Source organism: Flavobacterium erigeronis (assembly GCF_054075165.1).
The window spans coordinates 1-181957 of the sequence record NZ_JBSKGP010000013.1 but is presented as its reverse complement, the minus strand read 5'-3'; the positions used below and the strand labels follow the sequence as shown (position 1 = coordinate 181957).

The 181957-nt window shown below is 33.5% G+C and carries 161 protein-coding genes and 4 tRNA genes; 76 read left to right on the top strand and 89 right to left on the bottom strand.

The window, feature by feature from the left end; all coding sequences use genetic code 11:
* The first annotated feature begins 192 nt into the window (after positions 1 to 192).
* The 5 genes from ACWA1F_RS22535 to ACWA1F_RS22515 all read left to right on the top strand — a co-directional run bounded on the left by ACWA1F_RS22535 (position 193) and on the right by ACWA1F_RS22515 (position 4559).
* Entirely contained in the window at positions 193 to 1473 is a 1281-nt protein-coding gene (locus ACWA1F_RS22535) for a chloride channel protein (RefSeq protein WP_456897119.1), read from the top strand.
* A 101-nt stretch (positions 1474 to 1574) separates the two neighbouring features.
* A complete protein-coding gene (locus ACWA1F_RS22530; protein ID WP_456897117.1) occupies positions 1575 to 2174 on the top strand; it encodes an HPP family protein in 600 nt (199 codons plus the stop codon).
* Positions 2175 to 2441: 267 nt separating this feature from the next.
* The gene (locus ACWA1F_RS22525) at positions 2442 to 2984 is read left to right on the top strand and encodes an IS1096 element passenger TnpR family protein (RefSeq protein ID WP_125719847.1); all 543 of its coding nucleotides are present in this window, start codon (positions 2442 to 2444) and stop codon (positions 2982 to 2984) included.
* A gap of 112 nt (positions 2985 to 3096) precedes the next feature.
* Positions 3097 to 3456, top strand: coding sequence for a four helix bundle protein (locus tag ACWA1F_RS22520; protein WP_456897115.1), 360 nt, complete (start codon positions 3097 to 3099; stop codon positions 3454 to 3456).
* Between the two features lie 44 nt (positions 3457 to 3500).
* Entirely contained in the window at positions 3501 to 4559 is a 1059-nt protein-coding gene (locus tag ACWA1F_RS22515; RefSeq protein WP_306156061.1) for a nucleoid-associated protein, read from the top strand.
* 89 nt (positions 4560 to 4648) lie between these two features.
* On the opposite strand, the gene ACWA1F_RS22510 is transcribed toward ACWA1F_RS22515, so the two are convergent.
* Both ACWA1F_RS22510 and ACWA1F_RS22505 read right to left on the bottom strand, forming a co-directional pair.
* On the bottom strand, positions 4649 to 5230 hold the full coding sequence (locus ACWA1F_RS22510) for a TetR/AcrR family transcriptional regulator (protein ID WP_456897113.1): 582 nt from the start codon (positions 5228 to 5230) through the stop codon (positions 4649 to 4651).
* 72 nt (positions 5231 to 5302) lie between these two features.
* On the bottom strand, positions 5303 to 6055 hold the full coding sequence (locus ACWA1F_RS22505) for an SDR family oxidoreductase (RefSeq protein ID WP_456897111.1): 753 nt from the start codon (positions 6053 to 6055) through the stop codon (positions 5303 to 5305).
* A 227-nt stretch (positions 6056 to 6282) separates the two neighbouring features.
* Here ACWA1F_RS22505 and ACWA1F_RS22500 point away from each other — a divergent pair, with 227 nt between their 5' ends.
* Positions 6283 to 8652 (top strand): GAF domain-containing protein, encoded by a 2370-nt coding sequence (locus tag ACWA1F_RS22500; RefSeq protein WP_456897109.1) that lies wholly within the window; start codon positions 6283 to 6285, stop codon positions 8650 to 8652.
* 298 nt (positions 8653 to 8950) lie between these two features.
* Here ACWA1F_RS22500 and ACWA1F_RS22495 read toward each other — a convergent pair whose 3' ends face one another.
* Positions 8951 to 10153: a Pycsar system effector family protein gene (locus ACWA1F_RS22495; protein ID WP_456897107.1), complete on the bottom strand. Its 1203-nt coding sequence runs from the start codon at positions 10151 to 10153 to the stop codon at positions 8951 to 8953.
* A gap of 26 nt (positions 10154 to 10179) precedes the next feature.
* Between ACWA1F_RS22495 and ACWA1F_RS22490 the strand changes: the two genes are divergently transcribed.
* Entirely contained in the window at positions 10180 to 13911 is a 3732-nt protein-coding gene (locus ACWA1F_RS22490) for a metallophosphoesterase (protein ID WP_456897105.1), read from the top strand.
* Positions 13912 to 14218: 307 nt separating this feature from the next.
* Here the strand turns inward: ACWA1F_RS22490 and ACWA1F_RS22485 are convergent, their stop codons facing one another.
* Together ACWA1F_RS22485 and ACWA1F_RS22480 are read right to left on the bottom strand one after the other, a co-directional pair.
* Positions 14219 to 15076: an SdiA-regulated domain-containing protein gene (locus ACWA1F_RS22485; protein WP_456897103.1), complete on the bottom strand. Its 858-nt coding sequence runs from the start codon at positions 15074 to 15076 to the stop codon at positions 14219 to 14221.
* A 93-nt stretch (positions 15077 to 15169) separates the two neighbouring features.
* Positions 15170 to 16222 (bottom strand): hypothetical protein, encoded by a 1053-nt coding sequence (locus tag ACWA1F_RS22480; RefSeq protein WP_306156068.1) that lies wholly within the window; start codon positions 16220 to 16222, stop codon positions 15170 to 15172.
* 106 nt (positions 16223 to 16328) lie between these two features.
* Between ACWA1F_RS22480 and ACWA1F_RS22475 the strand changes: the two genes are divergently transcribed.
* The 3 genes from ACWA1F_RS22475 to ACWA1F_RS22465 are packed head-to-tail and all read left to right on the top strand — an operon-like array spanning position 16329 to position 20445.
* Complete coding sequence (locus tag ACWA1F_RS22475) at positions 16329 to 17240, top strand: ABC transporter ATP-binding protein (protein WP_456897101.1); 912 nt, start codon at positions 16329 to 16331, stop codon at positions 17238 to 17240.
* A gap of 3 nt (positions 17241 to 17243) precedes the next feature.
* Positions 17244 to 18080, top strand: coding sequence for an ABC transporter permease (locus tag ACWA1F_RS22470; RefSeq protein WP_306156070.1), 837 nt, complete (start codon positions 17244 to 17246; stop codon positions 18078 to 18080).
* A 13-nt stretch (positions 18081 to 18093) separates the two neighbouring features.
* On the top strand, positions 18094 to 20445 hold the full coding sequence (locus ACWA1F_RS22465) for a T9SS type B sorting domain-containing protein (RefSeq protein ID WP_456897099.1): 2352 nt from the start codon (positions 18094 to 18096) through the stop codon (positions 20443 to 20445).
* Positions 20446 to 20654: 209 nt separating this feature from the next.
* Here ACWA1F_RS22465 and typA read toward each other — a convergent pair whose 3' ends face one another.
* The gene (gene typA / locus ACWA1F_RS22460) at positions 20655 to 22451 is read right to left on the bottom strand and encodes a translational GTPase TypA (RefSeq protein WP_306156072.1); all 1797 of its coding nucleotides are present in this window, start codon (positions 22449 to 22451) and stop codon (positions 20655 to 20657) included.
* Positions 22452 to 22673: 222 nt separating this feature from the next.
* Here typA and ACWA1F_RS22455 point away from each other — a divergent pair, with 222 nt between their 5' ends.
* Both ACWA1F_RS22455 and ACWA1F_RS22450 read left to right on the top strand, forming a co-directional pair.
* Positions 22674 to 24329 (top strand): PAS domain-containing sensor histidine kinase, encoded by a 1656-nt coding sequence (locus ACWA1F_RS22455; protein ID WP_306156073.1) that lies wholly within the window; start codon positions 22674 to 22676, stop codon positions 24327 to 24329.
* Between the two features lie 5 nt (positions 24330 to 24334).
* Complete coding sequence (locus ACWA1F_RS22450; RefSeq protein WP_456897096.1) at positions 24335 to 24742, top strand: response regulator; 408 nt, start codon at positions 24335 to 24337, stop codon at positions 24740 to 24742.
* Positions 24743 to 24912: 170 nt separating this feature from the next.
* Here the strand turns inward: ACWA1F_RS22450 and rpsT are convergent, their stop codons facing one another.
* From rpsT to proS, 5 genes are all read right to left on the bottom strand, one after another.
* The gene (gene rpsT / locus ACWA1F_RS22445; RefSeq protein ID WP_073417115.1) at positions 24913 to 25164 is read right to left on the bottom strand and encodes a 30S ribosomal protein S20; all 252 of its coding nucleotides are present in this window, start codon (positions 25162 to 25164) and stop codon (positions 24913 to 24915) included.
* Positions 25165 to 25319: 155 nt separating this feature from the next.
* Positions 25320 to 25391, bottom strand: a tRNA-Glu gene (locus ACWA1F_RS22440).
* Positions 25392 to 25433: 42 nt separating this feature from the next.
* Positions 25434 to 25505: transfer RNA gene (locus ACWA1F_RS22435), tRNA-Glu, on the bottom strand.
* A gap of 41 nt (positions 25506 to 25546) precedes the next feature.
* Positions 25547 to 25618, bottom strand: a tRNA-Glu gene (locus ACWA1F_RS22430).
* Positions 25619 to 25698: 80 nt separating this feature from the next.
* Positions 25699 to 27177, bottom strand: coding sequence for a proline--tRNA ligase (proS, locus tag ACWA1F_RS22425; protein ID WP_306156075.1), 1479 nt, complete (start codon positions 27175 to 27177; stop codon positions 25699 to 25701).
* 102 nt (positions 27178 to 27279) lie between these two features.
* Between proS and ACWA1F_RS22420 the strand changes: the two genes are divergently transcribed.
* From ACWA1F_RS22420 to ACWA1F_RS22400, 5 genes are all read left to right on the top strand, one after another.
* A complete protein-coding gene (locus ACWA1F_RS22420; RefSeq protein ID WP_456897093.1) occupies positions 27280 to 28314 on the top strand; it encodes a hypothetical protein in 1035 nt (344 codons plus the stop codon).
* A gap of 40 nt (positions 28315 to 28354) precedes the next feature.
* Positions 28355 to 29857 (top strand): OmpP1/FadL family transporter, encoded by a 1503-nt coding sequence (locus ACWA1F_RS22415; protein ID WP_456897091.1) that lies wholly within the window; start codon positions 28355 to 28357, stop codon positions 29855 to 29857.
* A gap of 208 nt (positions 29858 to 30065) precedes the next feature.
* Positions 30066 to 31379, top strand: coding sequence for a 30S ribosomal protein S12 methylthiotransferase RimO (rimO, locus tag ACWA1F_RS22410; RefSeq protein ID WP_109194570.1), 1314 nt, complete (start codon positions 30066 to 30068; stop codon positions 31377 to 31379).
* A gap of 37 nt (positions 31380 to 31416) precedes the next feature.
* Complete coding sequence (locus ACWA1F_RS22405; RefSeq protein WP_456897089.1) at positions 31417 to 31974, top strand: hypothetical protein; 558 nt, start codon at positions 31417 to 31419, stop codon at positions 31972 to 31974.
* A 28-nt stretch (positions 31975 to 32002) separates the two neighbouring features.
* Positions 32003 to 32908, top strand: coding sequence for an N-acetylmuramoyl-L-alanine amidase (locus tag ACWA1F_RS22400; protein WP_456897087.1), 906 nt, complete (start codon positions 32003 to 32005; stop codon positions 32906 to 32908).
* Between the two features lie 328 nt (positions 32909 to 33236).
* On the opposite strand, the gene ACWA1F_RS22395 is transcribed toward ACWA1F_RS22400, so the two are convergent.
* From ACWA1F_RS22395 to ACWA1F_RS22360, 8 genes are all read right to left on the bottom strand, one after another.
* Positions 33237 to 34328 (bottom strand): outer membrane beta-barrel protein, encoded by a 1092-nt coding sequence (locus ACWA1F_RS22395; protein WP_306156081.1) that lies wholly within the window; start codon positions 34326 to 34328, stop codon positions 33237 to 33239.
* 605 nt (positions 34329 to 34933) lie between these two features.
* The gene (locus ACWA1F_RS22390; protein ID WP_456897085.1) at positions 34934 to 35896 is read right to left on the bottom strand and encodes a glycoside hydrolase family 5 protein; all 963 of its coding nucleotides are present in this window, start codon (positions 35894 to 35896) and stop codon (positions 34934 to 34936) included.
* Positions 35897 to 35905: 9 nt separating this feature from the next.
* Positions 35906 to 37138 (bottom strand): glycoside hydrolase family 27 protein, encoded by a 1233-nt coding sequence (locus ACWA1F_RS22385; RefSeq protein WP_456897083.1) that lies wholly within the window; start codon positions 37136 to 37138, stop codon positions 35906 to 35908.
* 76 nt (positions 37139 to 37214) lie between these two features.
* Positions 37215 to 38474, bottom strand: a complete 1260-nt coding sequence (locus ACWA1F_RS22380; RefSeq protein WP_456897081.1) for a fasciclin domain-containing protein — start codon at positions 38472 to 38474, stop codon at positions 37215 to 37217.
* An 83-nt stretch (positions 38475 to 38557) separates the two neighbouring features.
* Positions 38558 to 39628: an IPT/TIG domain-containing protein gene (locus ACWA1F_RS22375; RefSeq protein WP_456897079.1), complete on the bottom strand. Its 1071-nt coding sequence runs from the start codon at positions 39626 to 39628 to the stop codon at positions 38558 to 38560.
* 20 nt (positions 39629 to 39648) lie between these two features.
* The gene (locus tag ACWA1F_RS22370; RefSeq protein WP_456897077.1) at positions 39649 to 41211 is read right to left on the bottom strand and encodes a RagB/SusD family nutrient uptake outer membrane protein; all 1563 of its coding nucleotides are present in this window, start codon (positions 41209 to 41211) and stop codon (positions 39649 to 39651) included.
* Between the two features lie 11 nt (positions 41212 to 41222).
* On the bottom strand, positions 41223 to 44390 hold the full coding sequence (locus tag ACWA1F_RS22365; RefSeq protein ID WP_456897075.1) for a SusC/RagA family TonB-linked outer membrane protein: 3168 nt from the start codon (positions 44388 to 44390) through the stop codon (positions 41223 to 41225).
* Between the two features lie 312 nt (positions 44391 to 44702).
* The gene (locus ACWA1F_RS22360) at positions 44703 to 45581 is read right to left on the bottom strand and encodes an AraC family transcriptional regulator (RefSeq protein ID WP_306156092.1); all 879 of its coding nucleotides are present in this window, start codon (positions 45579 to 45581) and stop codon (positions 44703 to 44705) included.
* Positions 45582 to 45885: 304 nt separating this feature from the next.
* On the opposite strand from ACWA1F_RS22360, the gene ACWA1F_RS22355 reads away from it, so the two are divergent.
* The 6 genes from ACWA1F_RS22355 (at position 45886) to ACWA1F_RS22330 (ending at position 54431) form a co-directional block, all read left to right on the top strand.
* The gene (locus ACWA1F_RS22355; protein ID WP_456897073.1) at positions 45886 to 47022 is read left to right on the top strand and encodes a glycoside hydrolase family 26 protein; all 1137 of its coding nucleotides are present in this window, start codon (positions 45886 to 45888) and stop codon (positions 47020 to 47022) included.
* Positions 47023 to 47055: 33 nt separating this feature from the next.
* The gene (locus ACWA1F_RS22350) at positions 47056 to 48447 is read left to right on the top strand and encodes an MFS transporter (protein WP_456897071.1); all 1392 of its coding nucleotides are present in this window, start codon (positions 47056 to 47058) and stop codon (positions 48445 to 48447) included.
* A gap of 25 nt (positions 48448 to 48472) precedes the next feature.
* Positions 48473 to 49663: a glycoside hydrolase family 130 protein gene (locus ACWA1F_RS22345; RefSeq protein WP_456897069.1), complete on the top strand. Its 1191-nt coding sequence runs from the start codon at positions 48473 to 48475 to the stop codon at positions 49661 to 49663.
* Between the two features lie 6 nt (positions 49664 to 49669).
* Positions 49670 to 50860 carry an AGE family epimerase/isomerase gene (locus tag ACWA1F_RS22340; RefSeq protein ID WP_456897067.1) on the top strand — a complete coding sequence of 397 codons (1191 nt, stop codon included), beginning with the start codon at positions 49670 to 49672 and terminating at the stop codon, positions 50858 to 50860.
* Positions 50861 to 51006: 146 nt separating this feature from the next.
* Complete coding sequence (locus ACWA1F_RS22335) at positions 51007 to 52296, top strand: glycoside hydrolase 5 family protein (protein ID WP_456897065.1); 1290 nt, start codon at positions 51007 to 51009, stop codon at positions 52294 to 52296.
* Positions 52297 to 52451: 155 nt separating this feature from the next.
* Entirely contained in the window at positions 52452 to 54431 is a 1980-nt protein-coding gene (locus tag ACWA1F_RS22330; RefSeq protein ID WP_456897063.1) for a glycoside hydrolase family 97 protein, read from the top strand.
* A gap of 141 nt (positions 54432 to 54572) precedes the next feature.
* Here the strand turns inward: ACWA1F_RS22330 and mgrA are convergent, their stop codons facing one another.
* Positions 54573 to 55529 carry an L-glyceraldehyde 3-phosphate reductase gene (gene mgrA / locus ACWA1F_RS22325; RefSeq protein WP_456897061.1) on the bottom strand — a complete coding sequence of 319 codons (957 nt, stop codon included), beginning with the start codon at positions 55527 to 55529 and terminating at the stop codon, positions 54573 to 54575.
* Positions 55530 to 55798: 269 nt separating this feature from the next.
* Here mgrA and ACWA1F_RS22320 point away from each other — a divergent pair, with 269 nt between their 5' ends.
* Positions 55799 to 56029 (top strand): DUF433 domain-containing protein, encoded by a 231-nt coding sequence (locus ACWA1F_RS22320; protein WP_456897059.1) that lies wholly within the window; start codon positions 55799 to 55801, stop codon positions 56027 to 56029.
* The gene (locus ACWA1F_RS22315) at positions 56029 to 56364 is read left to right on the top strand and encodes a DUF5615 family PIN-like protein (protein ID WP_456897057.1); all 336 of its coding nucleotides are present in this window, start codon (positions 56029 to 56031) and stop codon (positions 56362 to 56364) included. The genes ACWA1F_RS22320 and ACWA1F_RS22315 overlap by 1 nt, the downstream gene beginning before the upstream one ends.
* A 104-nt stretch (positions 56365 to 56468) precedes the next feature.
* Here the strand turns inward: ACWA1F_RS22315 and bglX are convergent, their stop codons facing one another.
* From bglX to ACWA1F_RS22300, 3 genes are all read right to left on the bottom strand, one after another.
* The gene (gene bglX / locus ACWA1F_RS22310) at positions 56469 to 58763 is read right to left on the bottom strand and encodes a beta-glucosidase BglX (RefSeq protein WP_456897055.1); all 2295 of its coding nucleotides are present in this window, start codon (positions 58761 to 58763) and stop codon (positions 56469 to 56471) included.
* A gap of 170 nt (positions 58764 to 58933) precedes the next feature.
* Positions 58934 to 60313: a sialate O-acetylesterase gene (locus ACWA1F_RS22305; protein WP_456897053.1), complete on the bottom strand. Its 1380-nt coding sequence runs from the start codon at positions 60311 to 60313 to the stop codon at positions 58934 to 58936.
* On the bottom strand, positions 60303 to 61403 hold the full coding sequence (locus ACWA1F_RS22300; protein WP_456897051.1) for an SGNH/GDSL hydrolase family protein: 1101 nt from the start codon (positions 61401 to 61403) through the stop codon (positions 60303 to 60305). The genes ACWA1F_RS22305 and ACWA1F_RS22300 overlap by 11 nt, the downstream gene beginning before the upstream one ends.
* Before the next feature lie 217 nt (positions 61404 to 61620).
* On the opposite strand from ACWA1F_RS22300, the gene ACWA1F_RS22295 reads away from it, so the two are divergent.
* Entirely contained in the window at positions 61621 to 62130 is a 510-nt protein-coding gene (locus ACWA1F_RS22295) for a C40 family peptidase (RefSeq protein ID WP_456897049.1), read from the top strand.
* A 223-nt stretch (positions 62131 to 62353) separates the two neighbouring features.
* On the opposite strand, the gene ACWA1F_RS22290 is transcribed toward ACWA1F_RS22295, so the two are convergent.
* Both ACWA1F_RS22290 and ACWA1F_RS22285 read right to left on the bottom strand, forming a co-directional pair.
* Positions 62354 to 63934 (bottom strand): L,D-transpeptidase family protein, encoded by a 1581-nt coding sequence (locus ACWA1F_RS22290; protein WP_456897047.1) that lies wholly within the window; start codon positions 63932 to 63934, stop codon positions 62354 to 62356.
* A gap of 336 nt (positions 63935 to 64270) precedes the next feature.
* Complete coding sequence (locus ACWA1F_RS22285) at positions 64271 to 64687, bottom strand: DUF1573 domain-containing protein (protein ID WP_456897045.1); 417 nt, start codon at positions 64685 to 64687, stop codon at positions 64271 to 64273.
* Positions 64688 to 64850: 163 nt separating this feature from the next.
* On the opposite strand from ACWA1F_RS22285, the gene ACWA1F_RS22280 reads away from it, so the two are divergent.
* Positions 64851 to 66116, top strand: coding sequence for a sensor histidine kinase (locus ACWA1F_RS22280; RefSeq protein WP_456897043.1), 1266 nt, complete (start codon positions 64851 to 64853; stop codon positions 66114 to 66116).
* Positions 66113 to 66799, top strand: a complete 687-nt coding sequence (locus ACWA1F_RS22275; RefSeq protein WP_456897042.1) for a response regulator transcription factor — start codon at positions 66113 to 66115, stop codon at positions 66797 to 66799. Before ACWA1F_RS22280 ends, ACWA1F_RS22275 begins: the two co-directional genes overlap by 4 nt.
* Positions 66800 to 67104: 305 nt before the next feature.
* On the opposite strand, the gene ACWA1F_RS22270 is transcribed toward ACWA1F_RS22275, so the two are convergent.
* Positions 67105 to 67410: a GIY-YIG nuclease family protein gene (locus tag ACWA1F_RS22270; RefSeq protein WP_456897041.1), complete on the bottom strand. Its 306-nt coding sequence runs from the start codon at positions 67408 to 67410 to the stop codon at positions 67105 to 67107.
* Positions 67411 to 67505: 95 nt separating this feature from the next.
* Between ACWA1F_RS22270 and ACWA1F_RS22265 the strand changes: the two genes are divergently transcribed.
* Complete coding sequence (locus tag ACWA1F_RS22265) at positions 67506 to 68270, top strand: MBL fold metallo-hydrolase (protein WP_456897040.1); 765 nt, start codon at positions 67506 to 67508, stop codon at positions 68268 to 68270.
* Here the strand turns inward: ACWA1F_RS22265 and ACWA1F_RS22260 are convergent.
* On the bottom strand, positions 68267 to 70465 hold the full coding sequence (locus ACWA1F_RS22260; protein ID WP_456897038.1) for a B12-binding domain-containing radical SAM protein: 2199 nt from the start codon (positions 70463 to 70465) through the stop codon (positions 68267 to 68269). The two genes, ACWA1F_RS22265 and ACWA1F_RS22260, sit on opposite strands and share 4 nt — an antisense overlap.
* 254 nt (positions 70466 to 70719) lie before the next feature.
* The gene (locus ACWA1F_RS22255) at positions 70720 to 71988 is read right to left on the bottom strand and encodes an MFS transporter (RefSeq protein WP_456897036.1); all 1269 of its coding nucleotides are present in this window, start codon (positions 71986 to 71988) and stop codon (positions 70720 to 70722) included.
* Positions 71989 to 72256: 268 nt separating this feature from the next.
* Here ACWA1F_RS22255 and bshC point away from each other — a divergent pair, with 268 nt between their 5' ends.
* The 3 genes from bshC to ACWA1F_RS22240 all read left to right on the top strand — a co-directional run bounded on the left by bshC (position 72257) and on the right by ACWA1F_RS22240 (position 75866).
* On the top strand, positions 72257 to 73846 hold the full coding sequence (bshC, locus tag ACWA1F_RS22250) for a bacillithiol biosynthesis cysteine-adding enzyme BshC (RefSeq protein ID WP_456897034.1): 1590 nt from the start codon (positions 72257 to 72259) through the stop codon (positions 73844 to 73846).
* A gap of 125 nt (positions 73847 to 73971) precedes the next feature.
* Positions 73972 to 75240 carry an acyltransferase family protein gene (locus ACWA1F_RS22245; protein ID WP_456897032.1) on the top strand — a complete coding sequence of 423 codons (1269 nt, stop codon included), beginning with the start codon at positions 73972 to 73974 and terminating at the stop codon, positions 75238 to 75240.
* 206 nt (positions 75241 to 75446) lie between these two features.
* On the top strand, positions 75447 to 75866 hold the full coding sequence (locus tag ACWA1F_RS22240) for a nucleoside-diphosphate kinase (protein ID WP_223704072.1): 420 nt from the start codon (positions 75447 to 75449) through the stop codon (positions 75864 to 75866).
* Positions 75867 to 75985: 119 nt separating this feature from the next.
* Here the strand turns inward: ACWA1F_RS22240 and ACWA1F_RS22235 are convergent, their stop codons facing one another.
* The 14 genes from ACWA1F_RS22235 to ACWA1F_RS22170 all read right to left on the bottom strand — a co-directional run bounded on the left by ACWA1F_RS22235 (position 75986) and on the right by ACWA1F_RS22170 (position 86386).
* Positions 75986 to 76282, bottom strand: coding sequence for a DciA family protein (locus ACWA1F_RS22235; protein WP_456897030.1), 297 nt, complete (start codon positions 76280 to 76282; stop codon positions 75986 to 75988).
* Positions 76263 to 76703 (bottom strand): lipocalin-like domain-containing protein, encoded by a 441-nt coding sequence (locus ACWA1F_RS22230; protein ID WP_456897028.1) that lies wholly within the window; start codon positions 76701 to 76703, stop codon positions 76263 to 76265. The genes ACWA1F_RS22235 and ACWA1F_RS22230 overlap by 20 nt, the downstream gene beginning before the upstream one ends.
* Positions 76704 to 77046: 343 nt before the next feature.
* Positions 77047 to 77217, bottom strand: a complete 171-nt coding sequence (locus ACWA1F_RS22225) for a hypothetical protein (RefSeq protein WP_456897026.1) — start codon at positions 77215 to 77217, stop codon at positions 77047 to 77049.
* A 6-nt stretch (positions 77218 to 77223) separates the two neighbouring features.
* Complete coding sequence (gene ftsY, locus ACWA1F_RS22220; protein WP_306156121.1) at positions 77224 to 78177, bottom strand: signal recognition particle-docking protein FtsY; 954 nt, start codon at positions 78175 to 78177, stop codon at positions 77224 to 77226.
* Positions 78178 to 78365: 188 nt separating this feature from the next.
* A complete protein-coding gene (locus ACWA1F_RS22215; RefSeq protein WP_008468081.1) occupies positions 78366 to 78518 on the bottom strand; it encodes a DUF4295 domain-containing protein in 153 nt (50 codons plus the stop codon).
* 74 nt (positions 78519 to 78592) lie between these two features.
* A complete protein-coding gene (rpmG, locus tag ACWA1F_RS22210; RefSeq protein WP_008253902.1) occupies positions 78593 to 78775 on the bottom strand; it encodes a 50S ribosomal protein L33 in 183 nt (60 codons plus the stop codon).
* Between the two features lie 27 nt (positions 78776 to 78802).
* Positions 78803 to 79039 (bottom strand): 50S ribosomal protein L28, encoded by a 237-nt coding sequence (rpmB, locus tag ACWA1F_RS22205; RefSeq protein ID WP_008468080.1) that lies wholly within the window; start codon positions 79037 to 79039, stop codon positions 78803 to 78805.
* Between the two features lie 71 nt (positions 79040 to 79110).
* Positions 79111 to 80364 (bottom strand): competence/damage-inducible protein A, encoded by a 1254-nt coding sequence (locus tag ACWA1F_RS22200; protein WP_456897020.1) that lies wholly within the window; start codon positions 80362 to 80364, stop codon positions 79111 to 79113.
* A 177-nt stretch (positions 80365 to 80541) separates the two neighbouring features.
* Complete coding sequence (locus ACWA1F_RS22195) at positions 80542 to 80886, bottom strand: Hpt domain-containing protein (RefSeq protein WP_008468078.1); 345 nt, start codon at positions 80884 to 80886, stop codon at positions 80542 to 80544.
* Positions 80886 to 81497 (bottom strand): fumarylacetoacetate hydrolase family protein, encoded by a 612-nt coding sequence (locus ACWA1F_RS22190; protein ID WP_306156145.1) that lies wholly within the window; start codon positions 81495 to 81497, stop codon positions 80886 to 80888. The genes ACWA1F_RS22195 and ACWA1F_RS22190 overlap by 1 nt, the downstream gene beginning before the upstream one ends.
* Positions 81498 to 81584: 87 nt before the next feature.
* Positions 81585 to 82355 carry a 3'-5' exonuclease gene (locus ACWA1F_RS22185; protein ID WP_306156146.1) on the bottom strand — a complete coding sequence of 257 codons (771 nt, stop codon included), beginning with the start codon at positions 82353 to 82355 and terminating at the stop codon, positions 81585 to 81587.
* Positions 82356 to 82570: 215 nt separating this feature from the next.
* Entirely contained in the window at positions 82571 to 83926 is a 1356-nt protein-coding gene (locus ACWA1F_RS22180; RefSeq protein WP_456897017.1) for a dihydrolipoamide acetyltransferase family protein, read from the bottom strand.
* Between the two features lie 84 nt (positions 83927 to 84010).
* Positions 84011 to 85174: a glycosyltransferase family 2 protein gene (locus ACWA1F_RS22175; RefSeq protein WP_456897015.1), complete on the bottom strand. Its 1164-nt coding sequence runs from the start codon at positions 85172 to 85174 to the stop codon at positions 84011 to 84013.
* A 30-nt stretch (positions 85175 to 85204) separates the two neighbouring features.
* Complete coding sequence (locus tag ACWA1F_RS22170) at positions 85205 to 86386, bottom strand: BamA/TamA family outer membrane protein (RefSeq protein ID WP_456897013.1); 1182 nt, start codon at positions 86384 to 86386, stop codon at positions 85205 to 85207.
* 111 nt (positions 86387 to 86497) lie between these two features.
* On the opposite strand from ACWA1F_RS22170, the gene ACWA1F_RS22165 reads away from it, so the two are divergent.
* Positions 86498 to 87052, top strand: coding sequence for a hypothetical protein (locus tag ACWA1F_RS22165; protein WP_456897011.1), 555 nt, complete (start codon positions 86498 to 86500; stop codon positions 87050 to 87052).
* A gap of 52 nt (positions 87053 to 87104) precedes the next feature.
* On the opposite strand, the gene ACWA1F_RS22160 is transcribed toward ACWA1F_RS22165, so the two are convergent.
* Positions 87105 to 88298: a DUF5009 domain-containing protein gene (locus ACWA1F_RS22160; RefSeq protein WP_456897009.1), complete on the bottom strand. Its 1194-nt coding sequence runs from the start codon at positions 88296 to 88298 to the stop codon at positions 87105 to 87107.
* Positions 88299 to 88409: 111 nt separating this feature from the next.
* On the opposite strand from ACWA1F_RS22160, the gene ACWA1F_RS22155 reads away from it, so the two are divergent.
* The gene (locus tag ACWA1F_RS22155; RefSeq protein ID WP_456897007.1) at positions 88410 to 89147 is read left to right on the top strand and encodes a tyrosine-protein phosphatase; all 738 of its coding nucleotides are present in this window, start codon (positions 88410 to 88412) and stop codon (positions 89145 to 89147) included.
* An 11-nt stretch (positions 89148 to 89158) separates the two neighbouring features.
* On the opposite strand, the gene ACWA1F_RS22150 is transcribed toward ACWA1F_RS22155, so the two are convergent.
* The 12 genes from ACWA1F_RS22150 to ACWA1F_RS22095 form a co-directional block, all read right to left on the bottom strand.
* Positions 89159 to 90574, bottom strand: a complete 1416-nt coding sequence (locus tag ACWA1F_RS22150; protein WP_456897005.1) for an undecaprenyl-phosphate glucose phosphotransferase — start codon at positions 90572 to 90574, stop codon at positions 89159 to 89161.
* A 197-nt stretch (positions 90575 to 90771) separates the two neighbouring features.
* Positions 90772 to 93138, bottom strand: a complete 2367-nt coding sequence (locus ACWA1F_RS22145) for a GumC family protein (protein WP_456897003.1) — start codon at positions 93136 to 93138, stop codon at positions 90772 to 90774.
* A 7-nt stretch (positions 93139 to 93145) separates the two neighbouring features.
* The gene (locus ACWA1F_RS22140; protein ID WP_456897001.1) at positions 93146 to 93925 is read right to left on the bottom strand and encodes a polysaccharide biosynthesis/export family protein; all 780 of its coding nucleotides are present in this window, start codon (positions 93923 to 93925) and stop codon (positions 93146 to 93148) included.
* Between the two features lie 69 nt (positions 93926 to 93994).
* The gene (locus ACWA1F_RS22135; RefSeq protein ID WP_456896999.1) at positions 93995 to 95410 is read right to left on the bottom strand and encodes an undecaprenyl-phosphate glucose phosphotransferase; all 1416 of its coding nucleotides are present in this window, start codon (positions 95408 to 95410) and stop codon (positions 93995 to 93997) included.
* A 92-nt stretch (positions 95411 to 95502) separates the two neighbouring features.
* The gene (locus tag ACWA1F_RS22130) at positions 95503 to 96612 is read right to left on the bottom strand and encodes a glycosyltransferase (RefSeq protein ID WP_456896997.1); all 1110 of its coding nucleotides are present in this window, start codon (positions 96610 to 96612) and stop codon (positions 95503 to 95505) included.
* 78 nt (positions 96613 to 96690) lie between these two features.
* The gene (locus tag ACWA1F_RS22125; RefSeq protein WP_456896995.1) at positions 96691 to 97218 is read right to left on the bottom strand and encodes a serine O-acetyltransferase; all 528 of its coding nucleotides are present in this window, start codon (positions 97216 to 97218) and stop codon (positions 96691 to 96693) included.
* Positions 97205 to 98257, bottom strand: coding sequence for a glycosyltransferase family 4 protein (locus ACWA1F_RS22120; protein WP_456896993.1), 1053 nt, complete (start codon positions 98255 to 98257; stop codon positions 97205 to 97207). Before ACWA1F_RS22120 ends, ACWA1F_RS22125 begins: the two co-directional genes overlap by 14 nt.
* Entirely contained in the window at positions 98254 to 99510 is a 1257-nt protein-coding gene (locus ACWA1F_RS22115; RefSeq protein WP_456896991.1) for a hypothetical protein, read from the bottom strand. Before ACWA1F_RS22115 ends, ACWA1F_RS22120 begins: the two co-directional genes overlap by 4 nt.
* A 45-nt stretch (positions 99511 to 99555) precedes the next feature.
* Positions 99556 to 100707: a glycosyltransferase family 4 protein gene (locus ACWA1F_RS22110; protein ID WP_456896989.1), complete on the bottom strand. Its 1152-nt coding sequence runs from the start codon at positions 100705 to 100707 to the stop codon at positions 99556 to 99558.
* 14 nt (positions 100708 to 100721) lie between these two features.
* A complete protein-coding gene (locus tag ACWA1F_RS22105) occupies positions 100722 to 101594 on the bottom strand; it encodes a glycosyltransferase family 2 protein (RefSeq protein ID WP_456896987.1) in 873 nt (290 codons plus the stop codon).
* Positions 101595 to 101694: 100 nt separating this feature from the next.
* On the bottom strand, positions 101695 to 102963 hold the full coding sequence (locus tag ACWA1F_RS22100; protein WP_456896985.1) for an oligosaccharide flippase family protein: 1269 nt from the start codon (positions 102961 to 102963) through the stop codon (positions 101695 to 101697).
* 35 nt (positions 102964 to 102998) lie between these two features.
* Positions 102999 to 103421 carry an adenylyltransferase/cytidyltransferase family protein gene (locus ACWA1F_RS22095; RefSeq protein ID WP_456897121.1) on the bottom strand — a complete coding sequence of 141 codons (423 nt, stop codon included), beginning with the start codon at positions 103419 to 103421 and terminating at the stop codon, positions 102999 to 103001.
* 274 nt (positions 103422 to 103695) lie between these two features.
* Between ACWA1F_RS22095 and ACWA1F_RS22090 the strand changes: the two genes are divergently transcribed.
* From ACWA1F_RS22090 to ACWA1F_RS22075, 4 genes are all read left to right on the top strand, one after another.
* A complete protein-coding gene (locus tag ACWA1F_RS22090) occupies positions 103696 to 104658 on the top strand; it encodes a T9SS C-terminal target domain-containing protein (protein ID WP_456896983.1) in 963 nt (320 codons plus the stop codon).
* Positions 104659 to 104747: 89 nt separating this feature from the next.
* Positions 104748 to 106610: an ABC-F family ATP-binding cassette domain-containing protein gene (locus ACWA1F_RS22085; protein ID WP_125723215.1), complete on the top strand. Its 1863-nt coding sequence runs from the start codon at positions 104748 to 104750 to the stop codon at positions 106608 to 106610.
* Positions 106611 to 106740: 130 nt separating this feature from the next.
* Positions 106741 to 107217, top strand: coding sequence for an FKBP-type peptidyl-prolyl cis-trans isomerase (locus ACWA1F_RS22080; protein ID WP_456896981.1), 477 nt, complete (start codon positions 106741 to 106743; stop codon positions 107215 to 107217).
* Positions 107218 to 107241: 24 nt separating this feature from the next.
* Positions 107242 to 108021, top strand: a complete 780-nt coding sequence (locus ACWA1F_RS22075) for an O-methyltransferase (RefSeq protein WP_456896979.1) — start codon at positions 107242 to 107244, stop codon at positions 108019 to 108021.
* 56 nt (positions 108022 to 108077) lie between these two features.
* Here ACWA1F_RS22075 and ACWA1F_RS22070 read toward each other — a convergent pair whose 3' ends face one another.
* On the bottom strand, positions 108078 to 108737 hold the full coding sequence (locus ACWA1F_RS22070) for a DUF6565 domain-containing protein (RefSeq protein ID WP_125723212.1): 660 nt from the start codon (positions 108735 to 108737) through the stop codon (positions 108078 to 108080).
* A gap of 294 nt (positions 108738 to 109031) precedes the next feature.
* On the opposite strand from ACWA1F_RS22070, the gene ACWA1F_RS22065 reads away from it, so the two are divergent.
* The 4 genes from ACWA1F_RS22065 (at position 109032) to secA (ending at position 114235) form a co-directional block, all read left to right on the top strand.
* Positions 109032 to 109718 carry an ABC transporter ATP-binding protein gene (locus tag ACWA1F_RS22065; protein ID WP_306156179.1) on the top strand — a complete coding sequence of 229 codons (687 nt, stop codon included), beginning with the start codon at positions 109032 to 109034 and terminating at the stop codon, positions 109716 to 109718.
* A 102-nt stretch (positions 109719 to 109820) separates the two neighbouring features.
* A complete protein-coding gene (locus ACWA1F_RS22060) occupies positions 109821 to 110390 on the top strand; it encodes a cob(I)yrinic acid a,c-diamide adenosyltransferase (protein WP_456896976.1) in 570 nt (189 codons plus the stop codon).
* 194 nt (positions 110391 to 110584) lie between these two features.
* Positions 110585 to 110806: a DUF2795 domain-containing protein gene (locus ACWA1F_RS22055; RefSeq protein WP_007138072.1), complete on the top strand. Its 222-nt coding sequence runs from the start codon at positions 110585 to 110587 to the stop codon at positions 110804 to 110806.
* 87 nt (positions 110807 to 110893) lie between these two features.
* Positions 110894 to 114235 carry a preprotein translocase subunit SecA gene (secA, locus tag ACWA1F_RS22050; protein WP_306156185.1) on the top strand — a complete coding sequence of 1114 codons (3342 nt, stop codon included), beginning with the start codon at positions 110894 to 110896 and terminating at the stop codon, positions 114233 to 114235.
* Positions 114236 to 114398: 163 nt separating this feature from the next.
* Here the strand turns inward: secA and ACWA1F_RS22045 are convergent, their stop codons facing one another.
* The 4 genes from ACWA1F_RS22045 to cysC all read right to left on the bottom strand — a co-directional run bounded on the left by ACWA1F_RS22045 (position 114399) and on the right by cysC (position 117315).
* A complete protein-coding gene (locus ACWA1F_RS22045; RefSeq protein WP_306156186.1) occupies positions 114399 to 115061 on the bottom strand; it encodes a TrmH family RNA methyltransferase in 663 nt (220 codons plus the stop codon).
* Positions 115062 to 115122: 61 nt separating this feature from the next.
* Positions 115123 to 116091 (bottom strand): sulfotransferase family protein, encoded by a 969-nt coding sequence (locus ACWA1F_RS22040; protein WP_456896970.1) that lies wholly within the window; start codon positions 116089 to 116091, stop codon positions 115123 to 115125.
* 1 nt (position 116092) lies between these two features.
* A complete protein-coding gene (locus ACWA1F_RS22035; protein ID WP_456896968.1) occupies positions 116093 to 116782 on the bottom strand; it encodes an aspartyl/asparaginyl beta-hydroxylase domain-containing protein in 690 nt (229 codons plus the stop codon).
* A 5-nt stretch (positions 116783 to 116787) separates the two neighbouring features.
* Positions 116788 to 117315, bottom strand: coding sequence for an adenylyl-sulfate kinase (gene cysC, locus ACWA1F_RS22030; RefSeq protein WP_456896966.1), 528 nt, complete (start codon positions 117313 to 117315; stop codon positions 116788 to 116790).
* Between the two features lie 165 nt (positions 117316 to 117480).
* Between cysC and ACWA1F_RS22025 the strand changes: the two genes are divergently transcribed.
* The 4 genes from ACWA1F_RS22025 to ACWA1F_RS22010 all read left to right on the top strand — a co-directional run bounded on the left by ACWA1F_RS22025 (position 117481) and on the right by ACWA1F_RS22010 (position 122741).
* Positions 117481 to 118170: an SIR2 family NAD-dependent protein deacylase gene (locus ACWA1F_RS22025; RefSeq protein WP_456896964.1), complete on the top strand. Its 690-nt coding sequence runs from the start codon at positions 117481 to 117483 to the stop codon at positions 118168 to 118170.
* 79 nt (positions 118171 to 118249) lie between these two features.
* Positions 118250 to 119596, top strand: coding sequence for an adenylosuccinate lyase (purB, locus tag ACWA1F_RS22020; RefSeq protein ID WP_456896962.1), 1347 nt, complete (start codon positions 118250 to 118252; stop codon positions 119594 to 119596).
* Between the two features lie 85 nt (positions 119597 to 119681).
* A complete protein-coding gene (locus ACWA1F_RS22015) occupies positions 119682 to 120473 on the top strand; it encodes an arginase family protein (RefSeq protein WP_456896960.1) in 792 nt (263 codons plus the stop codon).
* 33 nt (positions 120474 to 120506) lie between these two features.
* Complete coding sequence (locus ACWA1F_RS22010; protein WP_456896958.1) at positions 120507 to 122741, top strand: cation:proton antiporter; 2235 nt, start codon at positions 120507 to 120509, stop codon at positions 122739 to 122741.
* Between the two features lie 306 nt (positions 122742 to 123047).
* On the opposite strand, the gene ACWA1F_RS22005 is transcribed toward ACWA1F_RS22010, so the two are convergent.
* Positions 123048 to 123686: a peroxiredoxin gene (locus ACWA1F_RS22005; protein WP_290967008.1), complete on the bottom strand. Its 639-nt coding sequence runs from the start codon at positions 123684 to 123686 to the stop codon at positions 123048 to 123050.
* Positions 123687 to 123953: 267 nt separating this feature from the next.
* Positions 123954 to 124865 (bottom strand): AEC family transporter, encoded by a 912-nt coding sequence (locus ACWA1F_RS22000; RefSeq protein WP_456896956.1) that lies wholly within the window; start codon positions 124863 to 124865, stop codon positions 123954 to 123956.
* Between the two features lie 117 nt (positions 124866 to 124982).
* Here ACWA1F_RS22000 and ACWA1F_RS21995 point away from each other — a divergent pair, with 117 nt between their 5' ends.
* The 3 genes from ACWA1F_RS21995 to meaB all read left to right on the top strand — a co-directional run bounded on the left by ACWA1F_RS21995 (position 124983) and on the right by meaB (position 127498).
* A complete protein-coding gene (locus ACWA1F_RS21995) occupies positions 124983 to 125390 on the top strand; it encodes an RrF2 family transcriptional regulator (protein ID WP_113679775.1) in 408 nt (135 codons plus the stop codon).
* A gap of 57 nt (positions 125391 to 125447) precedes the next feature.
* Positions 125448 to 126089, top strand: a complete 642-nt coding sequence (locus ACWA1F_RS21990; protein WP_456896953.1) for an NAD(P)-dependent oxidoreductase — start codon at positions 125448 to 125450, stop codon at positions 126087 to 126089.
* 302 nt (positions 126090 to 126391) lie between these two features.
* Positions 126392 to 127498 carry a methylmalonyl Co-A mutase-associated GTPase MeaB gene (meaB, locus tag ACWA1F_RS21985; RefSeq protein ID WP_456896951.1) on the top strand — a complete coding sequence of 369 codons (1107 nt, stop codon included), beginning with the start codon at positions 126392 to 126394 and terminating at the stop codon, positions 127496 to 127498.
* A gap of 154 nt (positions 127499 to 127652) precedes the next feature.
* Here meaB and ACWA1F_RS21980 read toward each other — a convergent pair whose 3' ends face one another.
* The 3 genes from ACWA1F_RS21980 to ACWA1F_RS21970 are packed head-to-tail and all read right to left on the bottom strand — an operon-like array spanning position 127653 to position 131264.
* Positions 127653 to 129587, bottom strand: a complete 1935-nt coding sequence (locus ACWA1F_RS21980; protein ID WP_456896949.1) for an LTA synthase family protein — start codon at positions 129585 to 129587, stop codon at positions 127653 to 127655.
* 35 nt (positions 129588 to 129622) lie between these two features.
* On the bottom strand, positions 129623 to 129850 hold the full coding sequence (locus ACWA1F_RS21975; RefSeq protein WP_072973177.1) for a hypothetical protein: 228 nt from the start codon (positions 129848 to 129850) through the stop codon (positions 129623 to 129625).
* Between the two features lie 28 nt (positions 129851 to 129878).
* Positions 129879 to 131264 carry an MATE family efflux transporter gene (locus ACWA1F_RS21970; RefSeq protein WP_306156198.1) on the bottom strand — a complete coding sequence of 462 codons (1386 nt, stop codon included), beginning with the start codon at positions 131262 to 131264 and terminating at the stop codon, positions 129879 to 129881.
* A 190-nt stretch (positions 131265 to 131454) separates the two neighbouring features.
* Between ACWA1F_RS21970 and ACWA1F_RS21965 the strand changes: the two genes are divergently transcribed.
* Positions 131455 to 131973, top strand: a complete 519-nt coding sequence (locus ACWA1F_RS21965) for a hypothetical protein (RefSeq protein ID WP_456896946.1) — start codon at positions 131455 to 131457, stop codon at positions 131971 to 131973.
* A gap of 274 nt (positions 131974 to 132247) precedes the next feature.
* Here the strand turns inward: ACWA1F_RS21965 and ACWA1F_RS21960 are convergent, their stop codons facing one another.
* Complete coding sequence (locus tag ACWA1F_RS21960; RefSeq protein WP_456896944.1) at positions 132248 to 133129, bottom strand: PPK2 family polyphosphate kinase; 882 nt, start codon at positions 133127 to 133129, stop codon at positions 132248 to 132250.
* 97 nt (positions 133130 to 133226) lie between these two features.
* On the opposite strand from ACWA1F_RS21960, the gene ACWA1F_RS21955 reads away from it, so the two are divergent.
* From ACWA1F_RS21955 to ACWA1F_RS21925, 7 genes are all read left to right on the top strand, one after another.
* Positions 133227 to 134063: a DUF6929 family protein gene (locus tag ACWA1F_RS21955; protein WP_456896942.1), complete on the top strand. Its 837-nt coding sequence runs from the start codon at positions 133227 to 133229 to the stop codon at positions 134061 to 134063.
* A 408-nt stretch (positions 134064 to 134471) separates the two neighbouring features.
* The gene (locus ACWA1F_RS21950; RefSeq protein ID WP_456896940.1) at positions 134472 to 134972 is read left to right on the top strand and encodes an RNA polymerase sigma factor; all 501 of its coding nucleotides are present in this window, start codon (positions 134472 to 134474) and stop codon (positions 134970 to 134972) included.
* Between the two features lie 2 nt (positions 134973 to 134974).
* Positions 134975 to 135943: a hypothetical protein gene (locus ACWA1F_RS21945; RefSeq protein WP_456896938.1), complete on the top strand. Its 969-nt coding sequence runs from the start codon at positions 134975 to 134977 to the stop codon at positions 135941 to 135943.
* Between the two features lie 70 nt (positions 135944 to 136013).
* Positions 136014 to 138170, top strand: a complete 2157-nt coding sequence (locus tag ACWA1F_RS21940) for a vWA domain-containing protein (RefSeq protein ID WP_456896937.1) — start codon at positions 136014 to 136016, stop codon at positions 138168 to 138170.
* 283 nt (positions 138171 to 138453) lie between these two features.
* Positions 138454 to 139041 (top strand): phospholipid scramblase-related protein, encoded by a 588-nt coding sequence (locus tag ACWA1F_RS21935; protein WP_456896935.1) that lies wholly within the window; start codon positions 138454 to 138456, stop codon positions 139039 to 139041.
* 115 nt (positions 139042 to 139156) lie between these two features.
* On the top strand, positions 139157 to 139873 hold the full coding sequence (locus ACWA1F_RS21930; RefSeq protein WP_306156209.1) for a 3-ketoacyl-ACP reductase: 717 nt from the start codon (positions 139157 to 139159) through the stop codon (positions 139871 to 139873).
* A 154-nt stretch (positions 139874 to 140027) separates the two neighbouring features.
* A complete protein-coding gene (locus ACWA1F_RS21925) occupies positions 140028 to 140534 on the top strand; it encodes a hypothetical protein (RefSeq protein ID WP_456896933.1) in 507 nt (168 codons plus the stop codon).
* 243 nt (positions 140535 to 140777) lie between these two features.
* On the opposite strand, the gene mtaB is transcribed toward ACWA1F_RS21925, so the two are convergent.
* The gene (mtaB, locus tag ACWA1F_RS21920; RefSeq protein WP_306156211.1) at positions 140778 to 142112 is read right to left on the bottom strand and encodes a tRNA (N(6)-L-threonylcarbamoyladenosine(37)-C(2))-methylthiotransferase MtaB; all 1335 of its coding nucleotides are present in this window, start codon (positions 142110 to 142112) and stop codon (positions 140778 to 140780) included.
* 486 nt (positions 142113 to 142598) lie between these two features.
* Between mtaB and ACWA1F_RS21915 the strand changes: the two genes are divergently transcribed.
* Positions 142599 to 143123 (top strand): hypothetical protein, encoded by a 525-nt coding sequence (locus ACWA1F_RS21915; RefSeq protein ID WP_125723368.1) that lies wholly within the window; start codon positions 142599 to 142601, stop codon positions 143121 to 143123.
* A gap of 69 nt (positions 143124 to 143192) precedes the next feature.
* On the opposite strand, the gene ACWA1F_RS21910 is transcribed toward ACWA1F_RS21915, so the two are convergent.
* The 12 genes from ACWA1F_RS21910 to hisS all read right to left on the bottom strand — a co-directional run bounded on the left by ACWA1F_RS21910 (position 143193) and on the right by hisS (position 154334).
* Complete coding sequence (locus ACWA1F_RS21910) at positions 143193 to 143723, bottom strand: GNAT family N-acetyltransferase (protein ID WP_456896930.1); 531 nt, start codon at positions 143721 to 143723, stop codon at positions 143193 to 143195.
* Between the two features lie 6 nt (positions 143724 to 143729).
* Complete coding sequence (locus tag ACWA1F_RS21905) at positions 143730 to 144536, bottom strand: Cof-type HAD-IIB family hydrolase (protein WP_456896928.1); 807 nt, start codon at positions 144534 to 144536, stop codon at positions 143730 to 143732.
* Positions 144537 to 144638: 102 nt separating this feature from the next.
* Positions 144639 to 144857, bottom strand: a complete 219-nt coding sequence (locus tag ACWA1F_RS21900; protein ID WP_125723365.1) for a putative signal transducing protein — start codon at positions 144855 to 144857, stop codon at positions 144639 to 144641.
* A gap of 72 nt (positions 144858 to 144929) precedes the next feature.
* The gene (locus tag ACWA1F_RS21895) at positions 144930 to 145670 is read right to left on the bottom strand and encodes an alpha/beta hydrolase (RefSeq protein ID WP_456896926.1); all 741 of its coding nucleotides are present in this window, start codon (positions 145668 to 145670) and stop codon (positions 144930 to 144932) included.
* A gap of 105 nt (positions 145671 to 145775) precedes the next feature.
* A complete protein-coding gene (locus ACWA1F_RS21890) occupies positions 145776 to 146441 on the bottom strand; it encodes a DEAD/DEAH box helicase (protein ID WP_456896924.1) in 666 nt (221 codons plus the stop codon).
* A 57-nt stretch (positions 146442 to 146498) separates the two neighbouring features.
* A complete protein-coding gene (locus ACWA1F_RS21885) occupies positions 146499 to 147662 on the bottom strand; it encodes a sigma-54-dependent transcriptional regulator (RefSeq protein WP_456896922.1) in 1164 nt (387 codons plus the stop codon).
* Positions 147663 to 147766: 104 nt separating this feature from the next.
* Positions 147767 to 149083, bottom strand: coding sequence for an ABC transporter permease (locus tag ACWA1F_RS21880; protein ID WP_456896920.1), 1317 nt, complete (start codon positions 149081 to 149083; stop codon positions 147767 to 147769).
* Between the two features lie 69 nt (positions 149084 to 149152).
* Positions 149153 to 150082 (bottom strand): ABC transporter ATP-binding protein, encoded by a 930-nt coding sequence (locus ACWA1F_RS21875; RefSeq protein ID WP_456896918.1) that lies wholly within the window; start codon positions 150080 to 150082, stop codon positions 149153 to 149155.
* A gap of 159 nt (positions 150083 to 150241) precedes the next feature.
* Complete coding sequence (gene dnaJ / locus ACWA1F_RS21870) at positions 150242 to 151351, bottom strand: molecular chaperone DnaJ (RefSeq protein WP_125723360.1); 1110 nt, start codon at positions 151349 to 151351, stop codon at positions 150242 to 150244.
* A 68-nt stretch (positions 151352 to 151419) separates the two neighbouring features.
* The gene (locus ACWA1F_RS21865) at positions 151420 to 151998 is read right to left on the bottom strand and encodes a nucleotide exchange factor GrpE (RefSeq protein ID WP_306156220.1); all 579 of its coding nucleotides are present in this window, start codon (positions 151996 to 151998) and stop codon (positions 151420 to 151422) included.
* Between the two features lie 334 nt (positions 151999 to 152332).
* Positions 152333 to 152403, bottom strand: a tRNA-Trp gene (locus tag ACWA1F_RS21860).
* A 503-nt stretch (positions 152404 to 152906) separates the two neighbouring features.
* The gene (hisS, locus tag ACWA1F_RS21855) at positions 152907 to 154334 is read right to left on the bottom strand and encodes a histidine--tRNA ligase (RefSeq protein WP_456896915.1); all 1428 of its coding nucleotides are present in this window, start codon (positions 154332 to 154334) and stop codon (positions 152907 to 152909) included.
* Between the two features lie 202 nt (positions 154335 to 154536).
* On the opposite strand from hisS, the gene ACWA1F_RS21850 reads away from it, so the two are divergent.
* Positions 154537 to 155781: an ABC transporter permease gene (locus ACWA1F_RS21850; RefSeq protein ID WP_456896913.1), complete on the top strand. Its 1245-nt coding sequence runs from the start codon at positions 154537 to 154539 to the stop codon at positions 155779 to 155781.
* 18 nt (positions 155782 to 155799) lie between these two features.
* On the opposite strand, the gene ACWA1F_RS21845 is transcribed toward ACWA1F_RS21850, so the two are convergent.
* The 3 genes from ACWA1F_RS21845 to ACWA1F_RS21835 all read right to left on the bottom strand — a co-directional run bounded on the left by ACWA1F_RS21845 (position 155800) and on the right by ACWA1F_RS21835 (position 157764).
* Entirely contained in the window at positions 155800 to 156309 is a 510-nt protein-coding gene (locus ACWA1F_RS21845) for a hypothetical protein (RefSeq protein ID WP_456896911.1), read from the bottom strand.
* 15 nt (positions 156310 to 156324) lie between these two features.
* Positions 156325 to 157191 (bottom strand): peptide chain release factor N(5)-glutamine methyltransferase, encoded by an 867-nt coding sequence (gene prmC, locus ACWA1F_RS21840; protein ID WP_456896909.1) that lies wholly within the window; start codon positions 157189 to 157191, stop codon positions 156325 to 156327.
* Positions 157192 to 157278: 87 nt separating this feature from the next.
* The gene (locus ACWA1F_RS21835) at positions 157279 to 157764 is read right to left on the bottom strand and encodes a GNAT family N-acetyltransferase (protein ID WP_456896907.1); all 486 of its coding nucleotides are present in this window, start codon (positions 157762 to 157764) and stop codon (positions 157279 to 157281) included.
* A gap of 129 nt (positions 157765 to 157893) precedes the next feature.
* Here ACWA1F_RS21835 and ribD point away from each other — a divergent pair, with 129 nt between their 5' ends.
* The 3 genes from ribD (at position 157894) to ACWA1F_RS21820 (ending at position 160274) form a co-directional block, all read left to right on the top strand.
* Complete coding sequence (ribD, locus tag ACWA1F_RS21830) at positions 157894 to 158940, top strand: bifunctional diaminohydroxyphosphoribosylaminopyrimidine deaminase/5-amino-6-(5-phosphoribosylamino)uracil reductase RibD (RefSeq protein WP_456896905.1); 1047 nt, start codon at positions 157894 to 157896, stop codon at positions 158938 to 158940.
* Positions 158933 to 159535, top strand: coding sequence for an HAD family hydrolase (locus tag ACWA1F_RS21825; protein ID WP_456896903.1), 603 nt, complete (start codon positions 158933 to 158935; stop codon positions 159533 to 159535). The genes ribD and ACWA1F_RS21825 overlap by 8 nt, the downstream gene beginning before the upstream one ends.
* 106 nt (positions 159536 to 159641) lie before the next feature.
* On the top strand, positions 159642 to 160274 hold the full coding sequence (locus tag ACWA1F_RS21820; protein WP_456896901.1) for an IMPACT family protein: 633 nt from the start codon (positions 159642 to 159644) through the stop codon (positions 160272 to 160274).
* Positions 160275 to 160305: 31 nt separating this feature from the next.
* On the opposite strand, the gene ACWA1F_RS21815 is transcribed toward ACWA1F_RS21820, so the two are convergent.
* Positions 160306 to 160710 carry an acyl-CoA thioesterase gene (locus tag ACWA1F_RS21815; RefSeq protein ID WP_306156228.1) on the bottom strand — a complete coding sequence of 135 codons (405 nt, stop codon included), beginning with the start codon at positions 160708 to 160710 and terminating at the stop codon, positions 160306 to 160308.
* Between the two features lie 187 nt (positions 160711 to 160897).
* On the opposite strand from ACWA1F_RS21815, the gene dnaA reads away from it, so the two are divergent.
* The 11 genes from dnaA (at position 160898) to scpA (ending at position 171424) form a co-directional block, all read left to right on the top strand.
* The gene (gene dnaA, locus ACWA1F_RS21810) at positions 160898 to 162325 is read left to right on the top strand and encodes a chromosomal replication initiator protein DnaA (RefSeq protein ID WP_095931847.1); all 1428 of its coding nucleotides are present in this window, start codon (positions 160898 to 160900) and stop codon (positions 162323 to 162325) included.
* Between the two features lie 7 nt (positions 162326 to 162332).
* Positions 162333 to 162800, top strand: coding sequence for a low molecular weight protein-tyrosine-phosphatase (locus tag ACWA1F_RS21805; RefSeq protein ID WP_456896898.1), 468 nt, complete (start codon positions 162333 to 162335; stop codon positions 162798 to 162800).
* A 63-nt stretch (positions 162801 to 162863) separates the two neighbouring features.
* On the top strand, positions 162864 to 163577 hold the full coding sequence (locus tag ACWA1F_RS21800; RefSeq protein ID WP_306156230.1) for an SAM-dependent methyltransferase: 714 nt from the start codon (positions 162864 to 162866) through the stop codon (positions 163575 to 163577).
* 140 nt (positions 163578 to 163717) lie between these two features.
* The gene (locus ACWA1F_RS21795) at positions 163718 to 164116 is read left to right on the top strand and encodes an energy transducer TonB (protein WP_456896896.1); all 399 of its coding nucleotides are present in this window, start codon (positions 163718 to 163720) and stop codon (positions 164114 to 164116) included.
* Positions 164117 to 164151: 35 nt separating this feature from the next.
* Positions 164152 to 165279 (top strand): methionine aminotransferase, encoded by a 1128-nt coding sequence (locus ACWA1F_RS21790; RefSeq protein WP_456896894.1) that lies wholly within the window; start codon positions 164152 to 164154, stop codon positions 165277 to 165279.
* 75 nt (positions 165280 to 165354) lie between these two features.
* Positions 165355 to 166236 (top strand): SDR family oxidoreductase, encoded by an 882-nt coding sequence (locus ACWA1F_RS21785; RefSeq protein WP_198858279.1) that lies wholly within the window; start codon positions 165355 to 165357, stop codon positions 166234 to 166236.
* A gap of 369 nt (positions 166237 to 166605) precedes the next feature.
* A complete protein-coding gene (gene udk, locus ACWA1F_RS21780) occupies positions 166606 to 167214 on the top strand; it encodes a uridine kinase (RefSeq protein WP_111289226.1) in 609 nt (202 codons plus the stop codon).
* A 156-nt stretch (positions 167215 to 167370) separates the two neighbouring features.
* Positions 167371 to 167703: an FtsB family cell division protein gene (locus ACWA1F_RS21775; RefSeq protein WP_125723347.1), complete on the top strand. Its 333-nt coding sequence runs from the start codon at positions 167371 to 167373 to the stop codon at positions 167701 to 167703.
* Positions 167704 to 167717: 14 nt separating this feature from the next.
* Positions 167718 to 169079: a methylmalonyl-CoA mutase subunit beta gene (locus ACWA1F_RS21770; protein WP_456896891.1), complete on the top strand. Its 1362-nt coding sequence runs from the start codon at positions 167718 to 167720 to the stop codon at positions 169077 to 169079.
* A 12-nt stretch (positions 169080 to 169091) separates the two neighbouring features.
* A complete protein-coding gene (locus tag ACWA1F_RS21765; protein ID WP_456896889.1) occupies positions 169092 to 169277 on the top strand; it encodes a hypothetical protein in 186 nt (61 codons plus the stop codon).
* A 14-nt stretch (positions 169278 to 169291) separates the two neighbouring features.
* Positions 169292 to 171424: a methylmalonyl-CoA mutase gene (gene scpA, locus ACWA1F_RS21760; RefSeq protein WP_456896887.1), complete on the top strand. Its 2133-nt coding sequence runs from the start codon at positions 169292 to 169294 to the stop codon at positions 171422 to 171424.
* A gap of 40 nt (positions 171425 to 171464) precedes the next feature.
* Here scpA and ACWA1F_RS21755 read toward each other — a convergent pair whose 3' ends face one another.
* From ACWA1F_RS21755 to dapF, 4 genes are all read right to left on the bottom strand, one after another.
* A complete protein-coding gene (locus ACWA1F_RS21755) occupies positions 171465 to 172103 on the bottom strand; it encodes a peptidoglycan-binding protein LysM (RefSeq protein ID WP_456896885.1) in 639 nt (212 codons plus the stop codon).
* 474 nt (positions 172104 to 172577) lie between these two features.
* Positions 172578 to 173618 (bottom strand): endolytic transglycosylase MltG, encoded by a 1041-nt coding sequence (gene mltG / locus ACWA1F_RS21750; RefSeq protein ID WP_456896883.1) that lies wholly within the window; start codon positions 173616 to 173618, stop codon positions 172578 to 172580.
* A 10-nt stretch (positions 173619 to 173628) separates the two neighbouring features.
* A complete protein-coding gene (locus tag ACWA1F_RS21745) occupies positions 173629 to 174162 on the bottom strand; it encodes a GNAT family N-acetyltransferase (RefSeq protein ID WP_456896881.1) in 534 nt (177 codons plus the stop codon).
* A gap of 74 nt (positions 174163 to 174236) precedes the next feature.
* Positions 174237 to 175019 carry a diaminopimelate epimerase gene (gene dapF, locus ACWA1F_RS21740; protein WP_456896879.1) on the bottom strand — a complete coding sequence of 261 codons (783 nt, stop codon included), beginning with the start codon at positions 175017 to 175019 and terminating at the stop codon, positions 174237 to 174239.
* Positions 175020 to 175180: 161 nt separating this feature from the next.
* On the opposite strand from dapF, the gene ACWA1F_RS21735 reads away from it, so the two are divergent.
* Entirely contained in the window at positions 175181 to 176581 is a 1401-nt protein-coding gene (locus ACWA1F_RS21735) for a trypsin-like peptidase domain-containing protein (RefSeq protein ID WP_306156239.1), read from the top strand.
* 173 nt (positions 176582 to 176754) lie between these two features.
* Positions 176755 to 178203 carry a glyceraldehyde-3-phosphate dehydrogenase gene (locus ACWA1F_RS21730; protein ID WP_456896877.1) on the top strand — a complete coding sequence of 483 codons (1449 nt, stop codon included), beginning with the start codon at positions 176755 to 176757 and terminating at the stop codon, positions 178201 to 178203.
* Between the two features lie 55 nt (positions 178204 to 178258).
* Here the strand turns inward: ACWA1F_RS21730 and ACWA1F_RS21725 are convergent, their stop codons facing one another.
* On the bottom strand, positions 178259 to 178717 hold the full coding sequence (locus tag ACWA1F_RS21725) for an Lrp/AsnC family transcriptional regulator (protein WP_306156241.1): 459 nt from the start codon (positions 178715 to 178717) through the stop codon (positions 178259 to 178261).
* A gap of 201 nt (positions 178718 to 178918) precedes the next feature.
* On the opposite strand from ACWA1F_RS21725, the gene ald reads away from it, so the two are divergent.
* Positions 178919 to 180037, top strand: coding sequence for an alanine dehydrogenase (gene ald / locus ACWA1F_RS21720; RefSeq protein ID WP_456896875.1), 1119 nt, complete (start codon positions 178919 to 178921; stop codon positions 180035 to 180037).
* Positions 180038 to 180158: 121 nt separating this feature from the next.
* Here ald and pafA read toward each other — a convergent pair whose 3' ends face one another.
* Complete coding sequence (pafA, locus tag ACWA1F_RS21715; protein WP_456896873.1) at positions 180159 to 181778, bottom strand: alkaline phosphatase PafA; 1620 nt, start codon at positions 181776 to 181778, stop codon at positions 180159 to 180161.
* Between the last annotated feature and the right edge of the window lie 179 nt (positions 181779 to 181957).

The window sequence follows — 181957 nt, the reverse complement described above, 5'->3', positions numbered from 1 at the left end:
ACAAACCTATTAACTTTAGATAATAAAAAACTTCGAGCCTTAGCGACTTCGTGGCAATACCATCAAGAGAAAGAATTTTCTTGCTTATATCGATTTTAACACACTAAAATCAATATTTTCTAGAAAAAACCGAATTTGCTTCTTAATTTTGTAACCCGCATAAAAAAAGTGCGGACAGCAAACTTACTTCTGATGAACAAAACGGCGCAAATCAAAAAAAATCATCAATTCATTAAATTCCGAAAATTAGTTATTGTTTCTATCTTAATTGGGTTTCTTTCAGCCTTTCTCGGAATTTCACTTAAAAAAATAACAGAATATTACGAAGAAATCTTCTTTCATGAAGTCTCTGTTCATCCGATATTTTACATCATATTTCCTGTTTTCGGATTATCAGTAATTTATTTCTTAAGACAATATCTTTTTAAGAAAAAAGAAAACAAAGGCATCAAAGAAGTTTTTGAAAGTACAGCATCAAAATCTAAAAATCTTCCTTCTTATAAAATTCCATCACACTTCATCAACGGATTATTAACCGTAATTTTTGGAGGTTCAACAGGGATTGAAGTTTCTACCGTAGTGGCTACAGCAACCATTGGTTCTGTTGCGCACGAAAAAGAAAATGTTTTCCGCCAATATAAAACCGAATTAATTTGCGCGGGAGTTGCGGCAGGTGTTACAGCGCTTTTCAGCAGTCCGATTGCGGGAGTTTTATTTGCTTTTGAAGTAATTTCAAGAAAAGTAACCCGAGCTTTTATCATTTCAAATTTAATTGCTGTTTCTATAGCTTTCGGTTTATTGACTATTCTAAAAGAAGAACCTTTGTTTGCCGTTTCAATTGCAACATGGAATTTAAAAGCAATTCCGTACTTCATTCTTTTAGGAATATTAGCGGGAATGAATTCGGTTTATCTAACGCGTTGTGTTTTATTCTTTAAATCACAATTTGGTAAAATCGATACGCATTATTACAAAATCATTTTAGGATCTGCAGTTTTGAGTCTTTCCTTATTCTTTTTTCCACAGTTATACGGAGAAGGTTACCATGCCATTAAAGGAATTTTCGGAAACGCACATCAAGCACAGCTTACGATAACTTTAGCGCTTACTTTTATTGGTATTTTAATTCTAAAACCAATTGTAACTTCGATCACGCTGGCTTCTGGTGGCGATGGAGGTGTTTTTGCTCCAAGTTTATTCATCGGTGCATTTTTAGGATTATTACTAGCTTCCATCTTAAACAGCTTTTTTCATGTAAATGTAATTCCGGTTAACTTTATGATTATCGGAATGGCAGCGGTTTTAAGCGCTAGTATTCATGCGCCTTTTACTGCCATTTTCTTGGTTTGCGGATTAACGAATGATTACACATTATTTTTCCCAATTCTGGTTGTTTGTTTAATCTCAAAATATACGGCAAAAACTATTTATCCGTATACCGTATACAGTTATTCTCCAAGTTTAATTAAATAATTTTAATACCGAAATTTTGTAAAAACAGTGTTTTGCTACGTTTAGTAACAGGGATCGAAATGTATTAAAAAGCACAACGCTCAAGTAAAATACCACACATTATGCCAACTGAAAAAATAAAAAGAAGCTATCGAAAAACACGCTACATTTTATATAAAGAAACATTAATTGATTATAAAGAACACTTTTGGTCATTTTTAGGTTCTTTCGTCGGAATCGGAATTTTGGCTTATGTGCAATCCATCCATTTTTCAGGTCCAGATGCAGTTTATTTAATTGGTTCTTTTGGAGCTTCGAGTGTTTTGGTTTACGGAATTATTCAGAGTCCGTTTTCTCAACCACGAAATTTAGTGGGCGGACATGTAATTTCTGCTTTTGTTGGGGTTACAGTTCATAAACTGGTTCCAGACATTATGTGGATTGCGGCACCTCTTGCGGTTTCAATTGCCATTATTTTAATGCAGATTACCAAAACGCTACATCCGCCTGGAGGAGCAACGGCTTTAATTGCGGTTATCGGAACTGAAAAAGTAAAAGCTTTAGGATATATGTATGTTCTTTCTCCCGTATTTACAGGAGTTTTAATTTTACTTTTTACGGCTTTAATTTTCAATAATATGACTTCAAGCAGAAGTTATCCGAGTCATAGCACTTACCACAAGCATTATCATAAATTAAGAAAGAGGTTGGCGAGAAAATAGTTTAAGTTTACTGTCAATGTCACCCTGAGCGAAGTCGAAGGGCGCTCCAATTGGAATGTGGGCTTCGACTCCGCTCAGCCTGACAAAACCTTGTAGGTATAACTTTAACAACAAAAACAGACCTACAAGGTTTTGGAAACCTTGCAGGACCGCAATAATTAAAAAACAGAAAACCAGAAGATTAAAATCTTTTCAACAAATCACGATTCGAGATTCGTATTTCGTTTTTTATATTTTACCTTTGACCTCTCAATAAAAACAAAGATTATGGTTTATAAATTTAGAGTTATTCTAGACGCCGAAGAAGATATTTTCAGAGACATTGCAATTCTTGAGGAGGATACACTTGAGGATTTACACAATGCAATCTTCAACTCTTTTGGCTTTGACGGATCAGAAGTGGCTTCATTTTATACTTGTGATGATACTTGGAATCAAGAAGATGAAATTCCGCTTTTTGATACAGGAGATGTTCCTGGCGAAATAAGAACCATGAACGATTATCCGTTATCTAGTATTTTAGACAAAGAAAATACAAAGATTATCTACGTTTATGACTTCATCAGCATGTGGACTTTCTTAGTTGAATTGGCTGCTGTAGAAGATGAACAAGTTGGAGTTACTTACCCAGAAACTTTATTTTCTCACGGTGAAATGCCAGCAGACGCCATCGAAAAAAACTTTGAGGCAGATGACATGCACGACGATATCTACGGAGAATTTGAAGACGATCTTGACGAAGATGATCTTGACATGTTCGAAGGCGACGATAGCTTCGAAGATTATGGATTTGAGGAGAATTGGAATTGATTTTTATAGATTCAAAGTGACAGAGTGACAAAGGTGCAAAGTTTTTTGCTTTTCGGAATTAACTATTTATAGGTTTTTTCTTATTTTTATATTTAATTTTTAAATATAAAATATGAAAACTTTTCGAGACCTTTTTATCTGGCAAAAATCTATGAATCTGGTAACTGAAATTTACCAACTAACAAATTCATTTCCAAAAGAAGAAATTTATGGGTTATCTTCGCAAATTAGAAGATCCTCAATATCAATACCTAGTAATATTGCTGAAGGATACGGCAGAGATGGAAAAATTGAATTATTAAGATTCTTAAATATTTCTATGTCATCATTATTCGAAATGCAGACACAACTTGAAATTTCATTCAATTTAAAATATATAAACGAGTATCAATTCAGTAAAACAAACGGAGAAAGTAGAGAATTGGAACGAATGCTGAGTGCTTTTATAAAAAAATTAAAAGACAGCAAATAAACCTTTGTCACTTTGTCACTTTGTTTCTATGAAACTAGAAAAAAATGATCAACCTATTCAACACCCACATCGATACCCTTGCGATACATCGCGTAGGAAACAAAAGCCGTAACGAAGCTATTTTTTTATCGGAGCAGCCATTTAATTTAAATGATGAAATTGTTCCTTTGATAAAAGAATTCTTTTTTAAGCCTTTTAGAGAAAAAGAAGAAAACTACTATCAGTTTGCACACGAAGTGGACTTAGACTACAACGACATGTTTAAATATGCAACTGAGATTTTTGCTAATCCGGCTAACATTCATGAGGTTTCTAAAAACATCACAAAGCATTTATACGAGCAGTCAAATCACCCGCACATTAAAAACGGAGAGGTTTATGTAACGTATTTGACTAATCTAAGTATTGATAACAATGTTGTTGATGCAATCGGAATTTTTAAAAGTGAACTTCAAGCAGATTTTTTACAGTTTGAAGAAAACGGAAGCAACCTTGAAATGATTTTACAGCAGGGAATTAACCTAAGTAAATTAGATAAAGGATGTTTGATTTTCAATTACAAAAAAGAAGAAGGATATAAAATCTTGACTGTAGACAGCAACCGTTATGATGCGCGTTACTGGCTAGAGCACTTTTTATCTGTTGATGCTTTTGAAGATGAAAATTTCATCACTAAAAAATATTTAAAATTCTGTCAAAACTTCGCAAAAGACGTTGTTTTGCCAGCAGAAGACAAGAAAGAGGAAGTAATGTTTATGAACCGATCTGTGAATTATTTCGCTAAAAATGATCAGTTTGAAGAGCAGAATTTCTTGAATGAAGTACTAGACAATCCTGATTTGATTCCTGAATTTAAAAACTATAAAGTTGATAAAGGAGAAAAATACAGCATCGAAGATGTAACCTCATTCCCTATTGCCAACGCAGCAGTTTCTGACGCTAGAAAATCGATTAAAAACGTAATTAATCTGGATACTCACATTCAGATTAAAATGGATTTTATCAATCCAGAAAGTGCTGAAAAATTTGTTGAAAAAGGCTGGGATGAAGAAAAACAAATGTATTACTACTTAGTTTACTTCAATAAAGAAGAAAAAAGCTAAGAAGTTTTCATTTTCTATTACTTACTTACAACACAAAAAACGGCAATTACAATTTGTAACTGCCGTTTTTTATTTCTTTACTATTTTTTCTATAAAACTGAGAATACAGCTTTTACAATATCATCATAAACCTGTTTATCTCTTTCTCCTGCACGAGCCAAAACTCGAATTCCTGAATAGTTATTAAAGATAAATCGAGCTAAAACTTTTGCATCCATCTGCTTAGAAATATGCCCTGCTTCCTGTCCTTTTTTTACGGCATTTGTAAAAACTTCTTCCATAATCTGGCTGTTATCTTTTACAATCTTTGCGATTTCAGAATCGTGCATTGCCAGTTCTACAGACGAATTAACCATAAAACAGCCTTTAGTAATTCGGTCTTCAAGACTTTCTATTACAGCTTGCTTAAAAATAGCATGCAGTGTTTCTTTAACATTTTGCGAATTCTCTAAAAGATCTTTAACCGAATCTTGTGCCTGCTGCTGATAACGTAACAACGATTTTGAAAACAATTGCTGTTTATCACCAAAAGTATCATACAAACTCGAACGGCTCAAACCTAAATGATTTACCAAATCCTGAGCAGATGTTCCGTTATAACCCTTGTGCCAAAATATCTCGATTGCTTTATCCAAAGCTTGATCTTCATTAAACTCTTTCGTTCTAGCCATGATATTTCAAATTAAATTCGTTTACAAAGATATAAAAATACGGAACAATCGTTCCTGAATTAGTCAAAAAAATTATAATACCGTATTTACAATTAATCCTCCATCAACAACAATTTCTGTTCCTGTAATAAATGAGGCATCGTCTGAAGCAAGAAAACTAACTGTCTTAGCAATTTCTGAAGCTTGTCCAAAACGTTTCAATAAAATCTTTTCGCCAAGAGCAGCCCCTAAACCTTCAACATCTTCTTTTTCTAAACCAACTTTTCCATAAAGCGGTGTTTCAACAGGACCAGGAGAAACAGCATTTACTCTAATTTTTCTTGATGCCAATTCTACAGCAAAAACTTTATTTAATGATAATACGGCAGCTTTACTTGCAGCATAAACACTAGAATTTGGCATTCCAACATGAGCATTTACAGAAGTATTAAAAATTATAGAACCACCATCATTCAAAATTGGAAGCAGTTTCTGAACTGTAAAATAAACTCCTTTTACATTGACATTCATAATGCTGTCATAATGTTCTTCTGAAGCTGAATCAACTGGTGCAAAAGAAGCAATTCCTGCATTCAAAAATAAGATATCCACTTTTCCGAATTCAGCTTTTACTTCTTCTACTAAGTTATCAATTGATTTTAAATCAGATTGGTCCGCTACAATTCCTTTTACTCCCAATTCTGTTTCCGCTTTTGCTAAAGCCTCTTTGTTTCTTCCAGTTACAATTACTTTTGCTCCTTTTGCTGCTAAATCTGCCGCTGCTGCGTATCCAATTCCGCTATTACCACCAGTTACTATAGCTACTTTGTTTTCTAAATTTTTCATTTTATTTGTTTATTAAGTTATTGATTATTCAATTATTATGGTACAAAGATATAATAACGGAACGATCGTTCCGTTATTTAATGTGTTAATTTTTAGTTAAAATAAAATACTGCTTTTTTAAACCCTTTAATTATAAGGAAAACTATTATGTAGCCATAGACGAAAGAAATCGAAAAATGTCGGGCATTCTTAATTTATCCTTAATTTTGCATTAAAAAATTACTCCCATGGATATTCAATTTTTTAAAGAAAGTCCTTTTACCACCATAATTTCATTTCACAAGCTAATTGAATCTTTTGAAGAAATTGCTTTGTCTGATGTTGATTACAGATCCAACTATGCCAAAGCGATTTTAGAACAAATTGAATTGATTCCAGAATTAAGAACCGGAATCACAGATTATTCAGTTATCAAAAAAAATGAAGCTTTAATCAAAAACATTCTTGCTGACTTATTTCCTACTGCATTAACGCACAACGAAATAAAAGCAGTAACCATTCCATTTCAAAACATCTCTTTCAATTATTCAGAACGCTTTAAAAAGATTCTTAAAAATGCGGGAGACGAGTTTTATATGGAAATTCGTGATTTTAGTGACCATCAATTCTATATTAATAATTGTTGCTTAATTTTAAGTTACTATTACAATCAGCGTATTGATTTTAATCAACCTTTTTTCTATGACATTCCAGATGAAAATGGTGTAGAAAAGCATTACAGAATTTTATATAATGCTGATTTTATGGAAATTATTCCAACTGAAAACTCTGTTCCATTAACTCAAGAAGATATTGATCAATTAATAGATAATTATAACGATATTAATTTGTGGAAATCTAAATTTCCAAAAGGAAGCTGGATTTTAAGAGGTTTCGGAATTGTGTCTTTGTTTGATGCTACAACAGAAAGCGCTATTTCTATATTAAAAAGTAATTTGCTGAAACCTGGACCAAAAACGGTTAATACAGATCAGGAAATTTCTAATATATTTCAGTCCATTTTTAATCTTCCGAGTTTAAAAGTAGGTTTTATCATTTACAATCCTGAAGAAGAGAAATTTATCAGACCGGCAAAATACGCCAACCAAATGAAGAGCTTTTTACTTTCTTCTGATCAGGAAGTCGATTGCAAAAATGCTTTTTTTGGATGTTCATTCGAAAATTTACTGGACAATAAAGAACCTTTCGTTATTTCAAACGTCAGCAAATTTACAGAGGAGTCAACCAATAAAAGACTTGGCGAGCATTTAATCTCTCAAGGCATTCAGAGTTGCATTTTTGCACCCGTTATTAAAAATGGGCATTTATTGGGAGTTGTTGAATTAGTTTCTAAAAATCCGCGAGATTTAAACAGCGTAAATGCAACAAAACTAGATTTGGTTCTGCCGTATTTGACTGATACTATTGATCGTTACAATACAGATATGCAGCATCAGATCGAAGCTATTATTCAGCGAGAATATACTACGATTCACCCAAGTGTGTATTGGAAGTTTAAAAGAGAATCGCAGAATTATTTTCAGCATATGAATCATACTAAAGATTATATTTTTAAAGAAATCGTTTTTAAAAATGTATATCCGCTGTATGGCCAAATTGATATAAAAGGTTCGTCTGAACATCGAAATGAAACCGTAAAAATCGATTTGAAAAATCAGCTTACGGCTCTTTTGGAGATTTTTGACAACCAGAAACCAAATTCTAATCTTGTTCTGTTGGAACAAAGAAAATTTGAATTGGAGTCACTTAGAAGCGAATTAGATTTTCCTTTAAAAGCAGATACAGAACAGCATGTTCAGCGCTATATAGAAGAAGAAATTCATCCAATTTTAAAAAACACCCAAGGCAATGCAAAAAGCGAAAAGCTGACTACATCATACTTTGATAATCTGGATGAAAAAACCGGAATGTTTTATCAGGAAAGAAAAAAGTTTGATAACGCAATGTCTATTATCAACAAAAGATTGGCAACGGTTCTAGACAGAAAACAAGTTGAGGCACAGCAGATTTATCCGCATTATTACGAGCGTTTTAAAACAGATGGTGTAGAACATAATTTATACATTGGAGCTTCAATTTCTCCAACCAAACCATTCGACATCATGTATTTGCACAACCTTCGTTTATGGCAGTTGCAGACTTTATGCGAAATGGAGTTGGAACATCATGATTTGAAGACTTCGCTTCCTTATGAATTGGACGTTACTTCTTTGATTTTGGTTTTCAGTTCTCCTCTTTCCATCCGTTTTAGAATGGATGAAAAACGTTTTGATGTAGACGGAACCTACAATGCGAGATATGAAGTCGTTAAAAAACGAATTGACAAATCGCATATTAAAGGAAGTACAGAAAGAATTACAGAAAAAGAAAAAATCACAATTGTATATTCTCAAAACAGCGAAGAAGCAGAATATTTAAAATATATTAAATACCTGCAGCACAAAAAAATCCTAGAGCCTTCAATTGAACAATTTGAAGTTGAAGATCTTCAGGGAGTTTCTGGTCTGAGAGCCATTCGTGTAAAAGTAATCAACAACGCAACAGTCTCCGAAATTAAAAAAATAACGTATCAAGATTTGTTGGATGAAATAAATTAAGCTAACGCGTTATAAATAATTGAAAAACCGACCTCGGAGAGGTCAAATATTTATAGCCATCAAGAATTTTCTGCCGAAGAAAACTGACCTCGGAGAGGTCAAATATTTATAGCAAAAAATTACGATAATGTATGTATGACCCCAGCGGGGTCAAATTTCAAATAAAAAAGCTTTGTCAAAGTTTTAAACTTTGACAAAGCTTTTTTCATTTTTAGCTATGTGTTAGAAACTAGTTTCTTTCAATAATCTTTTTCAAACAAAAAAATCTATGTTTCTATGTGTTTAACCAAAAAATAAACTAAAGGGTAAGGCCTTTAAAAGCAATAACAAAAGCAATAACGGTTATAATTATTCCGACCATAAAAAAGTTATAGGCAATTCGAAGCAGATTATATTTTCGCTGTAAAACCAATCCTAGATAATATAAATCCTTAATCATAGTAGAGTACAGATAATCACGGTCTTTCATCATTTCATTCATTGCCCAATCGTAGTCTTCTAGAGGCATTTTATAGAAATTTCCAAAAAACATCAAATTGACTTTTTTGTCTTCAACGTCCTTTCTGGTAAAAAAGCCAGAAGTTACTTTTGGACGCGTAGAAAGAATGGCAAAAATAATGGTAATTACACTAGACATCAGCATAATAAAAGTTGGAACCACTAAATGAGCATTTTTCGGACTATCCAATTTTGGAATAATAGACGATAATGCAATTGAAATAATAATAGCATTTACAGACAATAAAATATTGGCTTTACTATCGGCAATACCACTCAAACGTGTATGGTTTCCTAGAGTAACACGAAATAAAGTATCGATTCCGCGATCTGGTTTTTCTGCTTTTTCTGCTTTTTCAGCTTTCTCTTTCTTTTTATTTTCTTCTTCGAGCGCCGCCGCCGCTTTTAACTCTTGTTTGTTTATTTTTTTCTGAATCATTAACAGATTTCGTTCTTTCAGAGGTTGCCATTTTCTTAAGGCATAATCGGTGTAAAAACGATGTTTATTTAATAAGAAATTTAAATTTTCTCTGGTCCATTCGGCATTAGAGAAACTTACTATTCCGGCATTTTTCAATTCCAAGCGAAGCAATTCGCAGGTTGTAGCATATTCTTCACCCATCAAATGAGCGTAATCTGCATCGCGAATAATTTTTTCTAAATGTGTTCTAGGCTCATATTCTTTAACGGTAGCCATAATCAGACTCGACACTGAAGCTATAAATTCTTCCGATTTTCCTTTTTCACGTAAAAATTCAGCAGCTATTTTAGTGCTCTCTTTTTCATGATTTTCATATCCTTCAATATACCCCGTATCATGAAACCATGCGGCAACCAAAAGTGCTTCTTTGTCCTCATCTTTTACATCTTCTTTCTTACAAAGTTCTTTTACCGCTGTTACAACAGTAAAAGTATGATTAAAATTATGGTAAGAATATAAATTAGAAAGTTTATCTTTGAGTAAATTACTGACGAAATCTTCGGATTGTTCTATTAGATTCATAGAGAATATTTTTATACCACTAAATTATGAAATTGTTTTTGGATAATCATTTTATTGCAAAGATTAAAAACTTTTCTTTAGCAATTGCATCGCTATTCATTGTTTATTCTTGTTCGACCAGCAAACCGCAATACGGGAAAAATGTTAGCGCCAACGAAACAGAAAACGCAACTGATACCCTAAAAATTGCACATACTTTTTTTCTTGTTGGTGATGCTGGAAATGCCGACGAAGAACAAGCACAGCAAACCTTAGAACTTTTACACCAAAAACTAAAAAAAGCAAGTAAAAAATCAACACTTCTTTTCTTAGGCGATAATATTTATCCAAAAGGTTTTCCTAGTGATAATCATCCAGAAGACAAGGCTTTAGCCGAAACAAAACTGACGAATCAATTAAAACTGACGAAAGGTTTTAAAGGAAGAACAATCGTAATTCCAGGAAATCACGATTGGTACAGCGGTATCAAAGGTTTAGAACGCCAAGCCGATTTTGTAACGAAATATTTGAATGATAAAAAGGGTTTTCTGCCAAGAAAAACCTGCCCAATTGAAGATGTAAAAATTGATAGTGTAACGACATTGATAGCTGTTGATAGTGAATGGTTTCTGGAAGACTGGAACAATCATCCAACTATAAATGACAATTGCGAAATTAAAACCCGAGAAGATTTTTTTGAAGAATTAGAAAGTCTTTTAAACAAAAATCAAGAGAAAACAGTTGTTTTGGCGATTCACCATCCTTTATTAAGCAACGGAACTCACGGTGGACAATTTTCATTAGAAAAACAATTATTCCCTTTAGAGCAAAAAATTCCGCTTCCTGTAATTGGCTCCTTCATTAATTTAGTGCGAAAAACATCTGGAGTTAGTCCGCAGGATATTCAGAATAAGCAATATACGATTTATGCTAAAAGAATTAAAACGCTTTTGCAAAAGCAGAAAAATGTAATTGTTGTTTCTGGTCACGATCACAATCTCCAATTTATCAGCAAAGAAAATATCCAGCAGATTATTAGCGGTGCAGGATCAAAATCTGAAGCAGCAAGAGCCATCAATCCTTATGATTTTTCGTATGGCAAAAATGGTTATGCCACTTTGACTTTATTTAAAACCGGTGATGCAAAAGTTACTTTTTACGGAAATGAAAATAACAAAGAGAAAATGCTTTTTGAGCGCGAAATCATAAAAGCAAAAGAAATCAACTGGGCTGCAGATATTCCGAATAAGTTTCCTGCAAAAGTGACGACTTCGATCTATTCTACAAAAATGACCGATAAGAGTGCGTTTCACCGATTTTTATTTGGAAAACATTACAGATACTATTACAGTTTGCCAATTGAAGCAAAAACTGCAACCGTAGATACGCTAAAAGGCGGTTTGAAACCAATTCGCGAAGGCGGTGGACATCAATCGGTTTCATTAAGAATGTCTGATCCTCAAGGGCGTGAATATGTGATGCGCGCTATGAAAAAAAGTGCTACGGTGTTTTTACAGTCCGTTGCTTTTAAAGATCAATATATTGTAAATGACTTTGACAAAACGTATGTAGAAGATTTCTTGTTTGATTTTTATACTACTTCTTACCCTTATTCTTCTTTTGTTATTGGCGACATGTCTGATAAAATTCGATTGAGACATACTAACCCGATTTTATATTATGTCCCGAAACAAAATGGTTTGGGCGAATTTAATGCGAGTTTTGGAGATCAATTGTATATGGTCGAAGAAAGACCGGCAGATAATCATCTTGACGGGAAAGATTTTGGCAAACCAAGCAATATTATCGGAACTGATGATATGATGTTGAATCTTCATAAAGATGAAAAATATACAGTTGATGAAAAAGAATACATAAAAGCGCGTTTGTTTGACATGCTTTTAGGAGATTGGGACAGACATAGCGATCAATGGCGCTGGGCAGAATATAAAGAAGATGGAAAAGTGATTTACAAACCAATTCCGAGAGATCGCGATCAGGCATTTGTAAAATATGACGGAGCGCTACTTTCTCTTTTGATGAATATTCCGGCATTGCGTCATATGAGAACTTTTAAAAATAAAATTGACAATGTAAAATGGCTGAGCAGAGAACCTTACCCGATGGATTTGGCTTTTTTAAGAACTTCTCAAGAAAAAGAATGGGTAGAACAAGCGAAATATATTCAAGAAAATTTAACTGATGCAGATATCGATCAGGCTTTCAAAAACTTACCAAAAGAAGTTCAAGATGGAACAATTGACGAAATCAAAACCAAACTGAAAAATAGAAAAAAGGATCTTCAGAAATATGCTCGTGAATATTCAGACGTTTTGAGCAAAACGGTTATGATGGCTGGAACGGATAAAAAAGACAAGTTTGTTTTAAATCATAAGACGAAAAAAGAAATAGAAGTTCAGGTTTTCAGAGTTAAAAAAGAAGGTGACGAATTGCTTTATACCAAAACTGTAACCGATAACAAAACTAGAAATCTTTGGATTTACGGATTGGACGATAACGATACTTTTGAAGTAAAAGGAGATCAGAAATCGAGCATCAAAATTCGTTTGATTGGTGGTCAGAACAATGATATTTACAACATTGAAAATGGAAGAAAGGTTATTGTTTACGATTTTAAATCAAAGGAAAACACGTATAATTTAGATTCTAAAACTCAGACACAATTAACAGACGACTACGATGTTAATTTATACAATTACGAAAAACCGAAATACAATGTAATTTCTGGACTTCCGAATATTGGTTTTAATCCAGATGATGGTGTAAAAGTGGGAATCAATGTCAATTATACAGTTAATAATTTCAAACAAAATCCATATACGCAACGTCATATTTTTAATGCTTTTTACTATTTCGCTACTGGCGGTTTAGAGTTTAACTATGCAGCACATTTCCCTGGATTATTAGGAAAATGGGTTATTGATGTGGAATCGCTTTACACTACTCCAAATTTTGCGATGAACTATTTTGGATATGGAAATGAAGCGCAATACGATGACGAAGTGAGCATGGATTATAACCGTGTGCGCATTAGAAAATTTAATGCCTCGGGCGCTATTAGACACGTTGGAAGATATGGAAGCGAATTTAGCATTCAGCCTATTTTTCAGAGAATGACGGTTGAAGAAACTGAAAATAGATATATTGATATTCCGGGAATTGTAAATCCAGATGTATTTAACAGTCAGAATTTTGGAAGTTTAAAAGTTAAATATGTATTTAAGAATTCTGATTTTGCAGCAAAACCTACATTGGGAATGCATTTTATGATTGCTGGAACTTGGACGACAAATTTGGATGAAACCAAAAAGAATTTCCCAACGTTGGAAAGTATTTTAGGTTTTACGCATAAAATTGATCATAACGGAAAACTTATTTTGGCGACTTATTTAAAAGGAAAAGCCATTTTAAATAACAATTACGAATTTTATCAAGGTGCTTCGTTAGGAGGCGATACCGATTTACGCGGATTTAGAAATGAGCGTTTCTTAGGAAGTTCTTATTTCTCTCAAAGTTCAGATTTACGTTTAAGCATTGGAAAAATCCAGCGCACGATTGTGCCAATGACATACGGAATTTTAGGTGGTTTCGATTATGGAAGGGTTTGGCTTGACGGCGAAAATTCTAAAAAATGGCATCAAGATTACGGCGGCGGACTTTGGCTGAATGCTATAAATGTTATTACAGCAAGAATCTCATACTTCAAATCTCCAGATGAAATCGGAAGGGTGATTTTTGGAGCGGCCTACAGTTTTTAATTTAAGGTGCTGAGATACTAAGCTTCTAAGGTTTATTGCCACGAAGGCACAAAGCCACAAAAGTTTTTTTTAGCCACGAATTGCACGAATTTTCACGAATTATATTTTTTTTATCGTATCGAATAAAAATTAGTGGAAATTCGTGCAATTTGTGGCTAACTTTTTCCTCTAAGGTTTTGCCGCAAAGACACGAAGGCGCAAAGTTTTTTTAGCCACGAATTCACGAATTTTTTTATAATAATTCGTGAATTCGTGGCTAATTTTTTCTTAGAAACTTAGCACCTCAGAACCTCAGAACCTTAGAACCTTAGAGCTTAAACTCATAAACCTTTCCTCCTACTTTATTTGTTTTTTCGTCGGCGATAAGTAAGGTGTTGTTGTCTTTAAAAACCATGGCTTCTTTTTGTGAGAAGTGGTTTAGATTCAATTCTGTTTGTTTTCCTTTATGGAATAAATCTCCTTTGAAATCTTTAAATAAAACAACTTTATCGTGGCTCAATAGCGCCACTTTTTTTCCGTCTGGACTAATAGTTGCACTTGTCAGAACACAATGATTGTAATTACTGCAAGTTTTAAATTCGCCAATTTTTACCGCTTTCTGAGTTCCTGCAGCATTTTTGATTTTGTAGATAAAAGCAGTTCCATCAAAACCTTTGCTCCTGTTTTTGGTGAAAAGATAGAAATAGCCATTCAGTTCAAAAAAACCTTCTACATCGTAAAACATTTCTTTTTTCTTTGGAGGAAATTCTTTTTGTTCTGGATACGAAAATGAGATTTTATATTCGGCTTTGGCCAAATCATTATGCAACTGATTTTTCGCTACTTTATAAATGCACAAATCTCTTCTTTCGTTATCATTATTTCCAAAATCGCCAATGTAGATATTTCCAGATTTATCTTTTGTAATATCTTCCCAATCAACATTTGTAGCATTAGAAATCGTAATCGTTTTACTTAATTTCCCTTCAGAATCAATGGCGTAAATGGCATTTTTATTCCCGCTGTCTTCTAAAGTATAAAGAGTTTTGGTCTCTGGAAAATAGGTAATTCCCGAAACTTCCTTTAATTTTTTCGGAAGCGAATACAGTTCTTTCAAATCAGAACCAGACTGCTTCTGACAAGCTAATAAAACAATTGAACAGATAACTAAAAAAGACTTTTTCATATATTATTTTGTTTTTGAACCATATAAGTTATATAAGTTCAATTTAGCCAAGCTTAGCTAAAATTACTTATATAACTTATACGGTGAAATTTTTTAAACCAAGTTAGTGTTTTTAAAATTGCGAATAATAAACTCGAATGCGGCATGCATGACGTGTCCCATCGATTTTGCGTTTTTGAATTTCATGTCGTTCGTATAGCGATACAATTCCATTTTTAATTGCATCAAATGTTCGTGTGTCGAAATGGTATCGTGGCACATGATATTTAATAGTTTTTTAATTCTCGTTTCGGCTGAATGAATCCGTTTTGCTAAAATCGCTCTTTCTTCGTCTTTATACTGGATAATCGAACGTTCTTCCAATTTCTCTTTAATTAATTGAATCATCGGAAAGTTTTCCTTGAAAAACTGCGGACGATACACTTTAAAATTTCCCTCGTAACATTGCTGGTCAAAATCGATTGGACGAATTTTATAGACAACTTGGTCAAAATCGTGAATTGGAACAATTACATAATTGTAAGCGCGCATGTCTCCCAAAAGCCGAATCATACAGCGTTCGTTAAATTTCACAAACTCTTTTGCAATCTGCGCTTTTTCCATTTCGCTGCATTTATCCAGCAGCGTATCCATAAAAACATCACCGGGAATTCCGATAATATGCTCTTCGATCAAAGTGTCTTTATAAACCAAAAAGTTGATTTTATCTGGCGAAAGAATATCTTCTAACTCCAATCCGTAAATACGCGAAGCATCAGCTTTTTTAATATAAAAATGGACGTAATTGTCATTGAGAATATTTCGAACTTTAATTCTAAAAGGCTTCGAATTTCCGAAAGTACAGTAATCAATCGCATCGACATTCAAGAACTGAATAATTTCGCTATTACCATCAGAATGCAGAAGCGAATATATTTTCTTTAAATTTAAATCAATTTCATTGCGTTCAAATTCGCCGTAATACACTCTAATCCAAAGCGTATCGGTATCATGTTTATCGTAAACGTTTATAGAACCCGTAAAACGAAGCAAGTCATCATAAAACACAGAAACTTTAGAAATACGTTCGTATCGCTCTAAGTAACTTAAAAGTGGCTGTGTTAAAGGGTAAGACGGTTTTTTTAAAACCATTAAAGGCTCGCTCATTTTCAATATCTTTATTACAAATTTACATCAATACGATTTAATGTTAGAATTTAAAGTAACAAAAATCAAATTGGCTCGTCATACTAAAAACTAAAACCAGAAAAATTTGGAAACCATATTAACCATTGAGAATTTAAGCAAAAGATATGGCCGAATTCAGGCCTTGAAAAATGTATCTTTTCAAATACAAAAAGGTCGTGTTTATGGCATTCTAGGGCCAAACGGCAGCGGGAAATCGACTACATTAGGAATTGTATTAAGCGTTGTTAATAAATCTTCTGGCAATTATCGCTGGTTTGACGGCACTATAGAAACGCACGAAGCTTTAAAAAAAGTTGGTGCGATTATAGAAAGACCAAATTTTTATCCGTACATGACGGCTGAGCAAAACTTGAAATTGGTTTGCAAAATCAAAAACATCAATTATTCTAAGGTTAACGAAAAATTGGAATTGGTTGGTTTGAGCGAAAGAAAAGACAGCAAATTCAGTACTTTTTCTTTAGGAATGAAACAGCGTCTGGCTATTGCATCAGCACTTTTAAATGATCCAGAAATTTTAATTTTAGATGAACCAACCAACGGATTAGATCCGCAGGGAATTCATCAAATTCGTGATATTATTAAAAAAATTGCATCGCAAGGAACGACTATTTTACTGGCTTCTCATTTATTGGATGAAGTAGAAAAAGTCTGCTCGCAGGTTATTGTTTTAAGAAAAGGCGAAGTTTTGTATTCTGGCCCTGTTGACGGAATGTCTTCTAACGAAGGATTCTTTGAACTGCAGGCAGACGATAATTTAGTTTTAAAAACCATTTTGCTAGAACATCCTGCTGTTGATAGAGTTGCTGAAGAAGACGGAAAAGTTTTAGTTTACTTAAATTCTGATTTATCTGCTTCAGATTTAAATCAGTTTTTATTTTCTAAAAATATTGTTTTAAGCCATTTAGTAAAACGCAAAAACAGCTTAGAAGCTCAATTTTTAGAATTAACCAAAAACGCAATCGCCCAAAAAAACTAAACCATGAAAAGACTTCTCTCTATAGAATTGCAAAAAATCTGGATGAACAAAGCCAGCCGTGTATTAACCTTAACTTATTTTGTTTTACTTTCTTTTATCGCTCTTATTGCAGCCATAAAATTTGATATCGGAGTTTTTAAATTTCATTTGGCCGAAATGGGAATCTTTAATTTTCCATTTATCTGGCATTTTAATACGTATGTAGCGGCTTGGCTTAAATTCTTTTTAGCGATTGTAATTGTTTCCATGATGGCTAATGAATATAGCTACGGAACTTTAAAACAGAATTTAATTGATGGTCTAAGCAAAAAGGAGTTTATTTTATCTAAATTCTTAACTGTTGTCTTATTTGCTTTCGGATCTACCGTTTTCGTTTTTATCATGAGTTTGCTTTTAGGATTATCCTTTTCTTCTTATACCGAATTTGGAATTATTTTTACTGACTTAGATTATCTTTTAGCCTTCTTTGTAAAACTAACTGGATTCTTTTCTTTCTGTCTATTTTTAGGAATCTTAGTAAAACGTTCTGCATTTGCACTTGGTTTCCTTTTAGTTTGGAGTATCATTGAAGCAATTGCGAGAGGAACTTTAGCTTTTAAAATTTTCCCAAATAGTGATACTGACAAAATAATTACACAGTTTTTCCCTTTAGAATCAATGTCAAATTTGATTGTTAATCCCGGCCCGAGGCTGTCTGTAGTTAAAAATATTGGAACTCAAATCGGAATTAACACAGAAGGCGATTTTAGTGTCGACTATTCTGCTGTTTTAATTGTTTTAGCTTGGACTTTTGTGTTTGTTTATTTTTCTTACAAATTATTAAAAAATAGAGATTTGTAGTATATTTGTTACTATGAGTCACCTAAGAATTTTTCTATTTTTCATTTTGTGCTGTTTTTGTCATAAAATCAGTGCGCAGAATATTTCTGTTAATCCGACAGCAACACCTGTAGATTTAATTCAAAATGTTTTAATAAATAGTTCTTGTATTGATACCGAAAGTGTAAATGCAACCGGCAACCCTACTCCAAATGAGCAGAGTTACGGTTCTTTCACTGCTGGTCCAAACTTTCCTTTTGCTAGCGGAATCGTTTTAAGCACTTCGCCTAGTGTTAAAGCTCAAGGACCTTACATACAACAAGACTCTAAAGGTACGCAAGTTCGAAATTGGGATGGTGATACAGATCTTAATACTGCCTTAGGAATTAATAACAGTACGCAAGCAACAGTTTTAGAGTTTGATTTTATAGCATTGACCAATTCCATTAGCTTTAATTATATTTTTGCTTCGAATGAATATCAGAATAATTTTCCCTGCATTTATTCAGATGGATTCGCTTTCTTAATTAAAGAAGCTGGAACCACTGATAATTATAAAAATCTTGCCGTTTTGCCGAATACCACAATAGCAGTTTCGGCTACAACCGTTCATCCTAAAATACTTACTGTAAATAACAGTCAAGGATTACCTTTAGCTGGGTGTGAAGCGGTAAACGAAAACTACTTTAGTGGCTATAATACAGTAGCAAGCCCTATTAATTATGCGGGACAGACTGTAGTAATGAATGCCTATACAGAGGTAACTCCAAATAAAACATACCATCTAAAAATGGTAATTGCCGATGATGCTACAAGACAATACAATTCTGCAGTTTTTATTGAGGCAGGCAGTTTTGTAACTAAAATAAATTTTGGCGAAGACAGAACCGTTGCCAATAACAATCCTGTTTGCTTTGGCGAAAATTTTGTTTTAGACACACATCTAAACGCAGCCAATTATACTTTTAAATGGTTTAAAAAAGATGCATCTAATAATTACGTTCAAATTCTAGGCGCAACATCTTCTACTTATGCTGTACCATCAACTGGAACTTATAAAGTTGAAGCGAACCTAAACACCACAACCTGCATTTCGGTTGGAGAAATTACTGTTGAATTTACTTCTGAAATTGCTAAAACCAATACTTCTTTACTGCAATGTGATGACGACAATGATGGTTTTACCATTTTTGATTTGACTAAAGTAGCCAACATCGTCAAAAACAATAATCCTCAAATTAGCAATCAAGGGTATTATGAAACTTTGGCAGACGCGCAAACTAAAACAAATCCGATTTCAAATCCGCAACGTTATACCAACAAAATTCCAAATCAAATTGTTTACGCACAGCTTGAAAATACTTTTGGCTGCAGCACAACAGCAGAAATCACGTTAAATGTTTCTAATACTGTTATTCCAAATCAACCTGCAGTAGAAACCTGTGATGAAGATGCAATACAAGACGGTTTATATCAATTTAATTTACAAGATCAAGTAACGCCTCAAATTTTATCTGGTTTGCCTGCAGGATTAGTAATCGATTATTTCTTAACTGCTTCAGATGCTATTACAGAAACAAATAAGTTAGACAATATTTTTAAAAATACAACTCCAAATAGCCAGACTATTTACGCACGCGCTGCAAATGGTTCAGATTGTTATGATATAGCTCCTGTAGAATTAATTGTGCACACTTTTGATCCGCCTAATTTTGAAGATGAAACACGTTATTTATGCAAAGGCGATGAAATGACTTTAACAGTCGCTACCGGTTTTAGCAGTTATACTTGGACTAATAATGACAGTACCACAAATACAGCATTAATTAATAGCCCTGGAGATTACTCTGTAACTGTAACAGATCTAAATGGCTGCGAAAAAACTAAAAATTTCAAAATAATTTTATCTGAACCTGCTACAATTACTGGAGCAGATGTAAAAGATTTTTCTGGAACCGACAATACCGTACAAATTAAATATACTGGTGTTGGAAATTATGAATTTTCTCTTGACGGAATCGTTTATCAAGACAGTCCGACTTTTACTCAAGTTGTTCCAGGAGTTTATAATGCAATTGCCAGAGACAAAAACGGCTGTGGTCCGTCTAATACATTTTTAATCTATGTCTTAGATTATCCGCGTTTCTTTACTCCAAATGGAGATGGAATCAATGATTTATGGGTAATTAAAGACCTAGATCAAATGCCGAATTACACTATTTCTATTTTTGATCGCTACGGAAAATTATTAAAACAAATGACTCAAACCGGCGCAGGCTGGAATGGAATTTTCAACGGAAGAGAAATGCCTTCAGACGATTATTGGTTTACGCTGCTTTTTGTTAACGGAAAAAATGTAAAAGGACATTTTAGTTTGAAAAGATAACTTTTTAGGAAATTCCAAATTCTCAAAATTCCAAATCCCAAATCCTGAATCTCAAATTTTAAATTTAAAATTTGAAACTCTCAAAATTCCAAATTCCAAGCTGAACTTGAAACTTAAAATCTGAAACATTAAACTAAAATATATCTAAAAAAAAGAATCCCAAACTCCTTGATGGAATTTGGGATTTTTATTTTGAAAGTTAAACCGAATTAGATTTTGTATCTTTTTCTATCTGTTTCACTTAAGTAAATTTTTCTTAAACGTAAAGATTTTGGAGTAACTTCAACGTATTCATCTTTTTGAATGTACTCTAAAGCTTCTTCTAATGAGAATTTGATAGCAGGAATAATTCTAGCTTTATCATCAGCTCCAGAAGAACGTACGTTAGAAAGTTTTTTCGTTTTAGTAACGTTAACAGTCATATCGTCGCTACGAGTATTTTCTCCAATTACCTGACCTTCATAGATATCCTCGTTTGGATCAACGAAGAATTTACCACGATCTTGTAATTTATCGATAGAATAAGGAATAGCTTTTCCGTTTTCCATAGAGATTAATGATCCGTTGTTACGTCCAGGAATTTCTCCTTTGTATGGCTCATATCCGATGAAACGGTGTGCCATAATAGCCTCACCAGCTGTAGCAGTAAGCAATTGATTTCTTAAACCAATAATTCCACGAGATGGAATGTTGAATTTAATGATCATACGCTCACCTTTACCTTCCATAGAAAGCATTTCTCCTTTACGGATTGTTACGAATTCAACCGCTCTACCTGAAAGATTTTCTGGTAAGTCGATAGTTAATTCCTCAATTGGCTCACATTTAACACCATCAATTTCTTTGATGATAACTTGTGGCTGACCAATTTGAAGCTCATAACCTTCTCTTCTCATAGTTTCAATAAGAACAGATAAGTGAAGTACACCACGGCCAAAAACCATGAATTTATCAGCAGAATCAGTTTCACCAACTTTCATTGCTAAGTTTTTCTCCAACTCTTTTGTTAATCTTTCACGGATGTGACGAGAAGTAACAAATTTACCTTCTTTACCAAAGAATGGAGAATCGTTAATTGTAAACAACATACTCATTGTTGGCTCGTCGATAGCAATTGTTTGTAAAGCTTCAGGATTTTCGAAGTCAGCGATAGTATCACCAATTTCAAAACCTTCAATACCTACAACAGCACAAATATCTCCAGCAACAACTTCTTCTACTTTTCTACGGCCAAGACCTTCAAAAGTGTGTAATTCTTTAATTCTAGATTTGATTACTTTACCATCTCTTTTTACCAAAGAAATTGGCATTCCTTCTTTTAAAGTACCTCTTTCAAGACGTCCGATAGCGATACGACCTGTAAAAGAAGAGAAATCTAAAGAAGTAATCAACATTTGTGGAGTACCTTCAGAAACTTTTGGAGCTGGCACATTAGCAATAACCATATCTAATAATGGCTCAATGTTTTCTGTTTGGTTTTTCCAATCATCAGACATCCAGTTGTTTTTTGCAGAACCATAAACCGCTGGAAAATCCAACTGCTCTTCAGTAGCACCTAATTCAAACATTAAGTCAAAAACTTTTTCGTGAACTTCTTCAGGAGTACAGTTTTCTTTGTCTACTTTATTGATTACTACGCAAGGCTTCAAACCTAAGTCAATAGCTTTTTGTAAAACGAAACGAGTCTGTGGCATTGGACCTTCAAAAGCATCCACTAACAAACATACACCATCGGCCATGTTCAACACACGTTCTACTTCACCTCCAAAATCGGCGTGGCCAGGAGTGTCAATAATATTGATTTTTGTTCCTTTATATTGAACAGAAACGTTTTTAGAAGTAATAGTAATACCTCTCTCACGCTCTAAATCGTTATTATCTAAGATTAAATCACCTGTGTTTTCGTTTTCACGAAATAACTGACAGTGATACATAATTTTATCAACCAAAGTGGTTTTACCGTGATCGACGTGGGCAATAATTGCAATGTTTCTAATAGATTCCATCTGTGATTTTTAATGGGCGCAAAGGTACACTTTATTTTCTAAAAAAAAACGTTTCTAACATAGTTTGCGTATATACAATCAATTAGTTAATATAAAACATCAAAATATCGGTTTCAAAATGGCATTAACATACGTTTAGTTATAGTTAAATTAACTATATTTGAGGTGATGAAAAGTAAAACTCTCCAAATTACTCTTATTTATATAATCATCTCGATAATTATGGCAGTGATATGTCATAAATTACTCACAACCTACTTTTCTTCTTCAGAATATCTATTTCTTTCTTTATTAAAAGACATTGCTTTTATTTTAATTACTGGCCTAGTTTTCAGTTTTATTCTTTCAAAAAACGAAAAAAGAAACATCACCATCTTTGAAAAGTTAAACAAAACCAACGAAGAAATAGAAGAGTCAAATGAGAAGTACGACATTGTAGCAAAAGCAACAAGCGATACCATTTGGGACTGGAAAATTCAAGAGGATAGCATTAATTGGAACAAGGGAATTGAAGGTGTTTTTGGTTATGACCCAAAAGAAGTAGGCAAAACTTCTAAATGGTGGTTTGATAAAATTCATCCGGAAGACAGCATCCGAATGTCCATAAAATTATACTCTTTTATAGAACAAAAAACCGAAAAATGGCAAGATCAGTACCGTTTTAGATGCGCAGACGGTTCGTATAAATATGTTTTGGACCGAGGTTTTTTATTAAAAGATGAAAACGGAAGAGCCATCAGAATGATTGGAGCAATTCAGGATATTACCAAACAAAAAGAAGAAGAACAGCGATTAAAACTTTTAGAAACAGTAATTACTCAATCTAAAGATTCTATTTTAATTACCGAAGCCAATTCATCAGAAAGAAGAATACCAAAAATAGTTTATGTGAATCCTGCTTTTTCTCAAATGTCAGGTTATCAATCCAATGAAATTATTGGGAAATCTCCAAACATTTTTAAAGGTCCAAAATCTGATTCTGATGAATTAAAAAAACTTTTAAGAGCCATAAAAAATGAGGAAGAATGTCTCATAGAAACCATCACGTATACCAAAAATAAAGAAGAATATTGGGTACGTTTTTCTATGATTCCGATTTTTAATAATGAAGGAGTAATTTCGCACTGGATTTCTATACAGCGCGATATTACAGATGAGAAAAAACTCGAAACAGAAAAAGAACATCTTATTCGAGAACTGACACAAAACAACAAAGACTTAAAGCAATTCTCTTACATCACTTCGCACAATCTTAGAGCGCCGCTTTCTAATTTAATCGGTTTGCTAAATTTGATAGAAGACATTCCGATAGAAAATGAAGAACTTCAAGAAATTTTAGCCGGATTTACAAAATCGACTCATTTGCTAAATGAAACCATCAACGATTTAGTAAAAGTTATTATTATTAAAGACAATCCTTCTATGCAAAAAGAAGAAGTATCTTTAAAAGAGGTTTTTGAAAATGTTTTTAGCCAACTTTCCTTCCAAATTGAATTACACAAACCAATAATTAAGCTTAAATTTGATAAAGTCCCAGAACTTATTACCAACAAAGCTTATATTGAAAGTATATTATTAAATCTGCTTACCAATTCTATAAAATACAAATCGGAAAACAGAAAACTAAAAATATCTATAACAGCCGAGCAAATAGAACAAAAAACAATTTTAACCTTTAAGGACAACGGAATCGGAATTGACTTGGAAAGAAATCGCGATAAAGTATTCGGACTTTATCAAAGATTCCACAATTACCCTGACAGCAAAGGATTAGGATTATATCTGGTAAAATCCCAAGTAGAAACGATGGGCGGCACAATTTCTATCGATAGCGAGGTCAATAAAGGAACTACATTTACCATAACATTTAAAAATTAATTATTATGCTTGAGCAGATTTTATGCATTGATGATGACCCTATCACATTGATGTTATGCAAAAAAGTAATTTCAAAATCTTCATTTTCTCATGAAGTTATTACAGCTCAAAACGGCGAAGAAGCTCTTCATCATTTCAATGTACTAAAGTACACCAACGATAAAGCAAAAAAAAGACCCGAATTAATTTTTTTAGATTTAAATATGCCTATTATGGGCGGATGGGAGTTTTTAGATCATTTTACCTCTCCAGATTATAAAGAATTTAATACTGTTCCTGTAATCGTACTATCTTCAACTATTGACCCTGAAGATCTTGCTAAGGCAAAAAAATATCCTATTATAATAGATTTCCTTTCAAAACCTATTACACTGCCAATGCTGGAATACCTTAAAAAGAAAATAGATTTATAAGTTCTGAAAATTCCAAATTCCAAAATTTTTTAAATTCTCAAAAAACAAATTCCAAATTCCAACTTTACAAAAATTGGAATTTGGAATTTTTTTATTGGAATTTCATTTCCATCTATAACAAAAAAGTCCTCTAAAAAGAGGACTTTTGTATATCTAACAAATTGTATTAATTACAATTTAGCAACATGTTTAGTTAACTTAGACTTCAAGTTAGAAGCTTTATTGTCATGAATGATGTTCTTTTTAGCTAATTTATCAATCATAGAAATTACAGTTGATAATTTTGCAGTAGCATCAGCTTTATCAGTAGCTAATCTTAAAGCTTTAATAGCGTTACGAGTAGTTTTGTGCTGATATCTGTTAAGAACTCTTCTTTTTTCGTTACTTCTGATTCTTTTTAATGCTGACTTATGATTTGCCATTTTCTTTTAATTTTAGATGTAATAATTATTATAAATACTAGTTAAAAAAGAAAAACCTCCCACAATTATAAAAACAATCACTTTGGTTTTAACTAATAAAATAAAAACCGAGACACCAATCTTTATTTTACAAAACTTATTTACAACTAATTTTGTAGTCTGTAAGGGAATCGAACCCCTGTTACCAGGACGAAAGCCTGGAGTCCTAACCCCTAGACGAACAGACCGTTTCTTCTAAGTTACCTTCAATTTAAATAAAATTGAAGTTGTAGTCCGTGGGGGAATCGAACCCCCCTTACCAGGATGAAAACCTGGCGTCCTAACCGATAGACGAACGGACCATTATATCAAGTTAAAGAACTTAAAATCGCAGAAAAAAAAGTAGTCCGTGGGGGAATCGAACCCCCCTTACCAGGATGAAAACCTGGCGTCCTAACCGATAGACGAACGGACCGTGTATTTCTCTAATGCGGATGCAAAGATACATCTATTTTTTAGTTGCACAATAGTTGATACAAAAAAAAATATTTTTTTTTAATATGCCTTAGCAAAAAACACTCTTTTAGAAGAAGGTTTCCCAGTAAACACACAGGTTCCCGCCTCTTCAACAGCATCTAAAGGAATGCAACGAATAGTCGCTTTTGTCAACTCTTTTATCTTTTCTTCTGTCTCAGCGGTTCCGTCCCAGTGAGCAGACAAAAAGCCTCCTTTTCCTTCTAAAACTTCTTTAAATTCCTCAAAACTATTTACTTCCGTAATATGAGTATTGCGATAATCCAATGCTTTTGCAAATAAATCAGTTTGAATCTGCTCTAAAAGATCATTTACGTGTTCAACGATTTTTTCGCCTGCAACCACTTCTTTTGTCAAATTATCTCTTCTTGCCACCTCAAAAGTTCCATTTTCTAAATCTTTTGGACCAACAGCAATTCGAACAGGAACTCCTTTCAATTCCCATTCTGCAAATTTAAATCCTGGCTTTTGAGTTGTTCTATCATCAAATTTAACTGTGATTTTTAATTTTCTCAATTTAGCCGTTAAGTCCTTAACCGCTTCTGAAATTTGAGCCAATTGTTCATCAGTCTTATATATAGGAACAATTACTACTTGTATTGGAGCTAGATTTGGAGGCAATACTAACCCTTGATCATCAGAATGCGTCATGATAAGCGCCCCCATTAAACGAGTAGATACTCCCCAAGAAGTTCCCCAAACATGTTCTTGTTTTCCTTCAGCATTAGCAAACTTAACATCAAATGCCTTTGCAAAGTTTTGTCCTAAAAAGTGAGACGTACCAGCTTGCAACGCCTTTCCGTCTTGCATCAATGCTTCGATGCAATAGGTTTCATCAGCTCCAGCAAAACGTTCTGTCTCAGTTTTGAATCCTTTTACTACTGGAATTGCCATAAAGTTTTCAGCAAAATCAGCATAAACGTTCATCATTTTTTCTGACTCTTCAATTGCCTCATCTTTTGTTGCGTGAGCCGTATGCCCTTCCTGCCATAAAAACTCAGCAGTTCTTAAGAACAAACGCGTACGCATTTCCCATCGAACCACATTTGCCCATTGATTAATTAATAAAGGTAAATCTCTATAAGACTGCACCCATCCTTTATATGTAGACCAAATAATTGCTTCACTTGTTGGACGAACGATAAGCTCCTCCTCTAATCTTGCATTTGGATCAACCATTAATTTCCCTGGTCTCTCCTCATCATTTTTTAATCTGTAATGCGTTACTACCGCACATTCTTTTGCAAATCCCTCAGCATTCTTCTCCTCGGCCTCAAACATGCTTTTCGGCACAAACAAAGGAAAATAAGCATTTTGATGTCCAGTTTCTTTGAACATACGATCTAACTCAGCTTGCATTTTTTCCCAAATAGCATATCCGTATGGTTTTATTACCATACAGCCTCTAACTCCTGAATTTTCAGCTAGATCTGCCTTAACAACCAGTTCGTTATACCATTTCGAATAATCTTCTGATCTTGTAGTGAGGTTCTTACTCATATTATATATTTTGGCACAAATTTTGTTTTATACAATTTTAACTAAATAGTTTGACAAAACTAACTAATTTTGTAATGTGCAACAATAAAAAACACCACAGATATGAAAACTTACCTTTCACTCCGCCAAAACTCTAATCATTTTTACTTAATTGGATTACTGAGTTTATTGCTTACATCATGTGGTTCTTACCAAAATTCATCTTATTATGATAATGATGGCGTTTATGGTGGTGGTACATCAGTAAAATATGTACAAACCGGAACAAACAACCAATACAAAGAATATTTCAGATCACTTCAAGACGATGATCAGCCAACTGAAATATTTACTGACGTTGATAACTATACTAATTATTCTGAAAACGACAGCACACAAACTGCTTCTGTAGGTTATCCAGCGTGGGGAAGCAGCAGTTCTGAAGTTTCTGTAAACCTTTACTCTACTCCAGCGTGGTCATTCGGATTCGGAATGGGTTATCCATATTACGGATGGGGTTATGGAGGCTACTGGGGATGGGGATACCCATATTATGCTTGGGGATATCCAGGCTATTGGGGACCAGGCTGGGGCTATCCAGGATATTGGGGAGGTGGCTACTACGGCTACAACAACTATAGCTATTCTTACGGAAGAAGAGGTTCTGCAGGTTATTACGGAGACCGCAACTATGCTTACAACAGAAATTACTCTTCTGGCAGAGGCTATGCGACCAACAGAAATTATACAACCAATAGAAACTACACTACCAATAGAGGAAATTACACCACAAACAGAGGAAGCTATACAACTAATAGAAATTATACCACAAATAGATCATCTAACGGTTATACAGACTTTAGAAGAAGCTCTAACGTAAATGGAAGAACAACAAGTCCTACTTTTACCAACAGAAGCAATTCAAACTCTAACTATAGCAACGGCACTTACAGCAACAGAAGATCGTACAACAATAGCGGAAACACAACAACAAACAGAAGCTACACACCAAGCAGCAATAGCGGTTCGTCAAGAAGCTACACTCCTAGCAGCCCTTCTCGTTCAATGAACAGTAGTAGCGGAGGCGGAAGTATGAGATCATCTGGCGGCGGTGGCGGCGGAATGAGATCTGGCGGTGGCGGTGGAGGAAGAAGATAATTTTTTCAGCCCACTAAAATTCTAATTTAAACTTATCAAAATGAAAAAAATACTTTTCCTATTTATAGCAGGACTAACTGTCAGCGCGTCATATTCACAAGAGGTTTCAGATGCTTTGCGTTATTCACAAGAAAATCTTACTGGAACCGCACGTTACAGAGCAATGAGCGGTGCCTTTGGAGCTGTTGGAGGAGATATATCTGCCTTGAGTGTTAACCCTGCTGGATCTGCCATTTTTAACAGCAACCAAGTTGGAGTAACTTTTAGCAATCAGAATGTAAAAAATAATTCTAATTACTTTGGCACTCAAACTTCTGATAAAGAAAACTCTTTTATTTTAAATCAAGCTGGTGGTGTATTTGTATTTAAAGACAATAACCCAAACAACGGCTGGAATAAAATTGCAATTGGTGCAACTTACGAAAACACTAATAATTTTGACAATCAAGTTTTTTCAGCTGGAACAAATCCTACTAATTCTGTAGATGGCTACTTTTTAGATTATGCAAACGGGATCCGCTTACAAGATATTGACGGCTTAGATTATAGAGATTTAAATTATAGAGAACAGCAAGCCTACATGGGATATTGGGGACATGTAATTGACCCAGCTGCTCTTGACCCAAACAATACAGAATATATAAGTAATGTTCCTGCTGGCGGAAATTACTATCAAGAAAACGAAGTTTACACTAGAGGCTACAATAGCAAATTAGGTTTCAATATCGCAACTTCATATAAAGACAAATTGTACTTTGGAGCCAATTTAAACATTCACGTGACAGACTACAGAAGAACAACAAGCTTCTACGAAGACAATGACAATCCATTACAGCCATACGAAACGATTTCAAACTTACGTTTCAACAATGAACTTTATACTTATGGAAATGGTTTTTCTTTCCAGCTTGGAGCAATAGGAAAAGTAACCGACAATTTTAGACTTGGTGTTGCTTACGAATCAAACACTTGGTACGAGCTGTACGACGAAACTTCTCAAAGTATATACACAACTAGGCAAGCTGACGGAGGACCTGCATTAAACGCTAATGTAAATCCTAATGTTATAAATGTTTACGAATCTTACACTTTACAAACTCCAGACAAATGGACTTTTAGCGCTGCATACGTATTTGGAAAATCAGGTTTATTAAGCATTGATTATGGCATCAGAAACTACGGAAACAGTAAATTCAAACCTACAAACGACGCTGGTTTTAGAGAAATAAACAGCGACATCAGCAATACTTTAACTAGCACAGGCGAGCTTCGAATTGGTGGTGAATACAAAATCAAACAATTAAGTTTAAGAGGCGGATACCGTTACGAAGGAAGTCCGTATAAAAATGGAATTACTGTTGGAGAATTAAACAGCTATTCTGCTGGTTTAGGTTATAGTTTTGGTGCTACAAAATTAGATTTGGCTTACTCTTATTTAGAAAGAAAATCAAATCAAGGTTTTTTCTCAAGAGGATTTACAGATGGAGCTGAAATCAAGTCTAAATTAAACAATGTCACTATGACTTTACTATTTGAATTGTAATTAAAAATCAAAATAGATGATTGAAAATTTCCGTCAGGTTTTTACTTGATGGATTTTTTTTATCCTTTAAAAACGCAATTTTCTAAACCCAATTCAAGATTAACAAGCTGTCAGCGCAGGTAACTTCATAAAAAACAGCTAAAACAAACTGCAAACTAGTGCTGTTTGAATAAAAAAAGTGTAATTTTGCACTCCAATTTATAAAAGTATGAGAACCAAGTCTTTAAAAAAGAACAAAATTAACGTAATCACTCTTGGGTGTTCAAAAAATGTTTATGACAGTGAAGTCCTTATGGGACAGCTGCGTGCGAATGGAAAAGAAGTAGAGCACGAAGCTCCTGCAGAAAAAGAAGGAAACATCATTGTAATCAACACTTGCGGATTTATTGATAATGCAAAAGCAGAATCGGTAAATATGATTTTGGAATATGCAGATAAAAAAGACAGGGGACTTGTAGATAAAGTTTTTGTAACTGGATGTTTATCTGAGCGCTACAGACCAGATTTAGAAAAAGAAATTCCAAACGTTGACCAATATTTTGGAACAACAGAATTACCTCAATTATTAAAAGCTCTTGGAGCCGATTATAAACATGAATTACTTGGAGAGCGTTTAACTACAACTCCTAAAAATTATGCTTATTTAAAAATTGCAGAAGGATGCGACAGACCTTGCAGTTTTTGCGCGATTCCTTTAATGAGAGGTTCTCACGTTTCTCAGCCAATTGAAAAATTAGTTAAAGAAGCTCAAGGTCTTGCTAAAAATGGCGTTAAGGAATTAATCTTAATTGCTCAGGATTTAACGTATTACGGACTTGATCTTTATAAAAAAAGAAATCTTGCAGAACTTCTAGAAGCTTTAGCAGCTGTTGAAGGAATTGAATGGATTCGTTTGCATTATGCTTACCCAACTGGTTTCCCAATGGATGTTTTGGAATTAATGAAACGCGAACCGAAAATCTGTAATTATATTGATATTCCATTACAGCATATTTCAGATTCTATCTTGAAATCAATGCGTCGTGGTACAACTCAGGCTAAAACAACTCAATTATTAAAAGATTTCCGTGCTGCTGTTCCAGGAATGGCAATTAGAACTACTTTAATTGTAGGTTACCCAGGTGAAACTCAGGAAGATTTTGAAATTTTGAAAGATTTTGTTCAAGAAATGAAATTTGACAGAATGGGATGTTTTGCTTATTCTCATGAAGAAAACACTCATGCTTATTTATTGGAAGACAACGTTCCTGATGATGTAAAACAAGCAAGAGCAAATGAAATTATGGAGCTTCAATCTCAAATTTCTTGGGACTTAAACCAAGAAAAAGTGGGTAAAGTTTTTAGATGTATAATTGACAGAAAAGAAGGCGCTCATTTTGTGGGACGTACAGAATTTGACAGCCCAGATGTTGACAACGAAGTTCTAATTGATGCTTCTAAGCATTATGTTAAAACCGGAGAATTTGTTAATATAAAAATAATTGAAGCAACAGAATTTGATTTATACGGCGAACCTGCTTAAATTTACGGTAAACTATTATCAATTTAGATAAACTATTATGAAACCTACGAATATATTTTTTCTTTTGATTTTCACTTTGTGCTGTTTCAATTTGGCATCAGCCCAATATGGTGGCGGTTATGGCGGTTACAATAACGGATATGGCGGTGGCTACGGAAGAGGCGGCGGAATGGGTATGGACAGAAGCATGATGGCCGGCGCAGGACAACAAGGTTCACAAAGCAAACCTAAAGAAACTCCTCCTGAAGAAACTGCTGGAATGATTGTGGAACAAATGAAACCTCAGGTAAATCTTGACGAGTTACAAGCTATCGCAATTACGAATGTTTTGGCTGACAGCGTAAGAGAGCAAGGGATTTTGTTAAAAAACGAAAGCAGCAGTCAAGATCAGAAAATTGAGCAGATTAAAGCCCTAAGAGAAAGCACTGATAAAAAAATTACCGCTTTCTTAAATCCTGATCAAGTTGAAAAGTACAAAACTTTTATGAATACCTTAAAAGAGGTTAAGAAGCCCAAATCTAAAAAGAAAAAAGACAAAGACTCTAAAGATACCAAAGAAGTAAAAGACGCTCCAGATACGAAAATTTCAGAATAATCGTTATTAACTTATAAAACAACGAATTATGACAAAAAAACTTTTTTGTTATCTGACTTTAGCAATTATAGTCAGTGCTTGTTCGACAAATCCGTACAAGAATACTGAAAAAGCTTACGACCAGCAGCTGAAAAATTTAGAAAATCAAATTACAAGCAAAGAAGCAAAACCAATTCCTCCAGTTCCACCTCTAGTAATTGACACTTCTTATGCACAGCAACTGGGAATCGTAAAAGATACTTTATCAAAAACAGGTTCTACTTATTTAGTTAACGGAATAAATACCGAATGGGTTGGTACGGTAAATTTTAATTTAAGAAAACCTAGCTTTGTAATTATTCATCATACAGCGCAGGATTCTCTGCAACAGACGATTAATACTTTTACAAAAACAAAAACTCAAGTAAGCGCTCACTACGTTATTTCTGAAAACGGAAAAGTTGTACAGATGCTTAATGATTATTTAAGAGCATGGCATGCTGGAAATTCTACTTGGGGAAAAGTAACCGATTTAAATTCTTGTTCTATTGGGATTGAATTGGATAATAATGGTTTTAAACCTTTTACTGAAGCACAAATCAGCAGTTTAGTGGCTCTTTTGACAAAATTGAAAAAAGATTACAACATACCGACACAAAACTTTTTAGGTCATGCTGATATCGCTCCAGGAAGAAAACAAGATCCAAGCGCCTTATTTCCTTGGAAGATTTTAGCAGAAAAAGGATTCGGAATCTGGCCAGACGAAGTTTTAGAACCAGCTCCGTTTGATTTTAAAATTGAACCTGCACTAAGAATAATTGGTTATAATACTAAAAATTTAACCTCAGCTATTCAAGCATTTAAATTGCATTATATTCAAACTGATGCGACTTCAGTTTTAGACAGAAAAACAATCGATGCTATTTATTCGATATATAAAAAACAGATTCAATAAAACCCAACTATAAAATAAAAAAGCGTTTCTATTAATTTAGAAACGCTTTTTTATTTTACACATTCAAATTCTTATTAGCAAGAAGACGCACTGCGGTGCGTCTCTACAAACAAAAACAACACATATAAATCCTCATCAATTAATAAAAATCCTTTTTATGCAGTATTGGAGACGCACTGCGGTGCGCCTCTACAATAAAACAATTTCAACAATTCAAACCTGAAGTGCAACTTGAAACTTGAAACCTGAAACAAAATAAAAAAGCTGCCAAAACATTAGTAGGTTTCGACAGCTCCAAAAAAAAAAAAAAAAATATCAATCTTTATCTCTAGAAAGAGTATGTTGTTGCAATTAAAGCGTAGAAGCTTCCTCCTGTTGGCAATGCATCTTTGTCTAAGAATATATCTTCAGAAGCTGCATCGTATCTTAGCTCAGGAATAATTGTTAATTTTCCAACTTTATAATTTAAAGAAACAGTATTAGCAAATACGTTTGATCCAGTTAATGTTCCTAAGCTTGGAGCCGCATCTTTAGCATCAAAATATTCCATTCTGTAAGCCAAAAGCAATGATGGGCTGAAAGTGTAATTAGCATATCCTACCAAAGAAAACCATTCTCCATCTAAAGTACTATCAAAATCGTTTGTCGTTTTAGCATAAGTTGCATTAAATCCTAAAGCAAATGAATCGCTAATCGTTTTAGATGCTACCAAATCAAACTGTGTTTTGTTTTCGTCTGAAACTGGAATTGTACTTCCTGGAATCGGGTTGCTACTTCCTGTTGTAAAATTTAAATAAGCACTTCCTGTATCTCCAATATATCCTAATTGTCCGATGAATGTTTTTTGGTAAGATCCTGCATCCATAGCCGATTTAAAATCTGTCGGATTAGTGATTCCTGCCATAGCCGTAAATTTACCAGAAGTATATTGTGCTTTTACTCCTGTATTAAAAAACGGTCCATAAGAAAACGCATAAGACATACTATAGTTTTTGTTATCTACCGCATCTAGCACTTCATAACCGATATGGGTTCCGAAACTACCCGCTACTACTTTAAATTCATCTGTTAAATTATATGTGAAAAATAATTGTTTAATCATAAATTTTGCACTTGCATCTTTGTCTGGCGTTTCATTATATGAAAACTCTGCAGCTCTTTTTCCGAAACCTAAGTCTACAAAAACAGAAGCTTTTCCAAAAGTATGACCTGCTTCGATCGACGCCATTCCTAATTCGAATGAATTCTGTGAGTTGGTAAAGCTCGTCAATCCATTCATTTGTTTTGAAAAATCATATTTATAGTACGCATCTGCTGATCCTCCCCAGGTGGTTGCAGGAGGTGTTGCAGCTTCTTCTTCTTGAGCAAAGGCAAAAGAACTTGTTAACATCGCGGCTAAAATGTGAAATGCTTTTTTCATGTTTTAAATTGGTTTTTAGTTATTAATTGATTCTGGTTAGTTAATCTTTTATATATCTATTTAATAGTATAAGTCATTTCTAAAACCTCTTATTCGCCTTCAAATCATCATCATTTTCATTAGCGAATTTATTAACTTTTGTATGAGTAGAATAATCCAAAAGTGCTTTTTTGACGTTTTAGGCAAAGAATTGCGGATTACAAAAATTAAGTCGCCAATAATCACTATTTAATATTAATCGATATTTGTTTTTGAAAATTCAACAACACATTTTTAGTCAATTTTAAAAAATTTTAGAGGTATTTAAAAATTAAAGCAGACAAAAACTACAAAAAATCGCCAATAACTACAACTAAAAAACATATACCCCCTAAAATTTTAGGGGTATTACTAAAAAAATAAATTTTAATTCAAAATAACACTATTAGAATCAAGAACTAAAACATGAAATTCCATCAGGAAATTATTCTTACAAAAATTCAATTCTCAAAGCTTAAGTTCTAAGCCTTTCTTTACTCTATTTTTTCAATAATTGTCAACCACAAAAAAACAGAGCCTGCTCCAAAATGAAGCAGGCTCTGTTTTTTTTTTAACGTATAAATAATTTATTCTTCCTTATTATATTGTCTTAAATATTCGCGGACTTTAATTCCAGATTCTTTCAAGTCCTCATCTTTCCACTTCCCTTCCGATTTGGCTGATTTTTTCAGAATCGAACAGGTTTCGTCTTTATCGGAAACCGACCAAGTAATCCAGCTCAATTTTCGAGCTTCCATCCAATCCACATATTCCTGCCAGGCTTTATAATTTAAAGGGCCGTCGCCAGAAGCTTCCATTCCAGCCGATTCTGAAATAAAGACGGGCAATCCATCTTTAATAGCTCTATCGGTTCTATCTCTTAATTCTTTTCCGTGTGTGGCCGCATAAAAATGCATTGTATACATTATATTAGTATAACCTCTTATTGGATCTTCTGCTGGAAGATCGATATCCTGATCCCAATGCGGGCAGCCGACCAAAATAATATTATTAGGATCGTTCTCCCGAATAACCTTAATAACTTCTTCTGCGTAGCTTTTTACTTCCCACCAAGTTTCATAATCTGGCTCGTTAAACACCTCATATATTATATTAGGGTATTTAGCGTACTTTTTAGATATCTCTGCAAAAAATTCCTTCGCTTCTTTCAGATTTACATTATGACTGTGCCAATCTACAATTACATATATATCCGATTTTATAGCTCCCTGTATTACAGCTTCTATTTTCTCTTTTGAAAACTGCGGTTCCTTTATATAAGAGTGTTCTCCAAGCTCGATTCCCATTGCGGCGCGAACTACATTGCAATTAAAATCTTTCTTTAACCAGCTAACTGCTTTTTCATTATAAAATCTCGGCCACATACTATGCCAGCCAAAACTTAATCCGCGAAGCACAATTGGATTATTGTCTTTATCTACAAGCTGAGTTCCTAAGACACTTAACTGACCATGTTTTTTCACAAATTGTGCTTTTGAAACATTTACAAGAAGCAAAAAAACAACAGCACACCAAACCTTTGATTTCATAATATAGATTTAAGGGATTAATTTTAAGGTAATAACATCATGAGAAGCTATTTCTGCTGAAAAGGCTTTTTTAGTATTCCCGATTTCTTTGTTTTTCCAAAGATCTTTTATTTTAAAGATCGTTTTACTAAAATCAGCTTCATAACCAAAATCGGCATCTTTTATATTGTTTTGCTTCCAGTCGAAATTTACTTTTTTTGAAGCTTCGGTTCTGTTTACAAAACTGATTGCCCACGCTCCATCAGAAAGTGGTTTTACCCATACTTCTACTCCATCTAAAATAGCATATTTAAATCCTTGAATTCCGAGTTTGTCCTGATTTACAGCAAGCAATTCTTTATTGGTTAAAATCGCTAAAGTTTCCTTTGTCATTTTACGGTAATCATTTCCTGTAAATAATGGAGACGAAAGCATGCACCACATTGCAAAATGCGTTTTATCTTCGGTGTCGTTCATTTCGTTTCCAACTTCCATCATATCAAAATCATTCCAGTGATCTGGACCAGAATATTTACGAATATCTTTTCGCATATCGGCAATTTTCATGAATCCCCAAGACGACCAATTTTCTGGATGTTTGAATTCGCAATCGAAACAAGGATAAATATCCCCAGAAATTCTCCAAAGATTTCCAATTGGTTTTCCCCATTCCCACGGCTGATTATCTCCCCATTCGCAAAGACTAAAAACAATTGGTCTTCCTGCGGTTTTTAATGCATTACTCATTGTGGTGTACGCTTCTTTTGCCGTAATGCCTTCTGTATTGCACCAATCGTATTTTAAGAAATCGATTCCTAATTTAGCATAAAATCTAGCATCTTGATATTCATATCCTCTAGTTCCTGGATAACCTGCACAAGTTTTAGTTCCTGCGCAATTGTACAATCCGAATTTCAAACCTTTAGAATGCACATAATCGATAAGCGCTTTCATTCCGTTTGGAAATTTTACTGGATCTGGAACTAAATCACCGTTTGCATCACGTTCGTGGGTCATCCATCCGTCATCTAAGACAATATAATTGTATCCCGCTGCAGCTAAACCCGAAGAAACCATGATATCAGCAGTTTCTTTTACTAATTTTTCATCAATATTTGTTGCAAAAGTATTCCACGAATTCCAACCCATTGGCGGTGTCATTGCAAGTCCTTCAAATTTTCCTCCTTGCTGTTTATGCGTGTTTCCTTGGCTGAAAATAAGACTCGAGATACTCAGACAAAATCCTAAAATTATTTTTTTCATTTTTTCTATTTAAAAAAATTAAAAAATGTTCCCTAATTTTTCAACTAGGGAACATTTCAAACTAACTCAATACTTATTATAAAAACCCTATATCATCAATATAAAGTATACTTGCTGGCGTAATTGTTCCTCCAGAAAATTCTTGAATAAACACACTATCAAAATTTCCATCAGTCAAAAGCTCAGGATGCAAAGCTGAAATAGGAATTGAAATATTATTCCATTGCCCTGGCACTAAAGTAACTGTAGTACCTTTAGCAGAATCTCCCGTATCACTATTTATGGTAACCATAATTTTAGTACTTTCTGTTGGGAATATAGACATTTTAACGAATTGATAATCTGCAGCTTTTAGAAGCAAGTCTGAGTGCATGAAAAGTCCGCTCCAAGCTTCGGCAACTTTTTTGATTGCATTTGTTCCTCTGCTCACTTTTTCAGTGCTTTCCCAGGTGATGTCGCCTCCCCAGCCCCAGCCCCATCCTTTCAATGAGTCTTCGTATAATAAGTATTTAAGACCAATACCGCTCGGAGCAGAAACTCCAAAGTCAGTCTCTACCACAATAAGAGCATAAGAATCAAAGTCTGCTGGAACAGTTGCTTTTATTTCTGTTTTAGACACTGCAGTAAATGTAGCGGCAGTAGATCCGAATTTTACGCTTTTCACTTTTACAAAATTTTGACCTGTAATGGTAATAACATCTCCAGGAGAAGCCAATACTTGCGATAAGCTTGTAATTGATGGCGCCGGAGGAGTCAATTCTATCACATTACTCAAAACATTTACAAAACCGTTTGTTCCGTAATAATCTAATCCTGGTGCTTCTTTATCAGATCCATTAACCTTTAAAACATTATTGGTTACATTAATACTTAACAGATATAAATCGGGATTCAACGCATTTGCCATTGTAGCATAATCACCTGTTTGCAAATAATCAGCTTCAACGCCATCCAGTTTAGCAACTCTTTTCTTCACGCCTTTAATAACATGACTTAAAACAAGTTGTTTTAAATCTTCTACAGGAACTAAATTTATATCTGTATATCCTAAATCATTAACATAACCGTTGGCTACCAAATAAGCATCGAAAGTAGCATCGTTTGGAACAAAATAAGTATAATTATCAGCTGTATCTAAAGTCGATTCTAAACCAGCTAATTTTATTGCTTTTGTAAACGTAGTTAAATTACTATTTGCTTTAATTAAGCCATATGCTGTATTGTAATTTTGCTGTGCTCCTCCAATATCTTCAATTTCGTTATCGCAGGAAGAAGCTGCAACAACCAAAAAGACACTTAGAGCAATATGTTTTACTTTATTATATATATTTTTCATAAATTCTTTTTTAGTTTTTTTAATTATGGTTCCAGATCAATAGAATACACTTTTGTTGAAATCTATTTTTTGAATCCTAACAATTATTTTAGCACCAATCCGATATCATCTAGATAGATCACATTTCCGCCAAAGCCACCAAATTCTTGATATCCAATTTGAGATAATTCAGTTGGATTACCCAGCGAACTATACGGCACCTCAACATACGTCCAAGAAGTTCTGATATCAACTATTACAATATTCTTCTCAGCATCTCCATTGGCAAAAAACTTCACTTTTCCTGCTTTTTCACCTTTAGCCCAAAATCTTACCGCTTTGAATTTATCTGTATCATGATAAGACCAATTGTTAATACCAATAACATATCCGTCCCATTCTCCAGCTTTCCATTGAATACACTTAGTTCCTTGCTGAACATCTTTAGCGTAAGCTGCATCAAATTCATTAGTTCCATCCCAAAGAGATTGCCAGCCCCAAATATTAGTGAAAGCGTCATCATAAATTTCAGAACCTATTACTTGCGAAGCCACTGTTGTTCCCGATACATTAGTTACTGACAAGGTTTTTAGATAACTTCCTTCAGGAACTTTAACCACAATCTCTGTTAATGTAGAAGAAATTGGCTCTACTTGAATATCTCCAAAATTCACTTTAGGACGCAAGAAATACTCACCTGTAATAGTAATAACATCTCCTGGATTTGAATTGACAGAAAATCCTGTAATATTAGGATTTGGAGGCCTGATCGCTATTTTATAGTTCAAAGTTCCTTTGCCTGTAACGATTTTCATCTCATCCATTTCATTATAGTATGGTGTTTTTGCATCGACCAATACCACAATAGCATTATCTGTTACGAATGTTGGATTAAAATAAGATTCCAACCCATTAAATGATATTGATTTTAATGTCGAAAAACCAGATCCTCTAATGATATAATAATTTCCTGCATTGATAATTTCTGTAGGAACATCAACTTCTCTATCTCCTTCAACCAAAGGATCATCAACAACAGATTTACTAATTCCTGTCACTTCAAGCTTTCCAGAAGAACCTCCCGAATCATCATTTGAACAAGAAGCGAACAGCAAAATTGAAATCGAAGCCAAAAAACATAACTTCAATACCATTTTATTTTTTATATTTTTCATAGTGATTTACTTTTAAAAAATTATTTGAAAGTGTAAGGAACTGGCGCTTCTTTCAACTTTGGATTTTTTCTAACTTCGATGTCTGGTTTTGGATAAATAAAGTCTGTTGGAGTTGGCGTATAATGCATTACCCCTTGAGAATCAAAACCTCTATCTTGCTGAGAAATGATATTAATTGCTTCCTGACGTGGCAATCTTCCCAAATCGAACCAAAATTCTCCTTCAAAAGCAAATTCAACTCTACGCTCATGAAATAAAGCTGCTTTCGTTAAGGGCACATTAGCTCCTAAAATTCCAAGACCCGCTCTAAATCTCACTTTGTTATAAGAATCTTTTGCTGCGGCATTAGTAGTTTCATCAGCTCCAGCCATAATTGCTTCAGCGTGAATTAATAAAAGATCAGCATAACGCATAATATAATTACAGTTATTCATTCCTCCCCATCCATCAGCCGGACCTGTCTCGCTAGTAACTTGGCCTACAACATACTTCTTAACAGCAGCTCCTGTATTACCTAATGCATCTGGATATTTTGTTTTGTCCATAACAAAACCTACAACACCGTCTCCTTTAAGGTTAGGATAAGAATCTCCATAAATCATAAACGACTCTTTTCGTCTTAAATCGCCAATTTCAAAAGCATCCTGAACATCATTACTTGGAACATAAGTAGCTCCGTAAGACGCATTATCATTTAAAATATCTAAACCATATTGAATATTAGAGAAATTTCCTCCTCCGTAAGTGTTTATAGCACCAGACCATTGCCAAGAATAGATAGATTCTTCGTTGTTATTTTTACTTGTCAAAAACAAATCTGCAAAATTTGGCACCAAACCAAACTCGCCAGAATTGATTACTTTTTCAGCCATTGTTTTAGAATCAGCATATTTCTTTTCATACAAATACACTTTGGCTAAAAATGCTTCAGCAGAACCTTGAGTTACAAAAATATTGTCTCCACTAGCAGATCTAGATCTCACTTTTGTTTTAAGATTTGTTGCCGCAAATTTTAAATCGTTTTCAATGAAGGTATATACATCTTCAATTCTGTTTGTATTCACCATTGGATCTTTCGCCAAAGCCAGATTATCTTCTATAATTGGCACAGGCCCATACAAACGAACCAAATAAAAATAGGCTATCGCTCTAAAAAAATGCGCTTCAGCAATTGTGTTTTTAATTACCGCCCTGCTCACATCTGCAGTAGCATTTTTTTCAATATTATTAATTAAGTTATTGGACTGTGCCACAATTGCAAAACAAGCTCTCCAAGGATCTAGCAAAATTGGGCTGTCAGATGTCAATTTAAACTGAATCAATTCTGGTCCATCAGCATACGCTAAACAATTCCCCGATGATAGTTCTGACAATGCGTAAAAGTTCTTAGTATAATAAGGAGCCCACATTGCACCATACATTCCGTAAGTAGTTCTTGCAACCTGCTCATCAGTATTATAAAATTGATCACTGCTATAACTATCTTCAGATGGGCGATCCAAAAAATCTTCGCTACAAGAAGTAGTTGCCAAACCTAGTGTTAAGAATAAAACTAAGGTCTTTATATTGATATATTTTTTCATAAGAGTAGTAATTAAAATTCTAAATTCATTCCAAAAGTGAAACTACGATTGGTTGGGTAACGCCCTGAATCAATTCCTGATAATAGCGGATCTTGATTGTAAGATCCTACCTCAGGATCATATCCTGTATATTTAGTAAATGTGTAAAGATTTTGAATACCAAAATAGAATCTCAGTTTACTAATACTTGCTTTTGAAATCACATCCGACGGCATATTATAACCTAAAGTCACCTGTTGAATTCTTAAGAACGAACCATCTTCTACATAGCGATCAGAGATTGCTATATTAGGATGTCCATCACCACCATCGGGTCTAGGATATTTGGCATCTGTATTTTCTGGTGTCCAAAAATCTGCCGCTTCTGCTAATTGATTTTCATACAAACGCTGGTTTTTAGTACCCGCACGTCTTGTCAAGTTCATTACTTTGTTGCCATAAGATCCTTGTAAAAAGACTCCTAAATCAATATTTTTATATGTAAAAGTATTATTGAATCCGTAAGTGAATTTTGGCTGTGGATTACCAATATACGTTAAATCCTTGTCATCAATTAGACCGTCTTTATTTTGATCTACGTATTCAACATCTCCCAATTGGCTTTTTACTGCTTTGTTTCCTGTAAAAGGGATAGGCGCATTTGCCAATTGTTCATTAGTTCTGATAATACCTACTGTCTGATAGCCGTAAAATTGACCAACTGGCTGCCCCACTATAGTTTTTGTAACTGCTTTAGTAGTATAATCATTCAGCATTACGTCTTTCGTTAAATCAAAATTATCCTGTAAACTCATCAGTTTATTTTTATTGGTAGAGAAAATTACTTTTGAGTTCCAGCTAAAGTTTTTGCTAAACTTGTTATTGTAATCTAAAGTCATCTCAAAACCTTGATTTCTTAAGCTTCCTAAATTTACACTAGGCGCTCCTAAACCTCCTTGATAAGCATCTGTACCAGTAACATAATAGGGCAATGGTAAGACAAACAAAAATCCTGCAGACTGTTTTCTGTACACATCAAATGTTGCCTGAAGTTTTGAATTAAAAAGTGTAAAATCTAAACCTAAGTTGGTTTGTTCAGAAGTTTCCCAAGTCAAATCAGGATTTGCGATATTATTAACCGTAAAGAAGTTACCCATTGCCGATTTTATGGCACGAACCGTACTCATATAACCGCCACCGCCAATATTTTGGTTTCCAGTCTCGCCGTAACCTCCTCTAATTTTGATGTTATCAATATATTCTCTAGTTCCTTCCATAAAACTTTCGTTTGAAAGTTTCCAATAACCTGAAACAGAAGGAAAGTAACCCCATTTTTGCCCCGGTCCAAAATTAGAGCTTCCATCCGCTCTCATCGTTGCCTGCAATCCATAACGATTATTATAATCATAATTAAAAGTTCCGAAGAAAGAGTAAAAAGCAGAACTTCCTTTATATTCTGAAGCTACAATTGTATCTGGATCTCCTAAACTGATAGAATGAATATCATTACTCAACAAGCCAGAAACGGTTTGCGAGTTTCCGAACCAATGACTATCATTAGCCTCTTGAGCAGCCAGAATATTAAAATGATGATTACCCGCATCAACCTTGTAAGTTAAAACGTTTTTAATATTAAGTTGATACCAATTGTTTGCTCGCTCTGTCAACTGATTTGTTTCTCTAACCGCTGCACCCCATTTATAAGTAGGCTGAAATCCTTCGAAATTATCAATATTAGTAGATCCACCAAGATCAAATCTATATTCAAGCCCTTTTGCTATTCTAAAATTGGCGTAAAAATTCCCAATAAAATTCTTTTTAATTAACTTATTAGTATTCATCAAAGCCGAAGCCACAGGATTAATCCAAACTCCTATAGAGCCGTCAGCCGGTGGACCAGCATAATTTCCGTTAGTATCTTTTACTGCAACATCCGGAGTAGACAATATAGACGTGCTAATAATACCGTTACTAGCACCGTTGATTGTAATATCTTCATTTGTGATACCTGCACCAATAGACACTCCAACAGTCAACCAATCTTTTAGCTTACTGTCAACATTCGTTTTAAAGCTATATCTTTTAAAACCAGATCCAATGACAATTCCTTCCTGATTGGTATAACCTCCAGAAATGTAATAGTTAGTACCATCCTTTGCCCCTGAAAACGAAATCTGATGATTATTCATTATCGCCGTTTTGTAAATCTCATCCTGCCAATTTGTTCCGTTACCCAACACAGACGGAACAGCAAATTCATCTCTTGGAGCAACACCATAGACAGCTGCCAAAGCATTTTGCTGTGCAGCATATTGACTTAAAGTCATAGTATCTAATAAGCGAGTTACATTTTGAATGGAGAAATACGTATCATACGCGATTCTTCCCGTTCCTTTTTTTCCTCTTTTTGTAGTAATAATAACAACCCCATTCGACGCTCTAGAACCATAAATAGCAGTTGCAGAAGCATCTTTCAAAATATCTAGTGTTTCTATATCATTAGGATTTAAGAAAGCAATAGGGCTAGAAGTTACGTTTCCTGTGTTTGTTCCCAAATAACCTGTAACGATTGAACCTCCGGTAGCAGTATTAGCAGCATCTCCCGAAATCGGAATACCATCTACAATATACAATGGTTCATTAGTTCCTGAAATAGAAGTAGTTCCACGAATTTTTACCGAGACACTACCTCCAGGCTGTCCAGAATTATTTGTCACTGTCACCCCTGCAGCACGTCCTTGTAACAATTGATCTACAGACACTTGTGGAGAATCTGCAAAATCTTTAGAAGTAACAGTAGAAATAGCTCCTGTTAAATCCTTTCTCTTAACACTTCTATACCCTACGTTTACTAGAACTTCGCGCAAATCTTCGGCGCTTAGTTTCAAAATAACGTTTACAGTTCCTCCATTTTTAACGTTGATTGTTTGCGCAACATATCCAATAAAAGAAACAGTAATAGTAGAATTTGCAGGTACATCGATCGAATATTTTCCATCAAAATCGGTTGAAGCCGTCTTTTTTGTACCTGTAACCACTATGTTAGCACCAGGAATAGAAAGTCCCTTTTCATCAGAAACCGTTCCCGAAACTTTTACCTGAGCCGTAATAAAATTACTAGTCAGTAACAGAAATAATATCAAAGGCACGGCCGTGTGGTCAGCCATCCAATGAATGAAGCTATTCATTAGTTTTTTCATAATAAGTGTTTGGTTAGTTATTTGTTTATTGCATAATCTAAAAGTAAATGCCAGGGTAAATTTTACTTTAAAATTATTTAACAAATCTATAACAGAGAGAATTATCAAATCGATAGTATTATATCATTTAATGATAATATTTTTACTAGAATCGATTTAAAAAACAGATATGAAAATAAAATCATATATATTTTAAATAATTCGCAATCACAACACCCTAAAAGAACATATCTAATGAATAAAAACCAACGAAAACGCAAAAATCAAACGTTTTCGTTAAAAATAATATTTATAAGTGACAAAAAAGTATCATTATAAAATACGTTTCAGACCCGAAAATTCTTCGCGATACTGACTTGGAGTACAATTTTTAGTCGCTTTAAAACTGCGATTGAAGTTCGCAATATTATTAAAGCCAGATTTAAACGCAACCTCAGAAACACTCATGTCTTTTTCAACCAGCCAGCGCGCCGCGTAACCAATTCTGATATCATTGATATAATTGACAAATGTTTTTCCGGTACGCTTTTTTATAAATCGGTTAAAAGAAATAATCGACATGCTCGCTACATTTGCTACATCTTCTAAAGTTATTTTTTCTGCAAAATGTTTCTGCACATATTCGTAAACCAATTTCATTTTATCATAATCATCAAAAGTATCATAGTCTACTGTATAAGTTGAAAGCAATCGCTGATTTCTAGAATTTGCCAGATCATATAATAAAGAAGTGATTTCTAGAAAATAGTCCATACCATCAAGTTTAGAAAGCCTCACAAGCCTTGGAGTCAATTCTTCTGCTGTTTTTTTCGAAAAAAGAATTCCGTGAATAGATCTATTAAACATATCTCGAATCGGATTCATGATTCTTCTAGACAATAAAGATTCATGAAATAAGTCGTTATGAAACTGAATGGTTATTTCGTGTATTTTTTTACTGGTACATTTATTTAGCTCCCAACCATGATATAAATTCGGACCAATTAAAACCAGTTCCACATTATCAATTTCTTCAATATTATCTCCCACAACCCGCTTCACTCCTTTTCCATTCAAAATAAAATTGATCTCAAATTCAGGATGATAATGAACCGGAAAATCAAAGCTGTCTTTTACGCGATCAAAAACCAAAAAGCTGTCGCTCGCAGCAAGTGGCGCAATTTCTCTATAAAAATTTTTAGTAGTACCCATCTTAAAAACTATTTTCAGGAAGTAAGTATTCGTTTTTTGACTGCAATAATATGATATATAATTGATAAAATAATATTAATTACACTTTAATCATCCGTTTATCTTTGAAAAAATTAATTATCATTTCTTTAAAAACAACATTAATAATAAACATTAATCATTTTTTATTAAATAACTTTTTATAGTTTTAATAATTTTAGCAATAATAGCTTAGAGAATTTTCGAAAGAAAAAACACTAAGATTTACAAACCGTAAACCCTTGTTTATTTTGCTTTTAGCTAAACAACCAACTCATATTTCGAAATGAAAAAACATTTTTTAACGCTTTTGACCGTAACTTTAATAAGCAGCTCCTGTTTGTCTCAAAAAAACACCGCTAATACTAATTTGTCACTTTCAGATAAAAAAGCAACTTCAGAAACTAAAACTTTATACAAAAACCTTAACACACTTTCTCAAAAAGGTTTTTTATTCGGACATCAAGACGATTTGGCGTATGGTGTAAAATGGAAATATGAAGATGGAAGAAGCGACATAAAAGATGTAGTCGGCGATTATCCTGCTGTTTATGGTTGGGATATTGCGGGTTTAGAAAATGACAGCCCAAATAATATTGACGGCGTTCCATTTAGTAAAATGAAACAATATATTATTGAAGCCAATGCCAGAGGCGGAATCTCGACAATCAGTTGGCATTTTGATAATCCTGCAACAGGAAAAAACGCATGGGATAATCAGCCAAATTCTTTAAAAACTATTTTGCCTGGTGCAGAAAACCATAAAAAATTCACTTCTTGGCTAGATAAAGCGGCCGTCTTTTTTCTTTCCTTAAAAGACAAAAACGGAAAAAACATTCCGATTCTTTTTCGTCCATTTCATGAACTTACAGGCGGTTGGTTCTGGTGGGGAAAAGGAAACTGCACGCCAGAAGAATTCAAAACCGCATGGAAATTTACCTTCGAATATTTGCAGAAAAAAGGCGTTCACAACTTAATTTATGTGTACAACACAGGAAGTTTTGGCAGTGAAAATGATTTCCTAACTAATTACCCTGGCGATCAATATGCTGATATGTTAAGTTTTGATACCTACCAAAATAGCAACGATCCGAATGGAGAAAAATTCATTTCCGAAGTACAGAATCAGTTTAAAATCTTAAACGAAATAAGCCTTAAAAAACATAAATTAATGGCTTTAGCAGAAGCAGGTTACGAAGCAGTTCCAGATCCAAAATGGTGGACAGGAACTTTATTGAAAGCTATTGGAGATTATAAAATTTCTTATGTGCTGTTATGGAGAAATCACGGCTGGCAGGAAAAAGAACAAAAAATGCATTACTATGCACCATATCCAAGTCAGGTAAGCGAAAAAGATTTTGTTGATTTTTATAATCTCAATCAGACTATATTTGAAAAAGACATTAAAAAAGCTCTAAAATAAACTAACTCAATTTAAACCTCAAATAATTAACCAATGCACGACAAAATTAGTTTAAAAGAAAAAATCGGTTACGGACTCGGAGATGCCGCTTCATCCATGTTTTGGAAAATTTTCAGCATGTATCTCCTATTTTTCTACACCGATGTTTTCGGATTGGCGCCTGCCGTAGTTGGAACCATGTTTCTAATTACTAGAATCTGGGATTCCTGCTTTGACCCAATTGTTGGAATTCTAGCCGATAGAACCAAAAGCAAATGGGGAAAATTTAGACCGTATTTACTTTGGGTAGCCATCCCTTTTGCCGTGATTGGCGTTTTGACTTTTTACACGCCAGATTTTGACGAAAAAGGAAAAATCATTTACGCCTATGTGACCTATTCGCTTATGATGATGATTTATTCCTTAATCAATGTGCCTTATGCATCACTTTTGGGTGTAATGTCTTCTGACCGAAAAGAAAGAAACACATTATCGTCTTACAGAATGGTTTTTGCTTTTGGCGGAAGTTTATTAGCGCTTTGGCTAATTGAACCTTTGGTGAATTATTTTGGTGGAAACTTAAATTCTAAAACAGGCTGGCTAGCCACAATCGCCGTTTTCGGATTAATCACAACGATTTTCTTCTGGGCTTGTTTTTTATTTACTAAAGAAAGAGTGCAACCAATTGGAGACGAACAAAATAACTTAAAAGAAGATTTACAGGATCTTCTAAAAAATAAACCTTGGTGGATTTTATTGGGCGCAGGAATTGGCGCTTTAGTTTTCAATTCAATTCGTGACGGCGCAGCGGTTTACTATTTTAAATATTATGTAAGCAGTTCGGTAAACTTCGATTTTTCACTTTTCGGAACCGATTTTCACATGACGCCAACTTCGATTTATTTGGTTTTAGGACAAGCCGCAAACATCATCGGAGTAATTCTAGCGACACCAATTGCCAATAAAATAGGTAAAAAGAAAACTTTCTTTGGAGCGATGGCTCTGGCCGCAATTTTAAGCCTAGTTTTCTATTTATTCGGAAAAGAAGATGTTTTCCTCATCATGAGTTTCCAGGTTTTAATCAGTATTTGTGCGGGCTGCATTTTCCCATTAATCTGGTCGATGTATGCTGATAGTGCCGATTACTCAGAATGGAAACAAGGAAGAAGAGCAACAGGCTTAGTTTTTTCTGCTTCTTCGATGTCACAAAAATTTGGATGGACAATTGGCGGTGCCGGAGCAGGCTGGCTTTTAGGCTACTTCGGATTTCAGGCCAATGTTGAACAGACTGCCTTTACACAAAACGGAATTCAATTAATGCTGAGTATTCTTCCGGCAATCGCTGCGGCAATATCAGTTTTATTCATATTATTTTATCCTTTATCTGAAGAAAAACTACAGCTTATAGAACAGGATTTAAACGAAAAGAGAAATCAAAATCATTAAAAATAAAGACAAAGAATAAATCTATATGACAACAATAACCTCTTCAGCCACTTTTCAAGAAAGAAAATCGGCATTAGAAAAACAACATAAAATACTGCTTGAGCAAAAAAATGAACCTCAAGAAATAGTTGGAAACGGTATATACGAACGTTACAAAAACCCAGTTGTTACCGCAGCGCACATTCCGTTAAATTGGCGCTTTGATTTTAACGAAAATTCAAATCCGTTTTTACAGGAAAGAATTGGAGTAAATGCCGCTTTTAATGCGGGCGCAATGAAATGGAATGGAAAATATTTACTAGCGGTTCGTGTAGAAGGAATTGACAGAAAATCTTTTTTCGCTATTGCGGAAAGTCCAAACGGAATTGATAATTTCAAGTTTTGGGACAAACCGTGCGTGATTCCACAAACGGAAGAACCAGACACAAACGTTTACGACATGCGTCTGATCAACCACGAAGATGGATATGTTTACGGGATTTTCTGTACCGAAAGAAAAGATCCGAAAGCTCCAAAGGGTGATACAAGTTCGGCTGTAGCCAATGCTGGAATCGTTCGTTCTAAGGATTTAGTAAACTGGGAAAGACTTCCAGATTTAATTTCGAATACAGGACAGCAAAGAAATGTGGTGTTGCATCCAGAATTTGTAAACGGAAAATACGCTTTATATACGCGTCCCCAAGATGGTTTTATAGATGTTGGTTCTGGAGGCGGAATTGGCTTGGGCTACATCGATGACATGACAAATCCAGTCGTAAAAGACGAGAAAATCATTTTCGGAAAACAATATCACACTATTTACGAATTGAAAAATGGTTTGGGTCCTGCTCCTATCAAAACTTCAAAAGGCTGGTTACATCTGGCGCATGGAGTTAGAAATACTGCTGCAGGATTACGCTATACTTTATATATGTTTATGACCGATTTGAATGATATTTCAAAAGTAACGCACGTTCCAGCAGGTCATTTTATGGGACCAGAAGGAATTGAAAGAGTGGGCGACGTTTCGAATGTTTTATTTTCTAATGGATGGATCGAAGATGAAGATGGAACAGTTTACGTTTATTATGCCTCTTCAGATACACGCATGCACGTTGCCGTTTCATCTGTTGATAAATTGGTTGATTATGTAATTAATACTCCAGCAGATACTTTTATTTCTGCAGGTTCTGTTCAGACTATTATTAGCCAAATCGAAAAAAATAACGCAATTTAAAATATCGTGTCACTACAAGTAAAGCTTTTAAAATCGGAACTCACCGCAGAACTAGACTCTATTCTAAACTATTGGTCTAAGCGTACTATTGACGACCAAAATGGTGGTTTTGTGGGACAAATCGACTTTAATGATCACCTTATTGCGAATGCAGAAAAAGGTTCGGTTTTAAATGCCCGAATTCTTTGGACATTCTCTGCCAGTTACAAGACCACAAAAAACGAAAACCACAAACTACTGGCAGAAAGAGCATTTGATTTTCTAGTAGCTTATTTTTATGACACCCAATTTGGAGGTCTTTTTTGGAGTATAAATGAGGATAAAACTCCAAAAGACACCAAAAATCAGATTTATGCGTTGGCTTTTGCCATTTACGGATTATCTGAATATTATTCGATTTCTCAGGAAGAAAGAGCTTTAGAAATCGCTAAAAACTTATATCATAAGATTCAAGAATACAGCTACGATCCTGTTAACAAAGGTTATTTTGAAGCTTTTACGAGAGACTGGAAACCGATTGAAGATTTACGTTTAAGCGAAAAAGATGCCAACGAAAAGAAAACGATGAACACGCATCTTCATATTATTGAAGGCTATGCAAATCTTTACAAAGTCTGGAAAGACGAAAAACTGCTCGCAGACATTGTGGAATTATTAGAAACAATCGAAAAATATTTCATCAATACGAAAACAGGCCATTTGCGTTTGTTTTTTGATGAAAACTGGAAAGAAAAACCAGATGTTATTTCGTACGGGCATGACATCGAAGCGGCTTGGCTTTTATTGCAATGCGCCGAAATTTCAGGAAACGAAAAATTAATTTCCAAGTATAAAAAACACGCCATTCAAATTGCCGAAGTCACCAAAGAAGGTTTAGATACTGACGGCGGATTGTGGTATGAATATGATCCTGAAAAAAAAGAATTAATTGCCGAAAAACATTGGTGGCCGCAAGCCGAGGCTTTAATTGGTTTCTACAATGCATATCAATTAACAGGAAAAGAAGAATATCTGGACATTGTTTTGAAAAACTGGTCTTTTATCAAAAAACACATTCTCGACAAAAAGAACGGAGAATGGTTTTGGGGTGTTTATGACGATTATTATACCATAAAAAAAGACAAAGCTGGATTCTGGAAATGCCCTTATCATAACGGAAGGGCTTGTTTAGAATTGATCAATCGAATTAAAGACTAAAAGGATGTTCAAAGTTTTGAAAACAAAAAACTTCTAATAAAACCTAAAGCCCTAGCCCTGATAGAAGTGGAAATCCTTTTATTTTTTTCTTTAAAAAATAAAAGATTGTAACGAATAGCAGGAAATAGCTCCTAAAAAATATCATCATGAAAAATAAATTTCTTAAAACTCTTTCTTTGGCTTTAATTTTCTCAGCAATTGCTTGTCAGGCGCAGGAAAAAATTACGGTAAAAGGAAACGAATTTTATAAAGGCGACAAACCATACGCTTATATTGGAACCAATTATTGGTATGGAAGTATGCTGGCGTCTAAAAAAATTGGCGACCGTAAAAGACTTTTACGCGAATTGGATTTGATGAAGAAAAATGGAATCGATAATCTTCGTGTTTTGGTTGGAGCAGATGGCGGAAAATACGATTTTACAGTTCGTCCCGCGCTTCAATACGAGCAAGGAAAATACGATGAGGATTTATTGGACGGATTGGATTTTTTATTGAATGAAATGCAGAAACGTAATATGTATGCCGTTTTGTATTTGACCAATAACTGGGAATGGTCGGGCGGAATGTCTCAATATTTAGAATGGAATGGCAAAGGTCCCGTTCCGGTTCCTGCTATTCCGCCAAATACTTGGCCACAATTTATGTCGTATACGGAGCAGTTTCACAGTTGCGAACCTTGTATGGAAGCGTTGAATAATCATGTTAAGTTTATTATTGGCAGAACCAATGCATATTCGAAAAAGAAATATAACGAAGACAATACAATAATGGCATGGCAGGTCGGAAACGAACCGCGACTTTTTACAATCGAAAACGAAGCTAAATTCACAAAATGGCTCAATAATATTGTAGACTTAATTGATAGTTTAGACAAAAATCATTTGGTTTCTACAGGTTCTGAAGGAAAAAACAGCTCGAACGACAGCATGGAAATTTTTGAAAGAACACATCAAAATCCGAATATTGATTATCTGACGATGCACATTTGGCCAAAAAACTGGAACTGGTTTAAAGCCGATAATGCCGAAGCTACAATGCCAAAAACTATTGAAAATGCTGGAAAATATATTGACGATCACATTAAAGTGGCCAACAATTTGAAAAGACCAATTATTATTGAAGAATTTGGACTTCCGAGAGAAAATGAAAATTTAAACGCGGGTGCTCCTTCGGTTTATCGTGATCAGTTTTACAGTTACATTTTTGGAAGAGTTGTAGAAAGCCGCAAAAATAATGGTCCATTGCAAGCTGCTAATTTCTGGGGTTACGGCGGTGAAGGAAGCGCCATTCACCCAGACGGAAAATGGAATCCTGGCGAGCCGTTTACAACCGATCCTCCTCAAGAACCGCAAGGTTTGAATTCCGTTTTTAACGGTGACAAATCGACTCTAGAAATTGTAAAAAAATACAATTTAGAGTTGAAGAAAAAGTAATTATTTAAAACCATATAAGTTATATAAGTTCATTTAAATAGGCTTGTCTAAAAAAGATTTTAAAAATCATATAAGTTGATTTAATAAGTTTTGCGGCTTAAGCATTTTATAAAATAAACTTATATAACTTATATGGTTTCAAAAAAACACCCAGCATGAAAAATATATTTGTTCTTTTTTGTTTCATATTCGTAAATATTTCTTTTTCGCAGAAGAAACAGGATTTTACAGTGACTTCTCCAAATGGAAAAATTGAAGTTACAATTTCTGTGAATGATAAAATTTCATGGTCAATTTCTAGTGGAAAAGATTTGATTCTAGCTCCATCGGAAATGTCTCTAACTCTGGATCAAAATGAAGTTTTGGGCAAAAATCCTGTGGTTTTAAATTCGAAAAAAGAAAGTGTCAATACTTCTTTTGAAACGCCTTTGTACAAAAAGAAGTCAGTAAAAAATCAATACAATCAACTGACTATAAATTTCAAAAATGATTTCAGTATTGAATATCGCGTTTTTGATGATGGTGCGGCGTATCGATTTGTGACTAAAAAGAAAAAAGACATTACAGTTAAATGGGAAAATGTCAGCTTAAATTTCGATCAGGATTATGCAACTTTAATGCCTTATGTTCGCGATTTAAGAAATCCGAAAGATCCTTATATTTCTTCTTTTGAAGCACATTATGAAAACAAAAAAATTAGTGAATTCAGCAAAGATACTTTAGCATTTTTGCCTTTTTTAATTGATTATAAAAACCATAAAAAAGCCGTTTTCTTAGAGGCCAATCTAGAAGATTATCCGGGATTGTTTGTAACGAATAATAAAAACAAATCGGGTTTTGAATCCCGTTTTTCGAAATATCCAACAAAAGAAACTAATGGAGGTTTCAACAACATTAATCGATTAATTTCTGAAAGAGCCGATTATTTAGTTCAAACAAAAGGAACCAGAAATTTTCCGTGGCGCGCAATTGTTATTGCCGAAAACGATGCCGATTTAGCCAATAATGATATGGTTCAGAAATTAGCCGAACCCTCAAAAATAAAAGATATTTCATGGATCAAACCTGGAAAAGTGGCTTGGGATTGGTGGAATGACTGGAACATTTACAATATCGATTTTAAAGCTGGAATTAACAAACAAACCTATAAATATTATATTGATTTTGCTTCGAAAAATAAAGTCGAATATGTAGTTCTAGACGAAGGCTGGAGTTTGGAAGAAGACATTATGAAACACAATCCGAATGTAGATTTAGAAGCTTTGATTGCTTACGGAAAAGAAAAAAATGTCGGCCTTATCTTATGGAGTTCGTGGATGGCTTTGACCAAAAATACAGACGGCATCTTAAAAAATTATGCCGATTTAGGAATTAAAGGTTTTAAAGTAGATTTCTTAGACCGCGACGATGCTAAGATGGTCAATTCGGTTTATGATATTTCGCAGAAAGCAGCCAATCATAAATTGATTTTAGATTTCCACGGCATGTACAAACCAACAGGAATTCAGCGTACTTTCCCTAATATTTTAAATTTTGAAGGTGTAAAAGGTTTAGAAAATAATAAATGGACACCAAATGATGATGTTCCGTTATACGATACGACAATTCCGTTTATCCGAATGATGGCGGGGCCAATGGATTATACCCCAGGCGCAATGCGAAACGCAACGAAAAGCGAATTCAAGCCAAGTCATTCTACTCCGATGAGTCAGGGAACAAGATGTCATCAATTGGCGTTGTACACGATTTTTGAAGCGCCTTTGCAAATGATGGCCGATAGTCCAACTGCTTTTATGAAGGAACAGGAAAGCACGGATTTTATTGCTAAAGTTCCGACGATTTTTGATGAAACTGTAGCGTTGAATGGAGAAGTTGGAAAATTCGTTTCGATTGCGCGTAAAAAAGGAAATACTTGGTATCTAGGCGCTATTACAAATTGGGATTCCAGAGACATTACAATCGATTTTTCTTTCCTTGAAAAAGGTGAAAAATTCCAAGCCGAAATTTTCTCAGATGGAGTAAATGCAGATAAAGCTGCCGTTGATTATAAAAGAGAAATTATTACTGTAGATTCTAATTCAAAAATAAAATATCATTTGGCAAACGGCGGAGGTTTGGCGATGATTATTCAATAAGTAAGTCCCAGAGGGACGAAATATTTATAGAAAAATAAACATATATAATATAAAGCTCCAGAGGAGCGACATATTTAGCCTTAATATGCCGCTCCTCTGGAGCATAAATACTATATTAATACAATTCACTGATTACAAATATCACGCTAAAATCTTCTCAATCGCATTCAATTCATCATTTGAAAACTCCGTATTCTGCAAACAATCAATATTATTACACAATTGCTTAACAGAACTTGCACCAATCAAAACTGAAGTAATTCGTTTGTCTTTTTGCAGCCAAGCCAAAGCCATTTGCGCCAAAGACTGATTTCTATTCTGAGCAATTTCATTCAGCTGAATTAATTTCTGAATTCTTTCTTGCGTCACCTCATCTTCTCTCAAATGTCCGTTTGGATTATGTGCGCGAGAATTTTCAGGAATTCCGTTTAAATATTTATCTGTCAAAAGTCCTTGTGCCAAAGGCGAAAAGGCAATACAACCCACTCCTTTTTCTTCTAAAACATCCAAAAGTCCGTTTTCTACCCAACGTTCCAACATCGAATATTTCGCCTGATGAATCAAACATGGCGTTCCTAATTCTTTCAAAATATCCACTGCAACTCTCGTCTGTTCTGCCGAATAATTACTAATTCCGACATACAATGCTTTCCCGCTTCTTACCGCGTGATCTAAAGCCACCATCGTTTCTTCAACGGGCGTTTCAGGATCTGGACGATGCGAGTAGAAAATATCGACATAATCCACATTCATTCGCTTTAAACTTTGATCTAAACTCGATAAAAGATATTTTCGAGATCCCCAGTCGCCATAAGGACCATTCCACATCGTGTAGCCCGCTTTGGTAGAAATTACAATTTCATCACGCAGATTTCCTTGAAAATTATGCCATAATATTTTTCCGAAATTCTCTTCTGCAGAACCTGGAACTGGTCCGTAATTATTAGCTAAATCGAAGTGCGTAATTCCTTTATCGAAAGCTTCAATGGCGATACTTTCTGCGTTTTCAAAATTATCGACTGAACCGAAATTGTGCCATAACCCTAAAGAAATCTCAGGAAGTAATAATCCGCTTCTGCCACATCTGTTGTACTTCATTTTTTTGATTTAATAGTTGGAGTTTTAAATAGATTTTAAAAATACGAAATTTTGCCACGAAGGCACAAAGTCACTAAGGTTTTATTTGAAAATGAAATCGCCACGACCCGAGCGAGAGCGAATAGACGAAGCAATTCACGAATTTTTGCAATAATTAATTCGTGAATTCGTGGCGAATAAAACATTGCTTCTTAGTGTCTTCGTGGCAAAAAAAACTTCATATCCTAAATCGCATTTAATTTTGTAAATTTGTTTGAAATACAAAAACCATGGAAAATAACTGGCAAAACTTAATTTCAATAGATCCAGACATTAGATTTGGAAAACCTGTCATTACTGGGACGCGAATTTGTGTTTCTGATATTCTTTCGTGGCTATCTACAGGAATGTCTTTTGAAGAAATTATCGAAGATTTTCCTGAATTAAAAAGAGAACATATACTTGCTTCTCTTGCTTTTGCTGCAAATAGAGAAAACATCACAAAAATAATTGCGGCATAATGAAGTTGCTTTTAGATGCTAATATCTCGTGGAGAATTGTAAAGCTTGTTGAAAATGATTTTCCTAATTGTTTTCATTCAAAAGATATTCAAATTTCTCAACCAGCAAAGGATATTGAAATCTGGGAGTTCGCCCGAAAAAACGACTATACAATCCTTACCCACGATGATGATTTTGAGAAACTATTACTTTTAAAAGGTGTTCCTCCAAAAGTTATAATTCTAAAAACCTTCAATAAAAATACCAAACAACTAGCAGAATTATTGATTTCAAAAAAAGAAGTAATAGAATCATTCATTGTAAATGATCAATTGATGATTTTGGAAATTTATTGATTCCATTATAAAAATCGCCACGAATTCACGAATTAATTATTTTAAAAATTCTTGAATTCGTGGCAAAAAACCTTTGTCGCTTTGTCACTCTGTCACTTTGAAACTTAAAGAATCTCAAAACCACCAGTCAACCCTTTATCAGAGCTTCCTCCAACCATGATTTTAAAAGTTCCCGGTTCTACTAAATATTTTCCTTCATTATTATAAAAACCAAGTTCTTTATCTGTTAAAGTAAAAGTTACGGTTTTGGTTTCTCCTTTTTTCAAATTCACCAATTCAAAACCTTTAAGTTCTTTTATTGGACGAACGATACTTGCGAATTCATCATGAATGTATAATTGAACTACTTCCTTTCCATCATAATTTCCTGAGTTTGTAACCTCAACAGAAATCTCTACTTTTTCTCCTTTCGCGAAAGCCGTTTTATTCAGTTTTAAGTTTTTATAATCGAATTTAGTATAGCTCAAACCAAAACCAAACGGAAATAAAGGCGTTTTCTCCACATCCATATAATGCGACCAGAAAACATTTTTATCGCTGTCAATTGGTCGTCCCGTACTGTATTTGTTGTAATAAATTGGCACCTGACCTACATTTCTAGGGAATGACATTGGCAATTTTCCGCTCGGGTTATAATCTCCGTATAAAACCTGTGCTACAGCATTTCCGGTTTGAGTTCCTAAATGCCAGGCTTCTACAATTGCCGGAACATTTTCTGCCGCCCACGGAATGCTTAACGGACGTCCGTTATTTAAAACCAAAACTACATTTGGATTTACTTTGTAGATTTCTTCTAATAATTCCTGTTGTAAGCCCGGAAGATTCAAATCGGTTCGGCTTCTTCCCTCACCGCTTTGGAAACCATATTCGCCTAAAACCATTACGACAACATCAGCTTCTTTAGCTGCTTTTTTTGCAGTTTCAAATCCGCTTTTGTCTGTAGTATTGAAAACCGTTTCCGTTAAAAAAGTAGCTTTTTGTTTTAATAAATCAACGCCTTTTTCAAAAGTTAATTGATTGTCTTTGTATTGCTGCATTCCTTCTAAAACCGAAACAGCAGTATCATCAGAAGCTGCAATTCTCCAACTTCCCAACGGACTGTTTTTATCATTTGCCAAAGCTCCAATCAAAGCGATTTTCTGTCCAGATTTTTTTAGCGGAAGCAAATTCTTTTCGTTCTTCAACAAAACGATAGATTTCTTGGCCATATCCAAAACACCATCGTTATTAGCTTTGCTTCCCACAACTTCTTTTTCGCGTTTTTCGTCGCAATAACGGTACGGATCATCAAATAAACCTAATTCAAATTTCACTCTAAGAATTCTTCGAACGGCATCATCAACCAAAGCTTCTTTTACTTTTCCAGCTTTTACCAAATCAACCAGTTTGGCAACATATAAATAGGATTCCATATCCATATCAGAACCCGCGATTACAGCTTTTGCAGTTGCATCAGCTTCGTCTTTGGCATAACCGTGAGCGATCATTTCACGAATCGAAGCGTAATCAGAAATCACGAATCCGTCAAACTTCCATTTTCCTTTTAAAATATCTCTTTGCAGGAAAGCATTTCCTGTTGCAGGAATTCCGTTCAAAGTATTAAACGAATTCATAAACGTACGAACACCCGCTTCTACAGTCGCTTCAAATGGCGGTAAAACCGAATTGTACAATTTAGAATTACTAATATCTACAATATTATATTCCAATCCCGCTTCCACATAACCATAAGCCGCAAAGTGTTTCGCGCAGGCTGCAATCGTATTTACTTTTGCCAAATCAGCAACCGTTTCTCCTTGAAAACCTTTTACACGTGCATAACCTACTTTACTTCCCAAGTACGGATCTTCACCCGCACCTTCCATCACACGGCCCCAACGCGCATCATTTGCAACGTCAACATTTGGCCCAAAAGTCCAGTTAATTCCAGATGCCGAAGCTTCATCGGCAGCAATCGCCGCCGATTTTTTAATGGCTTCTAAATCCCAACTTGCTGCTTCTGCCAAAGGAATTGGACTTAACGTTTTATATCCATGTATTACATCAAAACCAATAATTAGCGGAATTCCCAATCGGGTTTCTTCAACCGCAATTTTCTGTACCGCACGAACTTCTTTCACGCCACGAACCGTCAGCATCGAACCCACTAATCCTTTTCTTAAATGTTCGTATTTTAATTCGGCTGTTCCGCCTTTTGGAGCCGGTCCAGTAACATCCCAAAAACCGTTGTACTGATTCATTTGCCCCACTTTTTCCTCCAAAGTCATCAAAGGCAAAAGCAAATCGATACGCTGTTCAATAGTTTTATTTTTATCCAAATACGGTTTCTTCTGTGCATTCATATTTCCAACAGTAAACAGGGACAAAACCCCGATAATAATTATTTTTCGATTCTTCATAATGGTTTAGTTAGTTTAGTAATTTGGGCGTGTCCCGCCGAAAAAGGCGGGTCGGGCTATCCGTTTCAAGTCCTCGCACTTCCTTCGTCAGGCTGCGGGCTTTCCACTTCTATCCCTCACGCAAACATTTTCAAAAGAGCATTTTCATTATTCTTTTTTATAATTCAAAATCATTCAGAAATAAAACAAGAAGCAGGCAAATTCGCTTTATTAAACAAATCTGATTGCGTTGTATTTCCCCATGCAAACCTCACTTTTGCAGGATTAACTACTTTCTTACTTGTCAAAACCACCTGATTATTTTGTATGGAAGCTTCTGCTGGATAGAAAATTCCATCTGCTCCTGCGACTTCAAATTGATTCGATTTTTTGTTTTTAAAATAAAGTCCTTCAGCATAATCAAAAGAAACAATTGCTTTGTTTTTTTCGGTTTTAATGTCTTTAAAAAGCGGTCCGTTTACCAAATTGGAATTGGTTTTATACGTCTCCGCTAAAGCCAAATTTGCCAAACGAATTCCGACCGATTTTTTATTTTTTGGATGAATATCAATCGTATCTGAAATGTCTGAAGTTAAAACCATTCCAACATTATTCACTTCTTTTAATAATTTTCGTTGCGAATTTCTAACCGTGACATTCGAGAAATTATTACTTCCCGTTTTAAAAGGCCCTATCTGAACATAATAAAAAGGAAACTCGTCTTTCCATTCTTTTCGCCATGAAGAAATTAACGCGCCCAATGTTTTATCATAAACCAAAGAACCAACATTCGATTCTCCCTGATACCAAAGCGTTCCTGCAATTTTAAAGCCTACAATTGGATAAATCATTGCATTATATGCGCGTCCAGGTTGTCTTGGTCCGTATTCCTGTTCGTTTAGTTTTTTAGCATTTTCTAGTAAAAGCGGATCGTTATTTACCACTTCTTCGGGCATCCAGATTTCCGCAGGAGTTCCTCCCCAATTCGAAGAAATTAATCCGATTGGAACATTTTTTAAATCTTCGCGAAGGCGTTTGGCAAAAAAGTAACCAATAGCACTAAAATATTTCATCGTTTCTGGGGTCGATTCTGTCCAATTTCCCAATAAATTATTTTGAGGTGTTGTAGCAGTTAATTTCGGAACCGTAAAAAAACGAATATTCGGATTTGTAGCGTTTTTCATTTCTTCTTCGCCATCATCAATTCCCCAGCTTGCAGACATTTCCATATTCGATTGTCCCGAACAAAGCCAGACTTCACCGATTAAAATGTTTTTTAAAACCACTTCATTATAGCCTTTTATAGAAATCGTAAAGGGCCCGCCGGCTTCCGGAGTTTTGATTGTCAATTCCCATTTCGCCTGATTATTAGTAACAGTTTTATATTCCTGATTGTTCCAGCTTGAAATCAGTTTAATTTCTTCTTTAGGATTTCCCCAGCCCCAAATTTTCACTTCGGAGTTGCGCTGTAAAACCATATTATCACCAAAAATATTCGGAAGAGCCACGTTTGCCATCATAGTACTGGAAATCAATAGAGAGAAAACAAACTTAAAAATATTATTTTTCATTTAGTAACTTCTTTAAAAATGGAGCATATTCATCTGCCAAAACTTTATGATCTTCAACATCTGGATGTCCAGAACAACCTTTTGGTGTCATCGGTTTGAATTTGAAAATCTGAATTTCTTTTTGCTTTTTATCTTTCGCGAAAGCGGCTTTTACTTTATTCAGACAATCTTCGAAAACAGCGCCATGTTCACCGCCTACCATCGGACTGTTGGTAATTACGATCTGCACATTCGGATTGTGTTCGTAAAGCATTTTGATGAAATTGATGTAATTCGAAACATACTTTTCAGCATTAAAAGGCAGACGCTCTTTCTTTCCATCTCCGCCAGAAAAATCATTCGTGCCTAACGCAATACTTATAATATCAGGTTGAAAAGCAAAATCATATTTTGGCTTAGAAGCATCTTTCGTTAAATACAAATTCTGATAAACATCAGGCATTATGGCCTCGTCTTTATTCTCGTCATTCCAATTACGGTACATTCCGATTCCAGAAACACAGCTCATTAAATAATCAACGCTAAGTTCTCTCGCAATTCTTGGCCCGTATGCATAATATCCGTTATGGTGATCCATATATTCGCCTTTATCACAAGGAACATCAGCAGGATCACTCGCCGCACCACATGTAATAGAATCACCAATAAATTCGATTTTCTTTCTCTTTTTAAATGAAATCGAAGTCAGTTTTGCTGTAGTTCCCGCAAATAAAATATTACCGCTTTGTGCTTCGGTATTTTTATAGATTTCTAAATGATGTTCTTTTTTTTCTGAAGTAACTTTAATTGGAAAAGATTGCACTGCTCCTTTCTCAATTTTAATCTTTCCTATGTATTTCCCATCTAAAACCAACTGAACATAATTATGATGCTCATAAGAATCAACACTTTGTAGAGAAATCGAACATTCTTTTCCCGTAAAATTGAATGAAACCGAAGCCGCAGTTCCGATTAAAATGACTTGATCATTCTGCAATTTTTCGACTCTTCCTTCGTATAAGAAAGTTTTGCTGGCATTTTGAGTTTGTGATGTCGAAAGGACCGAAATCAGCAAAAACAAAATTAAAAGTGCTCTTTTTTTGAGAAACATAATTTATTTGTTAAAATATAAATACGATTCACAAATATATTGGAAAGAGAATATCTAGAAAGATACTAAAATGTCAAAAAGCAATAAAAAAACACCACATAAACACATCATTTGAAAACAAACTTGGCTTATTTGTATTTTTTAGGGTGTTTTTGTTCTTTTTAAAATAAAATAACAGTTTATATTTAGCGTTTAAAATTGATATAAAACTAAAAAAATGAGATCGCGCGTATTATTATTTTTAATTTCTGCTATTTTGCTTTCTTCTTTTACCTTAAAAAAGAAAGAATCTCAAATAGCCGTTTCAAACAATAAAATTCAAACTGAAATCAATCGCGATTCTATCATTGTTTACGCTAAAAAATATTTGGGCACACCTTACGTATATGCGAGCAGTAATCCGCAAAAAGGTTTTGACTGTTCGGGATTTGTAAGTTATGTTTTTAAAAATTTTGGATTAACGCTTCCGCGAAGTTCTGGCGCTTATAAAAATTTAGGAAAAACGGTGAAACCTGAAGACTTTAAAGTCGGTGATATTTTAGTTTTTTATGGTTATAAAGACAGAACCATCATTGGACACCTCGGCATAATCTGCGAAGCCAACGGAATGCAGTCAAAATTTATTCACGCTTCTTCTGGAAAAGCACAACAAGTTACAATTACAGCGCTAGATACAGAACATTATACCAAACGCTTTTATAAGTGTATTGATGTTTTGTCTGAATAGCTTTTTTTAGCCACAAATTACACGAATTGCACTAATTATTTCTTTTATTATTTTACCGCAAATTACACAAATTTTCACAAATTTTATTTCGCTACGATTAAATATGCCACAGATTAAAAGGATTAAAAAAGATTAATCTGTGGAAATCTTTTTATCACGATAGCTATCGGGAGTGGCAAAAAAAGAAATTTGCGAAAATTTGCGTAATTTGTGGTTTAAAAAACTACTCTTCAGTCAATAGTTTTATCAAACTTTCGTCTCGACTGTAAATGTCTTTGTAGAAATTTAAATTTCCTTCGCGGTCAACCCAAGCGGTAAAATAACCAATATAAACTGGGACTTTTTTCTTAAGCGTATACCAGTTTTCTTTTCCAGCATGCATGGCTTTATCAATTCTTGCCGGATTCCAAGCTGGATCTGGCTTCAATAATTCGATTGCTAATTCACGTGGTTTTGCTACACGTACGCAACCGTGGCTAAACGCTCGGCTTTCTCTTTCGAACAAACTTTTTGAAGGTGTATCGTGCAGGTAAATATTACTTGAATTCGGAAATAAAAATTTTACCAAGCCTAAAGAATTGTTTTTTCCAGGCAATTGACGAACGGCACCATTATTCCACTCCAGATTTTTCTTTGCTAAATAATTTTTATCCCTAGCCATTCCAGGTTTAATTTCGCTTTTGATAATACTCGGTGGCACATTCCAATACGGACTGAATACAATATTATTCATCATTCCGCTGAAAACAACGGTTTTTGTCATCGCCCTTCCAACCACAACTGCTGAAGTAAAAGCAATTTTTCCATCTTCAATTAAGTACAATTTAAACTCTGGAATATTAACTTCAATATATTTCTGCCCTTTTTCCAATTCAGGATCAATCCAACGGCAGCGCTCCATATTGACAATAATGGTTTTAATACGCTCAGAAACTGGAATATTTAAATCGTTAATATGCTCTTTTAAAATGATGTTTTTTGGCGAATAACCATGACGGATTTCGTAATTCTTAATCGCTTTTATCAAAGTCGTGTCGCAAATCGCACTTTTAGTATCTTCTTTAATGTCTTTGGTTACAAAAAGCCTTTCTCTAATCTGCGCAACTGTATTTGAAGAATCTCCAACTTTTAAGCTTTTATAATCTTCCCCTATTTCAATAGTTTTCCAACCGCCGTTTTTCTCAATTTCTCTATATTCTTTCAGTGCCTCACGAAGTTTGTAATACTGACTGAACATCTTTCTTTTCTTATCGTCAAGAATTGTCGATTTTTTAAAAATAGAATCAGAAAGCACTTGGTAGTTGAACTTTTTTCGCGGTAAAAGCCATTCTAAGGAAATACTAGTTTTTTCGTCAAAACCTGCATAGACTTTTTCGGCATAATAGTAATACAAGTTAGAAAGCAGTAAATCGGTATCTTCTTTGGAAAGTTTTTTGGCTGGATTATTTTCAAAAACGGAATTCAGCTGTTCATTGTACGGATAATTGGTTTTTAATCCTTCCTCACCCAAATTTTTGTACTGATTGAATAGTGTATTGGCAAATTCGACAATTCCTTTATTGTCCTGCCACAATTGAGTCGATTTATTTTTTTGATATAAAGAAGTTACATCACCTTTAAATTTATCCAATTTCGGATAATTTTCATAGAATTTTGCAATACGAACGCTGTCGATTGTAAGTTTTAATTCTGGAATTTTTTCAACTGTTTTTATCGCATTTTCTTCTTTTTTATCTGCTTTAGAATTACACGAAAAAAAAGCAAAAAACACAACTGCAATAAGAGGCGAATACCAAATTTTCATAGCTTATAATTTTCATTAAAAGTAAAAAATTTTCTATTAAATCAAAATTTAGAAGTTAAACTTAACAGTTGAATTTAGAGGAAATGCATTTTATTCCTGCCTGATTTTTTTACCGCAAAGAGCGCAAAGGTTTTTTATAGAAAGAATATTCTTCATACATATTTTAAGTTCGCAAAGCTTATCTGTCAAAGCTTTGCGAACTTAATCTTTTGCGAAATCTTAATTAAAAAATCCTTGCGCTCTTTGCGGTTAAAATTTAGACAAAGCAAAAAATAAAAAGCTCCAAACAATTTTCATGTCTGGAGCTTTTGCCATATAACCAACCTATTAAAAATCTTAGATAACCGTACCCTTTAAAGTAAGTACTTTTGGTGTTGTTTCTGCACTAGTTGTTACAGTAACTGTTTTTGTAAAAGCACCTTTGTTTGCAGCGTTGTAAGTTGCAGTAACTTTTGCAGATTTACCTGGCTGAATTGGTTCTTTTGTATAATCTGTAGCTGTACATCCGCAAGATCCTTGCACGTTTTTAATTACTACAGCTGTTTTTCCTGTATTTTTAAATTCGTAAACAATTGCTTTTGGAGTTCCTTGTGGAATTTGTCCAACGTCAATTGTTTCTGCTTTCCAAACAATTGTAGGTCCAGCCTCTGCAGCAATTTTAGTTTCTGAAACTAAAGATTGTACTGGAGCAATTGCTGAAAAAGACATTAGGCCTAATGCCAAAGCTAACATCGAAATTTTGATCATTTTCATAACTGATATATTTAAAATGGTTTTTAGTTCAACTTGATATTACAAAGGTAATTCAGACAAATTCAAATCGCTGTTAACTGGTTTCAAACGTTTGTTAATGACTTGTTAATCGCTTATTTTCAGGCTAAAATTCATTAATATTACACTCTTAAATTTCCTATTCTTGAAAATTAATAAACTCAACAGCATCATTATCTTAGGATTGGTAGCCATCATTAGTATTCTGGTGGCACAATTGCTATGGACAAAAGAGGCTTTTACAATTGAACAAAAAAAACTGAGCCAGAAAGCGCATATTGCTTTGCTTGAAGTGGCTAAAAAATTATACGAAGGAACGAATCACGAACTTCCAGTACAGAATCCGGTACAGAAAATTGCAAATGATTATTATATCGTAAATGTCGATAACGAATTTGAGCCTGATATTTTAGAATTTTATTTGAAAACGGAATTCAAAAAAATGAATATCACGACCGATTTTGAATATGCGATGTACAACTGTCAAAGCGACGAAATGATTTATGGTGATTATATTTCGCTTTTTAAGAAAAAAGCAGAATGCAAGAAAACTGTTTATTTTCCTAAGCATAAAAATCTGGTTTATTATTTCGCTGTTCGTTTCCCAAATGAAACGACTTATTTATTCAGTTCAATGCGATTTTGGTTTATTCTTTCAACGGCATTAATTCTGATTCTGCTGATTTACGTTTATTCAATTTTCACCCTTTTACAGCATAAAAAATATTCAGAATTGCAGCGTGACTTTATTAATAATATGACGCATGAATTTAAAACGCCGCTGGCTTCTATTCTTATCGCTTCCAAATATTTGATTGAACAAAAACCAATTAAAGAAGATAAGAAACTTTATACGTATACAGATATCATTATCAATCAAGGAAATAAGTTAAACGGGCATATTGAGAAAATTCTAAATATTGCAAAATCTGATTATGCGCCTTTGGAAATCAAGAAAGAAAGTGTTTTAATTATTCCTATTATTGAAGAAACAATCGAAAATATTCAGCTGAAATATCCAGATGCTTCCATCAAAATTGAATCTTCCTCTAAAGATTATGTATTAGAAACAGATACTTTTCATTTTGCCAATTTAGTTTACAATTTGCTGGATAATGCGATAAAGTACTGTAACGAAAAGCCAGAAGTTACTATTAAAATTACCGAAGATAATAACTGTCTAAAATTGGAGTTTATTGATAATGGAATTGGGATTAATCCTAAAAAAATATCTTTTATCTTTGATAAGTTTTATAGAGTTCAAAATGAAAAGAGCAATGAAGTTAATGGGTTTGGACTTGGTTTATACTATGTAAAAGAAATCTGCAGTCTGCAAAACTGGAAAATAAAAGCCGAAAATAATCAAGAAAAAGGTGTTACCTTAACTTTATCAATTCCTTACAAAAAATGAGAAACTTCAAAATACTTTATGCCGAAGACGACGAAACTCTTGCGTTTTTAACCAAAGACAATTTGGAGCAGAATAATTATGAAGTTATTCATTGCTCTGACGGAAAATCGGCACTTAAAATTTTTGAAGAAGAAGAATTTGACATCTGTATTTTTGATATTATGATGCCAAAAATGGACGGTTTTGAACTTGCAGAAGCGGTTAGAAAAATAGATGTTGACGTTCCTATTATTTTTCTTTCGGCTAAAACTTTAAAAGAAGACCGAATTAAAGGCCTGCGTTTGGGTGCCGATGACTATTTGGTAAAACCTTTCAGCATTGAAGAATTATTATTGAAGATTGAGATTTTCTTAAAGCGTTCTCAGAAAAATATTCCTCTCGCAAAAACAATTTACGAAGTAGGAAAATATCAATTTGACACGAAAAACTTTATTCTTTTCAACAATGAAGAAAAAGTTGGGTTAACTCAACGAGAAGCTGAATTATTAAAACTTTTTCTAGATCATAAAAACTCTGTTTTGAAAAGAGAGCAAATTTTAACCTCTTTATGGGGAACCGACGACTATTTTATGGGAAGAAGTTTGGATGTTTTTATTTCGCGTCTGCGTAAAATCTTAGCCAATGAACAGGGAATTTCGATTGAAAACCTACACGGAATTGGGTTTCGATTTTCTATTGGGTAAATTCTGAGCATTATCCTAACACGTAATATTTGTCATCCTGACGAAGGAAGGATCTCCGTAAGTAGCTCGACAAAGTTTGTCGATTTACATTGCGGAGTTCCTTGTGGAGATCCTTCCTTCGTCAGGATGACAAACTAGACTTAAAATATCTTAACACACAGAATAACCACAACGATTTGTCATTCCGAGGAACGAGGAATCTACTCAAGTAGGTCGACAAAGTTTGTCGATTTACATTGCGGAGTTTCTTGCGGAAATCCTTCCTACGTCAGGATGACAAACTTGACTTAAATTAGGATTCTGAATTAGTATTCTAAAAATTCTAATTCAGGATTCATCGTTTTGATTAGTGCGAGCTTTTTCTCTCTTGTCCAACCTTTTATCTCTTTTTCTCTAGCAATAGCCTCCTGAATCCAAGTAAATTTTTCGTAGTAAAGCAAAAATTCTACATTATATTTTGAAGCAAAAGTTTTATTCTGTACTAAAATATTGTCTTTATGCTTTTGTATTCTCTTTTTAAGATCGTTAGTAACACCAGTATAAAAAACAGATTTAGCTTTATTAGTCAAAATATAAATGAAATAGGTATGAAAACCTTCTTGTAAATACATAAAATTAAATAATAACAATTGTGCTAAAAATAAAGAAAAATCTGTAAATATTTTTTCGAAAAACTTTGTATTTTTAATATCTAATTTTCTCGGATATGAAATTACATCATTTGCGAAATGCCACTTTGGTAATTGAAACAGAAAAGCATGTCATTTTAGTTGACCCAATGTTAGGTAAAAGAAAAACAATTCCGCCTTTTACAATTTTCAGATACAAACCAAAACGAAATCCTTTAGTCGCACTGCCCAAAAACAGCCGTGAGATATTAAGTCGTGTTACACATTGTTTGATCACGCATTTACATCCTGACCATATCGACAAAGCGGGAGAAGTTTTTTTAAGACGAAAAAGCATTCCTGTCATCTGCAGTTCTAAAGATGAAAAAGCTTTAGTTCAAAGAGGTCTTAGTGTAATTCAGACTTTGGAATATTGGGAACCGCAAAAGTTTTTGGATGGAAAAATTACTGGAATTCCTGCTATTCACGGTTATGGTTTTATTGCTAAATTGATGGGAAATGTTATGGGATTTCTTATTGAATTGGCAGATCAAAAATCGATCTATATAAGCTCTGATACCATTTTTACACAACACGTAGAAAAAGTGCTAACCCAATTGAAACCAGACATATCTATTGTTGCCTGTGGTACCGCAAGATTAGATTTTGGTCAGCCATTATTAATGCGAATGGATGATATTTTGAAATTTGCTACACTTGCTCCTGGGAAAGTTCTCGCCAATCATCTAGAAGCTTTAAACCATTGTCCAACAACAAGACTGCAATTAAGAACTGCGCTTTCAGATCATGGACTTTTGAGTAAAACTTCTATTCCGAATGATGGGGAATGTATTGAATATTAAAGGACCAATAATCCAAATTCTCTTAAAGTATTTACAGGTTTAGAATACCAGAACAATTCAAAATCTTCAAGCGAAGTTTCAAAATCATTTTTGACTTCCTGAAAAGTATAATTTTTAGTACCAGAAACGTTTATTTTCGATAAAATCGAAACAAGCCACTCGCCTTCTTCTTTGCTGGTCTGAATATCGAAACTTTCTTTTTTGTCGTGAAAAGTCAACGACATCATTTCCCAGCTTCTTCCTTTTTTTGATTTTGTAAAAGCAGATGCAGAAGGTTTTCCGCCAAGCCAAACCACTTTTGCATTTGGTTTAGTGTTAAAATCGTTTTGTTCTTCTAAAGCATTAAAAATAAAATCAGGGTGAATTTTTGTTTTCGGAATTTTAAAATCGAACCAATCCTGAAGTTCGTAATCAAAACAGATTCCGTGCATGAAATTGAAAAGCGATTTCTTTAATCCGAAACTAAATTTATCGTGATTAATTCCTGTTGAATCCGTGTATTCTATATCATTGTTTGCAAAAGTTCCAATGGCTTCTGTCTTTTTGGTTACACCAAATTGTTCTGGATACAATCCAACTGGACTATGCGCTGTAAGTGCAAACTGATGCCAAAAACCAGACTGCAAAACTCCTGCTTCAAATAATTGGCGAACCATTTCTAGACTATCAACCGTTTCCTGAATTGTTTGTGTTGGATATCCGTACATTAAATACGCATGCACCATGATTCCAGCCTCGGTAAAATTTCGGGTTACTTTTGCCACTTGTTCAACCGTTACACCTTTATCAATCAATTTTAATAATCGGTCTGAGGCTACTTCTAAACCTCCTGAAACGGCAATACAGCCAGAAGCTTTCAGTAAAAGACACAAATCTTTTGAAAAACTTTTTTCAAATCGAATATTCGTCCACCAAGTTACAGCCAATTTTCGTTTTAAAATTTCAAGAGCCAAAGCGCGCATCAAAGCTGGCGGTGCAGCTTCATCCACAAAATGAAATCCGTTTTGACCTGTTTTTTCGATCAATTCTTCTATTCGGTCGCAAAGCAAACTTGCGGCAACAGGCTCGTACACTTTTATATAATCTAAAGAAATGTCGCAAAAAGTACATTTTCCCCAATAACAGCCATGCGCCATTGTGAGTTTATTCCAGCGCCCGTCACTCCACATTCGGTGCATCGGATTTACGATTTCGATAACCGAAATATATTTATCCAAAGGAAGATCGGAGTAATCCGGAGTTCCTACATAAGCTTGCTTATAATCGTGCTTTAGAGAATTGTTTTTATAAACGACTTCTCCGTTTTCAAGTAGAAATGTCCTTTTAAAAGAAGCTGAATCTGGATTTTCTAAATGAAAAATTAATTCTTCAATTGGAACTTCTCCGTCATCTAAAGTGATGAAATCGAAAAATTCAAAAACGCGTTTATCAGAAAGTGAACGCAATTCTGTATTAGGAAAACCGCCTCCCATTGAAATTTTAATTTTTGGATGATGTTCTTTTACCCATTGCGCGGATCTGAAAGCGCTATACAAATTCCCTGGAAAGGGAACAGAAATTAAAAACAAAGTGGGTTTCACAGCTTCTATTTTTTCTTTTAAAATCGAAATTAAAATCGAATCGATATAGGTTGGATCTTGCTGTAAAGCTGCGTACAATTCATCAAAAGAATTGGCGCTTCTTCCTAAACGTTCGGCATATCGGCTAAAGCCAAAGTTTTCGTCAACACATTCTACTATAAAATCTGAAATATCTTCAAGATATAAAGTAGCCAAATGTTTTGCTTTGTCTTGCGTACCCATGGTTCCAAAAGCCCAATCGAGTTCTTCTAACTGTGCAAAACGAGAACCTTCTGGGAGAAAATCTTCCTGACAAATCTGCAAAGCCAAAGTTGGATTTTTTCCCTGCAAAAACTGAATTACAGAATCTATCGTTTTGATATATTCGTCTTGAAGCGCAAAAATACGCTTAGAATTATCTGAAACATCAGAACTTGAAACTTGAAATTCTGAAACCTGAAACAAATCAATAAGTCCTTTCTTAGAAAACAATTCCAAAATCACATCAATACCCAAATCTGCCTGAACCGATTCTATATTTTTAGTGTTTAGAAAGCCTTTTATATACGCCGTTGCCGGATACGGGGTATTCAGTTGGGTAAATGGCGGCGTGATTACAAAAAGTTTCGTTTTCAAAAGGATTTTTTTTTGCAAAAATACGGCTTATTGTGGATTTTTTGACGAAAAGATTTTATTGCATTATTCCAAGAAAAGAATCCGAAGGATTCAAATGTTTATAGAAAAGAGTTGTCACGGTGAATACGACCCTGAAAGGGTCGAATGTACAACGCAATCTTTATGCTATAAACATTTGAATCCTTCGGATTCGACACAAAAAAACCTCCAATTAAACTGGAGGCTTTTCATATTTAAAACTTTATCTTATGGTTTTAAAACTTATGTTCGTCCTTACTAATCACCAAAAATGAAATTAAAGATATCAGCGCGGCAGCAACTAAATAAAAGCCTACATAACTGACATCATACGTCTTAGCTAACCAAATTGCAATCATTGGTGCAAAAGCGGCTCCAAGAATCCCCGCCATATTGAAAGTCAACGAAGCTCCAGAATAACGAACATTGGTTGGAAACAATTCCGATAAAAATGTTCCTAATGGACCATAAGTAAATCCCATTAAAGACATTCCTATGCAGGCAAAAATGGCAACCAGAGTAATATTCCCTTCACTTAAAAAATAAGAAAAGAAAAATCCGAAAACGGCAATCGCTGCTGTTGCAGCAATAAGCATTTTACGGCGTCCTATTTTATCTGCCACTACTGCCGAAACTGGAATAAAAATGGCAAAAAACAACACAGAGAATAATTGAATTAATAATCCGTCTCTTTTTACAATTCCTAAATCTGAAGTCGCCCAGCTGAGCGTGAATACGGTCATTAAATAGAAAACCAAGAATGTTGTTATGGCGGCAAATGTTCCAAAAATAAGCTGATTTTTGTATGATTTTACCAGTTCTAAAAATGGCACTTTTACCTCTTCTTCCTCCTTTTTAGCATTTTCAAACGAAGGTGTTTCCGTAATTTTTGTTCGAATATAAAAACCAACAATAACTAAAAGGGCGCTGGCAATAAAAGGAATTCTCCAACCGTAGTTCATAAAATCTTCATTGCTCATAGAATCTGTCAACAGCAGAAAAGTTCCTCCCGAAAGCAGCAATCCGATTGGAGCTCCCAATTGCGGGAACATTCCGTACCACGCACGTTTGTTTGGCGGAGCATTTTCTATCGCTAATAAAACGGCTCCTCCCCATTCGCCTCCTAAACCAACACCTTGTCCGAATCGGCAAAGCATTAATAATAATGGCGCTACAACTCCAATACTTTCATAACTTGGCAAAAATCCGATCGTTACGGTCGAAATTCCCATTGTCAATAAAGCCGCAACAAGCGTAAATTTACGTCCAATCTTATCGCCATAATGTCCGAAAAATGCAGATCCCAATGGTCGCGATAAAAAGGCAATAGAGAAAGTTGCTAAAGATTCCAGAGTCGCCATTGTCGAATCTGAGCTAGGAAAAAATAATTGTGGAAATACCAATACGGCTGCATTGGCATAAATATAAAAATCAAAAAATTCGATTGTAGTACCAATTAGACTTCCGAAAAGGACATGTCTCAAAGAATTCTGTTTAGGCTTCATTTAAAATAGATATAACTTTTTTATTGCAAAAATATAGTTTCATTATTAATAATTCATGTTTACAAGAATTAGTTTTAAAACACTTATGCTTTTTTAACAAATACAATGTGATTTCGATTTAAAAACAACACATTTCGCTTCATTTTAAAAACTTGATTTTATGCATTTTAAAACAAAAATTAAAAATCAATTCTTAAGCAATTGTTAATAGCGTTTTTAACTGTATATTTTCATTAAATTTACAGCTGTCAAAAATAAATTTAAAATTATGCCTACCGACTGTATCAGCTTTCAAACTTCTGGATATTTCTCTAAATTAATGCAAGATTACTTAGATCAAAAACCAGAGTTAAAACCGCTGTACAACCATTTTCCAAGCCTAGAAAATTTCGAAAAACAAATAGCTGAAAAATCAGCCAATTTTAATCATAGCAACCGAACTGTATTGGTTGAAACTCTTAAGAAACAATATCAAAATATTGAAGCTTCAGATTTAACCAATCAGAATATTTCGCTTTTAGCGCTCGAAAACACTTTTACCATTACAACTGGACATCAGTTAAATCTTTTTAGCGGGCCGTTGTATTTTTTATATAAAATTATTTCTACTATTAATTTAACTAAAGAATTAAAATCGAAATATCCATCGTACAATTTTGTTCCCATTTACTGGATGGCTACGGAAGATCATGATTTTGAAGAAATTAATTATTTTAATTTTAAAGGAAAGAAAATCCGCTGGAATGCAGAAAGTACTGGCCCTGTCGGAAGACTTTCAACTAACGGACTAGAAGACTTGTTTGAAGTTTATTCTAAAGAATTAGGTTCGAGTACTAATGCCAATATTCTAAAAAAACTTTTTGAAGACGCGTATTTAAAACATGAAAATCTTGCTGATGCAACCCGATTTTTAGCCAATACCCTTTTCGCAAATTACGGTTTGGTTATTATTGATGCAGACAATGCCGATTTAAAACGCGCTTTTATTCCGTTTGTAAAAGAAGAATTAGAAAATCAAACTTCTTTTAAAGCTGTTCAAAAATCAATTGAAAAGCTTTCAAATTATAATGTTCAGGTAAATCCTCGTGAGATTAATTTATTTTATATTGAAGATAAACTTCGCGAAAGAATCATTTTTGAAAATGATAAATATCTGGTGAACAATACCAAAATCTCATTTTCTAAAGAAGAAATTCTAAAATTACTAGAAAGCAATCCTGAAAAATTCAGTCCAAACGTAATTATGCGTCCGTTGTATCAAGAAATTATTTTACCAAATCTATGTTACATTGGCGGAGGCGGAGAAATTGCTTATTGGTTAGAATTAAAAGATTTCTTTGATGCCGTAAATATTACTTTCCCAATATTACTGGTTCGAAATTCAGTTCTTTTAGCAACTGAAAAACAAGTTAAAAAAGCAGATAATCTAAATTTAACTTGGAAAGATTTATTCAGTAAATCAGAGAATTTGGTTAACGAAATTACACATAAACTTTCTCCATTTCCAATTGATTTGACTCCACAAAGAGAAGCACTTGAAAAACAGTTTGCTTATCTTTTTGAATTGGCCAAAAAGACCGATAAATCTTTCTCAGGCGCTGTAAAAGCACAAGAAGTAAAACAAAAGAAAGGTCTAGAAAATCTAGAGAAACGTTTATTAAAAGCACAAAAAAGAAAACTCGCAGATCAAATAGAACGTGTTACCGATTTACAATGCGAATTATTTCCTAATCAAAGTCTTCAAGAACGTCAGGCTAATTTTTCTGAATTTTATTTAGAAAAAGGCGAACAATTGATTCCGCTTTTGATTCAGAAACTAAAACCTTTAGAACATAATTTTGACATTATAATCATCTAAAAATAATTATCTTTAGAAATTTAAAAGCAATAATTTTAGGAACAAATAACCAGCACATCTCCTAGATTACTGCTCTCTCAAACCAAATAGAATTATATTTTATAACCTATTAACTAACTAACCTAATGGTAAGAGAACGCCTAATTTCGCTTGATGTCTTTCGCGGACTGACTATTCTATTGATGACTATCGTAAACAATCCCGGTGATTGGGGAAATGTTTATCCGCCGCTTTTGCACGCGCATTGGAACGGCTGCACACCAACCGATCTTGTATTTCCGTTTTTTATTTTTATAATGGGAGTCGCCTTACCGCTTGCAATGCCAGAGAAAAAATACGACGAAACTACATTCAATAAAATCCTGATTCGTTCTTTAAGAATGTTATGTTTGGGGATTTTCTTCAATTTCTTTGGAAAAATTCAGCTGTTTGGTCTCGACGGAATCCCACTTCTAATAGCAAGACTAATCATTACTTGTGCGGTTGGTTATGCTTTAATGGGCAGCTTCAGCACTCGATTAAAAAACATCTTTGCTTTCGGCATATTAGCCATTTATCTCATCTTAGCTTACGGCGGATTTGAAAATTATCAAGATGTTCGTCTCCCTGGAGTTTTACAGCGTATTGCAGTAATATATTTTGTTGTTTCTCTTCTATATCTAAAAACAACTCGAAAAGCTCAAATTTTAACTGGAGTAGTTTTACTTTTTGGATATTGGGCAATAATGACTTTAATTCCCGTTCCTGGAGTTGGAGAAGCCAATTTAGAAAGAGGCACCAATTTAGCCGCCTGGGTTGACAACATACTTTTAAAAGGGCATATGTATCACGAAACCAATACTTGGGATCCAGAAGGAATTTTAAGCACATTGCCATCAATTGTAAATGGAATCATCGGTTTATTCATCGGCCAAATTTTACTGCTTAATGTCACCAAAATTCAAAAAGCCCAAAGAATGGGTATGATAGGCACCGCACTAATCTTTTTCGGATTAATTTGGGATTTAGTTTTCCCAATAAATAAATCAATTTGGACAAGCAGTTATGTATTATACACTACAGGATTGGCAACTGTTTGCTTAACTGCTTTGTATTATATAATTGACATAAAAGAATATAAAAAAGGCTTTAAACTATTCGTGATTTGGGGAGTAAATCCAATGATTGTTTTCTTTGCATCACAAATTATTCCGCAGGCATTGACAATGATTCGTTTTCAGCATCCAGCATCTGGCGAACAAACCAATCTTTTAGATTATTTATACCGTTTCGGAATTGCTCCATTCTTTAGTAATCCAATGACTGCATCTTTAGCAGGCGCATTGACATACGTTGCCATCTGGACCTTTATATTATGGATTTTCTACAGAAACAAATTAATTTTTAAAGTGTAAAAACTTTCACCATATAAGTTATATAAGATCATTTAATTACACAACGCATCAATATTTTGTCTTTTTTAAAGAAACTTATATAACTTATATGGTTTAAAAATATCTTTCTTGCTCAAAACATCATTGTAACCTATTTAAATTATGAATTTATTAAAATCAATTCATAAAAAAAGTATACTTTTGCACAAAATTTAATAAAATATAAAATGGCAACAAATAGAACTTTTACAATGATTAAACCAGATGCTGTTGCAAACGGACACATCGGGAATATCTTAGCAATGATTACTAATGGTGGTTTCAAAATCGTTTCATTAAAATTAACTCAATTAACTGTAGCAGATGCTAAAGCATTTTACGCAGTTCACGCAGAAAGACCTTTCTACGGAGAATTAGTTGAATTTATGTCTCGCGGACCAATTGTTGCTGCTATTTTAGAAAAAGAAAACGCAGTAGAAGATTTCAGAACTTTAATTGGAGCTACAAACCCAGCTGAAGCTGCTGAAGGAACTATTCGTAAAGCATACGCTACTTCAATCGGAGAAAACGCAGTTCACGGATCTGACAGCGACGAAAATGCTGCTATCGAAGGTGCATTCCACTTCGCAGGAAGAGAGCAATTCTAATAATTTTAGATTTCTGAATTTAGATTTTAGATTTAAAAATCTCATAAAAAAAACATCCGCCGAGGCGGATGTTTTTTTTATATAAACTTAGCAGCTTAGAACCTTAGCAACTCAGAACCTTATCTCAAGATCACATCCTTCACCACTTCGCGCCCAAGCTCTTCATTGATCATTTTCACAATTTTATACTTTCCATGAGCCAATTCTTCGCGCAAAACAGAAGAACCTAACTCAACATAAAGCGTACTCCCTTTAAGGACAACATTTTTAGTATACGTATTCACACCACTACCCATAAGGTTTTTCCACGCATCACGCACATCAATTTGGTCCATTCCAGCCTGCAATTTATTGACCTGAATAATCTGCTGCAAAACAGCACTTATAGGAGTTTCGTTATTTAGTCTTTTCGCCATCGTTCAATAAATTTATAGGTGCTGCTTTTTTATAATGATATTCTATTTTTTGCGGGTTTTTAACCACCAATTTGTCATCAGAAAGCGAGATAATTTCTTCGCTCCATTTTGTATAATCCGTTTTATAATCTAAGAAAACCTGCTCTCCAGTAAAACGAACCGATACATTCTCAAAAGTATCTGTAGTTAAAAAAGTGCCGTCGAATTGTGGCATTACTTTCGTTCGAACTCCTTTATTATTTTTAATCTGAAAAAAATCAAAAGTCTCGTTCATTTTATATTCTTTCTCTTCACCTTTCGCAAAAACCACTTTTTCAATTTCCCAATAGCCATTCAATTTAGCAATATCTGCCGGTTTTATTTCCTGTTTGCAACTCACAAACAATAGCGAAACAAACAAAACTATAAAAGTGTTTTTCATAAATAAAAATATTAAAATTTATTCTTTTTAACCAGAATGAAGTCGAAGAATTAGGAGCTGATTCCTGCTGTCCGCTGTATTCCCGATGAACAAAAACTACAGCTAAAAAGCTTTGTTTTTCTAAATCGGGAGATGCCGCTCCCATCAGGGCTAGGGTTCCCGTTTTCCAAAAAAATTCTCGGACTACAAAGATAACCTTATAATGATCAAAAGAAATTTTTATCTCTTAATTTATTTTTTCAATAAAAACTAAAAAAAATGAATGCTTTATATCAATAAAAAATGAGCCTTTAAATCAAATACTTAAAGACTCATTTATATTTTTTATTCTTACTATTTATTACTATTTATTACTTTTTATTCTCTTTAAAACTCCTAAAAAGAATAAAACTACACCAGCAACAAGCAAAATATAATAAACAGAAAGGTTCTTATCTTTAAAAACATTTGCTAAAACAAAACTGATAACGCTAGCAAAATAAAAAGTAAGAGCAGATATATTTTTGAAATCCATTATAAATTATTTAAAGAAACTATCTACGAATTCGTATTTATTAAAAACTTGCAAATCTTCAATTCCTTCACCAACCCCAATATATTTAACCGGAATTTGAAACTGATCTGAAATACCAATTACAACACCACCTTTCGCAGTTCCGTCCAATTTAGTTACAGCTAACGAAGTTACTTCTGTCGCTGCTGTAAATTGTTTTGCCTGCTCAAAAGCATTCTGACCAGTAGAACCGTCTAAAACTAAAAGTACATCATGAGGCGCATCAGCAACCACTTTCTGCATTACACGTTTTACTTTTGTCAATTCGTTCATCAAGTTGATTTTATTATGAAGACGACCAGCAGTATCAATAATCACCACATCTGCATTTTGAGCTACAGCTGATTGCAAAGTATCAAAAGCTACAGAAGCGGGATCACTTCCCATTTGCTGTCTTACAATAGGAACACCTACACGATCTGCCCAAACTTGCAATTGGTCAATTGCCGCCGCACGAAACGTATCTGCCGCTCCTAAAACCACATTGTGACCCGCTTTCTTAAACTGATAGGCCAACTTTCCAATAGTCGTTGTTTTTCCAACACCATTTACACCAACTACCATTAAAACATATGGTTTCTTATCTTTCGGAATTTCAAATTCAGTTGCTTCACCCGTATTGGTTTCAGACAATAAAGCACCTATTTCATCACGAAGAATCTGATTTAATTCTTCTGTTCCTAGATATTTATCTTCAGCAACACGTTTTTCAATTCTTGAAATAATTTTCAAAGTCGTATTTACTCCTACATCTGAAGCCACCAAAACCTCCTCCAGATTATCTAAAACATCATCATCAACTTTAGATTTTCCTGCTACGGCCTTGCTTAACTTCGAGAAAAAAGTAGTTTTCGTTTTTTCAAGACCTTTGTCTAAAGTCTCTTTTTTTTCGGTAGAGAATAATTTTTTAAAAAAACTCATTTTTTGTAGATTATTTAGATTTACTAGATTTCTTGATTTTCAGACAAGAAACCCAAATCTTTAAAGAAAGCGCAATTGTTTTTCAAAAAAAGACAATTTGTTACGATTCTTCAAATTTTTAGACAAATATAGGTAATAAAAAAGCTACTTCCGAAAGAAAGTAGCTTTTCTATATAATGTAAATGTAATTATTTCTTTTTCAAGAATTCATCAACTTCTTCAGGAGCCATAATAGATTCTACGAATGTATATGCACCAGTTTTAGGAGATTTCACCATTTTGATGGCTTTTGATAATCTCTTAGAAGATGTTTGTAACGATGCTACGGTTTTCTTTGCCATGATTCAAATGTTATTGAACTTTTCATAAAACTCGAATGGCCAAACCATTTGAGATTTATAAAAATCTCTAATTATTACTTAATTTCTTTGTGAACAGTTACTCTTTTTAAGATTGGATTAAATTTTTTAATCTCTAATCTATCTGGAGTGTTTTTTTTGTTCTTAGTTGTAATATATCTAGAAGTTCCTGGAACACCAGAAGTTTTGTGCTCAGTACATTCTAAAATTACTTGGATTCTATTACCTTTCTTTGCCATCTTGCTATATATTTATTTAGGAAAAGATTATTTGATAAATCCTTCTGACTGCGCTTTTTTCAAAACTGCAGTGATTCCATTTTTATTAATTGTTTTTATCGTAGATGCTGCTACTCTAAGAGTAATCCATCTATCTTCTTCTGGAAGATAAAAACGCTTTTTAACTAAGTTTACAGAAAACTTTCTCTTAGTTTTGTTCATAGCGTGAGAAACGTTATTTCCTACCATCGCTCTTTTACCTGTAAGGTCACAAACTCTTGACATTATACTTATCTTTTATCGTTATTCAAAATCAGGGTGCAAAGAAAAGAAAAATAAACCATTGTAGCAAAAAATTATTGCACAATTTTTAAAATTTCTTTCTGCAATATTTCTAAACTCTTAACTGTTGCCCTATCTATCACTTTTTCACGCGGTTGTCCAAAGTTAAATTCTTCCACAATTACGCCGTTTGGTGTTGCCAAAGCAATAAAAACTGCACCAATTTCAGCATCAGAATCGCCTTTTGAAGGGCCTGCATTGCCCGTCGTTGCTATTGCGTAGTCGGTTTGCATTAAATTTTTCACATTCGAAGCCATTACAGATGCAACTTGCGCGCTCACAACAGAATACTCCTCAACTAAATCTTTGGAAACTCCCAAAACATTTATTTTAGCTTCGGTCGCATACGAAACAACACTTCCTTTAAAATAAGCCGACGCTCCAGGCACAGCAGATAACAAAGAAGCCACTTTTCCGCCCGTAAAACTTTCTGCTGTTGCAATCGTTTTATTGTGCTTAGCCAACATTTTACCTACAACCGCTTCTATTGTTTCATTTTCATCATAACCTACTATAATATCATGAATAATAGCATCTAGTGAGGTTACATTATCTTCTATTGCTTTTTCCAAAAGCTCTTTATCTGTTCCTCTCGCAGTTAATCTTAAACGTACACGGCCAGGATTTGGCAGATAGGCCAGTTTTATAAACTCTGGCAGATTATTTTCCCAATGTTCGATACGCTCTGCAACTAAACTTTCGCCCTGACCATAAGTCAAAATGGTTTTATGAATAATATAAGGGCGTTTGTACTCGTGAACAATCTTTGGAATTATTTCTTCCTCAACTAAATATTTCATCTCGTACGGAACTCCAGGAAGCGAAATAAAAACGGTGTTTTCTTTTTTCATCCACATTCCAGGCGCAGTACCAACTTTATTTGGCAAAACGGTACATTTTGAAGGAACCAATGCTTGATCCTTATTCATTTGAGAAATTGGTCTTTTATAAAAGCCTTCTATTAATTCTGTCACATGCGCTAAAACTTTCTGATCTACCACCAGTTCATCATCAAAATAATCACAGAATGTTTTCTTTGTAACATCATCTTTTGTTGGACCAAGTCCGCCAGTAATAATTACAACATCTACTCTATTTTGAAAATGAGAAAATGTATCTAAAATATGCTTTTTATCATCGCTAATAGAAAGCATTTCTGCTACCTCAACTCCAATTCTGTCCAGTGATTTAGCAATAAAAGCTGAATTTGTATCAACGATTTGGCCAATTAAGATTTCATCTCCAATAGTAATAATAGCTGCTTTCATATCAGTGAAGTATTTTTTTTCCTTGCTTACGCAAGTCAATAATTTATAAGTGGATTTATTTAAATTTTGCCTCAGAGGAATATTAACGGCTTTTACAAACTATAAGCCGTTAGCAAAATTTAAAAATGATTTTGACTTATTCCTATTCAAACAACAGAAAATAAGTCAAAATTTATATTAAAGATCAAAGTCTTTTTTAATTTCTTTAATCGCTTCTTTTACTTGTACTTTAATACTTTTAAAAGTCTCGATAATATCTTTTTTCTTGCCTTCAGCTTTTGTCCAAGCTTCTACCTGCAAGATTTCTTCAAAAGCAACATTAAGCCCCATTAAATCTAAAGTCGGCTTTATTTTGTGTGCATAAGAATAGGCATATTTATGATCCTTCTTTTTAATTCCTTCCTTGATTTGCTTTAAATCTTCTGGTACTTCTGTTACAAACAAGGTTAAAATCTGATTTACAAATTCAGGATCATTATCTGAAAGCGCATATACTTTCGAAAGGTTGTATTTTAAAGCCATTATTTTACTTGTATTCTGAATAATTTTTTATCTTCTAAAAAGCCTTCTAAAACATCATTTGGTTTTACAGCCGCCACACCTGCTGGCGTTCCTGTAAAAATAATATCCCCAATTTTTAATGTAAAAAATTGAGATACGTGAGCAATCAGTTCATCAATTTTCCAAAGCATCATTTCTGAATTTCCTTTTTGAACTGTCTCTCCGTTACTTTTTAATTCAAAATTAAGATTTTCCATAGAAACAAAATCAGTTTTTGGCAAAAAATCACCAATAACTGCCGAACCGTCAAATGCTTTGGCTTTTTCCCACGGAAGTCCTTTTTCTTTCAGTTTACTTTGCAGATCTCGAGCTGTAAAATCAATTCCAACACTTATTTCATCATAATATTTATGAGCAAATTTTGGCTCAATATATTTTCCGACTTTATTAATCTTTACGATTATCTCAACTTCGTGATGAACATCTTCAGAAAATTCTGGAATAACAAATGGATGCTGTTTCAGCAAAACTGCCGAATCTGGCTTCATAAAAACAACCGGCTCCGAAGGGCGTTCGTTTTTTAACTCTTCTATATGATTGGCATAATTCCTGCCGACACAAATAATTTTCATTTTTTTTTATAGGTTCTAAGATTCTAAGGCGCTAAGGTTCTAAGAAAGCAAAACTTAGCTTCTTAGAACCTTAGCAGCTCAGCACCTTTACTTCGTATTTAATTTTCTTAATTTAATTGCTGTCAAAACTTTTTTGGTATACAAAGGAAAATCAGCATTTTGAATCCAGCTGAAATATCCTGGTTCTGTTTCCAAAACTTTCTCCACTTTAGCTCCTTTATGTTTTCCAAAAGTAAAAATTTCTTCATCATCTTTATCAAAAGCGATCATTCCGGCAAAGTCGGCGATTTTTTTACGAGTTGTAAATTCAGATAACGATTTCATATCATTTTCCAGTTCTGGATAACGATCTAACTGCGCTTTTAGAATTTCATAAGTTGCCATTGTATCTGCTTCTGCCGAGTGCGCATTGTCCAACGTTTTTCCGCAATAAAATTTTAAAGCCGCACTCAAAGTACGCTCTTCCATTTTATGGAAAATAGTCTGCACATCTACAGAAACTTTGTTTTTCATATCAAAATCTACTCCAGCGCGAAGCAATTCTTCAGCCAGAAGCGGAATATCAAAACGATCAGAATTGAATCCGCCAAGATCACTGTCTTTAATCATATTATGAATATGAGGAGCAAGTTCTGCAAAAGTAGGTTCGTTGGCCACTTTTTCGTCTGTGATGCCATGAACTGCAGTTGTTTGTGGAGGAATTGGAATTGTTGGATTAACCAGCCAGGTTTTACTTTCTTTGTTTCCGTTAGGAAAAACTTTGAATATTGAAATTTCTACGATTCTATCTTTACCGATATCAATTCCCGTTGTTTCGAGATCAAAAAAGCAAATTGGTTTGTTAAGTTTTAATTCCATTTCTAATTTTTATAAGTTTACAAATGTAATTTTTAAAGCGGAATATCTTCCTTTATTCTGATTTTTTTTGTCTAAAAAAGCTTTCAAATCGCGATTTTAACTTTTCTAAAATAAGTCTTCAATAAGATCACGCATTTCCACTTAATTCTTTTCTTACAAAAGAAAATCCGATAAGTTTTAAACCTATCGGATTTGAATTTATTCTATAATTGATTTTAGAAATCTCTATCTACATCAAAAGCTTCTAAATATTCTGCAACTCTTTTTACGAAACTTCCTCCAAGCGCTCCATCCACAACTCTATGATCGTAAGAGTGCGACAAGAACATTTTCTGGCGGATTCCGATAAAGTCTCCTTCTGGAGTTTCGATAACCGCAGGCACTTTACGAATTGCTCCAAGAGCTAAAATTCCAACTTGTGGCTGATTGATAATTGGAGTTCCGAAAACGCTTCCAAAAGTACCAACGTTTGTAACTGTATAAGTTCCGCCTTGTGTATCGTCTGGCTTTAGTTTTCCAGCTTTTGCACGGTTTCCTAAATCGTTAACCGCTTTTGCCATTCCAACTAAATTCAACTGATCCGCATTTTTAATCACAGGCACAATTAAATTTCCGTTCGGAAGAGCCGCTGCCATTCCTAAATTGATATTTTTCTTTTTAATGATATAATCTCCATCTACAGAAATGTTCATTCCTGGAAAATCTTTTAGAGCTTTTGCAACAGCTTCCATCATAATTGGAGTAAAAGTCAATTTCTCGCCTTCTCTTTTTTCGAAAGCCGCTTTTACTTTATCTCTCCATTTTACAATATTCGTTACATCAACCTCAATAAAAGACTGAACGTGAGCCGAAGTTTGAACCGAAGCCACCATATAACCTGAAATCAGTTTGCGCATTCTGTCCATTTCAACAATCTCGTCACCGCCATTTACAGAAACCGGAACTGCCTGCTGGCTTTTTTGAACAACTGGCTCAACTGCTTTCGGAGCTTCTGCTTTTGGAGTTTCAACTACTTTCGGAGCTGCTTCTACTGCCTTAGGCGCTTGAACAGAACCCGATTTACGATCTTCTACATATTTTAGAATATCCTCTTTTGTTACTCGTCCGTCTTTGCCAGAACCAGCAATATTTTCAAGTTCGCTTAAAGAAATCCCTTCTTCTTTTGCAATATTTTTTACTAATGGAGAAAAGAATTTATCTGAACTTGAGAAGTCTTGAGAAGTCGTTACCGTTTCTTTAACTGCTTCAATCGTTTTTTCAATTTCAGCAACTTCGACAGGAGCGGCAGTTTCTTCAGTGTTATTTATTGCTGCAGTTGGCGCGTCGCCTCCTTCAGTTTCAATAATCGCAATGGTCTGCCCTACTTGCACTAAATCATCTTTACCAAACAATTGCTCAACTAAAATCCCTGATACTTCGCTAGGCACTTCACTGTCAACTTTATCGGTTGCAATTTCGAGTACGGCTTCATCAGCCTCAATTTTGTCTCCTACTTCTTTCAACCAATTGGTAATAGTTGCTTCAGCGACACTTTCTCCCATTTTCGGAAGCTTTAATTCAAATCTTGCCATATTGTTAATCTAAAAGATGTTTTTGATTTTCAGATTGCGAAATTAATGAATATTTTAAACATAAATTACACTTAATATAATTTTTTACTCAATTTTTACAATTTGCCCTCTGTCATTTCTGGAATTGCTTCCAATAATAAAATGGGTCTTTTTGGGTAAAATTTTAAAAGTAATCCTCTTATCTTTAAGAGTTTCTATGATTTCGATACATTTTTTGAATGAAATGTATTGATTATCTAAAATAATTTCGACCTTTTTTCCCTTAAAAATCAGGCACGAATTTACCATTTTTTCTTTCGGGATTTTTAAAAACCGGACTTTATTTTTTAAAGTTAAGGCTAATTTTTGAGACAAATCTTCATTTAAAGAATAAAAAACATACGATTCTGGATTGGGTTTTATTCTGGCTTTACCCTGAAACATTTTTACAAAAGAAAAAAACCAAGTTCCGATTTGGATGAAAAAGCTAAAAAACAGCGACTTCTTAAAATGTTTCTGATAAAAGAAATTCATCGCTTCCTGAAACCTCATCATATATTTTTCATCTTTCACCGTACTTTCTCCTTTATAGTGCAAAACAGTAGTTTCAGAAAAGTAATAATTTGTCTTTTTCTTTTGCAAGGCGCGGTAAGACAAATCGATATCATCTGCATACATAAAACAGTTTTCATCAAAACCATTTAAATCTTCATACAGACTTCTTTCTAAAAACATAAAAGCGCCAACGAGAATATCAACTTTTCCTGTTTTATTTTCTTTTAAATGCTGTGCGTAATACTGATTAAAAAGTTTTGTTTTGGAAAAGATTTTATACAATCCGAAAATTTTTGTGAACGCAACCCAAGGTGTTGGAATTCCGCGTTTGCTTTCTGGGAGAAATTCTCCGGTTCCGTCAATTAGTTTGCAGCCGATAATTCCGAGATTGTTCTGCCTTTCGGCGAAAGCCAGAATCTTTGTAAAAGTATCTTCTGCAACAACGGTATCAGGATTCAAAATACAGACGTACTTCCCTTTCGCTTGACGAACACCAATATTATTGCCTTTTGGAAAACCAAAATTTTCTTTATTTTCAATTAGTTTAACGTCAGGAAATTTTTCTTTCAGCATCAAAACACTTCCGTCTGATGAATTATTATCGATTACAATAATTTCTGCATCGATTGCCGCAATCGCTTCCTGAACGCTTAAAAGGCATTGTTCGAGAAAGTAACGCACATTGTAATTAAGAATAACAACCGATAACTGCATGAAAAATGAATCTGTAGATTTTGGCCGAAGTTAGAAATTTTCTGATAACCCCAAACGTAGCGACCAATCGTTTTTACTAATTCCGTAATCTAGCGCCAGATTACTGCCGTTTCTTTTATTCCATTTTACACGGATTCCGGTTCCAACTGCGGGATTCCATTTTTTAAATTGATAAGTATCTAACTTAGAAACCGAGGAAATATTAGTAAAAAATACGGCGCCGAAGAATCCGTTACGGCTGATATCGGTTCTGTATTCGGTTTCAAAATAAATTAAAGCATTGCTTCGATATCTGTTTTTTGTAAATCCGCGTCCTGTTTTCCCTTCACGATCCCAACCAATACTTGGCAAATCTAAATAATGCGGTTTTCCGCCAAATGTTGACCAGTAAAAAGCTCTAGAAGCCCAAACGCGATGCTTAGTTTTACTAAAAGAATGGTATTTTCGGGCATCAAAATACAAAGACTGCCATTTATCTCCTTCTACTCCGCTGGTATTTATTCGTAAATCGGCTTCAACATACAAGCCTTCTTTTGGGTTTATTATATTTTTTCTAGAATCGTACAATCCTTGAATAGCAAATCCAAACGAAGTTTCGTTTGAAAAATCGCCATTCATATATTTATAATAATCGGTTTCTCCGTCTATATAAGATTCTTCAGAAATATTTTGATAATTATCTAAAAGAAAACCAACTCCCAAACGATAATTTCCAACAATCTGCCTCGTAATAAACTGATAAAAACGCCACTGCTGGTAATCGAGCGTCGACATTTCTTTTTCGGAGTTATCTATACCCAATCCATAAGTATCTTGAGGATAAATCATATAACGATAATCTCCAATTAGATTCCATTTATTGTCCTTCGAATAAATATAAGATTGGATTGGAAATACAAATTGCTTGCTAAAACTAAAATAAGGTGAAAAAGTGACCTGAGACATTTTGGTGGTTTCTGGATCGCCCAAATAAAATGTAGTCAGAAAAGAAACAACCAAACCTGTGCTTGAATTAACGCCGACAGGAACTGGCAATAAAGAAAAAGTTAGTTTTCTCTTTCTTTCAGGACGAATAGTATCTTGCTTGTCAAAAATTTTATGAATTACATCCAAAATATCTCGTGTACCCACGGCTGTACTATCATTTTGAGCTTGGCAAAACGATCCTATTAAAAGTAAAACGAAGATGTATTTAATTTTTAAACTATTCACTCACAATATCTTAAAAACCTTCTCTTACAAATTTAAATATTTTTAAATGAATTAAGCAGCATTTTTAATTTCTTAAAAACTATATTTGATTATATGGTAAAAACTCAATTCATGAAGAATTTTTCAATTGTAATGGTTCTAGTATTTGTTTCTGTGTTTAAAATTGAAGGACAAAACAGAACCGACCTTATTAAATCGAACAAATGGTTTATTGCCGGACCGTCAGTTGAAAATGAAGAAGCAATAAATGCTTTACGTTTGAAAAAAGGAATTGTTTTGGTGACAGCAAAAGAAAATCCAAAACGAGAAATAGAGCTAAACGTAATGATTACAAATTCTGAAACCAACGACGGTGCTCCTACCAATATTTCAGAAGAATCTAAATATGTAGAGATTACCTATCAGTCGACACAAATTATAAAACTGCAGGCGAGAGAAGGAAATGCTGAAGGAACAGGCTGTGTACACGGAGGTTCGCACCCGAGAGTAAGTCTTCCTGCATCTCCAAAACATTTTTCTACGATAAAAATTCCTTGGACCGATTTTAAACATGATGAACTTCCAGACGGAAAAACATTAAACATCAACAATATTTGTAAGCTTAATTTTGTGAATTATAATCCCGTTTCAGGCTCTGTATTGAAGATAAAGAAGGTTGTTTTTTAGTATTCAGAATCAACAAAACTGATTACTAAAAAACGGAACACTGACCACTAAATTAAAGTTGCATCTGAATTTTATATCTGTTCAAAATTTTCATTACAAAAAGCATAATCGTAGAAAATACCAAAGACCAGATAATTCCTGGAACTCCTTCTGTAAAATATTCGGGAAGAATATGAATATTAAGTGCTTTATTGAAATAATAAATAACACCTGGCAAAATATAAATCAGTAACGGATTTGCGGCGGCAGGCATAAAAAATTCGCTCCATTTGGTTTGTTTTTTAACTTCCATCAGCCAATACAAAAAGTAAAATAAAACGGTGCAAATTGCTGCCGAGAACATTGTCCAAGAAGGTGTTCCTTTTATTTTGGAAATTCCGAAATACGGACGAAGTAAAATGGCTGTCAAAGTGAATAAAAAAATAAAACCAATTACAGGCCAATTGATTTTGGAACTTATCTTTCGATCAAAAAACAACAACGAAATTATAACTCCAGAAGTTGCAAGCGATGCATGTGTAAGATGCCCAGCAATAAAACTTATCCAAGAAGTATTTTGGACAAAAGAGTTTTCGGTTAAGTTTAAAGAATTCATTGCAACAGAAAAAATCAAAAATCCGATCATTGCCCAAAGATTTCCATTTACAAGCCAATAATAAATTACGGTAAAAAGATATGCCCATCCGATCAAACCGAGAATTCCCCACCATTTTGGCGTAATTCCAATTTCTCCAGTTTCTTCTTGAACATATAAAAAGTATAAAGCTATTAGAACGAGTATCCCGCCATATTGAAGTACATTTTTTAACCAAAGCGGAAAATTTTTCGGGTATTTATTCCAAATCGGAATTGGAATCAAGTAAGCCAAAAGTCCCCAAAACGCGGGTTCAATTATCATTTTTGAAGCATCGTAACCATATTCGGCATTGACCATAAAAACACCAATTACGATAAGCGCAATTGCTCTTTTTAAAGTATGTGTCCAGATTGTTTTCGGACTGTCTCCTTTTATCAATCTGGCATTAAAAGCAAACGGAATAGACATTCCGACAATAAATAAAAAAGCAGGAAAAACTAAATCAACAAAAGTCATGGCATCTGCATCAGACGGCATGTGTTTCATCCATTGCGGTACGTTTTTGACACTTGCCAGTTCATTTACAAAAATCATTACAAAAATGGTAATTCCACGCAAAGCATCAATAGAAATAATACGCTGATTAAACAGATTCTCTTTTATTTTCATAATTTTTTACTTTTTTACTAAAAATCAAATATAACATATTTCTAAAATGTCTTATTACAAATTCTAGATTAATTTTGCTCTCTATAAAATTGATTAATACTCATTTGTCTCATGTTATCATTTTTCAAATCAAAACCTGTTTTAAAAGAACTTCTAGACGGTAGTTTTGTAGATATTCATTCGCATGTTTTGCCTGGAATTGATGATGGTGCAAATGACATTGCAAAATCAATTACTCTTGCTAAATCTTTGCAAGATCTTGGTGTTTCACAACTTGTTACCACTCCCCATATCAATTACCATATCTGGAATAATTCTCCAGAAGCGATCCAATTAAAACTTGAGGAAACTCGAAAAGCATTAGAAGAAAATAAAATTGAAATCCCGATTCGGGCGGCGGCAGAATACTTTATTGATAATTGGTTCGAAAATCTTTTGAGAGAGCAAAAACTGCTGACTTTAAAAGACAATTATGTCTTGGTCGAAATGTCTTACATCAATGCGCCTATTCAACTTTATAAGGTTTTATTCGAATTGCAAGTCGCGGGTTATATTCCAGTCCTTGCTCATCCTGAAAGATATTTATTTTATCATAAAAACTTCGCTGAATACGAAAAGTTAAAAAATGCAGGCTGTTTGTTTCAGCTAAATTTATTAGCAGCAGTTGGTTATTATGGAGAAAAAATCACAAAAGTTGCAGACGAACTTCTAAAAAGGGGATTATATAATTTTGCAGGTTCTGATGTGCACCATAAAAATCATATTGCTGCTTTCGATCAAAAAATTAAAATCAAAAATGAAACCGCTTTAAGAGAAGTTATTAAGAATAATACGTTTTTTAAGTTTTAAGAATTATGATCTTAGTAAGCGTTATCATCACCTTTTAGTACATTAATAAGAGTACGAACGATAATTTTTATATCTAAGAGCAAGCTCCAATTTTCGATATACCAGATATCACACTCTACCCTATTTTCCATATCTTTTAATTTCTTCGTTTCTCCTCTGTAGCCATTAACCTGCGCCCAACCAGTTATTCCTGGCTTTGCAAAATGCCTTACAGAATAATTATCAATCAATTCGCCATATTCCTTGGCTAGATTAATCATATGTGGTCTTGGTCCAACAACAGACATACTGCCCCAAAGAACATTAAAAAACTGCGGCAGCTCGTCGATACTGGTCTTTCTCATAAAAGAACCAAATTTAGTAACCCTGCTATCACCCTTTCTAGCCTGCTGATCATGAGCTTTATCATTGAGATACATGCTTCTAAACTTAAAACAAACAAACGATTTATTGTCACGACCCGAACGAGCTTGCTTAAAAAATATCGGCCCCTTAGATTCTAATTTAATAATTAGCATTACAATGGGAAAAAGCCATGGAAAAATAAGCAGTATAACTAATATTGAAAAACAGACATCAAAAACTTTTTTTATAATTCTATTCACCGCTAATTCAAGAGGTTCAGAACGAAGCATTAAAACTGGCGTGTTTTCGTAAAAAGCGATTTCGACCTTACTCGATTTTGTATACAACTGAAAATCTGGAATAATTTTAATACGCACCATATTTTGCTCACATATTTTTATAAGCTTAGTTATAATATCTACCTTATCTATATGCAAAGCCACATAAACCTCATCTACTTTTTCTGTAATAATAAATTCTTGAACTTCATCAAAACCTCCTCGAATGGTCAATGGATTGAGATTTTCTGTTTGATTTTCATCAAAAAAGCCCAAAAATTTATAGCCGTACGTTAAATCTTTAGCTAATATTTTATGTATTTTTTCTCCTGTATTATTTGCTCCAAAAATGATAATTTTTTTAAAATTATACCCTTTTGCACGCATATATTTTAAAACCTTCATTAATACATATCGGGAGATCACCAAAAAAATAAAGAAAAAAAGATAGAAGCATAATAATCTCAGCCTCGATATATCATAGTATTTTAAAATAACAACAAAAAAAACTACGAATGCTATATGTATAAAAATTTTCTTTATTGTTCTTTGAAGTATTGTTTCGATATATTCGATCCTGATAATCCTATGAGAATCTTTGTGCAGTAAAAGTCCTATCCAAATTAAATTTGTAAACAATGAAATTGTTCTTTCGTCTTTTGTCAAGAGATTATCTATAGTTCCAAATCGAACTATAAATGAGAGATAAATTGCAATATTCAGTATAATCAAATCCCAACAAACAAAGAGGACTTTGGAGTAACGCGAAAATCGATAATCTGACAATTTTTGTAAAAATCTCATTACTTTCTTCTTCTGGAAATTGATTGTTTTTGTACTGGCGACGAAAATAAGATTTTAATCACACTTTAATCTTATCTTTAGAACAATTTTCTTAAACTTTTAATTAAGGTTTTTCGCAAAAAGAATTCGATCAAAACAAAAAAAGCGACCTATAGCAATAGACCGCTTTAATAACTTTTTAATTTTTAGTTATATTTTTAAAACCATTTCTTTTTCTTTTTTACTTCATTGTAACCATATCCATATCCGTAACCTTTTGAGGAAACCGTGTAATTTAATACAATACACATATTAGGAAGTTTCTTTTCTTTATAAAGGGAATTAGCAAACGAAAGCATTCGTTTATCCAGCTTATTTGCTCGTATAACATAGGCAAATGCATCTGCATTTTTTGCAATAAGCAATGTATCTGCCACTAAAGCAACAGGAGCCGTGTCTACAATAATGTAATCATATTCGTTTTTCAATTGAATAAAAAGCTCATCAATTTTACTGCTCATTAACAATTCTGCAGGATTTGGCGGAATTATCCCTGCTGGCAAAATATACAGATCTTTGTAATCCTTATGTTTGATTATAAAATCTTGCATATTTTGTTCATTTGAAGACAAATAATTTGTTAATCCGATGTTTGGAAGAGTCATCAATTCATCAATTTTTGGACTTCTGATATCCATCCCTATTAACAAAACTCGTTTTCCAGTTAAAGCAAAAGTAGCTGCTAAATTTACAGATAATAGTGTTTTTCCTTCTCCAGCAAAAGTAGAGGTAACAAAAATGGTTTTGGCAACATTTGGAGGAACGTTATTTAGCATAAAATCCAAATTAGTTCGAACAATCCTCATCGCTTCTGAAGAACTGCTTCTACTTTCAGATTTAATGATTTCTTTTGCATTATCAAAAGTAGGTATATCTCCTATAAATGGAATTTGTGTATTGCCATCTAAATCTAATTTACTTTTAATTTTAGTATCTAACAGATCTCTAGTATAAATTATTCCGTATGGAATTATAAGTCCCAATAAGATTCCTGCCAGATAAACTATTTTTTTCTTAGGACTTATAGGATTCTTTTCTTCTTTTGCAGCATCTATTACACGCGCGTTGGGTTCTGTTGCTGCTAGAGAAATTGTTGTTTCCTCTCTTTTTTGAAGTAAATAGATATAAAGTTCTTCTTTTACTTTCTGCTGTCTTTCTATTACTCTAAACTGGCGTTCCTGCAACGGAATTTTTTCGATTTTATTTTTTAAAATACCTTCTTGTCCTTTTAAATCGCGAATTTTAATCTGAAGATTAGATTGTGTTTGTTTCAGACTTTGAGAAATATTTGCCTTTAAAGATGAAATTTGCTCGTTAAGTTTTAAAACAGCAGGGTTTTCAGCGGTAGCAGATTTTAAAATCCTATTTCGGTCAAGAACAAGCTGATTATACGAATTCATCAGAGAACTTGATTCTCCTTGATCCGAAATTAAATTTGTTGGCAATAAATCTGAATTAGTGCTTTTTTTTAGAAAATCTAAAAGAGAAGAAACCACATTTAGTTGAATTTCACTTTCTACTCCTTTTTTGCTATATTCATTAGAACCGTCAATAAATATTTTGGCTTGAGATTCTATATCCGTCAATTGATTTGTTTTTTTAAATCTTTCAACATTCTGTTCAACCCCGCTTAATTCCTCAGAAATAAAGATTAAACGATTTGTAATAAAATCAGACGTCTTTTCAGAAACTAAATTTCTATCCTCTGCGGCATCTTTATTATAAATTTGAACCATTGTATTCAAGAAATCTTTTGCTTTTTGAGAAACTGGGTCAGAAACAGAGATAGTAACTACACTGCTGGTCTTGCTTACAAGCTCAACTTTAAGTGAGTTTTGAAATCTCTCTGCAATATTATCCAATGGTTTGACATCAATGTAAACGGACTCAAACTGATCTGAATATTTTTTTTCAAAAAAAGCAGTTTTTTCGACAATGAATGTTCCAATTGACATAACTATTTTTTCCCCATATCTATATTCTTTCTTGTTAGAAACAAGAATACTTTCGTTTTTATCCGCTATATCTTCCAGTGCAAATGTATTTTGGTTTAAAAACTTCAACTTTAAGCTCATCTCAGATTCATCAAAAAGATTTGACTTATCTACAAAAAGAACTTTTATGGGAGCTTCTCCATAAACATTATAGTCCTTTAAAGTTCCTTTATGACACAATGATATATTAAGATTTAATTTTTGAATTGTCTTTTCAACTAATGTTCTAGATTTTAAAATTTCAATTTCGTTGTCTACATTACTTTTCATATTTGAACCCAAACCTAAATCTGAAAACACAGATAGTTGAGAAAGCATGCCACCTTTTTTCTCGTCTTTTACCAATACGGTTGTACTCGCTTCATACCTATATGTTGCATATTGCAAATACATAAAAGAACAAATAAGTCCTATAAATACACTCAATAAAAACCATTTCCAATAAATAATATATTTTTCAAACTGCTCACGGAGATTCAAGCCATCATTATCTTCGTTTGTAAAATCATCATAAAAATCTTGATTTTGCATGTTTACTTTATTTAAATATTAGAACTGAAAGTGAAACTAAAATGGAAACAGCAGAAATTATCACCGAAGTATTTGGTCCTACTGCAGACGAATTCACTCTTGTTTTATTTGGCTCAACATAGACTACATCATTTTGAGCCAAATAATAAAATGGAGAATTAATAAAATCAGACTTTGTAATATCTACCCTATTATAAGATTTCTTGCCGTTAATTTCTCTTATAATTAAGATGTTGTTTCTTTTCCCGTAAATAGTTAAATCTTTCCCCATACTCAAGGCCTCTATTAAAGTAATTCTTTCAGAAGCTACAGAATAGGTTCCAGGCATATTGACCTCACCTTGTAAAGAAATTTTAAAGTTGGTAATACGAAGATTGATAATTGGATTTTTGATGTAGCCACTAATTTTATTTTGCAGTAAATGAAGTACTTCAGTACGAGACAATCCTCCTACTTTAATTTTTCCTAAAACTGGAAACTCAATATTCCCTTCAAAATCAACTAGGTATTGCTGTACAGTTTCCTGTCCACGTGTTATGTCTAATCTATTTCCAGAAGTACTGTAAGTTTTTAAATTAAATGGTAAAGCTGCTTCCGCGTCATCTGCAGAAACTATAATCATTAATAAGTCATCAGGCTGTATTTTAACTTCATAGGATTCTCCTCCCTTATCGGTAATTTTATCAATATCCTGATAGTAAACAATATTTTTCCGTGAAGCACAGGAGAACAAGAATAATAGTGATAAAAAAACAACGCTTTTTATCCAAAACATTTTAGATTTCATTTTATTAAAAATTTTAATAATCGCATTGCAATTATTTTTTGAAAGTATTTATAAGAAGCTGTACTGCACTCAATACGCATTTTTCTCTCCTTGGAAAATATTTAGAACTGTTTTAATAATGATTCTAAAATCTAGCAGTAAACTCCAGTTTTCGATATACCAAATATCATAATCAACTCTGTTTTTCATATCTACAAGCTCCTTGGTTTCACCTCTATAGCCATTTACCTGAGCCCACCCAGTAATACCCGGTTTTGCATAATGACGAACCAAATAATTATTGATTAGCTCCCGATATTGATTAGTATGATTTACCATGTGTGGTCTAGGCCCGACAACTGACATATCTCCAATTAAGACATTAAAAAACTGAGGAAGTTCATCTATACTAGTCTTACGCATAAAGGCACCAAACTTTGTAACTCTGCAATCCCCTTTGTGAGCCTGCTTAGTGTCTGACGCATTATTTATTTTCATACTTCTAAACTTTAAACATTTAAAAGATTGATTATCTCTTCCAGAACGTTCTTGCTTAAAAAATACTGGCCCATGAGATTCTATTTTTATAATAAACATTACAACGGGAAACAGCCAAGGAAATATTAACAGGATTACAAGTGCAGAGAAACATAGATCGAATACTTTTTTTATAAATCGATTGACTGCGTATTCTAAAGGTTCAGGGTGAAAAATTAAAATCGGAGTATTTTGATAATATGAAACTTGAACTCTATTAGATTTTGTGTACTGCTGAAAATCGGGAACAAATTTGATTCGAACCATATTCTGATCGCAAATTTGTGTCAATTTATTTATTACAGAAATTTGGTTAATGTGAAGTGCAATGTACATTTCATCGACTTTTTCGCTTTTAATGAATTCTTCAATTTCATCAAAACCTCCAATGTAAGTCTCCTCTTTTTCAAGTGTTATTGGACTGTCATCAAAAAAACCTAAAAACCGATATCCATTTGTTAAATCCTTAGCTAGAGTTTTTCTAATCTGTTTTCCCGCTACATTTGCTCCAACAATGACAAAATTTCTAAAATTATAGCCTTTAGCTCTAATATATTTTAACAATTTCATCGATGTATATCGGGAAAACATCAGGAGTATAAAGAAGAATAAATAGAAATAAGCTAATCTATATCTTGATATGTCAGAATAATTTAAAAAGAAAACAAAGGCTACAATTATTGATGCATGAATTATAATCTTTTTAATTGTTCTTGTTAGCATCGACTCTATAGGTTCAATGCGAATTATTCTATACGAATCATTAAAGAGCAATAAAGAAATCCATACCAAATTACCAAGTAATGATATGGTCTGTACTTCTTTTAAATGCAGTCTTCCCACATCACCATATCTTGCGATAATAGATAATACAATACATAAATTGAAAATTGCTAAATCTGAAATAATAAAAATTAGTTTGAAATATCTTGAGACGCGATATTGGGCTAATTTTTCAAATATTTTCATTTAAATATATAATTAAAAGATTTTATTCTAAAATCTGTTTTTTAGCTCTTAAAAACTTATAAAAATAAAGTTCGATCTTCATTTTTTGTTTTCTAAACAAATTTACTGGCATGATTATTTACAAATTTCACAAAAGCTTCGTTGAATTTAGTATCAATAAACCTTAATGAGTTTTCTCTAATTTTTTCATGAATAAAGTCATTTTCTACTAACAAGAACTTTTCTATCCCTTCAGACAAAGAAGATATAGTTTGCTCATTAAAGAAAATACCAGTTTCATTTTCAATTACTGTCTCCAAAGCTCCTCCTTTCTTAAATGCAATAACTGGTGTGCCACATGCCTGAGCTTCGATTGGAAGTATTCCAAAATCCTCCTCAGCGGCAAACACAAATGCTCTTGCTTTAGACAATTCGTCTCTTAAGATTTCATCTGACTGATAACCTAAGATTTCTATATTTGAATTAGCTAGAGCTTTTATTCGTTTCATTTCTGGCCCATCCCCAAAGACCTTTAATTTTAAATTTGGAAAAAGAGAAAAAGTTTGCACAATAAGATCTATACGTTTGTAAGAAACTAATCTGGAACAGGTTATAAAATACTTTTCTTTGCTCTTATTGAAGGGAAAATCATTAACAGATACTGGAGGGTAAATTACCTTTGCATCTCGTCTATAAACCTTAGCAATTCTTTTCTTTATATAATTAGAGTTACAAATAAAATAATCGACCCGATTAGTGCTTATAATATCCCATGTTCGTAATTTATGCAGATAATGTTTTACGATAAGTGACTTTAATCCTCCTTTTAGATTAGACTCTTTAAGATATTGATCATACAAGTCCCAAGCATATCTCACAGGAGAATGGCAGTAACATATATGAATCTGATTACTATTTGTACGAATTCCTTTTGCAACAGAATATGATGAAGAGATTATTAGATCATATATACTTAAATCAAAGCTTTCAATAGCTTTTGAAAAAAAAGGCAAATAATTTCGATATTTTGTTTTTCCAAAAGGAAGTTGCTGAATAAATGATGAAGTTACTTTTTCTTCAGCTATATTCATTTTCTCTAGAACTTTTCTATTGTAAACAAGAGTATAAATATCTGCGTTAGGATAGAGTTGGTAAATCGCTTGAAAGACTTTCTCTGCACCACCTAATTCTGTTAACCAATCCTGAACAAGTGCAATTTTCATTATTATATTTTTTTAAAAGACATTATTATTCTAAAAATCTACAGTCGTCTACCATAAGTAAATCTTAAGAGTATATTTCTAAATTATTTTAAGAACGGTTGGTTGCTTTACTTTTACAATAGAATTTGCTTCGACACTTTTTGTCAAGACAGTATTAGGACCAATTATTGAAAACTCTCCAATTTCTATGTTACCCAAAATTTTGGCTCCAGCACCTAACACACAATTTCTACCTATTGTTGGAAAACCATCAAAAACATGATCTCCTGAGATTTGATATTTTCGACCTAAAGTAACAGAGTGATAAATAACTACTCCCTCGTTAATGACGGCACCTTGTCCTACTACCAAACCTATTCCATGAATAATAATTACACCACCATAAATTTTACATTTAAAATCAATGTCAATTCCATATAGAATCTGAATAAGTCTAGTCAAAATCAAAGGGAATAGTGGGATTTTATATTTGTACAAAAAATGACTAATTCTATAAATGAGTAATGCATGAAAGCCTCTGTTTGATAGTATTATAGCAACTTTTGATAACGAAAACTTATTACTTAACGCATATAAATCCGCTTTTATATCTTTAATTAATTTCAATTTGGACTTGTTTTATTATGCTTAGAATTTTTACTGCACTTTCTTCCCAACTGAATTTTGATAATTCTTTGTAAGATGATTTAAAGTGAGATTCACTTAAGGATATAATTATTTTATTAGCAATATCATCGATATCATAAGGATCGAAATAAATTGCATCTTCTCCGCAGATTTCTCGAAAAACTGGGATATCAGAAACACAAACTTTAGTATTCTGACTCATTGCTTCAATAATTGGTATCCCAAATCCTTCATACAAGCTGGGAAACACAAACAATTTTGCAAATTTGTAGTAGGCCACTAATTCTTTATCAGAGACATCATTTAAGTAAAAAATATTATCATCTAAAACTTTGGTATCCGAATTAAAGTCTTTATTAATATTTCCTATAATGCATAACTTCAGATTTTTGTTTTCCATTTTCCTAAAAGCCTGCACAAGTCTCTCAAAATTTTTTCTAGGATGATGAGATGATACCGTTAAGATATAATTACCCTCTACTCCAATTTTACTCAAAGACATTTTGGAAACATTTTCTTCTTGAAATATAGGTGCTACCGCATTATATACTACCGTAATTTTTTCTTCAGAAACATTAAGTTTTTCGACAAGCTCCTTTTTTGATGAACTGCTTACTGTAATAACTGCTTTTGAAACTTTCAATAATTGAGGTATCAAAAAGTTATAAAAAAACACAAAACTCTTTGAAAACCATTCGGGACAAATCTTATAAGCAATATCATGAATAGTCACTATCTGATTTCTTAAAAATAATGGTCCAGTATTACAAAGTGAAATTAATAATGCATTTTTCCTAGAAACGTATGAATATAACTCTAGCTGTTCCCATAAATGCCCTGTTAACCGACCTAAAACTTGGGCATTTAATTCTGTTGCTAACTGATGATGAACGATATTTTTTGGAGTTAAAAACAAAATTTTCACATTCATTTTTTTGAGTTCTCTAGATATTTCGATGGCAAAACGCTGTACACCAGTTATTGGTTGCGTTAAAAATCTCGAATTAACAATAATCATTTTAATATTTGTTTTTTAAGCCCTACAGATCCAGCAACGCCCAGAAACAAACTACTTACAACTGCTTCAAAAATATCAGTGGTCCATGATATAATGCAAATACAAACAACAATAGCACACATTGAAATCGAAAAACTATTTACCCTATTTAAAAGTCTGTACATTAAAGCGAAAAAGCGCGTATACAACCATAATCCCACTAATCCAAACATTCCCCATAAATATAAAAATGTGTTATCGGCTACACCTAAACCAAATCCTTTTAGAGTTAAAATGCTTTTTATAGGAAATGCAGAAAAAGAAGATCCAATTGTGCCTATTCCAGTTCCAAAAACTAATCCGTTATTAACAATAATAACTTCATAAAAATAGGGCCAAGTATTTGTTAATCTGTCATCAAGAGAAAAAAGCAATGTTTGACTAAGCAAGCCAAATTCTGAAGTACTAACTGAATAATTTAAAAAAATGCTAACTATTGGTAAAAAGCACCCAATACCAGTTATAGTAAACAAAAATAACTTTGATCTATTTTTTTGTTTATAAAAGAAATAAAACATAATGGCTCCAAAATAAGAAAGTACCGCCGTTTTATTAGTAGTTAATACTATACTGGAAAATGTAACTGTGAATAGTAAAAACTTAAAAAAAGTTGATTTTAAAGTTTGATAGATATAAATCGAAAAAATCGCTATCATAAAAGCAAGTGAAGCTGATAAACGAGAAAATCCCGCTACTCTGTCTTCGCCAAGTGTTGACCATTGTCTATTTGCTTCAATTTCAATCCCTCCAATATTATAAGAGAAACCTTTCCATGGAAGTGCAATTATACAATCTAAATATATACCTAAAATTGATGATAAAAAACATATCCATAAGATGATTCCCAATTCTTTTTTTTTTATTTCGAGATACTCTCCATACAGCAATCCAAATAGAAAAGGGCAGTAAACAAAAATAGCAAAGCCTATATTAAAAAGCGATGCGGAATTAAATAGAGAAACCAAAACAGAAACCAAGAAAAAAATAAATGGCAGAAAAGTTCTCATTTTCATTGTCATAATTTTAATTACAACTGCAAGAAGACAAGCTACTTTCGGGATATAAATCATTGAAGAAAATCCCCATTGTGTAAAATAATATCTCAAAGCCCCCGAAAAAACTTCAAATATTAAAACAGAGCAGAATATAATAAATGCAACAGAAGCCTCTCTCTTTTTTTTAAGAAATTGGGTTTTCTTTGCATTTCTTTTCATAAAATTTTCAATCACTTGTGATCAATAAAGCAAAAACAGATTTCTTTATAATGCTAACATTTTTTGGTACAGACTCAAATATTTTGAGATGGTATCACCTCTAAATTTATTACGCTGTTCTGGAATAATAGACGTTCTCAATATTGATTCTATTTTTTCAAAAAGTTCATTTGAATTGGGTTCGTACAAATCGTCTTCAATGAGTAATTCACTAATCCCTCCTCTTTTACTGGCTAATACATATTTCGCATTTTGAATACCCTCGATCACAACTCTTCCAAAAGGTTCTTGCCATAATGAAGGCACAATTAGAACATCTATCTCATTGTAGAACATTTCAGAATCTACAACTCCAACAAAATCTATTCTATCTGATCCAAACTCTTCTTTTATTGAATTAGTGAAATCCACATTTCCTTTTCCAGCAATGAGCAATTTCCAATTATTAAAACTTTCAAAGTTTTTAAAAGTTTTTAATAATTGTATAATTCCTTTAGATTCATTTAACTGACCTATAAATCCAAAAACAATCTTTGTTTTACAAAATAGTTTCTTTTTATTTACTCTAGGAACACTAACATCGTTACCTATCACGGCCTTATTATCTACATTTTTAAAATATCCCAATTCAAGATGTTTTTGAAGTATATAGTTGCTAATTCCCACAACACTGTTAACTGAAACACTTAATTTCTTCTTAACCAATGAAAAAAACTTACAACTAAAACATTGATTTAAACAATTATTACCATTCTTATACATTACCGCACTTGGACATGCTAAATAATAATCCCTAAGGGTATGAATTGTTCTAATCCCTCTTCTTTTGGCTATACTCCATACTATTACTGAGAAGCTAGATAAATTATTTGTGTGGATTATTTCTGGCTTTTCAGTTTCAAGTATTTTAATAATTTTTTTTTCAAGTCTAAAATTATAAATATCAAGTGTATGCCAAATCACTTTCTTTAAAGCAGATTCATTTTTCTGATCAAAGCCCCAATAAATATTTTCATTGTTGATGTAACATACTTTTACTCCATTAACATAATTAATGTAATCTTTCTTAGAAGTCGAAGAAACTACTGTAACTTGAATCCCTGAATTTAATAAGTTTTCTGCTAGAGATTGAACCGATTTCTCAGCTCCTCCGATATTATTAGGATAATATAAAGTATTAAAAATTAGAACTTTCATAAGTTTAATTATTGCTACAAATCATTGTATGCTTTAAAATATTCATACAATGATTTTATGGTATTCTTGTAAATAAATCGTCTTTTACTTGTTTCTTTTTTAAAAGCAAAATTTGTAGCAGAATCTTCTTTATGAAAAACTACTATATCATGACTGTAAATTACTTTCATGCATTTTTGTTTAATTCTATGGTATAGAATATCTTCTTCCATATACATAAATGTTTTATTAAAAAAAATTTCAGGAAAAATGTCGTAGTAAGATTTTGAAAATATAATTGCAGCACCATGTATTTTAATATTTTCTTTAAAATCAAAATTCCTTTCTATTTTTGAAAAATTTATATTTTTTCTATTTCTATAAAGTATAAATTTTTGGTCCAGATTAAGAAAACTTAGAAATAATAAAGAACTCAGCAGTAAAGACTCTTTTAAAATGGCTTTTTTGCTATTAATTGCAAAATTTATAGGGCTTTGGTGCAAATTGTCTACTAAAGAAATAATATCAGGACCTAAAACATGAAAACGGAATTTATTATGAAGTTCAAAAATATGATGCTGAAAGTCTCTTTGTCTAATAATAATATCATTATTTAAAACAACTAAAAAATCAGGTTTAAAATTATCTATTGCAAATTTGCATCCGAGATTGTTGCCTTTAGCAAAACCAAGATTACACGATGCGAGTATTACTATTATATTTGGTAAACTTATATATTTTTGTTTAACTACTTCACCGCTATTGTTTGGTGACGCATTATCTACAATAATTATTTTTTGTTCAATATCTCCTTTATCTAATTTAAGAATAGAATCTACACATTCTATGGTGTCATTAAGAACTTGATAATGTAGAATTATGTAACTTATTTTATTTATATATTTCACTTATATTAAAAGTTTTAAAAAATCAAATAATTAATCGCAATACAGAATCAGAGTTGACACTAAATGTCATTTTTTGCGAAAACATGAGGAGTTCGCTGTATTATTTAAAATCTTTGTCAAACAGAATTTTATTTTTATAACTCATCACAAAAAGAGACAACATACCCCAAAACTCAACTATTACAACAAGCCATGCTAATGTTGTCAATAAAACATTATTTGTAATAATTAATATAAATGCTCCAAAACAGAATATAATTCCTGAGGACAGAATAACTTTTGTAAAATCTTTTTGAAAACCAAAAACAATTAATCTTGAAGTTCCTAAAAATTGACTAAAAGCTGTCATTACAGCAGAAAAAGATAAAATTTTTATAATTACTATTGCTCCCTGCATCTCATTACTGCCAAGTAATTTTATAATAAAGCTCGCTGAAACAAATATTGATAAGACAAAAAGTGTCGTAAACAATACAGTAAACTTCATCATCTTATTTATTTTTGAAATGTTTTTTTCCCGTACTAACATTGGAAAAGTAGCTTGCCCAAACATTCCTATCGGAATTTTAATTAGTCGTAAGATTTTTTCTCCTAAATCATAAAAAGCAACTTCAGTCATTCCTAAAAATGCTCCAACTAAAATTCTATTTGCATTCACATATACTTGAATTGAGGCTGTAGAAATAAATAAGGGCAAACTTTCTAAAAAATAATAGCGTAATACCTTTTTACTTTGAAGAGAAAAAACAACTTTTTCTCTTGTCTTCAAAATGTAGATTGCAATAAAGCCAGAAAAAAAAGCCCCAAAACCTTGAAAAATAGAAACATATAAATAATCACTTCTTTTATGTATAAAAAGAAATATTAAAATTGTAAATAAAACTTTAGATAAAATTGAGATAAAAGTTATATACTTCATCTTTTCGATTCCTTGGAAAAACCATTGAGGAAACAAAAAATCATTAAAAGTTATTCCAAAACAGAATAAAAACAATAAATATTCTTTTCTAAATGAAGATGAAAAAATTAATAGGCTAAGCATTAATAAAAGAGAGCTTATCCAAAGAAATAATTTGATAAGAAATATAGCAGAAACAATTTCGTTTATTTTTTCACTATTACCTTTATGCTCTGCGATCTCTTTTGTAGCCGAAATATTAAAGCCGAAATTGATTAGCATCGAAAAATACATCATTATTGATTGTATAAATACAATAGTCCCGTATTTTTCAACTCCTAATACCTTTATCAAATATGGATAAGTTACCAAAGGAAGAATGATATTAAAAAGCTGTAAAACTGTCAAATAACTAAAATTTTTTAGTATAACTTGATAATTTAAAATCAATTGTTTTACTTTTTCAATCATTAATCAATCAGAATATTAAAAAAGAATCTTTAAAATCATTTTACAGATAATTCCCTACCAGCCACTTCTTTTCTTAAACCACTGCTAGAAAATCGGTGATCACGTGTATTAAAATACATCTCTATACCTTTCTCTTCACAATATTCTCTACCTGTAAAATTTTTGTTCTGATATTCATCGCCAACTATGCGAATATCAATTTTATAAGAACGTAAAATATCTTCTAAATCCTGTTCTGTAGTGTACGGAATAACTTCATCGACAAATTTACAGCCTTTAAGTTGGATGTATCTTTCTACAACGGTTTGTGTGGGTTTATTCTTTTCGGGTCTATCAATTGTTGGATCGGTTTGTAGTCCTGCAATTAAATAATCGCATTTTTGCTTAGCTTCTTCCAACATTTTAATATGGCCCGCATGAAGCAAATCAAAAGCACTAAAAGTAATTCCTATTTTCATAATTATAAATGGCAGATTTCTCATTTCATGGTACAGCTCCGCATCTCCAAGTCACATGAAATTGGAAATTTAGAACCTATTTTTCTCGGTCAACATAAAATAGAGAACTTTCGTTTTTTCTATTTTTTGCAAAAGTATTTAGCATACAGATTAAATAAAAGTTAAAAAGTGAGAATTACCTTATTCTATCACAATTATGGCTTCATGTGTATGTACTAAAATGCGTCGTAGAAGATATTAAAGTCTTAACTTTACGGTGTCTAAGCAGTATAAAATGAAAGTTGCTCTATTGTTTTTATTAATAAGCATAACCGCACAAAGTCAAGTTTTGGGTTGTACTGATAGTATCTCAAAAAATTTTGATTCGAAAGCTATAATAAATGACGGTAGTTGTTTTTATGAAAATGTAAAATTAAAACCTGAATATTCTTTTCACTTAAGTGATTCATTAAGAGAAACTTCAGGATTAATTACTTTTGAGAATTTATTATGGACGCATGACGACGATCATGATACTACAATTTATGGTTTGGATTCATTAGGGAAAATCAAGAAGAAAATTGTTCTTCCTGAAGTTATCAATCATGATTGGGAAGAAATCGCTCAAGACAGCACACATATTTACATTGGAGATTTTGGAAATAATTATTCTGGAAACAGAACTGACTTGAAAATACTTAAAATTGAAAAAAAATCATTTTTAGAAGAAAACCCAAAAATTGAGACTATCTCATTTTCTTATTCCGATCAAACTGATTTTTCTCCTTCAAAACCTAATAAAACTAATTTTGACTGCGAAGCTTTTATTGTTTCCAAAGACAGCATTTATTTGTTTACCAAACAATGGAAGTCTTCTAAAACCTCCATTTATTCGCTTCCAAATCAGTCAGGAATGCAGATTGCGAAATTAAATACGACTTTAGATAGTAAAGGGTTAGTAACTGGCGCCACATATTTGAAAGAGAAAAAACTAATTGCTTTGTGCGGTTACACCAAAGCTGGAAAACCATTTTTATATCTTCTATACGATTTTAAAAATCGTGATTTTTTATCTGGAAATAAAAGAAGAATCGATTTAAAACTTCCTTTTCATCAAGTAGAAGGAATTGCAACAAAAGATGGACTTCATTATTTTATTACAAATGAATCTCTTGTTCGAAAACCTATTTTAAACAATCCGCAGCAAATTCATTATTTAGATTTGAGTTCGTTACTTGGTTTGTATCTCCATAAATAATTCGCAAATGCAAGATAATAGTTTACTTTTGCAGAAAGTTATGTTTAGAAAACATTCATAACCCATAATTTATAACTTACAATTACAAAGTGAATTACTTATCTGTAGAAAATATATCGAAGTCATTTGGCGAAAGAGTCCTTTTTGACAACATTTCTTTTGGAATCAATAAAGACCAAAAAATCGCTTTTATTGCCAAAAATGGTTCAGGAAAAACAACTATAATGAGCATTATTAATGGTTTGGAAGAGCCTGATACCGGGCAAGTTGTTTTAAGAAAAGGAATTAGAATGGCATTTCTTTCGCAGGATAATAATCTTCAGGATGAATTGACTATTGAAGAAAGTATTTTTGCTTCAGATAATGAAACGCTTAAAGTTATTGAAGCTTATGAAAAAGCTTTAGAAAATCCTGCTGACGAAGAAGCCTACCAAAAAGCTTTTGACGCTATGGATCAGCATAATGCATGGGATTTTGAAACGCAATACAAACAAATTTTGTTTAAATTAAAGCTGGAAGATTTTAAACTTAAAGTAAAAAATCTTTCTGGAGGACAAAAAAAACGTCTTTCATTAGCCATCATTCTAATTAATCGTCCAGACTTACTAATTCTAGATGAGCCGACTAACCACTTAGATCTTGAAATGATCGAGTGGCTTGAAAGCTATTTTGCTAAGGAAAATATTACGCTATTTATGGTAACGCACGACCGATTCTTTTTGGAGCGCGTTTGCAACGAAATTATCGAATTAGACAACGGAAAACTATATCAATACAAAGGAAATTATTCTTATTATCTTCAGAAAAAGGAAGAAAGAATCACTTCTGAAAATGCGAGTATAGATAAAGCTAAAAACTTATTTGTAAAAGAATTAGAATGGATGCGCCGCCAGCCAAAAGCGAGAACAACCAAATCTAAATCTCGTCAGGACGATTTTTATGTTATTAAAGAAAAGGCACAAAGCCGACGTAAAGAAAACAAGGTGGAGCTTGAAATAAATATGGAAAGAATGGGAAGCAAAATTATTGAGCTTCATAAACTTTCTAAAAAATTCAAAGACCGTGTTATTTTAGACAACTTCAGTTTTGATTTTCAGCGTGGAGAAAGAATTGGAATTATTGGTAAAAACGGGACTGGAAAATCGACTTTCTTAAATCTTTTGACTGGAACAATTCCGCCTGACAGCGGGCGCGTTGTAAAAGGCGACACTATAAAAGTTGGTTATTATACGCAATCTGGAATTAATCCGAAACCAGGACAACGTGTTATTGACATTATAAAAGAATACGGAGAGTATATTCCATTGACAAAAGGGAAAATTATTTCGGCTTCACAATTATTGGAGCGTTTTCTTTTTGATGCGAAAAAGCAATACGATTATGTTGAAAAATTAAGCGGTGGTGAATTAAAACGTTTGTATTTATGTACCGTTTTAATTCAGAATCCGAACTTCTTGATTCTTGATGAGCCAACAAACGATTTGGACATTGTGACTTTGAACGTTTTAGAAAGTTTCCTTTTAGATTATCCTGGTTGTCTGCTGGTTGTTTCTCACGACCGTTATTTTATGGACAAGATTGTTGATTATTTATTTGTCTTTAGAGGAGAAGGAGAAATCGAAAATTTCCCAGGAAACTATTCTGATTTCAGAGCTTATGAAGACAGTGCTGATGTTGCTCAAAAAGAAGAAAACAAAGCCGAAAAAAAAGATTGGAAACAAAATAATCCAACAGGAAATTTAAGTTTCAATGAGCAAAAAGAATATCAAAAAATAGAAAGGGAAATTAAAGATTTAGAAATTGAAAAAACTAAGATCGAACAATTATTCTCTGACGGAAAAGTAGCCGATGCAGATATCGAGAAAAAAGCCAATGAACTTCAAAATATAATCAATAAAATAGACGCAAAAGAAGAACGCTGGTTTGAGCTTTCTGCTAAACTTGAGGGCTAATTACACAAAGATTCACAAAGAAACCCAGAGATACGCCAAGCTTTTTTGTCCTTCTTTGTGAATCTTTGCGAAATTTGCGAAACAAACATTTTTTTATATATTCAACACATTAAACAAATACCACATTACAATGAAACATTTATTAACGGCCTTAATGGTTATGACACTTTTTATCTCTTGTTCTAGTGATTCTGGTTTAGAGAGAATTGACACAACAGATTATACTGCTCAAAACGACAAAGAGATTCAGGATTATCTAACTAAAAACAACTTAACTGCTACCAAAACTTCAAGCGGATTATGTTATATTATAAACGAACAAGGAACTGGAGAAAGTCCTACAAGCACATCAACTGTGACAGTTCAGTACAAAGGAACTCTGACCAATGGAACAGTATTTGACCAAAGTACTACTGGAATAACATATCCTTTAAACAAATTTATTTTAGGCTGGCAGGAAGGATTACCTAAATTTAAAGAAGGAGGAAGCGGAATCTTACTAATTCCGTCACGTTTAGGCTACGGAAATACTAAAGTGCAAAACATTCCTTCTGGTTCTGTTCTTATTTTTGAGTTAAAATTAACCAAAGTTGCAGCAGCTAACTAAACTTAGTGTAAAACGAAAAGAATAATGCTGTTTCAAATCAAAGCTTATCTAAAATTTCTTTGGCATTCTAAAAACGAACATGCGGTTCATTCGCCCTTTGTTTTTAATTTACTGACAAAATGCTTTTATGATAAGAAGGCAAAATCAGAATATGCAATTCTAAAAAAATATAGAAAATCGCTTTTAGGAAACAAAAACTTCATTGAAGTAACCGATTTTGGAGCTGGTTCAAGAGTTTTCAAATCAAATAGAAGGCAAATTTCTAAAATTGCACAAACAGCTGGAATTTCGCCAAAACGAGCCGAATTATTATTTCGTGTAACGAATTATTTTCAGCCTTTAACTATTTTGGAAATTGGAACCTCTTTAGGTTTGGCAACTTCTGCTTTAGCATTAGGAAATCCAAAAGCAAAAGTAATTACTATCGAAGGCTGTCCCAATACGGCAGGAATTGCGCAAAATCAATTAACTGATTTTGATTGTAAAAATGTTGAAAATGTAATTTCTGAGTTTGAATCTTTTTTAATATCTAAAAACATTCAAGCTACAAATTACAATCTGATTTATTTTGATGGAAATCATTCTAAAAAAGCCACTTTACAATACTTTGAACTTTTGCTGCCAACTATAGATAATGATTCAGTATGGATTTTTGATGATATTCACTGGTCAGAAGATATGGAAGAAGCTTGGGAGATTATCAAAAACCATCCACAAGTAAAAGTCACAATTGATACTTTCCAATGGGGATTTGTATTTTTTAGATACGAACAGCCAAAACAGCATTTTATAATAAGAACATAAAAAAAGACGATCATTTCTGATCGTCTTTTTTTATCTAATTCAAAATTTTAAAAATCTTACTTTTTAGCATCTTTATTTTCTTCAGATTTAGCTCCCATTCTGTTTACAGTATACATTGGTGCAAATTTAACTTTCAAACCAGCAATTTTGCGGTTATCCTCTGCAGACAAACCTTCTTTTTCTACTGTATTTTTACGGCTATCAAGAGCTTCATACATTAATTTGATTTCATCCCAGTCTTCTCTAGAATAGCTATCTTTATTATTTTCTACAGTATGAACAAACTGCTGATAAACGCTATGAATATTCTGGGCATTCACCCAGCTGAAATTCATATCATCACCAATTTTTCCTGCACCAAACAAGGCATCTCTCAATGATTGTTTCGGACTAGAAGCTGGAGGGGCAAATTGGGCGGTAATTTCATTTTTAAATTCCTCGTATTTAATTTTACTTGCATTTACTTTCTCAGTCGCAGCAGCATTGTCTTTAATATCTGCTAAAGCTGCTTGAGCTTCTTGAGATCTTCTATCATACTCTGCTTCTACACTTTGCCAATTGTCTTTCAAATCAGCCGCTGCCACATTTTTAACAGAGTCAACATAAACAACATAGCTGTCTACTGTTTTTTGAGCTTTCTCTTGTTTTTCATCTTTACACGATGTAAAACCTAATGCAATTAATGCGATAACGATAGTTATTTTGATATTTTTCATAATTCTGATTATTTAATTAATTATATAACCAAATTTACTCAATAACCAAGTTAATAAATTACATTATTATCATGTTTTTAAAATTAAAAATGTTTTAAAACTATAAAAAACATAAAATAATGATAATTATACAAAAATTAAACAAAATTGTATAACAATATTTGTTCAGGTTTATGAAATTCTATTAAATTAAAAAAGTACTCTACCATTATATGTAACAAAATCCAATTCTGAACTACTTATGGTTTTATTGAAAAGTGTTTTGTACTTTTAAATCCAAAATTGTAAAACGAAATGGCTGAACCATTAATTAAGATAACCGACATTAAACGAAATTTTATTTTGGGCAATGAAACGGTTTATGTTTTAAAAGGAATAGATTTAGAAATCAACAAGGGCGAATATGTCGCTTTGATGGGACCTTCTGGATCTGGAAAATCTACATTAATGAATTTATTGGGCTGTTTAGATACGCCCACTTCTGGCCATTATGTTTTAAACGGAAAAGATGTCAGCAAGATGAGAGATGATGAATTGGCTGAAATTCGGAACAAAGAAATTGGTTTTGTTTTTCAGACTTTTAATCTTTTGCCAAGAACAACTGCTCTAGATAATGTTGCATTGCCAATGATTTATGCAGGTTACGGAAAATCGGAACGAATTGCCCGTGCTACCGAAGTTCTAAAACAGGTAAATCTAGCCGATAGAATGGATCACCAACCCAATCAGCTTTCTGGAGGACAGCGTCAGCGTGTTGCAGTTGCCCGCGCTTTGGTCAACAAACCTTCTATTATTCTTGCCGATGAGCCAACTGGAAACTTAGACAGTAAAACTTCTGTAGAAATCATGAAACTTTTCGGCGATATCCACGCACAAGGAAACACTGTAATTTTGGTAACTCACGAAGAAGATATTGCCGCTTATGCACACCGAGTTATCCGTTTACGTGACGGTTTAATAGAAAGCGACACAACTAAATAATTTTAGATTTCTGATTTTAGACATTAGATCATTTTCTAAATCTAAAAATTTTAGACAACAGCTTTCAATCTAAAATCATAAATCTACAATCTAGAATAAAAAATGAAAGTATATACCAAAACAGGCGACAAAGGAACCACAGCACTTTTTGGTGGCACCCGCGTTCCTAAAGATCATATTCGAATTGACAGTTACGGTACTGTTGACGAATTAAATTCTTATATCGGATTAATTCGCGATCAGGAAATCGCTTCGCACTATAAAACCATTTTAATAGAAATTCAAGACCGTCTTTTTACTGTTGGTGCCATTTTGGCAACTCCACAAGAAAAAGAAGTTTTAAAAAATGGAAAACTTCGCTTAGAAAATCTAGGGATAATTGATTCGGATATTGAATTTCTCGAAAACGAAATAGATAAAATGGACGAAAGCCTTCCTCCAATGACACATTTTGTTTTGCCTGGAGGCCATCCAACCGTGTCACATTGTCATATAGCACGCTGCATTTGCCGTCGAGCAGAGCGTTTAGCGGTACATTTAAGCCATAATGAACACGTTCCAGAAATCGCTATTACATACTTAAACCGACTTTCTGACTACCTTTTTGTCTTGGCACGAAAGTTGTCCTCAGACTTAAAAGCGGAGGAAGTGAAATGGATTCCCAGAAAATAAATTTCTGCAAATTTCAATTTTTCTAAATCCCCAAATTCCAACAAAAATCGAAGCTTTACGGGCTGTTTTTGGAATTTGGAATTTGATTTTTGGAATTTTACAAGTGACGTTCTTAATTTTTATTAAAATAAATCAAAATTTACTTGTCTTTTTCAGTAAAAAATTTATTTTTGCACAAACTAAATAGATAACAGATGTATTGGACATTAGAATTAGCATCTTATTTAAGTGATGCGCCATGGCCTGCTAACAAAGACGAACTTATAGACTACGCTATTAGAGCTGGTGCTCCATTAGAAGTAGTAGAAAACCTTCAATCAATCGAAGATGAAGGTGAGATATATGAATCAATGGAAGAAATTTGGCCTGATTATCCAACAGACGAAGATTATCTTTGGAATGAGGATGAATATTAAAAAATAAACCAAATGAAAAAGTCTCTCATCATAGAGACTTTTTTTTTGGTTCAAATACATATATATAATAAAGAAATACAATAAATCATGAGTTTCATAAACAGTATTATTAAAGTCTTTGTCGGCGATAAGTCGCAGAAAGATGTCAAAGCTTTACAACCTTACTTAAATAAAATTAAAACATTCGAAGCTCCTTTAATGAGTCTGTCAAATGACGAATTAAGAGGAAGAACCGTTTTTTTTAAAGACAGAATAAAAGAAGCTAGAGCCGATAAAGATGCTAAAATTGCTTCGCTTAAAGCCGAAGTAGAAAACATCGAAGACATCGATAAAAGAGAAGACATTTATGATGCTATAGATGCTCTTGAAAAAGAAGCTTATGAAATCTCTGAAAAAACTTTATTGGAAATTCTTCCAGAAGCGTTTTCTGTAGTTAAAGAAACGGCTCGCCGTTTTAAAGAAAACTCTCATATTGAAGTTACTGCAACTGCAAAAGACCGCGAATTCTCAGCTGCAAAATCATATATTACTATTGAAGGCGATAAAGCAATCTGGGCTAACAAATGGAATGCTGCCGGAAAAGATATCACTTGGGACATGATTCACTATGATGTTCAGTTAATTGGTGGTATGGTATTGCACGAAGGTAAAGTTGCCGAAATGCAAACTGGAGAAGGTAAAACTTTGGTTGCTACTCTTCCACTTTACTTAAACGCTTTGACAGGAAATGGAGTTCACTTAGTAACGGTGAATGACTACTTGGCAAAACGTGATAGTACATGGAAAGCGCCTTTATTTGAATTCCACGGTTTGTCTGTTGATTGTATCGACAATCACCAGCCAAGTACAGAACAAAGAAAAAAAGCATACGACGCCGATATCACTTACGGAACCAACAACGAATTTGGTTTTGACTACTTAAGAGATAATATGGCACACTCTCCTAGCGATTTAGTGCAGAGAAAACACAATTTTGCGATTGTCGACGAGGTTGACTCGGTATTAATTGATGACGCTAGAACACCGCTTATCATTTCTGGACCAGTTCCTCAAGGAGATCGTCACGAATTCAACGAGTTGAAACCAAAAATTGAAAACTTAGTTGCGCAACAACGTCAGTTAGCGAATGGTTTCTTAGCTGAAGCTAAAAAATTAATCAAAGAAGGAAATACTAAAGATGGAGGTTTCTTATTATTAAGAGCTTACAGAAGTTTACCTAAAAATAAAGCATTAATTAAATTTTTAAGTGAAGAAGGAATTAAACAATTGCTTCAAAAAACTGAAAATCAATACATGCAAGATAACAATCGTGAAATGCACAAAGTGGACGAAGCTTTGTATTTTGTGATTGAAGAAAAAAATAATCAGGTTGAATTAACAGATAATGGTATTAAATACCTTTCTGGAGATACAGATGCAGATTTCTTCGTTTTACCAGACATTGGAACAGAAATCGCTGCGATCGAAAAACAAAAATTAGACAAAGACGCTGAAGCTGAAGCCAGAGAAAGATTATTCCAAGATTTTGGTGTAAAGAGCGAGCGTATCCATACTCTTACACAACTTTTAAAAGCTTACGCTTTATTCGAAAAAGACGTAGAGTATGTTATCATGGACAACAAAATTATGATTGTCGATGAACAAACAGGTCGTATCATGGATGGACGTCGTTATTCTGACGGTCTTCACCAAGCGATTGAGGCTAAAGAAAATGTAAAAATTGAAGCTGCTACTCAAACTTTTGCTACTGTTACATTACAGAATTACTTCAGAATGTACAATAAATTGGCTGGGATGACTGGTACAGCGGTTACAGAAGCTGGAGAGTTATGGCAAATCTACAAACTGGATGTTGTTGAAATTCCAACAAACCGCGGAATTGCAAGAATTGATAAAGAAGATTATATCTACAAAACAACTCGTGAGAAATTCAATGCCGTTATTGAAGACGTTACCGAATTATCACAAGCAGGAAGACCTGTATTGATCGGAACAACTTCTGTAGAAATTTCAGAATTATTAAGCCGTATGCTTAAAATGAGAGGAATCACGCACAACGTATTGAATGCTAAAATGCACAAGCAAGAGGCACAAATCGTTGAAGAAGCTGGTAAAGCTGGAGTTGTAACTATTGCAACAAATATGGCTGGTCGTGGTACCGATATTAAATTATCTCCAGAAGTAAAAGCTGCAGGAGGTTTAGCAATCGTGGGTACAGAGCGTCATGATTCTCGTCGTGTAGATAGACAGTTACGTGGTCGTTCTGGTCGTCAGGGAGATCCTGGAAGTTCTCAATTCTATGTTTCTCTTGAAGACAACTTAATGCGTTTATTCGGTTCTGAAAGAGTTGCGAAAGTAATGGACAGAATGGGACTTAAAGAAGGTGAAGTTATTCAGCATTCTATGATGACTAAATCTATCGAACGTGCTCAGAAAAAAGTAGAAGAAAACAACTTTGGTGTTCGTAAACGTTTATTAGAATATGATGACGTAATGAACTCTCAGCGTGAAGTAGTTTACAAACGTCGTCGTCACGCATTGTTTGGTGAGCGTTTGAAACTGGATATCGCGAATATGCTTTATGATACTTGCGAATTAATTGTAAGCAATAATAAAGTAACAAACGATTTCAAAGGATTTGAATTTGATTTAATTCGTTATTTCGGAATTACATCTCCAATTTCTGAGGCTGATTTTGCTAAATTATCAGATATCGAAGTTACTGGAAAAGTATACAAAGAAGCTTTAGCTTTCTACACTGAAAAAACAGAAAGAAGTGCAAGAGAAGCTTTCCCAATTATAAAAGGCGTTTTTGAAGAGCCAAATAACCATTTCGAAAGAATTGTAGTTCCATTTACAGACGGAATCAAAACTTTGAATGTGGTTACTGACTTGAAAAAAGCTTACGAAAGCGAAGGTGCTCAATTGATTGCTGATTTTGAGAAAAACATCACACTTTCTATTGTTGATGAAGCTTGGAAAAAACATTTACGTAAAATGGACGAACTGAAACAATCTGTTCAATTGGCTGTTCACGAACAAAAAGATCCATTGCTTATCTACAAATTAGAAGCTTTCAACTTGTTTAGAGGAATGTTGGACAACGTGAACAAAGAAGTAATTTCATTCTTATTTAAAGGTGATTTACCTGCTCAAAACGTACCAGAAATTCACGAAGCAAGAGAAGTTCGTCAAAAAGAAAACTTACAGTTAAGTAAAGACGAAATTCCAAATAGCGAAAGCATCAACCGTGAAGCTGGAGAAACACAACAGCGTCAGGTTACAGAAACTATCGTTAGAGATATGCCAAAAATCAACAGAAATGACACTGTTACGGTTCAAGAAGTTGCAACTGGCAAAACTGAAGAAATGAAGTTTAAAAAAGCAGAGAGCTTAATCGCTTCTGGCGAATGGGTTTTAGTGAAATAATAAACTCTCAATAAATATAAAATCCCCGATTACTGAAGTAGTCGGGGATTTTTTTTATGAGTTTTTTTGCCACGAATTACACGAATTTGCACTAATTTTTTATTTGACAGATTTTAAAAGAAATTCGCGGAAATTTGTGTGATTTGTGGCAAACTAAAAAATATTATCTAGGATTATCTTCGTAATAACGAGCTTCGATTCTTTTAATATCTTTAATTGAGTTTTTAGCCCAAAGCAATCGCTTTTCTAAAATTTCTTCCTCAGAAAGGTGCCAATTAATATCTGATCTTCTCAATCTATTGGTTATGTTTTGAATAACAATTGCAGCAGAAACCGAAATATTCAAACTTTCTGTAAAACCAACCATCGGGATTTTTAAGAAACCATCAGCATTATCCATAATTTCTTGTGACAAACCTTCTTTTTCTGTTCCAAAGAACAAAGCGCTTGGTTTTGTAATATCAAAATCTTCCAACATGCAATCTTTTTCATGCGGAGTAGTTGCAATAATTTGATATCCTTTATTTCTTAAATCCGAAAGACATCCAGAAACCGAATCAAAACGATTTATGTCAACCCATTTTTGAGCACCTAAAGCAATTTCTTTATCGATTCGTTTTCCAAAACGCTGTTCAATTACATTCAATTCCTGAATTCCAAAAACTTCACAGCTTCTCATTACTGCACTTGTGTTATGCATTTGAAAAACATCTTCAACAGCAACAGTAAAATGTTTGGTACGATTCGTCAGTACTTCTAAAAATCTTTCTTTTCGGTTTTCTGTCAATATGTTTTCTAAGAATGCGAGGTAATCTAAATCAATCATTTTTATTTCTATTTGGCGCAAAAATAATAAATTAAAGAGAAAGAAGTCTTCTCACTAATTTTCATCCTGCCAAATCTTTAATAAAATTGGCGCTAAGCTTTTGATGCAGCACCTCGACTCGAACTAAATCAACTGGCAAAACATCGTCTTTATAGGAATCTCCCATAAAAACGGCGCTTTCATTTTTAGAATGTTTTTTGAGACGTTCCAACATCGCATTCAATTCACTTTCAGAAAAATTAATACTTATAAAAGTTATAAATCTTTCCATAACATTTTTCATTCCATCATTATAATTCAGCATTATAACGTTGTCATCCGTTTCATAATAATCTAGAAAAGCTTGAAAATATTTTTCCAGAACCAAAGCTTGATACTGTTGAAAACTTACTTGCTCTATTTCATCAGAAGTAATTCCGAAAACACTCGACGGAATTAAATTAGTAACCATGTGCATCCCAGCCATCTTTTGGTGCGATCTTAAAACTTCTCCCGGATTTCGAAACAATAACGCAAAAGGAACTTTCGGAAAAACCGCTCTTAAATAAGAAGCCTTAAAAACACTCCAAGCATCTAATTTTATAATTAAATGCTTCTGTTCTGAAAATCTCTTTTGTCCTAATAACCTAAAAACCGATTTCAGCAAATCTGTTTTGAGATTTTTGCCGAAAGCATCACTTCTCAAAATCTGATCAATAATAGGAGCTTCAGAAACCATAATATTTTCTGACGAAGTTGCCAAAGACTGACTCAACATCGTAGATCCGCATCTTGAAACATGAAAAACCAATCCTTTTAATTCTACACAATCGAGTTCTTTAGACCAATCTATTAGGTTTTCTGCCGTACTTGTAAATTTAAAACGCTTTGAATTATAATTATGGCTTATACATTTTACAATTGTTTCTTCAAAAAAAGGCTCTGCAAAAGGAATATCCGCGAAATACATCCATTCAAAATAAACTTCATTTTCTTTTTCGACCAACTTAATCGGAATCCAGTTTGCAATAAGATCTTTTACATTTTCCATTTTATGCATTCATTTGTGATTGAAGTTCAGCAATGAGACGATTATTAATTTCTGACGGATTTCTAGAAAGTTCGGCAATTACCTGCTTTTTCACTTCATCAGAATATTCATTTTTGTGCACATAATTTACATCAAAACTCATTTTAGAAAACAATTCGTCGGACCAATCATTTCTTATGCAATCTATGGTTAAGTGAATTCTAGGCTCTAAACTTTTGTTCTGCACACTGTGCGGCAACTGAAAATTGGCATACCAGCACTCCCCCATTTTCATCGGAACTAATTTGTGATCTACATAAAAATACACTTCAGAATTGGTAATTATGGGAACATGAATCCTAAAAAAGCCATCTTCATACGAAGTATCATTATCAACATGCTCCTTAATTTCGCTATCGGGTCCGAGTCTTAATAATCGTACCGCTTCTTTTTCACATTCGAACCAATCCATTATTTCTTTAAAATAAGGACAGCTGTCAAGCAAAGTCGTATTTTTATATTCTTTATCTGGGAAAGAAAAAATATCATTTTCTAAACCCGATTGTGACCGTAAAGAAACGCTTGTCCATTTTCCTTCATACCGATTGGTATTAAAATGCGGTGTCCACAAATTGGTTTCGCAAGTCATTAAATCATTTTGCAATTTTTCTATCGAAAAAGAAATTGGAAGCTGGCAGGAAGAAGGATTCATAAGCCTTAAGAATTTAAATTGCTAATTATAAAGTTGTACAGTTTATTGGCAGAAACCGAAACCGTTTCTGAATCTGTTTTTAATACTAAATCTGCTTTTTCTGGAATTTCAAATACATCGCTGATTCCTGTAAATTTTCTAATTTTATTTTGATCATCATCTGGCAGCAAAGCCCTTTTATACAAACCTTTTGGATCTCTTTCAATCAAATTATGAATAGCACAATCCAGAAAAACCGTTTTTACAAATTCAAATGACCTCAATTCGCTTCTAAGATTTTCGTACGGATTGATAACCGACATCAAAACAATTTTCTTTTCTCCAATCAAATCTCGGCCAACATTAAAAAGACGTCTTACATTTTCACAGCGGTCTTCTTTAGAAAATCCCAAATCTTTACAGATTGTCTGACGGTAAACATCGCCATCGACTACTTCGGCTTCGTAATTATTTTGAAGCAAAAGATGCCTGACATTTTCTGCCAAAGTCGTTTTTCCAGAACCAGATAAACCTGTAAATTGAATTAAAATCATCTTGAATCGCTTTTATAAAACGCAGCATTAAAACTAACTAATTTAAACAGAGAGGCAAAGAGTATAAATACCCATTATTTTCCTTAAAAAACATAGTTAATCCTTACTATTTGCAAGTTATTTGAACCAAGAAATCACTATTTTTATCTTTTAATAAAACTAAGAATGAAAAAGAAACTTGTTGTTTTAAGTGGGGCGGGAATTAGCGCTGAAAGCGGAATTAAAACTTTTCGCGACAGCGATGGTTTATGGGAAGGACATGATGTTATGGAAGTTGCAACTCCAGAAGGCTGGCATAAAAATCAGGAATTGGTACTGGATTTTTACAATAAAAGACGCCAACAGTTAAAAGAAGTAAATCCGAATCTTGGTCATATTATTTTGGCTGAATTGGAAAAAGATTTCGACGTACACATCATTACGCAAAATGTTGATGATTTGCACGAACGCGCTGGAAGCACAAAAGTGTTGCATTTGCATGGCGAATTGCTTAAAGTAAGAAGTACACAAAATAAAAATCTAATTTTAGATTGGACAGAAGATTTGGTTACGGGAGATTTAGATGCCAATGGGCACCAATTGCGTCCGCATATTGTTTGGTTTGGCGAAGAAGTTCCTGCGCTCGAAGAAGCGATTGACATTACTGAAACGGCAGATTATTTTGCTGTAATCGGGACTTCGCTCCAAGTTTATCCAGCAGCCGGATTAATTTCTTATACTCCAAGCACAACTCCTGTTTTTTACATTGATCCAAAACCGATCGCTATTCCTAATATTAGAAATAAAGTAGAAACAATTGCAAAATTTGCTTCTGAAGGAGTTGCCGATTTAAGAGACCGATTAAATTCATTTTGAATGCACAAATGCGCTTTTTAATTACCTGTAATCGCTAAATTCTGTTTATATTTGCACCTTTCGAAAAAACAACATAACAATGACTACTCTAAACGAACTGAATGCTATATCGCCAATTGATGGAAGATATAGAAATAAAACTCAAAATTTAGCACCTTTTTTCTCTGAAGAAGCTTTAATAAAATACCGCGTTTTAGTTGAAGTGGAATACTTCATTGCGTTATGCCAAATTCCATTGCCGCAATTGCAAGGTATTGACTCTAGTTTGTTTGAAAGCTTGAGAAACATCTACAAAAACTTCTCTACAGAAGATGCGCTTTGGATTAAAGAAACAGAGAAAGTAACCAACCACGACGTAAAAGCGGTTGAATATTTTATTAAAGATGCTTTTGAAAAATTAGGTTTATCTCAATACAAAGAGTTCATTCACTTCGGATTAACATCTCAAGACATTAATAATACTGCTATTCCGCTTTCTACAAAAGAAGCGTTTGAGCAAGTTTATATGCCAACTTTAATTGCTGTAATTGCCAAATTAAAAGAATTAAGCGTTGAATGGAAGGACATTCCGATGTTGGCACGCACGCACGGACAGCCAGCTTCTCCTACTCGTTTAGGAAAAGAAATTTTGGTTTTCGTAGAACGTTTAGAAGAGCAAATGCGTTTGTTATTCAACATTCCGTTTGCAGCAAAATTTGGAGGAGCAACAGGAAACTTTAATGCACACCACGTAGCCTACCCGCAAATTGACTGGAAACAATTCGGAAATAAATTTGTTGAGACCGATCTTGGTTTAAAGCATTCTTTTCCAACAACTCAAATTGAGCACTACGATCATTTTGCAGCATTTTTTGATGCTTTAAAAAGAATCAACACCATTATTATCGATTTAGATCGTGATATTTGGACGTATGTTTCGATGGATTATTTCAAACAAAAAATCAAAGCAGGAGAAATTGGTTCATCTGCAATGCCACATAAAGTTAACCCAATTGATTTTGAAAATTCTGAAGGAAACTTAGGAATTGCAAATGCTATTTTTGAGCATTTAGCTGCTAAACTTCCAATTTCAAGATTACAGCGTGACTTAACAGATAGTACTGTTTTACGTAACGTTGGAGTTCCGTTCGGACATACAATCATTGCTTTTGAAGCAACTCTAAAAGGTTTAAACAAATTGCTTTTAAACGAAAGTAAATTTGCTGAAGACTTAGAGAGAAACTGGGCAGTTGTGGCAGAAGCGATTCAAACTATTTTACGTCGTGAAGCATATCCGAACCCTTACGAAGCTTTAAAAGGCTTAACGAGAACCAACGAAGCTATCGACAAAAATGCTATTCATAATTTCATTGCAACTTTAGAAGTTTCAGATTCTGTTAGAGCAGAATTATTAGCTATAACTCCTAGTAATTACACAGGAATTTAAGAAAAATACCAAATATTTTACCAAAAAAAGCTATCTTTATCGAGATAGCTTTTTTTATACCTATTATTTATTAAAACACTATGCTATGCTTTTTATAAATCCACAATGGCAAGGTTCAGGAATAACTAATGAATTAAAAATTGGCGCAGAAACTTTAAAGTTATTTTTTAAAGATTATAACTTTAAGGAGATTTCTCTTTATGAAAAAGATCTAGAATCTCAACATAATATTATTGCATATAATTCCATTTTAAAGCAGGCTGAATTTTTCAAAACAGCCATTATAGAAAGTAAAGCACAAAAAATCCAGACTGTTGGAGGAGATTGTGGAATTGAAATCATTCCAATCTCTTATTTGAATGAAATTTATAAGAATAATTTAGGCATAATTTGGATTGATGCACATGCAGATTTAAATACTCCAGAAAGCTCGCCAAGCAAGACATTTCACGGAATGCCTTTAAGAACGCTTCTTGGAGAAGGCAATGAAGAAATAAAAAAGCTTCTTTTCTCAAACATTAAACCTCAGCAAATATGTTTTGTAGGCTTAAGAGATTTAGATGAACCTGAAATTGAATACATAAAATTAAATAAAATACAATCTGTTTCTAAATGCGATTATGCTGCTTTAGAACATATTATCAAGCTTTATAATACTATTTATATTCATCTTGATTTAGATGTTTTGGATGAATCAGAATTTAAGTATACCATGTTTCCAACAAGTAATGGTTTTAAAATTGACGATGTTTATCATTTGATCAAAGAAATCAAACAAAAAACAAATGTAGTTGGAATGTGTATAACTGAATCGAAAGCCGCAACATTAGAACAGCTTCAACCCATTAAAAAAGTTCTTGAAGAAATTCTATTTTAATAATTAAAAAATACTACTTATAAAATACCACCTATGATTGCATTAAATGCTGCTGAAACTACACACCATTTACAACCTTTAATTAGTGATTTAGGATTAATCCTAATGACTGCCGGAATTGCTGTTCTATTATTTAGAAGACTAAAACAGCCCTTGGTTTTAGGCTACCTGATTGCAGGTTTTTTAGCTGGAAACCATTTTGATTTTTTCCCCTCTATAACCGACATGAAAAGTGTCGAAGTCTGGGCAGAAATTGGGGTTATATTTTTACTTTTTAGTTTAGGACTCGAATTCAGCTTTAAGAAATTAATGAAGGTTGGAGGGACTTCCTCTGTCACCGCCATAACACAGATTTTATTTATGACCGTAATTGGTTATGGTGTCGGACAATGGATGGGCTGGGGAAAAATGGATAGCATTTTCTTGGGAGCGACACTTTCCATTTCTTCTACGACCATTATTATCAGAGCTTTTGATGAATTGGGAGTTAAAGGGAAAAAGTTCGTCGGAATTGTATTCGGAGCTTTAATTGTAGAAGATATTGTTGCCATTTTGATGCTAGTTTTATTATCGACTATTGCGGTAAGTGATCAAGTATCGGGAGCAGAATTATTGCAATCTGTTTTAAAACTAATTTTCTTTTTAATTATCTGGTTCTTAGGAGGAATCTTTATTATTCCAACTATTTTTAAGAAGGCAAAACACCTTATGACAGACGAAATGCTGCTTATTATTTCATTGGCATTATGCTTAATGATGGTTATTTTTGCATCAAATGTTGGGTTTTCTCCCGCTTTAGGAGCCTTCATAATGGGGTCTATTATTGCTGAAACTACAATGGCAGAAAAAATCGAGCATTTAATTCAGCCCGTAAAAGATTTTTTTGGTGCTGTTTTCTTTGTATCTGTCGGAATGTTAATTAATCCTGTAACGTTGGTTAATTATGCACTTCCAGTTGCCATCATTACATTATTGACCATTTTCGGAAAAGCTTTCAGTTCTTCTATTGGAGCATTGATTTCTGGTCAGCCGTTAAAACAATCTGTTCAGACCGGAATGAGTCTGGCGCAAATTGGGGAGTTCTCTTTTATTATTGCAACTCTCGGAATGACTTTAAAAGTAACTAGTGATTTCTTATACCCGATTATCGTTGCTGTATCAGCAATTACCACATTTACTACACCATTCTTAATTAAATATTCAGAGCGATTTGCTTTCTTTTTAGAATCAAAAATGCCTAAAAGATGGGTTAAAAATATCAATCGCTATAGTGTAAATGCTCAAGCAATTAAATCGGTCAGCACTTGGCAGATTGTGCTTCGTTCTTCGATTACACAAATTATTCTTCACACCATCATTATTACAGCTATTATATTATTGTCATCCAAATTTGTAGCACCTTTGGTTGCCGATACCAGATTCGGAAATACTTTAGCAGCTTTATTGACTTTAGTTGTAATTGCGCCTTTTTTATGGGCACTTTCGCTTCGTCGTGTAAAAGTTGATGAAGTCGAAGCTCTTTGGGAAGAACGAAAATACCGTGGCGCACTTTTAATGCTTATTTTAATACGAATGAGTCTTGGTTTATTCTTTGTTGGTTTTTTATTGAATATTTTCTTCTCTCCTTTGGTTGCTTTCGTAGCCCTAATTATTGCAATTGGAGCGTATCAAATATTCCCAAAAAAACTAAATGAGCAGTACCATAAAATTGAAAATCACTTTTTGAAAAACCTGAACGATCGCGAAAACAAAAAGATCGACAGAAGATATGCTAATTTAATGCCTTGGGACGGCCACATGTCCTTCTTTGAAATTAAAAAAGAATCTAATCTCGTCGGACAAACTTTACAAGAACTCAAAATTCGTGAGCAGTTAGGAATTAATATCGCTTATATTAAAAGAGGAGATGTGACCATTCCGATTCCGACTAAAAACGAACGTTTGTTTCCTGGCGACGAAATCTGCGTAATTGGAACTGATGCTCAGATTACAGAATTCACAAAATTCTTAACTCAAAATGAAACAGAACCACCTGGTAAAGTGGAAGAAACTGACATTGTTTTACGTCAGCTTGAAGTTTCTCAAGACGAATTTATTAAAAAAAGTATCGGACAATTTAGGGCAAAAACAGACGGAATGGTCGTAGGAATTGAACGAAACGGAAACCGCATCCTAAATCCAGAATCTAGTTTGATATTGGAAAAAAATGATATTTTATGGGTTGTAGGAGATAAGAAAAAAATGGCGACTTTGTTGGCGGCCAAATAAGGTTCTGAGGTGCTAAGCTTCTAAGGTCCTGAGTTTTTTTTGGAGTCTTTTAATATCTTGCCTTTTATTACAAATAGGCTCTTATTCTAACAAACATAGCCCACGGTTTCAACCGTGGGTACGCAATAAATTATCACGATATATTATCACAATACGTTTCCCAAGGTTAAAAACCTTGGGCTATGTTTTTAATACATCAAAAGAAAAGCTTCTGATTTTCTAATTTTAACTTAGAATCTCAGAAGCTTTTATTCTTAACAACTTTAGCTTAGAAGCTTAGACTCTCAGCACCTTAGCAGCTCAAAATCATTTATTCGGCTGCGGTGTTAAACGCAAATAAGGTTTAATCGGCGTGTGTCCTTTTGGGAATTTTGCAGGAATATCGCTGTCTGGAATTGCTGGTGCAATTACCACATCTTCACCATCTTTCCAGTTTGCAGGAGTTGCAACGCTATAATTGGCTGTCAGCTGTAAACTGTCAATTACACGAAGTAATTCGTCAAAATTTCTTCCTGTAGAAGCAGGATACGTTAGCGTCAATTTGATTTTTTTATCTGGTCCGATCACAAAAACAGAACGCACAGTAAATTTATCACTTGCATTTGGATGAAGCATATCGTATAAATTAGCTACTTTTTTATCCTCATCTGCAATGATAGGGAAATTTACTTCTGTATTTTGAGTTTCGTTAATATCTTTAATCCATTCTTTGTGCGAGTCTAAACCGTCTACACTCAAAGCAATAACCTTAGTATTTCTTTTTTTGAATTCTGGAACATAGTTCGCTACAGTTCCCAATTCAGTTGTACAAACCGGAGTAAAATCTGCTGGATGCGAAAATAAAACACCCCATGAATCTCCTAACCATTCGTGAAAACTAATTGGTCCTTGTGTCGTTTCTGCCTGAAAATCTGGAGCTATATCGCCTAATCTTAATGTTGACATAATTTATCGTTTTTAGTTCCTCTAAAATTAATTAAAAAATGTATTTAGAAAACATCAAAAAATTAAAATAAAGTTAAAATTCTACTTGCTCTATATAATTAATTATTTTGGCACTGAAATAATCGATAAAAAAATATGAAATAAAAGAATCCGAAGGATTCAAATATTTATAGCACTTAATTCCCGCCACAGATATTTGACCCCGTAGGGGTCATACTCAAAGTCAGCATAAAATTCTATAAACATTTGAATCCTTCGGATTCTAAATCAGATAAAATGTAAAACAAAATACCAGAAAGCCAATGTTATAAAAGAAATCGGAATACCGAAACCAATCATCATACTGCTCAATTTTGGTTTTAATCCGTAAGTTGAAGCTAAGATTGCACCTGTGATCATGGGTGCCATAGCGGTTTCCATTATCGTAATTTTTATAACTTCAGAATGCTGGTTAAAAATAACTATATACAATACAAAGATTACAAAGGGAACTAAAAGCAATTTAAAGAAAAGTCCAAGACGTAGAAATTTCCAATGCTGACTTTTTCGATTAAAGGTTAATTGCAAACCAACGGAAAGCAATGCTAACGGAGTAACCAAACTTCCGATTTTTAGCAATAGAGATTGCAGATTTTCATTCAAATTATAATCAAAAATATTCATCAGACAAGCCAAAACAAACATTAGGAATGGCGGAAACAAAATAACTTTCTTTAAAATTCCCCAACCGTTCGGACTTCCTTTAGAATAAAAAGCGGCAGTAAAAACGCCAAGTGTCGAAACCACCACAAAAGTTCCTGGCTGATCGACTAAAACAGCGGTTTCTAAACCTTTCTTTCCAAACAAAGCTTCAATAATAGGATAACCAAGAAAAGAACTGTTGCTTAAACCCGCTGTCAGAATCAGACAGCCTATCAATTTATTGGACCAGCCGTTTCTTCTTCCCAAAAAATGAAAAAATATAAAAGCGAGAATATAAGTAATCCACCCCGCTCCTATCGGAAACAGCAATTCACTGCTCCATTTTATCTTCGGAATATGATATAAAGTAATCGCAGGAAGGCAGAAATAAATAACAATTTTATTGAGTGTCTTATAAATATGAGTAGGAAATTGTTTCACATGCTGTAAAACCAAACCTAGCGTAAGAAAGAAAAATATTAAAAGAAAGTTGTTCATATTATAAGATCAACACAAAAATAAGTATTTAAATTTTGAGGTAAAGAATTAATTTTTAGTTAAATTAGTATTTTGTGTTACAAAAAGATGTAAATTTGTAACATATTTTGTTACAGTATGATTTCAGGTAAATTTGCCATAACGATTCACATTCTTACTCTACTGCATAAATTCCCAAATGATTATTTGTCATCGGAGTTTATTGCGGGAAGTATCAATCTGAATCCTGTTTTGGTTCGAAAAGAAATTGCCAATTTAAAAGCACATCATATTGTAGAAAGTAAAGAAGGAAAAAATGGCGGTACAAAATTGGCAGTAAACGCTGCTGAACTGACTTTAAAACAAATATTCGAAATGACCTTTGAAACTATTGGTTTAGGTTTTGCAAAAAATCAACCGAATCCTGATTGCCCTGTTGGAAAAAACATCAATCAGCATTTGGAGAATTTATACAGCGAAATGAACCAAAAAGTGAGTGCACAATTAGAAGGCATTTCATTGGAAGATTTTTCGAATCAATTTTAAAACTATTTTTTTATCTTAAACTGTAACATTTTTTATTACTAAATAAATTTATATATTATGAAAATCGCACTTATTGGAGCTACAGGATTTGTGGGCTCAGCAATTTTAAACGAATTAGCAGACAGAAAACATGAAATTACTGCTATTGCAAGAACTCCAAAAGATACAGCAAATGCAACTTGGGCTGCTGCAGATATTTTTAATGTCGATGCTTTAGCAGAAATCTTAAAAGGTCATGATGCTGTTATCAATGCTTACAACCCAGGTTGGACAAACCCAAATATCTACGATGACTTTTTGAATGGTTCGAAAGCAATTCAGGAAGCGGTTAAAAAATCGGGTGTAAAACGTTTTATCACTATCGGTGGTGCAGGAAGTTTGTATGTTGCTCCAGATTTGCAAGCGGTTGATACTCCAGATTTTCCAAAAGAAATTTTCCCAGGTGCCAATGCCGCAAGACATTATTTAAATATTATTAAAGAAGAAAAAGATTTGGATTGGGCATTCTTTAGTCCTGCTTTTGAAATGCACGCTGGAACTAAAACAGGTAGAACTGGAAAATACCGTTTAGGGTTAGAAAATCCTGTTTTCAACGATGAGCAAAGAAGTATTCTTTCTGTAGAAGATTTAGCGGTTGTTATTGCTGACGAAGTTGAAACTCCAAAACATCATCAAGTTAGGTTTACAGCGGGATATTAATTATTTAAGCTACTAAGGCGCTAAGACGATAAGGTTCTAAGTTTTTTTTAGCCACGACTCGAGCGACAGCGAACAGGCGAAGCAATTCACGAATTTTCTTTTTAAAATCTTTGAGATTATTTTTTCGAATTAATTCGAATAATACTAGATAAAGTTTTTCAAAAAGAAAATTCGTGAATTCGTGGCTAACTTTTTTACACCTTTTGAGATTAACAAATTAGCGGAAATTCGTGTAATTCGTGGCAAACTAACTTTTTGAAACTGTTTTTGTTTTCTGTACTTTTACAAGAGAAAAAATTGCTGTGTCTGATTTAAGAAAACAATCGAGTGCTTTACATGAAAAAGCTGGGATTTCTCCACCAGAAATCACCAATATTTCGGCTATTAATGAAATTAAAAACAGACGCAGACAGCAACCCACCTCTCAAGAATTAATTGATGGCATTTTGGAAGGAAACAGAACTTCTTTGAGCCGTGCCATTACTTTAATTGAAAGCACTAATCCAGATCATTTTGAAAAAGCCAGTGAAGTTGTTCAAGGCTGTTTATCACATGCTAATAAATCGGTTCGCATTGGGATTACAGGTGTTCCGGGCGTTGGAAAAAGCACTTTTATTGAAGCTTTTGGAAAACAACTGACACAATTAGGAAAAAAAGTGGCGGTTTTGGCAGTTGATCCGAGCAGTTCGCTTTCGCATGGAAGTATTCTGGGTGACAAAACTCGAATGGAAGAATTGGTTAAAGATGAAAATGCCTTTATCAGACCAAGTGCTTCTGGAGAAACTCTGGGTGGAGTAGCACGCAAAACCCGAGAAACGATTATTCTTTGCGAAGCTGCAGGTTTTGATACCATTATTATCGAAACGGTTGGTGTTGGCCAAAGCGAAACCGCGGTTCATAGTATGGTCGATTTCTTTCTGCTTTTAAAAATTTCTGGCGCAGGCGATGAACTTCAAGGCATTAAGCGCGGTATAATGGAAATGGCTGATGCCATCATAATTAATAAAGCAGATGGCGACAATATAAAAAAAGCCAATCAGGCGAAAGTGGAATTTAATCGGGCGCTACATTTATTTCCTTCAAAAAAATCAAATTGGCAGCCCAAAGCAACCACTTGCAGTTCGCTTACAAAAGACGGAATTCCTGAAGTTTGGAACACTATTTCAGATTATTTTGAATTGACAAAAGAAAGTGGATTTTTCAAAGAAAAAAGAAATGAACAAAACCATTTCTGGATGATGGAAACCATCAACGAGCAATTGAAGCAAAATTTCCATAACCAACCCGAAATTATTTCACTATTAGAAGAAAGCAAAAAAGCAGTGCAAAACAATGAAATCTCATCGTTTGCAGCTGCCCAGAATTTATTACAGTTGTATTTCCGTAAAAAAATTAAACCATATAAGTAATATAAGTTCATTTAATTACTATGGCTTAAATTTTCTCAATCCCTTATATGATCATTTTTTTTGATTTTCTTAAAAAAACAAACCATATAAGTATCATAGGTCCATTTAGTACTATGGCTTAATTTTCTTACATTACTTATATGGTTTAAAAAACTCATTTTTTCCTCAACTTATACTTGCTTTCCTTGTAAAGATTTCCAGCGGTAATGACGTGTGCTAAAGCATCTTTTGCGAAATCTTCGTTTAGTTTTACTGGAACTAAAGTGGTATCGTTTTTAATTTCGAATTGAAGCGGTTTCAAATTAGGTTGCATGATAACAACTTGGTTTTCCACTCTAAAAGCATTGATATCATTAAATTGCATAATTGATCTTCCTTTTACTTTCGGATCTAATTTGGTTAAATTTCGTCCTACCATTGGTGTTTCAAACGGAATTCCTAAATAACCTAATAATGTTGGCGGAATATCAATTTGACTTGCCAAACGATCGTAAATAGCTCCTTTTGCTACTCCAGGCCCCATAATAAATGCTGGAATATGGAATTTATTTATCGGAACTAAATTTTTACCGTACGTTCTCGTATTATGATCTGCGATTACGATGAAAATTGTGTTTTTGAAATAAGCCTCTTTTTTAGCCATTTCGAAGAATTTCCCAATCGAGAAATCGGCATATTTCATGGCGTTATTTACCGTGGCAGGCTTTTTATCGTAAGGTTTTATTCTTCCTGCTGGATATTCAAAAGGTTCATGATTTGAAGTTGAGAACATCAAAGAGAAAAATGGCTTGTCTCCTTTCGATTTAAAATACTGATTGGCTTTGGTCACCAAATCTTCATCAGAATAACCCCAAGTTCCTTTAAAGGCATATTTATTTCCATCCGATTCAAAATCTTCCTGATCTACAATATCACTGAAACCATTTCCGTTGAAGAAAGAAGCCATATTGTCAAAATTTGCCATTCCGCCATAAATGAAACTGGTTTCGTAACCTTTTTGTTTTAATGCTTCCGCTAAAGTAAAAAATCCTTGTTGGGAGTTTCCAAGCTTTACCACACTTTCTGATGGCGAAGGCAAAAATCCTGTAACGACTGCTTCAATTCCGCGGACACTTCTGGTTCCCGTGCAATATAAATTGGTGAATAATGTTCCTTCTTTAGACAATTTATCAAATTCTGGAGTTAATGGTTTTCCGCCTAAAATTCCAACATACTCTGCACCTAAACTTTCTTGCAAAAAGATAACCAAATTATACGGTTTCGCTTTAGCAGAATCTGGCTGCTGTACATGTAAAAAAGGAATATCAGCATCAGTAAAATCGTTTGGACCTGCAACCATGTATTTCTTTACACGGGCAATTGCTTCGGCTTCATCCATTTTACCATACATTTTAGTATTCCCTTCATTTTTGATCGAATAAGCCGCAAAGGCAACCGTATAAAATGAATTTAATCCCAAATTATTGGTTAACTGATCTGTAGAAAAAACAGCATTACTGGCATTAATCGGGCGTTTTGAAGTCAAGCTCGAGCGCGCTCCAAAAAACAATAAAAAGGCTACTAATGGAAATACCATTAATCTGAATTTGTAATCTGTACTTGTAGTATAGAATAATTGTTTCCCTTTTTTGAAAGCAAAATAAAGTACCACTCCTAAAATCAAGAAAGTCACAATAATAGAAGTCAGATAACTTTTTAGAAGCATTCCGACTACTTCTTTTGGATAAATAAGATAATCTAAGAAAATCTTGTTCGGGCGGGTATCGTATTGTTTTACAAAATCTGGCGAAGCCAATTCTACAAAAAGAATCAGAAACAGAAACAGGAAACTATAAATTACCAAAAATTTGTTGGTAAATTTCATCCATTTATTCGGCAGAAAAGTAATTAGCAATGCTGGAAGAAACGACAAATAACAAAGCAATATTAAATCCATTCGAAGACCGATCGGAAAAATATACCAGAAATCTGGCGTCTGCACTACTCTTTCTTTAAAAAGAAAAAATAAAAATATCCGGCTCAGAGTTGTAATCAACAATCCGATTGCAATAAAACTAAAAACCGGTTTTAAAAAACGTAAATTTTTCATTAAAATAGTATAAGAACGTAAAATCAGAAAACAGCTTACTCTTCGTAACGGTTTATTTCTCTGTCATAAAACTCATTTGCTTTTTCAATTAAACCTTCCATTTCGGCGTTTAATTCAGCTTCGTCAAGATCTTCTGCTTCTTCTAAAAACTCAACCTCATCATCTTTCAAATTGATAATAAATCTTGGATAATCTAGGTGAATGATAAAAATATCATCTGGAAAATCAGTATTATCTCCAAGTAAAAATTTAGGTAATTCCATGTTTATTTTTGTTTTAAATATTTCAAATTTAGCTATTTGAAACTGGATTATTAATTAATTTTTTAGTTAAATAATGAAAGCGGATGTATAGCGAAATCGCCGCCGCAGTCAAACCTGCCAAAAGTCCGATCCAAACGCCTTGCGCTTTCAATTCGGTATGTTCGCCCAAATAATAAGAAATCGGAAAACCAATAACCCAATAAGCTACAAAGGTAATGTACATCGGGACTTTTACATCTTGCAATCCGCGGAGCGCTCCTAAAACCACAACCTGAACTCCGTCAGAAATCTGGAAAACTGCCGCAATTAAAAGCAGTTTTGAGGCAATGCCAATTACTTCTTCATTATCTAAAATTTGCCCTGTATTTTCCATATTCAAGAAAATATTAGGAAGATATTCGTGGAAAACGATAAAGAAAATAGCAAAAACGGTTTCTAAAATTATCGCAAGCAAAAAGATAGAACGCGCTACAACAATTAGTTTTTTATAATCCATCAAACCTCTCTGGTTGCTGACACGAATCATAGAAGTCACGCTTAATCCCATCGCAAACATAAAGGTAAGCGATGCCAAACTCAAGGCAATCTGATTTGCTGCCTGACTTGTTTTTCCGATATTGCCACAAAGCCAGATGGAAGCAGTAAATAAAACGACTTCAAAAAGCATCTGCATGGCAGAAGGAAAACCGATGCTGATAATCTTTTTTATGGTAGCTTTTTTAATTTCGTTAAAACTAAAACCTTTAAAGAATCGTTTTAAATCTTCTCTTCGCGAAAGCATAATATGCATAAACATCACCAAAAATATTCTCGAAATCACAGTTCCTAATGCGGCTCCGATAATTCCCATTTCTGGAAAAATCCAAATTCCGTAAATTAAAACATAATTTATAGCCACGTGAAGTACGTTTGCCATTACCATTGCGTACATCGAATATTTGGTTAGCGACATTCCGTCTGCAAATTGCTTATACCCTTGATACATTACTAACGGAATCAAAGAAAAAGCAACCCATCCTAAATAAGGTTTTGCAAGCACAATAACATCTGCCGGCTGGTTTAGCAATTCCATAATTGGTTTCGCAAACATGATGACGGTAAAAAGCACCAGACCTAAAATGGTGCATAAAAATAAACCGTGATGAAAAGCAGATCTAATTTTAGTATCATTTTTCTCTGCATCTCCTTCGGCAACAATTGGCGTAATGGCTGTAGAAAACCCAATTCCTAGAGACATTGCTATAAAAATCATACTGTTACCAAGTGAAACTGCCGCCAACTCCGTGCTTCCGATTTTACCAACCATTATGTTATCGACAATACCAATTAAGGTATGCCCTACCATACCCAAAATCACGGGATATGCCAGTCTTAAATTATACGAAAACTCTTTGGTGTACTGCTTTAAATTCACTTGTATTCTATTTTAGTCGGCAAAGATAGTCAGAAGCTTCGAATTCTATCCTATCAATAAAAATATATCCCGATTTTAAGACAAAAATAAGACGAACTCAATATTATGTAACGATTTTTAAAAATTGTATAACAAACACCAAACGCCTTGCATATAATTTTACATCATAGAAATTTCAAAAATATAAGCCATGAAAAAATTACAGATGTTATGCCTAGCTGCGTTCACAATTTTATTTGCCAACACGACTTTCGCTCAAGAAACAGAAGCGACAAATTACGATCAGGGTTTTAGATTAGGTTTCGGATTAAATGGAGGTCTTCCAACCGATAACGATTATGACTGGTCTCTGGGTGGAGATGTACGTTTACAGTACGATCTTTCTAAAAAAACATCATTGACCTTAACAACGGGATTTACAAATTTATTTATGGGGAAAGATGACCTTGGAAATGACATAAAAGATCTTGGATTTATTCCGGCCAAAGCGGGTTTTAAAGCTTTTGTTTTAAAAGATCAATTTTATGTTTTAGGTGAACTTGGAGCTGGTTTTGCAGTAACAAACGGTTACAATCAAACCACTTTTTTATGGGCACCAGGTATTGGATATGCCAACAAGTACATCGATTTAAGTGTTCGTTACGAAGATTATCATGACTTTAGAACCAATCAAGTAGCCTTACGTGTTGCTTATGGTTTTAAACTATAAAAAATAGGTTTAATTTATTATTTTGTTTTTGGTAAAAACCCGACAGTCTGAGGAGTCTGTCGGGTTTTTTAATTTTAGATTGTGGATTTTAGATTGTAGATTGTCAATTCTCGATTAGAAACCTGACAGGTTTTAAAAACCTGTCAGGTTTAACTATTCACCGATTTTGGAATTTGGACTCAAGCGATAGCTAACAGGCGAAGCAATTTCAGATTTTAGAATCTAAAATTCATTTTCACAAAAAGGAATAAAATTATCTAATTGACAAATTATCTCAATTACTCTCTCCCAATTCCTTTTTATACAACTCGATATGTATTGCGGTTTTTTCGTCCAATTCTGGTTCTTTAATATCGGTATGCTTTTTCATTTTTTCCCAAATAATTTTAGCCACAATATAACGCGACATCTCTTTATCATCGGCAGGAACAATATACCAAGGCGCATGTGGTGTCGAAGTGCTGTTGATGGCTTCTTCGTAATATTTCATGTAATCGTCCCAATAACCGCGTTCTTTCAAATCTCCAGGCGAAAACTTCCAATTGTGTTTTTCCTCTTCCAAACGTCGCAATAAACGCTGACGCTGTTCTTCTTTGCTCAAATGGAGATAAAACTTCATGACAATTGTTCCGTTTTGGCAAATATGTTTTTCGAAATTATTGATCTGCTCAATTCTGTTTTGCCAAAATTCTGGCGTAATGTCATCTACAGAATTGATGTCTGGTAAATTTTCTGCCAAAATATATTCAGGATGCACGCGTGTTACGAGAACATTTTCATAATGCGTTCTGTTAAAAATGCCAAATTTTCCTTTTTCTGGAAGCGCAATATAGTGTCGCCACAAATAATCATGTTCCAATTCTGTTGAATTTGGTGTTTTAAAACTATGCACCACCACCCCGCGCGGATTAAATTCTTTAAAAACTTCTCGAATCAAACTATCTTTTCCCGAAGTATCCATTCCCTGCAGACAAATCAAAACACTGTATTTATTGTGCGCATACATCACATCTTGCAAATCGCTTAATTTGGCTTGAACTTTATCCAGTTTTTCTTCCTTTTCTTCATCATCGGCTTCGATGTTTAATAAAGTTGGAATGTCTTTCAATTTAATTTTTTCAATAACTTTAAAATCTTTCGGGTCTATTGATTTCATATCTTTTTCATTTTTTGTCTTATAAATATAGTAATTTTACGAATCCCGATTGCTATCGGGACTGCTATTCATTGCAATACTTTTCAAAACAACATTCATGGAAAAATTTACATTAGAAATATTATTTCAAATTATCGGAATCGGTTCTGCATCGGGATTATTTTACAACAATGACGCACTTTACGTAATTGGCGACAACAGCGGATTCTTGTACGAATACAATATGCAGAGTAAACAATTGAATCAGCATGCTTTAATTGACAATCCAACTGCAAATATTCCGAAAAATTTGAAACCCGATTTCGAATCTCTAACGCATCATAATGACACACTTTATGTTTTTGGTTCGGGTTCTACCGAAAATCGAAACAAAATGATTGAGTTTGATCTGAAATCTAAAACGGTTTTACAAAAGAATAACTTAGTCGATCTATATGCTGTAATGCAGAATTTTGGCGAAATAAAACCAGAAGGTTTTAATCTCGAAGGTTCTATTTTTGATGGCGAAAACTGGTATTTATTCAATCGTGGAAATGGCATTTCGAACAAAAACACCATTTTTACGATTCACGCTAAAAATCTAGGAGAAGAATTTGCGCTGATTTCTGTTAACTACAAACTCCCAAAAATAAAAGGCGTTCGTTCTAGTTTTACCGATGCCGTTTTAGTCGACGATAAAATCTACTTTCTTTCAACCGCAGAAGACACCAAATCAACTTACGATGATGGCGAAATCCTAGGAAGCTTCATCGGAAGAATTGATGTGAAAACGATGAAAATTGATTTCACTCAAAAAATTACCTCAACGAATAAATTTGAAGGTCTGACTTTATTCAAAAAAGAAAACAATAAAATCGAGTTTTTGCTTTGTGAGGATAATGATACCGAACTTTTGGAAACTAAGATTTATAAATTGACTTTGCCGGTTAAATAAAATTCCAATAAAAAAATTCCAAATTCCAAGTTTGGGGTTTCGCAGAGATACTCAAAAGAAACACAGAAATGCACAAAGATTTTTACTCTCGCAGATTGGGCAGATTTTTTTATAGCTACAATTCTCTAAAATCTGCGAGAGAAAAATTCGTGTAATTGAAGGCAAAAATTTCAACGAAAGAAAATCTGTGCAATTCGTAAAAAAACGTAGCAAACAAAACGTTAGACGCACTGCGGTGCGCCTCTACAATAAAAACTATGAATCTTTGTAACTTTGTCTCTTTGAACCTTAAAAAAAATATTTTAATATTTTTTTCACCCCTGTCCCAACCTTTTTATCTTTTTATCTCTCTATATAAGAAAGACAACAATTGTGATAAACGAGACTCAAATAGCAAACTGTAAAAAAATGCACCGCGACGCCCAGCGCGAGGTGTACGAATACATGGCGCCTAAGTTGTACCGCCTTTGCAAAAGATATTTAAAAAAGGAAGAAGAAATTGAAGAAGCCTTAGCCGATGCTTTCTTTACTATTTTCACCAAACTAGATCAGTTAAAAGAGGCTTATGCTTTTGAAGCTTGGGCTCGAAGAATAACTGTAAATCATTGTTTGGCGTCAATTAGAAAAGCAACCAACTTTAATATGTATCTCGACGACGTAAAGCTGCTTTCTCAGCCTTCTGTCGATGAACTGAATACATTGGAAGAAGAAGATTTACTTAATTTATTAAACCATATTCCAGACGGCTGTAAAACTATTTTTAACCTTTTTGTTATTGAAGGTTACTCTCACAAAGAAATAGCCGAAATGCTGAAGATTTCTGAAGGCACCTCAAAATCACAATTGAATGCCGCTAAGACCAAACTGAAAGAACTGGTTAATAAACTGTATTATCAAAAAGCAAAATAGTCATGGACAATCAAGATAAATTATTCGATAAAATAAAAGAAGCTTCGCAAAAAGCCGAGTTTCAAGACTTTCCAGGTATGGAAAAGATTTGGTCGCACGTTGAAGAAAAACTGGACAAAAAAGAAGATAAAAAAACAATTACTTTATGGAAAAAAATCGCTGTTGCGGCTTCTCTTCTTTTGGTTATTTCTTTAGGATATCAGTTTTTGCATTCAGATAAAGAATTGGAAAACGAAACTCCAAAAGTAGTTTTAGAAGAAAAAGAAATTAAACAGCCTGAAAAACCTGCTTTGGAAGAAAAAGCAATAACTACATCTCCAGATTCTGGAGTCGTTTCTAACGAAGAAGCAGTTAAAATTTTAGAACAACAAGCCAAAAGCAAAGAACGAGTTGCGGTTCAAGAAGTATTAGTTCCGCAGACAGAACCTGTTCAATCTGCACCAGCGCCAAAAATAGACGCAGAAGTTGTCGTAACTGCAAATGCTCGTAAAAATGAATATTATGAGGAAGATAATAATGTAATTTCAAAAAAAGATGCTGCTGCAGAAAGAGAATATTCAGAATCAAAAGCAATGGAATCTGCTAGAGTTGCCTATTCTGCTGCGCCATCAGCCCAAAAAGCAAAGAAAAATGCTCCTTTGGTAGTCTTTAACGGGAATGCAATTGCCCACAGCGACGATGCCAAAAAAGACAAAATGATGCAGGCAGAAATGTCGAATTTCCAGCCCGAAAATGTTGATTCTCTAGTCGTTTTAGATGAACCTCTGTACATTATCGATGGCATTTATTATTCTGAACAAGATCTTTTTGGCAAAAACCCTACGAGTCCGTATGCGCCATTGGACAAACAGGAAATAAAAACGATAACCGTTTTGCAGGATCTTGAAGCCACTTCAAAGTATGGCGAAAAAGGTAAAAAAGGAGTTGTAATTATCACTACTAAAAACGGAAAACCAGCTCCGAAAAAATAATCTCACGCTTTGTCAAAGTCTGCAGCTTTGACAAAGCAAAATCAAAACATTAATTCTAAAACTTATTATCATGAAAAGTCTAAAACTTATTTCATCAGCCATTGCTATGCTTATATGTTTCGTAACCATGGCGCAAGAAAGAACGATTACTGGAATCATTTCTGACGAAAATAAACAACCGCTTCCAGGTGTAACTATTATCAACCAGACCTCAAAAGCCAACACTCAAACCGATTTTGATGGAAAATATAGCATTCAGGCAAAAACAGGAGATCTGTTGGTTATCACTTTTATCGGGTATAAAACCCAAAGACAAAAAGTTCAAAACTCCAATATCATTAATATAAAAATGCTTCCAGAAATGTCAAGTTTGCAAGAAGTTGTGGTTGTTGGCTATGGCAGAAGTGATTCGGAGTACGAAGATCGAAGTTATGCCCGTGCCGAAAGAAAAGCAAAAAAAATGGTTCAGGCAGAAATGGTTCGAGGATATGTGGCTGGAGTTCAAGTGCAAAGCAGCGCCAATTACGTTCCAAGTCCAATTGCGATTCGCGGAAACGCCAATGTTGCTCCAAAAAAAGAACCAATGTACATTATTGATGGCGTTCCGGCAAAAGCTAATCAAATGTCAAAAATTAATCCGAATGATATTGATAATGTTTCTGTTTTAAAAGATCAAGCAGCGACCTCAGTTTACGGAAGCAGAGCCGCAAATGGTGTTGTGGTTATTTCTACAAAAAATGAACTTTACAAAAATCTTACTGAAAAAGAATTGGATAAAAAATTAAATATCATGCCAATTCCGACAGAACCGACTCAGGAAGATTACGACGCTTTTGTTGAAAATGCTTTCGAAAGCCCAAAAACGGCACCGCTTTCTACATTTTCTATAGATGTTGACAATGCTTCTTATACCAATATCAGACGATTTTTGAATAACGGACAACAGGTTCCGAAAGATGCCGTTCGTGTGGAAGAAATGGTGAATTTCTTTAAATACACATATCCACAGCCAAAAAATGAGCATCCCTTTTCTATAAATACAGAAGTAAGCGACTCGCCTTGGAATTCAAAAAATAAAATCTTGAAAATTGGTTTGCAAGGAAAAAATATTCCAACCGAAAATTTACCTGCTTCAAACCTCGTTTTCTTAATTGATGTTTCGGGTTCTATGAGCGACATGAACAAATTGCCTTTATTAAAACAATCCTTGAAAATTTTGGTTAACGAATTAAGACCAAAAGACAAAGTTGCAATTGTTGTATACGCAGGCGCAGCAGGAATGGTTTTGCCACCAACTTCTGGCGATGAGAAAAAAACGATTATTGATGCTCTAGATAAATTGCAATCTGGAGGAAGCACTGCGGGCGGGGCTGGAATTGAATTGGCATACAAAACGGCAACAGAAAATTTTATTAAAGGCGGAAACAATCGTGTAATTCTGGCAACTGACGGCGATTTTAACGTAGGAAGTTCTTCTAATTCTGACATGGAAAAATTGATTGAAGAAAAAAGAAAAACAGGCGTTTTCTTGACTTGTTTGGGTTACGGAATGGGAAATTACAAAGACAGCAAAATGGAAATCTTAGCCGATAAAGGAAACGGCAATTATGCTTATATCGATAATATTCAAGAAGCAAATCGTTTTCTTGGAAAAGAATTTAAAGGTTCGATGTTTGCTATCGCGAAAGATGTAAAAATCCAAATCGAATTTAATCCGAAACAAGTTCAAGCGTATCGTTTGATTGGTTATGAAAACAGAAAACTTCGTCCGGAAGATTTTAAAAATGACGCGATTGATGCTGGAGAATTAGGAAGCAATCATACCGTTACAGCTTTGTATGAAATTATTCCAGCTGGTGTAAAAAGTGATTATTTAGCCGAACAGCCAGATGATTTAAAATACACTAAAGCAGAACCTAATTCGAATAATTACAGCAATGAATTGGCAACCATAAAATTCCGTTACAAAAAACCTGACGGCGAAAAAAGTATCGAAATAGTTCAGGTTATCGAAAACAAATCTGTTGTTTTAGAAAAAGCGAGCGATGATATGAAGTTCAGCGCTGCCGTAGCTTGGTTCGGATTGAAATTGAGAGATTCAAAATTAATTTCAAATAAATCTTCTAATGATATTGCGGTTTTGGCTAAACAAGGTTTATCAAATGATGCTGATGGTTATAAAGCCGAGTTTGTGCGATTAGTAGAAACCTCGAAACAATTTAATTAAATTCACATAATCCAGAAAATCTTTGTCAAGGTTTTAAACTTTGACAAAGATTTTTCTTTTTTTTTACTCTGAGTTAGACGCACTGCAGTGCGTCTCTACGAAAAAATCTTTGCGATCTCTGCGGTAAAAAAGATTGGGATAGACAAATTGTTCGTCTCTACAATAAATCTTTAAAACATAAAACTCCTTCACTTTTGCAAGCAGTATGAGGAATCCCTCAAAACATTTCATAAATATTTTTTTACATTTGATTTTTATTTACACAAATTTATTTTACACACGTATGAATCCTATTTTAAGCCAAAATCTATTTTTAGTAAAAGAACATATCGGAATGTTTAAAGCTGCAAACAATTACGATATCTACCATCCAGAAACCAATCAAATCATTATGAATTGCCGAGAAAACAATCTTGGTTTTTTCACTAAAGTATTCCGATTTACAGATTATAAAAGAGCCACTCCGTTTAATGTTGAAATTACAACTGCTGATGGCGAAAAGTTAATTACGGTAAGAAGAGGCGTTGCCATATTCAGATCGACAGTAGAAGTTTTAGACGAAAAAGATCGTTTGATCGGAACTTTCAAACAAAAATTCTTTTCTATTGGAGGAAGATTTGAAATTATGGACAAAAATGAAAAACCAGTTGCAACACTTCAAGGAAAATGGACGGGTTGGGATTTTAAATTTTCTCACGAAGGAAAACAGCTTGCTCAAGTAAATAAAAAATGGGCAGGATTAGGAAAAGAGTTTTTTACGAGCGCAGATAATTATGCACTTCAAATTGAAGATAACGTTGCAGCTGACAGTCCGTTGAGACAGTTGATTTTAGGAGCTGTAATGTGTATTGACATGGTTTTGAAAGAATAACCGAAAGTTGTTAAACTTAGATTAAGAATATATTTTAAAGCATCATTTTAGTTTTCAAAAGCTTATTTTTGTAAGACTTATAATGATGCTTTCTGCATTTCTAAAAATTACCATCATGACCGACTTAAAAAATAAAAACGCCTTTATTACTGGCGCAGGAAAAGGAATAGGAAAAGCTGTGGCAATTGCTTTGGCAAAAGAAGGTGTAAACCTGATTTTAGTTTCAAGAACTCAAAAAGACGTAGAACAATTGGCTGACGAAGCTTCGAATTTAGGCGTAAAAGCTTTGGCTTTATCTGCTGACGTTTCTGATATTAATTCTATCAACAAAGCCGTAGAACAAGCTTTAGCCCAATTTAAACACATCGATATTTTAATTAACAGCGCCGGAATTGCTTCTTTTGGAAAATTCTTAGAACTGGAACCAGAAGCTTGGGAAAGAATTATTCAGGTGAATTTAATGGGAACGTATTACACTACTCGTGCTATTATTCCAAACATGATCGAAAGACAAACAGGAGATATTATCAATATTTCTTCGACTGCTGGTTTAAACGGAAATGCATTGACAAGTGCTTACAGCGCATCTAAATTTGCAGTTTTAGGTTTAACCGATTCTTTAATGCAGGAAATGAGAAAACACAATATTCGTGTTACAGCGCTTACTCCAAGTACCGTTGCGACTGATATGGCTAAAGATCTAAACCTTACTGACGGAAATCCAGAGAAAGTAATGCAGTCTGAAGATATGGCAGATTTAATCATTGCGCAATTAAAACTAAACCGAAGAGTTTTTATTAAAAACAGCAGTATTTGGTCAACGAATCCTTAAAAATAAATTCCAAATTTTTAAATTCCAAATTCCAATTTGTCTAACTTTAAGAATTGGTATTTGGACTCGAGCGATAGCGAACTGGCGAAGCAATTTCAGTATTGGAATTTAAATTGGAATTTGGGATTTTAAATAAATTGGAATTTTAAAAAATATGGAACAATATTTAAGACAATTGGTCGAAATAGAATTTCAGGATAAGAAAGAGATCTTTACGGGTTTTCTTATTGATTATTCTGACGAATGGATTTTGCTTCGAAATAATCCTGTAGATTTTATTTTGGATGGTTTTGTTATTCTTAGAAATAAAAACATTGAAGCCGTAAACCGAGATCATGATTTGGCCTTTACCGAAAAAGTAATTCGTTTGAAAGGTCTAAAAATCAATTCAGATGATATTATTCCGATCAAAGATTTGAGATCTATCATTACATTTATTTCTGAGAAATACGGCATTTTTCAAATTGCAAAAAAATCGTCTAAATCTGCTTATCTAGGAAAATTAATAGAATTGACAGATGAAGAATTGACGATTAATTTTATTGACATTCGAGGTCAATTTGGCGGAGAATTGGATTTTAATCCTGAAAAAATTCGCGTTATCGAATTTGATACCGATTATATTAATTCTTTGAAATTGGTGGTTGGAGAGAGTGACTGATTTATTTCGCAGAGATACGCGGAGAATTTTTAATAAAAACGACAAAGCTCTTTAATTAAATTTAAAGAGCTTTGTCGTTTTTATCTTTTCTTTCTTTCGAAATGATAAACTATATGTCTAAACTTTGCGTGAGACGCACTGCTGTGCGCCTCTACAATATTGTAATCTTATAATAATCTTTGTAAAAATAAAACTTTGTGTATCTCTGCGAAAAATCTTCGCGAATCTCTGTGAAACTAACCCCTAAACCTCAGCCAGCTTATTCAAAAACTCCAAACGAACACTTCCGTCTTCGTCGATTTTTGTCAAGTTGATTTCTTGTAAAGTATTTACTAGTTCAGGATTCCAAGGTGTTTTTACTTTTACGTAATTCTCTGTAAATCCGTGAATATAACCTTCTTTATTTTCTCCTTCAAAAAGAACCGTTCTGTTGGTTCCTAATTGGCTTTCGTAAAAAGCACGGCGTTTTTTAACTGATAATCCGCGAAGCATTTTACTGCGTTTTGCACGTACATTTGAAGGAACAACGCCTTCCATATCTACAGCTTCTGTATTATCTCTTTCAGAATAGGTAAAAACGTGTAAATAGGAAATATCCAATTCGTTTAAGAAATGATAAGTTTCTAAAAAGTGCTCGTCTGTTTCTCCAGGAAAACCAACAATCACGTCAACGCCAATGCATGCATGAGGCATTACTTCGCGAATTTTGTTTACACGGTCAATATAGACTTCACGCAAATAACGGCGTTTCATTAATTTCAAAATATCATTGCTTCCCGACTGTAGCGGAATATGAAAATGCGGCACAAAAGTGCGGCTTTTAGAAACAAATTCGATCGTTTCGTTTTTCAATAAATTTGGTTCGATAGACGAAATTCTTAAACGTTCAATTCCTTCTACTTTGTCTAAAGCTTGAACTAAATCTAAGAAAGTATGTTCGTGTTTTTTATTTCCAAACTCCCCTTTTCCGTAATCGCCGATATTTACACCAGTCAAAACAATCTCACGAATATTCTGAGCGGAAATTTCTTTAGCGTTTTTAAGCACATTTTCTAAAGCATCACTTCTAGAAATTCCACGTGCTAACGGAATGGTGCAATACGTACATTTATAATCGCAGCCGTCCTGAACTTTCAAAAAGGCACGCGTACGATCACCGATAGAATAACTTCCTACGTAAAAATCCGCTTCGGCAATTTCGCACGAGTGAACTTCACCCATGTCATTTTTACTCAAATCATGAATATAGTCTGTAATTTTGAATTTTTCTGTTGCACCCAAAACCAAATCAACACCATCAACAGCCGCCAATTCCTCTGGTTTTAATTGTGCATAACAGCCGACTGCAGCAACAAAAGCTTTTTCGTTAAGCTTCATTGCTTTTCTCACTACCTGCTTAAACTGCTTATCTGCATTTTCTGTTACAGAGCAAGTATTAATGACATAAATATCTGCTATTTCTTCAAAATCGACGCGGTCAAAACCTTCGTCATTAAAATTTCTGGCAATTGTAGAAGTCTCTGAAAAATTCAGTTTACAACCCAGCGTATAAAAGGCAACTTTCTTTCTATTTTCCATAATCTGTCTTAAATTAATGAAATCGTTGTCAAAAAATTTAAGGCTGCAAATTTACAAACAATATTCATCAAAAGAAAGCGATTAATTCACTTCCAATCAATAATTTGCATTAATGTTAATTTAGAAACATTCAAAAGTTAATCTTTTCACTTTTTTTTTCGAATAAGAAAGCACTCGTATTTTTAACATTTTAACATTCTGATAAGAATAAAATGACAAAATAATCGACTAAAAGCAAATTTTATCGATTAAGTACATTTTTTTCGATTATAAATTCAAAATTTCTTACATTTACCATTGTTATGAATCTTGTTAGCAATAAATTCATATTAAAGAATTTTAATAAGCTTTAATTAATTTAATAATAATTCGGGCATAACAATTTTGAATTTTACTCGTTATGTTGTTGTTTTGTGTTACAAAATGAAATGGGAAAGCCGAAAACCAAAGAGAGTAGGCAAAATTAAAATACAAATACCACGCTTTATGAAAGCATTTTTACCCACGATCTGCTTGATGTTCTTAACCCTATTTAGTTCGCAAGCGCAAACTAATGCTCCAGCCGCAAACGCAAATCCGTTCCCTACAATTAGTACATTGACGACTTGGGCAAGCTTTAACTCACAACAGCAATTTGATGTTGCTATTCGTGCAGTTGGGTTTAAGTTTGAAGTTAAAGAACCAGGTGAAGGATCTACAGCTTATACCTACATTCGTAAAGTAACTGTTAACGAAGTAAACTACACAGACAGAATTGTATACAGAATTACAAATAATAATTCTGCAAGTATCATTTCTTTAGTAACAGCTTCTACTGACTTGGTTAGTTTATACACACCACAATTGGCAAGTTTTAAAAACAACAACTGTAAAACAGAAATGTCTAAAGACAAAAACACAACTTGCAGCTGTTACGAAAGTGCAAATTTTGCAATCGATCTTTGCGACGAGCGTGTAAAATTAACTATGGGTGACGGAAATAAATATTTTGTTTCTGTAGCTAAAAAATAATATTTTAACTCTGATTTGTTTCCAAATCTTTACTGACTTTTAAGTATGTAAAGATTTGGAATACATTTCTTAGTTTGAGTTTGGATTTTTGAGTTCGTACCAAACTTCTAATTCTTCCTGATAAGTAAAAGAATTCACAAAATGGAAACCTAATTTTTCGAGAATCTTTCTTGAGTTTTCATTTCCCGCATCTGCGTAAGCATAAAGTGCTTCAACTTTCATTTCATTAAATGCGTAATCTACAAAAGCTTTTCCTGCTTCAGATGCATATCCCTTTCCCCAATGTTTTTCGATAAAACGGTATCCTAATTCGTAGAAATTTTTATGATTATTGATTTCGTCTGTAATAAATTTAATTCCAGACCAGCCAATAAATTCATTTGTTTCTTTTAATACAACGGCCCATCTTCCTGTTCCGAAATCTTTGTATTGTTTTTGAACAAACTTAAGATATTCAATACTTTCCTCAATATGTTTTACGGGTTTATTTCCAACAAACAAATGCACATTTGGATTCGAATCCAATTCAAACATGCCTTCTGCATCAGAAAGCAACATCTCTCTTAAAATCAAACGTTCTGTTTCAATTGGCTTTTTCATCTCTTTTTAATTTAAAATAAAGCGCTGCACAACCTCAGCCACTCCATCATTATTATTTGAAGATACAATTAAATCTGCTTTATCGCGCAATTCGGGCGTCACATTGTCTACCCAAACGCCGAGTCCTGCATATTCGATCATTGTCAAATCATTTCCTGCGTTTCCAACAGCTATAATTTCACTTTGATGAATTCCGAGCTTTTCTTCTGCTAAACGTTTCAAACTTGCCGCTTTATCAATGCCTAATTGTGCCACTTCTAGAAAAAAAGGTTTTGATGTCGAAACACTTAAATGTGGCATAAAATCGATTAAATCTTTTTCAACCGTTTTTAAATACTCTGGATCTTGCAATAAAATACATTTAACCGCTGGCCTGTCAACATAATCTTTAAAGCTAGAAACTTTGCGATGCGCCATTCCTGTAATTTCCTTTTCGATTTCTATGTATTCAGAATCTGTTTCGCTAATAATTTCATCATCTAAATACGTGATGATGTGTGTATTCATTTTAACGCTGTAATCGTATAAAGCATGAATTTGTTCGACAGTTAATTTCTGTTCGAATAAAATCAGATTGTCTTTTACACGACTTATTATCGCTCCATTAAACGAAAGCATATACGAATCGTTAAGATCTAGCTCCAATTCTTTCGCGTAAGCGGTCATTGCAATTGTAGGCCTTCCAGAAGCTAAAACTACATAAACCCCTTTTGCCTGAGCTTCTAAAAGTACTTTTTTATTTAAATCTGAAATTCTGTGGTCATCTGTCAACAAGGTATCATCCATGTCGAGCACTAACATTTTATATTGCATTTTTTTTAGTCCTTTTTTTAATCCTTAGTCCTTAGCTGTTAGCCCCTAGCTTTTTAGTCCTTATTTCTTATTCTCTAAGGACTAGGGACTAAATAGCTTATCTTAAATACTCATTCTAAACTGTTCAACAACTGGATTTGCTTTTGCGAAATCTGTTTCCTGAATAAACAATTCGACTGCCAAATCCGTTTGTCCAAATCCGCCCAAGCGAGCCGATTGGATATTATCTTTTTTTACTGTTTCTACTCCAGCTTCTTCTAATCTTTCCTGCAAAGCAATCGCTAATACTTCGCTTCCCGAAAACACTTTCATTAGTCCCATAACATTCTATTTTATGATTTATTTTTTATTTTAAAATTGCCTCTAATTGAGTCTGATACTCGGCATTTTCATTCATCCCAATATGTTCCTGATTTTCCAAAAGATAAAGATGTCCTCGCTATCTATCAATTCATTCAACCTGACAGAATTATTATATTCAATCAAATGATCGTCTTTCCCATGAAAAATATAAATTGGCACTTTAACTTTTGGCAAATAAGTATAAGTCTCCAGTTGAAATTTTTTCATGAAATTCGGAAAAAACGGAACTCTTGTACTTGATAATTCTGTAAAACTATAGTAAGGCGACTGAAGAATTAAAGCTTTTGGTTTGTTTTCTGAAGCCAAAATTGTTGCAAATCCAGAACCAATCGAATAGCCTGCAATTATTATTTTATTTTCGGCATATCTTTTTGCTAATGTCTTATAAGCAATAGAAATATCTTTCTTTAATTGTTCTTCATTTTCAATTTGACCTTCACTTTTGCCAAAACTTCTGTAATCTAAAATAAAAATATCATAACCTAAATTGGTATATGTTTTAGTAATTTTACCCCAAGTTTCAAGTGTACCTGCATTTCCATGAAGATAAAAAACGAGTCCTTTTGAATTCTCTGCTTTAAAAAGCAAACCATTTAACTTAGTTCCGTCAAAAGATTTTATATCGATCTCTTCAAACTTTTGAACATAATCAAATTTATGGTCTTTCGGAAGCGCCGTGCTTTGAAAAACCATTCCAACCTGATTAAAATAAACATAGGAAATAATCAAAACATAAATTACAAGGAAAGCACATAAAAGTACTATTATCAAAAATTTAAGCGTTTTAAAAATCTCCATTTCTGTTCTATTATAAAACTTTCAGTCCCAGTTTTCAGTATTAAACTAAAACTGGGACTGAAAAATTAAAACTTATCTTTATTCTTCCTCTTCAATATCATCCTCCTCTTCGTCGAGTTCTTCTTCGCCTTCTTCATCCATATCAAACAAATACGGTTCGACCAGCATTCTGTCTGCTAGAATCTCAACACGTTCTGACAAAGTTTCAGCAAAAATGATTCGCTGTGTTTTAGCAATACTGTTTGAAATACGCATAATTTTAGGTTCGTGACGTAATTTCAAAATTGGATCTGCATCATCTAAAATCAGCATTTTGAGACGATTTACGTTGTAACCTGCCGTACTAAACATATCATTTAGTTTTGTTGGCGTTCCAATTAAAACATCAATTCCTGTTGAAACATAATTTTTGTCATAATCCATGTCGCCTTTATCATGCACGCCGTAGACTTCAAGATTGGTGTATTTACCGTATTTCTCGAAAAGCTCTTCCATAGCCAAAACCTTTTCTTTGTCTTCTACAATAATCAAGGCACGAGGCGATTCTTCATTTTTTCCTGCCAATTGCTGAATCACATTCAAAACAATTGTAGTTGTTTTTCCGCTTCCGTTTGGTGAAATAATTACACAGTCAGCACCACTTTTTATCGTCGAAAAAGTTTCCATTTGCAAAGCATTGGCTTCTGTCAGACCATTTTCGATTAGACCGTCTTGTAATTTCTCGTTTATTTTTTTTAGTTTCATTTCTAAATTTTAGAGTTTTGATTTTAGATTTTAGATTGAAAAATCTTATCTCAAATCTTATTTGCTTGCGAACATTTTTACGTCGGTTTCAGAGATTTCGTTACCTCCCAAAATGATCAATCTTTCTACTACATTTCGAAGTTCACGAATATTTCCTGTCCAATCGTATTCTTGCAATAATTTGATGGCTTGCGCCGAAAACGACTTCACTGCATTTCCTTGCTCAGACGCTATTTTTTCTGTAAAATGCGAAATCAAAGCAGGAATATCGTCACGTCTTTCATTCAATGGCGGCACTTTAATTAAAATTACTGCCAAACGATGGTATAAATCTTCACGGAAACGGCCTTCAGCAATTTCTGTTTTTAAATCTTTATTGGTTGCCGCAACGACACGAACATCAACTTTAATATCTTTATCTGCACCAACACGCGTAATCATACTTTCCTGAAGCGCGCGCAATACTTTGGCTTGCGCCGAAAGGCTCATGTCACCAATTTCATCTAAGAAAATTGTTCCTTTGTCTGCTGCTTCAAACTTTCCTGCACGATCTTTAACTGCCGATGTAAAAGCACCTTTTACATGTCCGAACAACTCACTTTCGATCAACTCGCTAGGAATCGCCGCACAGTTTACTTCAATTAAAGGAAAACTAGAACGTTCGCTTTTTTCGTGCAACTGATGCGCTACTAATTCTTTTCCGGTTCCGTTTGGCCCCGTAATTAAAACTCTGGCTTCTGTTGGTGCCACTTTATCAATCATCACTTTGATATGATTAATCGATTCGCTATCACCAATCATTTCGTAGTTTTTGCTGACTTTTTTCTTCAGGATTTTATTTTCAACTACTAATTGTTTTTTATCCAAAGCATTACGAACCGTATTCAGCAAACGATTCAAATCTGGCGGTTTAGAAATATAATCAAAAGCTCCCAAACGCATGGTTTGAATCGCCGTTTCCATATCGCCATGACCAGAAATCATAACCATCGGAATTTCGGGTTTTATCTTTTTTACTTCTTCTAAAACCTCAACACCGTCCATTTTTGGCATTTTGATATCGCACAAAACCAAATCATAATCGTTGTTTTTTATTTTTTCAAGTCCCACAGCCCCATCTTCAGCCTCATCAACCTGATACAAATCATTTTCTTCTGATAAAATTTTTACCAAAACTCTTCTGATCGCTGCTTCGTCTTCTATAATTAGGATTTTACTCATTTTCTTTTAAGGTTCTAAGGTTCTGAGACGCTAAGGTTCTAAGGTTTTTTCTTTAGGGCTAAAATCTTAGCATCTCAGAACCTTAGTACCTTAGCACCTTTAAATCAATATTTAAGCCATTTATACAATTCTTTCCAGGTTGGCTTTTTGCCGTACATTAAAATACCGACACGGTAAATTTTTGCAGCGAACCAAACCACAAGGAAAAATGTAGCAAACAATAATGATACCGAAATTGCAATTTGCCACCACGGCACGCCAAACGGAATACGCATTAACATTACAATTGGCGAAGTTAGCGGAATCATTGAAAAAATAACCGCAACACTTCCGCGAGGATCGTTTACTACTGTGAAAAATCCGATATAAACGCTCAAAATAAGCGGCATTAAAATTGGAAGCAGAAATTGTTGAGAATCAGTCTGATTGTCAACAGCGGCTCCAATTGCAGCGTAAAATGAGCTGTATAGAAAATAACCTCCAATAAAATAAATTACAAATCCGATTATGATACTTGCAATTGGCAGATTCCATAATTCGGCAATATACATTTGCGCTGAACCTGATAATTGATGCTGTGCTGATTGCATCATTTCTGGTGAAATTCTCGCTGTTGGCCCCACATTTACTCCAAAAAATGCCGAAGCAGCAAACATTAACCCTAAACCAATTATGGCCCAGATTATAAATTGTAGAATTCCTGCTAGCGAAGTTCCAACAATTTTACCAATCATTAGCTGAAACGGTTTAACAGACGAAATGATAATTTCGATAATACGATTTGTTTTTTCTTCGATTACGCTTCGCATTACCATATTTCCATAAATGATAATGAACATCATAATCAAGTAACCGAATGCACCACCAATTCCGATTTTAATTTCATTTAATCCTTTCAGACTTTCTTCTCCAGAAGCTTTAACCAAATGAATATTCACATCAGATTGCGCTTTTTGAATTGCTAAAGTATCCAGTTTTGCTTCTTCGAGATTTAGTTTTGTAATTTTATTTCCGATAATATCCTGTGTACTTTCGATAAAAGAAATGCTCGGGCTATTATTAGAAATAAACTCAATCTTACTTTCTAAATCTTTTATATTTTTCGTTTTAGGAATAACAATCAGTCCGTTGAAATTTTCTTTTGTGATGCTGTCTTTTAAAGCTTTTACATCAACTTCAGATAAATTAAGATATTTAAACTCGGCACCTTTTTTATTTTCTTTTAAAAAATCTGAAGCAAAAAGTCCAGTTTCATCATGAATTGCAATGCGTTTGGTTTCTGCTTTCATTGAGCTTAAATAACCTATAAAAAAGGCAATAGCGACAAATAAAAGCGGACTTAAAAAAGTCATGACAACAAAAGATTTATTGCGGACTTTGGCAATAAATTCTCTTTTTATAATCAACGAAATTATACTCATTCTTCGTAATTTTCAATTTAAAAATTCCAAAACCTAACAATTAGAATTTGGAATTTATTTTTTGGAATTTTATTTTGTGTTTTCAGTAACCGTTTGAATAAAAATATCGTGAACGCTTGGAATTTTTTCGACGAAATGTGTCACTTGTCCGCGCTGTGTTAGAACATTTAATAATTCATTTGGCGCCGCGTTTCCAATCTGGATATTTAATTTCAAATCATCATTTAGCGATTTGAAACTAGCTGGAGAAACGGTAAATTTTTGTGTAATATCATACATCAAACCTTCAACATTACTCGTTAGGATTCCAACTTCAAAACTATTGGTTCTAAACTGTCGTTTTACATCGCCAATTTTACCTTCTATTAGTTTATTTGATTTATGAATTAAAGCTATATTTTCGCAAAGTTCCTCTACACTTTCCATTCTGTGAGTTGAAAAAATAATCGTTGAGCCTTGTTCCTTCAATGCCAAAATTTCATCTTTAATCACATTTGCATTAACGGGATCAAATCCAGAAAACGGCTCATCTAAAATCAACAATTTAGGCTTATGCAAAACACAAACCACAAACTGAATTTTCTGCGCCATTCCTTTAGAAAGTTCTTGTATTTTCTTATTCCACCAACCTTGAATTCCTAATCGGTCAAACCAATAATCCAATTGCTTTTTAGCTTCAGCTTTAGAAAGCCCTTTCATTTGAGCTAAATACAGACATTGTTCTCCCACTTTCATCGAACTGTACAAACCTCTTTCTTCTGGAAGATATCCAATTGTTTGGACATGTTTAGGCTGTAATCTTTCTCCATCCAAAATTACTTTGCCACTGTCTGGCAGGGTAATTTGGTTTATGATTCTGATAAGGGAAGTTTTTCCGGCTCCATTCGGACCTAAAAGTCCATATATACTGCCTTTTGGCACATTTAATGAAACTTCGTTAAGTGCTACATAGTCGCCGTATTTTTTTACGACTTTATGTACTTCTAGTAAGTTACTCATGCTATTTTTAAGGATTTACTGCGTCACTTTGCCTGTTACGGTTCAGCGACTGTAAAAGTAAATAATTCGAAGCGAAATTGTGTCATATTACGCAAAAAACCCATTCTAATTTATGCTAGAATGGGTTTTTAATTTATTTATAATTTTAAAAAGTTCCGATTATGAGAACATATCTTTTACTTTTTCAAAAAATGATTTCTCTGATTTCTCTGGACTTGGAGCAAAATGGTCGTCTGTCAAAGCATTTTCAAAGAATTGTTTTTGTTCTTTATTTAATGTTTTTGGTGTCCAAACATTTACGTGAACCAATAAATCTCCGCTTCCGTAACCGTTTAAACTCGGAATTCCTTTTCCTTTTAATCTTAAGATTTTTCCAGACTGAATTCCTTCTTCCAGCTTAATACGAACTTTTCCGTTAATTGCTTCAATATCTTTAGAAGCTCCTAAAACTGCTTCAGGGAAACTGATATATAAATCGAAATGAACATTTTCACCTTCACGTTTCAAGAATTCGTGCTCTACTTCTTCAATCGCTACAATTAAATCTCCTGGAATACTATTTCCTGGTGCATCGTTACCTTTATTGGCAACTTTCAACTGCATTCCGTCAACAACTCCCGCAGGAATTTTGATTGACACCGTTTCGTCTTCTTGAACCATTCCTTGAGCATCTGCTTCAGAAGGTTTTTTATCTAAGATTTGTCCAGAACCACCACAAGTATGACAAGTAGATGCAGATTGCATTCTTCCCAAAATAGTGTTAGTTACACGCATTACTTGACCTTGACCGTTACAAGTCGTACAAGTTTTATACGTTACGCCTTTGGCCTGAACTTTACGTTTTACTTTTACTTTTTTCTCAACTCCATTTGCAATTTCTTCCAAAGTCAATTTTACTTTGATTCGAAGATTGCTTCCTTTCGCACGGCGAGGGCCACCGCCTCCACCTCCGAAACCGCCAAATCCGCCACCAAAAATATCACCAAACTGGCTGAAAATGTCATCCATATTCATACCGCCATGACCACCGCCAAATCCGCCAGAACCATCAAATGCTTGATGACCGTATTGATCGTATTTCGCTTTTTTCTGCGGATCACTTAAAACTTCGTAAGCTTCTGCCGCCAATTTGAAGTTTTCTTCTGCCTCTTTGTCGCCTGGATTTTTATCAGGATGGTATTTTAAAGCGCTTTTTCTATATGCTTTTTTAATTTCGGCAGCATCAGCATTTTTTGAAATGCCTAGTATTTCGTAAAAATCTTTTTTCATAATAAGGTTAAATTCCAAATTTTAAAATTCCAAATTCCAAAAATGCATTTGAAATTTTTATCTGCATTTTAGTTTCCAGTTACAACTTTAGGGTAACGAATAATTTTGTCTCCTAATTTGTACCCTTTTTCAATAACGTCAACAATTTTACCTTTTAATTTATCAGAAGGAGCGGGAATTTGAGTAATTGCCTCAGCAAAATCCGCATTAAAATCATCGCCTGCTTTTACATCAACCTGCTCTAAACCTTTAGAAACTAAAGTACTTTTCAGTTTTTCGTGAATTAGCTCCACTCCTTTTTTAAGATTTTCGTCATCAGATTTATTAATTTCTACAGCAGCTCTGTCAAAATCATCTAAAACTGGAAGCATAGCCAATAAAACTTCTTGGTTTGCTGTTTTAAATAATTCAAGACGCTCTTTTGAAGTTCTTTTTTTGTAATTTTCAAATTCGGCGAATAATCTCAAAAACTTATCTTTTTCTTTAGCTAAGTCTTGAGCTAACTGCTCCTCAACACTTAATTCTTCAACAATTAATTGCTCTCCATTAGCGTTAGTCTCTATCGTTGCATCATCTAATTCCTGATCGAATTCTGTATTTTCCGTAGTCATATTACTTTTATTTTTAAAAATATTTTTAAACTTCATTTTTTATTTCTTTCTGTTAGATTGCAAAAGTACTGCCAAATCTTATAAAATGTCAAATTGTCACTTTATTAATTATGAGACATTTAAAAAACATAATTACGCAGAAAAAATTTATTATAATTTTAAGACTATTACGTTTTAGTTTATCTTATCTTTGAGACCAATAAACATTAATTATTACCACCAAAAATTGAATTTAAGGGTTGGCTTCTGCCTCTAAATAATTATTAATTCAAATTTACCTTATATTAAAAAAAGCTTCGCCTATAGAGACGAAGCTTTTTTTTATGCTTGAGCTTTTTTATCTGACAGAGTTGTCATCTACTATGTTTTGCACGGGCGGAGGGATTCGAACCCCCATCAACGGTTTTGGAGACCGCTATTCTACCCTTGAACTACGCCCGTAACTTGAGGTCGCAAATTAAAAGCTTTTTTTCTTCTCTACCAAGTTATTTTCCCCCGATTTAAACCAATTTAAGCCAAGTCACTCTGAATCTTTAGATTATAGATTCAAATTAATTTTTCTAAATCTGTAAAATCTACTTGAAACAAGAAAAACATTGCGTTCCCACGGTTGAAACCGTAGGCTATATTTAAAAAAATTCGCGAAAATTTGTGTAATTTGTGGCTAAAAAAATCTTTTTAATCTTTTAATCTGTGGCAAAAAATTCTTTGCGTTCCCACGTTTGAAACCGTGGGCTATGTTAAAAAAATTCGCGAAAATTTGTGCAATTTGTGGCAAAAAAAATCTTTTTAATCTTTTTAATCTGTGGCAAAAAAAAATCTTTGCGCTCCCACGGTTGAAACCGTGGGCTATGTTTTAAATCAATTCGTGAAAATTCGTGCAATTTGTGGCAAAAAAACTTTGCGGCCTTTGCGTAACCCCTTGCGCTCTTTGCGGTTAAATCTTACCCCAACAAAGCATTCTTCAAACCTTCAAAATCGACAGTTACCTGCTCTCCTGAAACTAGATTTTTTAACGCATACGAATTTGAAGCAATTTCCTGATCTCCAACCAATACTGCAAACGGAATCAATCGTTTGTCTGCGTATTGAAATTGTTTTCCAACTTTTACACTATCAGGATACAATTCTACTTTTATGTTTTCTTGTCTCAATTTCTGAATCGCTTGCGAAGCATATAAAGCTTCTTTATCTCCAAAATTCAAAAATATCGCTTTTGAGGTAGCTGCAACGGTTTCTGGAAATAATTGTAATTCTTCAAGAACTAAATAAATTCTATCCAATCCAAAAGAAATTCCGACACCACTCATATTCTTTAAACCAAAAATACCAGTCAAATCGTCATATCTTCCGCCGCCGCCGATAGAACCCATCGCTACTGTTTTAGGAGCCGCAACTTCAAAAATAGCTCCGGTGTAATAATTTAATCCGCGAGCAAGTGTCACATCCAAATCTAAAGTAGCTGTCGAAAGTCCTAAAACAGCAACGTTGTCACAAATGAATTTCAATTCTTCAACACCTTTCATTCCTTCTTCAGAAGATGACAATAATTCCGAAAGCTGTGCTATTTTGTCTGTAAAAGTTCCTGAGAAACTAAAAAGTGGCTGTACTTTTACTAAAGCCTCTTCAGAAATTCCTTTTTCGATCATTTCTTTTTTAACACCGTCTTCACCGATTTTGTCCAGTTTATCCAATGCAACTGTAAAATCAATTAATTTATCTGATGCGCCAATTACCTCAGCAATTCCAGATAAAATTTTACGGTTATTGATTTTGATTGTAACCCCTTCTAAACCTAAAGCCGTAAAAACAGTATCGTATAATTGAACCAATTCCACTTCCTGCCAAAGCGATTTTGAGCCCACAACATCGGCATCGCATTGAAAAAATTCTCTAAAACGCCCTTTTTGCGGATTATCTGCTCTCCAAACTGGTTGAATCTGATATCTTTTGAAGGGAAATTCAATTTCACTTTGGTGCTGCACTACATATCTTGCAAACGGAACGGTCAAATCGTAACGCAAAGCTTTTTCAGAAATTTTTCCTGTGAATTTATTTAATTCAATTCTCTGTTCTAAAGATATTTTTTCTGCAGAATTCAACTGTAATTCTTCAATTGATTCTGGCAGTTCAATTTTACTTTTATTGTAGAAAAAATTTCCTGAATTCAAGATTTTAAAAATCAGACGATCTCCTTCTTCTCCATATTTCCCCATTAAGGTATCTGAATTTTCAAACGAAGGCGTTTCGATTGGCTGGAAACCAAATTTTTCGAAATTCGCTTTTATAGTTTGAATAATATATTGACGTTTTGACACCTCTGCTGGTGAAAAATCTCTTGTTCCTTTTGGTATACTTGGTTTTGAAGCCATCTTATTTATTTTAGATTGTTGATTTTAGATTTTAGATTTTTTTCTGAATCTTAAATTCTAAAACACTTTGACATTTATTTATTTGATTTTTTGATTTTCTGCAAATGCTAAATCGCCTGCAAATATCTTACTTTTTAAAATAAATATTAACTGTTCGAAAACAAACTTGTAACAAAAAACGTATTTTCGTGACAAATTGGTCATGATGCTAAAATTATTTAAAGAAAATATTCGAATTGCGTTTGGTTCTATAAAAACCCAATTGCTGCGTACTATTCTTACCGTTTTAATTATTGCTATCGGGATTACGGCTTTGGTCGGAATCTTAACCGTTGTTTCGGCCTTGGACAATACCATTTCGAACGATTTTGCTTCAATGGGCGCCAATACTTTCAATATTAACCAATACGAAAATAAAGTTCGAAACCGCGGCGGGAATGAACGCGAAGTCATCAACCCGATTATTTCTTATCCAGAAGCTGTTGCTTTCAAAACAAAATACAAATATCCTTTTACAGAAACTTCTCTTTCTTTTACTGCAACCACAACTGCAGAAGTAAAATATTTAGGAGAAAAAACAGACCCAGAAATTACTGTAGTTGGAGTTGACGAACATTTTATTACCAATTCTGGACTTGAAACTAGCTTAGGAAGAAGTTTTAATCAGTTTGACATTGAAAACAATACTTATTCTTGTGTTGTGGGTTCCGATTTTGAAAAAGGACTTTTAAAAGACATAAATCCGATTGACAAAATCATTTCTATTCGAGGTGCACGTTTTAAAGTTATCGGAGTATTAAAAGAAAAAGGTTCGACGTTTGGAAACAGCCAAGATTTGCGTGTTTTAATTCCGATTCAGGTAGCGCGATCTTTGTTTACTGCGCCAAACATAAATTATACCGTAAGCGTTATGGTTTCTAAAAAAGAAGTTTTAGACGAAGCCATTGACAATGCCACAAGCACTATGCGAAGAGTTCGCAAGCTAAGCCCAGTGCGCGATAATAATTTTGGAGTAGTGAGAAGCGACGATTTAATTAACCGTATTCTCAGTATAACGCAATATTTAAGTATAGCCGCTTGGACTATTTCTGTAATTACGATTTTAGGATCCTCTATTGCTTTAATGAATATTATGGTCGTTTCGGTTACAGAACGCACTCGCGAAATTGGTGTTCGTAAAGCTTTAGGAGCAAAAAGATCTACCGTTGCTTTTCAGTTTTTTATCGAAACTTTATTGATTGGTCAAATTGGAGGTCTAGTCGGAATCGTTTTAGGAATTTTGCTCGGTTTTGCTATAGCAACAGCTATGAGTTTTGCATTTGTAATTCCGTGGATGGCAATTTTTGCTGCTTTTGCGACGAGTTTTTGCGTGGCCTTGGTTTCTGGTTTATATCCAGCTATTAAAGCATCAAAATTAGATCCGATTGAAGCGCTGCGCTACGAATAGATTTATTTTCGCTTCAGTTTAAACCTGAGCGTTTAATACCTTTTTCATAAGTTTTCTTTTTTCAACTCCTATTATGTCGAATTCAAAATAATCCTCATATTCTATAATTTCATGAGGCTGCTCGTTCTGAATTGCATCAATTGTTTCTCCATAAAATGTTAAAGTTTCAGCAAACAAATCGTCCACAATTAAAATACAATTTTCATGTAAATAAAAAAATGGAAAATCTAGACTCCCAGCAATTACATTTCTTTTCAATTTTCTGTTTTTAAGATCAATAATTCCCCATTGGTAAACAAATCTAAAGAAGATTAAATCTATATTTTTGAAATAAACGAAACTAAAATTATTTACTTCCGAATTATCTTCATGTAGAAAAAATTTTGCAGTGATATTATATTGTGGTTGTTCTGGAAACTCAAAATCAACATACGAAGCCTTCAAATCTGATGAACCTCCCGAAGGAATTACAATATCAAATCCCTCAGATATTTGATTCGAATCATAATTCCTAATCCTTAAATCCATTTCTTTTTTTTATACCTATAAACCTTTTAAAACCTTACCCGAAATCATACGATCGTTGTCGTAGATATCTTTTCGAAGCTCTACGTTTTCGAAGCTCATATTTTCGAGCAAATCGATCATTTCTTTTCCAAGATATTGATTGATTTCAAAATACAATTTTCCTTTTTCTTTAAGTCCATTTTGAGCTAAAGAAGCAATTTTTCGATAAAAAATAAGCGGATCACTATCTTCTACGAAAAGCGCTAAATGTGGTTCATAATCCAACACATTTTTTTTAATCTCTTCTTTTTCTAAATTTCGAACATAAGGCGGATTCGAAACAATTATATCAAACTGACAGGTAAACTCTTCTGTCTCTAAAATATTTAGAAGCATAAAAGTAACATCAACATTATTGGTGATAGCGTTTCTTTTTGCCGTTTCAATAGCTTTTTTAGAGACATCAATTCCAAAAACTTCTGCGTTTGGAAGATTTTTTGCCAGCGAAATAGCAATACAGCCACTTCCTGTTCCAATATCAAGAATTTTTATTTTTTTAGATTTTTCTGAACCAGCATTCTCATTAATAATCCATTCGACCAATTCTTCCGTTTCTGGTCGCGGAATCAGCACATTTTCATTTACTTCAAAATCCAAACCGTAAAAATTTGTTTTCCCAAGCAAATATTGAATTGGAACTTCTTTTTTAAGCTGTTTCAGCAGTTCGTCCCATATTACAAAATCATTCTCCTCAAATGTTAATTCATGATTTAAAGCCAAATCAATCTGACGAAGCTGGTGTTTATCTTCCAAAATCAGATAAAAAAAGCTCTCCGCTTCGTACGCATCGTAAAAAGGAGCTAATTCTTTAATAAACTGAGTACGATATTGTTTAATCTTCATTTTTAGTTTTTGAGCATTTTATATCAGCAGAAAACTGACATTTTTATCTTCAATAAGTCTTGCTAGCTTAAAATTGTTACATTTTAATTACAAAACTTTCAGCATCCATACAGGGCAAGAACAATGTCCCGTCGAACCTAACGGAGCATCTAAATATTCAAAACCAGATTTTACATATAGCTTTTGTGCAGCATGCATAAATGGCATGGTTTCGATATAACATTTTTTGAAACCAAAAGCTCTGGCTTGATCTAAACATTTTTCCATCATTTGCGTTCCAATTCCCAAACCTCTTGTTTTTGGAAGAAAATACATTTTCTGCAATTCACAAATTTCAGGATCTCCATTTTCCAAAGGCGCAATTCCCGCACAACCTACAATTTCTCCTTCATTTTCGACAACAAAATAAACCGATTTGGGCTTGCTGTATTCTTCAAACATCAAATCCAGATATGGATCTTCGTATGCAGTTCCTACTTTTGGAATTTCCATTTCATCAAAAACAGATCGTATCAAACTTGCAACTGCTTGATTGTCTTCTTTTTTAATTGCCCTTATTAGCCAATTTACCATTTTTTTATTCTAATTCATTATAAATACAAAAATAAAGATAGTTTTTTGATACCGTTACAACTTTTAAGATTGTTTCATAACAGACTTTTTTACGCTAGCGATCAACTCAAAATTAACTACTTTTGCACTGTGAATATACATGAAAAATACATAAAACGCTGTATAGAACTTGCTCAAAATGGTTTTGGAACAACTTACCCAAACCCAATGGTTGGCAGTGTAATTGTCTATGAAAATCAGATTATTGGCGAAGGCTGGCATAAAAAAGCGGGCGAACCGCATGCTGAAGTAAATGCAGTTAATTCTGTCAAAGATAAATCTTTGCTAAAAAAAGCAACTATTTATGTGAGTTTAGAACCTTGCAGCCATTTTGGCAAAACTCCTCCTTGTTGCGATCTGATTATTGCCAATAAAATTCCGAATGTTGTTGTGGGAACGGTTGACCCTAACGAAAAAGTTGCTGGAAGAGGAATAAAAAAACTGATTGAAGCCGGTGCTAATGTTACGGTTGGGATTTTAGAAGACGAATGCAACGAATTGAATAAACGTTTTTTTACTTTTCATCAAAAAAAGCGACCTTATATTATTTTAAAATGGGCAGAAAGTCAAGATGGCTTTTTGGCTCCAGAAAAAACCATCGGTCAAGATCGAAAACCAATTTGGATTACGAATGAATATTCCAGACAATTGGTTCACAAATGGCGAACTGAAGAACAGGCTATTTTAGTTGGAACACAAACTGTTGTTGACGATAATCCAAAGCTGAATGCCCGAGATTGGTTTGGAAATAATCCCACAAGAATCGTTATCGATCAAAACAATCGAATCGAAGAAAACAGTTTTATTTTTGATGAAACGGTAAGAACAATTGTTTTTTCTAAAATTTCAAAACCTTCAAAAGAAAATACGCAGTTTGAAGCAATTGATTTTGGCAAAAATGTTATTCCACAGATTTTGGATGTCTTATATCAGAATCAGATTCAATCTGTAATTATTGAAGGTGGAAGACAAACACTTCAATCTTTTATAGATGAAAATCTTTGGGACGAAGCCCGAATTTTTATCGGAAAAGCAAATTTTTCAACAGGAACAAAAGCGCCTGTTATTTCGAGGAAAAATAGTTCAAAAACCAATATTTTACGTGACGAATTAATACTGATTAGAAATTATGATTGATGCTATAATTTTTGACTTTGGAGATATTTTTATCAACTTGGATAAACCTGCCACAATTTCTGGTTTGCAAAAACTGGGAATGACGGAATGGAATTCTGATTTTGACCAATTGAATCTTTCGTTTGAAGTTGGAGCAATTTCGCCAGAAGATTTTGTTGGCGGTTTTCAAAAACAATTGCCAAATGCTTCTAAAGAAGAAATTTTAAAAGCTTGGAATGCTGTTCTAGCAGATTTCCCTTTTTATCGATTGGAGTTTCTTCAAGAATTATCAAAAAAATATCGTTTATTTCTGCTCAGCAATACCGATTCGATTCACATCAATACATTTGAAGAAAAAAGTGGCGTTTCTTTTTACAAAGATTTTTATGCTTGTTTCGAAAAAGTATATTTTTCATTTGATATCGGAATGAGAAAACCAGATCCAAAAATCTACCAATTTGTTTTGGATGAAAATAATTTGACTGCCGAAAATACTTTGTTTATTGATGATAAAACCGAAAATACCGACAGCGCTGCTGCTTTAGGAATCAAAGTCTGGAATCTTCAAGTTGGCAAAGAAGATGTGGTTGATCTTTATAAAAAAAATATACTTTAAGAAAAAATAAGCCACAGATTAAAGGATTCATACAGATTTTCATTAAAAAAAATCCTTAAAATCTTTTTAATCTGTGGCTAAAAAATAAAATATAAGATTATCTCTTTTGGAAATTAACGACACTTATCAAACTATTGCATCTGCATCTGAAGAAATACTGTTTAAGGAAAAAGGCAGTAAATTCTTTGGCTATGCATTTCCGATAGATCATGAAGACGAAGTAAAACCCATAATAGAAGAACTCAAAAAACAGCATCCGCACGCTGTGCATTATTGTTACGCTTACCAAATTGGTGTTGGAAATAAAATTTCGTATCGCGCCAACGATGACGGCGAACCAAGCAATACGGCTGGCGCGCCAATTTACGGCCAAATACAATCTTTTGGATTAACTAACGTTCTTGTTGTAGTGGTTCGTATTTTTGGAGGAGTAAAATTAGGCGTTGGCGGTTTAATAAGTGCTTACAGAACTACAGCCCAAGAAACATTACAGATTTGTGAAATTGTTGAAAAAACCATTGATGTCGAATTTTTAATTTCTTTTGATTATAAAAACATGAATAAAGTAATGCGTGTTATTAAAGAAAAGAAATTAGAAATCGTATCTCAAGAAATGGAAATGGATGAAGATTCTGGTTTGCCAATTGGCAAAATTGTGACGAAAACACGAAAAAAAAATGCCGAAACGGTGTTCAGCATTTTTGATTTAATGTTCGAAATCGATATTAAATTAGTATAAAACGTTAGAAAAAAGCATTGCGTTTTAACAATTATTCAAGCGTTTTAAATATATCTAAAATGTATTCTGGAGGAGCTGTTGGACGACCCGTTTTTAACGCAACAAATACTAAAATAAACGTCGCAGTTGTTAATAACTCATTTGCTTCATTATAGATTGCGCAGTCAAATTCAATCTTGACAGAAGAGTGACTTTTAAAAGTCGTATGAATTGTTAAAAGTTCGTCATATCTTGCCGACTTTTTATAATTGATATTCATGTTCACAATCGGAAGGCCAATTCCGCTTTCTTCCATGCTTTTATACGAAACCCCTTTATTTCTAAGCCATTCCACGCGTCCAATTTCAAAATAAGGAACATAATTGCCGTGATAAACGACTCCCATTTGGTCAGTTTCTGAGTAACGAACTCGTACTTGAGTCTGGTGATTTTTCATTGATAAAATATTAAAAAAATTCGAATTTAAAAAGCCTCTTTACAACTTTTTTTTATAAAATTAGATACCAAAATATTTTTTTTTACAGAAATTTGTTCACATATTTGTTATCCCGAAATACGGAATAAAATTGCTCCTCTTTTATTAGGAGAATCTTTATAACAATAATAAAAATTTATCTGAATCTATGACTAAAACTGCTCAATCGGTATGGGAAAACTGTTTGTCCTTTATAAAGGATAATATTCAAGACCAAGCATATAAAACTTGGTTTGAACCAATCAAATCAGTTGAGCTAACCGATAACGCATTATACATTCAGGTTCCAAGTAAATTTTTCTACGAATGGCTCGAAGAGCACTACGTAAAATTATTGAAAGTTGCGCTTACCAAAGAACTGGGAAAAAACGCAAAGTTACTCTATAAAATTAAAATGGAGAACACTTATGGCAATAAACAGCCGTTTACCGAGCAGCTGCCAAGCGCCAACAGAGTGCCAATGAAACCGCAAGAGGTTGATGCTCCGTTTAAAAACCTAAATCCTGAACTTAAAAATCCGTTTGTAATTCCTGGAATTAGAAATTTAAAAATTGAGTCTCAGTTAAATCCGAACTATAGTTTTGATAATTTCTTAGAAGGAGATTCGAACCGTTTGGCTCGTTCTGCGGGTATGGCGGTTGCCAACAAACCTGGAGGAACTTCATTTAACCCATTATTAATTTTTGGAGGAGTTGGTTTAGGAAAAACGCACTTAGCGCATGCTATAGGCGTAGAAGTAAAAGATAAGTATCCGGAAAAGACTGTTTTATATATTTCTGCAGAGATTTTTACACAGCAATATATTGATTCTGTCAAAAAGAATAATCGTAACGATTTCATTCATTTTTATCAGTTAATCGACGTATTAATTATTGATGACGTTCAGTTTTTATCTGGAAAATCTGGAACACAAGATGTATTCTTCCATATTTTCAACTATTTACACCAAAACGGAAAACAAGTAATTCTTACTTCAGACAAAGCTCCCGTTGACATGCAGGATATTGAACAAAGATTATTATCTCGTTTTAAATGGGGATTATCTGCAGAATTACACCAGCCTGATTACGAAACTCGTATCTCAATCTTAAAAAACATTTTGTACCGTGATGGTGTAGAAATGCCAGAAGATATTTTAGAATACGTTGCAAGAAACATCAAATCTAATGTTAGAGAATTAGAAGGTGCTATCATTTCGTTAATCGCTCAATCTTCTTTCAATAAAAAAGAAGTTACGATTGAATTGGCTAAAAGTGTTGTCGAGAAATTTGTTAAAAACGTAAAGAGAGAAATCTCTATCGATTATATCCAGAAAATTGTTTCAGACTATTTCCAATTGGATATTGAAACACTTCAATCTAAAACCAGAAAGAGGCACGTTGTTCAAGCAAGACAATTAGCAATGTTCTTTGCAAAAAAATTCACTAAGGCTTCTTTGGCAAATATTGGTTCACAAATTGGAGACCGCGATCACGCAACTGTTCTTCATGCTTGTAAAACAGTCGACAATTTAGTTTCTACAGACAAGCAATTCAAAAAATTTGTCGAAGACATTAATAAAAAACTAACGCTATAACGCGATCATGCCAATAAAAGTTTTAATGGTTTGTTTGGGGAATATCTGCCGATCTCCTTTAGCAGAAGGAATTTTAGCTTCTAAATTACCTCAAAATAAATTCTTCGTTGATTCGGCTGGAACAGGCTCTTGGCACGTTGGCCATTGTCCCGACAAACGTTCTATAGAAGTTGCCAGAAAAAACGGAATTAATATCAGCGCTCAAAAAGGCAGACAGATTCAAGTTTCTGATTTTGATGAATTCGATTATATTTATGTAATGGATGGTTCGAATTTTCGCGATGTGCTGCATTTAGCCAAAACTCCAGAACATAAAAACAAAATCCGCATGATTTTGAACGATTTATTTCCAGACGAAAATGTCGATGTTCCAGATCCATATTATGGAAGTGTAAATGGTTTTGACAACGTATATCAAATGCTAGACGAAGTAACCGATATCATTGCAGATCAACTTCTTAAAAAACATTCTTAATACAATTCAATTGTTTCTTAAAAAGAGATAATTGAATTTTTTAATTTAAAACAAAAACACATTATGAAATCTTTCGGAAAACTATATTTAATTCCAACCACAATGGGCGAAAGCGATCCGATGGATGTTTTACCTCAAACTGTTAGAAGAACTATAGAAGTTATAGATCACTATATTGTTGAAAACGACAAGACTGCCAGAAAATCTATTAAAGCAGTTTATCCAGAGAAAAAACAATCAGAATTGGTTCTTTTTACTTTAAATAAAAGAACCGAAACTAGCGAACATTTAGATTTCATCAAACCTTTATTAGAAGGAAAAAATATGGGTTTAATGAGCGAAGCCGGCTGTCCAGGCGTTGCTGATCCGGGCGCTGTAATAGTAAAGTTAGCACATGAAAAAGGAATTCAGGTGGTGCCTTTGGTTGGACCTTCTTCTATCCTATTGGCTATGATGGCTTCTGGAATGAACGGCCAGAGTTTTACTTTCAACGGATATTTACCAATTGATAAAGACGAAAAAAAATCGGCGATTCGTCATTTTGAAAGATTATCTCAGGATAAAAATCAATCGCAACTATTTATAGAAACTCCCTATAGAAACAATAAATTAATTGAAGATCTTTTGCAGATTTTAAATCCGTCAACACATTTATGTATTGCAACCGATATCACTTTGCCAACTGAGTTTATCAAAACTTTGAAAGTATCAGATTGGAAGAAATTAAAAATTGATATTGATAAACGACCTACAATTTTTATTATTCATAAAATGTAACTAAGATAAAAAAGACTTATTCTATTATTTTACAAACCTTTAAAGCAAAATAAGTAGTTTACCTATTTTTAATTTTGTCGATATTACATAATTGTTTCATATAGCTCTTAAATATGAATCAACTTAATATCTACTTAATCATGAAAAAGTTCTTAGTTATAATTTTTATTTGTTCTTTACAAAATCTATTTTCCCAAACTGAGAAAAACAAACATCTTATTACCGAAGATGATCATGTTTATAATAATTTACGTATTGTGCCAAACTTTCCTGGTGGTTTTAATGTCTTATATGAATTTGTCCGTGCAAATTTTAGATGTCCAGACGAAAACCCTAATATCAAAGGAAAAATTTTTGTAAATTTCGTAGTTGAAAAAGACGGAACACTAACTAATTTTAAAATATATCGTGATCTTGGATATAACACTGCCGAAGAAATTATTCGAGTTTTACAATTGGCTCCAAAATGGATTCCCGGCAGACAAAATGATGAGCCTTTACGATTTTCATACACAGCAGTTTTCAATATAAACAATTGATTTAACACGCAAATTTCCCCAAATCAAACTTTATTATGAGTAAACTCCCAAACGTAACCACAAGCATTTTCACTGTCATGTCAAAAATGGCAGCTGAATATAATGCGATAAATCTTTCGCAGGGATTTCCAAATTTTCCTGTTGATAAAAGACTCACCGATATTGTTGCTAGGTTATCAAAGGAAAACGTTCATCAATACACTCCAATGGCAGGTTATCCGCCATTGATGAATAAAATTGCTAAACTAACTTTTGATTCTTATAACAGAACAATCAATCCAGAAACTGAACTTTTGGTTACGGCTGGCGCTACTCAAGGAATTTTTACTACAATTTTAGCATTAGTAAAAGAAAATGATGAAGTAATTATTCTCGATCCGAGTTACGATTCGTATGAATCTCCTGTTTTACTTTGTAAAGCAAAACCTGTTCGAGTTCCTCTAAACGATGATTATACGCCAAACTGGGAAAGAATAGAGAAAGCCTGTTCTGCCAAAACCAGAATGATGATCATCAATAATCCGCACAATCCAACTGGAAAAATTTTAACCGAAAATGATTTTATTCAATTAAAAAATCTTCTTGAAAAATATCCTGACATTATTATTCTTTCTGATGAAGTTTACGAATACATCACTTTCGAAGAAAAACATATTTCGGCACACACCAAAGATTTTCTTTTAGATAGATGCGTCATGGTTTCTTCTTTCGGAAAATCATTTCATATTACAGGATGGAAAATCGGCTATACGATTGCGCCTGAGCATTTAATGAAAGAAATCAAAAAAGTGCATCAGTTTTTGGTTTTTAGCGTTAACAGCATTTCTCAATTTGCTATTAGCGAATATTTGGATGTTGTTGATGTAAATTTACTTGGAAAATTCTATCAAGAAAAAAGAGATTATTTTCAGAAATTGCTTCAAAACAGTCGTTTCGAATTAAAACCTTGCGAAGGAACTTATTTTCAAGTTGCTTCTTATATCAATATTTCAAATGATGACGATGTCACTTTCTGTAAAAACCTTATTATAGATCATGGAGTTGCCGCAATACCAATTTCAACTTTCTATTCCGATCATAAAGACCAGAAATTAATTCGTTTTTGTTTCGCTAAAGATAACTTCACGCTTGAGTCTGCAGCAAAAAAATTATCTGATATATAAAATTTCTCAAAATTTTATAACATTATTATGCGTGCATCCTATTTTATTTAACTAATATTGTAAAAAAGAAAAAGTATGAGCTATACAGATAAAATGTTACGTGACGATGCTTTACAAGGCAAAGTTATTGTCGTTACAGGCGGCGGAAGTGGTTTAGGTAAAGCTATGACCAAATATTTTCTCGAATTAGGAGCTCAAGTAGCGATAACTTCTAGAGATTTAGAGAAGTTAAAAACTACAGCTGCCGAATTGGAAAGCCAAACTGGAGGCAAATGTCTTCCTCTCCAATGTGACGTTCGTCATTACGAAGAAGTAGAAAATATGCTTCAGGAAACTTTAAAAGTTTTCGGCAAAGTAGATGTTCTTTTAAACAATGCGGCAGGAAATTTTATTTCGCCAACAGAAAGATTGTCGGCAAATGCATTTGATACTGTGATAGATATCGTACTTAAAGGTTCTAAAAACTGTACGTTAGCCTTTGGAAAACATTGGATTGACACCAAACAAACATCGGCTACGATTTTAAATATCGTTACTACTTATGCTTGGACAGGTTCTGCTTACGTTGTTCCTAGTGCTACTGCAAAAGCTGGAGTTTTAGCTATGACTAGAAGTCTGGCTGTAGAATGGGCAAAATACGGAATCCGTTCTAACGCTATTGCTCCGGGGCCATTCCCTACAAAAGGAGCTTGGGACAGATTATTGCCTGGAGATCTTTCAGAAAAATTCGATATGGCTAAAAAAGTGCCATTAAAAAGAGTTGGAGATCACCAGGAATTAGCCAATTTAGCAGCTTATTTAGTTTCTGACTTTTCATCTTACATCAACGGAGATGTAATTACGATTGACGGAGGCGAATGGTTAAAAGGCGCTGGACAATTCAACTTATTAGAAGCAATTCCAGAAGAACTTTGGGATCAGCTTGAAATGATGATAAAAGCAAAAAAGAATAAATAATTACAAGTGCTTACTAAATTCAGAATATTTTTTTAAACTATACTGATTGCACGAAATCCCGAAGGTTTACTTTCGGGATTTTTTTTTAGTTTTTTTACCATGTAAGTTCATATAAGGAATTATAAGTTAAGAGTTTATTTTAAGTTTCATTTAAGCTTAAAGAATTACACAGCTTATTATATAAATATGCAATAGAAATTATCTATTCTTTTCTCATTATATGTGCTATAAATTCAGTGAAAAACTATTTTCATTATCATCCAGTGACTAAAATTAACTTACATCGCTTATATGGTTTAAAACAAACAATATGTTTATTCAATTCAGTTAAATTATTATTTTTGCGGAACAAATTATAACATCAAATTTATGCTCATTATAGGAATTGCAGGAGGAACAGGAAGTGGAAAAACAACGGTAGTACACCAAATCATGAACGAATTGCCACATACTGAAGTTGGGGTGATTTCTCAGGATTCTTATTACAAAGAAACTACCAATTTGTCTTTTGACGAAAGAGCATTAATCAATTTCGATCACCCGAGAGCAATTGATTTCGAATTATTGGTAAAACATTTAAAAGCGCTAAAAGCAGGAGAAACAATTGACCAGCCGGTGTATTCTTTCATTCAGCACAATAGAACCGACGATACCGTTTCGACACATCCAAGAAAAGTAATGATTGTAGAAGGAATTTTAATTCTAACAAATCCAGAATTAAGAGATATGTTTGATATTAAAGTTTTCGTTCATGCCGATTCTGACGAAAGATTAATTCGTCGTTTAAAAAGAGATATTTCAGAACGTGGACGTGATATTGACGAAGTTTTAAATCGTTATCAAACAACTTTAAAGCCTATGCATGAGCAATTTATCGAACCATCTAAAGCTTTTGCAGATATTATTATCCCGAATGACAAATACAATACGGTAGCAATTGATGTAGTTCGTGCTGTAATTAATCAGAGAATTTCATAATTTTTATCGTAAATTTAAACCATAATAATTAGGAGCTGATTCCCGCTATTCGTTACAATCTTTTGTGTCTCGTTAAAGAAACGAGACACAAAAGGATTTTCACTACTATCGGGGCTAGAGACAACACTCAAATTCAAAAGAAATATTCGTTTAGAAATGAAATTTAAAAATCCATACAAAGACAAAAAATGGTTTAAATACCTTGGTAACAAATACGTTTGGGTTTTGCTATTTTTTATAGTTTGGATGTTATTTCTAGACAATTACTCCTATTTTGACCATCGTTTTTTAGATGGACAAATCAATGAACTTCAGGATAATAAAAAGTATTATCAGGAAGAAATCAAAAAAGATCAAGAGCAGATCAAATTGCTCAAAAATCCTGAACAAATTGAGAAATACGCACGCGAAAAGTATTTTATGAAAAAAGACAGCGAAGATATTTACATCATTCAATTTGAAGGAGACACGATTCAAGAAAAAGAATAATCAAACAACATAAAATGGCCACTAACCTATTCGACGATTTTAATCCGATTTCATCCAAACAATGGAAACAAAAAATTCAGTTTGAATTGGATGGAGCCGATTACAATCAGACTGTTATTTGGAATTCTCCAGAAGATATTCAGGTAAAACCTTTTTATCATAGCGATGAATTTACAAAAGCAGCAAATGTAAATACGCAAGCCTCAGATTTTAAAATCTGCCAGAATATCTTTGTTTTCGATATAGAAAAATCTATTGAACGCGCTTTAAACACTTTAGAAAGAGGTGCAGAAAGCCTTCGTTTTACTATTCAAAACGAAAAAATCGACATTGAAAAACTATTGGAAAATCTTCCTTTAGAAAATAGCGTTTATTTTCATTTGAGTTTTATTTCAATCGATTTCGTAAAAAAATTAGATAATATTTCGCTTCAGAAAAAAGCACATTTTTACTGCAATTTTGATCCAATAGGACAATTGGCACGTGAAGGAAATTGGTTCTCTACTTCTGAAAAAACAAATTTTGATACTTTAAATCTAGTTTTTAAAAATACAACTAACCTAAATATAGTAAGTGTAGATTTAGGATTGTATCAGAATTCGGGAGCAAATATCACACAACAAATTGCTTATAGCTTAGCGCATGCAAACGAATATCTAAATCGTTTTTCTGATAATGCAAAATCAATTGTTTTTCAGGTTTCCGTTGGAACAAATTATTTTTTCGAAATTGCTAAACTGCGCGCACTTCGAATGCTTTTTGATTTAATTGCTGCAGAATATAATTCAGAAATTAAATGCCATTTATTGGTAACGCCAACCAAACGCAACAAAACGATTTACGATTATAACGTAAACATGTTGCGTACAACAACTGAATGTATGTCGGCAATTTTGGGTGGTGCAGATGCAATTGCCAATTTGCCATATGATGCTTTATATCATAAAGACAACGAGTTTGGCGATAGAATTTCTAGAAACCAACTTTTAATTTTAAAGCACGAAAGTTATTTTGATAAAGTAAACAATCCAGCTGACGGAAGTTATTACATCGAAAGTCTAACCATGCAATTGGCCGAAAAAAGTTTAGCTTTATTTAAAGATATTGAAGCAAACGGCGGATTTTTAAAACTTCTAAACGACGGTACAATCAAAAAGAAAATTCAAGAAAGCGCCAATAAAGAACAGGAATTATTTGATTCTAAAAAAGAAATTCTTTTAGGCACAAATAAATACCCGAATAAAGAAGATCGAATGAAACATGATTTAGAATTGTTTCCTTTCGTTAAAATAAAACCAAGAAAAACATTAATTACACCAATAATTGAAAAAAGATTGGCGGAGAAAATGGAGCAAGAAAGATTGGAATTGGAATAAATATTATAATCTGTGGAGTCAATTAAAAAAAATACAATTACCAATAGCAGCTCATTAGCAATTAATGAGTGCGAGATTCCTTTGTGGCAAATCAATCAAGTGAAAAAACGAACAGAGGAGTATTTAAAAAATCCTGAAAGTGCAACTGATATTAACGATTTCTTAAAAGAAATCGATGTTGAACTAAACCAATTTTAAATAATATTTTACAATTGAGAAAAGACCTTAAACATATTACTCTTCAAAGTCAAAAGTTGAAAGTTGAAAGTCAAGAATTAGAAAACTTGACCGAAAACTTTACAACTGCAGAAGGAATTGAAATTAAAAAAAACTATTCAGAGAAAGATATCGAAGATTTAGAATTTCTTGATTTCGGAGCTGGCTTTGCACCTAACTTACGCGGGCCTTACGCCACAATGTATGTGAGGCGCCCGTGGACGATTCGCCAATATGCTGGGTTTTCTACAGCAGAGGAAAGCAATGCTTTTTACAGAAAAAATTTGGCTGCAGGTCAAAAAGGACTTTCCATTGCGTTTGACCTTCCAACACATCGCGGTTACGATTCTGATCATGAAAGAGTTGTGGGCGACGTTGGAAAAGCAGGTGTTGCGATAGATTCAGTCGAAGATATGAAAGTGCTATTCGATCAGATTCCGCTAGATGAAATGTCTGTTTCAATGACTATGAATGGTGCTGTTCTTCCTATTATGGCTTTTTATATTGTCGCTGCTGAAGAACAAGGCGTCGCTCCTGAAAAATTAGCTGGAACCATCCAAAACGATATTTTAAAAGAGTTTATGGTGCGAAATACCTATATCTATCCTCCAACTCCTTCCATGAAGATTATCGCAGATATCTTTGAATTTACGAGCAAAAAAATGCCAAAATTCAATTCGATATCAATTTCTGGTTATCACATGCAAGAAGCTGGTGCAAGTGCAGATATTGAGTTGGCTTATACATTGGCAGACGGTTTAGAATATATCAGAACTGGATTATCTACAGGAATGACAATTGACGATTTTGCACCGCGATTGTCTTTCTTCTGGGCAATCGGCATGAATCATTTTATGGAAATTGCCAAAATGAGAGCTGGACGTATGATTTGGGCTAAATTATTAAAACAGTTCAATCCGAAAAGCGATAAATCTCTAGCATTGAGAACACATTGCCAAACCAGCGGGTGGAGTTTAACCGAACAAGATCCGTTTAATAACGTCGCTAGAACTTGTATTGAAGCTTCTGCTGCAGTTTTTGGAGGAACACAATCTTTGCATACTAATGCACTAGATGAGGCTATTGCACTTCCAACAGATTTCTCAGCTAGAATTGCTAGAAATACACAGATATTTCTTCAGGAAGAAACTAAAATCACTAAAACGGTAGATCCTTGGGCTGGCAGTTATTATGTTGAAAGTTTAACCAATGATATCGTTGAAAAAACTTGGAAACTCATTGAAGAAGTAGAAGAACTCGGCGGAATGACAAAAGCCATTGAAGCTGGAATTCCGAAACTTCGAATTGAAGAAGCTGCTGCAAGAAAACAAGCAAGAATTGACAGCGGACAAGACATTATTGTTGGCGTAAATAAATATCGTTTAGAAAAAGAAGATCCGTTAGATATTTTAGATGTAGATAATCAGCTGGTTCGTAAACAGCAAGTAGAGCGTCTTGAAGAAATAAAGCGAACACGAGATTCTGAAAAAGTAAATAAGTCACTAGAAAAATTAATCCTTTGTGCGCAAACAGGTCAAGGAAACTTATTAGAAAATGCCATTGAAGCCGCTAGAAACAGAGCAACACTAGGCGAAATAAGCAATGCATTGGAAACTGTTTTTGGCCGTTTTAAAGCGCAAATTAAATCTTTTAGCGGAGTGTATAGTGCAGCAATAAAAAATGACGAAAATTTTGAGAAGGCAAAACAACTAGCAGATGTTTTTGCCAAACAAGAAGGAAGACGTCCTAGAATTATGATTGCAAAAATGGGACAAGACGGACACGATAGAGGAGCAAAAGTAGTCGCAACCGGCTACGCCGATGTAGGTTTTGATGTTGACATTGGCCCTCTATTTCAAACTCCCGCAGAAGCAGCAAAACAAGCTGTAGAAAATGATGTTCACATTTTAGGCGTTTCATCACTTGCGGCGGGTCATAAAACATTGGTTCCGCAAGTTATAGAAGAACTAAAAAAACACGGACGAGATGATATAATGGTAATTGTAGGTGGTGTAATTCCGTCTCAGGACTATCAGTTCTTGTTTGACGCTGGAGCATCGGCTGTTTTTGGTCCAGGAACTAAAATAAGTGAAGCAGCAATAAAAATCTTAGAAGCTTTAATAGATTAAAAAAGAAAATCCCTTTTAAAGGGATTTTTCTTTTTTTAGTTTAGTCATTAACTGTTGCGTTACTATCAGCTTCTATAAAAGAAAGATCGTAACCTGCAAAATCTCTCATATAGCTTTTCAAAGAAGTTCCAAAAGCATCTCTAAAATGTCTGCTTCCTTTGTTTTTGAAAAAGTTCTTTACAGAACCTGCCCCGCCTAAATGCGCTGCAGCTAAAATTCCAGATTCGGTAATTTCAATACCACTGATGATTTTGCCTTCATACTTTTCGATTTCGTTTCTTAAAATCCATTTGTTTTTGGCTAACAAAGCCATGAAAGCTTTTTCTTGTAATGCAGGATCTTTTAAAAAGGCTTTATTATCATTAATTCCGATCGCTCTTAAAGCTTTAGAACCAAATTGATATTTGCCCATATAACCAAGAGAATTCACTAATCTGTATTTCCCTTGTGATTCTTTAAAAGCTACTGCTTCTTTAAATCCTATAAGATGATTGCCTGTGTATGGGACGTTGGTGTTCGGATAATCATCCTTTTCTTTTGATGGAAAAATGTATTCTGATCCATCTGTTTTTTCAATTAAAAACCAAGGTTTGGTTTCGTGACTAGAGGGAATAAATCCCAAACTTAAAAATGTAATAATAACGACTAAACTCGCATAAAAATACCATTTCTTTATCATAAATTGTTTTTCTTCAAGACACTGTCACTCTCTTGAAATTTCTACGGTGCAAAGATAAGACATTTTCAAAATATACTAAAAACCAGCACTTTAGCATTTTTAAGAGAAATTCTAAAATCGCTTTCATCCCAAGTATACTAATAGATTCCGAAAGATTTTGGTAACGATTTTTTAACCTTAAAAATCAATTTTTAAGGCAAAAAAAATTCTAATTTTATATAAATTTTAAGCATTTTTTATTAAAAAGAAAGAATTGACTTACGGAATAAGAGCGCTTTTTTATGTAGATCTTGAAATTCAGTTTTTGAATTTTATAAAATTCAACTTCGAAAATTGCTTATTTTTTTTATTAATAAAGATTAAAAAACACACAAATTAACAATTCCATATTTTTTGCGTTTTCGAAAGTATTTTGCAATAAAAAAACCGAAGCTAAAATTCACTTCGGTTTCTAATATTTTATTTAATGCAAACTTATCTTGTCACTCCTTGACTCGCGATCCAATCTGAATATTTTTTCGCATTTACATTATGTTCTGCCAACGTTGCTGCAAATTCGTGATATCCGAAACGTTCAACACTTGCACAGAAATAAATATAATCGTTTTTCTCTGGGTTTAAAACTGCTTCTAATGCTGTAATATCAGGCATCGCAATTGGTCCTGGAGGAAGTCCTTTATTTACATAAGTGTTATATGGAGATCTCATTACCAAATCATTATAAAAAACTCTTTTAATCACTTGATCAAAATTATTGTCTCTTAGTTTCAAAGCATAAATAACCGTTGGGTCTGCTTGCAATGGCATTTCTAAACGTAAACGATTTAAATAAACGCCAGCAATACGAGGCCTTTCGTCTTTTTTAACCGATTCTTTATGAACGATCGAAGCTAAAATTGTAGCTTGAACTGGAGTCAAACCTTGTGCTTTTGCTTTTTCAATTCTTTCTGCTGTCCAGAAATTATGATATTCTTTAATCATTTTATCACGAAACTTCTCTGCAGAAGTATTCCAATAAACCTCATAAGTGTTTGGAATAAACATTGCAAAAACATTTTCTTCATTAAAACCATTTGCTGCTAAAAAAGTAGAATCTCTAAATGCTTTTACTAAAGATGTGCTGTCAGCTTCGATTTCTGCACCAATTCTTCCAGCAAAATTTTCTAAACGCTCTTGATTATTAAAAACCAATTTAACTGGAATATTAGAACGCATGGCACGAACCAAATCAATATTGTTCATGTCTTTCTTTAAAAGAAAACGACCCGATTTTACATTTTCAGGGTAATCTCTTTTTTCTGCAACCATTTCAAAATTGTCAAAATTCTTGACATAAGGTACTAAAATCTTTTTTACATCAGCATAATTCGCGTCTGTTGGCACATAAACGTATACTTCTTTTTCTTCAAATTTAGTATTAGAACTAAATATTTTACTGATTAAAATAAAACCATAAATCAGTAGAGCTGAAATTATGGCTACGGCACTTATTGTGATTATTTTTTTTAGACTCAAAGCTTAAGTTTTAAATTTGTTTATTAATTAGCTGAAAAATTGCTTCATCTTGATAGTGGTTATGATACAAAATCCAATCTTTCTTTATTCCGATTTTCTTAAAACCAAATTTAGTAAAAAGTGCAATACTGGCTACATTTTGCACACCAATATTTGCATACAATTGATGAAGATTTAAATTATAAAAAGAATATTTAATTAAAAGTTCTAAAGCCTCAGAACCAATATTTTTCCCTTGATTTTCCTCTTTCTGAATTACAATGCCAATTCCCGCCCTATTATTTCTAGGATCAAAATCAAACAAATCAATCAATCCAACAGCAGGAAAATCTTCGTCTAAACAGATTGCCAAACGAAGCTGTTTTGCTTCATAAATATCTTGATGGGCATTTTCTAAATATTGTTTAATCAAAAAACGGCTATAAGGACTCTGCGTATTACTGACTTCCCAGATATTCTCATCATTTTCTATAGAATAGATGAACTCTAAATCTTGAGGTTCAAGTGCACGCAAATAAATGTTTTCGCCTTTGAGTGTGATCATTTACAATTTTAGATTTTAGTCCCGATAGCTATCGGGATTGGAATTTGTGATTTTAAAAAATTAGAATTTTACTTTTATATCTCAATTGTTCCTTTAAAAACAAATTTTGCTGGTCCTGTCAAGAAAACATTCGTGTAACCATCATTCTCTTTATCGAAAGAAACTACCAATTTTCCGCCTTCAACATTTAAGTTTATCGAAGTTTTATCGGTTTCTCCAATCGCATTCATAGCAATTGCAACGGCTGTAGCGCCAGTTCCGCAAGCAAGAGTTTCGTCTTCAACACCTCTTTCGTATGTTCTCAAAGAAAAAGTATCATTATCTACTTTTTTCACAAAGTTGATATTACTTCCTTTTTCTCCATACAATTCTCCATAACGAATTGCGGCTCCGTTTTCTTTTACGTTATAATGTTCTAAATCGTCAACAATTTGAACATGATGAGGCGAACCTGTATTTAAAAAAGTATAAGAATCTTTTTTCTGAATTTCATTTACATCAATCATTTGCAAAGAAACAATCGAATCGGCATTAACAGAAGCATGGTGTAATCCGTCAGTTGCGATAAAAGTCGTTTTATCATCAATTACACCCAATTGATTGGCAAAAGCAACCAGACAACGGCCGCCATTTCCGCACATCGAACTTTGGTTTCCATCAGAGTTATAATAAACCATTCTGAAATCGGTTTCAGAATCATTTTCTAAAAGAATTAATCCATCAGCTCCAATTCCGAAACGTCTGTCACACAGTCGTTCAATAAGTTTTACATCGTCTTTTGGAAAGAAATTTGTACGATTGTCAATCATTACAAAATCATTTCCTGTGCCTTGATATTTATAAAATTCTACTTGCATTTTTTAGTTGTTAGAAGTACAAAAGTACGAACTATTAATTAATGAAATGTTAATCATTGTTAAAGAGCGTTAAACCGTTTTTACAAATAATTTTTTGAAGTAATTTTACGTTAAATAAAACATGAAACGTAAATCCTAATAACTTAATTACAAATTCTAATATGAAAAGATTTTCAGCCTTATTTTTAGTGTCATTATTAAGTGGTGCTATTACTCTTGGTGCTTACAAGTTATTATTTGAAAGCAACAATTCTTTTTTTGGCAAAGGAAATTCTGTTGTAACTCTTGCCCCTAACTCTTACGGAAAAAATGTTGGTTTAGGAGCTGAAATACTCGATTTTACTGAAGCCGCAGACAAAACAATTCATACTGTTGTTCACGTAAAAAATGTTTCGAGAAGAACTGTTAGCAACCCAATGCTAGAGTTTTTCTACGGATATGGCGGACAGCAGCAACAAGAACAAGTTGGAACTGGTTCTGGCGTAATTATTTCTGAAGATGGATATATCGTTACGAACAATCACGTAATTAAAGATGCCACAGAAATTGAAATTACTTTAAATAACAAAAAATCATACAAAGCGAAGTTAATCGGTACTGATTCGAAAATGGACATTGCCCTTTTGAAAATCAATGCTGACGAAAAACTTCCTTACACCGCTTTTGCGAATTCTGACAGTGTAAAAGTGGGTGAGTGGGTATTGGCAGTTGGAAATCCTTATAACTTGACTTCGACTGTAACTGCCGGAATTGTTTCGGCGAAAGCCAGAAATTTAGACCAAAGCGGAATCCAATCTTTCATTCAAACTGATGCTGCTGTAAACCCAGGTAATAGTGGTGGAGCGTTAGTAAATGCTCGCGGTGAATTAATTGGAATTAACACCATGATTTCGTCAATGACTGGTTCTTATGTTGGGTATTCTTTTGCTGTCCCTTCTAATATTGCACGCAAGATTATTGAGGACATTATGGAATATGGAAATGTGCAAAGAGGAATTCTTGGCGTTGAAGGTGGTGAATTAAACAGTATGGCATCTAAAGAATTAGGAATTACAGAAACGCAAGGATTCTATATTAATAGAGTTTCTAAAAATTCTGGTGCAGAAAAAGCTGGTTTGACTAAAGGAGACATTATTGTAAAACTTGACGAGCAGAATATTTCTACTTATGCAGATTTATCAGGTTACATCAATACAAAACGTCCAAACGATGTGGTTAAAGTAACTTATATCAAAGACGGTAAAACAAAAACTGTTCCTGTAACTTTAAGCAAAAACGAATTTTACAGTGCTGAAGTTAAAGGAATTGAATTAGAAAACATTGATGCTGCTGACAAGAAAAAGTTTAGAATTGATTATGGTGTAAAAATTAAAAACATCACCAACGAGAATTTAATGCAATATCAAAACGAATTGTTAGGAAACATCATTTTGAGTATTGATAACGTTAAAGCAACAAATGTTGAAACAGTTTCAAAACTTTTAAGTAAAAAAGACGAAGGACAAAGTGTTCGAATTGAAATGATCAACAGAAATGGAGAGATTTTCAGAATCATAATTTAATGGACAAATTACAGTTCTTGAGCTAAGATTAAAAAACTTTAAAAAAGCTATTTAAAGAAATTTAGGTAGCTTTTTTATTTTCAAAAATAAATGCTAAAATAGTTTACGAAATCGATTGAAATAGATACTTTTGCGCAAAATTTTAAAATAGTGAGCATTTTATTTTTTCAATTATGAGTAACAAAACATTGTACCAAAAAGAGGTAACATTACAAGTCGACCGACGAAAAGCCGGAGTCGAATTAATCAAAACCATAAGCGATTTATGGTATGACAAATCAATCGAAATGGTTTTATTCAAAAATCAATTATTGGATAAAAACGTAAGCGATATTATCAATCTTCATCAATATGCTGGTGAATTTGTAGGCAAACCAATAACTATTTTCGATTCGGTTGAAATTGCAAAAGTGGTTTTGTCTTTAGATCTTCCGCCAGCAAAAATAGATTTAGGAAAGCTGACGTACGAGTATCGTTTAGAAGATGAAAAATATCCTGATGCAAGATATTTTGTTATTGAAAAATTGAAAAAAGCAAAATCATCAAAAGAAATTCAGCCGAAAGATGTTGTCTTGTATGGTTTTGGAAGAATCGGACGTTTATTGGCAAGAGAGCTGATGTCTAAAACTGGAAAAGGAAATCAATTGCGTTTGAGAGCAATTGTAACACGTGATAAAAATGACGCATCGAGTTTAGAGAAACGAGCTTCTCTTTTAAGATACGACTCCATTCACGGAGATTTTCAAGGATCTGTAATAGCCGATTCTAAAAATAATGCTTTAATTATTAACGGCACAACAGTTCATATTATTACCGCAAATTCTCCTGAGGAAATTGATTATACTTCTTATGGAATTAATGATGCTTTAATAATTGATAATACTGGAGCATTTACAACCGAAGAAGCACTAAAAAGACATTTAACCTCAAACGGAGCAAGTAAAGTTTTATTGACTGCTCCTGGAAAGGGCGTACCGAATATTGTTCATGGTGTAAATCATAATGATTTTAATCCTGACGAAATCAATATTTTTTCTGCTGCGTCTTGCACAACAAATGCCATTACTCCAATTCTAAAAGTAGTTGAAGAAACACTTGGCGTTGTAAAAGGACATTTAGAAACCATTCATGCTTATACCAATGACCAAAATCTGGTTGATAATATGCATAGAAAGTACCGTCGTGGAAGAGCTGCTGCTTTAAATATGGTTATTACCGAAACTGGTGCAGGAAGTGCGGTGGCAAAAGCGTTACCAACATTAGAAGGAAAATTAACTTCAAACGCTATTCGAGTTCCTGTTCCTAATGGATCTCTCGTTGTTTTAAATTTAGAGGTTAAAAAAGCAACGTCAATTGCAGGAATCAATAAAATTATGAAGAAATATGCTCTTGAAGGAGAATTGGTTGAGCAGATAAAATATTCTTTAAACAATGAATTGGTTTCGTCTGACATAGTAGGAACTTCTGCTCCATCTATTTATGACAGCAATGCTACAATTGTATCTAAAGACGGAAAAAACATTGTATTATACATTTGGTATGATAACGAATATGGATATAGCCATCAAGTTATTCGCTTGGCAAAATATATTGCCAAAGTAAGACGTTATACTTATTATTAATTCAACCAAACTAACTGTTTTTTAAAACCATCAAGTTAATCTTGGTGGTTTTTCTTTATATAGGAAGTACAGTTGTGCTTTTTACTTCCGAAATAACAAAAACAGTATTTATTAAAGAAACTTCAGGCAGGACCGATAGTTTTTTCTGATGAAAATGATGATAACTTTCCATATCAGGAATTATAATTTTAAGCATATAATCAAAATTTCCAGAAACGTAATTGCATTCCACAACTTCAGGCAAATCCAAAATCGACTGATTAAACCCTTCCGAAGTATCGTAAGTTTGCTTAGTGAGTGTAACTTGGCAGTAAACGGTCAAATTATTTCCCAGTTTTTTCTTGTCTAAAAGAGTGACATATTTCTCTATAATCCCATCTTTTTCAAGACGTTTCACTCGATCGTGAACAGGAGTTAAAGACAAATTTATTTTGTTTGCGATGTCTTTTAAAGTATAATGCGCATCTTCCTGTAAAAGACGTAGGATTTTTTTGTCAATTTCATCTAAAGCCATAACGAAAACGTTTTATTAAAATTAGTCCGATTTAGTCTTTTTTTCTTTTTTAAGAATAAATTCTAAGTCAAAACAGAATATTTTTCTGTAAAAATAAAAAATAAAATAATATTTTCTTATTTATCAAGCATTAAACCATAATTTATTCTCTATCTGTAGATTTGTAAAACAATTTCAATAAATAACAAAAAATATAACAAAATGATAATAGGTGTTCCTAAAGAAATAAAAAATAACGAAAACAGAGTTGCCTTAACTCCTGCAGGTGTTTCTGAAATGAAAAAACACGGACATACAGTTTATGTTCAAGCTACTGCTGGTTTAGGAAGTGGTTTTGCTGACGCGGAATATGCTGAAGCTGGAGCAGTTGTTTTACCAACAATTGAAGAAGTTTATGCAATTGCAGAAATGATCATCAAAGTAAAAGAGCCAATTGCTTCTGAATATCCATTGATCAAAAAAGATCAATTATTATTCACTTACTTCCACTTTGCTTCTTCTGAAGAATTGACTCATGCAATGTTAGAAAAAGGAGCTGTGTGTTTAGCTTACGAAACTGTAGAAAAAACAGACAGAAGCTTACCATTATTAGTTCCAATGTCTGAAGTTGCAGGTCGTATGGCAATTCAACAAGGAGCTAAATACTTAGAAAAACCACTAAAAGGAAGAGGAATTCTTTTAGGAGGTGTTCCAGGTGTACCACCAGCAAAAGTATTAGTTTTAGGCGGAGGAATCGTAGGAACTCAAGCTGCTAAAATGGCTGCCGGATTAGGTGCTCAGGTAACTATCATGGACTTAAGCTTACCACGTTTACGTCAATTAGATGATATCATGCCAGCAAACGTAAATACAGAAATGTCAAACCACTACAATATTACAAGAGCAATTAAAGATGCTGACTTAATTGTTGGAGCAGTTTTAATTCCAGGAGCAAAAGCACCTCACTTAATTACTCGTGATATGCTTAAATTAATGCGTCCAGGAACTATTGTTGTTGACGTAGCTGTAGATCAAGGAGGATGTATCGAAACTTGTACTCCAACTACTCACGAAAACCCAACTTTTATTATTGACGATATCGTTCACTATTGTGTTGCTAATATGCCAGGAGCTGTACCTTACACTTCTACTTTAGCTTTAACAAACGCAACTTTACCTTATGCTGTACAACTAGCAAACAAAGGATGGGAAAAAGCGTGTGCAGAAAATGAAGAATTGAAAAAAGGATTAAACGTAGCTAATGGAAAAATCCTTTACAAAGGAGTTGCAGAAGCTTGGAATCTTCCTTTTAACGAAGAAATAGTGTTAGCAAACGCATAGGCTAATACTTAAACAAGTGCTTACTAAATCACTTTTACAAAAGGCTTTTCTTTATTGAAAAGTCTTTTTTTTGCATAAAAAAACCTGTCGCGAAGACAGGCTTTTAAAATATAATTGATGCTTATTTTTTGTTATCTAAAACTTCAGTCATTACTTTAGCTTCAGTTCCATTCGGAAAAGTAACTTTAATTTTCTGAGCTATAGTTGGAGCGATTTCTGTAATTGCTTTTTTATCATAAGATTCACCTTTTTTAATGTGCCATCCATAAAAAATTGCTGGAACATGTGTATCATAACTATAAATAGTTCCATGAGATGTACCTGTAGCTGTATATTCAATAACTCCAGGTTTATCTACAATAACCAAGTCTCCGTTTTGCGTAACGTCATAACCTTTCGCTACAAAATTTAAAGAATAATCATTTCCAGCATTCACCAAAACTTCTTCTTCTGTATAAACCTTCTTAACTTGCGGTTGAGTAATTAAAAACTCTTTAAAAGCTTTTTTAACATTCGCTAGCTCTAAACCTTTATCTTTTATAATCTGCTTATTAAAAAACACATTAAAATTAGAATAGTTTTGAATCAAATCTACACCAAAAGTTTTAGTTGAAAAATCCTGTAAACTTTTCTTAACCTCTTTAGAAGGATAATTGTCTACATTATATTTACGATCTTTCAAATAAATTACGTTTTCGGCTCCAGCATGGTCTGCAGTTAAGAAAAGTAAATAATTCCCTTTACCAACTGTTTTGTCCAGATAAGCCAAAAAATCAGCAATTGTTTGATCTAATCTCAAATAAGTATCTTGCAATTCCATTGAGCGAGGCCCAAGTAAATGACCTACGTAGTCTGTAGAAGAAAAACTAACTGTTAGGAAGTCTGTAATATTATCTTTTCCTAATTCTTCCTTTTCGATTGCTTTTTTTGCAAATTCAGCCAGCAAATCATTACCAAAAGGAGTAGCTCTAATTACTCCAGCATCATTCTTCTCATACATTGATTTCAAATCGTATGGAAAAACAGGAGCTGCACTTCCATACAATTTCCCTTCATAAGGATTATTATCTGGAAGGCTTTCATTATAAACAGAAGCCGGCTTATACAAATCCCAGCCTTTATTAATATATTTTAGGTAGTTTTTCTCATTATTGAATTCTGTAACCCAATCAGGCAATTTTTCGCCGTAAAAACTACTAGAAATAAAAGATCCTGTTTTACTAAACCAAAAAGCCCAATTAGCAAAATGACCTGCTGGTAATATTGCTCCACGATCTTTTAAACTCATCCCAATAACTTTTCCGTTAAAATTGGTAGCCATTCTAACTTCGTCAGTAATTGTAGTACTTTGAAGGTTTTTTGGAGACATTGCACCTTCTTCTGCAGTACCGTCACCTACAGTTTTAACTCCTGCATCATCTGTGCAATACATTTCTTTTCCAAGAGTTCTACTAAACCATTCATTACCAACAATTCCGTGAGTAGCAGGTGTAGTACCTGTGTAAATTGAAGCATGTCCTGGAGCTGTGTAAGTTGGCATATAATTATAATGCATATTCTGGAAAGTAAATCCATCATTCATTAACCTCTTAAAGCCATTTGGAGAAAAATCGTCTGAAAAACGATATAAATATTCCATTTTCATCTGATCGACAACTATACCTACAACCAACTTTGGACGTTGTTGCGCACTTAAGCCTGTTACAGCAAGAAGTGCTAACAATAAAATATTTTTCTTCATGTTTAAATAAAATAATTGAAATACAAAAATACTCATTCAAATTCAAAAAGTCTAAAGTATCAATATTTACCTCAAACAATTGACTATAATTTAACACTTATAAATTAGTGCAATAATAGTTATAGCGTTCCAAAAACGGTTATAAAACAGAAAACCCCATCCGGTTCGGATAGGGTTTT

What these genes read in the sequence shown, in the direction of transcription:
- ACWA1F_RS22535 (WP_456897119.1), top strand. Translation starts at nt 193, where the DNA reads ATGAACAAAACGGCGCAAATCAAAAAAAATCATCAATTCATTAAATTC.
- ACWA1F_RS22530 (WP_456897117.1), top strand. Translation starts at nt 1,575, where the DNA reads ATGCCAACTGAAAAAATAAAAAGAAGCTATCGAAAAACACGCTACATT.
- ACWA1F_RS22525 (WP_125719847.1), top strand. Translation starts at nt 2,442, where the DNA reads ATGGTTTATAAATTTAGAGTTATTCTAGACGCCGAAGAAGATATTTTC.
- ACWA1F_RS22520 (WP_456897115.1), top strand. Translation starts at nt 3,097, where the DNA reads ATGAAAACTTTTCGAGACCTTTTTATCTGGCAAAAATCTATGAATCTG.
- ACWA1F_RS22515 (WP_306156061.1), top strand. Translation starts at nt 3,501, where the DNA reads ATGATCAACCTATTCAACACCCACATCGATACCCTTGCGATACATCGC.
- ACWA1F_RS22510 (WP_456897113.1), bottom strand. Translation starts at nt 5,230, where the DNA reads ATGGCTAGAACGAAAGAGTTTAATGAAGATCAAGCTTTGGATAAAGCA.
- ACWA1F_RS22505 (WP_456897111.1), bottom strand. Translation starts at nt 6,055, where the DNA reads ATGAAAAATTTAGAAAACAAAGTAGCTATAGTAACTGGTGGTAATAGC.
- ACWA1F_RS22500 (WP_456897109.1), top strand. Translation starts at nt 6,283, where the DNA reads ATGGATATTCAATTTTTTAAAGAAAGTCCTTTTACCACCATAATTTCA.
- ACWA1F_RS22495 (WP_456897107.1), bottom strand. Translation starts at nt 10,153, where the DNA reads ATGAATCTAATAGAACAATCCGAAGATTTCGTCAGTAATTTACTCAAA.
- ACWA1F_RS22490 (WP_456897105.1), top strand. Translation starts at nt 10,180, where the DNA reads ATGAAATTGTTTTTGGATAATCATTTTATTGCAAAGATTAAAAACTTT.
- ACWA1F_RS22485 (WP_456897103.1), bottom strand. Translation starts at nt 15,076, where the DNA reads ATGAAAAAGTCTTTTTTAGTTATCTGTTCAATTGTTTTATTAGCTTGT.
- ACWA1F_RS22480 (WP_306156068.1), bottom strand. Translation starts at nt 16,222, where the DNA reads ATGAGCGAGCCTTTAATGGTTTTAAAAAAACCGTCTTACCCTTTAACA.
- ACWA1F_RS22470 (WP_306156070.1), top strand. Translation starts at nt 17,244, where the DNA reads ATGAAAAGACTTCTCTCTATAGAATTGCAAAAAATCTGGATGAACAAA.
- ACWA1F_RS22465 (WP_456897099.1), top strand. Translation starts at nt 18,094, where the DNA reads ATGAGTCACCTAAGAATTTTTCTATTTTTCATTTTGTGCTGTTTTTGT.
- typA (WP_306156072.1), bottom strand. Translation starts at nt 22,451, where the DNA reads ATGGAATCTATTAGAAACATTGCAATTATTGCCCACGTCGATCACGGT.
- ACWA1F_RS22455 (WP_306156073.1), top strand. Translation starts at nt 22,674, where the DNA reads ATGGCAGTGATATGTCATAAATTACTCACAACCTACTTTTCTTCTTCA.
- ACWA1F_RS22450 (WP_456897096.1), top strand. Translation starts at nt 24,335, where the DNA reads ATGCTTGAGCAGATTTTATGCATTGATGATGACCCTATCACATTGATG.
- rpsT (WP_073417115.1), bottom strand. Translation starts at nt 25,164, where the DNA reads ATGGCAAATCATAAGTCAGCATTAAAAAGAATCAGAAGTAACGAAAAA.
- proS (WP_306156075.1), bottom strand. Translation starts at nt 27,177, where the DNA reads ATGAGTAAGAACCTCACTACAAGATCAGAAGATTATTCGAAATGGTAT.
- ACWA1F_RS22420 (WP_456897093.1), top strand. Translation starts at nt 27,280, where the DNA reads ATGAAAACTTACCTTTCACTCCGCCAAAACTCTAATCATTTTTACTTA.
- ACWA1F_RS22415 (WP_456897091.1), top strand. Translation starts at nt 28,355, where the DNA reads ATGAAAAAAATACTTTTCCTATTTATAGCAGGACTAACTGTCAGCGCG.
- rimO (WP_109194570.1), top strand. Translation starts at nt 30,066, where the DNA reads ATGAGAACCAAGTCTTTAAAAAAGAACAAAATTAACGTAATCACTCTT.
- ACWA1F_RS22405 (WP_456897089.1), top strand. Translation starts at nt 31,417, where the DNA reads ATGAAACCTACGAATATATTTTTTCTTTTGATTTTCACTTTGTGCTGT.
- ACWA1F_RS22400 (WP_456897087.1), top strand. Translation starts at nt 32,003, where the DNA reads ATGACAAAAAAACTTTTTTGTTATCTGACTTTAGCAATTATAGTCAGT.
- ACWA1F_RS22395 (WP_306156081.1), bottom strand. Translation starts at nt 34,328, where the DNA reads ATGAAAAAAGCATTTCACATTTTAGCCGCGATGTTAACAAGTTCTTTT.
- ACWA1F_RS22390 (WP_456897085.1), bottom strand. Translation starts at nt 35,896, where the DNA reads ATGAAATCAAAGGTTTGGTGTGCTGTTGTTTTTTTGCTTCTTGTAAAT.
- ACWA1F_RS22385 (WP_456897083.1), bottom strand. Translation starts at nt 37,138, where the DNA reads ATGAAAAAAATAATTTTAGGATTTTGTCTGAGTATCTCGAGTCTTATT.
- ACWA1F_RS22380 (WP_456897081.1), bottom strand. Translation starts at nt 38,474, where the DNA reads ATGAAAAATATATATAATAAAGTAAAACATATTGCTCTAAGTGTCTTT.
- ACWA1F_RS22375 (WP_456897079.1), bottom strand. Translation starts at nt 39,628, where the DNA reads ATGAAAAATATAAAAAATAAAATGGTATTGAAGTTATGTTTTTTGGCT.
- ACWA1F_RS22370 (WP_456897077.1), bottom strand. Translation starts at nt 41,211, where the DNA reads ATGAAAAAATATATCAATATAAAGACCTTAGTTTTATTCTTAACACTA.
- ACWA1F_RS22365 (WP_456897075.1), bottom strand. Translation starts at nt 44,390, where the DNA reads ATGAAAAAACTAATGAATAGCTTCATTCATTGGATGGCTGACCACACG.
- ACWA1F_RS22360 (WP_306156092.1), bottom strand. Translation starts at nt 45,581, where the DNA reads ATGGGTACTACTAAAAATTTTTATAGAGAAATTGCGCCACTTGCTGCG.
- ACWA1F_RS22355 (WP_456897073.1), top strand. Translation starts at nt 45,886, where the DNA reads ATGAAAAAACATTTTTTAACGCTTTTGACCGTAACTTTAATAAGCAGC.
- ACWA1F_RS22350 (WP_456897071.1), top strand. Translation starts at nt 47,056, where the DNA reads ATGCACGACAAAATTAGTTTAAAAGAAAAAATCGGTTACGGACTCGGA.
- ACWA1F_RS22345 (WP_456897069.1), top strand. Translation starts at nt 48,473, where the DNA reads ATGACAACAATAACCTCTTCAGCCACTTTTCAAGAAAGAAAATCGGCA.
- ACWA1F_RS22335 (WP_456897065.1), top strand. Translation starts at nt 51,007, where the DNA reads ATGAAAAATAAATTTCTTAAAACTCTTTCTTTGGCTTTAATTTTCTCA.
- ACWA1F_RS22330 (WP_456897063.1), top strand. Translation starts at nt 52,452, where the DNA reads ATGAAAAATATATTTGTTCTTTTTTGTTTCATATTCGTAAATATTTCT.
- mgrA (WP_456897061.1), bottom strand. Translation starts at nt 55,529, where the DNA reads ATGAAGTACAACAGATGTGGCAGAAGCGGATTATTACTTCCTGAGATT.
- ACWA1F_RS22320 (WP_456897059.1), top strand. Translation starts at nt 55,799, where the DNA reads ATGGAAAATAACTGGCAAAACTTAATTTCAATAGATCCAGACATTAGA.
- ACWA1F_RS22315 (WP_456897057.1), top strand. Translation starts at nt 56,029, where the DNA reads ATGAAGTTGCTTTTAGATGCTAATATCTCGTGGAGAATTGTAAAGCTT.
- bglX (WP_456897055.1), bottom strand. Translation starts at nt 58,763, where the DNA reads ATGAAGAATCGAAAAATAATTATTATCGGGGTTTTGTCCCTGTTTACT.
- ACWA1F_RS22305 (WP_456897053.1), bottom strand. Translation starts at nt 60,313, where the DNA reads ATGAAAAATAATATTTTTAAGTTTGTTTTCTCTCTATTGATTTCCAGT.
- ACWA1F_RS22300 (WP_456897051.1), bottom strand. Translation starts at nt 61,403, where the DNA reads ATGTTTCTCAAAAAAAGAGCACTTTTAATTTTGTTTTTGCTGATTTCG.
- ACWA1F_RS22295 (WP_456897049.1), top strand. Translation starts at nt 61,621, where the DNA reads ATGAGATCGCGCGTATTATTATTTTTAATTTCTGCTATTTTGCTTTCT.
- ACWA1F_RS22290 (WP_456897047.1), bottom strand. Translation starts at nt 63,934, where the DNA reads ATGAAAATTTGGTATTCGCCTCTTATTGCAGTTGTGTTTTTTGCTTTT.
- ACWA1F_RS22285 (WP_456897045.1), bottom strand. Translation starts at nt 64,687, where the DNA reads ATGAAAATGATCAAAATTTCGATGTTAGCTTTGGCATTAGGCCTAATG.
- ACWA1F_RS22275 (WP_456897042.1), top strand. Translation starts at nt 66,113, where the DNA reads ATGAGAAACTTCAAAATACTTTATGCCGAAGACGACGAAACTCTTGCG.
- ACWA1F_RS22270 (WP_456897041.1), bottom strand. Translation starts at nt 67,410, where the DNA reads ATGTATTTACAAGAAGGTTTTCATACCTATTTCATTTATATTTTGACT.
- ACWA1F_RS22265 (WP_456897040.1), top strand. Translation starts at nt 67,506, where the DNA reads ATGAAATTACATCATTTGCGAAATGCCACTTTGGTAATTGAAACAGAA.
- ACWA1F_RS22255 (WP_456897036.1), bottom strand. Translation starts at nt 71,988, where the DNA reads ATGAAGCCTAAACAGAATTCTTTGAGACATGTCCTTTTCGGAAGTCTA.
- bshC (WP_456897034.1), top strand. Translation starts at nt 72,257, where the DNA reads ATGCCTACCGACTGTATCAGCTTTCAAACTTCTGGATATTTCTCTAAA.
- ACWA1F_RS22245 (WP_456897032.1), top strand. Translation starts at nt 73,972, where the DNA reads ATGGTAAGAGAACGCCTAATTTCGCTTGATGTCTTTCGCGGACTGACT.
- ACWA1F_RS22240 (WP_223704072.1), top strand. Translation starts at nt 75,447, where the DNA reads ATGGCAACAAATAGAACTTTTACAATGATTAAACCAGATGCTGTTGCA.
- ACWA1F_RS22235 (WP_456897030.1), bottom strand. Translation starts at nt 76,282, where the DNA reads ATGGCGAAAAGACTAAATAACGAAACTCCTATAAGTGCTGTTTTGCAG.
- ACWA1F_RS22230 (WP_456897028.1), bottom strand. Translation starts at nt 76,703, where the DNA reads ATGAAAAACACTTTTATAGTTTTGTTTGTTTCGCTATTGTTTGTGAGT.
- ACWA1F_RS22225 (WP_456897026.1), bottom strand. Translation starts at nt 77,217, where the DNA reads ATGGATTTCAAAAATATATCTGCTCTTACTTTTTATTTTGCTAGCGTT.
- ftsY (WP_306156121.1), bottom strand. Translation starts at nt 78,177, where the DNA reads ATGAGTTTTTTTAAAAAATTATTCTCTACCGAAAAAAAAGAGACTTTA.
- ACWA1F_RS22215 (WP_008468081.1), bottom strand. Translation starts at nt 78,518, where the DNA reads ATGGCAAAGAAAACCGTAGCATCGTTACAAACATCTTCTAAGAGATTA.
- rpmG (WP_008253902.1), bottom strand. Translation starts at nt 78,775, where the DNA reads ATGGCAAAGAAAGGTAATAGAATCCAAGTAATTTTAGAATGTACTGAG.
- rpmB (WP_008468080.1), bottom strand. Translation starts at nt 79,039, where the DNA reads ATGTCAAGAGTTTGTGACCTTACAGGTAAAAGAGCGATGGTAGGAAAT.
- ACWA1F_RS22200 (WP_456897020.1), bottom strand. Translation starts at nt 80,364, where the DNA reads ATGAAAGCAGCTATTATTACTATTGGAGATGAAATCTTAATTGGCCAA.
- ACWA1F_RS22195 (WP_008468078.1), bottom strand. Translation starts at nt 80,886, where the DNA reads ATGGCTTTAAAATACAACCTTTCGAAAGTATATGCGCTTTCAGATAAT.
- ACWA1F_RS22190 (WP_306156145.1), bottom strand. Translation starts at nt 81,497, where the DNA reads ATGAAAATTATTTGTGTCGGCAGGAATTATGCCAATCATATAGAAGAG.
- ACWA1F_RS22185 (WP_306156146.1), bottom strand. Translation starts at nt 82,355, where the DNA reads ATGGAATTAAAACTTAACAAACCAATTTGCTTTTTTGATCTCGAAACA.
- ACWA1F_RS22180 (WP_456897017.1), bottom strand. Translation starts at nt 83,926, where the DNA reads ATGGCAAGATTTGAATTAAAGCTTCCGAAAATGGGAGAAAGTGTCGCT.
- ACWA1F_RS22175 (WP_456897015.1), bottom strand. Translation starts at nt 85,174, where the DNA reads ATGCAGTTATCGGTTGTTATTCTTAATTACAATGTGCGTTACTTTCTC.
- ACWA1F_RS22165 (WP_456897011.1), top strand. Translation starts at nt 86,498, where the DNA reads ATGAAGAATTTTTCAATTGTAATGGTTCTAGTATTTGTTTCTGTGTTT.
- ACWA1F_RS22160 (WP_456897009.1), bottom strand. Translation starts at nt 88,298, where the DNA reads ATGAAAATAAAAGAGAATCTGTTTAATCAGCGTATTATTTCTATTGAT.
- ACWA1F_RS22155 (WP_456897007.1), top strand. Translation starts at nt 88,410, where the DNA reads ATGTTATCATTTTTCAAATCAAAACCTGTTTTAAAAGAACTTCTAGAC.
- ACWA1F_RS22150 (WP_456897005.1), bottom strand. Translation starts at nt 90,574, where the DNA reads ATGAGATTTTTACAAAAATTGTCAGATTATCGATTTTCGCGTTACTCC.
- ACWA1F_RS22145 (WP_456897003.1), bottom strand. Translation starts at nt 93,138, where the DNA reads ATGCAAAATCAAGATTTTTATGATGATTTTACAAACGAAGATAATGAT.
- ACWA1F_RS22140 (WP_456897001.1), bottom strand. Translation starts at nt 93,925, where the DNA reads ATGAAATCTAAAATGTTTTGGATAAAAAGCGTTGTTTTTTTATCACTA.
- ACWA1F_RS22135 (WP_456896999.1), bottom strand. Translation starts at nt 95,410, where the DNA reads ATGAAAATATTTGAAAAATTAGCCCAATATCGCGTCTCAAGATATTTC.
- ACWA1F_RS22130 (WP_456896997.1), bottom strand. Translation starts at nt 96,612, where the DNA reads ATGAAAATTGCACTTGTTCAGGATTGGTTAACAGAATTAGGTGGTGCA.
- ACWA1F_RS22120 (WP_456896993.1), bottom strand. Translation starts at nt 98,257, where the DNA reads ATGATTATTGTTAATTCGAGATTTTTAACGCAACCAATAACTGGTGTA.
- ACWA1F_RS22115 (WP_456896991.1), bottom strand. Translation starts at nt 99,510, where the DNA reads ATGAAAAGAAATGCAAAGAAAACCCAATTTCTTAAAAAAAAGAGAGAG.
- ACWA1F_RS22110 (WP_456896989.1), bottom strand. Translation starts at nt 100,707, where the DNA reads ATGAAAGTTCTAATTTTTAATACTTTATATTATCCTAATAATATCGGA.
- ACWA1F_RS22100 (WP_456896985.1), bottom strand. Translation starts at nt 102,963, where the DNA reads ATGATTGAAAAAGTAAAACAATTGATTTTAAATTATCAAGTTATACTA.
- ACWA1F_RS22095 (WP_456897121.1), bottom strand. Translation starts at nt 103,421, where the DNA reads ATGAAAATAGGAATTACTTTTAGTGCTTTTGATTTGCTTCATGCGGGC.
- ACWA1F_RS22090 (WP_456896983.1), top strand. Translation starts at nt 103,696, where the DNA reads ATGAAAGTTGCTCTATTGTTTTTATTAATAAGCATAACCGCACAAAGT.
- ACWA1F_RS22080 (WP_456896981.1), top strand. Translation starts at nt 106,741, where the DNA reads ATGAAACATTTATTAACGGCCTTAATGGTTATGACACTTTTTATCTCT.
- ACWA1F_RS22075 (WP_456896979.1), top strand. Translation starts at nt 107,242, where the DNA reads ATGCTGTTTCAAATCAAAGCTTATCTAAAATTTCTTTGGCATTCTAAA.
- ACWA1F_RS22070 (WP_125723212.1), bottom strand. Translation starts at nt 108,737, where the DNA reads ATGAAAAATATCAAAATAACTATCGTTATCGCATTAATTGCATTAGGT.
- ACWA1F_RS22065 (WP_306156179.1), top strand. Translation starts at nt 109,032, where the DNA reads ATGGCTGAACCATTAATTAAGATAACCGACATTAAACGAAATTTTATT.
- ACWA1F_RS22060 (WP_456896976.1), top strand. Translation starts at nt 109,821, where the DNA reads ATGAAAGTATATACCAAAACAGGCGACAAAGGAACCACAGCACTTTTT.
- ACWA1F_RS22055 (WP_007138072.1), top strand. Translation starts at nt 110,585, where the DNA reads ATGTATTGGACATTAGAATTAGCATCTTATTTAAGTGATGCGCCATGG.
- secA (WP_306156185.1), top strand. Translation starts at nt 110,894, where the DNA reads ATGAGTTTCATAAACAGTATTATTAAAGTCTTTGTCGGCGATAAGTCG.
- ACWA1F_RS22045 (WP_306156186.1), bottom strand. Translation starts at nt 115,061, where the DNA reads ATGATTGATTTAGATTACCTCGCATTCTTAGAAAACATATTGACAGAA.
- ACWA1F_RS22040 (WP_456896970.1), bottom strand. Translation starts at nt 116,091, where the DNA reads ATGGAAAATGTAAAAGATCTTATTGCAAACTGGATTCCGATTAAGTTG.
- ACWA1F_RS22035 (WP_456896968.1), bottom strand. Translation starts at nt 116,782, where the DNA reads ATGAATCCTTCTTCCTGCCAGCTTCCAATTTCTTTTTCGATAGAAAAA.
- cysC (WP_456896966.1), bottom strand. Translation starts at nt 117,315, where the DNA reads ATGATTTTAATTCAATTTACAGGTTTATCTGGTTCTGGAAAAACGACT.
- ACWA1F_RS22025 (WP_456896964.1), top strand. Translation starts at nt 117,481, where the DNA reads ATGAAAAAGAAACTTGTTGTTTTAAGTGGGGCGGGAATTAGCGCTGAA.
- purB (WP_456896962.1), top strand. Translation starts at nt 118,250, where the DNA reads ATGACTACTCTAAACGAACTGAATGCTATATCGCCAATTGATGGAAGA.
- ACWA1F_RS22015 (WP_456896960.1), top strand. Translation starts at nt 119,682, where the DNA reads ATGCTTTTTATAAATCCACAATGGCAAGGTTCAGGAATAACTAATGAA.
- ACWA1F_RS22010 (WP_456896958.1), top strand. Translation starts at nt 120,507, where the DNA reads ATGATTGCATTAAATGCTGCTGAAACTACACACCATTTACAACCTTTA.
- ACWA1F_RS22005 (WP_290967008.1), bottom strand. Translation starts at nt 123,686, where the DNA reads ATGTCAACATTAAGATTAGGCGATATAGCTCCAGATTTTCAGGCAGAA.
- ACWA1F_RS22000 (WP_456896956.1), bottom strand. Translation starts at nt 124,865, where the DNA reads ATGAACAACTTTCTTTTAATATTTTTCTTTCTTACGCTAGGTTTGGTT.
- ACWA1F_RS21995 (WP_113679775.1), top strand. Translation starts at nt 124,983, where the DNA reads ATGATTTCAGGTAAATTTGCCATAACGATTCACATTCTTACTCTACTG.
- ACWA1F_RS21990 (WP_456896953.1), top strand. Translation starts at nt 125,448, where the DNA reads ATGAAAATCGCACTTATTGGAGCTACAGGATTTGTGGGCTCAGCAATT.
- ACWA1F_RS21980 (WP_456896949.1), bottom strand. Translation starts at nt 129,587, where the DNA reads ATGAAAAATTTACGTTTTTTAAAACCGGTTTTTAGTTTTATTGCAATC.
- ACWA1F_RS21975 (WP_072973177.1), bottom strand. Translation starts at nt 129,850, where the DNA reads ATGGAATTACCTAAATTTTTACTTGGAGATAATACTGATTTTCCAGAT.
- ACWA1F_RS21965 (WP_456896946.1), top strand. Translation starts at nt 131,455, where the DNA reads ATGAAAAAATTACAGATGTTATGCCTAGCTGCGTTCACAATTTTATTT.
- ACWA1F_RS21960 (WP_456896944.1), bottom strand. Translation starts at nt 133,129, where the DNA reads ATGAAATCAATAGACCCGAAAGATTTTAAAGTTATTGAAAAAATTAAA.
- ACWA1F_RS21955 (WP_456896942.1), top strand. Translation starts at nt 133,227, where the DNA reads ATGGAAAAATTTACATTAGAAATATTATTTCAAATTATCGGAATCGGT.
- ACWA1F_RS21950 (WP_456896940.1), top strand. Translation starts at nt 134,472, where the DNA reads ATGCACCGCGACGCCCAGCGCGAGGTGTACGAATACATGGCGCCTAAG.
- ACWA1F_RS21945 (WP_456896938.1), top strand. Translation starts at nt 134,975, where the DNA reads ATGGACAATCAAGATAAATTATTCGATAAAATAAAAGAAGCTTCGCAA.
- ACWA1F_RS21940 (WP_456896937.1), top strand. Translation starts at nt 136,014, where the DNA reads ATGAAAAGTCTAAAACTTATTTCATCAGCCATTGCTATGCTTATATGT.
- ACWA1F_RS21935 (WP_456896935.1), top strand. Translation starts at nt 138,454, where the DNA reads ATGAATCCTATTTTAAGCCAAAATCTATTTTTAGTAAAAGAACATATC.
- ACWA1F_RS21930 (WP_306156209.1), top strand. Translation starts at nt 139,157, where the DNA reads ATGACCGACTTAAAAAATAAAAACGCCTTTATTACTGGCGCAGGAAAA.
- ACWA1F_RS21925 (WP_456896933.1), top strand. Translation starts at nt 140,028, where the DNA reads ATGGAACAATATTTAAGACAATTGGTCGAAATAGAATTTCAGGATAAG.
- mtaB (WP_306156211.1), bottom strand. Translation starts at nt 142,112, where the DNA reads ATGGAAAATAGAAAGAAAGTTGCCTTTTATACGCTGGGTTGTAAACTG.
- ACWA1F_RS21915 (WP_125723368.1), top strand. Translation starts at nt 142,599, where the DNA reads ATGAAAGCATTTTTACCCACGATCTGCTTGATGTTCTTAACCCTATTT.
- ACWA1F_RS21910 (WP_456896930.1), bottom strand. Translation starts at nt 143,723, where the DNA reads ATGAAAAAGCCAATTGAAACAGAACGTTTGATTTTAAGAGAGATGTTG.
- ACWA1F_RS21905 (WP_456896928.1), bottom strand. Translation starts at nt 144,536, where the DNA reads ATGCAATATAAAATGTTAGTGCTCGACATGGATGATACCTTGTTGACA.
- ACWA1F_RS21900 (WP_125723365.1), bottom strand. Translation starts at nt 144,857, where the DNA reads ATGGGACTAATGAAAGTGTTTTCGGGAAGCGAAGTATTAGCGATTGCT.
- ACWA1F_RS21890 (WP_456896924.1), bottom strand. Translation starts at nt 146,441, where the DNA reads ATGAAACTAAAAAAAATAAACGAGAAATTACAAGACGGTCTAATCGAA.
- ACWA1F_RS21885 (WP_456896922.1), bottom strand. Translation starts at nt 147,662, where the DNA reads ATGAGTAAAATCCTAATTATAGAAGACGAAGCAGCGATCAGAAGAGTT.
- ACWA1F_RS21880 (WP_456896920.1), bottom strand. Translation starts at nt 149,083, where the DNA reads ATGAGTATAATTTCGTTGATTATAAAAAGAGAATTTATTGCCAAAGTC.
- ACWA1F_RS21875 (WP_456896918.1), bottom strand. Translation starts at nt 150,082, where the DNA reads ATGAGTAACTTACTAGAAGTACATAAAGTCGTAAAAAAATACGGCGAC.
- dnaJ (WP_125723360.1), bottom strand. Translation starts at nt 151,351, where the DNA reads ATGAAAAAAGATTTTTACGAAATACTAGGCATTTCAAAAAATGCTGAT.
- ACWA1F_RS21865 (WP_306156220.1), bottom strand. Translation starts at nt 151,998, where the DNA reads ATGAAGTTTAAAAATATTTTTAAAAATAAAAGTAATATGACTACGGAA.
- hisS (WP_456896915.1), bottom strand. Translation starts at nt 154,334, where the DNA reads ATGGCTTCAAAACCAAGTATACCAAAAGGAACAAGAGATTTTTCACCA.
- ACWA1F_RS21850 (WP_456896913.1), top strand. Translation starts at nt 154,537, where the DNA reads ATGATGCTAAAATTATTTAAAGAAAATATTCGAATTGCGTTTGGTTCT.
- ACWA1F_RS21845 (WP_456896911.1), bottom strand. Translation starts at nt 156,309, where the DNA reads ATGGATTTAAGGATTAGGAATTATGATTCGAATCAAATATCTGAGGGA.
- prmC (WP_456896909.1), bottom strand. Translation starts at nt 157,191, where the DNA reads ATGAAGATTAAACAATATCGTACTCAGTTTATTAAAGAATTAGCTCCT.
- ACWA1F_RS21835 (WP_456896907.1), bottom strand. Translation starts at nt 157,764, where the DNA reads ATGGTAAATTGGCTAATAAGGGCAATTAAAAAAGAAGACAATCAAGCA.
- ACWA1F_RS21825 (WP_456896903.1), top strand. Translation starts at nt 158,933, where the DNA reads ATGATTGATGCTATAATTTTTGACTTTGGAGATATTTTTATCAACTTG.
- ACWA1F_RS21815 (WP_306156228.1), bottom strand. Translation starts at nt 160,710, where the DNA reads ATGAAAAATCACCAGACTCAAGTACGAGTTCGTTACTCAGAAACTGAC.
- dnaA (WP_095931847.1), top strand. Translation starts at nt 160,898, where the DNA reads ATGACTAAAACTGCTCAATCGGTATGGGAAAACTGTTTGTCCTTTATA.
- ACWA1F_RS21805 (WP_456896898.1), top strand. Translation starts at nt 162,333, where the DNA reads ATGCCAATAAAAGTTTTAATGGTTTGTTTGGGGAATATCTGCCGATCT.
- ACWA1F_RS21800 (WP_306156230.1), top strand. Translation starts at nt 162,864, where the DNA reads ATGAAATCTTTCGGAAAACTATATTTAATTCCAACCACAATGGGCGAA.
- ACWA1F_RS21795 (WP_456896896.1), top strand. Translation starts at nt 163,718, where the DNA reads ATGAAAAAGTTCTTAGTTATAATTTTTATTTGTTCTTTACAAAATCTA.
- ACWA1F_RS21790 (WP_456896894.1), top strand. Translation starts at nt 164,152, where the DNA reads ATGAGTAAACTCCCAAACGTAACCACAAGCATTTTCACTGTCATGTCA.
- ACWA1F_RS21785 (WP_198858279.1), top strand. Translation starts at nt 165,355, where the DNA reads ATGAGCTATACAGATAAAATGTTACGTGACGATGCTTTACAAGGCAAA.
- udk (WP_111289226.1), top strand. Translation starts at nt 166,606, where the DNA reads ATGCTCATTATAGGAATTGCAGGAGGAACAGGAAGTGGAAAAACAACG.
- ACWA1F_RS21775 (WP_125723347.1), top strand. Translation starts at nt 167,371, where the DNA reads ATGAAATTTAAAAATCCATACAAAGACAAAAAATGGTTTAAATACCTT.
- ACWA1F_RS21770 (WP_456896891.1), top strand. Translation starts at nt 167,718, where the DNA reads ATGGCCACTAACCTATTCGACGATTTTAATCCGATTTCATCCAAACAA.
- ACWA1F_RS21755 (WP_456896885.1), bottom strand. Translation starts at nt 172,103, where the DNA reads ATGATAAAGAAATGGTATTTTTATGCGAGTTTAGTCGTTATTATTACA.
- ACWA1F_RS21745 (WP_456896881.1), bottom strand. Translation starts at nt 174,162, where the DNA reads ATGATCACACTCAAAGGCGAAAACATTTATTTGCGTGCACTTGAACCT.
- dapF (WP_456896879.1), bottom strand. Translation starts at nt 175,019, where the DNA reads ATGCAAGTAGAATTTTATAAATATCAAGGCACAGGAAATGATTTTGTA.
- ACWA1F_RS21735 (WP_306156239.1), top strand. Translation starts at nt 175,181, where the DNA reads ATGAAAAGATTTTCAGCCTTATTTTTAGTGTCATTATTAAGTGGTGCT.
- ACWA1F_RS21730 (WP_456896877.1), top strand. Translation starts at nt 176,755, where the DNA reads ATGAGTAACAAAACATTGTACCAAAAAGAGGTAACATTACAAGTCGAC.
- ACWA1F_RS21725 (WP_306156241.1), bottom strand. Translation starts at nt 178,717, where the DNA reads ATGGCTTTAGATGAAATTGACAAAAAAATCCTACGTCTTTTACAGGAA.
- ald (WP_456896875.1), top strand. Translation starts at nt 178,919, where the DNA reads ATGATAATAGGTGTTCCTAAAGAAATAAAAAATAACGAAAACAGAGTT.
- pafA (WP_456896873.1), bottom strand. Translation starts at nt 181,778, where the DNA reads ATGAAGAAAAATATTTTATTGTTAGCACTTCTTGCTGTAACAGGCTTA.